At 70.6% G+C, this 219,054-nt stretch carries 216 protein-coding genes, 1 tRNA gene, 4 pseudogenes and 1 riboswitch (2 of these 222 cut by a window edge); of the genes and pseudogenes, 120 read left to right on the top strand and 101 right to left on the bottom strand.

The features are described 5' to 3' along the window. The 7 genes from E5671_RS23045 to E5671_RS23020 form a co-directional block, all read left to right on the top strand. On the top strand, nucleotides 1-164 hold the 3' portion of the coding sequence (locus tag E5671_RS23045; protein ID WP_160505846.1) for a MoaD/ThiS family protein. 91 nt of this gene lie to the left of the window's left edge; the window shows 164 of its 255 coding nt (coding positions 92-255); its start codon lies beyond the left edge, outside the window; it ends in the stop codon at nucleotides 162-164. A gap of 8 nt (nucleotides 165-172) precedes the next feature. Further along, nucleotides 173-1,321 carry a hypothetical protein gene (locus E5671_RS23040; protein WP_202121226.1) on the top strand — a complete coding sequence of 383 codons (1,149 nt, stop codon included), beginning with the start codon at nucleotides 173-175 and terminating at the stop codon, nucleotides 1,319-1,321. 139 nt (nucleotides 1,322-1,460) lie between these two features. Then, nucleotides 1,461-2,213 carry an LmeA family phospholipid-binding protein gene (locus E5671_RS23035; protein WP_160505844.1) on the top strand — a complete coding sequence of 251 codons (753 nt, stop codon included), beginning with the start codon at nucleotides 1,461-1,463 and terminating at the stop codon, nucleotides 2,211-2,213. Nucleotides 2,214-2,438: 225 nt separating this feature from the next. Beyond that, complete coding sequence (locus E5671_RS47810) at nucleotides 2,439-2,519, top strand: putative leader peptide (RefSeq protein WP_351007875.1); 81 nt, start codon at nucleotides 2,439-2,441, stop codon at nucleotides 2,517-2,519. A 154-nt stretch (nucleotides 2,520-2,673) separates the two neighbouring features. Continuing rightward, nucleotides 2,674-3,519 carry a sulfurtransferase gene (locus E5671_RS23030; RefSeq protein ID WP_160505843.1) on the top strand — a complete coding sequence of 282 codons (846 nt, stop codon included), beginning with the start codon at nucleotides 2,674-2,676 and terminating at the stop codon, nucleotides 3,517-3,519. Nucleotides 3,520-3,566: 47 nt separating this feature from the next. Continuing rightward, complete coding sequence (locus E5671_RS23025) at nucleotides 3,567-3,854, top strand: DUF1416 domain-containing protein (protein ID WP_160505842.1); 288 nt, start codon at nucleotides 3,567-3,569, stop codon at nucleotides 3,852-3,854. 91 nt (nucleotides 3,855-3,945) lie between these two features. After that, complete coding sequence (locus tag E5671_RS23020; RefSeq protein ID WP_160505841.1) at nucleotides 3,946-4,209, top strand: DUF3099 domain-containing protein; 264 nt, start codon at nucleotides 3,946-3,948, stop codon at nucleotides 4,207-4,209. Here E5671_RS23020 and E5671_RS23015 read toward each other — a convergent pair. Beyond that, a complete protein-coding gene (locus E5671_RS23015) occupies nucleotides 4,203-4,565 on the bottom strand; it encodes a DsrE family protein (protein WP_160505840.1) in 363 nt (120 codons plus the stop codon). The two genes, E5671_RS23020 and E5671_RS23015, sit on opposite strands and share 7 nt — an antisense overlap. Before the next feature lie 284 nt (nucleotides 4,566-4,849). On the opposite strand from E5671_RS23015, the gene E5671_RS23010 reads away from it, so the two are divergent. Genes E5671_RS23010 through ygfZ form a run of 3 tightly spaced genes read left to right on the top strand, consistent with a single transcriptional unit; the run spans nucleotide 4,850 to nucleotide 6,861 of the window. Continuing rightward, nucleotides 4,850-5,422, top strand: coding sequence for an FABP family protein (locus E5671_RS23010; protein WP_160505839.1), 573 nt, complete (start codon nucleotides 4,850-4,852; stop codon nucleotides 5,420-5,422). A 16-nt stretch (nucleotides 5,423-5,438) separates the two neighbouring features. Next, on the top strand, nucleotides 5,439-5,861 hold the full coding sequence (locus tag E5671_RS23005) for a transcriptional repressor (protein ID WP_160505838.1): 423 nt from the start codon (nucleotides 5,439-5,441) through the stop codon (nucleotides 5,859-5,861). A 34-nt stretch (nucleotides 5,862-5,895) separates the two neighbouring features. After that, entirely contained in the window at nucleotides 5,896-6,861 is a 966-nt protein-coding gene (ygfZ, locus tag E5671_RS23000; RefSeq protein ID WP_160505837.1) for a CAF17-like 4Fe-4S cluster assembly/insertion protein YgfZ, read from the top strand. 66 nt (nucleotides 6,862-6,927) lie between these two features. Here ygfZ and dtd read toward each other — a convergent pair whose 3' ends face one another. Then, nucleotides 6,928-7,365, bottom strand: a complete 438-nt coding sequence (gene dtd, locus E5671_RS22995; RefSeq protein WP_160505836.1) for a D-aminoacyl-tRNA deacylase — start codon at nucleotides 7,363-7,365, stop codon at nucleotides 6,928-6,930. A 178-nt stretch (nucleotides 7,366-7,543) separates the two neighbouring features. Between dtd and E5671_RS22990 the strand changes: the two genes are divergently transcribed. The 3 genes from E5671_RS22990 to E5671_RS22980 all read left to right on the top strand — a co-directional run bounded on the left by E5671_RS22990 (nucleotide 7,544) and on the right by E5671_RS22980 (nucleotide 10,684). Further along, nucleotides 7,544-8,179: an RsiG family protein gene (locus tag E5671_RS22990; RefSeq protein WP_160505835.1), complete on the top strand. Its 636-nt coding sequence runs from the start codon at nucleotides 7,544-7,546 to the stop codon at nucleotides 8,177-8,179. Nucleotides 8,180-8,239: 60 nt separating this feature from the next. After that, complete coding sequence (locus E5671_RS22985; protein WP_160505834.1) at nucleotides 8,240-9,217, top strand: asparaginase; 978 nt, start codon at nucleotides 8,240-8,242, stop codon at nucleotides 9,215-9,217. A 216-nt stretch (nucleotides 9,218-9,433) separates the two neighbouring features. Then, a complete protein-coding gene (locus E5671_RS22980; RefSeq protein ID WP_160505833.1) occupies nucleotides 9,434-10,684 on the top strand; it encodes a GNAT family N-acetyltransferase in 1,251 nt (416 codons plus the stop codon). Nucleotides 10,685-10,760: 76 nt separating this feature from the next. Here E5671_RS22980 and E5671_RS22975 read toward each other — a convergent pair whose 3' ends face one another. Further along, nucleotides 10,761-10,949: a hypothetical protein gene (locus E5671_RS22975; protein ID WP_160505832.1), complete on the bottom strand. Its 189-nt coding sequence runs from the start codon at nucleotides 10,947-10,949 to the stop codon at nucleotides 10,761-10,763. Nucleotides 10,950-11,192: 243 nt separating this feature from the next. On the opposite strand from E5671_RS22975, the gene E5671_RS22970 reads away from it, so the two are divergent. Further along, a complete protein-coding gene (locus E5671_RS22970) occupies nucleotides 11,193-12,068 on the top strand; it encodes a FadR/GntR family transcriptional regulator (protein ID WP_202122191.1) in 876 nt (291 codons plus the stop codon). 29 nt (nucleotides 12,069-12,097) lie between these two features. Here E5671_RS22970 and E5671_RS22965 read toward each other — a convergent pair whose 3' ends face one another. After that, complete coding sequence (locus tag E5671_RS22965; RefSeq protein ID WP_160505830.1) at nucleotides 12,098-12,286, bottom strand: hypothetical protein; 189 nt, start codon at nucleotides 12,284-12,286, stop codon at nucleotides 12,098-12,100. Nucleotides 12,287-12,411: 125 nt separating this feature from the next. Here E5671_RS22965 and E5671_RS22960 point away from each other — a divergent pair, with 125 nt between their 5' ends. From E5671_RS22960 to E5671_RS22940, 4 genes are all read left to right on the top strand, one after another. Continuing rightward, nucleotides 12,412-13,302, top strand: coding sequence for a winged helix-turn-helix domain-containing protein (locus E5671_RS22960; protein ID WP_160510367.1), 891 nt, complete (start codon nucleotides 12,412-12,414; stop codon nucleotides 13,300-13,302). After that, nucleotides 13,251-14,039 (top strand): HAD family hydrolase, encoded by a 789-nt coding sequence (locus E5671_RS22955; RefSeq protein WP_160505829.1) that lies wholly within the window; start codon nucleotides 13,251-13,253, stop codon nucleotides 14,037-14,039. The genes E5671_RS22960 and E5671_RS22955 overlap by 52 nt, the downstream gene beginning before the upstream one ends. Before the next feature lie 201 nt (nucleotides 14,040-14,240). Beyond that, a complete protein-coding gene (locus tag E5671_RS47450) occupies nucleotides 14,241-15,974 on the top strand; it encodes an HAD-IA family hydrolase (protein ID WP_336605820.1) in 1,734 nt (577 codons plus the stop codon). Nucleotides 15,975-16,109: 135 nt separating this feature from the next. After that, nucleotides 16,110-16,895, top strand: a complete 786-nt coding sequence (locus E5671_RS22940; protein ID WP_160505828.1) for a hypothetical protein — start codon at nucleotides 16,110-16,112, stop codon at nucleotides 16,893-16,895. On the opposite strand, the gene E5671_RS22935 is transcribed toward E5671_RS22940, so the two are convergent. Both E5671_RS22935 and E5671_RS22930 read right to left on the bottom strand, forming a co-directional pair. Beyond that, entirely contained in the window at nucleotides 16,876-17,622 is a 747-nt protein-coding gene (locus E5671_RS22935) for an ABC transporter permease (protein WP_202121225.1), read from the bottom strand. The genes E5671_RS22940 and E5671_RS22935 overlap by 20 nt on opposite strands. After that, nucleotides 17,615-18,577, bottom strand: a complete 963-nt coding sequence (locus E5671_RS22930) for an ABC transporter ATP-binding protein (protein ID WP_160505827.1) — start codon at nucleotides 18,575-18,577, stop codon at nucleotides 17,615-17,617. Before E5671_RS22930 ends, E5671_RS22935 begins: the two co-directional genes overlap by 8 nt. A 225-nt stretch (nucleotides 18,578-18,802) precedes the next feature. Here E5671_RS22930 and E5671_RS22925 point away from each other — a divergent pair, with 225 nt between their 5' ends. Beyond that, entirely contained in the window at nucleotides 18,803-19,555 is a 753-nt protein-coding gene (locus tag E5671_RS22925) for a TetR/AcrR family transcriptional regulator (RefSeq protein WP_336605819.1), read from the top strand. Between the two features lie 263 nt (nucleotides 19,556-19,818). Here the strand turns inward: E5671_RS22925 and E5671_RS22920 are convergent, their stop codons facing one another. Further along, on the bottom strand, nucleotides 19,819-20,529 hold the full coding sequence (locus E5671_RS22920) for a TetR/AcrR family transcriptional regulator (RefSeq protein ID WP_160505825.1): 711 nt from the start codon (nucleotides 20,527-20,529) through the stop codon (nucleotides 19,819-19,821). A gap of 67 nt (nucleotides 20,530-20,596) precedes the next feature. Between E5671_RS22920 and E5671_RS22915 the strand changes: the two genes are divergently transcribed. The 3 genes from E5671_RS22915 (at nucleotide 20,597) to E5671_RS22905 (ending at nucleotide 24,016) form a co-directional block, all read left to right on the top strand. After that, entirely contained in the window at nucleotides 20,597-22,681 is a 2,085-nt protein-coding gene (locus tag E5671_RS22915) for a HelD family protein (RefSeq protein ID WP_160505824.1), read from the top strand. 122 nt (nucleotides 22,682-22,803) lie between these two features. Next, a complete protein-coding gene (locus E5671_RS22910; RefSeq protein ID WP_160505823.1) occupies nucleotides 22,804-23,136 on the top strand; it encodes an ArsR/SmtB family transcription factor in 333 nt (110 codons plus the stop codon). Nucleotides 23,137-23,158: 22 nt separating this feature from the next. After that, nucleotides 23,159-24,016 carry an SRPBCC family protein gene (locus E5671_RS22905; RefSeq protein ID WP_160505822.1) on the top strand — a complete coding sequence of 286 codons (858 nt, stop codon included), beginning with the start codon at nucleotides 23,159-23,161 and terminating at the stop codon, nucleotides 24,014-24,016. An 8-nt stretch (nucleotides 24,017-24,024) separates the two neighbouring features. Here E5671_RS22905 and E5671_RS22900 read toward each other — a convergent pair whose 3' ends face one another. Together E5671_RS22900 and E5671_RS22895 are read right to left on the bottom strand one after the other, a co-directional pair. Then, on the bottom strand, nucleotides 24,025-25,500 hold the full coding sequence (locus E5671_RS22900) for a peptidoglycan D,D-transpeptidase FtsI family protein (protein ID WP_160505821.1): 1,476 nt from the start codon (nucleotides 25,498-25,500) through the stop codon (nucleotides 24,025-24,027). Between the two features lie 91 nt (nucleotides 25,501-25,591). Further along, a pseudogene (locus E5671_RS22895) lies at nucleotides 25,592-26,453 on the bottom strand (NAD(P)-dependent oxidoreductase). Between the two features lie 229 nt (nucleotides 26,454-26,682). Between E5671_RS22895 and E5671_RS22890 the strand changes: the two are divergent. Next, nucleotides 26,683-27,660, top strand: coding sequence for a GlxA family transcriptional regulator (locus tag E5671_RS22890; RefSeq protein WP_443032797.1), 978 nt, complete (start codon nucleotides 26,683-26,685; stop codon nucleotides 27,658-27,660). 11 nt (nucleotides 27,661-27,671) lie between these two features. Continuing rightward, nucleotides 27,672-28,133: a pyridoxamine 5'-phosphate oxidase family protein gene (locus E5671_RS22885; protein WP_160505819.1), complete on the top strand. Its 462-nt coding sequence runs from the start codon at nucleotides 27,672-27,674 to the stop codon at nucleotides 28,131-28,133. Between the two features lie 45 nt (nucleotides 28,134-28,178). Here E5671_RS22885 and E5671_RS22880 read toward each other — a convergent pair whose 3' ends face one another. From E5671_RS22880 to E5671_RS22865, 4 genes are all read right to left on the bottom strand, one after another. Continuing rightward, nucleotides 28,179-28,595, bottom strand: a complete 417-nt coding sequence (locus tag E5671_RS22880; protein WP_160505818.1) for a VOC family protein — start codon at nucleotides 28,593-28,595, stop codon at nucleotides 28,179-28,181. Between the two features lie 10 nt (nucleotides 28,596-28,605). Further along, nucleotides 28,606-28,980, bottom strand: coding sequence for a helix-turn-helix transcriptional regulator (locus tag E5671_RS22875; protein WP_160510364.1), 375 nt, complete (start codon nucleotides 28,978-28,980; stop codon nucleotides 28,606-28,608). Between the two features lie 92 nt (nucleotides 28,981-29,072). Further along, nucleotides 29,073-29,603, bottom strand: coding sequence for a hypothetical protein (locus E5671_RS22870; protein WP_237330221.1), 531 nt, complete (start codon nucleotides 29,601-29,603; stop codon nucleotides 29,073-29,075). 217 nt (nucleotides 29,604-29,820) lie between these two features. After that, nucleotides 29,821-30,504 (bottom strand): TetR/AcrR family transcriptional regulator, encoded by a 684-nt coding sequence (locus E5671_RS22865; protein ID WP_160505817.1) that lies wholly within the window; start codon nucleotides 30,502-30,504, stop codon nucleotides 29,821-29,823. 53 nt (nucleotides 30,505-30,557) lie between these two features. Here E5671_RS22865 and E5671_RS22860 point away from each other — a divergent pair, with 53 nt between their 5' ends. From E5671_RS22860 to E5671_RS22845, 4 genes are all read left to right on the top strand, one after another. Next, nucleotides 30,558-31,676 (top strand): FAD-dependent oxidoreductase, encoded by a 1,119-nt coding sequence (locus tag E5671_RS22860; protein ID WP_160505816.1) that lies wholly within the window; start codon nucleotides 30,558-30,560, stop codon nucleotides 31,674-31,676. 99 nt (nucleotides 31,677-31,775) lie between these two features. Then, entirely contained in the window at nucleotides 31,776-32,264 is a 489-nt protein-coding gene (locus E5671_RS22855; protein WP_160505815.1) for a helix-turn-helix domain-containing protein, read from the top strand. Nucleotides 32,265-32,288: 24 nt separating this feature from the next. Next, a complete protein-coding gene (locus tag E5671_RS22850; RefSeq protein ID WP_160505814.1) occupies nucleotides 32,289-32,867 on the top strand; it encodes a hypothetical protein in 579 nt (192 codons plus the stop codon). Nucleotides 32,868-32,992: 125 nt separating this feature from the next. After that, nucleotides 32,993-33,331, top strand: coding sequence for a DUF2516 family protein (locus E5671_RS22845; RefSeq protein ID WP_160505813.1), 339 nt, complete (start codon nucleotides 32,993-32,995; stop codon nucleotides 33,329-33,331). A gap of 83 nt (nucleotides 33,332-33,414) precedes the next feature. On the opposite strand, the gene E5671_RS22840 is transcribed toward E5671_RS22845, so the two are convergent. The 3 genes from E5671_RS22840 to E5671_RS22830 all read right to left on the bottom strand — a co-directional run bounded on the left by E5671_RS22840 (nucleotide 33,415) and on the right by E5671_RS22830 (nucleotide 37,164). Continuing rightward, complete coding sequence (locus E5671_RS22840) at nucleotides 33,415-34,764, bottom strand: PP2C family protein-serine/threonine phosphatase (RefSeq protein ID WP_160505812.1); 1,350 nt, start codon at nucleotides 34,762-34,764, stop codon at nucleotides 33,415-33,417. A gap of 333 nt (nucleotides 34,765-35,097) precedes the next feature. Continuing rightward, complete coding sequence (locus tag E5671_RS22835) at nucleotides 35,098-36,150, bottom strand: NlpC/P60 family protein (protein WP_160505811.1); 1,053 nt, start codon at nucleotides 36,148-36,150, stop codon at nucleotides 35,098-35,100. Between the two features lie 216 nt (nucleotides 36,151-36,366). Continuing rightward, nucleotides 36,367-37,164: a class I SAM-dependent methyltransferase gene (locus tag E5671_RS22830; protein WP_202121223.1), complete on the bottom strand. Its 798-nt coding sequence runs from the start codon at nucleotides 37,162-37,164 to the stop codon at nucleotides 36,367-36,369. 188 nt (nucleotides 37,165-37,352) lie between these two features. On the opposite strand from E5671_RS22830, the gene mshA reads away from it, so the two are divergent. The 3 genes from mshA to E5671_RS22815 all read left to right on the top strand — a co-directional run bounded on the left by mshA (nucleotide 37,353) and on the right by E5671_RS22815 (nucleotide 39,567). Then, complete coding sequence (gene mshA, locus E5671_RS22825) at nucleotides 37,353-38,699, top strand: D-inositol-3-phosphate glycosyltransferase (protein WP_160505810.1); 1,347 nt, start codon at nucleotides 37,353-37,355, stop codon at nucleotides 38,697-38,699. Continuing rightward, nucleotides 38,692-39,189: a YbjN domain-containing protein gene (locus E5671_RS22820; protein WP_160505809.1), complete on the top strand. Its 498-nt coding sequence runs from the start codon at nucleotides 38,692-38,694 to the stop codon at nucleotides 39,187-39,189. The genes mshA and E5671_RS22820 overlap by 8 nt, the downstream gene beginning before the upstream one ends. A 168-nt stretch (nucleotides 39,190-39,357) precedes the next feature. Continuing rightward, nucleotides 39,358-39,567 (top strand): hypothetical protein, encoded by a 210-nt coding sequence (locus E5671_RS22815; RefSeq protein WP_202121222.1) that lies wholly within the window; start codon nucleotides 39,358-39,360, stop codon nucleotides 39,565-39,567. A 111-nt stretch (nucleotides 39,568-39,678) separates the two neighbouring features. Here E5671_RS22815 and E5671_RS22810 read toward each other — a convergent pair whose 3' ends face one another. Next, nucleotides 39,679-40,440 carry a phosphoglyceromutase gene (locus E5671_RS22810; protein ID WP_160505807.1) on the bottom strand — a complete coding sequence of 254 codons (762 nt, stop codon included), beginning with the start codon at nucleotides 40,438-40,440 and terminating at the stop codon, nucleotides 39,679-39,681. 207 nt (nucleotides 40,441-40,647) lie between these two features. Here E5671_RS22810 and E5671_RS22805 point away from each other — a divergent pair, with 207 nt between their 5' ends. After that, nucleotides 40,648-41,949: an MDR family MFS transporter gene (locus E5671_RS22805; RefSeq protein WP_160505806.1), complete on the top strand. Its 1,302-nt coding sequence runs from the start codon at nucleotides 40,648-40,650 to the stop codon at nucleotides 41,947-41,949. Between the two features lie 210 nt (nucleotides 41,950-42,159). Then, nucleotides 42,160-42,318: a hypothetical protein gene (locus E5671_RS45440; RefSeq protein WP_202121221.1), complete on the top strand. Its 159-nt coding sequence runs from the start codon at nucleotides 42,160-42,162 to the stop codon at nucleotides 42,316-42,318. Between the two features lie 71 nt (nucleotides 42,319-42,389). Here E5671_RS45440 and phoU read toward each other — a convergent pair whose 3' ends face one another. Continuing rightward, entirely contained in the window at nucleotides 42,390-43,070 is a 681-nt protein-coding gene (gene phoU / locus E5671_RS22800; protein WP_160510362.1) for a phosphate signaling complex protein PhoU, read from the bottom strand. Nucleotides 43,071-43,353: 283 nt separating this feature from the next. On the opposite strand from phoU, the gene E5671_RS22795 reads away from it, so the two are divergent. Both E5671_RS22795 and E5671_RS22790 read left to right on the top strand, forming a co-directional pair. Beyond that, a complete protein-coding gene (locus E5671_RS22795; protein WP_160505805.1) occupies nucleotides 43,354-44,613 on the top strand; it encodes a sensor histidine kinase in 1,260 nt (419 codons plus the stop codon). Continuing rightward, the gene (locus E5671_RS22790) at nucleotides 44,610-45,290 is read left to right on the top strand and encodes a response regulator transcription factor (RefSeq protein WP_030362171.1); all 681 of its coding nucleotides are present in this window, start codon (nucleotides 44,610-44,612) and stop codon (nucleotides 45,288-45,290) included. Before E5671_RS22795 ends, E5671_RS22790 begins: the two co-directional genes overlap by 4 nt. A 93-nt stretch (nucleotides 45,291-45,383) precedes the next feature. Here E5671_RS22790 and E5671_RS22785 read toward each other — a convergent pair whose 3' ends face one another. Next, nucleotides 45,384-46,109 (bottom strand): DUF461 domain-containing protein, encoded by a 726-nt coding sequence (locus tag E5671_RS22785; protein WP_160505804.1) that lies wholly within the window; start codon nucleotides 46,107-46,109, stop codon nucleotides 45,384-45,386. A gap of 637 nt (nucleotides 46,110-46,746) precedes the next feature. Between E5671_RS22785 and E5671_RS22775 the strand changes: the two genes are divergently transcribed. The 7 genes from E5671_RS22775 (at nucleotide 46,747) to E5671_RS22745 (ending at nucleotide 53,536) form a co-directional block, all read left to right on the top strand. Then, entirely contained in the window at nucleotides 46,747-47,229 is a 483-nt protein-coding gene (locus tag E5671_RS22775) for a CarD family transcriptional regulator (protein ID WP_003953493.1), read from the top strand. A gap of 239 nt (nucleotides 47,230-47,468) precedes the next feature. Next, complete coding sequence (ispD, locus tag E5671_RS22770; RefSeq protein ID WP_160505803.1) at nucleotides 47,469-48,206, top strand: 2-C-methyl-D-erythritol 4-phosphate cytidylyltransferase; 738 nt, start codon at nucleotides 47,469-47,471, stop codon at nucleotides 48,204-48,206. Then, nucleotides 48,196-48,702, top strand: coding sequence for a 2-C-methyl-D-erythritol 2,4-cyclodiphosphate synthase (gene ispF / locus E5671_RS22765; RefSeq protein WP_160505802.1), 507 nt, complete (start codon nucleotides 48,196-48,198; stop codon nucleotides 48,700-48,702). Before ispD ends, ispF begins: the two co-directional genes overlap by 11 nt. A gap of 85 nt (nucleotides 48,703-48,787) precedes the next feature. Next, on the top strand, nucleotides 48,788-49,192 hold the full coding sequence (locus tag E5671_RS22760) for a PPOX class F420-dependent oxidoreductase (protein WP_160505801.1): 405 nt from the start codon (nucleotides 48,788-48,790) through the stop codon (nucleotides 49,190-49,192). 90 nt (nucleotides 49,193-49,282) lie between these two features. Beyond that, the gene (cysS, locus tag E5671_RS22755) at nucleotides 49,283-50,683 is read left to right on the top strand and encodes a cysteine--tRNA ligase (protein ID WP_160505800.1); all 1,401 of its coding nucleotides are present in this window, start codon (nucleotides 49,283-49,285) and stop codon (nucleotides 50,681-50,683) included. A 124-nt stretch (nucleotides 50,684-50,807) separates the two neighbouring features. Then, the gene (gene rlmB / locus E5671_RS22750) at nucleotides 50,808-51,767 is read left to right on the top strand and encodes a 23S rRNA (guanosine(2251)-2'-O)-methyltransferase RlmB (RefSeq protein ID WP_160505799.1); all 960 of its coding nucleotides are present in this window, start codon (nucleotides 50,808-50,810) and stop codon (nucleotides 51,765-51,767) included. A gap of 125 nt (nucleotides 51,768-51,892) precedes the next feature. Beyond that, the gene (locus tag E5671_RS22745; RefSeq protein WP_202121220.1) at nucleotides 51,893-53,536 is read left to right on the top strand and encodes a DoxX family protein; all 1,644 of its coding nucleotides are present in this window, start codon (nucleotides 51,893-51,895) and stop codon (nucleotides 53,534-53,536) included. Between the two features lie 79 nt (nucleotides 53,537-53,615). On the opposite strand, the gene E5671_RS22740 is transcribed toward E5671_RS22745, so the two are convergent. The 3 genes from E5671_RS22740 to E5671_RS22730 form a co-directional block, all read right to left on the bottom strand. Then, nucleotides 53,616-54,338 carry a nucleotidyltransferase family protein gene (locus tag E5671_RS22740; RefSeq protein ID WP_160505798.1) on the bottom strand — a complete coding sequence of 241 codons (723 nt, stop codon included), beginning with the start codon at nucleotides 54,336-54,338 and terminating at the stop codon, nucleotides 53,616-53,618. A gap of 66 nt (nucleotides 54,339-54,404) precedes the next feature. Beyond that, entirely contained in the window at nucleotides 54,405-54,860 is a 456-nt protein-coding gene (locus E5671_RS22735) for a hypothetical protein (protein ID WP_160505797.1), read from the bottom strand. Between the two features lie 213 nt (nucleotides 54,861-55,073). After that, complete coding sequence (locus E5671_RS22730; protein WP_160505796.1) at nucleotides 55,074-56,210, bottom strand: ABC transporter ATP-binding protein; 1,137 nt, start codon at nucleotides 56,208-56,210, stop codon at nucleotides 55,074-55,076. 202 nt (nucleotides 56,211-56,412) lie between these two features. Between E5671_RS22730 and E5671_RS22725 the strand changes: the two genes are divergently transcribed. Next, nucleotides 56,413-56,486 (top strand) — tRNA-Thr (locus E5671_RS22725). Nucleotides 56,487-56,585: 99 nt separating this feature from the next. Here E5671_RS22725 and E5671_RS22720 read toward each other — a convergent pair. After that, nucleotides 56,586-57,614 (bottom strand): aldo/keto reductase, encoded by a 1,029-nt coding sequence (locus tag E5671_RS22720; RefSeq protein WP_160505795.1) that lies wholly within the window; start codon nucleotides 57,612-57,614, stop codon nucleotides 56,586-56,588. 159 nt (nucleotides 57,615-57,773) lie between these two features. On the opposite strand from E5671_RS22720, the gene E5671_RS22715 reads away from it, so the two are divergent. After that, the gene (locus E5671_RS22715; protein WP_160505794.1) at nucleotides 57,774-58,652 is read left to right on the top strand and encodes a helix-turn-helix transcriptional regulator; all 879 of its coding nucleotides are present in this window, start codon (nucleotides 57,774-57,776) and stop codon (nucleotides 58,650-58,652) included. Nucleotides 58,653-58,673: 21 nt separating this feature from the next. Here the strand turns inward: E5671_RS22715 and E5671_RS22710 are convergent, their stop codons facing one another. Next, the gene (locus tag E5671_RS22710) at nucleotides 58,674-60,068 is read right to left on the bottom strand and encodes an NAD(P)/FAD-dependent oxidoreductase (RefSeq protein WP_160505793.1); all 1,395 of its coding nucleotides are present in this window, start codon (nucleotides 60,066-60,068) and stop codon (nucleotides 58,674-58,676) included. Between the two features lie 126 nt (nucleotides 60,069-60,194). Here E5671_RS22710 and E5671_RS22705 point away from each other — a divergent pair, with 126 nt between their 5' ends. The 3 genes from E5671_RS22705 (at nucleotide 60,195) to E5671_RS22695 (ending at nucleotide 62,475) form a co-directional block, all read left to right on the top strand. Further along, nucleotides 60,195-60,944 (top strand): DsbA family protein, encoded by a 750-nt coding sequence (locus E5671_RS22705; RefSeq protein ID WP_160505792.1) that lies wholly within the window; start codon nucleotides 60,195-60,197, stop codon nucleotides 60,942-60,944. A gap of 87 nt (nucleotides 60,945-61,031) precedes the next feature. Beyond that, nucleotides 61,032-61,955, top strand: a complete 924-nt coding sequence (locus E5671_RS22700) for an aminoglycoside phosphotransferase family protein (RefSeq protein ID WP_160505791.1) — start codon at nucleotides 61,032-61,034, stop codon at nucleotides 61,953-61,955. 43 nt (nucleotides 61,956-61,998) lie between these two features. After that, complete coding sequence (locus E5671_RS22695) at nucleotides 61,999-62,475, top strand: GNAT family N-acetyltransferase (RefSeq protein ID WP_160505790.1); 477 nt, start codon at nucleotides 61,999-62,001, stop codon at nucleotides 62,473-62,475. A gap of 35 nt (nucleotides 62,476-62,510) precedes the next feature. Here E5671_RS22695 and E5671_RS22690 read toward each other — a convergent pair whose 3' ends face one another. Both E5671_RS22690 and E5671_RS22685 read right to left on the bottom strand, forming a co-directional pair. Then, nucleotides 62,511-63,533 (bottom strand): zinc-binding dehydrogenase, encoded by a 1,023-nt coding sequence (locus tag E5671_RS22690; RefSeq protein ID WP_160505789.1) that lies wholly within the window; start codon nucleotides 63,531-63,533, stop codon nucleotides 62,511-62,513. Nucleotides 63,534-63,614: 81 nt separating this feature from the next. Further along, nucleotides 63,615-64,769 carry an NAD(P)-binding protein gene (locus tag E5671_RS22685; protein WP_336606062.1) on the bottom strand — a complete coding sequence of 385 codons (1,155 nt, stop codon included), beginning with the start codon at nucleotides 64,767-64,769 and terminating at the stop codon, nucleotides 63,615-63,617. 208 nt (nucleotides 64,770-64,977) lie between these two features. Here E5671_RS22685 and E5671_RS22680 point away from each other — a divergent pair, with 208 nt between their 5' ends. Further along, on the top strand, nucleotides 64,978-65,658 hold the full coding sequence (locus E5671_RS22680) for a pentapeptide repeat-containing protein (protein ID WP_202121219.1): 681 nt from the start codon (nucleotides 64,978-64,980) through the stop codon (nucleotides 65,656-65,658). Between the two features lie 317 nt (nucleotides 65,659-65,975). Here E5671_RS22680 and E5671_RS22675 read toward each other — a convergent pair whose 3' ends face one another. The 3 genes from E5671_RS22675 to E5671_RS22665 are packed head-to-tail and all read right to left on the bottom strand — an operon-like array spanning nucleotide 65,976 to nucleotide 68,339. Beyond that, nucleotides 65,976-66,473 (bottom strand): hypothetical protein, encoded by a 498-nt coding sequence (locus E5671_RS22675; protein ID WP_160510358.1) that lies wholly within the window; start codon nucleotides 66,471-66,473, stop codon nucleotides 65,976-65,978. Between the two features lie 56 nt (nucleotides 66,474-66,529). Next, nucleotides 66,530-67,180, bottom strand: a complete 651-nt coding sequence (locus tag E5671_RS22670) for a response regulator (protein WP_160505787.1) — start codon at nucleotides 67,178-67,180, stop codon at nucleotides 66,530-66,532. 16 nt (nucleotides 67,181-67,196) lie between these two features. Then, nucleotides 67,197-68,339: a sensor histidine kinase gene (locus tag E5671_RS22665; protein ID WP_160510357.1), complete on the bottom strand. Its 1,143-nt coding sequence runs from the start codon at nucleotides 68,337-68,339 to the stop codon at nucleotides 67,197-67,199. Between the two features lie 302 nt (nucleotides 68,340-68,641). Here E5671_RS22665 and E5671_RS22660 point away from each other — a divergent pair, with 302 nt between their 5' ends. From E5671_RS22660 to E5671_RS22650, 3 genes are all read left to right on the top strand, one after another. Next, entirely contained in the window at nucleotides 68,642-69,199 is a 558-nt protein-coding gene (locus E5671_RS22660) for a GlcG/HbpS family heme-binding protein (RefSeq protein ID WP_160505786.1), read from the top strand. 97 nt (nucleotides 69,200-69,296) lie between these two features. Then, nucleotides 69,297-69,902: an ankyrin repeat domain-containing protein gene (locus E5671_RS22655; RefSeq protein WP_160505785.1), complete on the top strand. Its 606-nt coding sequence runs from the start codon at nucleotides 69,297-69,299 to the stop codon at nucleotides 69,900-69,902. Continuing rightward, nucleotides 69,899-71,017, top strand: a complete 1,119-nt coding sequence (locus E5671_RS22650) for a hypothetical protein (RefSeq protein ID WP_160505784.1) — start codon at nucleotides 69,899-69,901, stop codon at nucleotides 71,015-71,017. The genes E5671_RS22655 and E5671_RS22650 overlap by 4 nt, the downstream gene beginning before the upstream one ends. Before the next feature lie 14 nt (nucleotides 71,018-71,031). On the opposite strand, the gene E5671_RS22645 is transcribed toward E5671_RS22650, so the two are convergent. Next, complete coding sequence (locus E5671_RS22645; protein ID WP_160505783.1) at nucleotides 71,032-72,525, bottom strand: FAD/NAD(P)-binding protein; 1,494 nt, start codon at nucleotides 72,523-72,525, stop codon at nucleotides 71,032-71,034. Nucleotides 72,526-72,687: 162 nt separating this feature from the next. Here E5671_RS22645 and E5671_RS22640 point away from each other — a divergent pair, with 162 nt between their 5' ends. Both E5671_RS22640 and E5671_RS22635 read left to right on the top strand, forming a co-directional pair. Beyond that, nucleotides 72,688-73,782: a LuxR C-terminal-related transcriptional regulator gene (locus E5671_RS22640; RefSeq protein WP_160505782.1), complete on the top strand. Its 1,095-nt coding sequence runs from the start codon at nucleotides 72,688-72,690 to the stop codon at nucleotides 73,780-73,782. Between the two features lie 71 nt (nucleotides 73,783-73,853). Beyond that, on the top strand, nucleotides 73,854-75,302 hold the full coding sequence (locus E5671_RS22635; protein WP_160505781.1) for a M1 family metallopeptidase: 1,449 nt from the start codon (nucleotides 73,854-73,856) through the stop codon (nucleotides 75,300-75,302). Between the two features lie 17 nt (nucleotides 75,303-75,319). Here the strand turns inward: E5671_RS22635 and E5671_RS22630 are convergent, their stop codons facing one another. Further along, entirely contained in the window at nucleotides 75,320-75,835 is a 516-nt protein-coding gene (locus tag E5671_RS22630) for a GNAT family N-acetyltransferase (RefSeq protein ID WP_160505780.1), read from the bottom strand. A 266-nt stretch (nucleotides 75,836-76,101) separates the two neighbouring features. On the opposite strand from E5671_RS22630, the gene E5671_RS22625 reads away from it, so the two are divergent. Next, nucleotides 76,102-76,659 carry a hypothetical protein gene (locus E5671_RS22625; RefSeq protein ID WP_160505779.1) on the top strand — a complete coding sequence of 186 codons (558 nt, stop codon included), beginning with the start codon at nucleotides 76,102-76,104 and terminating at the stop codon, nucleotides 76,657-76,659. Nucleotides 76,660-76,726: 67 nt separating this feature from the next. On the opposite strand, the gene E5671_RS22620 is transcribed toward E5671_RS22625, so the two are convergent. The 3 genes from E5671_RS22620 to E5671_RS22610 form a co-directional block, all read right to left on the bottom strand. Beyond that, nucleotides 76,727-77,563 (bottom strand): phosphoenolpyruvate hydrolase family protein, encoded by an 837-nt coding sequence (locus E5671_RS22620; protein WP_202121217.1) that lies wholly within the window; start codon nucleotides 77,561-77,563, stop codon nucleotides 76,727-76,729. Nucleotides 77,564-77,632: 69 nt separating this feature from the next. Next, on the bottom strand, nucleotides 77,633-78,883 hold the full coding sequence (locus E5671_RS22615) for a Tm-1-like ATP-binding domain-containing protein (protein ID WP_160505778.1): 1,251 nt from the start codon (nucleotides 78,881-78,883) through the stop codon (nucleotides 77,633-77,635). 123 nt (nucleotides 78,884-79,006) lie between these two features. Next, complete coding sequence (locus tag E5671_RS22610) at nucleotides 79,007-79,582, bottom strand: TerD family protein (RefSeq protein WP_160505777.1); 576 nt, start codon at nucleotides 79,580-79,582, stop codon at nucleotides 79,007-79,009. Nucleotides 79,583-79,779: 197 nt separating this feature from the next. Here E5671_RS22610 and arfB point away from each other — a divergent pair, with 197 nt between their 5' ends. Beyond that, a complete protein-coding gene (gene arfB, locus E5671_RS22605) occupies nucleotides 79,780-80,217 on the top strand; it encodes an alternative ribosome rescue aminoacyl-tRNA hydrolase ArfB (RefSeq protein WP_160510355.1) in 438 nt (145 codons plus the stop codon). A 105-nt stretch (nucleotides 80,218-80,322) separates the two neighbouring features. On the opposite strand, the gene E5671_RS22600 is transcribed toward arfB, so the two are convergent. Further along, the gene (locus tag E5671_RS22600) at nucleotides 80,323-80,868 is read right to left on the bottom strand and encodes a flavin reductase family protein (protein WP_160510354.1); all 546 of its coding nucleotides are present in this window, start codon (nucleotides 80,866-80,868) and stop codon (nucleotides 80,323-80,325) included. 401 nt (nucleotides 80,869-81,269) lie between these two features. Here E5671_RS22600 and cdgB point away from each other — a divergent pair, with 401 nt between their 5' ends. Then, the gene (cdgB, locus tag E5671_RS22595; protein ID WP_160505776.1) at nucleotides 81,270-82,943 is read left to right on the top strand and encodes a diguanylate cyclase CdgB; all 1,674 of its coding nucleotides are present in this window, start codon (nucleotides 81,270-81,272) and stop codon (nucleotides 82,941-82,943) included. A gap of 75 nt (nucleotides 82,944-83,018) precedes the next feature. Further along, on the top strand, nucleotides 83,019-84,005 hold the full coding sequence (locus E5671_RS22590; protein ID WP_160505775.1) for a carbohydrate-binding protein: 987 nt from the start codon (nucleotides 83,019-83,021) through the stop codon (nucleotides 84,003-84,005). 22 nt (nucleotides 84,006-84,027) lie between these two features. Here the strand turns inward: E5671_RS22590 and E5671_RS22585 are convergent, their stop codons facing one another. The 5 genes from E5671_RS22585 to E5671_RS22565 all read right to left on the bottom strand — a co-directional run bounded on the left by E5671_RS22585 (nucleotide 84,028) and on the right by E5671_RS22565 (nucleotide 89,551). Beyond that, nucleotides 84,028-84,876 (bottom strand): ketose-bisphosphate aldolase, encoded by an 849-nt coding sequence (locus E5671_RS22585; protein WP_160505774.1) that lies wholly within the window; start codon nucleotides 84,874-84,876, stop codon nucleotides 84,028-84,030. Nucleotides 84,877-84,955: 79 nt separating this feature from the next. After that, on the bottom strand, nucleotides 84,956-85,888 hold the full coding sequence (locus E5671_RS22580; protein WP_160505773.1) for a hexose kinase: 933 nt from the start codon (nucleotides 85,886-85,888) through the stop codon (nucleotides 84,956-84,958). A gap of 104 nt (nucleotides 85,889-85,992) precedes the next feature. Continuing rightward, entirely contained in the window at nucleotides 85,993-87,132 is a 1,140-nt protein-coding gene (gene nagA, locus E5671_RS22575; RefSeq protein WP_160505772.1) for an N-acetylglucosamine-6-phosphate deacetylase, read from the bottom strand. Beyond that, nucleotides 87,132-88,109 carry an ROK family protein gene (locus E5671_RS22570; RefSeq protein WP_160505771.1) on the bottom strand — a complete coding sequence of 326 codons (978 nt, stop codon included), beginning with the start codon at nucleotides 88,107-88,109 and terminating at the stop codon, nucleotides 87,132-87,134. The genes nagA and E5671_RS22570 overlap by 1 nt, the downstream gene beginning before the upstream one ends. 548 nt (nucleotides 88,110-88,657) lie before the next feature. Further along, a complete protein-coding gene (locus E5671_RS22565) occupies nucleotides 88,658-89,551 on the bottom strand; it encodes an SIS domain-containing protein (RefSeq protein ID WP_160505770.1) in 894 nt (297 codons plus the stop codon). A 132-nt stretch (nucleotides 89,552-89,683) separates the two neighbouring features. Here E5671_RS22565 and E5671_RS22560 point away from each other — a divergent pair, with 132 nt between their 5' ends. The 3 genes from E5671_RS22560 to otsB are packed head-to-tail and all read left to right on the top strand — an operon-like array spanning nucleotide 89,684 to nucleotide 92,112. Beyond that, complete coding sequence (locus E5671_RS22560) at nucleotides 89,684-90,949, top strand: ABC transporter substrate-binding protein (protein WP_443032796.1); 1,266 nt, start codon at nucleotides 89,684-89,686, stop codon at nucleotides 90,947-90,949. A gap of 10 nt (nucleotides 90,950-90,959) precedes the next feature. Then, entirely contained in the window at nucleotides 90,960-91,235 is a 276-nt protein-coding gene (locus E5671_RS22555; protein ID WP_160505769.1) for a DUF3263 domain-containing protein, read from the top strand. A gap of 16 nt (nucleotides 91,236-91,251) precedes the next feature. Next, complete coding sequence (otsB, locus tag E5671_RS22550; RefSeq protein WP_160505768.1) at nucleotides 91,252-92,112, top strand: trehalose-phosphatase; 861 nt, start codon at nucleotides 91,252-91,254, stop codon at nucleotides 92,110-92,112. Between the two features lie 213 nt (nucleotides 92,113-92,325). On the opposite strand, the gene E5671_RS22545 is transcribed toward otsB, so the two are convergent. From E5671_RS22545 to E5671_RS22535, 3 genes are all read right to left on the bottom strand, one after another. Beyond that, nucleotides 92,326-93,723 (bottom strand): alpha,alpha-trehalose-phosphate synthase (UDP-forming), encoded by a 1,398-nt coding sequence (locus tag E5671_RS22545; protein ID WP_160505767.1) that lies wholly within the window; start codon nucleotides 93,721-93,723, stop codon nucleotides 92,326-92,328. A gap of 133 nt (nucleotides 93,724-93,856) precedes the next feature. Then, nucleotides 93,857-94,045 (bottom strand): hypothetical protein, encoded by a 189-nt coding sequence (locus E5671_RS22540; protein WP_237330220.1) that lies wholly within the window; start codon nucleotides 94,043-94,045, stop codon nucleotides 93,857-93,859. An 89-nt stretch (nucleotides 94,046-94,134) separates the two neighbouring features. Beyond that, the gene (locus E5671_RS22535) at nucleotides 94,135-95,079 is read right to left on the bottom strand and encodes a glucosyl-3-phosphoglycerate synthase (RefSeq protein WP_160505765.1); all 945 of its coding nucleotides are present in this window, start codon (nucleotides 95,077-95,079) and stop codon (nucleotides 94,135-94,137) included. 168 nt (nucleotides 95,080-95,247) lie between these two features. Continuing rightward, nucleotides 95,248-95,382, top strand: a riboswitch (SAM riboswitch). A gap of 17 nt (nucleotides 95,383-95,399) precedes the next feature. Here E5671_RS22535 and thrC point away from each other — a divergent pair. The 4 genes from thrC to groL all read left to right on the top strand — a co-directional run bounded on the left by thrC (nucleotide 95,400) and on the right by groL (nucleotide 99,725). Next, entirely contained in the window at nucleotides 95,400-96,716 is a 1,317-nt protein-coding gene (thrC, locus tag E5671_RS22530) for a threonine synthase (RefSeq protein ID WP_160505764.1), read from the top strand. A 110-nt stretch (nucleotides 96,717-96,826) separates the two neighbouring features. Beyond that, nucleotides 96,827-97,102 carry a MoaD/ThiS family protein gene (locus E5671_RS22525; protein ID WP_160505763.1) on the top strand — a complete coding sequence of 92 codons (276 nt, stop codon included), beginning with the start codon at nucleotides 96,827-96,829 and terminating at the stop codon, nucleotides 97,100-97,102. Between the two features lie 424 nt (nucleotides 97,103-97,526). After that, complete coding sequence (locus E5671_RS22520; protein WP_005315736.1) at nucleotides 97,527-97,730, top strand: cold-shock protein; 204 nt, start codon at nucleotides 97,527-97,529, stop codon at nucleotides 97,728-97,730. Nucleotides 97,731-98,099: 369 nt separating this feature from the next. Continuing rightward, entirely contained in the window at nucleotides 98,100-99,725 is a 1,626-nt protein-coding gene (gene groL, locus E5671_RS22515) for a chaperonin GroEL (protein ID WP_160505762.1), read from the top strand. 90 nt (nucleotides 99,726-99,815) lie between these two features. Here the strand turns inward: groL and E5671_RS47070 are convergent, their stop codons facing one another. Continuing rightward, complete coding sequence (locus tag E5671_RS47070; RefSeq protein ID WP_272902834.1) at nucleotides 99,816-99,938, bottom strand: hypothetical protein; 123 nt, start codon at nucleotides 99,936-99,938, stop codon at nucleotides 99,816-99,818. A gap of 115 nt (nucleotides 99,939-100,053) precedes the next feature. On the opposite strand from E5671_RS47070, the gene E5671_RS22510 reads away from it, so the two are divergent. Beyond that, the gene (locus E5671_RS22510; RefSeq protein WP_160505761.1) at nucleotides 100,054-103,164 is read left to right on the top strand and encodes a hypothetical protein; all 3,111 of its coding nucleotides are present in this window, start codon (nucleotides 100,054-100,056) and stop codon (nucleotides 103,162-103,164) included. A gap of 2 nt (nucleotides 103,165-103,166) precedes the next feature. Here the strand turns inward: E5671_RS22510 and E5671_RS22505 are convergent, their stop codons facing one another. From E5671_RS22505 to E5671_RS22480, 6 genes are all read right to left on the bottom strand, one after another. Beyond that, a complete protein-coding gene (locus E5671_RS22505) occupies nucleotides 103,167-104,420 on the bottom strand; it encodes an esterase/lipase family protein (RefSeq protein ID WP_160505760.1) in 1,254 nt (417 codons plus the stop codon). Nucleotides 104,421-104,733: 313 nt separating this feature from the next. After that, nucleotides 104,734-104,994, bottom strand: coding sequence for a Txe/YoeB family addiction module toxin (locus E5671_RS22500; protein WP_160505759.1), 261 nt, complete (start codon nucleotides 104,992-104,994; stop codon nucleotides 104,734-104,736). After that, complete coding sequence (locus E5671_RS22495; protein WP_160505758.1) at nucleotides 104,991-105,242, bottom strand: type II toxin-antitoxin system Phd/YefM family antitoxin; 252 nt, start codon at nucleotides 105,240-105,242, stop codon at nucleotides 104,991-104,993. Before E5671_RS22495 ends, E5671_RS22500 begins: the two co-directional genes overlap by 4 nt. A gap of 89 nt (nucleotides 105,243-105,331) precedes the next feature. Beyond that, nucleotides 105,332-106,204, bottom strand: coding sequence for a hypothetical protein (locus tag E5671_RS22490; RefSeq protein WP_237330219.1), 873 nt, complete (start codon nucleotides 106,202-106,204; stop codon nucleotides 105,332-105,334). 231 nt (nucleotides 106,205-106,435) lie between these two features. Further along, the gene (locus E5671_RS22485; RefSeq protein WP_160505757.1) at nucleotides 106,436-106,708 is read right to left on the bottom strand and encodes a DUF397 domain-containing protein; all 273 of its coding nucleotides are present in this window, start codon (nucleotides 106,706-106,708) and stop codon (nucleotides 106,436-106,438) included. Then, on the bottom strand, nucleotides 106,689-107,531 hold the full coding sequence (locus E5671_RS22480; protein ID WP_160505756.1) for a helix-turn-helix domain-containing protein: 843 nt from the start codon (nucleotides 107,529-107,531) through the stop codon (nucleotides 106,689-106,691). The genes E5671_RS22485 and E5671_RS22480 overlap by 20 nt, the downstream gene beginning before the upstream one ends. 115 nt (nucleotides 107,532-107,646) lie before the next feature. Between E5671_RS22480 and E5671_RS22475 the strand changes: the two genes are divergently transcribed. The 4 genes from E5671_RS22475 to E5671_RS22460 all read left to right on the top strand — a co-directional run bounded on the left by E5671_RS22475 (nucleotide 107,647) and on the right by E5671_RS22460 (nucleotide 108,816). Next, complete coding sequence (locus E5671_RS22475) at nucleotides 107,647-107,859, top strand: hypothetical protein (protein WP_160505755.1); 213 nt, start codon at nucleotides 107,647-107,649, stop codon at nucleotides 107,857-107,859. Continuing rightward, nucleotides 107,856-108,083: a hypothetical protein gene (locus tag E5671_RS22470; RefSeq protein ID WP_202122786.1), complete on the top strand. Its 228-nt coding sequence runs from the start codon at nucleotides 107,856-107,858 to the stop codon at nucleotides 108,081-108,083. The genes E5671_RS22475 and E5671_RS22470 overlap by 4 nt, the downstream gene beginning before the upstream one ends. 86 nt (nucleotides 108,084-108,169) lie before the next feature. Next, a complete protein-coding gene (locus E5671_RS22465) occupies nucleotides 108,170-108,394 on the top strand; it encodes a type II toxin-antitoxin system VapB family antitoxin (RefSeq protein WP_160505754.1) in 225 nt (74 codons plus the stop codon). Beyond that, nucleotides 108,391-108,816 (top strand): PIN domain-containing protein, encoded by a 426-nt coding sequence (locus E5671_RS22460; RefSeq protein ID WP_160505753.1) that lies wholly within the window; start codon nucleotides 108,391-108,393, stop codon nucleotides 108,814-108,816. Before E5671_RS22465 ends, E5671_RS22460 begins: the two co-directional genes overlap by 4 nt. Nucleotides 108,817-108,844: 28 nt before the next feature. On the opposite strand, the gene E5671_RS22455 is transcribed toward E5671_RS22460, so the two are convergent. Next, nucleotides 108,845-109,606: a polysaccharide deacetylase family protein gene (locus E5671_RS22455; protein WP_160505752.1), complete on the bottom strand. Its 762-nt coding sequence runs from the start codon at nucleotides 109,604-109,606 to the stop codon at nucleotides 108,845-108,847. A 192-nt stretch (nucleotides 109,607-109,798) separates the two neighbouring features. Here E5671_RS22455 and E5671_RS22450 point away from each other — a divergent pair, with 192 nt between their 5' ends. Continuing rightward, complete coding sequence (locus E5671_RS22450) at nucleotides 109,799-110,989, top strand: MFS transporter (protein WP_160505751.1); 1,191 nt, start codon at nucleotides 109,799-109,801, stop codon at nucleotides 110,987-110,989. Nucleotides 110,990-111,000: 11 nt separating this feature from the next. Here the strand turns inward: E5671_RS22450 and E5671_RS22445 are convergent, their stop codons facing one another. The 6 genes and pseudogenes from E5671_RS22445 to E5671_RS22425 all read right to left on the bottom strand — a co-directional run bounded on the left by E5671_RS22445 (nucleotide 111,001) and on the right by E5671_RS22425 (nucleotide 114,464). Next, on the bottom strand, nucleotides 111,001-111,336 hold the full coding sequence (locus tag E5671_RS22445) for a helix-turn-helix domain-containing protein (RefSeq protein ID WP_160505750.1): 336 nt from the start codon (nucleotides 111,334-111,336) through the stop codon (nucleotides 111,001-111,003). Beyond that, nucleotides 111,333-111,857, bottom strand: coding sequence for a type II toxin-antitoxin system RelE/ParE family toxin (locus E5671_RS46365; RefSeq protein WP_237330218.1), 525 nt, complete (start codon nucleotides 111,855-111,857; stop codon nucleotides 111,333-111,335). Before E5671_RS46365 ends, E5671_RS22445 begins: the two co-directional genes overlap by 4 nt. Before the next feature lie 74 nt (nucleotides 111,858-111,931). Further along, nucleotides 111,932-112,201 (bottom strand): annotated as a pseudogene (locus E5671_RS22435) (PTS transporter subunit EIIC); the annotation flags it as partial. A 16-nt stretch (nucleotides 112,202-112,217) separates the two neighbouring features. After that, a pseudogene (locus tag E5671_RS47805) lies at nucleotides 112,218-112,316 on the bottom strand (PTS transporter subunit EIIB); the annotation flags it as partial. A gap of 60 nt (nucleotides 112,317-112,376) precedes the next feature. Beyond that, complete coding sequence (gene murQ, locus E5671_RS22430; RefSeq protein ID WP_160505748.1) at nucleotides 112,377-113,369, bottom strand: N-acetylmuramic acid 6-phosphate etherase; 993 nt, start codon at nucleotides 113,367-113,369, stop codon at nucleotides 112,377-112,379. A 171-nt stretch (nucleotides 113,370-113,540) separates the two neighbouring features. Next, complete coding sequence (locus E5671_RS22425; protein ID WP_160505747.1) at nucleotides 113,541-114,464, bottom strand: SIS domain-containing protein; 924 nt, start codon at nucleotides 114,462-114,464, stop codon at nucleotides 113,541-113,543. Nucleotides 114,465-114,600: 136 nt separating this feature from the next. Here E5671_RS22425 and E5671_RS22420 point away from each other — a divergent pair, with 136 nt between their 5' ends. Together E5671_RS22420 and E5671_RS22415 are read left to right on the top strand one after the other, a co-directional pair. Then, nucleotides 114,601-114,957 carry a hypothetical protein gene (locus E5671_RS22420; protein WP_160505746.1) on the top strand — a complete coding sequence of 119 codons (357 nt, stop codon included), beginning with the start codon at nucleotides 114,601-114,603 and terminating at the stop codon, nucleotides 114,955-114,957. Continuing rightward, complete coding sequence (locus E5671_RS22415) at nucleotides 114,954-115,220, top strand: DUF4031 domain-containing protein (protein ID WP_160505745.1); 267 nt, start codon at nucleotides 114,954-114,956, stop codon at nucleotides 115,218-115,220. Before E5671_RS22420 ends, E5671_RS22415 begins: the two co-directional genes overlap by 4 nt. A gap of 32 nt (nucleotides 115,221-115,252) precedes the next feature. Here E5671_RS22415 and E5671_RS22410 read toward each other — a convergent pair whose 3' ends face one another. The 4 genes from E5671_RS22410 to E5671_RS22395 all read right to left on the bottom strand — a co-directional run bounded on the left by E5671_RS22410 (nucleotide 115,253) and on the right by E5671_RS22395 (nucleotide 118,742). Continuing rightward, nucleotides 115,253-115,555 carry an NIPSNAP family protein gene (locus E5671_RS22410; RefSeq protein ID WP_160505744.1) on the bottom strand — a complete coding sequence of 101 codons (303 nt, stop codon included), beginning with the start codon at nucleotides 115,553-115,555 and terminating at the stop codon, nucleotides 115,253-115,255. A 9-nt stretch (nucleotides 115,556-115,564) separates the two neighbouring features. Then, entirely contained in the window at nucleotides 115,565-116,803 is a 1,239-nt protein-coding gene (locus E5671_RS22405) for a Cmx/CmrA family chloramphenicol efflux MFS transporter (RefSeq protein WP_160510349.1), read from the bottom strand. Between the two features lie 203 nt (nucleotides 116,804-117,006). Next, a complete protein-coding gene (locus E5671_RS22400; protein ID WP_202121215.1) occupies nucleotides 117,007-118,080 on the bottom strand; it encodes a GNAT family N-acetyltransferase in 1,074 nt (357 codons plus the stop codon). Between the two features lie 20 nt (nucleotides 118,081-118,100). After that, nucleotides 118,101-118,742, bottom strand: coding sequence for an HD domain-containing protein (locus E5671_RS22395; protein ID WP_160505743.1), 642 nt, complete (start codon nucleotides 118,740-118,742; stop codon nucleotides 118,101-118,103). Between the two features lie 128 nt (nucleotides 118,743-118,870). Between E5671_RS22395 and E5671_RS22390 the strand changes: the two genes are divergently transcribed. Then, complete coding sequence (locus tag E5671_RS22390) at nucleotides 118,871-120,286, top strand: MFS transporter (RefSeq protein ID WP_160505742.1); 1,416 nt, start codon at nucleotides 118,871-118,873, stop codon at nucleotides 120,284-120,286. Nucleotides 120,287-120,408: 122 nt separating this feature from the next. Beyond that, nucleotides 120,409-121,080, top strand: coding sequence for a maleylpyruvate isomerase family mycothiol-dependent enzyme (locus E5671_RS22385; RefSeq protein ID WP_160505741.1), 672 nt, complete (start codon nucleotides 120,409-120,411; stop codon nucleotides 121,078-121,080). Between the two features lie 466 nt (nucleotides 121,081-121,546). Here E5671_RS22385 and E5671_RS22380 read toward each other — a convergent pair whose 3' ends face one another. Continuing rightward, nucleotides 121,547-122,527, bottom strand: a complete 981-nt coding sequence (locus E5671_RS22380) for a hypothetical protein (RefSeq protein WP_160505740.1) — start codon at nucleotides 122,525-122,527, stop codon at nucleotides 121,547-121,549. A 220-nt stretch (nucleotides 122,528-122,747) separates the two neighbouring features. On the opposite strand from E5671_RS22380, the gene E5671_RS22375 reads away from it, so the two are divergent. The 3 genes from E5671_RS22375 (at nucleotide 122,748) to E5671_RS22365 (ending at nucleotide 126,606) form a co-directional block, all read left to right on the top strand. Next, a complete protein-coding gene (locus E5671_RS22375; protein WP_160505739.1) occupies nucleotides 122,748-125,027 on the top strand; it encodes a heavy metal translocating P-type ATPase in 2,280 nt (759 codons plus the stop codon). A 184-nt stretch (nucleotides 125,028-125,211) separates the two neighbouring features. Next, a complete protein-coding gene (locus E5671_RS22370; protein WP_160505738.1) occupies nucleotides 125,212-125,901 on the top strand; it encodes a copper homeostasis protein CutC in 690 nt (229 codons plus the stop codon). Nucleotides 125,902-126,069: 168 nt separating this feature from the next. Then, nucleotides 126,070-126,606 (top strand): DUF2165 domain-containing protein, encoded by a 537-nt coding sequence (locus tag E5671_RS22365; RefSeq protein ID WP_160510347.1) that lies wholly within the window; start codon nucleotides 126,070-126,072, stop codon nucleotides 126,604-126,606. Here the strand turns inward: E5671_RS22365 and E5671_RS22360 are convergent. Further along, entirely contained in the window at nucleotides 126,603-128,645 is a 2,043-nt protein-coding gene (locus E5671_RS22360; protein ID WP_336605817.1) for a HelD family protein, read from the bottom strand. The genes E5671_RS22365 and E5671_RS22360 overlap by 4 nt on opposite strands. Nucleotides 128,646-128,924: 279 nt before the next feature. Between E5671_RS22360 and E5671_RS22355 the strand changes: the two are divergent. After that, nucleotides 128,925-130,115 (top strand): annotated as a pseudogene (locus tag E5671_RS22355) (glycosyltransferase 87 family protein); the annotation flags it as partial. Here E5671_RS22355 and E5671_RS22350 read toward each other — a convergent pair. Together E5671_RS22350 and E5671_RS22345 are read right to left on the bottom strand one after the other, a co-directional pair. After that, nucleotides 130,021-131,664, bottom strand: coding sequence for a DNA repair helicase XPB (locus E5671_RS22350; protein WP_160505737.1), 1,644 nt, complete (start codon nucleotides 131,662-131,664; stop codon nucleotides 130,021-130,023). The pseudogene E5671_RS22355 and the gene E5671_RS22350 sit on opposite strands and share 95 nt — an antisense overlap. 109 nt (nucleotides 131,665-131,773) lie before the next feature. Beyond that, a complete protein-coding gene (locus tag E5671_RS22345) occupies nucleotides 131,774-134,320 on the bottom strand; it encodes a helicase-associated domain-containing protein (protein WP_160505736.1) in 2,547 nt (848 codons plus the stop codon). 624 nt (nucleotides 134,321-134,944) lie between these two features. On the opposite strand from E5671_RS22345, the gene E5671_RS22340 reads away from it, so the two are divergent. Beyond that, entirely contained in the window at nucleotides 134,945-135,985 is a 1,041-nt protein-coding gene (locus E5671_RS22340; RefSeq protein WP_160505735.1) for a hypothetical protein, read from the top strand. Between the two features lie 37 nt (nucleotides 135,986-136,022). On the opposite strand, the gene E5671_RS22335 is transcribed toward E5671_RS22340, so the two are convergent. Then, nucleotides 136,023-136,778, bottom strand: a complete 756-nt coding sequence (locus E5671_RS22335) for a GbsR/MarR family transcriptional regulator (RefSeq protein WP_160505734.1) — start codon at nucleotides 136,776-136,778, stop codon at nucleotides 136,023-136,025. Between the two features lie 222 nt (nucleotides 136,779-137,000). On the opposite strand from E5671_RS22335, the gene E5671_RS22330 reads away from it, so the two are divergent. Genes E5671_RS22330 through E5671_RS22320 form a run of 3 tightly spaced genes read left to right on the top strand, consistent with a single transcriptional unit; the run spans nucleotide 137,001 to nucleotide 139,470 of the window. Further along, entirely contained in the window at nucleotides 137,001-137,675 is a 675-nt protein-coding gene (locus E5671_RS22330) for a DUF4097 family beta strand repeat-containing protein (RefSeq protein ID WP_160505733.1), read from the top strand. A gap of 47 nt (nucleotides 137,676-137,722) precedes the next feature. Next, a complete protein-coding gene (locus E5671_RS22325) occupies nucleotides 137,723-138,682 on the top strand; it encodes an ATP-binding cassette domain-containing protein (protein ID WP_160505732.1) in 960 nt (319 codons plus the stop codon). Beyond that, entirely contained in the window at nucleotides 138,679-139,470 is a 792-nt protein-coding gene (locus E5671_RS22320) for an ABC transporter permease (RefSeq protein ID WP_160505731.1), read from the top strand. The genes E5671_RS22325 and E5671_RS22320 overlap by 4 nt, the downstream gene beginning before the upstream one ends. Before the next feature lie 86 nt (nucleotides 139,471-139,556). Here E5671_RS22320 and E5671_RS22315 read toward each other — a convergent pair whose 3' ends face one another. From E5671_RS22315 to E5671_RS22300, 4 genes are all read right to left on the bottom strand, one after another. Continuing rightward, nucleotides 139,557-140,564: an ABC transporter substrate-binding protein gene (locus E5671_RS22315; RefSeq protein ID WP_160505730.1), complete on the bottom strand. Its 1,008-nt coding sequence runs from the start codon at nucleotides 140,562-140,564 to the stop codon at nucleotides 139,557-139,559. Then, nucleotides 140,561-141,418 carry an ATP-binding cassette domain-containing protein gene (locus E5671_RS22310; protein WP_160505729.1) on the bottom strand — a complete coding sequence of 286 codons (858 nt, stop codon included), beginning with the start codon at nucleotides 141,416-141,418 and terminating at the stop codon, nucleotides 140,561-140,563. Before E5671_RS22310 ends, E5671_RS22315 begins: the two co-directional genes overlap by 4 nt. After that, complete coding sequence (locus tag E5671_RS22305; protein ID WP_160510345.1) at nucleotides 141,415-142,482, bottom strand: FecCD family ABC transporter permease; 1,068 nt, start codon at nucleotides 142,480-142,482, stop codon at nucleotides 141,415-141,417. Before E5671_RS22305 ends, E5671_RS22310 begins: the two co-directional genes overlap by 4 nt. 68 nt (nucleotides 142,483-142,550) lie before the next feature. Then, nucleotides 142,551-143,549, bottom strand: coding sequence for a FecCD family ABC transporter permease (locus tag E5671_RS22300; RefSeq protein ID WP_160505728.1), 999 nt, complete (start codon nucleotides 143,547-143,549; stop codon nucleotides 142,551-142,553). A 119-nt stretch (nucleotides 143,550-143,668) separates the two neighbouring features. On the opposite strand from E5671_RS22300, the gene E5671_RS22295 reads away from it, so the two are divergent. After that, nucleotides 143,669-144,307, top strand: coding sequence for an HAD family hydrolase (locus E5671_RS22295; protein ID WP_160505727.1), 639 nt, complete (start codon nucleotides 143,669-143,671; stop codon nucleotides 144,305-144,307). On the opposite strand, the gene E5671_RS22290 is transcribed toward E5671_RS22295, so the two are convergent. Beyond that, nucleotides 144,300-144,551, bottom strand: a complete 252-nt coding sequence (locus tag E5671_RS22290; protein ID WP_160505726.1) for a hypothetical protein — start codon at nucleotides 144,549-144,551, stop codon at nucleotides 144,300-144,302. The two genes, E5671_RS22295 and E5671_RS22290, sit on opposite strands and share 8 nt — an antisense overlap. Before the next feature lie 171 nt (nucleotides 144,552-144,722). On the opposite strand from E5671_RS22290, the gene E5671_RS47065 reads away from it, so the two are divergent. Then, nucleotides 144,723-145,106, top strand: a complete 384-nt coding sequence (locus tag E5671_RS47065) for a cold shock domain-containing protein (protein WP_160505725.1) — start codon at nucleotides 144,723-144,725, stop codon at nucleotides 145,104-145,106. A 3-nt stretch (nucleotides 145,107-145,109) separates the two neighbouring features. On the opposite strand, the gene E5671_RS22280 is transcribed toward E5671_RS47065, so the two are convergent. From E5671_RS22280 to E5671_RS22265, 4 genes are all read right to left on the bottom strand, one after another. Then, complete coding sequence (locus E5671_RS22280; RefSeq protein ID WP_160505724.1) at nucleotides 145,110-145,985, bottom strand: 1,4-dihydroxy-6-naphthoate synthase; 876 nt, start codon at nucleotides 145,983-145,985, stop codon at nucleotides 145,110-145,112. After that, on the bottom strand, nucleotides 145,978-146,658 hold the full coding sequence (locus E5671_RS22275; RefSeq protein ID WP_160505723.1) for a futalosine hydrolase: 681 nt from the start codon (nucleotides 146,656-146,658) through the stop codon (nucleotides 145,978-145,980). Before E5671_RS22275 ends, E5671_RS22280 begins: the two co-directional genes overlap by 8 nt. After that, on the bottom strand, nucleotides 146,628-147,137 hold the full coding sequence (locus E5671_RS22270) for a DUF2771 domain-containing protein (protein ID WP_160505722.1): 510 nt from the start codon (nucleotides 147,135-147,137) through the stop codon (nucleotides 146,628-146,630). Before E5671_RS22270 ends, E5671_RS22275 begins: the two co-directional genes overlap by 31 nt. Before the next feature lie 78 nt (nucleotides 147,138-147,215). Further along, on the bottom strand, nucleotides 147,216-148,583 hold the full coding sequence (locus tag E5671_RS22265; RefSeq protein ID WP_336605816.1) for an MFS transporter: 1,368 nt from the start codon (nucleotides 148,581-148,583) through the stop codon (nucleotides 147,216-147,218). A gap of 395 nt (nucleotides 148,584-148,978) precedes the next feature. Here E5671_RS22265 and E5671_RS22260 point away from each other — a divergent pair, with 395 nt between their 5' ends. The 3 genes from E5671_RS22260 (at nucleotide 148,979) to E5671_RS22250 (ending at nucleotide 154,763) form a co-directional block, all read left to right on the top strand. After that, nucleotides 148,979-149,917 carry a DUF3027 domain-containing protein gene (locus tag E5671_RS22260; RefSeq protein ID WP_160505720.1) on the top strand — a complete coding sequence of 313 codons (939 nt, stop codon included), beginning with the start codon at nucleotides 148,979-148,981 and terminating at the stop codon, nucleotides 149,915-149,917. 643 nt (nucleotides 149,918-150,560) lie between these two features. Next, nucleotides 150,561-153,695: a sacsin N-terminal ATP-binding-like domain-containing protein gene (locus E5671_RS22255; protein WP_160505719.1), complete on the top strand. Its 3,135-nt coding sequence runs from the start codon at nucleotides 150,561-150,563 to the stop codon at nucleotides 153,693-153,695. A gap of 234 nt (nucleotides 153,696-153,929) precedes the next feature. Further along, nucleotides 153,930-154,763 carry a calcium-binding protein gene (locus E5671_RS22250; protein ID WP_160505718.1) on the top strand — a complete coding sequence of 278 codons (834 nt, stop codon included), beginning with the start codon at nucleotides 153,930-153,932 and terminating at the stop codon, nucleotides 154,761-154,763. Between the two features lie 3 nt (nucleotides 154,764-154,766). Here the strand turns inward: E5671_RS22250 and E5671_RS22245 are convergent, their stop codons facing one another. Both E5671_RS22245 and E5671_RS22240 read right to left on the bottom strand, forming a co-directional pair. Continuing rightward, nucleotides 154,767-157,169, bottom strand: a complete 2,403-nt coding sequence (locus E5671_RS22245; RefSeq protein ID WP_160505717.1) for an HAD-IC family P-type ATPase — start codon at nucleotides 157,167-157,169, stop codon at nucleotides 154,767-154,769. Between the two features lie 115 nt (nucleotides 157,170-157,284). Then, nucleotides 157,285-157,554: a DUF2530 domain-containing protein gene (locus E5671_RS22240; protein WP_160505716.1), complete on the bottom strand. Its 270-nt coding sequence runs from the start codon at nucleotides 157,552-157,554 to the stop codon at nucleotides 157,285-157,287. A gap of 211 nt (nucleotides 157,555-157,765) precedes the next feature. Between E5671_RS22240 and E5671_RS22235 the strand changes: the two genes are divergently transcribed. Continuing rightward, nucleotides 157,766-159,214: an NCS2 family permease gene (locus E5671_RS22235; RefSeq protein ID WP_160505715.1), complete on the top strand. Its 1,449-nt coding sequence runs from the start codon at nucleotides 157,766-157,768 to the stop codon at nucleotides 159,212-159,214. A gap of 18 nt (nucleotides 159,215-159,232) precedes the next feature. Here the strand turns inward: E5671_RS22235 and E5671_RS22230 are convergent, their stop codons facing one another. Next, nucleotides 159,233-159,415 carry a ribbon-helix-helix protein, CopG family gene (locus E5671_RS22230; protein WP_160505714.1) on the bottom strand — a complete coding sequence of 61 codons (183 nt, stop codon included), beginning with the start codon at nucleotides 159,413-159,415 and terminating at the stop codon, nucleotides 159,233-159,235. Nucleotides 159,416-159,559: 144 nt separating this feature from the next. On the opposite strand from E5671_RS22230, the gene E5671_RS22225 reads away from it, so the two are divergent. Together E5671_RS22225 and E5671_RS22220 are read left to right on the top strand one after the other, a co-directional pair. After that, a complete protein-coding gene (locus E5671_RS22225) occupies nucleotides 159,560-159,997 on the top strand; it encodes a MarR family winged helix-turn-helix transcriptional regulator (RefSeq protein WP_160505713.1) in 438 nt (145 codons plus the stop codon). Nucleotides 159,998-160,197: 200 nt separating this feature from the next. Continuing rightward, nucleotides 160,198-161,463 (top strand): MFS transporter, encoded by a 1,266-nt coding sequence (locus tag E5671_RS22220; protein ID WP_443032795.1) that lies wholly within the window; start codon nucleotides 160,198-160,200, stop codon nucleotides 161,461-161,463. A 16-nt stretch (nucleotides 161,464-161,479) separates the two neighbouring features. Here E5671_RS22220 and E5671_RS22215 read toward each other — a convergent pair whose 3' ends face one another. Beyond that, on the bottom strand, nucleotides 161,480-161,986 hold the full coding sequence (locus E5671_RS22215; protein WP_160505711.1) for a GNAT family N-acetyltransferase: 507 nt from the start codon (nucleotides 161,984-161,986) through the stop codon (nucleotides 161,480-161,482). Nucleotides 161,987-162,206: 220 nt separating this feature from the next. Here E5671_RS22215 and thpR point away from each other — a divergent pair, with 220 nt between their 5' ends. Continuing rightward, the gene (gene thpR / locus E5671_RS22210) at nucleotides 162,207-162,776 is read left to right on the top strand and encodes an RNA 2',3'-cyclic phosphodiesterase (protein WP_160505710.1); all 570 of its coding nucleotides are present in this window, start codon (nucleotides 162,207-162,209) and stop codon (nucleotides 162,774-162,776) included. Between the two features lie 131 nt (nucleotides 162,777-162,907). Here the strand turns inward: thpR and E5671_RS22205 are convergent, their stop codons facing one another. From E5671_RS22205 to E5671_RS22195, 3 genes are all read right to left on the bottom strand, one after another. After that, nucleotides 162,908-163,900: an aldo/keto reductase gene (locus tag E5671_RS22205; protein ID WP_160505709.1), complete on the bottom strand. Its 993-nt coding sequence runs from the start codon at nucleotides 163,898-163,900 to the stop codon at nucleotides 162,908-162,910. A 49-nt stretch (nucleotides 163,901-163,949) separates the two neighbouring features. Beyond that, the gene (locus tag E5671_RS22200; protein ID WP_160505708.1) at nucleotides 163,950-164,537 is read right to left on the bottom strand and encodes a Uma2 family endonuclease; all 588 of its coding nucleotides are present in this window, start codon (nucleotides 164,535-164,537) and stop codon (nucleotides 163,950-163,952) included. A gap of 71 nt (nucleotides 164,538-164,608) precedes the next feature. Next, nucleotides 164,609-165,142, bottom strand: coding sequence for a MarR family winged helix-turn-helix transcriptional regulator (locus E5671_RS22195; protein ID WP_160505707.1), 534 nt, complete (start codon nucleotides 165,140-165,142; stop codon nucleotides 164,609-164,611). Nucleotides 165,143-165,217: 75 nt separating this feature from the next. Between E5671_RS22195 and E5671_RS22190 the strand changes: the two genes are divergently transcribed. Continuing rightward, nucleotides 165,218-165,673, top strand: coding sequence for a carboxymuconolactone decarboxylase family protein (locus tag E5671_RS22190; protein ID WP_202122175.1), 456 nt, complete (start codon nucleotides 165,218-165,220; stop codon nucleotides 165,671-165,673). 6 nt (nucleotides 165,674-165,679) lie between these two features. Here E5671_RS22190 and E5671_RS22185 read toward each other — a convergent pair whose 3' ends face one another. Together E5671_RS22185 and E5671_RS22180 are read right to left on the bottom strand one after the other, a co-directional pair. Then, nucleotides 165,680-167,002, bottom strand: coding sequence for a DUF418 domain-containing protein (locus tag E5671_RS22185; protein WP_160505706.1), 1,323 nt, complete (start codon nucleotides 167,000-167,002; stop codon nucleotides 165,680-165,682). A gap of 85 nt (nucleotides 167,003-167,087) precedes the next feature. Continuing rightward, complete coding sequence (locus E5671_RS22180; protein ID WP_160505705.1) at nucleotides 167,088-167,282, bottom strand: hypothetical protein; 195 nt, start codon at nucleotides 167,280-167,282, stop codon at nucleotides 167,088-167,090. A 76-nt stretch (nucleotides 167,283-167,358) separates the two neighbouring features. Between E5671_RS22180 and E5671_RS22175 the strand changes: the two genes are divergently transcribed. Continuing rightward, nucleotides 167,359-168,144, top strand: a complete 786-nt coding sequence (locus tag E5671_RS22175; RefSeq protein ID WP_160505704.1) for a hypothetical protein — start codon at nucleotides 167,359-167,361, stop codon at nucleotides 168,142-168,144. Here the strand turns inward: E5671_RS22175 and E5671_RS22170 are convergent. After that, nucleotides 168,134-168,859 (bottom strand): SGNH/GDSL hydrolase family protein, encoded by a 726-nt coding sequence (locus tag E5671_RS22170; RefSeq protein WP_160505703.1) that lies wholly within the window; start codon nucleotides 168,857-168,859, stop codon nucleotides 168,134-168,136. The two genes, E5671_RS22175 and E5671_RS22170, sit on opposite strands and share 11 nt — an antisense overlap. A gap of 96 nt (nucleotides 168,860-168,955) precedes the next feature. Here E5671_RS22170 and E5671_RS22165 point away from each other — a divergent pair, with 96 nt between their 5' ends. After that, nucleotides 168,956-169,954, top strand: coding sequence for a WD40 repeat domain-containing protein (locus E5671_RS22165; protein ID WP_160505702.1), 999 nt, complete (start codon nucleotides 168,956-168,958; stop codon nucleotides 169,952-169,954). A 17-nt stretch (nucleotides 169,955-169,971) separates the two neighbouring features. On the opposite strand, the gene E5671_RS22160 is transcribed toward E5671_RS22165, so the two are convergent. Continuing rightward, on the bottom strand, nucleotides 169,972-170,424 hold the full coding sequence (locus E5671_RS22160; RefSeq protein ID WP_160505701.1) for a PPOX class F420-dependent oxidoreductase: 453 nt from the start codon (nucleotides 170,422-170,424) through the stop codon (nucleotides 169,972-169,974). 31 nt (nucleotides 170,425-170,455) lie between these two features. Then, entirely contained in the window at nucleotides 170,456-171,241 is a 786-nt protein-coding gene (locus tag E5671_RS22155; RefSeq protein WP_160505700.1) for a TetR/AcrR family transcriptional regulator, read from the bottom strand. 102 nt (nucleotides 171,242-171,343) lie between these two features. Here E5671_RS22155 and E5671_RS22150 point away from each other — a divergent pair, with 102 nt between their 5' ends. Together E5671_RS22150 and E5671_RS22145 are read left to right on the top strand one after the other, a co-directional pair. After that, nucleotides 171,344-172,393, top strand: coding sequence for an ATP-binding cassette domain-containing protein (locus E5671_RS22150; protein ID WP_160505699.1), 1,050 nt, complete (start codon nucleotides 171,344-171,346; stop codon nucleotides 172,391-172,393). Beyond that, the gene (locus E5671_RS22145; RefSeq protein ID WP_160505698.1) at nucleotides 172,390-173,235 is read left to right on the top strand and encodes an ABC transporter permease; all 846 of its coding nucleotides are present in this window, start codon (nucleotides 172,390-172,392) and stop codon (nucleotides 173,233-173,235) included. The genes E5671_RS22150 and E5671_RS22145 overlap by 4 nt, the downstream gene beginning before the upstream one ends. Before the next feature lie 103 nt (nucleotides 173,236-173,338). On the opposite strand, the gene serC is transcribed toward E5671_RS22145, so the two are convergent. Continuing rightward, entirely contained in the window at nucleotides 173,339-174,457 is a 1,119-nt protein-coding gene (gene serC / locus E5671_RS22140) for a phosphoserine transaminase (protein ID WP_160505697.1), read from the bottom strand. Nucleotides 174,458-174,742: 285 nt separating this feature from the next. Between serC and E5671_RS22135 the strand changes: the two genes are divergently transcribed. From E5671_RS22135 to E5671_RS22090, 10 genes are all read left to right on the top strand, one after another. Further along, the gene (locus E5671_RS22135) at nucleotides 174,743-177,598 is read left to right on the top strand and encodes an FAD-binding and (Fe-S)-binding domain-containing protein (protein ID WP_160505696.1); all 2,856 of its coding nucleotides are present in this window, start codon (nucleotides 174,743-174,745) and stop codon (nucleotides 177,596-177,598) included. Between the two features lie 164 nt (nucleotides 177,599-177,762). Then, complete coding sequence (locus E5671_RS22130) at nucleotides 177,763-178,260, top strand: cupin domain-containing protein (RefSeq protein WP_160505695.1); 498 nt, start codon at nucleotides 177,763-177,765, stop codon at nucleotides 178,258-178,260. Nucleotides 178,261-178,386: 126 nt separating this feature from the next. Then, on the top strand, nucleotides 178,387-179,379 hold the full coding sequence (locus E5671_RS22125; protein ID WP_443032794.1) for an EamA family transporter: 993 nt from the start codon (nucleotides 178,387-178,389) through the stop codon (nucleotides 179,377-179,379). Between the two features lie 76 nt (nucleotides 179,380-179,455). Continuing rightward, complete coding sequence (locus E5671_RS22120) at nucleotides 179,456-180,265, top strand: TIGR03084 family metal-binding protein (protein WP_160505694.1); 810 nt, start codon at nucleotides 179,456-179,458, stop codon at nucleotides 180,263-180,265. Beyond that, complete coding sequence (locus E5671_RS22115; RefSeq protein WP_160505693.1) at nucleotides 180,262-181,986, top strand: acyclic terpene utilization AtuA family protein; 1,725 nt, start codon at nucleotides 180,262-180,264, stop codon at nucleotides 181,984-181,986. The genes E5671_RS22120 and E5671_RS22115 overlap by 4 nt, the downstream gene beginning before the upstream one ends. Then, nucleotides 181,983-183,584 (top strand): carboxyl transferase domain-containing protein, encoded by a 1,602-nt coding sequence (locus tag E5671_RS22110; protein WP_160505692.1) that lies wholly within the window; start codon nucleotides 181,983-181,985, stop codon nucleotides 183,582-183,584. The genes E5671_RS22115 and E5671_RS22110 overlap by 4 nt, the downstream gene beginning before the upstream one ends. A gap of 38 nt (nucleotides 183,585-183,622) precedes the next feature. Continuing rightward, entirely contained in the window at nucleotides 183,623-185,506 is a 1,884-nt protein-coding gene (locus E5671_RS22105) for an acetyl/propionyl/methylcrotonyl-CoA carboxylase subunit alpha (RefSeq protein ID WP_160510342.1), read from the top strand. After that, complete coding sequence (locus tag E5671_RS22100; protein WP_160505691.1) at nucleotides 185,503-186,669, top strand: acyl-CoA dehydrogenase family protein; 1,167 nt, start codon at nucleotides 185,503-185,505, stop codon at nucleotides 186,667-186,669. The genes E5671_RS22105 and E5671_RS22100 overlap by 4 nt, the downstream gene beginning before the upstream one ends. A 38-nt stretch (nucleotides 186,670-186,707) precedes the next feature. Next, the gene (locus E5671_RS22095; RefSeq protein WP_160505690.1) at nucleotides 186,708-187,442 is read left to right on the top strand and encodes an enoyl-CoA hydratase family protein; all 735 of its coding nucleotides are present in this window, start codon (nucleotides 186,708-186,710) and stop codon (nucleotides 187,440-187,442) included. Continuing rightward, complete coding sequence (locus tag E5671_RS22090) at nucleotides 187,430-188,029, top strand: TetR/AcrR family transcriptional regulator (protein ID WP_202121212.1); 600 nt, start codon at nucleotides 187,430-187,432, stop codon at nucleotides 188,027-188,029. The genes E5671_RS22095 and E5671_RS22090 overlap by 13 nt, the downstream gene beginning before the upstream one ends. Before the next feature lie 88 nt (nucleotides 188,030-188,117). Here E5671_RS22090 and E5671_RS22085 read toward each other — a convergent pair whose 3' ends face one another. Next, complete coding sequence (locus tag E5671_RS22085) at nucleotides 188,118-189,218, bottom strand: citrate synthase 2 (protein ID WP_160505689.1); 1,101 nt, start codon at nucleotides 189,216-189,218, stop codon at nucleotides 188,118-188,120. Nucleotides 189,219-189,515: 297 nt separating this feature from the next. On the opposite strand from E5671_RS22085, the gene pdxH reads away from it, so the two are divergent. After that, nucleotides 189,516-190,274 carry a pyridoxamine 5'-phosphate oxidase gene (pdxH, locus tag E5671_RS22080; protein ID WP_160510340.1) on the top strand — a complete coding sequence of 253 codons (759 nt, stop codon included), beginning with the start codon at nucleotides 189,516-189,518 and terminating at the stop codon, nucleotides 190,272-190,274. A 48-nt stretch (nucleotides 190,275-190,322) separates the two neighbouring features. Here pdxH and E5671_RS22075 read toward each other — a convergent pair whose 3' ends face one another. Next, nucleotides 190,323-191,186, bottom strand: coding sequence for an alpha/beta fold hydrolase (locus E5671_RS22075; RefSeq protein ID WP_160505688.1), 864 nt, complete (start codon nucleotides 191,184-191,186; stop codon nucleotides 190,323-190,325). A 583-nt stretch (nucleotides 191,187-191,769) separates the two neighbouring features. Next, nucleotides 191,770-192,462 (bottom strand): metal-dependent transcriptional regulator, encoded by a 693-nt coding sequence (locus E5671_RS22070; protein WP_160505687.1) that lies wholly within the window; start codon nucleotides 192,460-192,462, stop codon nucleotides 191,770-191,772. Nucleotides 192,463-192,713: 251 nt separating this feature from the next. Here E5671_RS22070 and E5671_RS22065 point away from each other — a divergent pair, with 251 nt between their 5' ends. Continuing rightward, nucleotides 192,714-193,478, top strand: coding sequence for an SIS domain-containing protein (locus tag E5671_RS22065; protein WP_160505686.1), 765 nt, complete (start codon nucleotides 192,714-192,716; stop codon nucleotides 193,476-193,478). An 18-nt stretch (nucleotides 193,479-193,496) separates the two neighbouring features. On the opposite strand, the gene E5671_RS22060 is transcribed toward E5671_RS22065, so the two are convergent. Together E5671_RS22060 and E5671_RS22055 are read right to left on the bottom strand one after the other, a co-directional pair. Beyond that, on the bottom strand, nucleotides 193,497-194,690 hold the full coding sequence (locus E5671_RS22060) for a sensor histidine kinase (protein ID WP_160510339.1): 1,194 nt from the start codon (nucleotides 194,688-194,690) through the stop codon (nucleotides 193,497-193,499). Between the two features lie 418 nt (nucleotides 194,691-195,108). Continuing rightward, complete coding sequence (locus tag E5671_RS22055; RefSeq protein ID WP_160505685.1) at nucleotides 195,109-195,777, bottom strand: response regulator transcription factor; 669 nt, start codon at nucleotides 195,775-195,777, stop codon at nucleotides 195,109-195,111. Between the two features lie 132 nt (nucleotides 195,778-195,909). Here E5671_RS22055 and E5671_RS22050 point away from each other — a divergent pair, with 132 nt between their 5' ends. The 4 genes from E5671_RS22050 to E5671_RS22035 are packed head-to-tail and all read left to right on the top strand — an operon-like array spanning nucleotide 195,910 to nucleotide 199,410. Further along, nucleotides 195,910-196,410, top strand: a complete 501-nt coding sequence (locus E5671_RS22050; RefSeq protein WP_160505684.1) for a hypothetical protein — start codon at nucleotides 195,910-195,912, stop codon at nucleotides 196,408-196,410. After that, nucleotides 196,407-197,474, top strand: coding sequence for a peptidoglycan-binding protein (locus E5671_RS22045; protein ID WP_336605814.1), 1,068 nt, complete (start codon nucleotides 196,407-196,409; stop codon nucleotides 197,472-197,474). Before E5671_RS22050 ends, E5671_RS22045 begins: the two co-directional genes overlap by 4 nt. After that, on the top strand, nucleotides 197,471-198,172 hold the full coding sequence (locus tag E5671_RS22040) for an ABC transporter ATP-binding protein (protein ID WP_160505682.1): 702 nt from the start codon (nucleotides 197,471-197,473) through the stop codon (nucleotides 198,170-198,172). The genes E5671_RS22045 and E5671_RS22040 overlap by 4 nt, the downstream gene beginning before the upstream one ends. Next, a complete protein-coding gene (locus tag E5671_RS22035; protein ID WP_160505681.1) occupies nucleotides 198,169-199,410 on the top strand; it encodes an ABC transporter permease in 1,242 nt (413 codons plus the stop codon). The genes E5671_RS22040 and E5671_RS22035 overlap by 4 nt, the downstream gene beginning before the upstream one ends. A 421-nt stretch (nucleotides 199,411-199,831) precedes the next feature. Here E5671_RS22035 and E5671_RS22030 read toward each other — a convergent pair whose 3' ends face one another. Then, the gene (locus tag E5671_RS22030; RefSeq protein ID WP_160505680.1) at nucleotides 199,832-201,205 is read right to left on the bottom strand and encodes a PAS domain-containing protein; all 1,374 of its coding nucleotides are present in this window, start codon (nucleotides 201,203-201,205) and stop codon (nucleotides 199,832-199,834) included. A 609-nt stretch (nucleotides 201,206-201,814) separates the two neighbouring features. Between E5671_RS22030 and iscB the strand changes: the two genes are divergently transcribed. Further along, nucleotides 201,815-203,257, top strand: a complete 1,443-nt coding sequence (gene iscB, locus E5671_RS22025; RefSeq protein WP_272902833.1) for an RNA-guided endonuclease IscB — start codon at nucleotides 201,815-201,817, stop codon at nucleotides 203,255-203,257. A 286-nt stretch (nucleotides 203,258-203,543) separates the two neighbouring features. Here the strand turns inward: iscB and E5671_RS22020 are convergent, their stop codons facing one another. The 3 genes from E5671_RS22020 to E5671_RS22010 all read right to left on the bottom strand — a co-directional run bounded on the left by E5671_RS22020 (nucleotide 203,544) and on the right by E5671_RS22010 (nucleotide 206,672). After that, nucleotides 203,544-205,139 (bottom strand): transporter, encoded by a 1,596-nt coding sequence (locus tag E5671_RS22020; protein WP_160505678.1) that lies wholly within the window; start codon nucleotides 205,137-205,139, stop codon nucleotides 203,544-203,546. Beyond that, nucleotides 205,136-205,918, bottom strand: coding sequence for an ATP-binding cassette domain-containing protein (locus tag E5671_RS22015; RefSeq protein WP_160505677.1), 783 nt, complete (start codon nucleotides 205,916-205,918; stop codon nucleotides 205,136-205,138). The genes E5671_RS22020 and E5671_RS22015 overlap by 4 nt, the downstream gene beginning before the upstream one ends. 106 nt (nucleotides 205,919-206,024) lie before the next feature. Beyond that, nucleotides 206,025-206,672, bottom strand: coding sequence for a bifunctional DNA primase/polymerase (locus tag E5671_RS22010; RefSeq protein WP_160505676.1), 648 nt, complete (start codon nucleotides 206,670-206,672; stop codon nucleotides 206,025-206,027). A gap of 298 nt (nucleotides 206,673-206,970) precedes the next feature. On the opposite strand from E5671_RS22010, the gene E5671_RS22005 reads away from it, so the two are divergent. Both E5671_RS22005 and E5671_RS22000 read left to right on the top strand, forming a co-directional pair. Then, the gene (locus E5671_RS22005) at nucleotides 206,971-208,359 is read left to right on the top strand and encodes a transcriptional regulator (protein WP_160505675.1); all 1,389 of its coding nucleotides are present in this window, start codon (nucleotides 206,971-206,973) and stop codon (nucleotides 208,357-208,359) included. 285 nt (nucleotides 208,360-208,644) lie between these two features. Further along, nucleotides 208,645-210,606: a hypothetical protein gene (locus tag E5671_RS22000; protein WP_160505674.1), complete on the top strand. Its 1,962-nt coding sequence runs from the start codon at nucleotides 208,645-208,647 to the stop codon at nucleotides 210,604-210,606. A 48-nt stretch (nucleotides 210,607-210,654) separates the two neighbouring features. Here the strand turns inward: E5671_RS22000 and E5671_RS21995 are convergent, their stop codons facing one another. Then, a complete protein-coding gene (locus E5671_RS21995) occupies nucleotides 210,655-211,950 on the bottom strand; it encodes an ABC transporter substrate-binding protein (protein ID WP_160510338.1) in 1,296 nt (431 codons plus the stop codon). Nucleotides 211,951-212,067: 117 nt separating this feature from the next. Here E5671_RS21995 and E5671_RS21990 point away from each other — a divergent pair, with 117 nt between their 5' ends. Next, a complete protein-coding gene (locus E5671_RS21990; protein WP_160505673.1) occupies nucleotides 212,068-212,571 on the top strand; it encodes an SCO4402 family protein in 504 nt (167 codons plus the stop codon). Nucleotides 212,572-212,635: 64 nt separating this feature from the next. After that, nucleotides 212,636-213,508, top strand: a complete 873-nt coding sequence (purU, locus tag E5671_RS21985; protein WP_160505672.1) for a formyltetrahydrofolate deformylase — start codon at nucleotides 212,636-212,638, stop codon at nucleotides 213,506-213,508. 20 nt (nucleotides 213,509-213,528) lie between these two features. Here the strand turns inward: purU and E5671_RS21980 are convergent, their stop codons facing one another. Both E5671_RS21980 and E5671_RS21975 read right to left on the bottom strand, forming a co-directional pair. Further along, nucleotides 213,529-214,851 carry a zf-HC2 domain-containing protein gene (locus E5671_RS21980; protein ID WP_160505671.1) on the bottom strand — a complete coding sequence of 441 codons (1,323 nt, stop codon included), beginning with the start codon at nucleotides 214,849-214,851 and terminating at the stop codon, nucleotides 213,529-213,531. Further along, nucleotides 214,848-215,447, bottom strand: coding sequence for a sigma-70 family RNA polymerase sigma factor (locus tag E5671_RS21975; protein ID WP_160505670.1), 600 nt, complete (start codon nucleotides 215,445-215,447; stop codon nucleotides 214,848-214,850). Before E5671_RS21975 ends, E5671_RS21980 begins: the two co-directional genes overlap by 4 nt. 271 nt (nucleotides 215,448-215,718) lie before the next feature. On the opposite strand from E5671_RS21975, the gene E5671_RS21970 reads away from it, so the two are divergent. Continuing rightward, complete coding sequence (locus E5671_RS21970) at nucleotides 215,719-216,093, top strand: anti-sigma factor antagonist (RefSeq protein ID WP_160505669.1); 375 nt, start codon at nucleotides 215,719-215,721, stop codon at nucleotides 216,091-216,093. A 237-nt stretch (nucleotides 216,094-216,330) separates the two neighbouring features. After that, a complete protein-coding gene (locus E5671_RS21965; RefSeq protein WP_160505668.1) occupies nucleotides 216,331-216,843 on the top strand; it encodes an EF-hand domain-containing protein in 513 nt (170 codons plus the stop codon). A gap of 13 nt (nucleotides 216,844-216,856) precedes the next feature. Here E5671_RS21965 and E5671_RS21960 read toward each other — a convergent pair whose 3' ends face one another. Beyond that, complete coding sequence (locus E5671_RS21960; protein ID WP_160505667.1) at nucleotides 216,857-218,464, bottom strand: class I adenylate-forming enzyme family protein; 1,608 nt, start codon at nucleotides 218,462-218,464, stop codon at nucleotides 216,857-216,859. 159 nt (nucleotides 218,465-218,623) lie between these two features. Between E5671_RS21960 and E5671_RS21955 the strand changes: the two genes are divergently transcribed. Further along, a protein-coding gene (locus tag E5671_RS21955) for an acyl-CoA dehydrogenase family protein (protein ID WP_160510337.1) crosses the window boundary here: on the top strand, nucleotides 218,624-219,054 show its beginning. The gene runs 736 nt beyond the window's last position; the window shows 431 of its 1,167 coding nt (coding positions 1-431); it begins with the start codon at nucleotides 218,624-218,626; its stop codon lies off the right edge, out of view.

The following is a 219,054-nucleotide window of genomic DNA, read 5'->3' as shown; positions in this document are numbered from 1 at the left end:
CGTTGGACGCGGCGCGCGAGCGACACCCCGGTGAGCTGGTCCGTGTACTGCGGCGATGCTCGTTCCTCATCGACGGCGACCCCGTGGGTACCCGTGGGCATGAGACGGTACGGCTGGCCGAGGGCGGCACGGTCGAGGTGCTCCCGCCGTTCGCAGGAGGGTGAGCAGCGATATGAGCGATCCGCGATATCAGGGGTACGGGGAGTACGACCCCTACCGGGGGGACTATCCGCCTGCCGAGCCGCAGGCATACCCCTCTGATCAGCAGTACGCCCAGCAGCAGTACCAGTATCCGTCCCCGCAGCAGCCGTACGCCCAGGACGCCTCGTACACCCAGCAGTGGGAAGGGCAGACCTGGGACACGACGATCCAGCCCTCACCTGCGGTGGACGTGACGGAGACGGCTTATCTGCCCCCGCAGAATTACGGGCAGCCGCAGCCGCAGCCGCAGCCGCAGCCGCAGCCTTTGCCCGGTTACGCGGCCGGAACGGCGGACGAGGCGCCCGAAGCGGCTTCATCGGACTCCGCCACCTACGGCCCCGCCACCACCACCGGCAACCCCCGCGTCACCGACGCCCAGCGGGCCCGTGCCGAAGGGCGGTCGCCGGTCATAGAGCCGGGGATCCAGCCCGCCGCGCTGACCGCCGTCCTCGGGCTGCTGCTCGCCGGTACGGCCGCCGTCGGGCAGTACGCACTCCTCGTACCCCTCATCCTGCTCCAGGCCGTCACCGCCGCCGGATGGTTCCGGCTCAACGGGATGTGGCCCGCCAGGCAGGGCATCGCGCTCGCCTTCATGGGCGGTGTCGTCGCCGACATCGCGCTGCTCGCCACCGGCAAGGAGAACGCGCCCGCCGCGATCCTCGGCACCCTGGGCGTGTGGGTCCTGCTCGTGCTCGTCCTCCAGCTGCGCAGCCGGGCCTCCGCCGACGAGCGGATGTCGGGCCTGATGGCGACCGTCGCGTCCGCCGCGCTCGCGATCATCGCGACCGGGCACCTCGCGGCGTCGGACGACGCCGTGACGGTGGGTGGCATCGCCGTCGCGGTCGCCGTGATCGCCCGCGCGCTGCCCCTGCCGACGCCCGCCTCGGTCGTCGTGGCGCTGCTCGCCGCCGCCGGAGCCGGTATCGCCGTCGGCGGTGCGACGGACGTCGGCAGCAAGGGCGCGCTGCTCGGCCTCGGAGCCGGTGTCTGCGCGCTGATCGGCCACCGGGTCGCCAGCTACGACTATCCGTCCCGCTTCGTGCACATGACGGCGGGTGTCGCCCTGCCGCTGGCCGCCGCGGCCCCGGCCGTCTACGTGCTCGGCCGTGCCATCGGCTGACCACGGAATCCGATCGGCACAGGCTGATCGTCACAGCTGATCGACAGGTCCCCGGCCGGGCTCTCCCCGCCGGGGACCTGTCCTTTAGGCTCGCGGCAACGACAGCCAAGCGGGGGAACAAGGTGGGGGAACACCGGACATGAAGCGCTCCGTACGAATACTTCTGATCGTCCTCGTGATCCTGGGGGGTCTCTTCGTGGGCGCCGACCGCCTCGCGGTGGGCTTCGCCGAGGACGAGGCGGCGGAGAAGCTGCGTACCAGCGAGGGGCTCAGCGAGACGCCCGACGTCTCCATCAAGGGCTTTCCCTTCCTGACCCAGGTCGCGGGCGGCACGCTCGACGACGTCGAGATCGGCATCGAGAACTACGACGCGACCTCCGGCTCCGACAAGATCCGCATCGCTGATCTGAACGCCCGGATGCAGGGCGTCGAGTTCTCCGGCGACTACAGCTCCGCCACCGCCGACAAGGCCACGGGCACCGCCCGGATCTCGTACGACGAGCTGCTCAAGGAGGCGCAGGGCGAGCCGCCCGTCGAGCTGCCGCTCGGCGCCACCGGCAAGGTGGTCGGGCTCTCGGACGGCGGCGACGGCAAGATCAAGGTCGAGGTCGAGGTGAGCAAGGGCGGCGCGAAGCTGCCCAAGCCGGTGCACGTGCTGAGCTCGGTCAAGGTCGAGGGCGACACGATCAAGGTGAACGCCGACGAGATCCCGAAGAAGTTCGAGGTCATGGGCGTCTCGATTCCGCTGCCCGAGGGTCTGGTCCGCGATGTGACCGACTTCGAGGAGAAGGTCAGCGGCCTGCCGGGCGGCATCAAGATCGACGAGGTGAAGCCGGCGCGGGACGGCGTGGACATCTCGGTCAAGGGCACGAACGTGAAGCTCGCGGGCTGAGGCCCGGAACGAGCCTGATGGCGGCCGCTCGGAGCCGCCGTTCCGCAGTACGAGACGAAGCCGTCCGCGCGGTGGATGTGGCAGGGGTGAAAACAGTCCCCCGCCCCCGCACGGGCGGCTTCGCCGTTCAACCAATCCCATCCCCATCCCACAATGCGGATGATCGCGTCTCATCATTCGACACCCCGGTGACACGGCCGCCCTTGCGTCCTTACGATCGGACGCATGCAGCGACAGGCGGACCTCACGAAGCGGCGGGCAGTAGACCTGTGCCGCGTCGCCGCCATGCTCTGTCGCACCTTCTGAGCGGGAGCTCCGACTCCCGCGTCCCCCAGGCCCGTTGACACCGTCAGGGCCACCCCGCGCCGCGTACGCCGCGCCACCGCGCGATCACAGCCCGTACCCGGCACCCCTCGCACAGCCCGCAGCCCCGCCGCAACTGCCCCGGAGGAGAAGAAGTATGAGCCGCAGCGACGTCCTGGTAGACGCCGACTGGGTCGAGGCCCACATCGACGACCCGAAGGTCGCCATCGTCGAGGTCGACGAAGACACCTCCGCGTACGACAAGAACCACATCAAGAACGCGATCCGCATCGACTGGACCGACGACCTCCAGGACCCGGTCCGCCGCGACTTCGTCGACCAGGAGGGCTTCGAGAAGCTCCTGTCCGGCAAGGGCATCGCGAACGACACGACCGTCGTCCTGTACGGCGGCAACAACAACTGGTTCGCGTCCTACGCCTTCTGGTACTTCAAGCTCTACGGCCACCAGGACGTGAAGCTCCTCGACGGCGGCCGCAAGAAGTGGGAGCTCGACTCCCGCGACCTGGTCGACGGCTCCGAGGTCCCCAGCCGTCCGGCCACCTCGTACAAGGCCAAGCCGCAGGACACCTCGATCCGCGCCTTCCGCGACGACGTCGTGGCCGCGATCGGCGCGCAGAACCTCGTCGACGTGCGCTCGCCCGACGAGTTCAGCGGCAAGCTGCTCGCCCCCGCGCACCTGCCGCAGGAGCAGTCGCAGCGTCCGGGCCACGTCCCGTCCGCGCGCAACATCCCGTGGTCGAAGAACGCCAACGACGACGGCACGTTCAAGTCGGACGACGAGCTCAAGGCCCTCTACGAGGACGAGCAGGTCGACCTGGCCAAGGACACCATCGCGTACTGCCGCATCGGTGAGCGTTCGGCCCTGACCTGGTTCGTCCTGCACGAGCTGCTCGGCCAGACCAACGTCAAGAACTACGACGGCTCCTGGACCGAGTACGGCTCCCTGGTCGGCGTGCCGATCGAGCTCGGCGCCAACAAGTAATCCCTCCCGAAGCCCGCAGTGACCTGACCAGTTAAGGACGAACGCATATGTGTGGAGCGAAGGCCGGCGGACCCGACGCCTCGACGATCAAGCCCGGCGAGACCACCATCCAGGGCCAGGTGACCCGCGACGGCGAGCCCGTCAGCGGCTACGTACGCCTGCTCGACTCGACCGGCGAGTTCACCGCCGAGGTCCCCACCTCGGCCACCGGCCAGTTCCGCTTCTACGCGGCCGAGGGCACGTGGACGCTGCGCGCCCTGATCCCGGGCGGCACGGCCGACCGCACGGTGGTGGCCCAGACGGGCGGCCTGGCGGAGGTCGCGATCGCGGTGTGACGACAGAGGATCACTGACGGCTGGAGGGCCGCACCCCAGGGGGTTGGACGCCACTGGATCGGGGTGCGGTCCTTCGGCTTACGCTGGATGTATGTATGCGCGAAGGCGGCACGCCTACTTCGCCATGATGGGGATCTGCATCGGTCTCTTCGTCCTGGCATGGGGCGTCGTGCGGCTCTGGTCCATCCCTGTCGCCGTCGGGATGTGCGTCGTGGCGATGGTGATCCCGCCGGTCGCCGCCATGGTCGCCAACCGGCGCGGTCCCGACGACCGCTGGTGGGACGACCCCTCGGGTGACTCGAAGTCCGACGAGTGGTGGGACGAGCTCGACGGCAAGCGGCGGCCCCGTCAGTAGACGAGCGCCTGCGTGCCCTCTGCCATGGCCTCCTGCACGAACACCTGCGCGCCCGCGATCCGCACTCCGTCGATCACGTCCTTCTCGGTGATCTCGCGGCGCGCCGCGCACTGCGTGCAGAGCGTGATCTGTCCCGCGGCCACGATCGAGTCGATCAGGTCGGGGAGCGGTGCCGCGTGTGGCAGCTCGAACTCCGCCGCGCGTCCCGGCAGCGCGAACCACGCCGACTCGCCGGTCAGCCAGAGCGAGACCTCCACTCCGCTGGCCACGGCCACGGCCGCCACCGTGAACGCCTGCGAGCAGCGCTCGGGGGCGTCGGCCCCGGCGGTCACCTTGATCACGAGCTTCTTCGCCATGGCCGCATCGTATGGCCATCCGCGCGGTCACCCGTAAGGCCACCTCGCAGAGAGGGGCGGGTCGCGCACGACTACAGTGGTAGCGGCTCTGATACCTGCCCCCATAGCTCACCCCATAGCTCACCGAGGAGCACCCCGTGCTTGAGGCCTTCTTCTCCGCCCTGCTGGTTCTGGTCTGCATCGGCGTTCTCGCGTTCGCCGGACTGTCCGTGAAGAAGCTGTACCAGGGTCAGCGCTGAGCCCCGTACGCCCCGTACGCCACCTAGAGATCGTCTGAGCTTCCCATGATCGAGATTCCGTCCGACCTGCACCCCGACCTCGTGCCCCTCGTTTGGCTCCTCGGCAACTGGGCCGGCGCGGGCGTCACCGACTTTCCCGGCTCCGAGAAGGCGAATTTCGGCCAGGAAGTGTCCTTCACCCATGACGGGCGGGACTTCATCGAGTACCACTCGCACACGTGGGTGCTCGACGCCGATGGCAACAAGGTCAAGCCGCTGGAGTCCGAGTCGGGCTTCTGGCGCGTCGACAAGGACCGCAAGGTCGAGACCGTGATGGTGCGCGACGACGGCGTCGTCGAGGTCTGGTACGGCGAGCTCGCCGACCAGAAGCCGCAGATCGACCTGGTCACGGACGCGGTCGCCCGCACGGCGGCCTCCGGCCCGTACACCGGCGGCAAGCGTCTCTACGGGTATGTGAAGGGCGACCTCATGTGGGTCGGCGAGAAGCAGACCCCCGAGGTGCCGCTGCGTCCCTACATGTCGGCGCAGCTGAAGAAGGTCGTCACGCCCGAGGACGTCGCCGAGATGGCCCGGGGCCTCGGCGACCTGCCGGACGACGGCATCGCTTTCTTCAAGTAGGCCTACACTCCGAGGTGTGGTGAGCACCGACTGGAAAAGCGACCTGCGGCAGCGCGGATACCGGCTGACGCCGCAGCGCCAGCTTGTCCTCGAAGCCGTCGACACCCTTGAGCACGCGACCCCCGACGACATCCTCTCCGAAGTGCGGAAGACGGCGTCGGGGGTCAATATCTCCACCGTGTACCGGACCCTGGAGCTCCTGGAGGAGCTGGGTCTGGTCAGCCACGCGCACCTGGGGCACGGCGCGCCGACGTACCACCTCGCGGACCGCCACCACCACCTCCACCTGGTGTGCAGGGACTGCACGAACGTCATCGAGGCGGATGTGTCGGTGGCCGCGGAGTTCACCGCGAAACTGCGGGACACCTTCGGTTTCGACACCGACCTGAAGCACTTCGCGATCTTCGGGCGCTGCGAGAACTGCTCCGCCAAGGAATAAGTGCGCGTACCGGCAGGTCGTAGTGTGGGTGAACATGAAGAGCCCCCTCCTGTCCCTGCCCGGCGCCGTCCCCGCCGAGGGCGTGGACGAAGGCGTCGCCGCCCACTACGGCGACCTGTTCCGTGAGCAGCGCGCCCTCGCGGACGGCACCGGTTTCGTCGACCTCTCGCACCGCGGCGTCATCACCGTCTCCGGACCCGACCGGCTGAGCTGGCTGCACCTGCTGCTCACGCAGCACGTGACCGAGCTGCCCGTCGGCCAGGCCACCGAGGCGCTGGTCCTCTCCGCGAACGGCCACATCGAGCACGCCCTCTATCTCGTCGACGACGGCGAGACGGTGTGGGCGCACGTCGAGCCCGGTACGCAGGACGCCCTTGTCGCGTACCTGGAGAGCATGAAGTTCTTCAACCGGGTCGAAGTCGCCGACCGCACGGACGAGTTCGCCGTCGTGTACCTTCCGGCCGGTTCGATCGCCCCGGTCCCGGACGGTGTCGTCGTACGCGAGACTCCGCACGGCCGGGATCTGTTCCTGCCGCGTACGTCCCTTGAGTCGTACGCCGACGAGAACGGCCCCGCGGTCGGCATCCTCGCCTACGAGGCGCTGCGCGTGGAGGCGCACCGGCCGCGGCTCGGCTTCGAGACGGACCACCGCACGATCCCGCACGAGCTGGGCTGGATCGGTACGGCGGTGCATCTGCAGAAGGGCTGCTACCGCGGTCAGGAGACGGTCGCCCGCGTCCAGAACCTGGGCAAGCCGCCGCGCCGCCTGGTCTTCCTGCACCTGGACGGCAGCGAGGTCCACCTGCCGGTGGCCGGCACGGAGCTGCGCCTGGCCTCGGAGGGTGAGGAGGGCCGGAAGGTGGGCTTCATCACGACGGCGGTACGCCACCACGAGCTGGGCCCGATCGCACTGGCCCTGGTGAAGCGGAACGTGCCGCTGGACGCGGCCCTGAGCGCGGGCGGCACGGCGGCGGCCCAGGAGGTAGTGGTCGAGCCGTAGAGCTCCGGGGTAATCGGGTGGGCGGGCGGGTAAGAATCCGCCGCGAAGCGGCGGTTCAGTTCGCGGTCACATCTCGAGCAGCACCGTGAACGGGCCATCGTTCGTCAAGGCCACCCGCATTTGTGCGCCAAAGCGGCCGCAGGCCACCGTCGCGCCCAGCGAACGCAGTTGGGCCACGACCTCGTCGACCAGGGGCTCGGCGACATCGCCGGGAGCGGCGGCGTTCCAGGTGGGCCTGCGGCCCTTCCTCGCGTCGCCGTACAGCGTGAACTGGCTGATGACCAGCAGCGGCGCGTCGATGTCCGAGCAGGACTTCTCGTCGGCCAGCATCCGAACGGACCAGAGTTTGCGGGCCAGTTGGGCCGCTTTCTCCTTGGTGTCCTCGTGGGTCACGCCTACGAGGACGCACAGGCCCTCGCCGTTGATCTCGCCGACCGTCTCGGGACCGTTCTCGCCCTGGACGACGACGCTCGCCCCGTCCACCCTCTGCACCACAGCACGCATATGGCCCATCATGCCTGCTCCGTACGGCCGTGGTGCGCCGCCGTATGCGCCGTCCATGGGGTGCCCTGAACCCCCCATCTGGGGCCGATTGGGGGCACTCGCTCACATAGCGGCCACCGGGGGTGGCACCATGCTCACACGCGGTGTACCGCGCCGGTCGAGGGGACGGTAGAGCCACATGAGCACACCAAGTACGGGTCAGCCGCCCGGATCTGTGTCGCTGAACCGCATGAGCGCTGCGCGACGTACGAACGTGCCGCGTCCGCCCATGCAGCGCACGGGCAGCGCGGTGCTGTCCGAGCAGCCCGAGCACGACCTCCCCGCGCTGCTCCTGCGCGAGCTGCGTGAGCTGCGCAGGGACGCGCAGCAGAACGAGGCGGACCTGAGCTATGTCCGGCGCCTGCTCCAGGGGCGGATCGACATCCTGCGGGCCGAGGTCGCGCGCCGCAGGGACCCGGCGGCGCCGGGACCCGAGGGGCCGAGGTCGGAGGGGCCGCTCGTGGACCGGCTCTCGGAGATCCTCACGGACGGCCCCGCCCGGCACCGGTCGTCGGCCCGGCATGTGACGCTGGGCACGCCGCACAGCGCGGAGTACGGCCTCCTGGCGACGGAGATGCTCGCCGAGGTCGAGCTCTCCGACCTGGACGCCCGCACGGACGACGAGCTGCACACGGCCATGGGACGCCTCGTCCGCTACGAGCAGCAGGTTTCCCGGCGCCGTCAGCAGCTGCAGCGGACGGCGGACGATTGCAGCGCGGAGATCGCCCGCAGGTACCGTGAAGGCGAAGCACAAGTAGACGACCTGCTCGCGTGACCCGGTGATCCCGGCTTCCGCGGGCGGCCGCCACGCCACCCCCGCCCCGGAAGGCCGAAGATGACCTCGACGTCCGCCGAGTCCGTCGCCACCCCTGTCATATCCCCGGTCCTCGCCGAGGTCGTACGTTCCGGCTTCGTCGAGGGCCGTCACAGGGGAAGTCTGGTGCTGCTCGCGGCGGACGGCAGCGTGGAGCTGTCGATGGGGGATGTGACGGCCCCCGTCTTCCCGAGGTCCGCCAACAAGCCGATGCAGGCGGCCGCGGTGCTGCGGGCGGGGCTCGACCTGGCGGGCGAGCGTCTTGCGCTGGCCGCGGCGAGCCACTCCGGGGAGGTGTTCCACCGGGACCTCGTCCAGAAGATGCTGGCGGAGTACGGCCTGACGGCGGCCGACCTGCAGTGCCCGCCCGACCTCCCGCTCGACGCGGTCGAGGCCGAGACGTATTTGGCAGCGGGTGCCGTGCGTGACCGGGTGACGATGAACTGCTCCGGCAAGCACGCGGCGATGCTGGCGGTGTGCGACCTGAACGGCTGGCCCGCGGATTCCTACCTGGACCCGGGCCACCCGCTCCAGCAGCTGATCCTCCAGGTGGTCGAGGAGGCCGCGGGGGAGCGGGTGACCGCCGTCGGCACGGACGGCTGCGGCGCCCCCCTGATGGCGATCTCCCTGACCGGCCTGGCCCGCGCCTTCCGCCACTTCGTCCTCGCCCCCGAGGAGACGGCGGAGCGCCGGGTCGCGGACGCGATGCGGGCCCACCCCGAGTACGTGGCCGGCACGCGCCGCCCCGACACCTGGCTCATGCGGGAGATCCCGGGCGCCCTGTCGAAGATGGGCGCCGAGGCGGTCCAGGCGTTCGCGCTGCCGGACGGCCGCGCGCTCGCCTTCAAGGTGGACGACGGAGGGCTGCGGGCCCTGGGCCCGGTCCTGGCCCGCGCCCTGCGCCTGGCGGGCGTGGAGGAGGACGTACTGGCCCGCGTCGGCCGCGCGCCCCTGCTGGGCGGCGCTGTCGAGGTGGGGGAGATCAGGGCGGCGTTCTAGGACCCCGGGCTGCGTCCCGCTCGGGGCCGGGCTCGTCCTCGACGTTGGCCCACCCCGGTCACACCGGGGCAGTCGGGTGGGTGGGCGGGGAAGATCCGCCGCGAAGCGGCGGGCCAGGCCAGAGGTGGCCCGCAGACGAAGGCGCAGCCACCGGGGGCCACCGGGCCCCAGGTAAAACGGATGCACCCCCGGCCCCAGCGGACCTAGCGTGGGCGTATGAGCGATCTTGACGTCAGGGCCATCACCGAGGACGAACTGCCGGAGTGGATCAGGGCCGTCAACGCCGGGTTCCTGCGGCCGTTGGCGAAGGTCTCCGATGAGGTGGTCGCCCAGCGCAGGGAGAGCTTCGACTTCGGCCGCACCCTGGCCGCCTTCGAGGACGACCGCGCCGTCGCCACCTTCCGGTCGTTCCGGCAGCAGCTCACCGCCGTGGGCGGCGCCGCCGTCCCCGCCGACGCCATCGCGAACGTCACCGTCTCCCCGACGCACCGCCGCCGCGGTCTCCTCAGCCGCATGGTGTCCGCCGACCTCACCGCGGCCAAGGAGCGCGGTGACGTCGTCGCCACGTTGATCGCCGCCGAGTACCCGATCTATGGGCGCTACGGCTTCGGGCCCGCGACCACCAGCGCCGAGTGGACCATCGACGTACCGCGGGCCGGGCTCGATCCCCGCTGGGCGGGCCCGGACGGCGGCGCCCGTATCGACCTCGTGGACGGCGGCGACGTACGCAAGGAGGGCCCGCCCCTGCACGAGCGGCTGCGCGCCGCCCGGCACGGTGTCATCGACCGCGACGAACGCTGGTGGCTGGCGAACACAGGTCAGCTGCAGAGCCCGGAGAACCCGTGGACCGAGCCCTTCCACGCGCTCTACCGCTCCCCGTCGGGCGAGGTGGAGGGCCTGGTCACCTACTCGGTGGAGGACGGCTGGAGCGATGGCAGCCAGCCGCAGAACACGGTGAGCGTGCAGCGGCTGATCGCCACCACACCCGCGGCCGAACGCGCCCTGTGGCACTACGTCTGCTCGATCGACTGGGTCACCGTCGTCAAGTCGGGCAACCGCGCCCCCGACGATCTGCTCCCGCTCTTCCTGCCCGACCCCCGAGCGGCCCGCCTCAGCAGGCAGGCGGACTGGCTCTGGGTGCGGATCCTGGATGTCGTACGGGCCCTGGAAGCACGTACGTACGAGGCGTCGGCGTCCCTCGTCCTGGAGATCGGGGACCGCGCGGGCCTCGCGGGTGGCCGCTACCGCCTTGACGCGTCGCCCGGCGGCGCGGTGTGCGCGCCGACCGCGGATCCGGCCGAACTGTCCCTTGGCGTAGGGGAGTTGGGGACGCTGTGGCTCGGTGACGAGTCCGCGGTGCGGCTTGCGGCGGCGGGACGGGTGACGGAGGAGCGGGTGGGCGCCGCCGCTGTCGCCGACGCCCTGTTCCGTGCGTCCCGGCGCCCGTGGTGCCCGGACATGTTCTGAGCTGTCCTCTTGAGGTGTTGATGGCTGACCGGACTCCCGGCTCCCCTCCGGATGGGAGCCCGGTCAGCCAGCTCTGTCAGCTGCCCGACTGGGCGAGCAGCAGGACGAGGATCGCGGCCCCGACGCCGCTGATCTTGGTGCTCTTGGCCTTGATGCCCACGGTCAGCAGGACGAAGGCGACGATGCCCATCGGTCCGTACTTCCACTGGATGAGCTGCTCGAATCCGATGGCGAGGGCGGCGATGACGATGGCGATGAGCGGCATGACGTTCCCCCTTTCGGGACGGGGCATGCGGACCCCGTCCCATCCGGTCGGCAGCCATCCGATGGCGGACTACTGGCGGCCAACCCCTCGGGGCTCCTGCCAGGTTGCCTAAGTTGGCTACCAACTTCACCTGAGTTATCTCCGCGATGGCTCGATTCATAACCACCTTCCGAGCAACTCCCCAAAGATGGCGCGAAGTTGTACTGTTTGGTTGTGAGCCCGGAACCTGCCCCCGTCAACGGGATGAAGAGGCCGCCAAGGTCGCATCACGATGTGGCCGACGAACTGCGCGACCGGATCAGGTCCGGGACGCTGCGGCCGGGTCAGCGCATGCCGACCCAGGCCGAGCTGGCCGACGAGTTCGGGGTCGAGCGCGGCGCGATACGCGAGGCGCTGCGCACCCTGCAGGGCGAGAAGCTGCTGGCGAACGTGTCCAAGGGGAGCCCGGCCACGGTCGCCATGACCTCGAAGCACGTACTGTCCGGGCCGGGCGGCGTGAAGCCGCAGCCCACCATGGTCGGCCTCGCCCCGCGCATCGCCGCGGCGTTCGAGGCCCCTCATGTGGAGATCGACGCGCTCTGTCTGACCTCCATCTCGCTCACGATGGCGATCGGGGAACCGCTCCGCCAGATCCACGCCGGACAGCGGAAACCGGCCAAGGTCGACGTCCGGGTGCTGCTGCCGAGCCGCAGCATCGATCTCGCCTTTCCGGCGCCGGTGGACAGTGGGGACGACGAGAGCGGCCAGGTGCACAAGCGCTGGCTCGACCAGCGGAACGCGCAGGGGCAGGTGCTCCGCCACAACCTCCTCGCGCTGCGGGCCTCGCACGGCATCGACGTACAGGTCTCGTTCCGCGCGCTGCCGTTCACGCCGCCGGTGAAGCTGTATCTCCTCAACGGCGCCGAGGCGCTCTTCGCGTACTACACGCTGACCAAGCAGAGCGAAGAGATCGACCACGAGTACCTGGAGATGTACGACGCCCAGGGCGCGCAGTCGATGCTCTTCCCCTTCCATCAGGGTGACGGCCTGCGGGACACGACGTTCGTGGAGCAGTCCCATCTGTGGTTCAACGCGCTCTGGGGCACGATCAGTCAGGACTTGGAACTGGCGCGCGGCTAGTGCGCGGCCAGTGCGCGGCCGGCGTTCGGCTATAGCGCGGGCCCGGTCATCATCAGCGCGAGGACGACGGCGCCGATGGAACTGCAGGTGGGGCTCTTCGCCTTGATCCCGACGGTCAGGAGCAGCAGCCCGACGATGCCCATGGGCCCGTACTGCCACTGGACGAACTGCTCGAAGGTGACGGCGAACGCGGCTGCGAGGAGGGCGAGGACGGCCATGATGGTTCCCCCTTCTGCCATCTTGGGTGAGTTGGCAACCAACTTCACTTAAGTTGTCCCCACTTGGCCCCGCAACATAAACAACTTCAAGACAACTGCCCTGAGATGGCGGGGAGTTGTATCGTCTGGTCGTGACCCAGGAGAACGTTGCAGTGAACGGCAGCAGAAAACTCACTCCCCAGGACATCGCAGACACCCTCCGCGACCGCATCCGCTCCGGCGACCTCAAACCGGGCGACCGCCTCCCCACGCAAGCGGTGCTCGCGGAGGAGTTCGGCGTGGAACGGGGCACGGTGCGGCAGGCGCTGAGGACACTGCAGGACGACGGCCTCCTCGCCAACGTGAGCAAGGGAAGCCCGCCACGGATCGCGGCGGAGGCGCCGGGGGCGACGTCGGCGGGCGTGGAGCCGCAGGCGTCGATGGTGGGCCTGGCGCCCCGTCTTGCTGCCGCGTTCTCGGAGCCGCAGGTGCGGATAGATGTGGTGTCGTACACGGCGGAGACGCTGATGATCGCCCTGGGGGAGCCGGTGCGTCTCGTCCACGAAGGCCGTATCCGTCCTGATTCCATCAACGTACGCATCCTGCTGCCCAGCAGCGACATCACGCTCGCCTTCCCCCGGCCGACCGAGGGGCAGGACGACGAGGGCCGCGTGCACCAGCGATGGCTGGCGCAGCGCAACGCTCAGGGGCAGGTCCTGCGCCACAACCTGCGCGCGCTGCGGGTGTCGCACGGCATCGACGTGGACGTGTCGTTCCGCGCGCTGCCGTTCACTCCGCCGGTGAAGCTGTACCTCCTGAACCAGCGGGAGGCGCTCCTCGCCTACTACACGGTCGAGCGGAGCACGCTGGACTTCGGCAGCGCGGAGATGGAGGCGTACGACGTATCCGGGCTGAAGTCGCCCCTGTTCTCCTTCGAGAAGAGCGCGGCCCCCCGGGACGCCGCGTTCGTGGAGGAGTCCCAGAAATGGTTCGACGCGCTCTGGGCAACCATCGCGACGGAGCTGACACTCTCTTAGTGACTCCTGATACGACGCAGGCCGAGTGGATGGCAGAAGAGACCGAGAAGCTGCGGGAACTGATCAAACGCGCCCGCTTCGTACTCTTCGACTTCGACGGCCCCATCTGCCGGCTGTTCGCCGGCCACTCGGCCGAGCGGATCGCGAGTGAGCAGGTCCGCTGGCTGGAGGAGCGGGGGCTGCACGGCCTGCTGACCAAGGAGGAGCGGGCGCAGCCCGACCCCCATGCCGTCCTGCGCGCGGTCGACCGCAGGCGCCGGGGCAGCGATCTGATGACCGAGCTGGAGGAGCGGCTCACCCAGCAGGAGGTCACGGCGGCGGCCTCGGCCTGGCCCACCCAGTACGCGGACCCCCTCATCATGACGTGGCACGCCATGGGCTCTCGTCTGGCCGTCACCACGAACAACTCGCCACTGGCGGTCACCAACTACCTGGAAACCCGCGGCATCGGCCACTGCTTCACCCCACACATCTATGGCCGGACCAAGGACCTGCACCTCCTCAAGCCCGACCCGCACTGCCTGAACCGCGCCCTCAACGCGATGGGTGCGGAACCCTCCGCCGCGCTGATGATCGGCGATGCCCCCACGGACCGCGAAGCGGCCGAGCAGGCCGGAGTGGCCTTCTTGGGCTACGCGCACAACGAGAGGAAGGCGAAGCTTCTGAAGGAGTCGGGGGCGGAGTACGTGGTGCGCTCGCTGGAGCCGTTGCTCAGGGTGCTGCGGGGACAAGCCTGACGCGTCGGGGGCATGGGCGAGGTGCTGTAGGCGATAACCTCTGCGGTCATGTCGTCACCTCTGCCTCGCAGAGCCCATCAGGCACTGGTTCGCCGTCTCGCCGACTCCTATCGGGATCGTCCTGATGGTCGAGTTACGAACGGGCATCACAATGTCAACTACGTCGTCCCGCTCGGCTGGACGCTGGCCCTCCTCCTGTTGATGCCTTTCCGGGCGCAGGTCAAGTGCCGGACACCGCTCGCCGGAGTGGAAGTGGTGCCACGCATCTGGCGCAGCGAGGCGCAGCTCCTTTCGGTGGTGACCCGCTACCTCCGTGAAGTACCGCGGTGTGTGGCGGACTTCGGGGACTGGTCGATGCACGCCTACCGCGCGGGGAAGGCGTTGTCCGAGGTGAATCCCGATGGGCCTGTCGATGACGATCTCATGCGGTCCTTCGCGGAGTTCTTCGCCCGGACGGCAGGCGTCCCGGAGAAGGAGCTGCCGCCACGACCTGAGGGCTGGCCCAAGTCCGGTGAGAGCCAGAGCTTCCTCGACTGGCTCATCGATTTCACCGAGGAGAAGGTGCACCGCCCCAACCGGGGACGTTTTGAGACGCTCTTCGAGGCCGTGGGTATCCGGTCCGACGCCGTGACGAAGTTCAAGAGTGATCCCGATCGCCCTGCTCTCACGTCACGCCCTTTCTGCTTGCTGCACACCGACGTCCACCGGGCCAATGTCGTCATCGACAGAGACGAAGTCATCGTCATCGACTGGGAATTGGCGATATACGGCGATCCTCTCCACGACCTCGCCACCCATCTCGTGCGAATGGGCTACGACAAGGACGAGCAGAAGCGGATGACGAATCTGTGGTCCGAGGCCATGGTGCGCGCGGGCCACGAGGACATGACGGCGGGCCTCGACACCGACCTTGGCATCTATCTGGACTTCGAGTACGCCCAGTCGGTGTTCCCGGACGCCATGAGGGCAGCTCTGGACTTGCCCGCGGATTCGGACGAGAACGACTTCGATGCCGCGGCCCTGAAGGTCTGCAGGGCCTTGCGGCGTGCTGCCGAGCCCTTGAAGCTGGCATCCGTACCGGACGAGCGGCGGGTGGCGCGAGCGCTGCGGGACTGGCATGCCGGACCTCGTCACAGGCTGGAGCACTCGGCAGCGGTAGCCACCGACGCCACCGACGGAAGGGGCACTGTGGAAGACGATCAGGTGCGCGAGCCCATCGGAACCGATGAGTTCACAGAGCTCGCCGACTGGCTCACACGTACGGCCGACCGCTGTGTGCTCTTCGACTTCGACGGCCCCATCTGTCGTCTGTTCCCGCACGGATCCTCGGAGGGTGTCGCCCAGAACCTCAGGGACCTGGTTTCCGAACACGGTTTGGGGGGCCGGCTCACGGAGGAGGTGAGGAAGACCATCGACCCGCACGACGTACTGCGGGCCATGGATCAAGACCCCCTCGGGAAGAGCCTGGTCGCCGCGCTCGAAGCCCTGCTCACGGAAGGTGAGGTGGCGGCGGCGAATACGGCCCTGCCCACCCCTGGGGCAGGCGAGCTCATCCTCGCTCTGAAGGCGAGGGGGTGCCGGATCGCCGTGGTGACGAACAATTCACCGAAGGCCGTCGCCGCCTATCTGGAGAGGGAGAGGCTGCTGGATGCGTTCGGGCCGCACGTCTACGGGCGTACGGACCAGCCCAGCCTTCTGAAACCGGACCCGGACTCGCTGAGCCGAGCCCTGGAGGCCCTGGGTTCCGGGGCAGACGATGCGCTGATGATCGGTGACACGGCGACTGACCTGGAGGCCGCCGAGAAGGCAGGGGTCCGCTTCGTCGGCTACGCACGCGACGAGCGCAAGGCAGTGCCTCTGCGTGCCGCTGGAGCCGAGGTGGTCATCACCACGCTTCAGCCCCTGATCGACCTGGTGGAGACAGGCCCTTCCTGACCGGCCACGAACCGGGCACCATGAGCCCCTGCGGATCAACACCTGGGACACGAGGGGGACTTGGTGGCACGGAGACGTTCTGTTCGTGAGCGCGCCGTGGAAGGGTGGACGCAGTCGGAGAGCATCGTGACAAGGGTGCTGCTCCTGTCCATCTTCGGCCTTGGACTGGTCGCCCAGTTCGTACAGCCGGTCGGTGACGCACTGGAGGGCAAGGCGTATCTCGGTGGTGCTGTTCTGAGCCTGGTGGGCTACGTGTTGTACAGCGAGGTCCAGAGGCTGAACGCCGCGATGCGTCCCGCCGTCAGAGAGACGGTCCTTACGCGTGACCTCCGCCAGCATTTCGACGAAGCACTGCGGCTGCGCGAAGCTCGCGTAGATGCCATCGGATTCACGGGCGAGACCGTGGTCTACCAGATCAGCAGGAGTCTGGAGGACCTCCACGACGGCGCACGGCCGCGTGTGAGGATGCGCATTCTCGTGCCGGACTTCACCAAGCCGATGGAGATACCCGGCATGCTCAACGGCGAGGGGAAGGCGGAGGACGACGAGGGGTTCCGGGCGGAGTTGCTCGCAAAGGTGCGCGAGTACGAACGCAACATGACAGCCCTAGCCAGAAGGCTGGAACTCGACCGCAAAGCGGAACTCGACCCGCAGTTCCGCGTCCTGCACATCTCCCCTTTTCTGAAGTTCTGCCTGATCAATGACGAGCAGCTCTTCGACGGTATCTACGACAAAGTGGAGAAGCGTCCCGCGAACGAGCCGCCGGACCGACAGGTGCTCGATCTCATAGGCTACCACACGTCTTTGACGCGCTGGCACATCGACGCGGGGGCCGCCGCCAGGGAGAAGTGCACACAGCGCAAGGAGCTCTTCGAGACGCTCTGGGGCGTAGCGCGTCCCCTCACGCCGTCCGCCTCCTGAAAAGCGGGCCCGACACTGCCACCGAAGCGGCCAGGATTCCCGCGCACCAGGCCAGGGCTATCCAAGGGGTCGCTCCTACCGGCTGGTTGAGCAGCAGGCCTCGTAGGGATTCGATGACCTGGGTCACCGGTTGGTTGTCGGCGAAGGCCTGGAGCCAGCTGGGCATGGTGGACGTGGGGACGAAGGCGCTGCTCGGGTACGGGAGGAAGCTCACGAAGAACGTGAAGCCGCCCGCCGCTTGGGCGGACTTGGCCAGGAGGCCCGCCGTTGCCGAGAGCCAGGACAGGGCCAGGATGAACGCCAGGAGTACGGCTGCTGCCGCGAGCCAGCCGGGCAGGGTTGCCGTCGGGCGGAAGCCGATCGCGAAGGCCAGGGCCAGGACCAGGGAGGTGGCGAGCAAATTGCGGGCCACCGAGGCGAAGACGTGGCCCGCCAGGATCTGGGCGCCGCCGATGTCCAGGGAACGGAAGCGGTCGATTATGCCGCCCTTCAAGTCCTCCGTCACCGCAATCGCCGTGTTCGACGAGCCGAAGCCGGCGCAGAGGAGGAGGACTCCGGGGACCACGTACGTGACGTACGACCGGGTGTCCGTCTTGATCGCGCCGCCGAAGAAGTAGACGAAGATCAGCAGGAGCATCACCGGGAGCGCCATCGAGGTGATCAGGGCGTCCACGTTGCGGCGGTTGATGCGGATCGCCCGGCCAGTCATGATCAGGGTTTCAGACATGAGTCAGTCCCTTTGGCGGGTGGGCGTTCGACGGGCTCGTGAGGGTCAGGAAGACGTCGTCCAGCGTTGCCGTGTGGAGCTTGAAGGTCGCGAAATCCGTGCGCGTCGGGTCCAGGTCGTCCAGCAGGGCTCGTACTCCTCGTGCTGTGCCGTCCGTCGGGAAGCCGAGCGTCAGGGTTTCGGGGGAGTGGCGCGTGGCCCGATCGGTCAGGCGCAGATACGCCTCCTGGGTGGTGAGCGTCGCGTCCAGACGGTGGCCCGGCAGCAGGGATTTGAGGTCCGCGGGGGAGCCATTCGCTGCGATTTCCCCCTCGTGCAACACCGCTATCCGGTCCGCCAGTTGGTCTGCCTCCTCCAGGTACTGGGTCGTCAGGAAGACCGTCGTGCCCTGTGCCGTGAGGGCGCGTACGACCTCCCACATCTCCTGGCGGCTGCGCGGGTCCAGGCCCGTCGTCGGCTCGTCCAGGAAGATCACCTCGGGGTCGCCCACCAGGCCCGCCGCCAGGTCGACGCGGCGGCGCATGCCTCCCGAGTACGTGCGGACCAGGCGGTCGGCTGCTTCCGTGAGGCCGAAGCGGGTCAGCAGTTCGGCGGCCCGTGTGCGGGCCGCGGGGCGGGAGATGCCCGCGAGCCTCGCCATCATGCGGAGGTTCTCCGCGCCGGTCTGCGTCTCGTCGACCGCCGCGGACTGGCCGGTGAGGCTGATCGACCGGCGGACCTCGCGGCGCCCCGTACGGATGTCGTGGCCCGCTACCCGTGCCGTGCCCGCGTCGGGTGTGGTGAGCGTGGTGAGGATGCGGACGGCTGTCGTCTTTCCGGCGCCGTTCGGGCCGAGGAGGGCGAAGACGGTGCCGGGTGGGACGTGGAGGTCGATGCCGCGGAGTACGGGGACGGCTCGGGCGCCGGAGCCGTAGGTCTTGGTTAGGGCTTTTGCCTCGATGGCCGGGGGTGGCATGGGGTTCTCCCTGATTTGGGGGGGTGTGGTCGGGCCTCGATCTATTGCGTATGGTCTACGCATTACTGAGTAAGGGTTACGCAGAACTACGATGTGCGTCAAGCAGGGCAGCTCAGAAGATGGAGGAGGCGGCGGCGGATCATGGCGGCGGACGGTGTAAGTGCGGGTGCGGGTGCGGGTGCGGGTGCGGGTGCGGGCGAGGAGGGGGCGGGGACGGGGCTGTCCGTGAGCCTCGAAACCGCCTGGGGGTTGCGTGAGCGTCCCTCGAAAGGGCCCAAGCCCGGCCTGAGCCTCGATCGCATCGTCGACGCGGGCATCGCCATCGCGGCCTCGGAGGGGATCGGTGCGGTCACCATGGGGCGGGTCGCCAAGGCGCTCGGCGCCTCACCGATGTCCCTCTACCGGTACGTCTCCGCCAGGGACGAGTTGTACGTCCTCATGCAGGACGCGGCGACCGGCACTCCGCCCGGGATGCCGGCGGAGGTGACGGGGTGGCGGGCGCGCCTGGAGTGGTGGGCGCGGGCCCAGCGCGAGGTCTTCCGGCGCCACCTGTGGCTCGTTCGCATCCCGATCACCGGGCCGCCGGCGACGCCCCACCAGCTGGAGTGGATGGAGCAGGGGCTAGCGGCGCTCGACGACAGCGGGCTGGAGGAGGGCTGGAAGCTGTCCGTGCTGATGCTGGTGGGCGGCTTCGTGCGGAACGAGGTCACGCTCATGGCCGATCTGGACGCGGGCATGAGGGCGGAGGGCCGGGGGCCTGACGAGGCGATGAGGCAGTACGCGCGCAAGGTCGACGCCCTGACGTCGACTGCCCCGGGTCGCTTCCCCTCGCTACGGCGACTGCTCGCGACGGGCGTCCTGGGCGTCGCGGACGCCGAGGATGCCGAGGGCGCCGAGGACGCGGAGTTCGAGTTCGAGTTCGGGCTCGGGCGGGTGCTGGATGGGGTGGCGGTGTTGGTGGGGGAAGCGGGGCGCTGAGTGCGCGCTGCGGGGTGGGTGCGTCTGTGGGTGCGGGGCCGCGCCGGTATGTCCGTCCTCGCTGTCGTCCGGTGGCCGCGAAGCTACTTCGGCTCCGGGGTGCCGCGAACCGTGCTCCGGGCAGACATACCGGCACGTCCCCTCCCGAGCGTCGCCGACTGCGGCTTTTCGCTGGTCGCTGCGGGGCAATCGGGCGGGTGGGTGGGAGAGGCTTGTTCGGCAGGGGGATGCGGGGTGAAACGGGCCGGTGGGTGGAAGAAGGCTCAGGCGGGCTCCGCGTACCGCGACAGGCCTGACCGCAGCTGCCCGAACGCCCCCTCCGCCGCAACCACCGCCTCCGGCCACACCGCTCCCGCCCCCTCCCCCGCGTCCATCCGGCGCCAGTTCTCCAGAGCGAGGATGCGCTGTACGGCGATGATCTGCCCCGCGGCCAGCCGCGCGGTCAGTGCGTCGCCGGCCCGCGGCCCGGCCGCCGCCGCCGTCGCCGCCTCGCGCAACGCCTCGCCCAGCGCCCTCTCCGACCGCTCCTGATACGCGTACAGCCGCGCGACCAGTGACGGCGTCCCGTACAGCAGTCGGTGGAAGGCCAGTACGTGGACGTTGTCGCACAGGCCGGTCACCGGGTCCTGGCGCTCCAGGCCGTCGAGGAAGTGGCGCTGCAGGGCGTCCAGGGGGGAGTGCTTCGCGGGGCGCTCGGCCACCACCCGCGCCGCCTCGTCCACGTGGTCGGCGAACCGGTGGAGTACGAGGTCCTCCTTGGACGGGAAGTACCGGAACAGGGTCGGCTTCGAGATGTCGGCGGCCGCCGCCACCTCCGCTACCGGCACCTTCTCGAAGCCCTTCTCCAGGAAGAGCGCGATCGCCGCGTCGGAGACCGCCTGGTACATCCGCTGCCGCTTGCGCTCGCGCAGGCCGGGGCCGCCGCCCTCGGAATCGGCAGCAGTGGTGGCCGTGCCCGCTTCATCGTCCGTCATGGCGTGAGCCTACCGCATTGATGAGTCACGGTAATAAATTTAACTCGGTTACATTATTCTTGGTCGTATGCCATCGCCTGACACGACTCCACTCGACTCAGCCCTCGCCCAGGAACGCCGCTACCACGACACCTGCCGCACCGCCCTCGACCGCATGGTCGACGGCGCCGAGGTGCAGGTACTCCACGGAGCCGACGTCTCCGCGTCCGGCGCCGACGCCGAAGTCCTCGGCTACCAGTTCCGCAGCCACGCCAAAGCGATGCGCGAACTCCCCGAAGCACCCCTCTTCTTCGGCCGCCTCGACTTCGCCGCCGACGGGCCCGAAGCCGTCGAAGCCGGTGATCACCGCGGGCAGAGTTACTACATCGGCCGCCTCCGCGTCACCGAAGACCCCTCGTCTCCGCCCCTCGTCGTCGACTGGCGCGCCCCCGTCTCCCGCGCCTTCTACCAGGCCGGAGCCCGAGACCCCCAAGGCGTCGCCGTCCGCCGCCGCTTCGGCTGGGCGCCCGGCAGCAAGGGCGACTCCGCCGACCTCACCGGCCTGGAGGACGAGCCCCTGGCCGGCAGCGAACCGGACGCCGCGGTCACCCCACCCGCCCCCAGCAGCCGCATCCTCGCCGGTGAGATCGAGCGTCCCCGCGTCGGCCCGATGCGTGACATCGCCGCCACCATCCAGCCCGAGCAGGACGACCTCGTGCGCGGTGAACTCGCCTCCTCCGTGTGCGTCCAAGGTGCCCCCGGCACCGGCAAGACCGCCGTTGGCCTGCACCGCGCCGCGTACCTCCTCTACACCCACCCCCAGCGCGTGCAGCGCGCCGGGCTCCTCATCCTCGGCCCCAACCGCACCTTCCTCCGCTACATCGCCGAGGTGCTCCCCTCCCTCGGCGAGACCGGCGTGCGCCAGTCCACCGTGGCGGACGAGATCGCCAGGGCCACCGCACCCGTGCGGGCCCAGGACGACGAGGCCGCGGCGAGCGTCAAGCACGACGCCCGGATGGCGGCCGTCCTGCGCCGCGCGCTCTACTCGCGCGTCGCGGCGCCCACCAACTCCATCGCGGTGCCGGACGGTTCGTACACCTGGCGGGTCGCGCTCGACGACCTGGAGCGGATCATCGCGGACGTGCGAGCCGAGGAGCCTCCGTACGCCGTCGGCCGCGAACGCGTGCGCACCCGTGCCGTCCGGCACATCCAGGAGCAGGCCGAGCGCCGCGCGGGCGCCGTGAACAACGCCTGGCTGCAGAAGATCTCCCGCGCCCGCTCCGTCTCGGCCTTCGTCGACGAGGCCTGGCCAAGGGTCAAGCCGGAGGAGGTGCTCGCCGCCCTGCTCGGGGACCCTGAAGCGCTCGCCGCCGCGGCCGACGGCGCCCTCGGCGCCGCCGAGCAGCGGGCGATCCGCTGGAGCAAGCCCCCGCGCTCGTACAAGTCGGCGAAGTGGTCCGCCGCCGATCTCGTGCTGCTTGACGAGATCGGCGGACTGCTCGAACGGCCCGAGGGTTACGGCCACATCGTCGTCGACGAGGCCCAGGACCTCTCCCCGATGGAGGCCCGCGCCATCGCCCGCCGCGCGGACTTCGGCTCGCTCACCGTCCTCGGCGACCTCGCCCAGGGCACCACACCGTGGGCCGCCCGCAGCTGGCCCGAACTCCTCGCCCACCTCGGCAAGCCCGACGCCTCCGTCACCCCTCTGACCATCGGTTTCCGGGTCCCGAAAGCCGTCGTGGGCCTCGCCAACCGCGTACTCGCCTCGCTCGACGTCGACGTACCGCCCGCTCGATCGCTGCGTTCGGACGGTGAGTTGAGGATCCAGGAGGTACGGGACGTGGGTGCCGCCACCGTCGACGCGGTGCGTGCCGCGCTCGCCCGCGAGGGCTCGATCGGCGTCATCGCCGCCGACACCGACACCGCCCGCCTGCGCGCGGCCCTCACCGGGGCCGGGATCGAGAGCGCGGGCCCGGACGACCTGGGCGCGCGCGTGACGGTGCTGCCCGCGTCCGTGGCGAAGGGACTGGAGTACGACCACGTCGTGGCCGTCGAGCCCGCCGCCATCGCGGAGGCGGAACACCGCGGGCCCAGCCGCCTCTACGTGGTCCTGACCAGGGCGGTGTCCCGGCTCGACGTGCTGCACAGCAGGCCGCTCCCGTGGGAGGAGTGAGCGGCCGACGGATACGCGGCCGACGGATGCGCGGCCGACGGATACGCGGCCGACGGATACGCGGCCCACGGATACGCGTGCATGCTGTTGCGGTTATATAGCCGCAGGGTTATGTTCGGGGTATGCCCATACCGTTCGACGTACTCGCCGAGCCGAGCCGCCGGAAGATTCTCGATCTGCTGGTCGAGCGTCCCCACCTGGTCGGTGAGCTCACCGAGCGGCTCGGCCTGAGCCAGCCCGGCACGTCCAAGCATCTGCGGGTCCTGCGCGACGCGGGCCTTGTGCGGGTCCGGCAGGACGCGCAGCGCCGCTGGTACGAGCTGAGGCCCGAGCCCCTCGCCGAACTCGACGCGTGGCTCGCGCACTACCGGCACCTCTGGACGGGCCGGCTCGACGCCCTCGAACGGCACCTCGACGTCATGGACGGCGGTGGGGTGGGTCCTGATGAACCCTGACGAGCATGGACGGTGACTCCTCATGAACCCGCACTCCGACACCCTGAGCCCCGACGAGGAAGGCGGACACAGCGTCCTGCGGATGGAGCGCCGCCTCGCGCACCCGCCCGCCACGGTCTGGGCCGCGATCACCCGGCCCGAGCACCTCGCCCAGTGGTTCCCCTCCGAGGTGACCCTTGAGCTGCGGCCCGGCGGCGCGATGGGCTTCCACTTCCCCGGCGACGAGGGCCCCGGCATGACCGGCGAGGTCACCGACGCGGAAGAGCCACGCCTCTTCGCCTTCAGCTGGGGCGAGGACCACCTGCGCTGGGAGATCACCCCGGACGGTCCCGACGGCCGGGGCTCGCTCCTCACCCTCGTCCACACCTTCGGCGACCGCTTCGGCGCCCCGAGCTTCGCCGCGGGCTGGCAGCTGTGCATCTCGGCGCTCGGCCAGTTCCTGGACGGCGGGCAGGCCGAGGTGAGCGCGGATGCGGGCGAGCTGCACGAGGCGTATCTGGAGCAGTTCGACCTCGGGCACGGGCAGGTCACCGAGGACGGCATCCGTTTCGAGCGTCAGTTGGTGCGGCCCGCCGACGCGGTGTGGGCCGAACTCTGCGCGGGTGAGGTCCCGTTGGTGGGCGACACGGCTCCCGACGGATTCCTGGCGGACGGCGTCTCCGCGGGGCCGGTCACCGCGCTGCGGGCTCCGGTGTCGCTCACGTACGCCGTGCATCCCAAGGGTGAGGTGCGCTGGGAGTTCGGCGAGGGTACGGGGTACGGCACGCGGCTCGTCCTCACGCAGACCGGTCCCTTCGAGGGGGCGGCGGCCACGGACGAGGCGCTCGCCGCATGGCATGCGCGGATCGAGCGGCTGGCGGGGCAGCTCCTGGAGGGCTGACGGGCGGCTCAGTCGGCGAGCACGGCCTCCATCACCGCCTTCGCGATCGGCGCCCCGAGCTTGCCACCGGCGATCTCCGAGCGCGGGATGTCCATGTCCTTCGGGTCGACGAACACCGCGACCGCGACCGGCGACGAGCCGTCGTCGTTCTTGGCGTACGAGACGAACCAGGCGTACGGCCGCTCGTCGTTGACGTCCGAGCCGTGCTGGGCGGTGCCGGTCTTGCCGCCGACCGTGACACCGTCGATCCGCGCCTTGTTCGCCGTGCCCTCCTCGACGGTGTGCTCCATCATCTCCTGCACCTTGCCCGCGGTGTCCTCGGAGACGGCCTGGCTCAGCTCCTCCGGCTTGCCCTTCTCGATCGTCGAGAGGTCGGGGCCGCGCAACTCCTCCACCATGTACGGCTTCATCACCTTGCCGTCGTTGGCGAGGCCGGCCGCGACCATCGCCATCTGCAGCGGCGTACTGGTCAGGCTGCCCTGGCCCATGCCGGTCAGAGCGGTCTGCGGCTTGTCGAGGCCGTCGGGGTAGCTGCTCGCTGACGAGCGCACGGGGATGAACTGCTGCTTGTTGAAGCCGAACTTCTCCGCCGTCTCGCGCATGTCGTCGTCGCCGACCTTGAGCGCGGTGTCCAGGAAGACGTTGTTGCACGACCACTGCATGCCGACCTTCAGCGAGGCCTTGTCGCAGGGGGCGCCCGGCACGTCGTTGCCGATCGTCGTCGAGCTGAGCGGCAGTTTGTAGGGGGCCTTGGCGCCGGTGGACTTGTCGATGTCGTCGACCACGCCGTGCTCAAGGGCGGCCGCCGCGGTGAGGATCTTGAAGGTGGATCCGGGCGGGTAGATCTCGCGGAGCGCACGGTTGGAGAGCGGCTTGTCCTTGTTCTTGCTGAGCCGCGTGAACTCCTTGCCCTCCTTCTGCGAGATCCCGGCGAAGACGGAGGGGTCGTACGAGGGGGTGCTCGCCAGCGCGAGCACCTTCCCGGAGCGCGGGTCGAGCGCGACGACCGCGCCCCGGGCGTTGAGGTCCACAAGGCCTTGGTAGGCGGCCTGTTGGGCCTTGGGGGCGATGGTCGTGATGACGTCGCCGCCCTGGCGCTTCTCGCCGGTCAGCATGTCCAGGGTGCGGCGGATGAAGAGGCGGTCGTCGTCGCCGCTGAGCACGTCGTTCTCGACGCCCTCCAGGAAGGTCGCGCCCTGGGCCTGCGAGAAGTAGCCGGTGACCGGCGCGTACATGGGGCCGTTCTTGAAGACCCGCTGGTACTTGAAGTCGGTGCCGCTGACTTCCTTCGAGCCGGTGATCGGCTTGCCGCCGACAATGATGTCGCCACGGGGGTGGGAGAAGGCCTCGATCTGGACGCGCCGGTTCTTGTCGTGCTTCGCCAGCGACTCGCCCTCGGCGAACTGCACCCAGGTCGCGCGCAGGAGCAGCGCGAGCGTGAGCACCCCGCAGAAGAGGGCGATGTGGCGCAGCGGCTTGTTCATCCGGTCCCCCCAAGACCTGTGACACCAGGACGTGATGAATCTTCATCATGCGCCCGGGTGCACGGTTCTCCGCCCTGTTGTTGCCGAATGGTCACACTCGAGTCGCGTCCCGCCGTTCCCCTCGGACCCCTCGGAGCACCTCGATCACGCTCGCGTAGCTGTCGGAGCCGTGCCCGGCGGCACTCGCCCGCTCCATGGTCGCCTTCAGGAGTTCCGGCAGCGCGTTGTCGACGCCGCGGTCGGCCGCCGCGTGGATGAGGTGTCCGATCGCCGTGATCTGTACGTCGACGGTGGCGTCGTCACCCGGATAGCGCCCGGCGTCCACCTGGGTCGCGTAGGTGTCGAGGAAGCCCGCGACGGCGTGCCGCATCCAGCGGATGGCGACGGGCGTGAAGTCGGTGGCCCTGGTGGCGTCCGCGCCGACCACGGCCGTGCCGTGCAGCCAGCCGGTGAACGTGGACCACATCAGGCCGAGCAGGGCGGCGTCGTAGAGCGAGGCACGGCCCGGTTCCGCGCCCAGGTACAGCGGGTCGCCCAGCGCGGCGAGGGTGGCGCGGTGTGCGTCGAACACCTCCGCCGAGCCGCTGTAGAGGAACATCATCTCCGGGTTGCCGACCCCCGGAGGAGTGGTCATGATCGCCCCGTCGAGATAGCGGAGCCCCAGTGAAGCGGCCCACGCCGCCGCCTTGTCGGACTGCTCCGGGGAGCCCGAGGTGAGGTTCACCCAGGGCCTTGCCCGCGAGGGATCCGGCAGTGGGGTCCATGACGGCGTACAAAGCGTCGTGGTCGAGAACGCAGGCGACGATCAGCTGGCTCGCGGCGACGGCCTCTTCGGGGGTGGCGGCAAGGCTGGCGCCCCGGGCGACGAGGGGTTCGGCCTTGGCGGGGGAGCGGTTCCAGACGGTGGTGGGGTGGCCGTTCTCCAGGAGGGCGGCGGCGAGGGCGGCGCCCATGTTGCCGAGGCCGATGACGGTGACGGGGGGCTTGTTCTCTGCACTGGCGGTCACTGCGGTCACTGCGGTCACTGCGTTCCCTGTGTTCTCTGCGTTCATGTGGACCACGCTCGCAGCGGGCGGCGGCGCCGGACAGTGACAGGGGTGACGGCGGCCACCAAATTCCTGCCACGCGCTGCCATGGCCCGGGGCGGCCTAGTCTCACCGTATGAGCGCTGGTTCCGTGGCCTTGGTCGTGACCGAGGAGATAGCGATCCCGTCGTGGGATCTGTACGAACTGAGCATCCCCTGCACGGTGTTCGGGAAGCCGCAGCCGGATCTGTCGGACCACTGGTACGACTTCCGGCTGTGCAGCGCGTACGAGGGCGAGGGCGGGTCCGGCCCCGGGGTCGGCCTGACGGTGCGTACCCCGCACGGCCTTGACGACATCGTCGGGGCGGACACGGTCATCGTCACGTCCGTGCCGGACGCCTGCGTGGAGGAGGGCCGCCCGCTGCCGGACGGCTTGGCGGGGGCGCTGCGTCGCGCGTACGACGCCGGCGCTCGCATGGTCTCCCTGTGCACCGGCGCCTTCGCGCTCGCCGATGCGGGGCTGCTCGACGGCCGCAGGGCCACCGCGCACTGGATGCACACGGCCCAACTCGCCGCGCGCTACCCGAAGGTGGAGGTCGACGACTCCGTTCTGTACGTGGATGACGGCGACGTCCTGACCAGCGCGGGCGTGAGCGCTGGCCTCGACCTGTGCCTGCATCTGGTCCGCCGCGACCTGGGCGCGCACGTGGCCAACCAGCTGGCCCGCCGCATGGTCGTCCCCGCTCACCGCCCCGGTGGCCAGGCCCAGTTCATCGACCTCTCCGTTCCGCCGACGGACGACGAGGGCCTCGGCCCCGTACTCGACTGGGCGCGCGCCCGCCTCGACCGCCCCCTGACGGTCGACGACCTGGCGCGCCGAGCGGCGATGAGCCCGCGCACCCTCTACCGCCGGCTCCAGGCCGCCACCGGGACGACACCGCTCCAGTGGCTCCTGAACCAGCGCCTGGCCCGAGCCCAGAGCCTCCTCGAATCGACCGCCGCCCCGATCGAGAAGATCGCCGAACTGAGCGGCCTCGGCACGGCGAACAACCTCCGTCACCACTTCCTCAAGCAGGTGGGGGTGTCACCGGGGGACTATCGCAGGGCCTTCGGGGCGGGCGCGGCCACCGGCTAGGGTCTGCGCTCATGCGGAACACGGAGATCGTTCGTCGTGAAGGACCGGAGCGCAGGCGCGAGACGCTGGAACGCCTCGACCGGGAACGGGACATCTGGCTGTCGACGTCCCACCCGGAGCACGGGCCCCACCAAGTGCCCCTGTGGTTCTGGTGGGACGGCAGCGCGCTGTGGATGTGCACCGGCGGGACCTCCGCGACGATCCGAAACGCGCGGCATGAACCCCGGGTGCGCCTCGCCCTGCCGGACACCGCCGATGTGGTGCTCGTACAGGGCGAGGCGGAGTGCTTTCCGGCCTCCGGCGTCCCGCGGGAAGCCGGGGACGGGTTCGCCGCCAAGTTCGGCTGGGACCCGCGCAAGGAGGAGGGCTCCTTCGTGTTTCTGCGCGTGACCCCGCGAACGGTGCGTGCCTGGCACGGCGAGCACGAGCTGAGCGGCAGGGTCCTCATGCGTGACGGGGCGTGGGTGGCGTAACCGGAGTGTGGGTGGCGTAACTGCCGCTCCTTCTCTCCTTCTTGCCTACTTCTCGCGCGGCTGGTTGATCCGCAGCATGTTCCCGGCCGGGTCGCGGAAGGCGCAGTCGCGGACGCCGTACGGCTGGTCCATCGGCTCCTGAAGAACCTCGCCGCCCGCGGAACGGACCCGCTCGAACGTGGCGTCGACGTCGTCGGTGCGGAAGATGACGCCGCGCAGCATGCCCTTGGCCATCAGCTCGGCCACGGCCTGCCGGTCGGCGTCGGTGGCGTTCGGGTCCGCGAGCGGCGGCTCGATGACGATCTCGACGTCCGGCTGCGAGGGCGAGCCGAGCGTCACCCAGCGCATCCCCTCGAAGCCGACGTCATTGCGTACTTCGAGACCGAGCGCGTCGCGGTAGAAGGCGAGCGCCTTGTCGTGGTCGTCGACGGCGATGAAGCACTGCGCAAGTTTGATGTCCATGCGTACGACGCTACGGACCGGCGTCGGGTTTCGCTTCTCCGTTCCTGATCGGACGGGTGCGGATCTTGGTGATGCAGGCAGGGATGTCGGCGCTGTCACCGTGGTCGCGGGCGCGGTACGCGCTCGGGCTCTCGCCGACGAGCTCGGTGAACCGTGAGCTGAAGGAGCCGAGCGACGTACAGCCGACCGCCATGCAGACCTCCGTCACCGACAGGTCCCCGCGCCGCAGCAGCGCCTTGGCCCGCTCGATCCTGCGGGTCATGAGATAGCTGTACGGGGTCTCTCCGTAGGCGGCGCGGAAGCTGCGCGAGAAGTGCCCCGGCGACATGAGGGCGTCCCGGGCCAGCGCCGGGACGTCCAGGGGCTCCGCGTAGTCGCGGTCCATCCGGTCACGGGCCTGGCGCAGGCGGACGAGGTCGGGGAGAGAGACAGGCACACGAGGAACGTTACCGACCGCCGGGAGAAGCGGGGCGGGGGTCAGGCCGCGGGGCAGAGCTCGGCGGGGGCCACGGTCGCTTGCGCGGGGTGCGCGGGGTGCACGGTGTGGGTGGGGTGCAAGGGGCGGACGGTGGCCGTTGCCTGGGAGCGGTTCCGGGCGAAGACGACCAGGCGCAGCACGGCGAACCGCGCGACACCGGCCAGGGCGGAGGCCGACAGATAGACGACCTGTTCGAGCACAGCGCCGGGCGCCGCCACCAGTCCCTGTAGGACCAGCATCGCCAAGCAGGTCACCGCGTACGCGGCCGCCGCGGACCCGGCCGACTGCGCGTGCTGACGCCCGGTCGCGCGCCCGCCCGCGCCGAAGGTGAAGCGGGCGTGCAACTCGGTGGCCAGGAGCGTGGAGACCGCGGTGATCAGGGCGTTGGCCAGGGCCCAGGGGATCCAGGAGGCCAGGGCCGCCACGGCGAAGCTGGAGGCGACTCCGACCCCGCCGCCGCAGAGCACGAAGCGGGCGAAAGCGGTGAAGGCGCCGGGCACCGCCGACCGCGGACTCTGTGCTGTCTCCATGATCCGACCCCTCCCTGGTTGTTCCCTGGCGCCATCGTGGCACACGAATGGTGCCACGTCGAGTCATATGTGGCGTCACGTTTGGCGCAGGAGGTGCCATGGATTGGCGGCGGTACGTAAATGCGCAGGTCGGGGGGGGGTGCCTCGCTCTGGCGCCAAACGACATCAAGTCGTCGCTGGGCGTTGGGCGCTGGGCGCTGGGTGTCGAGCAGGTCGGCTATCGGGTGAGTTTGATGGCCACGGCGTCGAGGACCCAGTCCAGGCCGGTCGCGAAGGACGTCTCGGCGTCCACGTCCGTGCCGTCGTGCACGGCCTTGGCCAGCGCCGGGAAGCAGCCGGTGGCCAGCATCCTCGTCACATGCGGGCCGTGGGTGCGCTGCCAGTCGTGCTTGGACAGGCCCGTGGCGCGCTCGGCCCGCAGGTTCGCGATCTCGCGCCTGATCGCGCCGATGAAGTAGGCGCTGACCGTATCCACGGCGCGCATGACGGTGTCGACATCGGCGATGCCGTCGAAGGCGGCCAGCGTGGCCTCGGTCACGGCGAGGCCGTTCGGACCCAGGCTCGGGCGACCGCCGAGCAGGTCGGCCAGCCATTCGTGGCGGAGGGCGGACTGCCTGGTGAGCTGGGCGAGGACGCGCAAGGCCTCCCGCCAGTCACCGGGCTGCTCCTCGGGGAAGGTCTCGGCCTGGACCTCGTCCACCATGAGGTCGAACAGCTCCTCCTTGGTGGAGATGTATCGGTACAGCCGCATCGGACCGGCGTCCAGGCGGGCCGCGACCTTGCGCACCGAAACCGCCTCAAGGCCGCCCTCGTCGGCCAGCGCGATGGCGGCGGCGACGATCCGTTCCCGGTCGAGCGGCACGGGGCGGTTCGGCGGCTCCGGCCGGTCCCAGACAGTCATGCTCACACCGTACCGTTGCGATACGCCGTATACGACCAATACAGTGTATCGGCATGAGACACCGCATCGCAGTGGTCGGGAGCGGTCCTGCCGGCCTCGCCTTCGCCCGCGTCCTGCACCGCCATGACCACCCCGTCACCGTCCTCGAACGCGATCCCGCCCCCGATGCCCGGCCCCCGGGCGGCACGCTGGACCTGCACGAAGAGCTGGGTCAGCTCGCGCTGGACAAGGCGGGGCTGCTGGCGGAGTTCCAGGCGCTGTCCCGCCCCGAGGGGCAGGCCATGCGCATCCTGGACACGGACGGAACCGTCCTGCGCGACTGGCGACCCCGTCCGGATGACCGGGCCAATCCCGAGATCGACCGCGGGCAACTCCGTGACCTGCTGCTCGGCCCGCTCGGCGTCCAGTGGGGCCGGGGCGTGAAGCGGGCGGTGCCGGGGACCCGGGACGGCGTACTGGTCCATTTCGAGGACGGGCGGCAGGAGGCGTTCGACCTCGTGGTCGGCGCGGACGGCGCCTGGTCCCGGATCCGCCCGGCGGTCTCGTCGGTGACGCCGCACTACACCGGCGTCACCTTGGTCGAGACCTCCCTCGACGACGTCGACACCCGCCACCCCGACCTCGCCCCGTTGATCGGCGACGGTTCCGTAGCCGTGTACGGCGTGAACCGAGCTCTCGTCGCCCAGCGCAGCAGCGGCGGCCACGTCAAGGTGTACGCCCAGTTCCGCGCGCCGCTGGACTGGCACACGGACCTGGACCTGGCCGACGCCGAGGCCGTGCGATCGAGCCTGCTGGCTCTGTTCGACGGCTGGGCCGCTCCCGTCCTCGACCTCCTCCGCCACGGCACCGCGTTCGTCCACCGCCCCCTCTACGTCCTGCCCGTGTCCCACACCTGGACCCACGTCCCCGGGGTGACGCTGCTGGGTGATTCCGCCCACCTGATGCCCCCTTTGGGCGCGGGCGCGAACCTCGCGATGCTGGAAGGCGCCGAACTCGCCGAGTCCATCGCCACCGGCCCTGAAGATCTGGACGAGGCCGTTCGCGCCTTCGAGGAACGGATGTGGGCACGGGCCGGCAGGTGGGCCGAGATCACGACGGCCGGCCTGGAACGCCTCGTGAGCCCGGACCCCGCCGAAGCCCTCGCTCTCTTCGATCAAGTCCAGCCATCCTGACGGGACTTGGTCCGGCCGTGCTTCGCGCGATCAGTGGCGTGGCGCACTTTTGCAAGCGGGCGCTTGCAATAGTTAGCAAGGGGCGTGCACTATCGACGCATGGCATCACTCAACGTCGGCAATCTCGGTGAGTATCTGCGTGAGCAGCGGCGCAACGCGCAGCTCTCGCTCAGGCAGCTCGCCGACGCCGCCGGGGTGTCCAATCCGTATCTGAGCCAGATCGAGCGCGGCCTGCGCAAGCCGAGCGCCGAAGTGCTGCAACAGGTGGCCAAGGCGCTGCGGATCTCCGCCGAGACGCTCTATGTCCGGGCCGGGATCCTCGACGAGAAGGAGCGGGACGAGCTGGAGACGCGCGCCGTCATCCTCGCCGACCCCTCCATCAACGAGCGGCAGAAGCAGGTCCTGTTGCAGATCTATGAGTCGTTCAGAAGAGAGAACGGCTTCGAGGTCTCGGAGTACGCGGACGACGCGTCGTTCGTGGATGAGGCCTCGTACGCAGATGACGTGGACGCCACCGCTGACGGCCCCCGCACGGCCGACGGCAGTGATGCCAGCCCGAAGGACCCCAAGGACCATCCCTCAAGCTGACGCGAATCCGGGAGGACCATCGCCATGGCCATCAAGGACGACCTGCGCAACACCCTCACCGACACCACCCCCGCCTACTTCGTCGTCGGCACCGCCGACCTGGCGTTCCAGCAGGCGAAGAAGGTGCCGGGCGCCATCGAGCAGCTGATCGCCGAGGCGCCGGCCCGTATCGACGCCGTGCGCAACACCGACACCAAGGCCGTCCAGGACAAGGCCGTCGCCCGTGCCAGGGAGGCGCAGGAGACCATCCAGGCCAGGGTCACCGAGCTGTTCGGCACGCTCGACACGGACCTGAAGAAGCTGAGCGAGAGCGCTCAGGGCCTTGCCCTGAGCTCCGTCGGTGTCGCGGCCGAGTACGCCGTGAAGGCGCGCGAGAAGTACGAAGAGGTCGCCGAGCACGGCGAGCAGGCCGTGCGGACCTGGCGCGGCGAGGCCGCCGAGGAGATCACCGAGCTGGCCGTGGCCGTCGAGCCGGACGCCGAGGAGAACTCGGCATCCGCCGAGCCGAAGGCCGCCGCCGCCCCGGCGAAGAAGCCGGCCGCCAAGAAGGCCCCGGCCGCCCGCAAGCCGGTGGCGAAGAAGACCACGCCGCCCGCCAAGTAGGCGCGCGGTACGGCGGTTGTCATGTGGAGGGGCCGGGCACTCTCGAAGTGCCCGGCCCGTTCTCCGGGTAGCGGGTACGGTGTCCGCGTACTCAAGAGCCGAGACTGGTGGTGGACGTTGTGCTGATGCAGGGGTTCGCAAACTTCATGTGGCTGCTGTCGTTGGCGCTGATCGTCTTCAGCGGCTTCGCGCTCGTGGACGCGGCGATCCGTCGTGAGGACGCCTATCGAGCGGCGGACAAGAAGACCAAGCCGTTCTGGCTGATCATCCTCGGGCTCGCCTTCATCGTGAACCTGATCTTCAACATCCTGTCGTTCCTGCCGATCATCGGGCTCATCGCGACCATCGTCTACATGGTCGACGTGCGGCCCGCGCTGCGGCAGATCACCGGCGGCGGTGGCGGCGGCGGACGCCGCGGCTCCAGCAGCGACGGTCCGTACGGTCCGTACAACGGCGGCCGCTAGTCGGGCCCCGTCAGGGGCGCGGGGAACTGCGCGACCAGCCCCCACCGGGCCGCGGACTCAACACCACGGCTCCGGCGGTACGCCTAACGGTCGCGGTCAAGCAGCAGCACGGCAACGTCATCGGTCAGGTCGCCACCGTTCAGTTCACGCACCTCGTTCACCGCGGCCTCAAGGAGCTCGTCGCCCCGCAGGCCCGTGGCGATCTGGCGGCGGAGCATCTCCACCATGCCGTCCTGGCCCAGACGCTGGTTGCCCTCGCCGATCCGGCCCTCGATCAGGCCGTCCGTGTAGAGCATCAGGCTCCACTTGCCGCCGAGTTCCACCTGGCGGCGCGGCCAGCGGGCGTTCGGCAGGAGCCCGAGCGCCGGGCCGTTGTTCTCGTACGGCAGCAGCTCGGCGAGGTGGCCGTCGCGGGCGATCAGCGGTGACGGGTGGCCCGCAAGGCAGAGCCCGGCCCGGCGGCCGTCCGGGGCGATGTCGACCGTGCAGAGCGTCGCGAAGATCTCGTCGTCGGCGCGCTCGTGCTCCAGGACCTTCTGCATCGTGCTGAGCAGCTCGTCGCCGCACAGGCCCGCGAAGGTCAGCGTCCGCCAGGCGATGCGCAGCTCGACACCGAGCGCCGCCTCGTCAGGGCCGTGGCCGCAGACATCGCCGATCATGACGTGCACGGAGCCGTCGGGGGTGCGCACCGTGTCGTAGAAGTCGCCGCCGAGCAGCGCCCGTGAACGCCCCGGGCGGTAGCGCGCGGCGAACCGCAGCGGTGAGCCGTCCAGGAGCGGCGTCGGCAGCAGGCCGCGCTCCAGACGGGCGTTCTCCTGGGCCCGAAGGCGCGACTCCGTCAGCTGGCGCTGGGCGGCGTCCGCGCGCTTGCGCTCCACGGCGTACCGGATGGCGCGGCTCAGGAGCCGTCCGTCCAGCTCGTCACGGAAGAGATAGTCCTGGGCACCGACCCGCACGGCCTCCGCGCCGCCCTCGGTGTCGCCGCTCGCGGTGAGCGCGAGCACGGCGTGCCGGGGCGCGAGGCGCAGGACGTGCTTGAGCGTGGCGAGCTCGTCCTCTTCCTCCTCGGGGGAGGCGGCGGGTCCTGCCAGGGCCAGGTCGAGCAGGATGCAGTGCACGTCGTCGGTGAGCAGCCGCTCGGCCTCGGTGAGGTTGCGGGCGGTGCGGACCCTGATGGGCTTGCCCGCGGAGTCGAGCATCTGGGGGACGCTCAGGGAGCCCACCGGGTCGTCCTCGATCACCAGGAGGCTGAGGCCGGGGCCGCTCGCCTGCTGGTCCGTGTCCCTGGACGTCTGTGCGGGCTCTACGGTCTCTACGGGCGTGCGTACGGGTTCGGGCGCCTGCACGGGCGTCGGCGTCGGCGTCGGCAGAGCGTGAGCCTGACCGCCTTCCGCGGCCGGGATCGCCCTCTGCCGCGGTATGGGTACGGGCATGGCTTCGGTTTCCTTCCCTCCCCCCGAGGGCATGGTGGATCGACGGTCGAACGCTCCACCGACGGGGACCATAGCGTTAGCCGAGGCCCGATTGGAATGGCGCACGGAAAACAGCCACCGTCATATGCCGCATCAACGACCGCAATTGGGCACGACCGGCCCCGACAGGGATGACGAACATCACGCCGGGAGGGTTGAGAGGCGGGCCGAGGGTGCGGTGGGTCACATGACGTACGGCACAAGGCCGGCCGCCGACCCCCGAAACCGCTGCTTCGGGGGCCCGATACCACTGCTTCGGGGGCCTGAAACCGCTGCTTCAGGTGTCGGAAACCCCTACTTGTCGGGCCGCACGACCCCGAGAATCTTCATCGATCCCGCGCCCGCGACGGTGACATCACGCCCCGGCCGCGGCGCGTGCACGATCGCGCCGTCGCCCACGTACATCCCGACGTGGCTGGCGTCCGCGTGGTAAATGATCAGGTCACCCGGGCGCATGTTCTTGATGTCGATGCGCGGCAGCTGCTTCCACTGCTCCTGTGACGTACGCGGAATTCCCTTGCCCGCCGCGGCCCAGGCCTTGGAGGTGAGTCCGGAGCAGTCGTACGAGGACGGGCCCTCCGCGCCCCAGACGTACGGCTTGCCGATCTGCGCGGTGGCGAACTCGATGGCCTTCTGACCCGGCCCGGTCGCCTTGCCCTTGATGTCCTTCAGGACGCCCGAACTCACCCACGCCGACTGCTTCTTGAGCTGGGCCTCCTCCTCGAGCTTCCGGAGCCGCTCGAGCTCCTTCTTCTCGAGCTTCGACTCCATCTCCTCGGCGGCCGCGATCTTCTTCTTGATCTTCTTCTTGGACTCGGCCTTCGCCTTGCGGTTGGCTTCCAGCTTCTTCCACTGGGCGGTGGCGTCCTTGGCGTAGATCCGCAGGTCTTCCTGCGTCCGCTCCATCTCCGTCATCATGCCCTTGGTGGCCTTCTGGCCCTGCCGCATCCGACCGGCGTCGTCCAGGAACTCCTGGGGGTCGTCGCTCAGCATCAACTGGGCCTCGGAGGACACCCCGCCGCTGCGGTACTGGGCGCGGGCGGCGGCGCCCGCGCGGGACTTGAGCTTGTCCAGCTTCCGCTGGCCGTCGGTGATGGACCGGGCGAGCTTCACGATCTGCTTGGACTGCTTCTCGCTCTTCTCCTCCGCCGCGTTGTACGCGTCCGTGGCGACGCCCGCGTCGTGGTAGAGCTTCTCGATCTCCTTGCGCAGGTCCTCAAGGGACTTGGTCTTGCCGGGCGTTGGCTTCGCCGGACTCGCGTAGGCCGCGCCCGGTGCGCTCAGCACCACTGCCGCGCAGATCAGCGCCAGGCCAGCCACAGTCGAACTCCGCTTGCCGGTGGTCACGTCCGCCTCCCCCAAAGCTGATTTACCGTCAGTAACTTACGAGTGCACCGGGGATGGTGCCACGCCGACGCGCAATGCGACAGAGCGCGGCGGCAACTCCGATCCCCACCGCCCCATGTGACGAACGGCACTCGTAGATCGTTCCCTTCGCGGCGCGCCGCACGCGGAGTTCACCCCGCGCCGCCTCGCGAATTCACCCGTAGGCACCCCGCGCGTTCACCCCTGGCGCGGCGCCAACGCTCCCCACGGCACCGTCACTTCGCCCTGCCGCCACCGCGAAGGGCGGTCCGCCACCGGCCAGTCCGCCGCCAGGTCCCGCACGGCCCTGGTCCATCGCTGCCGCGCGCCGTACGAGGCGTAGGGAGCGGCGGCGGCCCAGGCGCGGTCGAAGTCGCGCAGGAACGCGTGCACCGGCTCGCCCGGCACGTTCCGGTGGATCAGCGCCTTGGGCAGGCGCTCGGCGAGGTCCGATGGCCGGTCGAGCGATCCGAGGCGGGTCGCGAAGGTCACCGTGCGCGGACCCTCGGGCCCGAGCGCGACCCAGACGTGCCGCCGCCCGATCTCGTCGCACGTCCCCTCGACGAGCAGCCCGCCCGGCGCGAGCCGCCCGCACAGCCGTTCCCACACGGCGGCGACCTGTTCCTCGTCGTACTGCCGGAGCACGTTCGCGGCCCGGATCAGCGAGGGGCTGCCCGGCAGCGGGATCTCGAAGCCGCCGTGCCGGAAGGAGAGCCCTTCCCTCTCGTACGGCTTCGCGGCCGCGACCCGCGCCGGATCGATCTCGACGCCGACCACGCGCGCGTGCGGGGCCGCGGTTCTGAGCCGCAGGAGCAGCTCGACGGCCGTCCAGGGGGCGGCCCCGTAGCCGAGGTCGACGGCGAAGGGGTCGGCGGAACGTCGCAGCTCGGCGCCGTGCGTGGCAGCGATCCAGCGGTCCATGCGGCGCAGGCGGTTGGGGTTGGTGGTCCCGCGCGTCACCGTTCCCACGGGGCGGGAAGGGGTGCGGGAGGCCATGGGGAGAAGGGTATGCGCCGCGGGGGGCCGGGGTACTCGCCGAGCCCCGCGAGGCCATCGGTTGAGCCTTGGCCGGTAATGATTTGGCAAAGAGGAAATGGAGTTGCGCCTTCCGGTGTTCTCCCTCTGGAGGACCGTGCACGCCCTCCGTTAAGCCATGCCCGCGCGCGCACAAGGAGGACCGCCACGTGAGCCAGTACGTGACCAGGCTCGGCCGTCGCTCGCCGGCAGCGCCAAGCAGGCTCCGGATCCCGGGCACCCACCGGCGCCCCCGCCGCGTGGCCATGCTCAGCGTGCACACGTCCCCGCTGCACCAGCCGGGCACGGGCGACGCGGGCGGCATGAACGTCTACATCGTGGAGCTGGCCAAGCGCCTCGCGGCCATCAACATCGAGGTGGAGATCTTCACGCGCTCGACGACGGGCGCGCTGCCGCCGGCCGTCGAGCTCTCCCCGGGCGTCCTCGTGCGCCATGTGGACGCGGGGCCGTACGAAGGTCTGGCGAAGGAGGAGCTGCCCGCCCAGCTCTGTGCCTTCACGCACGGCGTGATGCAGGCGTGGGCGGGCCACCGCCCCGGCCACTACGACCTGGTCCACTCCCACTACTGGCTCAGCGGCCATGTCGGCTGGCTCGCCGCCGAGCGCTGGGGCGTGCCGCTGGTGCACGCCATGCACACGATGGCCAAGGTCAAGAACGCGGCGCTCGCGGAGGGCGACACCCCGGAGCCCGCGGCGCGCGTGATCGGCGAGACGCAGATCGTGCGGGCGGCCGACCGCCTGATCGCCAACACCTCCGAAGAGGCCGACGAGCTCGTACGGCACTACGAAGCCGAAGCGGGCAAGGTCGCCGTCGTCCACCCCGGCGTGAACCTCGACCGCTTCCGCCCCGCCGACGGCCGCGCGGCGGCCCGCCAACGCCTCGGCCTCCCGCAGGACGCCCTGGTCCCGCTCTTCGCGGGCCGCATCCAGCCCCTGAAGGCGCCGGACGTCCTGCTCCGCGCGGTCGCCGTCCTCCTCGACCAGCGCCCCGAGCTCCGCTCGAACATCGTCGTCCCCGTGGTGGGCGGCCCGAGCGGCAGCGGCCTCGCGAAGCCGGAGGGGCTCCAGAAGCTGGCCGCGAGGCTGGGCATCGCTGACGTGGTCCGCTTCCAGCCGCCGGTGGGCCAGGAGCAGCTCGCGGACTGGTTCAGGGCGGCCTCGGTCCTCGTGATGCCGTCGTACAGCGAGTCGTTCGGCCTGGTGGCCATCGAGGCCCAGGCGGCGGGCACCCCGGTCCTCGCGGCGTCGGTGGGCGGTCTGCCGGTCGCCGTACGCGACGGGGTGACGGGCTTCTTGATGGACGGCCACGAACCGGCCCACTACGCGCGCGTGCTGCGCGATTTCGCCGAGGCCCCGCACCTCGTGGACCGGATGGGCGAGGCGGCCGCCCGGCACGCGGAATCCTTCGGCTGGGACACGGCCGCGTCGGCCACGGCGGACGTGTACACGGCAGCCGTGCACGAGCACCGGCGTCGCGTACGCTCGCATCATGGCTGATGAGGCGGGCGCGGCGGAGATCATCGAGGGGACGCTGACAGAGGCGGACCTGGAGTGGGAGAGCCCGGAGCCGGGCTCGTACGTGGTGAAGCTGCCCGGCACGCGCAAACTCTCGACGACCCTCTCCGTGAAGCTCGGCAAGCACGCGCTGTCGCTGACGGCGTTCGTGATCCGGCACCCCGAGGAGAACCACGAAGCGGTGCACCGCTGGCTCCTGGAGCGGAACCTGCGCCTGTACGGCGTGAGTTACGCGATCGACTCCCTCGGCGACATCTACCTCACCGCCAAGCTCCCGCTCTCGGCGGTCACCCCGGACGAGCTGGACCGCCTCCTCGGCTCGGTCCTGGAGAACGCGGACGGCTCCTTCAACACGCTCCTGGAGCTGGGATTCGCCTCGGCGATCCGCAAGGAGTACGCGTGGCGGGTGTCGCGGGGCGAGTCCACACGCAACCTGGACGCGTTCACTCACCTGACCCAGCCGCGGGGCTGACGCCGCAGAGAGAGCTGTAGCCCTCGACGGTCCTGGCAAGTCCGCCGATTCGGCCCCGGATGGGCGCTTTGCCGCCAACCCCGCCCAACTGAGTGCCCCCATCACGCGGTTCGGGCTACACAGGGGAGCTGGAACGTTCTTGCCTGATGGGGGGACTGGCCAGTGGTGATGACGATCGACCTCGCGGTTCTGCTGGCTGTGGTCATCATCGTGCTGCTGCGCAGACGCGTGGCGCCCAGGACCAAGCTCGACACGGGGATGACCATGGCGGTCGTGCTGGTCTTCGGCGTCCTGATCGCCCCGACCGCCTTCGGCCACTGGATCCTGGACGCCGTGGGCGAGCTCGCCCAGGGGATCTCGGACACGGGCAGCCCGTGACCGAGCACTGTTGGCGGTGGTGAACGTCCAAAAGCTCGCCCCCGCACAGCGAAGAGCCCCCTGCCGACGGGAAAACCCGCAGGCAGGGGGCTCAGCTCAGGAAAATGCGGGCTACTTCTTCTTGCCCTGGTTCTTGACCGCCTCGATGGCCGCCTTCGCCGCGTCCGGGTCGAGGTACGTGCCGCCCGGCTTCACGGGCTTGAACTCGGCGTCCAGTTCGTACGCCAGCGGGATGCCCGTCGGGATGTTCAGGCCCGCGATGTCCTCGTCCGAGATGCCGTCCAGGTGCTTGACCAGGGCGCGCAGCGAGTTGCCGTGGGCCGCGACCAGGACCGTCCTGCCGGTCAGCAGGTCCGGGACGATGCCGTCGAACCAGTACGGGAGCATGCGGACGACGACGTCCTTGAGGCACTCCGTCTGCGGGCGCAGCTCGGGCGGGAGCGTCGCGTAGCGCGGGTCCTCGAACTGGGAGTACTCGGCGTCGCGGTCCAGCGGCGGCGGCGGGGTGTCGTACGAGCGGCGCCAGAGCATGAACTGCTCCTCGCCGAACTCGGCGAGCGTCTGCGCCTTGTCCTTGCCCTGGAGCGCGCCGTAGTGACGCTCGTTCAGGCGCCACGAACGGTGTACGGGGATCCACTGGCGGTCGGCCGCCTCGAGGGACAGCTGCGCGGTGCGGATCGCGCGCTTCTGGAGCGACGTGTGGACCACGTCGGGGAGCAGGCCGGCGTCCTTGAGCAGCTCACCGCCGCGGACCGCCTCCTTCTCGCCCTTCTCGTTGAGATTGACGTCCACCCAGCCGGTGAACAGGTTCTTCGCGTTCCACTCGCTCTCGCCGTGGCGGAGGAGGATCAGCTTGTACGGTGCGTCGGCCATGCCCCTGAGCGTAATCGAACCGCCGGGTGCCCCGCGCGTCCGCCCGGACCCCGGACAGGGCGGCGGCGAGCGGGGCGACAGTTGACGGGTTCTGCTAATCGACTGGCCCTCTGAGCCCCTGAGATCGTAATGTGCGCTGGTCGCTAGCGACGCTTACATGTTGCTAGCGGCACTTACATAGCTGCCTGATCCCGTGGGGGAAAACCGATGCCACTCGCTGCCCTGAGACGCGCCGCCAAGGAGTCCGTCTCCGGTCTTCCCCGCGAGTTCTGGTGGCTGTGGACCAGCACCCTCGTCAACCGCCTCGGCGCCTTCGTCGCCACCTTCATGGCGCTCTACCTGACCCTCGACCGCGGCTACTCCGCCACGTACGCCGGTCTCGTCGCCGCCCTGCACGGACTCGGCGGTGTCGTCTCCTCGCTGGGCGCCGGCGTCATGACCGACCGGCTCGGGCGGCGGCCCACCCTCCTCATCGCCCAGAGCTCCACCGCGCTCTCCGTCGCCCTCCTCGGCTTCATGAAGGACCCCCTGGCCATCGCGGCCGTCGCATTCCTCGTCGGCATGGCGAGCAACGCGTCCCGGCCCGCCGTCCAGGCGATGATGGCCGACATCGTCCGCCCCGAGGACCGCGTGCGGGCCTTCTCGCTCAACTACTGGGCCATCAACCTCGGGTTCGCGATCTCGTCCACAGGCGCGGGCTTCATCGCCGAGTTCAGCTACCTCGCCGGGTTCCTCATCGAAGCCGTGATGACCATGGTCTGCGCCATCGTCGTCTTCGTGAAGCTGCCGGAGTCGCGGCCCGTACGGACCGCTCTGGAGAAGGCATCAGAACCGGACGTCGGCCTCGGGACCGTCCTGCGCGACGGGCGCTTCATGGGCGTCGTGGGCCTCTCCTTCCTCCTCGCGCTGCTCTTCATGCAGGGCTCCGTGGGGCTGCCCGTCGCCATGGGCGAGGCCGGGTTCACGCCCGCCGACTACGGGATGGCCATCGCCGTCAACGGCGTCCTGATCGTCGTACTCCAGATCCCCGTCACCCGGTTCATCGAACACCGCGACCCGCAGCGGCTGTTGGTCGTCTCCGCCCTGCTCGCCGGCTACGGCTTCGGGCTCACCGCCTTCGCCGGGTCCATCGGCGTCTTCGCCCTGACCGTGTGCGTCTGGACCCTCGCCGAGATCGTCAACGCCCCCACCCAGACCGGTCTCGTCGTACGCCTTTCGCCGACCCACGGCAGGGGCCGCTACCAGGGCATGTACACCCTGTCGTGGGCCGTCGCCGCGCTCGTCGCCCCGCTGATGTCCGGCTTCGTCATCGACCGCTTCGGGGCCGAGTGGCTCTGGGGCGCCTGCGCGGTCATCGGCACGGTCGCCGCCGTCGGCTACTGGTCGCTGATGAGGGGGCTCCCCGCCGAGGAGGAGACGGTGGGCGTGGCGCCCACGCCCACCGCTCCCACGCCCACCGCTCCCGCACCCGATGGGGTCGCCGACCGCGTGCCTGGTGTCACCGGGTGAAGTTCAGGTACTTCCAGGCGCACGGCCGACGTGCCGAGTTTCGCGAGTGACTTCCGGGGTGCCGGGCCGTGCCGGGCCGTGCCGCGTCGTGCCGCGCCGTGCCGCGTCCGGCGCGGCGGGGCCTCCGTACGCGCATGTGCGCCGTTGATGCGCCCCTCTCCAGTGGGCATGGAACGGGCATCAGGCAGTACGCCTTCGAGGAGGAGACCCATGGCTGAGTCCCCCATGACCGAACCCGTCCCCGAGCAGTCGGCGAAGACACCTGGCCTGCCCGAGCTCGTGCTCCTCGGCTCCTGCGGCTGCGGCTCGGGCTGCGGCTGCGGTTGCCAGTCGGGTGGCCCGTGCCAGTGCGGCGGCTGCTGCGGCTGAGGCACGCCCCCAGAACACAAGGGTGTGCCCCGCACCACCGGCGCGGGGCACACCCTTGTGTACAAACGGCCTCAGGCGCCTTCCACGGGCGTCCCGGTCTGCTGCATCTCGTCCGCGTGCTCGCCCGTGACCAGGTAGACGACCCTCTTCGCCACCGACACCGCGTGGTCCGCGAAGCGCTCGTAGTAGCGGCCCAGGAGCGTCACGTCCACGGCCGTTTCGATGCCGTGCTTCCAGCGGTCGTCCATCAGGTGCTGGAAGAGCGTGCGGTGCAGCAGGTCCATCTCGTCGTCGTCCTGCTCCAGCTGGAGCGCCAGGTCGACGTCCTTCGTGATGATGACCTCCGCCGCCTTGGCCATCAGACGCTGCGCCAGCTGACCCATCTCCAGGATCGTCGCGTGCAGATCCTGCGGAACGGCCGACGCGGGGAAGCGCAGGCGGGTCAGCTTGCCGACGTGCTGGGCGAGGTCGCCCGAGCGCTCCAGGTCGGCGCTCATCCGAAGCGAGGTCACGACGATGCGCAGATCGGTGGCGACCGGCTGCTGCCGCGCGAGGAGGGCTATCGCGCGCGCCTCCAGCTCGTGCTGCAGATCGTCCACCTTCTGGTCGGCGGCGATCACGCTCTCCGCCATCTTCAGGTCGGCGTCGAGCATGGCCGTCGTGGCGCGCCCGATCGCGGACCCGACAAGGCGGGCCATCTCGACCAGGCCTTCGCCGATCGAGTCAAGTTCCTCGTGGTACGCGTCCCGCATGTGGATGTCCCTCTCTAGTACGTCCCGGGGGGTGACCCCCACGCTCCCACGGTGCGGCCCCGACGCGTCCGTTTCCGGCATCCCGCATGAACCGTCCCTGTCACCCAGGTGAACTGTGGGCGACGGGGAGCGCCCCACCGGGAGCCGCCCCGGCACGGCCCGGAGTAACCCGTTCAGCCGAAGTGAACCAACACCGTCCCCTCGGTGAACTCTGGGCGACGAGTGTTCGAGCGGGCACCCGGATGGCTGGGGCAGGTGCTCGTCCGGCGCATAACCTGGAGGCATGGACGTGAACGCGGCGGTCGCCGCAGCGGCAGCGATCGCCGGGGTGTGCACCGGTGTCATCGCCATGCTGGCGTTCCGCTGGAGCGAGCGCGACCTGAAACGCCCCACCCGGACCTCCCTGCACACCGATCCCGTACTGCCGCCCGGCGTCGACACGGTGCTCTCCGTGCTCCGCTCGTCCGCCGTCGTCCTCGACGAGGCGGACAGCGTCGTCAAGGCCAGCTCGGCCGCGTACGCCCTGGGCCTGGTCCGCGGCGGCAAGCTCGCCGTCGAGCCCATGCTCCAGATGGCGCGCGACACCCGCCGTGACGGTGAGATACGCCAGGTCGAGCTGGACCTGCCACGCCGCGGCACCGGCCGGGGCGAGGCCCTCGCCGTCTCCGCACGCGTGGCCCCCCTCGGCTCCCGCCTGGTCCTGCTCCTCGTGGAGGACCTCACCGAGGCCCGCCGCATCGAAGCCGTACGACGCGACTTCGTCGCGAACGTGAGCCATGAGCTCAAGACCCCGGTAGGCGCGCTCTCCCTGCTCTCCGAGGCCGTCATGGACGCCTCGGACGACCCCGAGGCCGTCGAGCGCTTCGCGGGCCGCATGCAGATCGAGGCGACCCGCCTGACCAGCCTCGTCCAGGAGCTCATCGACCTCTCCCGGGTCCAGAACGACGACCCCCTGGAGGACGCCGAACCCGTCCGTGTCGACGAACTGGTGGCGGAGGCGATCGACCGCAGCCGTCACCAGGCCTCGCACAAGCAGATCACCATGGCCGCGGGCGGCACCGCCGACCTGCAGATATGGGGCAACCGCGGCCAGCTGGCGGCGGCACTCGGCAACCTCGTCGAGAACGCCGTGAACTACTCGCCCGCCCGCACCCGCGTGGGCATCGCGGCCCGCCGGGTCAGCGCGCCGGGGGGAGACCTCATCGAGGTGGCCGTCACCGACCAGGGGATCGGCATCTCCGACAAGGACAAGGAGCGTATCTTCGAGCGCTTCTACCGAGTGGATCCGGCCCGCTCCCGGGCCACCGGCGGCACCGGCCTCGGCCTCGCCATCGTCAAACACGTGGCCGCCTCGCACGGCGGGGAGGTCACCGTGTGGAGCTCCGAGGGACAGGGCTCCACCTTCACCCTGCGGCTGCCCGAAGCAGCCGCGGCCCGCGACCGCGGATCCGGTCACGGCGGAGACGGCAGCGAAGCCGGCACCGCACGGCCCGACGAGACCACTGCGTACGAACCCATTCCTGCCCCGGAGGTCCTTCCGTGACCCGAGTGCTCGTCGTCGAGGACGAGGAATCCTTCAGCGACGCCCTGTCCTACATGCTCCGCAAAGAGGGCTTCGAGGTCGCCATCGCGGCCACCGGCCCGGACGGACTCGACGAGTTCGAGCGCAACGGCGCCGACCTCGTCCTGCTCGACCTGATGCTGCCGGGCCTGCCCGGCACGGAGGTCTGCCGCCAGCTGCGCAGCCGTTCCAACGTCCCGGTGATCATGGTCACCGCCAAGGACAGCGAGATCGACAAGGTGGTCGGCCTCGAAATAGGAGCCGACGACTATGTGACCAAGCCCTTCTCGTCCCGCGAACTCGTGGCCCGCATCCGCGCGGTCCTGCGCCGCCGCGGCGAGCCCGAGGAGGTGGCGCCGCAGGCCCTGGAGGCGGGCCCGGTCCGCATGGACGTGGACCGCCACGTCGTCACCGTCTCCGGCTCCAAGGTCGACCTGCCCCTCAAGGAGTTCGACCTCCTGGAGATGCTCCTGCGCAACGCGGGCCGCGTCCTGACCCGCATGCAGCTCATCGACCGCGTCTGGGGCGCGGACTACGTGGGGGACACCAAGACCCTCGACGTCCACGTCAAGCGCCTGCGCGCCAAGATCGAACCGGACCCGGGCGCTCCGCGCTACCTGGTGACGGTGCGGGGCCTCGGCTACAAGTTCGAGCCGTAGACGGCCCCTCAGTAGAAGTCACGCGAAAGGGGCGGGAACCCGGCACCGGGTTCCCGCCCCTTTCGCGCGTACGCCAATGCGTACGTACGTTGATCAGTGCTCTGCGGCGTCGCCCGCACCGTGCGACTGCGAGCCGCCGCCGGCCGGCGACGAGGCCGCCCCGGACGGCTCGGTGCTCGCGCCACCGGCGGGCGTGCCCGAGGGGTTCGTGGACGGCGAGCCCGACGGGTCGGCCGATGCGCCGCCGGACGGCTTCGCCGACGGCTTGGAGCCCGGAGCCTCGGGAACCTCGGTCGGGCCCCACTTCTTGAAGTAGCTCTCGGCCGGCACGACGAAGGTCTTCATCTTCACGTCGCCCGTCTTGCTGAAGGCGAAGGTGACCGGCTGCGCGTTGCCGTCCTTGACGGCCTCGCGGCTGCTGGACAGGACGGCGGAGGCGTTGTCCTTGCCGCCGATGACGACCGAGCCGCCCGCGGGGATGGTCAGCGGACCGCCACGCTTGGAGGTCTTGTCGTCCTTGGCCGGCGTGATCTTGGCCTTCTTGCCGGTGCCGTTGACCGCGATCTCGTCCAGCGTCTGGTCGGTGCTGCCGTTGTTGAAGATCGTGGCGGCGATCACCGCGGGGCCCGTCGACTTCAGGTCGGGCTGGGTGATCACCATGGCGTTCTGGATCTGGATGTCGCCGACGGAGGTCGCGGCGTTGTCCGGCTTGATCTCGTGCGTCTGGGCGTTGTTACCGGCGCCGCACGCGGCGAGCGACGCGAGCGAGAACGCGATGGCGGTGGCGGCAATGGCGCCACGTCGAAGGCTGCGGCTCACGGCGGCGGCAACTCCTTGAACGAGGGCGATACGGGAGGGCGGGCGGCCGTAAAGCCGCCCTAAGTGTGTGTCAGCGGGCTTAGGTTACCGAGCCGTTCCCGCGCCACCGCACCCGACCCGCCCCTACGGGTGGTGAGCCTCTCTCCCGGGGCTCGTGCCCCGACACTCGCGCCCCAGCCGTCACGTCAGCGACATTGGCTTCTCGTTCACCATTCACTTAAGTGCCGTCAAGAGTCATCGCGGCCCGTCCTGCGGATTTCCGGTAAGGAATGCATGGCGGTCCGGGGAAGTCCGGGAAATTGATCACCGGGGGCACTTGATCAATTCCGGATTCACATCGAACGCGGGCTCGCACGTCTCCCCAGTCGCCGAACGGAGTAGCGGAAGTTCACCGCTTGGAACCTGGCAAACCGGGACGTTCAGCCTCGTGGAGCGCTCTCGGAGGGGGTGTGACGGGCGTGTTTCTGCTTCCCCGGAGAGCCGCTCTCACCTGCGAATACCCCACTCCGGAAGCCCTTCGCAGCACGTTCCTGTTGCTGTTGTCAAGCCCCGAGATATGCCCTGACCTGCGAAAACGCCATTCAGAAGAGGCGGTTCTCGTGTTAGGATGGATAGCCACGGAAGGGGTACCTGTCACATGACGTTCAAGGTTGGCGACACCGTGGTCTATCCCCATCACGGGGCCGCGCTGATCGAGGCCATTGAGACTCGCCAGATCAAAGGCGTGGACAAGACCTACTTGGTGCTGAAGGTCGCCCAGGGCGACCTGACGGTACGTGTGCCTGCGGACAATGCGGAGTTCGTCGGCGTGCGTGATGTGGTCGGTCAGGACGGGCTCGACCGGGTCTTCGAAGTACTGCGCGCGCCGTACGCCGAAGAGCCCACGAACTGGTCCCGTCGCTACAAGGCAAATCTCGAGAAGCTCGCATCGGGCGATGTCATCAAGGTCGCGGAAGTCGTGCGTGACCTGTGGCGTCGTGAGCGTGAGCGCGGACTGTCCGCGGGTGAGAAGCGCATGCTCGCCAAGGCTCGCCAGATCCTGGTGAGCGAGCTCGCCCTCGCGGAGAACACGAACGAGGACAAGGCCGAGGCCCTGCTCGACGAGGTCCTCGCGTCCTGATCGCGTCCTGACATACGCATACGTCTTGGCGCCATGAATGCCGCGGTGCCCGCTGACCCTCAATGGTGTCGCCGGGCGCTGCGGCATGTTCGTACCCAGATGTAATCCCTTAAGCGTGCGTGCCGGGCTCGGGCAGCTGGCTCGACCAGATGTCACGGAAGGGTCCGGTCAAGGGCCCGCGCCCGGCGTCGCTGAGGCCATACCCACCTCGGCCGAGCACACAAACCTGAACGGAAGCGATGTCTGAGGAATCCCGCACCGCGGTCGTGATCCCCGCTGCCGGACGCGGCGTACGGCTCGGCCCGGGCGCCCCCAAGGCGCTCCGCGCGCTGAACGGCACGCCCATGCTCATCCACGCCGTACGGGCCATGGCCGCCTCCCGCGCCGTCTCGCTCGTCGTCGTCGTGGCCCCGCCGGAGGGCGCCGCCGAGGTCAAGTCACTCCTGGCCGACCACTCGCTGCCCGAGCGCACCGACTTCCTCGTGGTCCCTGGTGGCGAAACCCGCCAGGAGTCCGTGAAGCTCGGCCTCGACGCCCTGCCGGACGGCATCGGCGTCGTCCTGGTGCACGACGCGGCCCGCCCGCTCGTGCCCGTCGACACCGTCGACGGCGTCATCGAGGCTGTACGCGACGGCGCCCCCGCCGTCGTCCCCGCGCTGCCCCTGACCGACACCGTCAAGCAGGTCGAGCCCGGGGACCCCAAAGAGCCGGGCGCACCCGAGCCCGTGGTCGCCACGCCCGAGCGGGCCCGCCTGCGCGCCGTGCAGACCCCGCAGGGCTTCGACCGCGACACCCTCGTCCGCGCCCACGCGACGGTCACCGACAACGTCACGGACGACGCCAGCATGGTCGAGCAGCTGGGCCTCCAGGTCGTCGTCGTGCCCGGCCACGAAGAGGCCTTCAAGGTCACGCGGCCCCTCGACCTCGTCCTCGCCGAGGCCGTGCTCGCCCGCAGGAGGGCCAACGATGGCTTCTGAGAACCAGCCGCAGCGGATCAGCCTTCCGCAGGTCGGCATCGGCACCGACGTGCACGCCTTCGAGGAAGGGCGCGAGCTGTGGTGTGCCGGGCTCCTCTGGGAGGGCGAGAGCGCGGGCCTCGCCGGGCACTCGGACGGGGACGTCGCCGCGCACGCCGCCTGCGACGCCCTGTTCTCCGCGGCCGGCATCGGCGACCTCGGCGCGCACTTCGGCACCAGCAGGCCCCAGTGGTCCGGTGCCTCCGGTGTGACGCTGCTCGCGGAGGCGGCCCGGATCGTGCGCGCCGAAGGCTTCGAGATCGGCAACATCGCCGTCCAGGTCATCGGCGTACGCCCCAAGGTCGGCAAGCGGCGTGACGAGGCGCAGAAGACGCTGAGCGCCGCCGCGGGCGCCCCGGTCGCCGTGTCCGGCACGACGACCGACGGGCTCGGCCTCACCGGCCGCGCCGAGGGCCTCGCCGCGATCGCGACGGCACTGGTCGTGCGGACGGACTGACCGGCGTGCCGGTTACGAGTGAAATGCCGTTGCGGCAGGGTGGGTTGGAGCACACCCACTGACGTACGAGAGAGAGGCATCCCACATGGCCGCCGAACTGTCCGACAAGCTCAAGGCCCTTCTCGACACCCCCGTCTTCATCAACGTGGCCACCATCCAGCCCGACGGCAGCCCCCAGGTCTCACCGGTCTGGGTGAAGCGTGACGGCGACGAACTGCTCTTCTCCACCACGATCGGCCGCCGCAAGGAGAAGAACCTGCGCCGCGACCCGCGCGTGACGGTTCTCCTCCAGCCCTTCGACGCGCCGTACACGTACGCCGAGATCCGCGGCGAGGTGACGATGACCACCGAGGGCGGGCAGGAGCTCATCGACGAGCTGGCGCTGAAGTACACCGGCCTCAAGTACGCCGAGTTCAACAAGTCCTCCGTCAACGACGAGCCCCGCGTCGTCGTCCGCGTCACTCCGCGCAAGGTCGTCGGCCGCCTCTGAGGCCTTCTCGCGCCCGCGCATGTCACAGTTCCGTGCCCTGTTGCCCCCGGAGGTCGCAGGGCACTGTCCTGCGCCCACTACCCTGGAGTGGTGACGATTCGCCTGTACGACACCAGCGCCCGGCAGATCCGAGACTTCAGCCCGCTCAACGACGGTTGTGTCTCGATCTACCTGTGTGGCGCGACGGTGCAGGCGGCCCCGCACATCGGGCACATCCGGTCGGGTCTGAACTTCGACATCATGCGCCGCTGGTTCGAGCACCGCGGCTACGACGTCACCTTCATCCGAAACGTCACGGACATCGACGACAAGATCATCCGGAAGTCGGCCGAGCAGGGCCGCCCGTGGTGGTCGATCGGGTACGAGAACGAGCGGGCCTTCAACGACGGCTACGACGTCCTCGGCTGCCTGCCGCCCACCTACGAGCCGCGCGCCACCGGCCACATCACCGAGATGGTCGAGATGATGCGCGGCCTCATCGAGCGCGGCCACGCCTACGAGTCGGACGGCAACGTCTATTTCGACGTGAAGTCCTTCCCGGGCTATCTGGAGCTGTCCAACCAGGATCTTGACAACCTGCTCCAGCCCTCGGGCGAGGGCGAGACCGGCAAGCGCGACCCGCGTGACTTCGCCATGTGGAAGAGGGCCAAGGAGGGGGAGCCCAGCTGGGAGACCCCGTGGGGCCGCGGCCGCCCTGGCTGGCACCTGGAGTGCTCGGCCATGGCCCACAAGTACCTCGGCCGTGAGTTCGACATCCACGGCGGCGGCATCGACCTGATCTTCCCGCACCACGAGAACGAGATCGCGCAGGCCAAGGCCTTCGGCGACGCGTTCGCGCGGTACTGGGTGCACAACGGCTGGGTCACCATGAGCGGCGAGAAGATGTCCAAGTCGCTCGGCAACTCCGTCCTCGTGTCCGAGATGGTCAAGAAGTGGCGCCCCATCGTCCTGCGCTACTACCTGGGCACCCCGCACTACCGCTCGATGATCGAGTACAGCGAGGAGGCCCTGCGCGAGGCCGAGTCCGCGTTCGCGCGGATCGAGGGCTTCGTGCAGCGCGTGGTGGAGAAGGCCGGGGGCGTCGTGGAGCCCGCCGCCGACGTGCCGCCCGCCTTCGCCGACGCGATGGACGACGACCTGGGCGTCCCGCAGGCGCTCGCCATCGTGCACACGACGGTCCGGCAGGGAAACTCCGCCCTGGCCGCCGACGACAAGGAAGCCGCGGTGGAGCGCCTCGCCGAGGTGCGGGCCATGCTCGGCGTGCTCGGCCTCGACCCGCTCGACCCGCACTGGGCCGGCGACGGCGACCGCGGCGAGGACCTGCACGGGGTCGTCGACACGCTCGTCCGTCTCGTCCTCCAGCAGCGGGAGGCGGCGCGTGGCCGCAAGGACTGGGCCACCGCCGACGCCATCCGCGACCAGCTCAACCAGTCCGGTCTCGTCATCGAGGACGGCCCGACAGGACCGCGGTGGACTCTCGGCCCGCGCTGAGCGTCTGACCTCGCGATGTGCCGCCCGGCGACCCGGGCGGCACACTTCATATACGTACGCAGTCACGCAGTGGGCAGCCATGCAGCACGCAGGCAGCCGCACGCAACACAGAGACAGGTAGGTCATGGCCGCTAACAACCGCCGCATGTCCGGCAAGAAGGGCGCGCAGGTCGGCAGCGGCGGAAATCGACGCCGCGGCCTTGAGGGCAAGGGCCCGACGCCGCCCGCCGAGGCGCGCAAGGGACACAAGAAGAACCGCATCGCCAACGCCGTGGCCAAGAAGACCGCCGGTGGCCCCGGTGGCGGCCGCCGTCCCAGTTCCGTGAAGGGCCGCGGCAAGTCCACCTCCGAGATGGTCGTCGGGCGCAACTCCGTCGTCGAGGCGCTGCGCGAGGGCGTGCCGGCGTCGATGCTCTACGTCCAGCAGTTCATCGACAACGACGAGCGCGTCCGCGAGGCGCTGCAGATCGCCGGTGAGCGCGGCGGCATCCACCTGATGGAGGCCCCGCGCCCCGAGCTCGACCGCATGACCAACGGGCTCAACCACCAGGGGCTCGTGCTCCAGGTCCCGCCCTACGAGTACGCGCACCCCGATGAGCTCGCGGCCGCCGCCTACGACCTGGGCCAGGACCCGCTGATCGTCGCGCTCGACGGCGTGACGGACCCGCGGAACCTGGGCGCCGTGGTCCGTTCGGCCTCCGCCTTCGGCGGGCACGGCGTCGTCGTCCCCGAGCGCCGGGCAGCGGGCATGACCGCGGGCGCCTGGAAGACGGCCGCCGGTGCCGCCGCTCGTACGCCCGTGGCGCGGGCCACGAACCTGACCCGCGTCCTTGAGTCGTACAAGAAGGCCGGGCTCGCGATCGTCGGGCTCGCGGCGGACGGCGAGCACGAGGTCGGCGACCTCGAGGCGCTCTCCGGTCCCGTCGTCATCGTCATCGGCAGCGAGGGCAAGGGCCTCTCGCGTCTGGTCGGCGAGACCTGCGACTACCGCGTGCGGATCCCCATGCCGGGCGGCACGGAGTCCCTGAACGCCGGTGTCGCGGCAGGCGTCGTGCTCTACGAGGCGTCCCGGCGCCGGAGTTAACCGTCACCCCAGACGTCGGCGGGCCCGGATTCCGCGGGCCGGCCGACGTCCGGTGTAGATCTTGACGCGGTCCGGACATTTCCGCACGGTCAAGGCAGTGTCCTAAACACACATCACTCGGTTAGATGAGTGTGGACACCAGAACGCCCCGCAATCCCACGGGGGGAAGCTCGTCAGGGTTCGACGAAGCTCCCGCGCTGAGCATGGTGAAGGTGCCGAGCGACCCGGCGCAGGTCATCGTGAACCACGCGAGCTTCCGCGTGCAGCTCCCCACCGCGCAGCGGACCCAATCCCCGCGTATCGCACGGCACTTGAGCAATGCCGATGACACCGTGCGTATCCCCGCAGTCGGCTCCGCCACACGGCGCCGCTCGCCCGTCGTCTGGAGCGGGAAGTCCGAGCCCGGCGACCCCGGAGCCACCGGACTGCTGCAGGCGGTGCGCGGAACCGGCGTGCGCCATTCGGCCGAAGTCGGGGGTGCCGGGAGCGCCTCCTACGACGACGGAGGTGCCACGCAGGTCATCCCCCGCATCGACGTCGACGACGATCTCGAGAGCACACAGGCCACGCCTGCCGTCATCGGTCCTCGTCACCCCGACCCCGACACCCGGCTCATTCCGCGCATGCCGATGCCGGAGAGCGACCTCGACGAACAACTCCCCTATGAGGACGACGAGTTCGACGACGACTACGACGACACGGGCGACCGTCAGGTCGTGAGGCGGCACGGGGCCGACCCCGTGCGGCACGCCTACTACCCCGGCCGCCGCATGAACCTCGGCGTCGTGCTGCTTCCGCTGCGCGTCTTCCTCGGGTTCATCTCCATCTACGCGGGCATGGGCAAGCTCTGCGACCCCGTGTACTTCGACGGCGGCGACCGCGGCTCCATGGTCAAGTGGCTCAACTCGCTGCACCCCTGGGCGCTCGCCGAGCCGCTGCGGGACTTCGCCCTCCAGCACCCGGTGGGCGCCGGGCTCTGCATCGCCTTCCTGCAGATCATCGTCGGCGTGCTCACGGTGCTCGGGCTCTGGCAGCGGGTCGCGGCCAGTGTCGGCGTGCTCCTGTCCGCCGCGCTCATCGTCACCGTCAGCTGGAAGACCGTCCCCGCCTACGACGCGCCGGACATCATCTATCTGGCCGCATGGTCGCCGCTGATCATCGCCGGCGCGCCCGTCTACTCCGTCGACGGACGCCTCGCGGGCGAGGCCTGGCGGACGCTCGGGCCGCGTGTGGACATCTGGGAGCTGCGGCGCCGTGTGCTGCGGCGCGGCGCGCTCATCGGCGCCCTCGTCGTCGGGCTCACGCTGCTCATCGGTTCGATGCTCGGCGGTGCCGTGCGGGACGCCGACCGCGTGACCGTGCCGGGACCCGGCGAGGCCCCGCGCAACGAACTGCCGGGCTCACCGCTTCCGGAGGAGCCCGGGAAGCAGCGCCAGCGCCAGGGCCAGTCGCAGAGCCCCACGGCCTCCTCCGGGGCGCCGACGCAGGGGAGTTCCGCCAGCCCCACACAGGGCGCCACGGCGACCACTCCGGGGGCGGCGCCCGAGTCCGCCACCGCGGGCACCGGCCAGGGGCAGCCGAGCCAGACACAGGGCACCACCGGTCAGGCACCGCCCCAGGAGGCGCCGCAACAGCAGCCTCCGTCGTCGGCCACCGCGGGACCCACGTCCAGCGGCGGCAGCGGCGGCGCGGCGCCCGAGAGCGGCGCGAGCGGCGGCAGCACGGGCGGCGGCAACGACCGGCTCGTGGGCGGGCTGCTGGGCGGCTGACCTTCCCTTCGGATACGGCGACGGGGCCCCGCACAGTCACTGTGCGGGGCCCCGTCGACGTACGTACGCGGAAAGACTCTCAACCGCTCTGTGCCGCGAGCTCCTTGGCCGCTTCCGTCAGGTCCTTCGCGGTGTCGATCGCCCGCCAGTACGCGCCCTGCGGCAGCGGGAAGCCCGCCAGGCTCTTCTCGCGGGCCAGGCGCGGGAACGTGGTGCGCTCGTGGTCGCCGCGGTCGGGCAGGAGCGCGGTGAAGGAGGCGGAGAAGACGTACACGCCCGCGTTGATCAGGTACGGGGACGGCGGGGACTCGATGAAGTCCGTGATGTGGCCGAACGCGTCCGTCTCGACGGCGCCCCACGGGATGCGGGGGCGGGCCAGGGCGAGGGTCGCGGTGGCGTCGCGCTCGGCGTGGAAGGCCGCCATGTCGCGCAGCGAGAAGCGGGTCCAGATGTCGCCGTTCGTCGCGTACCAGGGGCGGTCCGCGTGCGGGAGGTGACGGGCGGCGTACTTCAGGCCGCCGCCGCGGCCCAGGGGTTCGCTCTCGACCACCGTGGTGACGTTCAGCGGGAGGTCGGCCGACTCCAGCCACTCCTGGAGCACTTCGGCGAGATGGCCGCAGGAGACGACGGCGTCCGTCACGCCCTCGGCCGCCAGCCAGGAAAGCTGATGGCCGATGATCGGGGTCCCCGTGCCGGGGATCTCGACCATCGGCTTGGGCCGGTCGTCGGTGTACGGACGGAGGCGTGAGCCTTGGCCTCCGGCCAGGACGACGGCTTGGACGGGGTGCGGGTCAGAGGTCATGTACCGCACGATATGCGGACGGCGCTGGGCTCTGTCCCGGACCCCGGTCCTCGAACGCCGGTCGGCTCAAGACGACTGTGCCGCGACGCCCGACGCGAAGGACGTGTCGCAGACCGGGCGGGCGTACGACTGGGCGCGTGTCGGGCCGTACGCCCGGACGGCCGCGCGGCCGAGGGCACGGGCGATGGAGACACAGTGCTTGGCGAGCGACGGGTGGCGGTTCACCTCCTGCTGGAGGTGGGTGAGCGCGACGCCGGGGTTCCTCTCCTGGAGCTCCAGGAGCAGCCGGTCGCGCAGGATGTCCTGCGGTGCGCGGGACTTGGCCGGTACGGAAAGATCGTCGGCGGATGCGGTGAGCATCGAATCCGAGGAGTTCCCGGACCAGTTGACGCTGGTGACCGCGAGGGTCCCGGAGAGCACCAGCATCACGGGCAGGACGAGGGCGAGCGTGCGGCCGATGCGTCGGGCGGGGCCTCGGTGGGCTCGGCGCGGCTTCTGGGTGTAGTTGGCGGAGTGCGTCACGCGAGTGAGCGTAGCGGTCGGTGATGATTTGGCGACATTACGTCACTCGGTCGAGCGACGGAGAATGAGGTTTCTCTGGAGCGGTGTTGACGAGCTCCAGGAGAAATGACCGGTCTGCCGGGGTATTTGTCGACAACGTGGACGAACGCGCAGGGCCCCGCACCGGAGTGCGGGGCCCTGCGTACATCGATGCCGTGAGGTCAGTCGGTGAGGTCAGTCGGTGAGACGCTCGCCCGTCGACGTCGAGAACACGTGGATCTCGCCCGGACGGGGCACGACGTGCAGCTGCGTGCCCTTCTCCGGGACCCGGCGGCCGTTCACGCGGACCACGAGGTCCTTGTGCTCGCCGCCGACCTCCGCGGAGCCGTAGACGTAGCCGTCGGCGCCGAGCTCCTCGACGACGTTCACGGAGACGGCGAGGCCCGCCGGGGCGTCCTCGGTCTCCTTCGAGAGGGACTTCGCCGTGGAGCCGTCCTGCTCGACGATGTCGAAGTGCTCCGGGCGGACGCCGACCGTGACCGTGCGGTCGCCCTTGTCGGCCGCGGCGGACAGTGCCTCGCGGTTGACCGGCACGACGGAGTTGCCGAACTTCACGCCGCCGTCGGTGATCGGGACCTCGACGAGGTTCATGGCGGGGGAGCCGATGAAGCCCGCGACGAAGAGGTTGGCCGGGCGGTCGTACATGCTGCGCGGCGAGTCGACCTGCTGGAGCAGGCCGTCCTTCAGTACGGCCACGCGGTCGCCCATGGTCATGGCCTCGACCTGGTCGTGGGTGACGTACACGGTGGTGATGCCGAGGCGCCGCTGGAGGCTGGCGATCTGCGTACGGGTGCTCACGCGGAGCTTGGCGTCGAGGTTCGACAGCGGCTCGTCCATGAGGAAGACCTGGGGCTCACGCACGATGGCGCGGCCCATCGCCACACGCTGGCGCTGACCGCCGGAGAGGGCCTTCGGCTTGCGGGCCAGGTAGTCCGTGAGGTCGAGGATCTTCGCGGCGTCCTCGACCTTCTGGCGGATCTCGGCCTTGTTGACGCCCGCGATCTTCAGGGCGAAGCCCATGTTGTCGGCGACCGTCATGTGCGGGTAGAGCGCGTAGTTCTGGAACACCATGGCGATGTCCCGGTCCTTGGGCGGCAGGTGCGTGACGTCGCGCTCGCCGATGCGGATGGCGCCGGCGTTCACGTCCTCCAGGCCCGCGAGCATGCGCAGGGAGGTGGACTTTCCGCAGCCGGAGGGACCGACGAGGACGAGGAACTCGCCGTCCGCGACGTCGAGCTCGAGCTCATCGACGGCGGGCTTGTCGCCACCCGGATAGATGCGGGTCGCCTTGTCGAACGAAACAGTGGCCATGGTGAGGGCCCCCTTCACCGGCAGGAACGTGCCGGACGATCCGTTGTAAAGAGAGGAGTGGTGTAGTCCACCTGAGCGAACTGCTCGTGACCGTACCCCGGGGGTCATCGGTCTGTCAGTAGTCCTGCGCCTGCGACGTTCGAGGAATTTTCGACGGGGGCATGTGCGGCGTTGGTTACACTGCTCGGGCACGACGCTGCATGCCTCCTTAGCTCAGATGGCCAGAGCAACGCACTTGTAATGCGTAGGTCGTCGGTTCGAATCCGACAGGGGGCTCGGAAAGCCCAGGTCAGATCGGTCTGACCTGGGCTTCTTTGCGTCCTGAAGTACCTCTCGTGCAGTACCTCTCGTGCCCGGCGTCGAGCTCCTGCCCTGTCAGCGGCGGCGCAGTGTCTTGTCCGTGAGTGCGGGCGGGTCGTAGTGGGTGACGTCGCGGTTGAGGTCGGTGCCGGGAGGCACGATCTCGTCGATGCGGTCGAGGATGTCGCCGCTCAGGACCGTTCCCGCGGCGCCGAGCAGCGAGGTGAGCTGGTCGTGGGTGCGGGGGCCGATGATCACGGAAGTGATGGCGGGGTGCGACAGGACGAACCCGGTGGCCAGAGCGGGCAGCGTCAGGCCGGCGTCGGCGGCCACCTTTCGCAGCTCGGTGACCGCGGTGAGCTTGGCGGCGTTGCCGGGCAGGCTGGTGTCGAGGAGCTGCGGCAGGAAATTCGAGCGGGTGGCTTCGCCGGGGGTCGCGCCGTCCGGTCCGCCGTACTTGCCGGACAGCCAGCCGCCCGCGAGGGGGCTCCAGGTGAGGACGCCCATGCCGTACTTCTGCGCGGTGGGAAGCACGTCCCGCTCGATGGCGCGGGCCAGGATCGAGTACGGCGGTTGCTCGCTGCGGAAGCGGACGTGGCCGCGCTTCTCGGCGACCCACTGGGCCTCGACGATCTCACCGGCGGGAAATGTGGACGAGCCGATCGCCCGGACCTTGCCGGAGCGCACCAGGTCCGACAGCGCCGACAGGGTCTCGTCGATGTCGGTGTCCGGATCGGGGCGGTGCACTTGGTAGACGTCGATCCAGTCGGTGTCCAGGCGGCGCAGGCTGTCCTCGACGGCGCGGATGATGTAACGGCGGGAAGCGCCCCGTTGGTTGGCGTCGGTGCCCATCGGGTTGCTGAACTTGCTCGCGAGGACGACGTCGTCCCGGCGGCCCTTGAGGGCCTTCCCGACGATCACTTCGGACTCGCCGTCGGAGTACATGTCGGCGGTGTCGAGGGTGTTGATGCCCGCGTCGAGAGCGGTGTGCACGATGCGGACTGCCTCGTCGTGGTCCTTGGTGCCCCACGCGCCGAGCATCATCGTGCCGAGGGTGTACTCGCTGACGGAAATGCCGGTGCCGCCGAGAATCCTGCGGTTCATGAATGCTCCCCTGTCCTTCTGTCCTGCGTGCAGCTGGTGTCGTGAGCGATCACCTGGTCTCGTGGTCGACCTTGCCCGCCGGTCCCGGTGCCCGCCAGGCCCGGCGGGGCCTGGTACCCGCAGGGCCTGGTTGGGCCGGGCATGCCGGAGAATGGCCGGATGCATGCCGAGCCGGAGATCAACGCGTTCTTGAAGGCCCGCAGGGCAGCCCTGGACCCGGCCGAGTTCGGCCTGCCGTCCGGCGGGACGCGGCGAAGGGTGCGCGGGCTGCGCCGTGAGGAGGCCGCCCGCCTCACGGGGATCAGCGTGGAGTACTACACGCGCATCGAGCAGGGCCGTGGCGGAAACGTCTCGCCGGAGGTCCTTGACGGCCTCGCCCGTGGGCTGCGGCTGACCGCTGCCGAGCACGAGTACCTGCGGAACGTGGCGTACCGGGCGGCGCACAGCGGGGTCGCGCGGCGGCAGGTGCGGGAAGAGCCGCAGGTCGTACGGCCCGGTCTGCGGGTCGTGCTCGACTCGATGGAGGGTGTCGCGGCCCTGGTCTACGGCCGGGCCATGGACGTTCTGGCGTGGAACGGTCCCGGCGGGAAGCTGGGGTGCGACTTTGCGCAACTGCCCCCGGAGGAGCGCAACATCGCCAAGCAGATGTTCCTGCACCCGGACGCGGAGGCCGCGCACCCGGAGGCGGCGCAGATCCGCCGCGAGATCGTCGCCGTGCTGCGTGCCGAGGCCGGCCGCACTCCGGATGGCGAGCGGCTGTGCGTGGTGATCGGTGAACTCCGCGAGCGCAGCCCGGAGTTCGCACGGCTGTGGGAGTCGCAGGAGGTCGAGGAGAAGGGGCACGGTATCAAGCGCGTCCGGCATCCGGAGCACGGGCTGATGGAACTGCACTTCCAGGCGCTGCGACTGCCGCCGCCCGACGAGGAGCTGACGCTGCTGCTGTACGCGGCCGAGCTGGGCTCGTCGTCCCATGCGGCTCTGCTGGCGCTGTCGGGCGGGGCCCGGCCCCTTGCGGATGCCGGTGGGCCGGGTCGCTGAAGACGTACCTGCGTAGGTGAGTCAGTGGCGCCCCGACAGGCGGTCCGCGATGCGGGCCAGGCGGGGGGCCGTGGCGGTCGGGGTGGTCAGTTCGTGGCGGTCCGCGCTGCGGTACGTCGCGTACATGCCCTGGACGCCGATCCAGCGGAACGGCTCCGGCTCCCACTTGCGGACTTTGTGGTTGACCCAGGGGAGCGTCGTGAGGTCCGTGGCGCCTGCCTGGCCCGAGTCCTGCTGGACCAGGTCGCGCAGGGTGCGGGCCGCGAGGTTGGCGGTGGCGACGCCCGAGCCGACGTAGCCGCCCGCCCAGCCGAGGCCCGTCGCGCGGTCCAGGGTGACTGTGGCGCACCAGTCGCGGGGGACGCCGAGCACGCCGGACCAGGCGTGGGCCACCTTCACTCCGGCCAGTTGCGGGAAGAAGCGGGTGAGGATCTCGTGCAGGGCCTCGATCGTGGCCGGCTGGGTGCGGCCGTCGTTGTCCGTTTTTGAGCCGTAGCGGTACGGGACGCCTCTGCCGCCGAGTGCGATGCGGCCGTCGGCGGTGCGTTGGGCGTACATGTACGCGTGTGCCATGTCGCCGAGCGTTTCGCGGCCTTCCCAGCCGATCGACTCCCATTGGGCGTCGGTGAGGGGGGCCGTGGCGATCATCGAGGAGTTCATGGGGAGCCACGTGCGGCGTTGGCCCTTGAGGGACGCCGTGAAGCCCTCCGTGCAGCGCAGGATGTATGGGGCGCGGACCGTGCCGTACGGGGTGATGGCGTGCTTGGGCTTGATCTCCGTGACCGGCGTCGACTCGTGGATCGTGACGCCGAGTGCTTCGACGGCCGCCGCGAGGCCCTTCACCAGCTTCACCGGGTGCAGGCGCGCGCCGTGCGGGGTCCAGGTGGAGCCGACGGCGCCGGCGACGCGGATGCGGTCCGCTGTCTCGCGTGCGCCGTGCAGGGCGCGTTCTTTCTCGCCGTACGCGAGTTCCGTGGCGTGGAATTCCTTCAGGCGTGCCAACTGGGCCGGGGTGTAGGCCACTTCGAGTACGCCGCCGTGGTGGATGTCCGCGTCGATCTGTTCTTCGGTGGCGGCGCGGATTACTTCGCCGACCGTTTCGTTCATTGCTTCCTGGAGGCGTACTGCCGCCTCCCTGCCGTGCAGGCGGGCGTAGCGGTCGCGGCCCGCGACGCCGTTGTAGAGCCAGCCGCCGTTGCGGCCGGAGGCTCCGTAGCCGCAGAACTTCTGCTCCAGGACGGTGATGCGGAGGAAGGGGGCGGCCTTCTTCAGGTAGTACGCGGTCCACAGGCCCGTGTAGCCGCCGCCGACAATGCAGACGTCGGCACTCTCGTCGCCCGGCAGGGGTTCACGGGGAGCCGGGGTGCCGTTGTCCGCGTACCAGAACGAGATGCCGCCGTTGATCGTGCTGCTCATGTGCCGGACGTTACTGCGCTGGTGGGGGCTTTGGGGAGGGGTGCGGGGGCGGGCGTTCCGATACGTTGATCCGGCACGGGCCGATGTCGAAGCGGCACGTGCCGAGATCCTGGAGGACTGTTTCAGATGGCCGTACGCAAGGCCGGGCGCATCGTCGCCGCGGTGGCCGCCACCGCATTCGTCGCCGGGGGCGCTGCCGCCTGCGGCCCCGAGGACCTCACGGGCCGGGGTGACGACAAGGGGTCGGCTTCGGAGTCCGCGTCCCCCGGTGGCCCCGAGGCGAAGCAGCCGCCGGCCGGTACCGACGCGCTCGCGAAGACGCCCGCCACCGTGAAGGGCGGGGTGATCACGGTCGGCGACCCGAAGGCCGCGCACACGGTCAAGCTGTACGAGGACGCGCGCTGCCCGATCTGCAAGAAGTTCGAGGAGACGGGCGCGCAGGCGCTGGTGAAGCCGGTGGCCGACGGCAAGGTGAAGGTCGAGTACACGATCGCCTCGTTCCTCGACAAGAACCTCGGCGGCAGCGGCTCGGTGAACGCGGCGAACGCGCTGCGGGCCTCGGTGGAGGCGGGCAAGTTCCCGCAGTTCCACGCCGCGGTCTTCGCCAACCAGCCCGAGAGCGAGACCGAGGACGCCTACACGCCCGCCTTCCTGCTGAAGATCGCCGACCAGGTGGACGGGCTGCGGGGCGCCGAGTTCGACAAGGCCGTGAAGAAGGGGACGTACAAGAAGTGGGTCGGTGAGGCCATGCAGTCCTTCACCGACGACGGCATGCAGGGCACGCCGACCGTCGTCATCGACGGCAAGAAGGCGGACAGCAACTCCCTGTTCGACCAGGACACGTTCGCCAAGGAGCTGAAGGCCTCCGGGATTTAAGGCCCTCGGGCGTACGGCACTCCGGGCAGCGGGTCGGAGTGCCGTACATGGCGGTGGTCGTACACGGCGGTGGCCCGAAAAATCCCCATGCGGCGAATCACCCACGCGGGTAGCGTCGCGGACGTGATCGACATTCGCATTCCGGACGAGCTGATCGAGTCGCAGTACGAGTACGCGGGGGAGCCAGGGCGTGCCTTCATCGCGGCGCTGCCCGCGCGCGTGGCGGAGTTCGTCGAGCGGTGGGACCTGAGGGTCGACGGGCCATCGATGCACGGCATGGCCGCGCTCGTGCTGCCCGTGGTGCGGCGGGACGGCACCCCTGCCGCGGTCAAGTTCCAGCTCCTCGACGAGGAGACCGAGGGAGAGCCGGTCGGGCTCCGGGTGTGGGACGGCGACGGGGCGGTGCGGCTGCTCGACCACGACGACCGCACGGGCACGATGCTGCTCGAACGCCTCGACTCCGGGCGGATGTTGTCGACGATGGAGGACACACACAAGGCGGTGATCGTCATCGCCGAGCTGCTCGCCCGGCTCACCTCGGTGCCCGCGCCCGAGGGGATGCGGCGGCTCGCGGACATCGCGGGGGAGATGCTCGATGACCTGCCCGAGGCCCTGAAGGAGATCCCCGACCCCGTCCAGCGTTCGATCGTGGAGCGGTGCGGGGGCGCGCTGCGCGAGGTCGTGGGGGAGCCCGGTGACCGGCTGCTGCACTGGGACCTGCACTTCGAGAACGTCCTTGCGGCCGAGCGCGAGCCGTGGCTCGCCATCGACCCGAAGCCGCTGGCCGGGGACCCCGGGTTCGACCTCTGGCCCGCGCTCAACAACCGCTTCGACCCGGACGACGTGCTGTGGCGGTTCGACGCGATGAGCGAGGTGCTGGGGTTGGACAGGGAGCGGGCGCGCGCCTGGACGTTGGCCCGGGTGCTGCAGAACGCGCTGTGGGAGATCGAGGACGAGCGGGAGCCTGACGGGGAGGACCTGGAGGTCGCGCGGCGGCTGCTCGGGTGGTGAGACGCAGGTTGGTCCCGGTGGGCGGTCTGGTTAGCCTGCGGCCATGATTCGTCACGCCACGCCTGCCGACGTCCCCGTCATCCACGCCATGGTCCGCGACCTCGCCGAGTACGAGAAGGCTCTCGACGAGGCCAGGGCCACCGAGGAGCAGCTGCGCGAAGCGCTCTTCGGCGAGCGGCCCGCCGCGTTCGCGCACATCGCCGAGGACGACGCGACGGGGGAGACCGTCGGGTTCTCCCTGTGGTTCCTGAACTTCTCCACGTGGCGCGGTGTGCACGGGATCTACCTGGAGGACCTGTACGTACGGCCCGAGGCGCGCGGCGGCGGGCACGGCAAGGCACTGCTGACCGAGCTCGCGCGGATCTGTGTGGAGCGGGGTTACGAGCGCCTTGAGTGGTCCGTGCTCGACTGGAACGAGCCGTCGATCAACTTCTACAAGTCGCTCGGCGCGCTGCCGCAGGACGAGTGGACCGTGTATCGGCTGACGGATGGGGCGTTGGCCGGGCTGGGGGGTGCCTGAGAATCAGCTGGTCGGGGCCTGAGTATCCCTGAGCATCAGGGGATCAGTACCACCTTGCCCGTGGTGCGGCGGTTCTCCAGGTCCGCGTGGGCCGCTGCCGCCTCCGCCAGAGGGTAGCGCTGGACCGCCGGGGTGAAGTGGCCCTTCTCCGCTTCGGCGAGCGCCGCGAGCTCCAGGGTGCGGATCGGGTTGTCGCTGCTCGCCCTGCGCATCATCTCCGGGCCCAGGACGTTGAGTTGGGTGATGCCGCGGGCCGCGAGCTGCTCGTCGGTGAAGGTGAGGGGCGCGCCGTCGCGCAGGCCCTCGCCCGACCAGCCGAAGACGACGTGCGCGCCGCCGGGGGCGAGGAGGTCCACGGCGGCCAGGCCCGCCTCGCCGCCCACTCCGTCGAAGACCACGGTGGCGCCCGGCACGCCGCTGCCGCCGAGCTTCGCCAGGTACGCGCGGACCTCGTCCGGCCATTCCGGGTTCTTGTAGTCGACGGCGAGGTCCGCGCCGTTCGCCGCGACCCGGGCCGTCTTCTCCGGGCCGCCGGCCAGGCCGATCACCGTGGCGCCCGCGTGCTTGGCGTACTGGACCAGGAGCGTGCCGATGCCGCCGGCCGCCGCGGGGACGACGGCCACGGAGTCGGGGGTCAGCTCGGTGAACTGCAGGATTCCCATCGTCGTACGGCCCGTGCCGATCAGGGCCACGGCCTCCGCGTCGTCCAGGCTTCCGGGAATCTCGTGCAGACGGGAGGCCTCCGTGACGACGAGCTCGGCGTAGCCTCCGGGGGCGAAGCCGATGTGGGCGACCACGCGCTTGCCGAGCCAGCTTCCGTCGACTCCTTCGCCGAGGGCGTCGACCGTGCCGGCCACCTCGCGGCCCGGGATCGTGGGCAGCTCGGGGAGTTCGGGGAGCGGGCCCTTGACTCCCGCGCGGATCGCGGTGTCCAGGAGATGCACGCCCGCCGCGGTCACCGCGATGCGGACCTGGCCGGGGGCCGGTGCGGGGTCCGGGGTCTCCTCGTACGTGAGGTGCTCGGCCGGGCCGAAGGTGTGCAGGCGGATGGCGTGCATGGCTGGTTGTCTCCTTGGGCTTCGGGTTTGGGATATGGGCTTTGGGATTTGGGCTTCGTGCGTTGACGCCACCCTCGTACCTCAAGCTGACTTGAGGTCAAGCCTTGTGTGGGTCAGGGCGAGCGTCACCGCTTCGAGGGCGCTGTTGAAGGACACCTCGGAGAGCAGACCGGGGGCCGCGACCTGGTCGCCGGCCAGGTAGACGCCGTTGCCGCGGTCGATCGCCGGGCGGTCGCGCCAGGTGGTGCCCGGCAGGTCCACCGCGCCGGTGCGGCCGTTGGACACGGCGTCGCGGCGCCAGACCAGGCGGTCGCGCCAGCCGGGGAAGCCGAGGTCGAGCAGGTGGTCGGCGCGGGCCACGCCGTCCGCCTTGGACTCCTCGGGGGAGAGCGGGATCTGACCCTGGATGAGCTCCTGCCCCGCGGGGGCGAGGCTGCGGTCCTGGGTGGTGAACCGCTCGATCCAGCCGGTCCTGTCCAGGTCGGAGATCGCGAAGGGGTCGCCCTTGCGGGAGCTCAGGGCCACGTCGACGAGGGTGGTGCGGCCGCTGTCCCAACGGAGGCTGTCGTCCTGGAGGAGTGCGCGGGCCGCGGGGAGGGAGGTGGCGACGACGACCGGGCCTGCGGCGGGGAGCGAGGCGAGGGAGTCGACGCGGGACAGCGTCTCCACGCGTACGCCGAGGTTCCAGGCGAGGGTCGCCATGCGGTCGATGACCGAGCCCCAGCCGCCGCACGGGTAGTGCGCCTCCGGGGGCAGCTTCGTGGCGCGGCGCAGGCGCTCCTGGACGAACCTGGCGGAGAGGGAGCCGGGGTCGTGGTGGAACGTCGCCACGGCGATGTAGTGCGCGGCGGCGCGTGCGCCTTCCTCGCCGACCTCGCCGGTGGCCCAGGTCATGAAGTCCGTGTCCACGGGCGCCTGTTCGGGCTTGCGGCGCAGGAGCCTCAGCATCGCGAGGGGTGGGGTGCGGCGGAGCCTGCCCTGGTGGTGGAGGCGGAGCCGGGTGCCTTCGAGGGGCGGGATGGGGGCGAGGGGGCCGATGAGGTCGCGCTGCTTGAGCCAGGTCCAGTGGGGGCCGCCGTTGTAGAGGGCGTGCGGGCCTTCGTTCGTGCGGTACGCGCCTTCGGCGGTGCGGGCTCGGCCGCCGAGGGTGTGGTGGGCCTCGTGGACGGTCACCCGGGCGCCGGCTTCCGCGGCGCTGATGGCAGCGGTCAGGCCGGCGAAGCCGCCGCCGATGATGGTGAGGGGGTTGGGGTTGGGGTTGGGGTTGGGGTTGGGGTTGGGGTTCTTGCGGGGGGTGGTGGTCACGGGGTGGGCTCCTGTCGTGGTCGGTGCGTCTGCTCGGTGCGTCTGCTTGGTGCGTCTACTCGGTACGACGGATGGGGGTGCCCGGGATGTGACATCGGGGTGCGGCGGCGTTGTCAGTGGGTGGGTGCACGATGGGCGTATGGGACAGAGGGATCGGCAGAGGGATGCGGCAGGGGTGAAGAAGGCTCGGCGGCCGGAGGTGCGGCTGCCTGGGCTGCGGGCGTTCGGCGAGGGCGAGTTGGAGCCCGACGGGGACTATGACGGGGTGGAGTTCAGGGGCCTCGACCTCGCGGGGCAGGACGGCGGGGGAGCGCTGTTCCTGGACTGTGCGGTGACGGGCTGCGGGGTGACGGAGACACGGCTGAGCAGGGCGCGCTTCGTGGACTCCGTGCTGACGGAGCTGCGGGGCGTCGGCACCGAGCTGGCGGAGGCTTCGCTGCGGGACGTGGAGGTGGTGGACGCGCGGCTCGGGGGTGTTCAGCTGCATGGGAGTGTGCTGGAGCGGGTGGTCGTGCGGGGCGGGAAGATCGACTATCTGAACCTGCGGAAGGCGCGGTTGAAGGACGTCGTCTTCGAGGGCTGCGTGCTGGTGGAGCCGGACTTCGGGCAGGCGGCGCTGGAGCGGGTGGAGTTCGTGGGCTGCGTGCTGAAGGGGGCGGATTTCAGCGGGGCCCGATTGAAGGACGTCGACCTGCGGTCGGCTGCCGAGGTGGACATTCTGCGGGGTCTTGACTGCTTGGCGGGGGCGGTGATCAGTACGGCACAGCTGATGGACTTGGCACCGGCGTTCGCTGCGCAGGCGGGGGTACGGGTGGACTAGCGTCCGGCTTGGGCGGGGGCTCGGGGCCGCCTCGTCTGTGGGTGCGGGGCCGCGCCGGTATGTCCGTCCTCGCTATCGTCCGGTGGCCGCTGGGTTGCTTCGGCTCCGGAGACTTCGGGAGCCGTGCTCCGGGCAGACATACCGGCACGTCCCCTCCCGTGCGCTCCCGACTGCGGCTTTTCGCTGGTCGCTGCGGGGCAATCGGGCGGGTGGGCGGGAAAGGTTTGTTCGTGCAGAGGGGGATGCGGGGTGATCGGGCGGGTGGGTGGGTGAGGCCCGTTCGGCGCGAGGAGGCCGCGGGGGGTTCCGTTGGGCGCCTACGCCCGGGGAAAGCGGGACTGGAGCGACCAGATCGTCGGGTTGTCCCCCAGGGACTCATGGAGGTCGATCAGGTCCGCCAAGAGGTCCTGGAGAAAGTCCCGCGCCTCGCGTCGCAGCTCGGAGTGGGAGAACGTGAGAGGAGGGTCCTCCGCCCGCATCCAGTCCGCCTCGATATCCACCCAGCCGAAGCGCCGCGTGAACAGCATGCGGTCCGTCGATTCCGTGAAGTCGAGCTCCGCGTGCTGAGGGCGGGAGGCCCGGCTGCCTCGCGGATCCTGGTCCACCTGCTCGACGATGTCGCACAGCGCCCACGCGAAGTCCAGGACGGGAACCCATCCCCAGGCTGTGGACAGCTCCCGGTCCGCCTTCGTGTCCGCGAGATACACGTCCCCGCAGAACAGGTCGTGCCGCAGCGCGTGAACGTCCGCGTTGCGGTAGTCGAACTGAGGAGGGTCGGGAAAGCGGTGGGAGAGGGCGTAGCCGATGTCGAGCACGTGGTCGATGGTGTCATGGCCCCGGGCATGGCCCCGGCGGGGCAGGACGGCGCCGCTCACGGCAGCAGCCGCTGCTCCTTCGCCACCGCCACCGCGCCCGCCCTCGTATCCACCCCGAGCTTGTCGTAGATCCGGCCCAGATGCGTTTTCACCGTGGCCTCGCTGATGAACAGCGCGCGGGCGATATCGCGGTTGCCGAGGCCCTGGGAGAGCTGCGCGAGGATGTCGAGCTCGCGGTCGGTGAGGGTGGGCAGCGGCTTGCGCATGCGGGCCATCACGCGGGACGCGACCGGCGGGGAGAGCGTGGTGCGGCCCTGCGCGGCGGCGTGGATCGCGGCGAAGAGCTCCTCGGGGCGTTCGGCCTTCAGGAGGTAGCCCGTGGCCCCCGCCTCGATGGCGCGGGTGATGTCCGCGTCCGTGTCGTACGTCGTCAGGACCAGGACATGGGGCGGCGCGGGACTGCCGGACGACGTGATGCGGCGCGTTGCTTCTACGCCGTCCATCCCCTCGCCCAGCTGCAGGTCCATCAGGACCACGTCCGGCGTCAGCTTCGCGGCGAGCGCGATCGCCTCCTCGCCCGTGCCCGCCTCGCCGACCACCTCGATGTCCGGCGCGCTGCCCAGCAGGGCGAGCAGTCCGGCCCGTACGACGATGTGGTCGTCGCAGACCAGGAGGCGGACCGGGGGCGTAGGCGCAGGGGTCGTCATGAGGTCTCCTCCGGCGTCATCGGGTCTCCTCCGGCGTCAAGGGGATCGCCACCGAGAGCACCGTGCCCTCGCCCGGTGCCGACTCGATCGTCAGTGTGCCGCCGAGCTGCCGTGCGCGGGCACGGATCGCGGGCAGCCCGTGGCCCCGCCGGTCGGGGGCGGGCGGCTGCTCGGTGGGCGTGAAGCCGCGGCCGTCGTCCGCGATGTCGAGTACCACCTGGTCGTCCAGGTGTGTGAGGGTCAGCGCCGCCGTCGTCGCGGCGGCGTGCTCCGTCACGTTGGCCAGGGCGCCCTGGGCGATGCGCAGGAGCGCGGACTGCGTCCGGTCGGGGAGCGGGGCGGGCGTGCCCTCGGCGTGGAAGCGGACCGTGAGGCCCGCGTCCTGCGCGGTGCGCGCGGCCAGCGTCCGCAGCGCCTCGTCGAGGCCGCCGCCGTCGGCGAGGTCGGCGGGCGCGAGGTCGTGCACGAAGCGGCGGGCCTCGGCCAGGCCGCGTTCGGTGATCGACTCGGCGGTACGGACATGGGTGCGGGCCTTGGCCGGGTCCGTGTCCCAGACGCGGTCGGCGGCCTGGAGCAGCATCTGCTGGCTGGACAGGCCCTGGGCGAGGGTGTCGTGGATCTCCATGGAGATGCGCTGGCGCTCGGCGAGTGTGCCCTCGCGCCGCTCGGTGGCGGCCAGTTCGCGGCGGGTGCGGATGAGGTCGTCGATGAGTGTGCGCTGGCGGGCCGCCTGGCGCTGCATGTAGAGGAAGACGGCGGTCGCGACCGCCGCCCAGGCGGGCGGCGCGAGCAGCAGGTTCGGGTCGAAGCTGCCCGCGAGCTGCAACTGCGCGACGACCACGAAGGCCGTCAGGACGGCCACCAGGAACAGGGCGGCGCGCGGCGGCAGCGTACGCAGGCCGGTGTAGAAGAGCGGCACCGCGCACCACGCGAAGCTCGGCGCGAGTATGACGAGCACGACCCAGACGGCCACGACGAGGATCAGCCAGGTGAGGCGGCGCGGCGCGGTGGGGCGGGCGCCGATGGCGGGGCCGAGCACGTAGAGGAGCGCGAGGGAGACCGAGAGCGCGATGATCCACGGTGTGCGCGGTTCGCCGGGGTGCCGCATCAGGAAGCGGGTCAGCGACGAGCTGAGGAGAAGGAAGAACGCCGTGTGCATGACGGCCGCGAGCCAGCGCGAGTCGGGGTCTTGAGTGGCGCCTTGGGCCTGCTCCACGGCTTCGCTCCTTCCGACTCGCTGCTGAACTGCGCAAACAACCTCATTGTGGCCCGTCGGGATCACCAGGGGGTCAACCGATCGGCTGACCCTCGTGTCGGCCGAGCCGCGGGCAGGTAGCAGCCGGTACGTCGAGGGGTCGGCCCCGGATGCGGCCGGAGGATTGATCGCAGAGGAAACAACCTCTCACCGGATCTCTGCCTTCACCTTCACCTTCACCTCCGCCTTCACCTGAGGAGCACCCCATGCAGAAGCTCTCCCGCCGCACCCGTGTCCTGACCATCGCCGCCACCGCCGCCGTCCTCGGCGCCGGAACCTTCGGTGCCGTCTCCGCGAGCGCCGAGTCCCCGGCCGCCGCTCCCAAGGCCGCCGTCGCCGCCGACGCGGGCAGCAAGAACCTCACGCAGTCGACGCACCTGAACATCGACGCCGCGACCAAGGCCGCCCAGGCCACCCTCGACGCCGCCGAGAAGGAGAACCAGCGCGTCTCCGTCGCCGTCGTCGACCGCAACGGCAACACCATCGTCGAGCTGCGCGGTGACGGCGCGGGACCGCAGTCCCCCGAGTCCGCCGTGAAGAAGGCGTACACCGCCGTCTCCTGGAACGCGCCCACCTCCGAGCTGACCAAGCGCCTGGAGCAGGCCCCGAACCTGAAGGACATCCCCGGCACCCTGTTCCTCGCGGGCGGCGCGCCGGTGACCGCCAAGGGCGCGCCCATCGCGGGCATCGGTGTCGCGGGCGCCCCGAGCGGCGACCTGGACGAGAAGTTCGCGAAGGCGGGCGTCGCGGCGCTCGGCCGCTGAAGCGCGCCGAAGCCGCGCTGAAGCCGCGATGCTGAGGCTGTTTCCGGTCCGTACGACGGCCCGTACGACGGTCCGTACGACGACGAGGAGGACGACCATGGCGAGGACCGCAGAGGACCAGCGGCTGCTCGACGCCGCACGGGCCGGGAACGCCGACGAAGTGAGAGCCGCCCTCGACGCGGGAGCCCGCGTCGAGGCCCGCGACACCGAGCTGCGCACACCGCTGCTGCTCGCCGTCACCGGCGACCACGTCGAGGCCGCACGGGTCCTGGTGGCCGCGGGCGCCGACGTCGACGCCCAGGACCACCGCGCCGACAGCCCCTGGCTGGCAACCGGCGTGACCGGCAGCGTCGCCATGCTGCACGTCCTGCTTCCCGCGGGGCCCGACCTGAAGCTCCGCAACCGCTTCGGCGGGATCTCCGTGATCCCCGCGTCGGAGCGGGGCCACGTCGCGTACGTACGGGAAGTCCTGCGCGTCACCGACACCGACGTCGACCACGTCAACGACCTCGGCTGGACAGCCCTGCTGGAGGCCGTGATCCTCGGTGACGGCGGTCGCGCGCACCAGGAGATCGTGGAGCTGCTGCTCGCGGCGGGCGCGACGCCCGGTCTCGCCGACCGGGACGGCGTCACGCCCCTCGCGCACGCGGAGCGCCACGGTTTCGCCGAGATCGCCGCACTGTTGAGGAGGGCTGCCTCGTGAAGGCCCCCCGGGCGGTGGCCATCGCTCTCCTGGGCACCGCCCTCCTCGCGGGCTGCGGCACCGCCGGAGACAGCCAGGCGCCCCCGGGCGCCGAGCCCACCCGCGCGACCGTCACGGCCACCCTGCCCGCGGAACAGCGCACCCCCGACGGCACCCTCCTGGTGGCCGACTTCGGCTCGGACACCGTCACGTTCGTCGACCCCGAGCGCGGCCCCATCGAATCCGTGAAGGTCGGCACGGCCCCCTACGGTCTGACCGTGGGCGACGACGGCCGCGCCTGGGTCGCCACCGCGGACGCAGTGGCCGTCGTCGACACTCACACCCGCGAACGCGTCGACCGCATCCCGTACGAGACCGACAGCGGCCCCGCGACGACCGGCGAGTACCGCGGCGGCGGCATGGGCATCGCACTCTCCCCGGACGGCGAGCACGCCTACGTGGGCGTCAATGTGCCGGACGGCAAGGGGGCGTTGGAGGTCATCGACACCGCGAAGCGCGAGGTCACGGACACCGTGCCGGTGGGCCGGCGCCCCTTCGACGTGGACGTGTCGAAGGACGGCCGCGAGGTCTACGCGACCAACCACGACTCCTTCGACGTGACGGTCGTACGCGCCGACTCCCTGAAGCCCCGCCGCGTCGAAGTCGCCCCGTACGGCACGGAAGGCGGTCTCGGCTCCTGGCTGAAGCCGCACTACGCCGCCGTACGCCCCTCGGACGGCAAGCTCCTGCTGCCCTTCGAGGGCGAGAAGCTCGTCGTGCTCGACCCGCGCACCGGCGAGTCCGACATCGAGAAGATGACGGCCAACACGCATCAGCACGGCGCGCGGATCACGGACGACGGCACGCTGTTCGCGGTCGGCACGGGACCCATCGACCCCTCGGCGGACGAGGGGCCCTCGCTGACCATGCGTACGAAGGACGGCGAGGAGAGGGTCTTCCCGCTGGACGGCCCGCACGAGGACGTCGCCGTCTCCAAGGACGGCGGCACCGCCTACGTCACCGGCGGCTTCACCCGCGACGGATTCTGGAACGGGATCACCGTCATCGACCTGAAGAGCGGCGACGCCCGCCGACTCCCGGCAGGGGAACGCCCGTTGGGCATCGCCGTCCTGTAGCGCCCGCGCTGCCGTCAGGCCGCCCGAAGGGCTTGGGCGGTGCGGGACGCCTGGGCGGTGACACCGGGGATGCTCGACGTGATGAACGAGCCGCCGCCGGTCAGGTCTCCGACCACATGCACGCGCGGGTCGGCGGGGATCAGCCCGCCGACCGGGTGGAGCGTGGCCAGGCCGCCGTCCGCCAGGGAGCGGACCAACTGCTCGGCGGCGGCCGGGACCGCTTGCGGCGGCGGGTTCACGGCGTTGACGACGATGTCCACGGTGCGTCGGCCGCCGTCGTGGACACGGAACCGGCCGTTCACCGGCTCGATCCCCCGTAGCCCGCGCGCGACGGTCAGTTGCCCCGAATCCAGAAGCCGCGCCAGGACCGCCGCGTTCCCCGGAATCATGGGCGAGGCCACGCCGGTGGCCGTGCGGAGATGACGCCGCAGCCGGGCCCGGTCGGCTTCGGGCAGCAGCCGCCACGCGTACGGGCCGACGGTGTGCGCCGTCTGCTGAAGCACCCGGCGGCCCGTCCGGGGGTCGTCGATGGCGGCGAGCTGCCGCCGGAGACGCAGGGCCGGATCCTCGGCTCCGGCGCCGCCGAGATCGGCCATGAGCTCTTCGAAGTCCTCACCTGTGTCCACGAGTTCCGCGCGAAGCAGCCCGATGAGGTCGTCGAGCCTGACGTTCCCCTGCGCCTTGTGCAGCTCCGCCACGCGCTCGGTCGTCACGTGCCGCGGGCGCCGGTCGTCCGGGCGCTGCCAGACGTGCGGCAGCACTCCGCCGCGTGAGAGCAGCGTGATCCGCCCCGCGTGCCCGCGCGCGGCGAGCGACACGACGACGTCCACGGCGGTCAGGCCGCTGCCGATGACCGCCACGTCGCTCCAGGCCGGGACCTGTTCGAGCGTGGCGGCCAGTGGATAGGGGTCGGCTGTGAAGCCCGGGTTGCCGGCGAGGCCGTACAGGTCAGGGGGTGTTCCTCCGCCCACGCACAGCGCCACGTGGGTGGCCTCGTGCTCGTGCGTGTGGTGTGTATGCGGGTGGTGTGTACGGATGGCGAGACGTGTCCCCGAGTGGGCCACCCCGGTCACGCGGGCAGCCACGACGCGTACGAGCCAACCGTGCTCGCTCAGGGCCGCCATGGCCTTCTCCGCGGTGTGCTCCAGATACTCGCCGTAGAGCGCACGCGGGACCAGCGGCTGGCCCAGCAGCTCGTCCAGGTGGTCGGCGCCCCGTTCCCCGAGCCAGGCCGCATAGTGGCCGAAGTCGCCGTTCCGGATCGACATGATGGCGGGCGGCGCGTTCACCAGCACCGAATCCAGGTCCGGTCCGTACGGGCGCCCGCGCCACAGCCGCGGCGAAGGCTCGAAGACCGTGATGGTGCCGGTCCCGCCCTCCATTGGGGGCCCGCCCTCCGTTGCGGTCCCGCCCTCCGTCGTGGCCCCGCCCTCCGTTGCGGTCAGCGTGGCCAGTGCGTCAAGGAGGCCGACTGCTGCCGCGCCCCCTCCGACGATCGCGATGTTCATCGTGTCCCTCTCCCGTGGTGGACGTGTGCGATCGACCTTCGCCAACGCCGCCCGGGAGCCCCATCCCACGCGTGCGGGTGATCGGCCAGGAACAGCCCCCCTCAAATGAGGGGTTGGTGTCGTGTGGTGGACAGGGCAGGCTGATCAGCGGAGGGGATGCGCATGACCGATCAACGCCGGGCGGTGCTGTCGGCTGCCGAACAGGCCCTGAACGCAGGCGACTTGTTCAGCCGGGTCTCGGCCGGGCTGCGGCGGCTCGTGCCGTTCCACTCCGCCGTGTGGACGGCCGCCGACCCGGAGACAGGCCTGATCACGGCGCCGATGCTGGTGGAGAACGTCGGCTCGGGCGAGGGCTGTTACGCCTACTGGGAGAGCGAGCTCCTGGAGGAGAACATCGTGCCGTTCCGCGAGCTGGCCCGCGCGACCGTACCGGCGGCCGGGCTGCGCGCCGCCACCGGCGGCCTGCCCGCCCGCAGCGCCCGCTTCCGGCGCCTCCTGCTCGGTCAGGGCGTGCACGACGAGCTGCGTGCCGTACTGCGGATCGGCGGCAGGCCATGGGGCCTGGTGAGCCTGTTCCGCACCACCGACGCGTTCCGCCCGGACGAGATCGCGCTGATGGCCGGCCTGTCACGCCCGCTCGCCGCATGCTTGCGCGGGTTCGCCCGGCCGCCCGAGTCCGCGTCCCGCACGGATGCGCCCGCGCCGGGCCTGATCCTCTTCGACGCGTCCGGCGAGGCCATGTCCGCCAACGACGAGGCACGGCAGCACATCGCCCTGCTGCCGAAGGGCCCTTCGTTCCCCACGGCGCTGGGGCTGAAGCTGCCCATCTGGGTGGTCGGCACGGCCTTCCAGGCGCGGGCCGTCGGCGAAGGACGCGCCCACCACGGCAACGCCCGCGTGCGCATCCGGACCACCGAAGGCCGCTGGCTGGCCTGCCACGCCTCCTGCCTCACGGGACCCGGCGGCAGCCCGGGCCCCGTGGCCCTCGTCATCGAGCCCGCGGCACCCGCCGACCTGGCGGTCCTGGTCGCGGAGGCGTACGGCCTGACCTCACGGGAGCTCCAGATCACGCAGCTCATCGCGCGCGGGATGAACACCTCGGAGATCGCCGCGGCGTTGTTCATCTCCCCGCACACGGTCCGCGACCACCTCAAGGCCGTCTTCGCCAAGGCTCGCGTCTCCAGCCGCGGCGAGCTGGTCGGCAGGCTGTTCGCCGAGCATTACTGGCCTGCCCTGCCGGGCCGCGTCCCCCGGTGAAGCCCCGGTGAAGCCCCGTTGAAGCCCCGGTGCAGCCCGCGAGGGCTGCACCGGACAGCTCCACCGAACATATGCCGCATAAGATCGCATCCGTGCACCCACGATCCACGGCGCTCCGCGGCGCGTCGGCCGTCGCCATCGCCGCCCTCGTCCTCACCGCCTGCAGCGGCTCCCGTGTGCATGGCACGCCCGGAGCCGACGGTGTGCGTGACCCGTACTTTCCCCAGCTGGGCAACGGCGGTTACGACGTCGCTCACTACGACCTGGCCATCGGGTACGACCCCGACGCGCGTCACCTCACCGGCACGGCCGAGGTCACGGCGCGCGCGACCCAGGACCTCAGCGCCTTCAACCTCGACCTCAAGGGCCTGGAGGTGAAGGGCGTGAGCGTCGAGGGGAAGGACGCCTCCTTCCACCGTGACGGGCAGGAGCTGACGATCCGGCCCGCGGAAGACCTCGACAAAGGCGAGACGTTCCGCACCATCGTCCGCTACTCCGGCAGCCCGGAGACCGTCACCGACCCGGACGACTCCAAGGAGGGCTGGCTGCGGACGGAGGAGGGCGCCATCGCGCTGGGCGAGCCGTCCGGCTCCATGGCGTGGTTCCCCGGCAACAACCATCCGTCGGACAAGGCCTCGTACGACATACGCGTCACCGTCCCCCAGGGCCTGAAGGCCATCTCCAACGGTGAGTTGACCCGCGAGTCGACCAAGAACGGCCGCACGACCTTCGCCTGGCACAGCACGGAGCCGATGGCGAGCTATCTCGCGACGGTGGCGATCGGGCCGTACGAGGTGAAGAAGTCCACGACGAAGTCCGGCATCCCGGTGCTCACGGCGGTGGAACCCTCCGAGGCCAAGGCCGGCGCGAAGGCGCTCGCCCGCATCCCCGAGATCCTGGAGTGGCAGGAGCTGAACTTCGGCCCCTACCCCTTCTCGTCGACCGGCGCGATCGTCACTCGCGAGGGGGACGCGGGGTACGCCCTGGAGACCCAGACCCGCCCCACCTACCCCGGCGCCCCCGACCCCCAGCTCATCGTCCACGAGCTGGCCCACCAGTGGTTCGGGAACTCCGTGACGCCCAAGTCCTGGCGGGACATGTGGCTGAACGAAGGCTTCGCGACGTACGCCGAGTGGCTCTGGCAGGAGGACAACGGCGGCGACAGCGCGCAGGAGATCTTCGATCAGATCTACGCGGGCGACTACTACGAGGCCAAGGAGGACAACGACGCCATCTGGGCCTTCCCGCCCGCCAAGCCGCCGTCCGCCGCGAACATCTCGGACAGCCCGGTGTACGAGCGGGGCGGCATGGTCATCCACAAGATCCGCCAGGCGGTGGGCGACGACACCTTCTACGACATCGTGCAGGGCTGGACGAAGGCCCACCGCCACGGCAACGCGGACACCGAGGACTTCACGCGGTACGTGGAGAAGCACGCGGGCGGCGAGGCGGCGCGGGCCAAGGTGCGCGCGATCTGGGGCCCCTGGCTGTACGGGGACGGGAAGCCGCAACGCCCGTAAGGCCTCACGGACGTGGCTCAGGCAAGCGGCTTGCGGAGTACGGCGCAGGGGCGGTCCGCGTCGAGATCGCGCCGGTGGTCGATGACCTCGTACCCGAGCGAGCCCCAGAAGGCGAGCCCGGTGTCGTTCCCCTCCAGGACGGCGAGCCGCACCCCGTCGCGTCCCTCCCCGCGGAACCGCTCCTCGATCTTGCCCACGAACTCCCGTCCGTACCCCTTTCGTTGCTGCCGGGCGTCCACCATGAGCAGGCCGATCCACGGATCGGGGTCGGCGGGGTCGGGGTGCCGGTTCAGTGTGATGCCGATCCCTACGACCCGCCCCTCGGACCGCGCGACGAGCACCTGGGACTCCGGTACGGCCAGTTCGTCCGCGAGCGCGGCGGCGACCTGTTCCGGCCGGATGTCGTCGGAGTCGGGGAAGTCCCCGGAGAGTGCGTGGAAGACGCGGTTCGACGCGTACAGGGCGGTGAGTTCGGTGAGCAGCTCGCCGGGGAGCGCGCCGTCCTCCGCGGGATCGAGCGGTTCGAGGATCATGCGGCGCAGGTTAGTGGACCGGGCCGGTTCCGGGCCCCCCTTTTCGCTTCCTTTCCCTCGCGTACCAGGAAGTGAATTCAGTACCGCCAGTCCGGACAAAATCAGGACAGCTGTCGATTTGGCCGGAAGGATCGCTGCCGGGGGTCGCGTGAATTCTTCAATCTGTATGGGCGTTGCACCGCACCGAATCACCGTGAGGCGGAAAGGAATTCACGTCTCAACCACTTTGTGCGGTGCTCAACCAATTCCCCGGAAGGGAGAATTACGTGGCAAGCAGCAGGGCACGTATCCGCGTCGAGCTGGTCAAGGTCCACTGTTACGACACCGAGGACAACCTCGGCGGTGACGAGTTCTACGTCGTGGGCGCCGCCGCATGTGGTGAGATCCGCAATGTGGTCCTCACCAAGCCGCTCGACATCAACGACCAGCAGACGAAGATGTTCAACCCGACCGAGTCCGTGATCTTCGAGGGTGAGGTCGACCTGGCCGAGACCCTGACCATCGGGATCGCCGGCTACGACGAGGACTTCAGCTCGGACTGGGGCAAGTACGGCCAGGCCCTCAAGGAGATGCTGGACTCCGTCAACAAGATCAGCCCCATTCCGGGCCAGTTCGGCCAGCAGCTCATCGACGTCTCGTACACGGCGATGAGCGACGTCCTCAAGAAGATCGACCCGGACGACGAACTCGGCCAGCTCACCGTCTCGCGCCCCATTTCGGAAATCCACGCGGGCGACAAGCCCTGGCCGTTCGAGGGCGGCAGTTGGATGGGCAAGTGGAAGTACGAAGTGACGTACCGGATCACGAAGATTCCTGTGGAGTGACCTCGGAATTTCCCTCTGCGTGGGGCGGCTTTCCGTATGGCGTGTGCCATACGGAAAGCCGCCCCGTTCAGCCGTTTGCCTTCAGGGCCTTGAAGGCCCGCGTCTGGTCCACGATCGCCCGCTCCGTGGGGAGGCGTTCGATCGAGGACGCGCCGAAGAAGCCGACGATTCCCGTGGTGCGGGACAGGACGTGCGCCGCGTCCTCCGGTTCCGCGATGGGGCCCCCGTGGCACAGCACCAGGATGCCGGGGTTCACGCGCTTGGCCGCGTCGTGCATCTCCTGGACCGCCGTCGCCGCCTGGTCGAGGGTCATGGCCGTGCCCGCCCCGATCGCGCCCTTCGTCGTCAGGCCGACGTGCGGGACAAGGACGTCCGCTCCGGCCCGTGCCATGTCCGCCGCCTGGTCGGGGTCGAAGACGTAGGGGGTCGTCAGGAGGTCGCGGGCGTGGGCCTCGCGGACCATGTCGACCTCCAGGCCGTAACCCATGCCGGTCTCTTCGAGGTTGGTGCGGAACGTGCCGTCGTACAGGCCGACCGTCGGGAAGTTCTGCACGCCGGTGAAGCCCATCCGCTTCAGCTCGTCCAGGAAGCGGCCCATGTCCCGGAACGGGTCCGTGCCGCACACCCCGGCGAGGACCGGGGTGTCCTTCACCACCGGAAGAACCTCCCTGGCCATGTCCACCACGATCGCGTTCGCGTCGCCGTAGGGGAGCAGGCCCGCCAGGGAGCCGCGGCCCGCCATTCGGTAGCGGCCCGAGTTGTAGATGATCAGGAGGTCCACGCCGCCCTCCTCCGCGCACTTGGCGGAGAGGCCCGTGCCCGCTCCCGCCCCGATCACCGGATTGCCCTTCGCCACCTGGGAGTTGAGGCGCGCCAGGGCTTCCTTGCGGGTGATCTGCGTCATCAGTTTCTCCTCAGGTGAAGTCGTGCTTCATGCGTCGTGCGTGATGCGTGATGCGTGATGCGTGATGGGTCATGGCGTCTGCTTCAGCGCGCGTGCGCTGATCAGCTCGTCCAGGCGGTCGGCCATCGCCTCCGCGAACGACGCGTCGTTGATGTGCGCGTCCAGCTCATGCAGTCGTACGCCACTGCCCCGCACCGTCATCCGCAGCGCGTCGAGCCCGGCCGCGTCCGCCGCCCTGTCCTCGAACGGGCCGCCCTCGACGTCCACCGCCGAGACCCCGCGCAGCGGCCAGAAGAACTCGACGGGGCCGCGGGCGGCGGCGAGCCGGTGGCCGAGGGTGGCGCCGAGCGCGGCCATCTCCTCGGGTGTCGTGCGCATCAGGGTGACCGTGGGGTTGTGGACGAGGAGGGTGCGGTCCGCGAAGCGGGGCGGGACCGTCGGCTCCGGGCCGAAGTTGACCATGTCGAGGGCGCCGGGGGCGACCACCTGCGGGATGCCCGCGCGGCCCGCCGCGGTGAGGCGCTCGGGGCCCGCGGAGAGGACGCCGCCGACCAGCTCGTCGGCGAGTTCGGTGGTCGTCAGGTCGAGTACTCCGTCCAGGAGGCCGTCGGACGCCAGCTTCTCCACCGCACGGCCGCCCGCGCCCGTGGCGTGGAAGACCAGGACCTCGTAGCCGAGCGCGTCGAGGCGGGCGCGGGCCGCGTCGATCGCGGGCGTCGTCACGCCGAACATGGTCGCGGCGACCACCTTGCGGCCGCGGCCCGCCAGTTCGTCGTGGTCGCGCTCGAAGCGGCGTGCCATGCCCGCGGCCGCCGCAGCCGCATTCCCGAGAACCTGCCGGGAGACGGCGTTCATGCCGGAGATGTCCACGACGCTGTGCATCAGGGTGAGGTCGCTGCTGCCCACGTACGGCGCCACATCGCCGCCCGCCATCGTGCTGACCAGGACCTTCGGCACCCCGACCGGCAGTGCGCGCATCGCCTGCGCGGCGATCGACGAGCCGCCGCTGCCCCCGGCGGCGAGCACCGCGTGCAGTTTTCCCCGCCGGTGCAGGTCGAGCACCACCTCGGTCACGCCGTCCGCCATCGCCGCCACGGCCGCGCCCCGCTCGCCCGCACTGCGCAGCTTCGCCAGGTCGTGCCCTGCCGCGCGGGCCACGGTGTCGGCCGGCACGTCGGGGGCGGGGGTCCGCGCGGGCGCGGGCAGTATGCCGGCGTCGATCAGCATGGTGTCGCTGCCGTACTCCACGAGCCGTTCGCGCAGCCAGGCGTACTCCGCGCCTTTGGTGTCGAGCGTCCCGATCAGCACCACGGTCGCCATGGCTCACACTCCCTCAAGTGGTGGGTGGTGCTGCCGATGCTCCGGCCCCGGAGCCGTCGCGGCAACCACGAGGGCCCCCGGCGGAGACTCCGCCGGGGGCCCTCGTGAACTGGCCTATGAACCTCAGACGTTGACGCCGAAGTCCTGCGCGATGCCGACGAGGCCGGACGCGTAGCCCTGGCCGACCGCGCGGAACTTCCACTCCGCGCCGCTGCGGTACAGCTCACCGAAGACCATGGCGGTCTCGGTGGCGGCGTCCTCGCTCAGGTCATAGCGGGCGATCTCCGTGCCGCCGGCCTGGTTGAGGATGCGGATGAAGGCGTTCCGCACCTGGCCGAAGTTCTGCGAGCGGTTCTCCGCGTCGTAGATCGAGACCGGGAAGACGATCTTGTCGACGTCGGCCGGGAGGCCGGCCAGGTTGACGTTGATCTGCTCGTCGTCGCCCTCGCCCTCACCCGTGACGTTGTCACCGGTGTGCACGATGGTCTGGTCCGGCGTCGCCTTGTTGTTGAAGAAGACGAAGTGGCCGTCCGAGTAGACCTTGCCCTGCGGGTTCACCGCGATGGCCGAGGCGTCCAGGTCGAAGTCGGTGCCAGTGGTGGTGCGGACGTCCCAGCCGAGGCCCACGGTGACGGCGGTCAGGCCCGGAGCCTCCTTGGTGAGCGAGACGTTGCCACCCTTGGACAGGCTTACTGCCATTGTTGGGAGTCCCTTCCCTCGTTGCGTACGAACGGGCTTCGTACTGGGGACGAAGCTACCGTCACCCCTATGAACGTCGACCGGGGTCCCAGAGGTTCCAGTTCCTTTTACTTTCTTTACTCGTCTCTCGCGTCACTCCCGACGCAAGCGTGGCACGCCGTAAATACGGGTGACGTGGACCGGACAGACACGGGACCATAGGACCCATGTCCGGTCCCTATGTCATCCGCGGCTCCGTCTCCCTGCCCGAGGCCGAGCTCATGTGGCGCTTCTCGAGGTCGTCCGGGCCGGGCGGTCAGCACGTCAACACCAGCGATTCGCAGGTGGAGCTGAGATTCGACCTGGCCAACACCCAGGCGCTGCCCCCGGTGTGGAAGGAGCGCGCCCTGGAGCGGCTCGCGGGCCGGCTCGTCGGCGGTGTCGTCAGCGTGCGGGCATCCGAGCACCGTTCCCAGTGGCGCAACCGCGAGATGGCGGCCACCCGCCTCGCCTCGCTGCTCGCGGAGGCCACCGCTCCGCCGCCCAGGCCCCGCCGCGCGACGAAGATCCCCCGGGGGATCAACGAACGGCGGCTCCGCGAGAAGAAGCAGCGCAGCCAGACCAAGCGCGGCCGCTCGGGGGAGGGCTGGGGCTGAGCCCCGGCGCCCGGCCCCCGGCACCCGGTCCCCCCGGCGGCTGAGCAAACAGTGGCGGCAGCAAAGACCGTTCAACCCAAAACCATCAGCTCGACCCCGAAACCGTCAGCCCAGCTGTCGGTACTTCCCCTTGAAATACGTCAGCGGGCCCCCGTCGGCGCTCGGCAGGGCAGCCGAAAGTACTCGCCCGATGACGAGGGTGTGGTCACCCGCTGTCACCGTCTGTTCGGTCCGGCACTCCAGCGTCGCGAGCGCGCCGCCGATCAACGGTGCCCCGGACGTCTCCCCCCGGGCGTACGGAATGTCCTCGAAGAGCAGCCGGTCGCTGATCCTGCCCTTCATCGCGAACCGGCCCGCGATGTGGCGCTGGCTCTCGGAGAGCACCGAGACGCCCCACAGCGGCTGCTCGGCGAGCAGGTCGTCCATCCGGGAGCCCTCACGCAGGCTGACCAGCACGAGAGGCGGGTCGAGGGACACGGAGAGGAAGGCCGTCGCGGTCATGCCGACGTCCTCGCCGACCGGTGCCTGAGGGTCGTCCGCGTCGAGGGACGGCTCGCGGGCGGTCACCAGGACCACCCCCGCGGCGAGCCGGGACATGGCGGCGCGGAACTCTTCGTTGCTCACCCCCACAGGATGCCCGTCGGGGGACATGGCGCGGGGGGAGGGCGGGGCAGGGGGAGTCGCGGAAGCGCTCTCCGGAGATGTCTTCAGTACGGGAACCACGGGAGTGACGCTAGCCCGGCCGCCCCTGTCGCCACATCGGGCCGACGGCCGAGACCGGGCCTAGGACCGAAGGCCGATGCTCCGCGGCACCCTCAGGAGCGGCACCCTCAAAAGGTGTGCGACGGCCAAGTGGACTGGACCAACGAAGGCTTCCCATCTGTGACTTGAGTCACAGGACCCATATTTTGTTGACCCTGTGTACCGAGTGAGCTGCTCGCTGTGATTCAGTGACGGTGGCAATCAGACACTGAGAGAACTCAGGTACTGAGAGAACAGTAAGGGCGCTGCGAATCCTGGAGTTGCTGTCGAGGTCTCGGGGAGAGCGAGCAATGGAGACCGAGTCGGAGCCGTACGTCCGTCTTGCGACCCTGCGGCAGCTGCATCAGGTGGTGGCGGATCTCAACACGGCCCGGAGCCTGGCGGACACGCTGCAGACCGTCGCCGACGGCGTGGTCAACGGCCTTGGCTATGAGCTGGCGTGCGTCAATCTCGTGCGCCCTGACGGCGACCTCGTGGTCGCCGCCTTCGCGGGCAACACCGCCGCCGAGGCCCTCATCACCGGCCGGGTCGGCTCCCGCGAGGCCTGGGAGAAGCGGCTCTCCATGGGCGAGCCCTGGGGCGCCCTGAGGTTCATCTCGTACACCGAGGGCTGGGTCCTCGACGAGGACGACGTCCCGCAGTGGTACACCGACGGCCCCGAGCCCCGCTTCGAGGACGAGTGGCACCCCGCGGACCGCCTCTTCGCCCCGATGTACGCGACGGGCGCCGCCGGCGGCGAACTGCTCGGCGTGATCTCCGTGGACCGCCCCCGCAACGGCCGCAGGCCCGGCGCCTGGGGCCGCGAGGCCCTGCAGATGTACGCCTTCCAGGCCGCCATCGCGATCAGCAACGCCCGCCTTCGCGCCAACATGCAGCGCGCCCTGGTCCGCCTGGAGCGCGAGCAGCAGGCGCTGCGGGCCAGCGAGGAGTCCTTCCGCCAGGCCTTCGAGTACGCGCCGTCCGGCATGGCCATCGCCGAGATGGGCGGCGACCAGCACGGCCGCATCCTGCGCACGAACGACGCCCTGTGCCGCCTGCTCGGCCGCCCCGCGTCCGCGATGCGCCGCTATTCGTTCTCCGACCTGGTCCACCCCGAGGACATCGGCACGCTCCTGCGGACCTCCGCCGAGGGCGGCCGCGCCGAGCTGCGCCTCGCGCGCCGCGACGGGACGTACGTCTGGGTCTCCCTGCGCAACTCCGTCGTCGCGGACGCCGCCGACGGGCCGCGCTTCCTCCTCACCCACGTCGAGGACATAGAGGAGCGCAAGCGCCGCGAGCTCCAGCTCGCCCACCGCGCCTCGCACGACTCCCTCACCGGCCTGCCGAACTCCGCCGAGCTGCGCTCCCGCCTCAGCGCCCGCCTCTGCCGCCGGCCGCACGCGGGCCAGCCGAGCGCGGTGGACTCGCTCGACGCGGCGTACGACGGCGTGTACGACGCGGACGGGCAGCACAGCTTCGACTACGGCTCGAACAACGCGCACGCCCTTCAGCAGAGCGGCGAGGGCTTCGACCACCACGTGCACACCGTCGCGCCCCCCGAAGGGCACGGGGACACGGACGACGGCACCAAGGGCCTGGCCGTGCTCTTCTGCGACCTCGACGGCTTCAAGTCGATCAACGACCGCTTCGGGCACCACACCGGCGACGCCGTGCTCATCGAGGTGGCCAGGCGGCTGACCAGCGGCGTTCGCGACGGGGACACGGTCGCCAGGCTCGGCGGTGACGAATTCGTCGTCCTCGCCGACGGGCTCGGCCGCGCCGACGCGCAGGACCTCGCCGTCCGGCTGCGCAACGCGATCATCCCGCCGATCCGGGTGGACGGCCGTGCGGTCCGGGTCGGTGCCAGTTTCGGCATCGGCTGGGCGCACTGCGGGATGTCGGCAGACGAGGTGTTGCACTCCGCTGACCAGCGGATGTACGTGGAGAAACGGTCACGTGCCAAGCAGCACAGGCGGGCCGGATGAGGTCTACGCCACCCCTTGGGCCCACCGGGAGCGGGTAGGCTCCCCCGGTCAGCGACATGAGGGAGTGACCTGGGAATGACGCCCGGCAATAACGGCGAACACACGCCGAACGCGCCAGAGGGCGACGAGGATGTGTTCGGCTATCTGTACGAAGACGGACAGGCAGCCGGCGCCACCCCGCCCAGCGGCGGGGGCGGTTACGGATACCCGGGTACCCGCTCCTCGTACAACCAGGTGCGCGCGGTCGGCGACCGCCGCCCGAACACCTACGGCACGCAGGCCGCGCCCACGTACGGCCAGCAGGTGCCGCCGCCGCAGCAGGCCTACGGCCAGCCGAACGCGCACTACGCCGCTCCGGAGACGCAGCCCGGCGGGGCCCCCGCGACGCCGCAGTACACCCCGGCGTCCCGAGGCTCCGGCGGTCGCGGCGGCGGCCCCAACACGAAGGGCCTCCTGATCGCCGCGATCGCGGTCGTCGCGGTCGTCGCCATCGGGATCACCGCAGCGATGCTGTCGGGCGGCGGCGACGACGAGGGCGGCGGCAAGGAAGCGGGCGGCGGCTCGACGCAGGCCGAGACGGTCAAGCCCAGCGAGAAGCCGACGAAGAAGCCCGAGGACCCGGTCGAACTCCCGAAGACGGACGCGAAGGCCCTCAAGCTGGAGGGCGGCACGACCACGGCTTCGGACATAGAGGGCGCCGAGTCCGACGGCGGTGTCTACGTCTCCGGGTTCGACAAGGTCGGCGCCCAGGTGACGTGGACCGTCAACGGCATCCCCAAGTCCGGCTCGTACAGCCTCCACGTGAACTACGGCGTCCCCGGCAAGGACTCGAACGCCACCATCCTGGTCAACGGCAAGAAGCAGACCCGTCCCCTGAACATGAAGAACTTCGCCCACGCGGAGGAAGGGGACTGGGAGAAGGGCTGGACCAACACCTGGGCGGTGGTCCAGCTCACCAAGGGCACCAACTCGGTCACGCTCAACTGCGCCCAGAGCGACCTGTGCGGGACGACCGGGGCGAACATCGACAAGATGTGGCTCGTGGAGGGCGACAAGGGCTAGCCGCCGCTCCTTGCTCCTGGGGCTACTTCAGCAGCCCCAGGAACCCCGCCACCGTCCCGGCCATCGCCTCGCGAGCCGGGGCGAGGTATTTCCGGGGGTCTACGCCTGTCTCGTGGGCGGCGAGGTACGCGCGCACCTCGCCCGTGAACGCCGTGTTCAGGGCCGTGCCGACGTTGATCTTCACCATGCCGGACGCGACGGCCTGCCGGATCTCCGTGTCCGGTACGCCACTTGAGCCGTGCAGCACCAGCGGTACGGGGACTGCCGTGGCGAGCGCGGCTATCAACTCGTGGTCCAGCGTCGCCGTGCGGGACGTCATCGCGTGGGAGGAGCCGACCGCCACCGCGAGGGCGTCGACGCCGGTGTCCGCCACGTACGCCGCCGCCTCCGCGGGGTCCGTCCGTACGCCCGGCGCGTGCGCGTCCAGCGGGGCCTCGCCCTCCTTGCCGCCCACCTTTCCCAGCTCCGCCTCGATCCAGATGCCCCGCTCGTGGCCCCAACGCACCGCGTCCGCCGTCGCCTTGACGTTCTCGTCGTACGGCAGCTTCGACGCGTCGAACATCACCGAGCTGAAGCCCTCGGGGTGCGCGGCCCGTAGGAGGTCCGGGTCCATGACGTGGTCCAGGTGCAGGGAGAGCGGGGCCGATGACGCCTTCGCCACCGCCGCCGCTGCCGCGGCGATCGCGGACAGGTTGCCGCCGTGGAACTTCACGGCGTTCTCGGAGATCTGGAGGATCGCGGGGGTGCCCGCCCGCTCGGCGCCCGCGGCGATCGCCTCCGCGTGCTCCAGCGTGATCACGTTGAACGCGGCGACCCCGCGCCCCGCCGCGCGAGCGTCGGAGACCAGGTCCCCGGTGGATACGAGTGGCACGATGAATGTCCCCAATTCCTGGGCCGGCACGGCCCGTTGTGCGTCGCATTGTGCGTCGCCCACGCGGTGACGCGTGTTCTCACGCCGCGGTGGCCTCCCCGGTCACCGCGACCCGCGCGAGCAGGTCTTCGTACGTCGAGGGCACGAACTCGCCCGCCACGGGGGACTCGACCGTCGCCGCGGACAGCGCCACGGCACGCGCGAGGCGATCCGGCCACGGGAGTTCCTCCACCAGGGCGGAGAGCAGACCCGCCACCGCCGAGTCACCGGCGCCTGTCGGGTTGCCGCGCACACGGGTGGGCGGGGCCGCCTGCCAGGTGCCCTCCGGCGTGACGGCGCGCAGGCCCTCGGCACCCAGGGAAGCCACCACGGCGTGCGCGCCCCTGCGGCGGGCGTCACGGGTCGCCTGGGCGGGCTCGTGGGAGCCGGTCAGCTCGGCCAGTTCGTCGGCGTTCGGCTTGACGATGTCGGGGCGTGCGGCGACGCCACGGCGCAGCGCCTCACCGCTGGTGTCCAGGAGCACGGGGACCTTGGCCGCGCGTGCGGCGCGTACGAGCGTCGCGTACGCGCCGACCGGGACCCCCGGCGGCAGGCTTCCGCAGAGCGCCACCGCCGCGGCACCCCGGCGCAGCAGGTCCTCGTACGACTCCTGGAACGCGGCCCATTCGGCGGGTGAGACCGGCGCTCCCGGCTCGTTCAGCTGCGTCGTGTCGCCGGTCTTCGCGTCGACGATGGCGAGCGTGCGGCGGGTGGCGCCCTCGACGGGCACGAGCGCGTCCGTGACGCGGGGCTCGCGCGAGAGGTGCTCGTGCAGGACGCGGCCCGTGTCGCCGCCCGCGAAGCCGGTCACCGTCACGTCGTGGCCGAGGGCCGCGAGGACGCGGGCGACGTTCAGGCCCTTGCCGCCGGGCCGTTCGATGACCGCGGTGACGCGGTGCGAGGCGTGCGGGGTGAGGGCGGGGACCCGGTAGGTGATGTCCAGGGCGGCGTTCAGCGTGACTGTGAGGATCACTCGTCACTCACCTCTCCCCGATAGCCACGAGATGACTGCTTTCGGGGCTGATCATGTCAAAGACAAGGCGGTTGGCCCAGAGGTCCGGGCCAACCGAGTTGGGCCTAACCGGGCTTGACCACCCACTCGCCCTTGCGCATGACGCCCACCAGGTCGAACTCCGCGTCCAGGACCACCAGATCGGCGTCCTTGCCGGGCTCCAGCGAGCCGACCTCGTCGTACATCCCGAGGAGCTTGGCGGGGTTGGCGGAGATGGCCCGCACGACGTCGTCGACCCGCAGCCCGTCGACGGTCACCGAGCGCTTGAAGGCACGGTCCAGGGTGAGGGTCGAGCCCGCGATCGAGCCGCCATCGACGAGGCGCGCGACGCTGTCCTTCACCTCGACCTCCAGCGGGCCGAGCATGTACCGGCCGTCGCCGAAGCCCGCCGCGTCCATCGCGTCCGTGATGAGCGCGGTGCGGGCGGCGCCCGCGTGGTGGAAGGCAAGCTCGAACGCGGCGGGGTGCAGATGCGTGCCGTCGTTGATCAGCTCGACTGTGATCCGCTCGTCCTCCAGAAGCGCGGCGATCGGGCCCGGCTCGCGGTGCCCGAGACCCGGCATCGCGTTGTAGAGGTGCGTCGCGACGGTGGCGCCCGCGTCGATGGCCTGCACGGTCTGCTCGTACGTCGCGTCCGTGTGCCCGATGGCCGCGATTACGCCGTGCTCGGCGAGGAGCCGTACGGAGTCGATGCCGCCCGGCAGCTCGGTGGCGAGCGTGAGCATCTTCGCCCGGCCGCGCGCCGCGTCGATCAGTTTGCGGACCTCGGCGGGGTCCGGGTCGCGCAGCAGGCCCTCGCTGTGCGCGCCCTTGCGGCACGGCGAGATGAACGGCCCCTCGAAGTGGATGCCCGCGATGTCGCCCTGCTCGGCAAGCTCGCTGAGCATGCCCGCCCGCTGGGCGAGGAAGTCCATCTCGCCGGTGACGGTGGAGGCGACGACCGTGGTCGTGCCGTGCAGGCGGTGCGTGTGGACACCCTTGAGTACGTCCTCGACGGTGCCGGAGGTGAAGGAGGCACCGCCGCCGCCGTGGTTGTGGATGTCGACGAAGCCGGGGACCACCCAGTGGCCGCTGAGGTCGATGGTCTCGGCGTCCGCGGGAGCGCTCCCGACGATGCGCGTGCCGTCGACGATCACACGGCCGTTGGGAATGGTCCCGGTGGGCAGGACCACCTGAGCACCGGCGAGAACTTTGCTAGCGGCCATCAGGCGGTTACCTCCGTGGAGTCGGGGTCGGTGGTGTCGGGGCCGGTCGGCTCGGGTTCGCCGAGGAGATCCCAGGCGAGCAGGCCCGCGCCCAGGCACCCGGCGGTGTCCCCCAGGGCGGCGGGGACGACGAGGGGCTGGGTCTGGAACTGGACGATCCGCTCCGTCATGGCCGCCCGCAGGGGTGTGAACAAGGTTTCCCCCGCCTCGGCCAGACCGCCACCGATGATCAGCGTGTGCGGGTCCAGCAGAGTGAGGGCGGTGATGAGGCCGTCGGCGAGCGCGTCGACGGCGTTCTGCCAGACCTCAAGGGCCCGCGGGTCGCCCGACTCCACGGCCTTCGCACAGTCCGCGGCGTCCGCCTTCGGGTCGCCGCTGGCCGCAGCCCAGGCCTCGCTGACGGCGGACGCGGAGGCGAGCCGCTCCAGACAGCCGCGCTGGCCGCAGCCGCAGGGCGGTCCTCCGGGGCGCACGATGATGTGCCCGATCTCGCCCGCGGAGCCGTGGGCGCCGGGTTCGATGCCGCCGCCGATCCCGATGGCTCCGGCGATCCCCGTGCCCAGCGGCACGAACAGGAACCGGTCGGCGCCCTTGCCCGCGCCGATCCGGCCCTCCGCGAGGCCGCCCGTGCGGACGTCGTGGCCGAGGGCCACGGGCACGCCTTCCAGCCTGCGGCTGAGCAGCTCCCGCATGGGGACGTCGCGCCAGCCGAGGTTCGAGGCGTAGACGGCGATGCCGCGCTCGGTGTCGACGATCCCGGGGACCGCGACACCGGCCGCGGCGGCGGGCTCCCCGAACTCCTTGATCCCGTGGGCGCGGAGGTCGGCGGCGAAGTCGAGGATGGACTCGACCACGGCGTCGGGCCCGCGCTCCCGGCCGGTGGCCCGCCGCGCCTCGTACAGGAGCGCGCCGTCCGCCCCGACCAGGGCGGCCTTCATTCCGGTGCCGCCCACATCGAGGGCGATGACATGTCTCACGGGGGACAGTGTCGCGCCTACGCCGCGAGAGGTCTAGTCCACTTCGGGGGATTGACCCCGGGTAAAGGCCCCCTTTCGGGGTGGGGTGTCCCTTTGTGTCGCGCCGGGGGCGGGGCGCGACTTTGGGTTCGGCCGCGCTCCGCACCGGGGGCGGCCTTGTTCCTGGCGGCGTTTCCCACCGGGTACGGCCTCACAAGGCCGCCGCTTCGCGGCGGATCTTCCCCACCCGCCCACCCGTGACCCCGCGGGCAATCGGGTGGGTGGGGACGCCTGTTCGGGCGGGGGACGCTGCGGGGCAATCGGGTGGGTGGGGACGCCTGTTCGGGCGGGGGACGCTGCGGGGCAATCGGGTGGGTGGGCGGGAGACATCCGCCGCGAAGCGGCGGTTCAGGGCGGGCCCCCACCGGCGGCAGCGGCCGAGGCAGGGCCAGCCCCCACCGGCAGCGGCGGTTCAGGGCCAGCCCCCACCGGCAGCGGTGGCCGGCTCAGGGGCCAGCCCCCACCGGCAGCGGCGGTTCAGGGCCAGCCCCCACCGGCAGCGGTGAAACTCAGCCCAGGATGACGCTCCGCGTCAAGTTCCGGGGCCGGTCGGGGTCGAAGCCCCGGGCCTCAGCCAGTGCAACGGCCAGCCGCTGGGCCCGGATCAGGTCCGCCAGGGGGTCAGCCTCCTCCCGGGCGACCAGTTCTCCGCCCACCCGCGCGACGTCACCCGCAAGACCCTCCGGAAGCACGCCGAACATCCACGCCACCCGGCCAGGGCCCGTGATGGAGATCGGCCCGTGGCGGTACTCCATCGCCGGGTACGACTCCGTCCACGCACCTGCCGCCTCCCGCATCTTCAGCGCCGCCTCCAGAGCGAGCCCGTACGTCCAGCCACGCCCCAGGAACGTCCACTGCTCAGCGGCCAGAACCGCCGGAGGCAACGGCTCCGACACCGCGAGCTCCGCGTCCACCGCCGCGTCGGCCACCGACTTCACGCCGGGGATCTCACCGAGCCCCGCCCGCAGGAAGGCCAGGGCCGTCGTCGCGAAGCGGGTCTGGACGACCGACTCCTCGTCCGCCCAGTCCAGAACCGCCACCGAGTCGGCCGCGTCCATGATCGGAGTCTTCGGGTCGGCCGTCAGAGCCGTGGTCGGGACCACGCCCTTCAGCTCGCCCAGGAGTTCGAGGACCTCCGTCGTCGTGCCCGACCGGGTGATGGCCACCACCCGGTCGTACTTCCGCCCCGCGGGGAACTCCGACGACGCGAACGCGTCCGTCTCGCCCTGCCCGGCAGCCTCGCGCAGCGCCGCGTACGCGATGGCCATGAACCACGACGTGCCGCACCCGGTGACGGCAACCCGCTCGCCCGGCCGCGGCAGTCCGTCGAAGGTGAGAGCGGCCTCGGCCGCCCGGTGCCAGCAGGCGGGCTGAGTTGCTATCTCTGCTGCGGTACGCGACATGCGTCAAGGCTCCTTGCCGGTGGGACGTCATTGGTACGCCGTTGCACAAGCGATACTGGGGTGGTGTAGACCTCGTGTCCATACGCGAGGGAAAATCGCAGTTCACGTAGATCATCGAGGGTGGGAACAGCTGTGCAGCGGCGCGCGACAGGACTGACCGCGGCGATAGCCGCACTGGGCATGGCGGCGGTACTCGCCGGCTGCGGCGGTCCGGGCGACTCCGGCGACGTCACCCTCAAGCTGGTGGCCGCCGACTACGGCGACTCCAAGGACAACAGCTCCCAGAAGTACTGGGACAAGCTCGCCAAGAAGTTCGAGGCCGAGAACCCCGGCATCAAGGTCGACGTCGACGTCTACTCCTGGACCGACGTGGACCGCAAGGTCAAGGAAATGGTCAAGGCGGGCGACGCCCCCGACATGGCCCAGATCGGCGCGTACGCCGACTACGCCGCAGCGGACAAGCTGTACCGCACCGAAGACCTGGTCTCCATCTCCACCCAGGCCGACTTCATGGCCCCCCTCTCCGAGGCGGGCGAGGTCAAGCGCGTCCAGTACGGCATGCCCTTCGCCTCCTCCACGCGCCTGCTCTTCTACAACGAGAAGATCTTCAAGGACGCCGGTCTCACCCCGCCGCAGAGCTGGAGCGAGCTCGCTGCCGCCGCCAAGACGCTCAAGGCGCGCGGCGTGAAGATCCCCTACGCCCTGCCGCTCGGCAAGGAAGAGGCGCAGGCCGAGACGATGCAGTGGCTGCTCAGCGGTGGCGGCGGCTACACCGACAACGTCGGCACGTACGACATCGACTCCACGCAGAACGTGAAGACCTTCAACTGGCTGAAGGACGAGCTCGTCGGCAAGGGCCTGACGGGCGCCACGCCCCCCGCCAAGCTCGACCGCGCCGAGGCCTTCGCCGCCTTCACGCGCGGCGACGTGGGCATGCTCAACGGCCACCCCACGCTGATGCAGATGGCCGCGAAGAAGGGCGTGAAGTACGGCATGGTGCCGATGCCCGGCGTGAACGGCCACACGCAGGCCACCATGGGTGTCGCCGACTGGATGATGGCCTTCAAGCAGAAGGGCCACCGCGAGGAGATCGGCAAGTTCCTCGACTTCGCCTACAGCACGAAGAACGTCCTGGACTTCTCGCGCGAGTACGACCTGCTGCCCGTCACGAACTCCGCCGCCGAGGAGATGACGGGCAACAAGAACGACAAGGCGCTCGCCGAGTTCCTCGACGAACTGCCCACCTCGCAGCTGTACCCCGTGGGCAAGACGTCCTGGGCGCAGGTCTCCGTCGAGGTCAAGAAGTACATCGGCAAGGCCGTCGACGAGAACGGCAATCCGGCGTCGATCCTCAGCCAGATCCAGACCAAGGCGGCGACCGAGGAGAACTCGGAATAGCGTGACGGGCATGACGGACGCCACGGACGACGCGAGGGACGGCGACGCCTTCCCCGACACCGGCCTCTCCGAGCGCGACCGCGCGATCCTCGCCCTGGAGCGGCGCGACTGGGCGACAGGGCCCGGCGCCAAGGAGCGGGCCGTGCGCGAGCAGCTCGGCCTGGTGCCGGTCCGCTACTACCAGCTCCTGAACGCCCTGCTCGACGATCCCCGCGCCCTCTCGCACGATCCGGTCACCGTCAACCGGCTTCGGCGCGTCAGGGAGTCCCGGCGCGGGGAGCGTTGAGCGTAGGGTCGGGCCCATGGGTGACCCTGTGTACTCGCCGTACTCTCCCGAGCTGCCCGAGCCCGTGACTCCGGCCGGGCGCGAAGGCCTCGCCGCGCTCCTCGCCCGGCCCGGGAAAGCCGTGATCGCGCTCGACTTCGACGGCACGCTCGCCTCGATCGTGCCCGACCCCGAGCAGGCCCGCGCCCACCCAGGCGCCGTCCCCGCCCTCGCCGCGCTCGCGCCGAAGGTGCTTTCCGTCGCCGTCGTCACCGGGCGCCCCGCGGGCGTGGCGGTGCGCTACGGCGGCCTCGCGGGCGTCCCGGGCCTCGAACACCTCGTCGTGCTCGGGCACTACGGCGCCGAGCGCTGGGACGCCGTCTCCTCCGCCGTGCACGCGGCCGAGCCGCACCCCGGCGTGGCGGCCGTGCGCGCCGAACTGCCCGGCTTCCTGGACACGATCGGCGCCTGGCGCGGCACGTGGATAGAGGAGAAAGGCCGCGCGGTCGCGGTCCACACCCGCCGCGCGCAAGACCCGCAGGCCGCCTTCGAAGCCCTGCGCGAGCCCCTCGCCGAGCTGGCGTCCCGCCACGGCCTGATCGTCGAACCGGGCCGTATGGTCCTGGAGCTGCGGCCTCCGGGCATGGACAAGGGCGTGGCCCTCGCCGAGTACGTACGCGAAGTGGGCGCCGAGACCGTCCTGTACGCGGGTGACGACCTGGGCGACCTGCCCGCCTACGCGGCCGTGGAGAAGCTCCGCTCGGACCAGGTGCGGGGCCTGCTCGTGTGCAGCGGCAGCGCGGAGGTGGCGGAGCTTGCCGAGCGGGCGGACTTGGTGGTGGACGGCCCGGGGGGCGTGGTGGAGCTGCTCGGAAGCATTGCCGCACAGCTGGACTGACCGGAACGATTTGTCCCCAACCCCACCCCTTCCCGAAAACCCGCTCTGGCGCGGGGGCCTTGGTGGCCGTCATCACCGGCTTCGCCGAGTTCGTCCTCAAACGCCGGACGGGCTGAGTGGTTTCAGCCCCTCCGGCGTTTGAGGAGCGGGGTCTGGGGCGGAGCCCCAGTTTCGGGAAGGGGCGGGATTGGGGAAAGCCCCGCAGGGACCGCCCTACCCCAGCGCCCGCAGCTGGTCCAGGAACCACTGGGCCGGGGGTAGCGCCGTGGCCGCCGCAGCGAGCCGTTTCGTGCGTTCGGCGCGCTCGCCGACCGGCATCGTCAAAGCCGCGTGCAGCGCGGCGGAAGTGCCCGTCACGTCATACGGGTTGACGACGAGAGCCTCCTCGCCCAGCTCCTCGTACGCCCCCGCCTCTCGCGAGAGAACCAGCGCGCACCCGTCATCGGAAACGACCGGGACCTCCTTGGCCACCAGGTTCATCCCGTCCCGGATGGGGTTCACCAGCGCCACGTCCGCCAGGCGGTACGCGGCCAGCGACCGGGCGAAGTCGTCCTTCACGTGGAGGACGACCGGGGTCCAACCCTCCACCCCGTACTCGGAGTTGATCTCGTCGGCCAGCGCCTGCACGGACGCCGTGTAGTCGCGGTACACCGCGAGGTCCTGCCTCGACGGGTAGGCGAAGGCCACGTGCACGACCCGCTCCCGCCACTCGGGCCGCGAGGCCAGCAGCTCCCGGTACGCCAGCAGCCCCCGCACGATGTTCTTCGACAGCTCCGTCCGGTCGACACGGACGATCACCTTCCGGCCGACACCCACCTGCTCCCGCAGCGCGACAAGCCGCTCCTCCACATCCGCCCGCCGCGACCGCTCCCGCAGGAAGTCCCCGTCAGCCCCGAGCCCGTGCACCCCGATCCGCGTACCGGTCGTACCGCCGAGGACGGCGACGCAGCACTCCGTGAACGCGTCCGCCCACCGGCCCGTCAGGAACGCCGCCCGGTCGGCCCCCAGGATGCCGCGCAGCAACTGCTCCGCGACGTCGTCCGGCAGCATCCGGAAGTAGTCCACCGGCGCCCACGGCGTGTGCGAGAAGTGGCCGATGCGCAGGTCGGGGCGCAGCTCACGCAGCATTCCCGGCACCAGGGCCAGGTGGTAGTCCTGGACGATGACCGCCGCGCCCGCCGCGGCGTTCTCGGCGAGTGCCTGGGCGAAGGCCCGGTTGTATGTCTCGTACGACGCCCACTGCGCCCGGAACTCCGGGCCGAAGGCCGGTTCGAGCGGGGTCTGGTAGAGCATGTGGTGGACGAACCACAGCACCGAGTTCGCGATCCCGTTGTACGCGTCGGCGTGCACCCCCTCGTGCGAGCCCGCGTCGATGTCGAGCATCCGTACGCCGGGCTCGCCGACCCCGCGCCGCACGGCCTCCCGGTCGCCGTCGCCAAGGGCCGCGCAGACCCACAGGGCGTCCGCCTCGTCGCCGATCGCGCTCAGGCCCGAGACGAGTCCGCCTCCGCCCCGCTTGGCCGTCAGTTCCCCGTTCTCCTCCAGGGTGTACGTGACGGGGCCGCGGTTGGACGCGACGAGGACCTGGGCGGCGGCGTGCTCGGAGACCATGTGCCGAACCTAGCCCTTCCGGGAAGGCCTCAAACGTGGGGGCGGGACCCGCAAGGGCCCGGCCGTATACGTTCGGGAACGACGCCTTCAGAGAACTACGCCTTCAGGGAGCGGCTCCTTCAGGGAGCGATGCCTAGTCGCGCCTGTAGCCGCTTCTGCTCCTCGCCGCCGCGACCGCCAGTGCGCCCAGTGCGCACAGCGCGATCGCGAGACCCGCGTACAGCATCGTGTCCGATTCGCCGCCCCTGCCCTTGTCGGCCGCCGCCGCCGCGGGCGCGGCCGGAGCGAAGAGTGCTCCTGCCACGAGGACGGCCGTGGCCATGGCCACGGCACCGACGCGTCGTACTTTTCCCATCACCTGTCTGAGCCACATAAGTGGGGAATGTAGACAAAATGCCCGGCTTGTGGCGGTTACGCCACGCGGCGTGCCGTGTACTCCGCGATGCCGCACATCGGCGGGCGCTCCTCCGTGTCCACCAAATGGGTCCGCGGCTCGAACCCGTGCTCGCCCCGTTCGAACTGAGTGAGCTCGGGCCGTACGAGATGGCCGCGCGCGAGCCGCAGCTGAGCCGTCCGGTAGATCGCCGCGGCCATCCGGCCGAGCGCCTGCCCGTCCTGGTGCCGGTGCTTGCGCACGCCGACGTCGACCTGCGCGAGCGCGTCAAGGCCCACGGTGTGCAGCGCGTCGACGAGCAGGCCCAGCTCCACTCCGTAACCGACGGGGAACGGCAGCCGCTCCAGGAGGGACCTGCGCGCCGCGTACTCGCCGCCCAACGGCTGGACGAATCCCGCCAGTTGGGGCCAGTGCATGTTCAGCAGCGGGCGCGCCATCAGCTCGGTGACTCGGCCACCCTGACCTGCGGTAGCGGCCAAGGGGCGGTCGTACATCGCCTTCACGAAGTCCACGTCGGGCTCGGTCAGGAGCGGGCCCACGATCCCGGTGACGAAGTCCGCCGAGAACTCCTTCAGGTCCGCGTCGACGAACGCGACGATGTCACCGCCGGTCACCAGGAGCGAGCGCCACAGGACCTCGCCCTTGCCGGGTACGGCCGGAACGCGCGGCAGGATCTCGTCCCGGTGCACGACCCGTGCGCCCGCCTCCCGCGCGACCTCGGCCGTACGGTCCTTCGAGCCGGAGTCGATCACCACGAGCTCGTCGACGAGCGAGACCTTCTCGACCAGCTCACGGCGGATCTCGGCGACGATCTCGCCGACCGTCCCCTCCTCGTCGAGCGCGGGCAGGACGACACTCACCGAGGCCCCCGACGCCCGCTTGGCGGCGACGAGTGCGCTGAGCGGACGGTCGGCAACGGACCAGGAACGCCTGGTCAGCCAGCGCTCGGCCTCTTCCAGCACGGGTGGCTCCTCCTGTGTGTGGCCTACATGTGATCCATCTCGCGGTTCGGACGACTATCTCAAGGGTCCAGGCCGTCGGTTACAGTCTTGAACAACGCGGATGACCATCGCATGTCGGGGGTCATCGCGTAACAAATGCCCCGGGCCCATGAAGCCCCGGCGCCATACCGCTCATCCAGAGGGGCAGAGGGATACGGCCCGTTGAAGCCCCGGCAACCATCCCGCCGACCGCGCTCGCGAGGTCTCGGTGGGGAAGGTGCCAATTCCGTCTCGCGGCGAGATGCGCCGCGAGGAAGATGAGGAGAAAGGGCCTCGCCTCCATGGCTGCGCAGACCGTCGCAACGAACGACACCACCACCCCCTCCACCACCACCACGGGTTCCGTGGACCTCGGCCCCGCGTCCGGCCTTTCCTGCCGCGAGTGCGGCGAGCTCTACGCGCTGGGCCCGATCTTCGCCTGCCAGGCCTGTTTCGGCCCGCTCGAAGTCGCGTACGACCTGCCGACCGGTGACCCCGAGGCGCTCCGGAAGCAGATCGAGTCCGGCCCCGACAACATCTGGCGCTACGCCCCCCTGCTGCCCGTCCCGGCGGATGTGGCCGAGAAGCCGAACATCAACCCCGGCTGGACCAAGCTCGTCAAGGCCGACAACCTCGCCCGTGAACTCGGCGTCGAGCAGGGCAAGTTGTTCGTCAAGGACGACTCCGGCAACCCCACGCACTCCTTCAAGGACCGCGTCGTCGCGCAGGCCATCGAGGCGGCGCGCGCCTTCGGCTTCACCACCCTGTCCTGCTCCTCCACCGGCAACCTCGCCGGAGCCGTCGGCGCCGCCGCGGCCCGCGCCGGCTTCCGCTCCTGCGTGTTCATCCCGCACGACCTGGAGCAGGGCAAGGTCGTCATGGCCGCGGTCTACGGCGGCGAGCTCGTCGGCATCGAGGGCAACTACGACGACGTGAACCGCTTCTGCTCCGAGCTCATCGGCGACCCGCTGGGCGAGGGCTGGGGCTTTGTGAACGTGAACCTGCGGCCGTACTACGGCGAGGGCTCCAAGACGCTCGCGTACGAGATCTGCGAGCAGCTGGGGTGGGTCCTTCCCGACCAGCTGGTCATCCCGATCGCGTCGGGCTCGCAGCTCACGAAGATCGACAAGGGCCTGAAGGAGCTCATCAAGCTGGGTCTCGTCGAGGACAAGCCCTACAAGATCTTCGGCGCCCAGGCCGAGGGCTGCTCGCCGGTGTCCACCGCCTTCAAGGCCGGGCACGACGTCGTACGCCCGCAGAAGCCGGACACCATCGCCAAGTCGCTCGCCATCGGCAACCCCGCCGACGGGCCGTACGTCCTGGACATCGCGCGTCGCACGGGCGGTGCGGTGGAGGACGTGAACGACGAGCAGGTCGTCGAGGCGATCAAGCTTCTGGCGCGGACCGAGGGCATCTTCGCGGAGACCGCGGGGGGCGTGACGGTCGGCGTCACCAAGAAGCTGATCGAGGCGGGCCTCATCGACCCCACCTTGACCACGGTGGTGCTCAACACCGGCGACGGCCTCAAGACCCTCGACGCTGTTGCCGAGACCTCTCAGGCGACAGCCACGATCCGTCCCAGCCTTGACGCGTTCCGCGCCGCGGGTCTCGCCGGTTAGCCGCCGCAGGGCCTGATCGCCGTCGCCGACGGGCGGTCGTGGTCCGTCCTCGCGCAGTTCCCCGCGCCCCTTGCAGGGGCGCTTCCTCCCCGCATCAAGAGGTGAACCCCATGAGCGTCAACGTCCGCATCCCCACCATCCTTCGCACCTACACCGGCGGTAAGGCCGAGGTCGCCGCCGAGGGGGCGACCCTCTCCGAGGTCATCGCCGACCTCGAGGCCAAGCACGCCGGCATCGCGGCCCGTGTCCTGGACGACCAGGGCAAGCTGCGGCGCTTCGTGAACGTGTACGTGAACGACGACGACGTCCGCTTCGAGCAGGGTCTTGAGACCGCGACGCCGGACGGCGCCGGCGTCTCGATCATTCCTGCCGTCGCCGGCGGCTGATCCTTTTCACAAACACCCTGCGTAATTCTGATTGCCCCCTCCGCGAGAGAAACGGAGGGGGCAATTCCATGTGGTTGAGCGCGGTACAGTTGGGAAGCGAGCTTCCCCGTTTGTGCCGAGCGCATATACGAAGTCGCCCCGAGGGCGACAAGAAGTAGCCAAAGTGCACTGCCCATTTGCCCCTCCCGTGGCATTTGTCTGGCCCGACTTGCCCTGAACTCCGGCGAATTCTCCGCATATAACCGATCAGGCGTGCCCAGAATTCTCGTCCGATTGACCTGTTGCAGAGGGCAGTTGGACAGATACATTCAGCCGCGGTCGACGCGTTCCGGCGCACGCCTCCACAACCCATTGGGGGGGTGAGGTCTGACCCGGGTCCGCGAAGTGCGGGCCCGTGCAAGGGCCAGTAATAGGGGAGTTAGGCATGGCTCAGGGCACCGTCAAGTGGTTCAACGCGGAGAAGGGGTACGGCTTCATCGCGGTCGACGGTGGTGCGGATGTTTTCGTCCACTACAGCGCGATTCAGATGGACGGCTACCGCACCCTTGAAGAAGGTCAGCGAGTGGAGTTCGAGATCTCGCAGGGCCAGAAGGGTCCGCAGGCGGACATGGTCAAGCTCGCCGTCTGATCTCGGCGCGATCGGCCAGCGACTTAGCGAGTGACGAGGGGCCCGTATCCCGACAGGGGTACGGGCCCCTCGTACGTCCTCGGCTCCGGCCCGCCGTGCACCTCCTGGACGCGCGCCCCCTCGTACGCCGGAGATCCGCGAGAGGCGCTTGCACTCGCAGGGGTCGAGTGCTAATCATTGGGCTTAGCACTCTCCGAGTGAGAGTGACAGAACTTGGATCGGGTCGGTGAGGCCCGCAGGCCGGGTGGGGCAAGGAACCACAAGGTTTGCAGGCCGTCCGTCGCGGGCGCTGGCGCGATCCGGAGCAAGCCTCCCCCAAGCTCTTGATGAGCAGGGGGGACCCCCTTCTGTCCGGGAGGACCACTTCACATGGCCAAGATCATCGCGTTCGACGAGGAGGCACGGCGCGGCCTCGAGCGCGGCATGAACCAGCTCGCCGACGCCGTCAAGGTGACCCTGGGCCCCAAGGGTCGCAACGTCGTCCTCGAGAAGAAGTGGGGCGCCCCCACGATCACCAACGATGGTGTTTCCATCGCCAAGGAGATCGAGCTCGAGGACCCGTACGAGAAGATCGGCGCCGAGCTGGTCAAGGAGGTCGCGAAGAAGACGGACGACGTCGCCGGTGACGGCACGACGACCGCGACCGTCCTGGCGCAGGCGCTGGTCCGCGAGGGCCTTCGCAACGTAGCCGCCGGTGCCAACCCGATGGCCCTCAAGCGTGGCATCGAGAAGGCCGTCGAGGCCGTCTCGGGCGCCCTGCTCGAGCAGGCCAAGGACGTGGAGACCAAGGAGCAGATCGCTTCGACGGCCTCCATCTCCGCCGCCGACACCCAGATCGGCGAGCTCATCGCCGAGGCGATGGACAAGGTCGGCAAGGAAGGCGTCATCACCGTCGAGGAGTCGCAGACCTTCGGTCTCGAGCTTGAGCTCACCGAGGGCATGCGCTTCGACAAGGGCTACATCTCGGCGTACTTCGCCACCGACATGGAGCGTATGGAGGCGTCGCTCGACGACCCGTACATCCTGATCGTCAACTCGAAGATCTCGAACGTGAAGGACCTCCTTCCGCTCCTCGAGAAGGTCATGCAGTCCGGCAAGCCGCTGCTGATCATCGCCGAGGACGTCGAGGGCGAGGCCCTGTCGACCCTGGTCGTCAACAAGATCCGTGGCACCTTCAAGTCCGTCGCCGTCAAGGCCCCGGGCTTCGGTGACCGCCGCAAGGCCATGCTCGGCGACATCGCCATCCTCACCGGTGGCACCGTCATCTCCGAGGAGGTCGGCCTCAAGCTGGAGAACGCCGGTCTCGACCTGCTCGGCCGTGCCCGCAAGGTCGTCATCACCAAGGACGAGACGACCATCGTCGACGGCTCCGGTGAGAGCGACCAGGTCCAGGGTCGCGTCAACCAGATCCGCGCCGAGATCGAGAACTCGGACAGCGACTACGACCGCGAGAAGCTGCAGGAGCGCCTGGCGAAGCTCGCCGGCGGTGTTGCGGTCATCAAGGCCGGTGCCGCGACCGAGGTCGAGCTCAAGGAGCGCAAGCACCGCATCGAGGACGCCGTTCGCAACGCGAAGGCCGCCGTCGAGGAGGGCATCGTCGCCGGTGGTGGCGTGGCCCTCATCCAGGCCGCCGCTGTCTTCGAGAAGCTTGAGCTCGAGGGCGACGAGGCCACCGGTGCCGCCGCTGTGAAGCTGGCCCTCGAGGCCCCGCTGAAGCAGATCGCGGTCAACGCCGGCCTTGAGGGCGGCGTCATCGTCGAGAAGGTGCGCAACCTTCCCATCGGCCACGGCCTGAACGCCGCGACCGGTGAGTACGTCGACATGATCGCCGAGGGCATCCTCGACCCGGCGAAGGTCACGCGCTCTGCCCTGCAGAACGCCGCGTCCATCGCCGCGCTGTTCCTCACCACCGAGGCCGTCATCGCCGACAAGCCGGAGAAGGCGGGCGCTGCCCCGGCCGGCGGCGGCATGCCGGGCGGTGACATGGACTTCTGATCGACCTCTGGTTGATCGACGTCCCGTACGTACCGAGGGCGGCACTCCTTCTCACGAAGGGGTGCCGCCCTCGGCGTTTTCCCGCGTGACCTATGCCAGCAGGGTCCTGACCGCGACGGCGAGCAGCGCCAGATCCAGGACGATCGCCACGATCAGCGAGAGCGCGGTGAGAACGGCGGTACGGGACGCAGAGGACTGGGAGGACGGGGACACGAAAGCTCCTCGGTGAGTGTGCCCGGCAGGGACGAGAGGACTGTCCCGAACTCCGTGTTCACCGGGGTGCGCCTGGACGAAAATGAACGGCAGCGAACGGAGACAGGGGGCGCGGGTGGCGGACGGTGCGGGCGGCGGAGCCGCCGAGAGCGCGCTGGCCCGGTTACGCAAAGAGCTGCGGCACCGGCGCGACTGCGCGGGGCGGACCGTGGACCAGCTCATCGCGCGCGCGGCGGCGAACGGCGTCCGCCTGGGCCGCACCACGGTCAGCCAGGCCTTCAACGACGGCCACCAGGCGCCCACGTGGCGAACCGTCCACGCCCTGGCCCGCGCCATGGGAGCCGAGAGCGCCGGTCTCGCCCGCCTGAGGGAGCTGTGGGAGCAGGCCTCGCCCCGAGAACGAGAAGGCGCCTCGCTCCCGCAGCCGAGGGCCGACGTCTCCCCGGCGCCGCCGCGGGAACCGGCCACCGCCGACGTCGACCCGGCCCTCCTGGAGGTGCACGAAGCCGTCCTGCCCGGCCCGGCCCCCGGCGGACTGCCGTTCCTGACCCCGTACCTGAGCCGCCGCCACGACGACGAGCTGCGCCGGTGCCTGGAGCCCGCGTTCGCCGGGGAGCGCTCCGTCCTGGCCCTCGCGACCGGCGGGTCCTCCACCGGGAAGACCAGATCCCTGTACGAGGCGCTGCGCACCCTCGCGCCCGGCCGGCCCCTGCTGCGCCCCCGGAACCACGTCGGCCTCCTGGAGCTGCTGCGCGCACGGGAGTTGGGCCCGGGCCCGGTCCTCTGGCTCGACGAGGCGCAGCGCTTCTTCCACGGCGGACCCGGCGCCGAGGAGGCTGCGGACCTGCTGCGGCTGCTGCTGCTCGCACGGCCGGGCGTCGTGGCCGTCGGGACCATGTGGACCGAGCCCTACCAGGAGCTCCTGGCCAGGCCCGGCACGGTGGCCGACCCGCACAGCCGCGTGCGGGCGCTGCTCGAATCGCCCGCCACACGCAGAGTGGCGGTGCCCGACCGGCTTTCGGGCCCGGACCGCGTGCGCTGGCGGGAGCTCGCCGACTCCAGCGGGGACCAGCGGATGGCCGACTCGCTGAACGCGGGCGCGCGCGACGGCCTGGTCGTGCAGCACCTCAGCGGCGGTCCCGAGCTGCGGGAGGCCTACCGCGCGGGGCCCGGCGCCCACTTCAGCCACGTGGAACACGCGCTCATCAGCACGGCCCTCGCGGCACGCGGCCTGCGCCACTACGCCCCGGTGCCCGGCGCGCTCCTCGCCCAGGCCGCCGACGCCGCGCTCGACGCCCGGCACCGGCCCGCCGACCCCCACTGGGCGGACGTCGCGCTGCGCTCCCTCACCTCCGGAGCGCGTCCGGACGGCCGCCGTACGGACATCCGCTCCACGCTGACCGCGCTGGTCGCCGTGCGGGCGACCGCGGGCGGCGAGGCGGCGTACGAACCGGCCGACTACCTGGAGCAGGCGCTGCGGGCCGAGGGGGCGCTCCCGGAGCCGACTCCCGCGCTGTGGCGGGCACTTGAGGAGCACACGACGGACGCGCACCTGCTGTTCGCGGCGGCGCACGAGGCCCACTGGCGCAACTTCAGGAAGCAGGAGGTGCGGCTGCTGCGCAGGGCGATCGCCGCGGGCCACCCGCACGTGCTGCAGAGCCTGATGTTCGCGCTGCCCCGGGAGACCTGGCGGGGCGAGGACGTGATGGGCTGGATCGCCGACCACGCGGGGCTCGTGAGCCGTGACAGCACCCGCCTCTTCCTGTGGAGCCTGCACGGCTCATGGCCGGAGGCCGAGGCCCGCATCGTGCGGAGGGCCGTGGAGCGCGTGGACATCACCGACCCGCGGGACGTCACCGCCCTCCTGTCCGATCTGGAGCAGATCGGGCACGAGGGGGTGCTCCTCGCCCGTGACCCGGTGGCGCGCATGCGGCTGCCCGAACCGCCCCTTGCCGCACGGCTGTTGTACCGCCTGCGGTTCCGGGGGCACACGGACGCGGCCGTCCGCCTCGCCGACCGGCTCCTTCCCGGCGCCGACCTCACGTGCGCGGGGCTCGCCGCCGAACTCCTCGGGGCGCTGCGCGCCGCCGGGGACCGGGGCGCCGACCTCGCCGCCGTGGCGCACGAGGCGGCTCGGCGCGTCGACGTGAGCGACCAGGACAGCGCCCTGGTCGTGCTGGAACGGCTGGACGAGGCGGGCGAGCCCGCAGCGGCGCGTCTCCTCGCCGGACGCATCGTCGCCGCCGCCGATGTGAGCGACGCGGAGTCCGTCGGGTGCGTCCTTGAGGAGCTGCGCGCGTACGAAGGGATGACGGAGCCCGCACGCCATCTGGCCGAACGGGCCGTGGGGAACGTGGACTTGAGTGTCCTGGAGGACGTCGCGTTCATGCTGGACGGGCTGCGTGCCACCGGCGCGGCGGGCGCCCTGGCGGAGCCCTTCGTCGCTGAGGCGGTGCGGGACGGAGAGGCCGGACAACTGCCCGGCGTGGTCCTCCTCCTGTGGTCGCTGAAGGAGCTGGGCGAGACGGAGGCCGCCGCGCGCCTCGCCGACCGGGCCCTGGAAGAGGGCACCGAGCTCACCGATCCCGAGCACGCCGTGTACTTCCTCGGCGAGCTGGCCGCGCTCGGCAGGGGCGGGGCGGTCCCGGAGATCGCCGAGCGGGCCGTTGCGGAGGTCGACGCCGGCGACACGGGCGTGGGCTTCCTGCTGCGCGAGCTGCGGGACATGGGGCGGCACGACCTTGTGGAGCGCCTCGCCCGTCGCTGTGTCGAGCGGGGCGGCGATCTGAGGCTGGTGCGGCGGCTGCGGGAGGTCGGTCAGGACGCGTGGGCCGAGCGCGTCATCGACGGCCTCATCGCGCGCGACAGCTCCCGGGGCCCGTACGAACTGGCCCTGTTGCTCGGCGATTTGGTCAAGGCGGAGGAGCGTACCGCCGCGGCGCGTCTGGCCCGCGACACCGTCCCCGAGGTCGCGGTCAGCAGCGCCGAGGGCACGAACGCCCTGCTCCAGGCGTTGCGCGCGGCGGGCCTGCCGGAGGCGGCCACGCTTCTGGAGGCGCGCGCGGCACGGCACCCCGCCGCCCCCGCCTGGTCGCCCAGGCTGCCGTACGGCCTGGAGACCGACGGCAGCCCCGCCGAACCGTGGGCGTGGGGCGAGCTGCCCGAGATCGACGAGGCGTGGTGCCGCAGGGCGCGGGCCGTGTCACGGCGGACCCGCTGGCTGTAGGGCTACGGCAGCCGCTCCAGGAGCCAGGTGCAGAGTTCTTCCGTGATCAGGGTGTGGCCCTCGTTGTGGGTGGCGCAGAGGTAATCGTCCAGTTCGCTGTCCTCGGACTGCTCCGGGAACGGCTCGTACAGCTTCTCGTGGGTGTCGATGTCGCGCAGGGCCACCGCGCTGACGGAGGGGACGAAGCAGTGCTCGCGGATCTCGGCCTCCGAGCCGAGGCCGATGATCGCGGGGATCTTGTTCAGCTCGTCGGCGAGGATGCCGAAGCCCTCCAGGGTGCCGCCGGGCGCGCCGTCGATCTCGGGCATGCCCGAGGTGTGGATCTGCGGCTTGCGCAGGGTCACGACCCGCAGCTGCGCGACGAGCTTCTCCTCGCCCGCGGGCTGCGTGTAGAGGTGGGTGCCCGTGATGGCCAGGCCCTTGCCGCGGAACGCCCGCTCGCCCGGGTCGATGCCGTTGGCCACGCCCGTGCGCACGCCGTTCGCCACGCCGATCTTCCGCGGGCGCCTCGGCCAGCCGCCGACCCGCTCCAGCTCGGCGATGAACTCGATGCGCTCCTTGTCGGTCTCGGGGGTGTCGTCCCACTCGGAGATGTGCTGCCACAGGAGCTGGCGCGCGGCCGGGCTGTTCATCTGGTTCGAGAAGGCCGCGTTGAGCCGCCGGATGTAGTGCGCGAACGACTGCAGCGCGATCGGGATCCAGGCGCCGCGGTGCGGGCTGTCGTAGGAGAGGTACAGGGCGGTCTCGTGGTCGATGCTCTCGCTCTCCATCTTGGCGAGCGCGTACCGTGTGACCAGTCCGCCCATGCTGAACCCGCCGACGGTCAGCGGATGTGCGCCGGCGCGCCGCGCGATCGCCTCCAGGATCGCCGAGCGTGCGGTCACGGCGTTGTCCAGGATCGAGGCGCTGCGCTCGTCGAAGCCGAGGATGACGACGTCCCTGCCGCGCGTCCGCAGCTCGCTGATGAGCGCGTACTCGCCCCGCTCCAGGCCCTCGTAGAGGAAGTCCAGGTCGCTCGGTCCCGTACTGAAGCCGTCGGCGAGGATCACCGGCTTGGTGAGCCCCTGCCCGGGGTCGGCGAGGTACACCCAGGCCCTGCCGCCCGGCAGCGTCCACTCCTGGTCCGGCTCGGGGGCGGTGTCGGAGACCTCCGTCGGGCCCGGCGCGAGGGTGATGTGGGCGGCGGACCGCCAGGCCTCGATGATTTGCTCTTCGTTGGGCGCGTTGGGGTCGGTGGGCTCGTTGGGCTCGGTCATGAAGGGTCCCCTCCGGTTGTGCGGCTTCGATGACGTACGTGTGCCGATGACGTTCGGTGTCATCTTCGATACGTCACGTAGGCGCCGGAAGGTGCTCTCGGGTTTCCACGCGGGGAGCGGGGCCCTTTCGGACAAAGGGGGAATGGCCGCATTTGCACTGCGCGGGCCGGAACGGATTCAGGATCCCGTGGTCGCCGGTCGGGCGTCGGCCGTGTCAGCGGCACAACTCGGTCAGCGGGGCCTGTCGGAGCCGGGGAAGTATGTCGCGAAGGCGACCGGGGAGGGGGGCCGGTTCAGTCTCCGCGCGGTGGGGTCAGCGTTCGTAGTGGTACCGGCAGGAGGCGATACGGATCTCGTCCTCGACGATCTTGTAGATGAGGCGGTGCTCATCGGTGATGCGGCGGGACCAGTATCCCTGGAAGCCGTGCTTCAGAGGCTCGGGTTTGCCGATGCCCTCGTTGCCGTTGCGTGCGATGTCCTGGAGGAGTGTATTGATCCGCTTGAGGACCCTGCGGTCCTGCGTCTGCCACCAGACGTAGTCCTGCCAGGGGGACTCGTCCCAGACGAACTTCATTCGGCGAGCTCCCTGACTGTGCCGCCACCGCTCTCCAGGCGGTCGATGGAGGCCAGCAGGCGACGGGCATTCTCGGGGTTCCGCAGCAGGTAAGCCGTCTCCTTCAGGGACTCGTACTCCTCAAGCGCCACGATGACGACCGGCTCCCGGCCTGCGCGGGTCACTATGACTTCCTCGCGGTCGTCCGTGACGGCGTTGAGCGTCTCGGCGTACTTCGCTCGCGACTCTGTGTAGGTCATGGTGCGCATCGTGGTCCTCCTCGGGCATGTACGACTTCCTGTACGTACAGGAAACTGTACGGGCTGGGTCTCGGACGGGCAAACGGCGACGGAAGCGGTCATGCCTGGCGGCCCGCCTGTAGACCGGTGGCTGCGGCGCGGGCTGCCGCCGCGTGGGTGCGGACCGCTGCGGGCGGCAGGGGTGCCGCCGCGCGAGGTGGCCCGGGTTCGCCCCGGCAGGGGCCGCAGACGCCGCCTGGCAGGGCTTCGGGTCGGCCGGGCGATCCGCATCTCCCGCACTCAAGGACGCGGAGTACGGGGCGGAGGGCTGGTTCTGGGGGGAGCTTCGTCGTGAGGCGGCTGCGGACGAGGGCCACTGGGCTGTGGACGGGGCTCGGCAGCCCGGCGGTCAGGGCGCGGAGTACGTCCGGCTCCGTGGCGCCGCGCGTGAACCACTCGGTGAGCTGGGGCTCCAGGGCGACGCAGTCCGCGTACGAGAGGGAGAGGGCGGGGGCCGTGCGGCCGAGGGCCGCGAGGAGGATGAACGCGCGGCTGCGGGTGGGGCGTTGGGGCCGTCTGTCCGGCTCTGGCTCCGGCACGTCGCCGCGCGTGAAGGCCGCCCACCAGGTGTTGTCCCGCGCGGTGCGGGAGAACCACGTTCGAGTGATCCAGCGGGCGCTGCCGCTTCCGAGCACGTGTTCTCTGCCGCGCCTCAAGTGCCCTGCTGCCTGAAGCCTGTTGAGGGCGGTCCGGAGGGCGCACTGCCCGTACGGGAGGTGCTTGGCCAGGGTCTTTACGGAGATGTCCGCGCCGTCCGGGAGCCGGTCGAGGCAGGCTGCGATGGCTGCCTCGCGGGGCGGGAGGTGGGTGAAGTCGTTGTTCGTGCGGGGCCGTTGTTCGGGCGCCGAACGTTTCCCGTAGCCGGGATTGGCCATCGGGTGCGGGGTCGCGTGCGCGGGGCGGAAGGCGGCACTAAGCTTGGCGTCAGCCATGGATCGAACTCGACTTTCGATCGTGATGGTTAAACCCCCGCAGGTGTTGTCGCACCGGGCGGGGGTTGTTTTTGTTCGTTAATCGGGCACGCTAGAGCGTTGTCACGCTGCGTGGCAAGTCGAAGCCAGAAAGTGATCGGCTGTGCCAACTCCTAGGGAGGGAGGGCGGGTTGAGACCCGCCTCCCGTTCCTTGAAAAGAGGGCTCGGGGCTGGTGGCTTGAGCCTCGGGGTTAGTTGTCCTTGAGGTCCGCGACGAACGCGGACCAGCTGGCGGCCCGGAACACGAGCTTCGGGCCGGTGGGGTTCTTGGAGTCGCGGACGGGGACGAGGTTCGGGTGCCCGTCGGCTACTTCGAGGCAGTCGCCGCCTTGGCCGCCGCTGTACGTGGACTTGCGCCAGGTGGCGACCTCCACGCAGTCGCTGCCGCTTCCTCCGCTGTAACTGGACTTGTGCCAGGTGGCCGCGCTCAGGTCGTACTCGTACTCACGGGTGCTGTTCTCCATGCTCGTAATCCTGCGCCACTGACTCCAGCAGAGCCAGGGACTTCTTAGGAGAGAGTGCTGTGGCCTGGAGGAGGTTGAGCATCAGAGTGTGACGGGCGACGGTGACTGGGTCGTCGAGCAGTCGCCCCATGTCCGGCCCTTCGACGAAGCAGAGCGGAGGTGCGTCGGCGAACTCCATGAGCTTCAGCGTTCCGGCCATGGACGCGTGTGCCCCGGCGCCAAACGGCAGCACCTGAACAATGACCCGGTGCTGACGCGCGAGGCCCCCTACGTGGCGCAGGGCTTCTGCCATCACCGTGCCGCTGCCGACCACTCGCCTGAGGGCTGCCTCGTCAACAATCGTCCACAACAAGGGCGTTGTTGGGTTGTCCAGGAGGTGGGCGCGTTCGAGTCGCACCTCCACCTGCGTGCTGATCGTGTCGTCCGTAGCCGTCGGGTGGTAGGCGCGGAAGATCTCTGTCGCGTACGCCCTCGTCTGGAGCAGTCCCGGGATCAGCAAGGCCGCGTACTGCTTGATGGCTGTAGCGGCGGCCTCCGCTTCCGCCGCCTCAGCAAAGTGATCCGGATACTTCGACTTGGCCACAGCCCTGCAATTGCGGGCGAAGAAGCCCCCCGTATCCAGAACCTCGTCGAAGTGCTGCGCGTACTCCAAGTGCATCCGCCGCGTACCGGCCTCCAGCTGGCCGATGAACGAGCCGCTCACGAACAACGGCGCCCCCAGCGCCTCCTGGCTGATCCCCTTCCGCTCCCGTGCGTGACGGAGTTCGCAGCCGAGGAGGGCACGGGGGTTCGACGACGGGTCGAGGTCCTTGCGGCGGGTCATGTGCAACTCCTCATCCAACAAGCCGGTTTGTTGGGACGCCGTTGCTTCTCAGGCTACGCAGCACCGGACACGCTTAGTGAGGAAACAGCAACACCCAGTGTGAGAGGCAGAGACCATGGCGCTGACGGCGGAGGAACGGGTGCGGGCGGTGGAGGAGGCCGTGCGGCAGTTGAGAGCGGGGCTCGAAGGGGCCGGGGTCACGCTGCCGTCCCTGCGGATGGATCCGCTGACGGCGGCGGCCGAAGGGGCGCTCCCCCTCGTGGAGTTGGGGCGCTGCAACCTCGACACCGCGCTGCGGCTCGCCGCCGTACTGGAGGGCGCGCGGTGAACGACGACGATCCGGGCGTGCCGGAGGCAGGGACGTACGCCGTCGACTTCAGGGACGGCAGCGTCGGGCAGGTCATGGGGTGCGAGGGCGGTCTCGTACAGCTCAGGCCGCTCGGCGGAGGCCGGGAGTGGGACTGTCCGCCGGAGAAGGTCGGGCAGGCGCTGCCGGGCGAGGTGCTGCGGGAGCGAGTGCGGCTGGTCAATCGGGAAGGGCGGTTGCCTTGAGCGGATCGCGAAGGCAGGCGGCAGCCGTTCTTTGTACACTCGGAAGGGCAGATGCGGGCCCTCCATGTACAGAATGGGAGATCGGGATGTCGCTGACACACATCGAGATCGACGACGAGGCAGTGGAGACGGCCAAGCGTCTTGGCGGCCACAAGACGAAGACCGCTGCGGTGGCGCACGCGCTGGAGGAGTACAACAAGCGGTTGGAGCGGGCGGCAGCCCTGGACAAGTACTTCGAGCTCGCCCAGGACTGGGACCTTGAGGCTGCTGAGGCGGCGCATCGCGCTGAGAAGGAGGCATTCCGTAGGTGAACGGCTACCTGCTGGACTCTTCGGCACTGTGGCGATTGCTGCGCGACAAGAACCTGTACGCGGCGTGGCACCCGGCGCTCATGGATGGCCTGGTGCGTTCCTGCTATCCGCAACGTACGGAATTCAGGTGCTCGGCGCGGAACCTCAGGGAGTACGAGGAGTACAACTCGATGTTCACGGACATCTACGAGGACGTGTCCGTGCCCAAGGGAGCAGCCCGATGGGTGGAAGGAGTGCAGCTGCGCGCCGCTGAGAACGGTGCGCACCACGCCCTTTCCGCCATCGACCTGCAGATCTGCGCGACCGCGGCCCACCACGGCCTCATCGTCCTGCACGACGACAACGACTTCGTGACGGCCGAGAGGTTCGCCGTCGAGATGCGCCAGCGCAATGTACGGGAGGGGCCGCTGGGGGGCCGGTAGCGGCGGCTGCCGTGAAAGTCAGCGAAAGTCAGCGGACCGGGAAGCCGAAGGTGTAGCCCTGCTGCTTGAGTTGGGGGATGAGCGTGCGCAGGGCTTCGACGGTCTGGGTGCGGTCGCCGCCCGCGTCGTGGAAGAGGAGCGTCGGGCCGCCTGGCAGCTCCCGCTGGACCGTGGCGACGATCGCGTCCGTACCCGGACGCTCGAAGTCCTTGGTGTCCACGTTCCAGCCCAGGGGGCGCATGCCCCGGTCGGCGGCGAGCTTGCGGCTGTACGGGGTGAACGCCCCGCCGGGGGCCCGGTAGTACATGGGGCGTACGCCTCCGGACGCCTTGGTGATCATGCGCTCGGCGTCGAGGATCTGCTGGGACTGGTAGGCCTTGGAGTCCTTGTCCATGCCGGTGTTGTGCGACACCGAGTGGTCGCACAGGCGGTGCCCGGCCGCGACCACCTTCTTCACCATGTCCGGGTGCGCCTCGGCCTGCGTCCCCACCATGCAGAAGGTGGCCTTCACGTCGTACTGCCGCAGGACGGCGAGGACTTCGGGCGTCCACTTGGGGTCGGGGCCGTCGTCGATGGTGAGGTTGATGCCGCGCTTCCCGGCCTCCGAGGAGTGAGCGATGGTCGCCGAGACCGGCTTGACGGCGCTGGGCTTCTTGGCCGCCGGCGGGGAGCTCTCCGAAGTACCGGCCTGTGCGCTCCATACCCCCGCACCGGTGGCGAGCATCGTCACCCCGAGCGCAGCCCCGATGATCTTGCTGTACCAGCCCCGCCCACCGCTGTGCCGCGCCATTGCCCGCCCCTTTGCCGTCCCGTCCCGCGCCGCGCCCCGGTCCCGCGCGGCCACCTGGCAGGACGAGGAACGGGGGTCAGGGGATGCACCGGGGGCCAGTCCGTTACCGATCAAGGACAATTCCGGGGGAGCCCGCGGACATCCCTGCGCGGATGGCGGGTGGCGGGCGGTGTGCGGGTTAGCGTCGGCGGCATGGACGTTGATCAACGACGTTGGCGCCAGTGTCTCCTCAGCGGGGCTGTGTTCGCCGTGTGCATGGCCGGCACCACGCTGCCGACTCCCCTCTACAGCCTGTACCAGGACAAGTTCGGGTTCTCCGAGCTGACGGTCACCGTCGTGTACGCGGTGTACGCCTTCGCGGTGATCGGCGTGCTGCTTCTCGCGGGCAACGCCTCGGACGTCGTGGGCAGGCGTCCGGTACTGCTGTGGGGCCTCGGATGCGCGGCGGCGAGCGCCGTCTGCTTCCTCTTCGCCGTCGGGATGGGCTGGCTGTATGCGGGGCGGCTGCTCTCGGGACTGTCCGCCGGACTGTTCACCGGGGCCGCCACGGCGTACGTGATGGACACGGCACCGCACGTCGGCGCCTCACGGGCCACGTTCGTGGCGACGGCCGCCAACATGGGCGGCCTCGGCTGCGGTCCGCTGCTCGCCGGGGTGCTCGCGCAGTACGCGGCCTGGCCGCTGTACCTGCCGTTCGCCGTGCACCTCGCGCTGGTCGCCGTCTCGGCCGTCGTCCTGCTGCGGCTTCCGGAGACCGTGCGGGAGCCGCGGCCGCTGAGCACGGTACGGCCGCAGCGGCCCGGAGTGCCCCCGCAGGTGCGGGCGGTGTTCGTGCCCGCGGGGATCGCTTCGTTCGTGGGGTTCGCGCTGTTCGGGGTGTTCACCTCGGTCAGCCCGGCGTTCCTCGCGGAGTCCCTGAACGTGGAGAACCACGCGGTCAGCGGTCTCGTCGTCGCGCTGGCCTTCTTCGCCTCGACCGCCGGACAGTTGGCGATCGGCCGGGTCGGGGTGGGGCGATCACTGCCACTGGGGTGCGCCGTGCTCCTCGCCGGCCTCGCGCTGCTCGCGGGTGCGCTGCACTGGGATCTGCTGGCGTTGGTGGTGCTCAGCGCCGTTGTCGGCGGGTGCGGGCAGGGCCTCGCGTTCCGCGGGGCGCTGTCGGCGGTGGCCGAGGCGTCTCCCTCGGACCGGCGCGCGGCGGTGATCTCGACGCTGTTCGTGGTCGCGTACGCGGGCATCTCGCTGCCGGTCATCGGGGTGGGCGTACTGACGGGTCCGATGGGTCTGGAGGGCGCGGGCCTGGTGTTCATCGCGGTCATGGCGGTGCTGGTCTCGACCGCGGGGGTCTATCTGCTGCGGCGGCCGGTGGGGGCGCGGGCCTAGGCGCGTATCCCTCAGGCCGCCGAGTGGGCGATGAACGTGACTTCCTCGTGGTCGGCGTCCAGGGCGATGTTCAAGGAGGCGTTCATCGCGGTGGCCACGCGGCGGAGAAGGGGCAGGGTGGGTACCGCGTCCGCGCCTTCGATGCGGGAGATCTTGGCCTGGGTGAGTCCGGCCCGCTCGGCGAGCTGAGTCTGCGAAAGCCCCAGCTCCTTGCGGCGGTCGTACACAGCCTTGGCGAAGGCCATGGCGAGGCGAATCTCGGCGCGGTCGGCCTCGGCCTCCGGTGACTCGGCGTATCCCTCGCTGAGCTTCCTCTCGCGGGCCAGCCTCCAGCGGGTGTGGCTCATTTCGCGTCTCCGTCCTTGGCTCGGTCATAGCGGCGGTCCGGCGCGAACCAGTAGGTGATGCGCGTGTCTTGGCCGTCCAGGGTCGGGCGGAGCTCGTACACCCCGTCGCGCAGCGGGCGCGCGAACGGCATGGGTGTGGATGCGCCCAGGCCGGCGAGCAGCTCCGCGTACTCCTCGACTTTGCGATGATGCCGATCCGTGAGGAGTTCGAGCCAGGCGCGGACGTCCGGCTCCATCTCGATCGTGTACAAGGCTTCCATGCGGGAACCGTAATATGTCGTTGGCGACATAATAGCCGTTGTGGCGCGGCTTCGCCGGATCGAGTGATGCGGGGCGATGTCGAAGAGTCCGCCGAGAAGTTCGGCTGTGCCGACGGTGGGGTCATGCCGGTGGAGCTCGGCCTCGAGCCCGGCGAGTTCGTCGGCCGCCTCGTCGAAGGCGTCCAGGGCCTCGATGGGTACCAGCGCGGCCACGCGCTTCCCGCTGCGGGTGGCTTCGCGGAGGGTCACGGTCTCGCTCATGCCGTAAAGGTACGCAGTGCTGTGCATGCGTGAGGGCGGCATCCGATACGGATGCCGCCCTCACGCGTACGGCGTCAGACCGCCGCGGGTGACTTGGCCGGGTCGGCCGGGCCCGCGGTCGTGGCGGGGGAACCCGCGACGACCTGCTCGTGGGCGGTCGTGTCGACGTTCAGTTCGGTCAGCATCTGCTTGCTGAAGCCGAAGAAGTACGTCGCGAAGAAGCCCACCGCGTAGCCCACCAGGAGGCCGCCGCCGTAGATCGCGATCGTCAGGCCCAGGCCCTTGTTGCCGTCCAGGAGGGGGAACAGGGCCCAGCCCGACGGGCCGATAGCCGTGGAGCCGACCTTCGAGGCCCAGGCGCAGGCGCGTCATGCAGTGGGCGATGGAGGTGACGTTCTGGGCACCGCCGACGAGAGGGAGGATCGCGGCGGCTGTGGCGCGGTTCTTGTCAGTTGCCATGTGCGGGGTGCCTTGCTGTGTGCAGGGTGGCGCTGTTCTTCAGCGGCTGGGGGAGGTGAGTCAGGTGGTGCGGGGCGTCGTGCGCGCGTTGTCGAGCGCTGCCCTGAGGTGGCCGTCCGATGACGAGAGGAGGTCGGCGGCCGTGGGGCCGTCCACTTCGCCGAGGATGGTGAGGATGGCGTTCTTCACCTCCCCGTCGGTCGCGGCGAGGGCCGTCTCGATCTCCTCGTCCGACGCGCCTGTGGCCAGCGAGACGATCCGGCGCGAGCGGGCGCGCAGCTTCTCGTTCGACGCGCGTACGTCCACCATCAGGTTTCCGTAGGTCTTGCCGAGGCGGATCATCGTGATCGTCGACAGCATGTTGAGGACGAGCTTCTGGGCCGTGCCCGCCTTCAGGCGGGTGGAGCCGGTGAGGAGTTCGGGGCCCACTACGACCTCGATGCCGTGGTCGGCGGCTGCCGCGAGAGCACTGTCCGCGTTGCAGGAGAGGCCGATGGTGAGGGCGCCGTAGTGGGCGCGCGCGTGCTCCACCGCCCCGATCGCGTACGGGGTGCGGCCGGAGGCGGAGATCCCCACGACCACGTCGGCCGCGGTGAGGCCGAGGCCGTCCAGGTCCTCGGCGGCGAGCTCCTTGCTGTCCTCCGCGCCCTCGACCGCCGTGACCATGGCGCTCGGGCCGCCCGCGATGAGGCCGACGACCTCTGCCGGGTCGGTGTTGAAGGTGGGCGGGCACTCGGAGGCGTCGAGCACCCCGAGGCGCCCGGCCGTTCCCGCGCCCGCGTAGATGAGCCGGCCGCCGCGGGCCATGCGCTCGGCGGTGCCGTCGATGGCGGCGGCGATCGCCGGGAGCTGCTCGGCGACGGCCGCGGACACGGTGGCGTCCTCGCCGTTCATGATCTTCGCGATCTCCAGCGTGGGCTGCCGGTCGATCTCGGAGAGCTCGGGCCGGAACGCCTCCGTGGTGAGCGTGTCCAGCTGGGCGCGGAGTTCGCCGTACCTGTCCCCGTCGCCGGAGGAGGGGGAGGGGGTGGCGTCGGCCGTGGAGGAGGTCATGGGGTGCGGCTCTTTCGTGTGCGGCGGGGGGGCGGGTGGTCGCCGGGCGCCCTCGGGAGGCGGGACGGTCTCGGCGGGCGGACGGAGGGTCGGCGGGTGGGTGCTTCGTTCGTGCGGGGGTGGCCGGTGCGGGGCCGGGGGCCCGTACGTTCGTGCGGGCTGCCGGTGAGGTCAGCGGTTGCCGCCGCGCGGGCTGTGCCGGTGCGCGAGCGCTTCGTAGGAGGCTGCCAGTGCGGGGGCTGCCGTCTCGTACGTCCGCTGGGCTACGCCTACGAACAGGCAGTCCACGACCAGGAGTTGGCTCGTGCGCGACGACATCGCGGCGGGCCTCAGCTCGCTCTCGCGCGCGGTGGAGGTGGTGAGGATGTGGTCCGCGTACTGCGATACGGGGCTGCCGGGGCGCCCGGTGATCGCGATGGTCGTCGCCCCGCGCTCGAAGGCGACCCGCAGCGGCTCGATGACGTCACCGGTCGACCCGGAGTGCGTGATCGCGATCGCCACGTCCTTGGAGCGCAGGGTGACGGCGTTCGTGACGGCGAGGTGCGGGTCGGAGTGCGCATGGGCGATGTGGCCGATGCGCAGCAGCTTCTGCGCGAGGTCCTGGGCCACGAGCCCGGACGCGGCGACGCCGTAGATCTCGGCGCGGGGCGCGGCGGCGAGCGCGGCGACGGCGGCGCCGAGCTGGACGGTGTCGAGTCCGGCCGCGGTGTCGGCGAGGGTCTGCTGCTCGTCGTACGCCAGCTTCGCCACGACGTCCGCGATCGGGTCGTCGACGGCGATGTCGGCGGTGACGGCGGGCGCGCGGCCCGACTGCTGCTGGGCGGCGAGTCCGGCGAGGGCGAGCCGCAGGTCGCGGTAGCCGGGGTAGCCGAGGAGGCGGGCGGTGCGGACCACCGTGGCCTCGCTGGTGCCGGTGAGCTCGGCGAGGCCGGTGACCGTGAGGGCCGCGCATCCCGCGGGGTCGCGGGCAACGGCTTCGGCGACCAGCTGCATGGAGCGGGTCATGGACGGCGCGAGGGTCCGCACCTTGGCCGCGAGGGCGGCCGGGGCGGGGGGCGCCGCACCCGCGAAAATTTCCTTCACGTCATTGGTCACGCTTGAAAGATATTTTCGGACCCCGGATGGGTCAAGACCCCTTTGGTCCCGATCTCGGTCCCGATCTCGGTCCCGATCTCGGTTCCTTTCCCGGACGGATCTTCGGCGAGTTGCGCGTGGGGTGGACAATGGCTGCATGGACGCGATCGACCCCCTGGAGCAGGCGCTGCACGCCGCTCGTGCACTTGTCCTCGCCGACCTCGTGGCGCGCGAGGTCGCCCAGGCCGAGGTCGTCTCGCTGGTCGAGGAGTCGGTGGCGCACCGCCGCTGGTGGGTCGAACAGTGGCCCGAGGGCGTCGAGTACGTCGCGGGTCTGGTCGCCCAGGACGTCCAGGACGCGCTCCTGGAGCGCTACGGCCGCTGGCCGCTCTGCCCGGTCTGCGGCTCGGGCGACCCGCACGCCCTGGACGTGGAACCGGAGTTGGGCCCCGACCCGCACTGGGTGTGCGGCAAGGCGGGCGTCGTCGTGGCCCCGGTGGGCGGCCTTTCGTGACGGTCTACATCGACCCGCCGACCTGGCCGGGCCACGGCCGCATGTGGTCCCACCTGGTCAGCGACGTCTCGTACGAGGAACTGCACGCGTTCGCGGCGGGCATCGGCGCCCCCGCCCGCGCCTTCGAGCGCGACCACTACGACCTGCCCTCGGAGCGTTACGGGGACGCTGTGCGGGCCGGGGCCGTCGAGATCGGCTCGAAGGAGCTGGTGCGCAGGCTCACGGAGGCGGGGCTGCGGAGGCCCAAGGGGCGGCCCGCGTAATGCGGGTGACGGCCCGCGTAACGCGGGTCGGCTCACTCCAGGGGGCGCAGGAACCGCCGCTCGTAGCGCCGGATGCACCGCGTCCGGCGCGCGAGCTCGAGGGCTTCCTGGCACTCGGGGTCGGTCGCGCTGTCGGTGCGGTAGCGCTCGTACGCGGCGAGGCTCGGGAAGGAGAAGAGGGCGTACGCGATGTCACTGTCGCCCTCGCTGGGCAGGAAGTAGCCGTGGTGGGTGCCGCCGAAGCGGTTGACCAGGACGATCCAGCGGCGGCCGTACTCCTCGAAGTCGTCGATGCGGTCGGGATCGATCTCGTACTTCAGATGAACCGTGATCATGCGGTCACCCTAGGCGGGGCCCCGCGTGCCCTGGCGGGCGGCTTCGACAGTGGCCTCAGCCTGCGCGCTGTCACCCGCCGAAGCCGTGACCACGCGGCTCGGCGTCCTGCGGTGCAGCCGCAGTGACGCCGTGACCGCGACGATCGCCACGGCCGTCATTCCCGCGCCCGCCCACGCCGTCGAGGCGTAGCCCAGGTCGAGGTCGATCACCGTGCCGCCGAGCCAGGGGCCGCCCGTGTTGCCCAGGTTGAACGCGGCCGTCGTGGTCGCGCCCGCGAGGGTGGGGGCGGCGCCCGCGACGTTGAACATGCGGGCGTTGAGGGCCGGGGCGGTGTAGAAGGCGGAGACGCCGAGGAGGAACGAGAGGGCGATCGCCACGGCAGCCGTGCCGGAGAAGAGCGCGAGGGCGACGAGGAAGACCGTCGATGCCGCGATGCCGCTGAGCAGGACGCCGAAGAGGTGCGCGTCCGCGACGCGGCCGCCGATCGCGGTGCCGATGAGCGCGCCGAGACCGAAGAGGCCGAGGATGGTCGGCACCCACCCCTTGTCGAGACCGGCGACGTCCGTCAGGAGCGGGGAGAGGTACGAGAACGCGCAGAAGACGCCGCCCGCCGCGAGTGCGGTGATCGCGATGGAGAGCCAGACCTGCCGGTCGCGGTAGATGGCCAACTCCCGCTTCAGGCGCGGCTTCTCGGCCGGGAGCGGGATGCGCGGGATGAGCGTCAGTACGCCGACGAGAGCGATGGCGGAGGCGGCGCCGACCGCCCAGAAGGCGGACCGCCACCCGAAATTGTCGCCGAGGAACGCACCAGCGGGCACGCCAAGCACGTTCGCGATGGAGAGGCCGCCGATCATCACGGCCATGGCGCGGGCGCGCTGGTTGACGGGCACCATCGCGATGGCGACGGCCGCGCCGACCGCCCAGAACCCCGCGCAGGCGAAGGCGCTGACGACGCGGGACGCGAAGAGGATCTCGTAGGTCGGTGCGAGGGCGCCGGCGACCTGGCCGAGGCCGAAGACCGTGATGAGGGTGATGAGGGTGGTGCGGCGGGGGAGCCGCAGGGTCGCCACTGCCAGGAGGGGGGCGCCGATGACCATGCCGATGGCGAAGGCGGAGATGAGGAGGCCCGCGCGGGGGATGGAGACGTCCATGTCGTCCGCGATGGGGGGCAGGAGCCCCGAGAGCATGAACTCGCTTGTGCCGAGGGCGAAGACGGCGAGGCCGAGGATGTAGACGGCTACGGGCATTCGTTTCCGGCCGGCGCCTGGCTCGGCGGGCTTCGGGTCAGAGGTCGGCATAACAGTAGGGAACGCTGGGGTGGGCGGTGACATTCCCTCGCCGCGGGGTAATCGGGTGGGTGGGCGGGAAACATCGCCGCGAAGCGGCGGCTGTTCAGGGCTCCCGCGCCGCGGGGTAACCCGCTACCCGCAACCGCGCCGCAGGGCAGACCTCAGGCGCGGCGCAAGTAGGCCTGGTTCCCCTCGCGGTCCGAGATCCGGGTGTAGCCCGCCCTTGTCACCACCGCCTGGGAAGGGGTGTTCTCGGGTTCGATCACGGCCAGCAGCGCCGTGACGCCGGGGCGGGTCAGGGCCACGGTGGAGAGAGCGGCCAGCGCCTCCGAGGCGTAACCCCGGCCCCGCGCGCCGACCGCCAGGTCGTAGCCGACCTCCGCCACGCCCTCCTCGTCCGGCGGCCCGTGGAAGCCCATCCCGCCGATCGCCACCTCGTCCTCCACCCGCACCAGGGCGAACATGCCCCACTCGGGCCGGTGCACCCCGGACGCGTACGCCTTCGTCACCATCTCCGCGGCCCTCCGCGTCCCGTCGAAGGGCCCGCCCTCGATCCACGTCAGGCCCCCCGTGCCGCCCGCCGCGAGATCCGCCGCCGACGCGGGGGACACCTCCCGCAGGACGACCCGGCCGGCCGGGATCGAGAGGGCGTTGTGCCAGCGCCACTTGTCGAGGCGTGGCCGCCCCGCCAGGGAGCCGCGCCCCGTGGCCCAGAGCAGCGTCGCCCACTGCTCAGCAGGCGTACGTGCGGGCGGGACCTGCGGGAAGAGCCAGGCAAGGACCGCCTCGCACAGCGCGGCCGGCGGCTCCGCGTCCACGCCGAGTGCCTGCGCGATGTCGTACGTGTGGAGCAGCACCTCCGCGACGCCCATCGCCGCGAAGCCCACCGCGTCCGCGCTGCCGGAGGGGTACGGGTGGTACGCCCGGACCCCCGGCGGCGTCGTCCGCACCACCGCCGAGAGCAGGCCGCCGGTCGACTCGATGACACGGATCGCGTCCTCGGGGCCCGAACCCTCGTCGAAGGCGATCTCGAAGGGGACGTACGAATCCTTCGCGCGGCCCGTCAACTGGCCCGCGTACGCGACGAGATCGCCCGCGATGTGCTCGGCCGTCTTCAGGCAGGACCAGTCGAGGCCGCCCGCTTTGACGCTCCAGTCGAGCTCCACCCCCGCACGCAGCACCTTCGCCGCGTGCGCCACGGCTTCCTCGACCTGATCCCCACCCATGGAAAGCATGCGCGCAGCGTACGGGAGCCTCAGGCGCTGAGCAGCTCCATTTCCGTCGCCAGGTTCGCCCGCGCCGGGCCCTCCCATTCGGCCGCACCGTACGGCGTGCGGAACAGCCGTGGCAGCGCGAGGAGCTGGCGGAGTACCGCGGCCCGGCCCGCGCGGAAGTCCTCGTCCGGCACGAAGGCGTACTCCTCGCGGACGGCGGCGGCGTACGCGGCGTAGGCGTCCGGGGCGGCGGCCAGGATCGCCAGATCGGCGTCGCACAGCGCCTCGCCGTTATGGTCGCCGTCGGCGGGGTCGTGGGTGACGGTGAGGCGGACCAGACGGGCCACCTCAGCCGTGGCCTTGGGCGTCAACCCGCTTTCCTGGAGGGCGCGTTCGGCGAGACGGGCGCTGCGCTCCTCGTTCTCGGAGCGGTCCGGCGCGTACACCGCGTCGTGGAACCACGCCGCGAGCCGCACGAGATTGGGGTCGTCGGCGTGCTCTTCCAGTACGTCGATGTGGTCGAGGACCGCCGCGAGGTGGGCGGTGGTGTGGTACCGCCGCTGCGGCTCGGCCCAGCGTGCGAGCAGGTTGTCCGCGTAGGGCGCGGGGTCGGGGGTTCCTTCGCTCGCGCGGAGCAGGGTCGCGTGCCAGCGGGCGCGGAGTTCCTTGTGGTCGTGGGGCATGGGGTGACTGTAACGCTTGAGTACCCCCAGGGGGTATGTTAACGTCCGATCGCTACATACCCCGAGGGGGTATGTAGCGATCGGAAGTCAGAAGTCAGAAGTCGGAAGTCAGTGGGAGGGGAACTGTCATGTCAACCGCCAACCCCAAGCGCTGGTGGGCGCTCTTCGTGCTCGCCACCGCCCAGTTCATGGTCATCATGGACACCTCGATCATCGGGGTCGCACTCCCCGAGATGCAGAAGGACCTCGGCTTCTCGCAGGGCGAGTTGCAGTGGGTCTTCAACGCGTACGTCATCACCTTCGGCGGCCTGCTGCTGCTCGGCGGGCGCCTCTCCGACCTGCTCGGGGCGCGCAAGGTCTTCGTGTCAGGCTGGGCCGTCCTCATCGGCGGCTCCGTGCTCGCCGCCGCCGCGCAGTCCGCGACCGTCGAGGTCGTCGGCCGCGCCGTGCAGGGCGTCGGCGGCGCGCTGATCGCGCCCGCGGCCATGACCCTCCTGATGATGCTCTTCGGCCACGACCCGAAGGAGCTCGGCAAGGCGATGGCCCTCTACGGAGCCGCGGCCCCCGCGGGCGGCACGGCCGGAGTCTTCCTCGGCGGTGTCTTCACGGAGTGGCTGAGCTGGCCCTGGGTGTTCATCATCTACATCCCGATCGGCATCGCGACCCTCGCGGCGACACGGCTGCTCCCCGCGGTCGAGGGCAAGCGCGGCTCGGTCGACGTCCTCGGCGCGGTCTTCGTGACCGCTGGTCTCGCGCTGGCCGTCTTCGCGGTGGTGCGGGCGCCGGAAGCAGGCTGGGGGTCGGCCTCCACGGTCCTCCAACTGGGCGGTGCTGTCGCCCTCTTGGCGCTCTTCCTCCTCGTACAGAAGTCGGTGCGTGAGCCGCTGATGCCGCTCAAGGTGTGGCGCGTGCCGCGGCTCGGCTCCGCCAACCTGGCGATGGCGCTGCTCGGGGCCGCCTGGATCCCGATGTGGTACTTCCTCAACCTCTATCTCCAGCAGGTGATGGGGTACGGGGCGTTCGCGTCCGGCGCGGCGCTGTTGCCGATGACGGGGCTGCTCATGCTCTTCATGACGGCGGTCACCGCGCGGCTGCTCGGCCGCTTCGGCGCCAGGCCGCTGATCGGCGGTGGGCTGCTCGTGCTCGCGCTCGGCCTGGTGTGGCTGTCGCAGGTGGGTCCGACCGGTTCCTTCGTGGTGGACGTGCTGCCCGCCTCGCTGGTCGCCGCGCTCGGGATGTCCCTCGCGTACATCCCGGCGATGATGGCCGCGATGTCCGGTGCCCCGCAGGAGCAGGCGGGTCTGGCCTCGGGCATCGTCAACACCACTTACCAGGTGGGTTCGGCGCTGGGCCTGGCGGCGTTGACCGCGCTCGCGACGTCGCGGGGAGCCGGGGAGCTGGGCGATCTCCCCGCACTGACGGACGGCTTCAGCGCGGCGTTCACTGGCGCGGGGGCCTTGGCCGCGGTGGGAGGTGTGGTCACGCTGCTTGTGATGCGGAGGGAGCGGGACTCTGCTGCCGCGGAGGAGAAGGTGAACGCCTAGCGGGGTGGCCGCCGGTCGTCGGCTCCGCCGTACTCGTCCTCAAACGCCGGACGGGCTGGATCTTTCCGGCCCGTCCGTTGCCGTGCGTTGCCATGTGCGGCCGCGGACGGTTGGCTTGCACCATGACTACGACCACGCATGACGAGGCGTACGACCCCGAGCGCCCCGGACGGCTGCTCCGCACCGAACGCGACCTACTGATCCCGCTGTTGAGGGACGCCGACGACTCCGCGTATGCGATCAGGACCTGTTGTCCCGGGTGGACGGTGCGGCACGTCCTCGCACACTGCGGTGCCGCGCTGACGCGCGTCGTCGAGCGCCGTTTCGAGGAGGGCGTCTACAGCGCGGAGAGCAACGACCGCGACATCGCCGAGCGCGCCGACTGGCCCAACTCCCGCATCGTGGACGAGCTGGAGCACGGGATGACGGAGGCGGGCGCGGTCATGGTCGCGTTCAAGGGGCGGCTCGACGGCGTGGCGCTGGGGGAGTGGGTGCACGCGGGGGATGTGCGGGAGGCGTGGGGGCTGCCCGGGGCGTATGGGGGCGCGGGGCTGCCTGATGCGCTGGCCCTGCTCGGGGAGTACAGCAGGACGACGTCTGCGTTGCCGCTGCACGCGGATGTGGACGGCGTGGACGAGCCGCTTGCCCTGGGCGTGGCCGACGGCAAGCGGCCGCCGGCCCGCTACATCGGGGACGCGCCGACTCTGATCCGCCTTTACACGGGCCGCCCTCTTGCTGGGACGCGGTATGAGCTGGCGGGCGCGAAGGAATCGGAGCTGCCGATCTTCGACTGAGCCTCAGCCGCCACCGCCTCCGGGAAACGCGAAAAACCCCGCGTTGCGGGGTGGGGGGCGGGGCCGAGAGTGTGTGTCTGCGGGTGGGCGGTGGCTGGTCGCGCAGTTCCCCGCGCCCCTAGGGGTGGAGCTCACCGTGTTCGTCCGTCGGTGTGTCGTGGCTTGGCGCGCAGTTCCTCGCGCCCCTTCGGGGCGCCCCGAAGGGGCGCGAGGAACTGCGCGAGCAACCACAGCCCACCCGCGGGCGTGTGCGGCGGGGGTGCCCCGTCAGGGGCGCGGGGAACTGCGCGAGCAACCACCGCGTACCCGCAGGTGTGTACGGCGGGGGTGCCCCGTCAGGGGCGCGGGGAACTGCGCGAGCAACCACCGCGTACCCGCAGGTGTGTGCGGCGGGAGTCGTTTTGGGGGCGCGGGGAACTGCGCGAGCGGGCACGACGCGCCCGCAGTCGGCAAGGCCCCGTACCCCTCAGTGCGCGTGACCCGGGTCCGCCACCCCACCGGCGGAGCCGGCCCGCACCGTGAACGCCGCCGTCCGCACCTCCCCCTCGTGCTTGAAGTCGAGGAACAGCCGGTACGACCCCACGCTCGGCGCCGTCGCCGAGAAGGAGACGCCGGGCCCCGGCCGGGTCCTGCCGTCGCCGGGTTCGCCGGTGGGGTGCACATGGAGGTACGCGAGGTCGCCGGAGCGCAGGGCGACCAGGTGGCCGTACGAGCCGAGGTAGGGCTGGAGGTCCGTCACCGGCCTGCCGTTCTTCTCCACGTTCAGGGTCACGTCCGCCGCCTTCCCGGGCTTCAACTTCCCCTTGAGGGTGACCTCGTACCCGTCGACCGACGCCCGCGTGCCCGTCTCGGGCAGCGCCTTCGGGGCGTACTTCCCCGCCACCGCGAGGTCCGCCCCCAGCGTCAGCCCCTCCTTCGCGCCCGCGGGCTTGAAGTCGGCGAAGACGCGGTAGCCGCCCGCCTCAGGGAGCTCGACCGGCGTCGACCAGGTGCCGTCCGCCGCGCGGGTCGGGTGCAGGTGGCGGTAGGTCGTCAGGTCACGTGACGCGACGATGAGGTGCAGCTCCTTGCCGTGCTCCGTCTCGTACGCCGTGACGTTCTTGCCCCGGCCGTCCTTGCCCGCGTGGCCCGCGTCGCCCGCGCCGTCCTTGACCACCGCGAACCGCAGTTCCTCGCGCTTCCCGGCGTCGATGCGCGACGTCGCCAGATCGAGCGTGTAGCCGCGCTCGGAGATCTGCAGGCCGCCGGGCACGGTCTCCGCGTGACCCGCGCCGGCGTCCTTGCCCCCTGGCTTCTCCTTCTCGCCGCCGTCCGCGTGCCCGCCGTGCTCGCTCGCGGGCTTCTTCTCCGAGGTCACGGGGTCGACGCCCTGGCCCACTCCGTACGCGGTGCCGAAGGTCGCGGCGACGGCCGCGGCGAAGGCGGTGATCTTCAGTCCGGTGTTCATGACGGCTCCCAAGGCTCCCAAAGGACGGGTGGATGGAGGGGATCTCGGATCTCCACCTCTCCATGCCTCCGAAGATACCCCCTAGGGGTATGAAGTCAAGCCCTGGATCCGCCTCGGGTTCCTCTTGCATCCGATACCCCCTAGGGGTATAAATGGATCCCGTCGGAGGTACCCGCCCCGGGTACCCAGGATCTGCCCCCGTCGCAAGGAGTCCGCAGCCATGTCCACCACACCCGGCACCACCGAGGTGGCAGAAGTAGAACTCGCCATCGGTGGCATGACCTGCGCCTCGTGCGCCGCCCGGATCGAGAAGAAGCTCAACCGCATGGACGGCGTCGAGGCGACCGTCAACTACGCCACCGAGAAGGCCAAGGTCAGCTACCGCGGCCAGGACATCGCCGTACAGGACCTGATCGCCACCGTCGAAGCCACCGGCTACACCGCGCAGGAGCCCGCCCCGGCCCGCACGGAGGACCCGGGCGCGGACGCGGACGCGGACGAGCGGCAGGCCGACGATGAACTGCGGCCCCTTCGCGAGCGGTTGATCACCGCCGTCCTGCTCTCCCTGCCCGTCGTCGCGATGGCGATGATCCCGGCCCTGCAGTTCGAGTACTGGCAGTGGCTGTCCCTGACCCTGGCGGCGCCGGTCGTGACGTACGCGGCCTGGCCCTTCCACAAGGCCGCGTACACGAACGCGCGGCACGGCGCGGCGACGATGGACACGCTCATCTCGGTCGGCACGTCGGCCGCGTTCATCTGGTCCCTGTGGGCGCTGTTCTTCGGGACGGCCGGTACGCCCGGCATGACGCACCCCTTCGAGCTGACCATCTCCCGCACGGACGGCGCGGGGAACATCTACCTGGAGGCCGCGGCGGGCGTCACCGCCTTCATCCTGGCGGGGCGCTATTTCGAGGCCCGCTCCAAGCGCAAGGCGGGTGCCGCCCTCAAGGCGCTGCTCCAGCTGGGCGCCAAGGACGTCACCGTCATCCGTGACGGCGGACGGGAAGAGACCATCCCGGTAGGGGAGTTGAAGGTCGGCGACCGCTTCCTCGTCCGGCCCGGCGAGAAGATCGCCACCGACGGCAAGGTCGTCGAGGGCGCCTCTGCCGTCGACGCCTCCATGCTCACCGGCGAGTCCGTGCCGGTCGAGGTCGCCAAGGGCGACGCGGTCACCGGAGCCACGCTGAACGTGGGCGGACGCCTGGTCGTCGAGGCCACCCGCGTCGGCGCCGACACCCAACTCGCCCGCATGGCCAAGCTCGTCGAGGACGCGCAGAACGGCAAGGCGGCGGCCCAGCGCCTCGCCGACAAGATCTCGGCGGTCTTCGTGCCGATCGTCATCGCCCTGGCCGTCGCCACCCTCGGATTCTGGCTCGGCAACGGCTCCGGGCTCACGGCCGCCTTCACCGCCGCGGTCGCCGTACTGATCATCGCCTGCCCCTGCGCCCTGGGGCTCGCGACGCCGACCGCCCTCATGGTCGGCACCGGACGCGGCGCCCAGCTCGGCATCCTGATCAAGGGCCCGGAGGTCCTGGAGACGACCCGCAAGGTCGACACGATCGTCCTGGACAAGACCGGCACCGTCACCACCGGCAAGATGACCCTGCTCGCCACGCATGTCGCATCCAGTACGACCGAGGCCGAAGTCCTGCGCCTGGCCGGGGCGTTGGAGCACTCCTCGGAGCACCCCATCGCCCAGGCGGTGGCCATCGGCGCCGCCGAGCAGGTCGGCACGCTGCCCACCCCCGAGGACTTCGCGAACGTCGCGGGTCTCGGCGTCCAGGGCATCGTCGAGGGCCACGCGGTCCTCGTCGGCCGCGAGGCGCTGCTCGGGGAGTGGGCGATCCGGCTGCCCGTGGAGCTGGAGCGCGCGAAGGCTGAGGCCGAGGCGGCCGGACGTACGGCGATCGCGGTGGCCTGGGACGGCGAGGCGCGGGCGGTCCTTGAGGTGGCCGACGCGGTGAAGGAGACGAGCCCGGAGGCGATCAGCCGACTCCGTGACCTGGGCCTCACGCCCATCCTCCTGACCGGCGACAACAAGGCGGTCGCGGCATCGGTGGCCGCCGAGGTGGGCATCGCCCCCGAGGACGTGATCGCCGAGGTCATGCCGCAGGACAAGGTCGACGTGGTCAAGCGCCTCCAGGCGGAGGGCCGGAGCGTGGCGATGGTCGGCGACGGCGTGAACGACGCGGCCGCGCTCGCCCAGGCCGACCTGGGCCTGGCGATGGGCACGGGCACGGACGCCGCGATAGAGGCGGGCGACCTCACGCTCGTACGAGGAGACCTGCGCGCGGCGGCGGACGCCATCCGCCTCTCGCGCCGCACGCTCGGCACGATCAAGTCGAACCTGTTCTGGGCCTTCGCCTACAACGTGGGCGCGCTGCCGCTGGCCGCGGCAGGACTCCTGAACCCGATGATCGCGGGCGCCGCGATGGCGTTCTCCTCGGTCTTCGTGGTCGGCAACAGCCTGCGCCTGAGGGGCTTCAAGCCGCTGAGTTGAACGGCCGGTGGCCGCCGGCCCCAACCCTCGGCAAGATCGACGTGTACATGACTTTACGATCACCCCGGTGCGCTTGGGTCGCGCCGGGGTGATCTGCGCGTAGGCTGGGTAATTGGACTAGACCTGTGCGGGACGGCTTTGACGCCGCCCGCACCCGCGGCCCCGGACCCGAAGGAAGACATCCATGAGCAAGCGTGCAGTCCTGGAGGTGATCGCCCTCGACGCCGAGGACGCCGTCGCCGCCCAGGCCGGAGGCGCGGACCGCCTCGAGCTGGTCACCGACATGGCCGCGGACGGCCTGACCCCGTCCCGCGAGACCTTTGCCGAGATCCGCGCCGCCGTGGACATCTCCCTGCGCGTGATGCTGCGCCTTGCGGACGGCTTTGCCGCGGGCGACGTCGACGCCCTCGTACGCCGCGCGCGCGAGCTCAGGAGCGCGGGCGCCGACGAGTTCGTACTGGGCTTCCTCGACGAGACGGGCGGCCCCGACCTGGCCGCGGTGGAGGCCGTGGTGGGCGCGCTCGACGGCTGCCGCTGGACGTTCCACCGGGCCGTCGACCGGACCTCCGACCGCGACGCCCTGCGCAAGCAGCTCGCGGACCTGCCCGGCCTCGACACCTACCTCACCGCGGGCGCGGCGAGCGGCGTGGACGACGGCCTGCCCACGCTGCTCGCCGAGGCGGCGCGCTCCGGCGAGCAGGGTTACGAGCAGCAGATCCTGGTCGGCGGCGGCCTCCGCCTCGACCATCTGCCGCGGCTCAAGGCCGCGGGCGTGGACGCGTTCCACATCGGCGGAGCCTCGCGCCCCGACGGCTGGTCGGCGCCGGTGTCCGCCGAGGCCGTCGCCCGGTGGCGGGCAGCGGTGGACGCCTGATCGTCCCCCGGGCGGGACGCCTGATCGTTCTTCGTGCGGGACGCGATACAACTGGACGAAAAAGGAGGGGACTTCATGCCGACACCAGCAGATCAGACACGTCCCGCAGATCAGACACGTCCCGCAGACCAGAAGCTTTCCGCAGACCAGAAGCGTCCCGCGGACCGGATGCTCGCGGCAGGGGCGCTGCCCGTCGCCGCGACACTGCTCACCGGGACGGTGGCGCTCTACATCACACTCGTCGCGTTCGGGAACATCACCGACTTCGACACCAACCAGCAGTTCGTACGCCATGTCCTGGCGATGGACACCACCTTCAAGGACGACGACCTGATGTGGCGCGCGGTGGGTTCGACCGCGCTGCAGGACACCGCGTACGTCGGGATCATCGTCTGGGAGAGCCTGGCCGCGCTGATCCTCCTCGCGGCGACGGTCCTGTGGGCCGGGGCCCTGCGCCGCCCCCAGGGGCTGCGCAGAGCCCGACGGGCGGGCACGATCGGCCTGTTGATGATCCTCGTCCTGTTCGGGGCGGGCTTCATCGGGATCGGCGGCGAATGGTTCGCCATGTGGCAGTCGGAGGACTGGAACGGCCTGGACGCGGCCACGCGCGTCGTGACGCTCGCGGGCATAGTGCTCGTGGTCACGCACCTGCCGTCCGGCTCCAAGGAGCTCGACCAGGCGGCGAGCTCCAAGGGGCGCGCCTAGGCGGCGAGCTGCTCCGGCAGCTCGGCGGCATGCACGACGGTGAGCCCCGAGACGGCACGGGTCAGGGCGACGTAGAGCCGCCGCAGGCCGGTCCGCTCGTCGGGCTCGCCGTCGACGACGGCGGCGGGCTCGTCGAGGACCACGTAGTCGTACTCGAGTCCCTTGGCGAGGGAGGCGGGCACGAGCGTGAGCCGGGTGCCGGGGGTGGTCTCCTCGCCGGGCGAGAGGTACGTCATCCCGGCGGCGTCGAGTGCTTCGGCGAGCGCGGGGATGCGTGCGTCGGCGGCGATGAGCCCGATGGAACCTTCCTGCCGCAGTGACTCGGCGCAGGCTTCGAGGGAAGCGGCGTCGAGATCCGCCGTGCGCCGCACCACGAGCGAACCCGCCGACTCACGAACGGACTTCACCTCGGCGAGGCCCGGCGCGATGGAGGGAAGCAGCCGGGAGGCGAACGCGATGACCTCCCGAGGCACACGGAACCCCGCGGTGAGCTCCTCCACCACGGCCTCGCCCTTCCCCAGGTGCCCCAGGGCCTGTTCCCAACTCCGGGTGGCCCAGGGGGTGGTGCCCTGGGCGAGGTCGCCGAGGACGGTGGCGGACCCGGTGGTGCAGCGCCGCCCGACGGCGCGGTACTGCATGGGGGAGAGGTCCTGCGCCTCATCGAGGACGACATGCCCGAGCGAGTGGGTCCGAGCGACAAGATCGCGCGCCTCATCGATCAGCACGGCATCGGCGGCGGACCACTTGGCGGCCTTGAGACTCCGCGCGGGCTTGGCCCAGAGGATGAGCTTCTGCTCGTCCTGATCGAGAATCCCCTCGGCATGCAGGGCAAGGAAATCGGCATCGGAGAGCAGCCGCAGCACGAGCTTGGCGGGATCGACGGGCGGCCACATGGCCTTGACGGCCGCCTTCACCGCGGAGTTGCGGGCGACGGCGTCCTGCACGCGGTCGTCGGGGGCCTCGCCGGCCTGCTCCATCCGGACGAGCACAGCGTGCGCGATGCGCTGAGGCAGGGCGTCGCGGGCAGCCCCGTACCGGATGTCGCGTGCGAGCAACTCCCCGACGATCTCCTCCAGTTCGTACGCGGGAACGCGCCAGCGGCGGGACCCGCGCACCACGACGACAGGCTCATCGGGCATGCTCACGTGCGACCGCAGGGCTTTCCTCAGCACCTCGGCCATGCGTGCGTCGCCCTTGATGACGGCAGCGGCGGCGTCGTCCGTGCCCCGCACCTCCACATGGGCGACGAGGTCGTCGACGGTGGCCTGCTTGACCTCCAACTCGCCCAGGGCAGGCAGGACTTGCTCGATGTAGTGCAGGAAGGACCTGTTGGGCCCGATGACCAGGGTCCCGGTCCGGGCGAGGCGCTCGCGGTGGGCGTAGAGCAGATAGGCGACGCGGTGCAGGCCGACGGCGGTCTTCCCGGTGCCCGGACCGCCCTGGACGCACACGGATCCGCCGAGACCGCTGCGCACGATCTCGTCCTGCTCGGGCTGGATCGTGGCGACGATGTCGCGCATGGGGCCGACGCGGGGCCGCTCGATCTCCTGCTGGAGCAGTTTGCTGGTCCGCTCGACCTCGTCGGCGTCACTGAGGTGCTCGTCCTCGTACGCGGTGAGGTCGCCGCCCGTGTATCCGAACCGCCGCCGCAGGGCGATGTCCATCGGCGCCTTCTTGGAGGCGCGGTAGAAGGGCTGCGAGACCGGGGCTCGCCAGTCGATGACCATGGGGTCGCCGTCGGCGTCGTGGACGTGCCGCCGCCCGATGTAGAACTGCTCGCCATCGGCGCCTTCCGCCTGGTCGGCGCCGGGGGCGTGGAGGTAGTCGAGCCGCCCGAAGAAGAGCGGGGTGTGGGAGAGATCGGCGAGGGACTTGATCCGCTCGTCGATCTGGCTCTGCAGGACGGCGGCGTTGACCCAGTTCGCGGTGACGTCGCGGATGTCGAGCGCTTCGGCGTCCTCGCGCATGGCTCGGAGGGCCGAGCGGGAGGCGGCCAGGTGGTTCCGCTCTCGGGAGAGGGGGTCGGGGGTGGCTTGCACGGTTGCCTCCGGCGGGGGTGCTGGGTCTGGGCCCGGCCGGGCATCTTATGCCCCGCTACATGGCGGGGCCACCGGTTTTCCTCGCGGTGCCTGTGGCTCCGCGGTGTGTCCTTGCCGAACGGGCCTCTCCCACCCACCCGCCCGTTACCCCGCATCCGGCCCTGAACGAACAGGCTTTCCCGCCCACCCGCCCGTTTACCCCGTAGCGCCCCCTGAACGAACAAGCCTCTCCCGCCCACCCGTCCGTTTGCCCCGCAGCGATCCACTAAGGTCGCCGCCGTGAAGGAACCGTCTGTCAGTGGCGCGTCACGTTGCGTCAAAGCCTTGGCTTTTCTCGTCGTTTCCCTTGCCGTCCTCGCCGTCCTCTGCGTCGCCCAACGCATCCCCATGGCCGACGCCCTCGTCTACCGAGCCGAAGGCGCCGCCGTCGTGGACGGGAGCGATCTCTACGGGTTCACCGTCACCGAGTGGGAGCTGCCGGCCACGTACCCGCCCTTCGCCGCCATCCTCTTCGTACCCACCACCTGGCTCCCCCTCCCCGCCCTCAAGCTCGCCTTCGTCGTCGGCAACGTCTGCCTCCTCGCCCTTCTCATTCATCTCTCCTGCCGGCTCACCCAGCTCCCCACCCGCATCGCCCCCCTCCTCGCCTGCACCGCCCTCGCCCTCTGGCTTGAGCCCGTCTTTCAGACGATCCTCTTCGGGCAGATCAACCTCGCCCTCGCCTGCCTCATCCTCTGGGACCTCACCCGGCCCCCCGGCTCCCTCGGCAAGGGCTTCGCCATCGGTATCGCCGCCGGGCTCAAGCTCACCCCGGCCGTCTTCATCGCGTACCTCTTCCTCCGCGGGCGCGTGCGTGAAGGGTTCACCGCTGTCACCGCCCTCGTCGGCACCGTCGCCCTCGGCGCGCTGACTCTCCCCGCCGCCAGCGTCGACTTCTGGACCCACCGCGTCTTCGAGACGGGCCGCGTCGGCAAAGCGTGGATCGTCGACAATCAGTCGCTTCAGGGGCTTGTGGCCAGAGCCGCACACGATCCGCACCCCGGCCTCCTGTGGGCCGTCCCCGCCGTTCTCGTCGCCGCCGTCGGGCTGTGGCTGGCCGCCCGTACCCCCAGCGAACCCCGCGGAGTGCTCCTCACCGCCGCCACCGCGCTCCTGGTCTCGCCCATCAGCTGGTCCCACCACTGGATCTGGTGCGTACCGCTCCTGACCCTGCTCGTGGCGGAGGGCCGCCCCCGCCTGACCGCGGCGGTGGCGACCCTCTTCACGGTCCGCACCCTGTGGCTGGTCCCCCACCAGGGCGACCTGGACCTGCAACTCCCTCACTGGCAACAGCCGTTGGCCTCGCCCTACCCCCTGTTGGCCGCGGCCCTGGTCCTCAGTTGTCGGCCAGCAGCTCGTCCGCGTCCACGATCCGGTACGCGTACCCCTGCTCCGCGAGGAACCGCTGCCGGTGCGCCGCGAAGTCCTGGTCGATGGTGTCCCGGGCCACCACGGAGTAGAAGCGGGCCTCATGACCGTCAGCCTTCGGACGCAGCACGCGACCGAGCCGCTGTGCCTCCTCCTGCCGGGAGCCGAACGTCCCCGACACCTGGATCGCGACCGTAGCCTCGGGCAGGTCGATCGAGAAGTTCGCGACCTTCGAGACGACGAGGACGGAGATCTCGCCCTCCCGGAACGCGCCGAACAGCTTCTCGCGCTGCGCGTTCGTCGTCTCGCCCTTGATGACCGGCGCGTCCAAGTGCTCGCCCAGCTCGTCCAGCTGGTCGATGTACTGGCCGATGACGAGGGTCTGCTCACCGGCGTGCTTGCGCACCAGCGCTTCCGTCACCTTCCGCTTCGTGACGGTGGTGGCACAGAAGCGGTACTTCTCCTCGGCCTCGGCCGTCGCGTACGCGAGCCGCTCCGCGTCCGTCAGATTGACCCGCACCTCGACACAGTCCGCGGGCGCGATGTACCCCTGCGCCTCGATCTCCTTCCACGGAGCGTCGAACCGCTTGGGGCCGATCAACGAAAAGACGTCCGACTCGCGGCCGTCCTCCCTCACCAGCGTGGCCGTCAGACCGAGCCGCCGCCGGGCTTGGAGGTCGGCGGTGAACTTGAAGACGGGGGCGGGCAGCAGGTGCACCTCGTCGTAGACGATGAGCCCCCAGTCACGGGAGTCGAAGAGCTCCAGGTGCGGATAGACGCCCTTCCGCTTCGTCGTCAGGACCTGGTACGTGGCGATGGTGACGGGCCGGATCTCCTTCCGGGTGCCGCTGTACTCGCCGATCTCCTCCTCGGTCAGCGAGGTCCGCTTGATCAGCTCGCTCTTCCACTGCCGCGCGGAGACCGTGTTGGTCACCAGGATCAGCGTCGTCGCCTTGGCCTCGGCCATGGCACCGGCCCCGACCAGCGTCTTTCCCGCACCACACGGCAGCACGACCACACCGCTGCCGCCGTGCCAGAACCCCTCGACCGCCTGCTTCTGATATGGCCGCAGCGCCCAGCCGTCCTCCGCGAGCTCGATCCGGTGCGCCTCGCCGTCGACGTACCCGGCGAGGTCCTCGGCGGGCCAGCCCAGCTTCAGGAGGGTCTGCTTGATCTGCCCGCGCTCGGAGGGGTGCACGACGACGGTGTCCGCGTCGACCCTGTCCCCGACGAGCGGCTGCACCTTCTTGGACCGCAGGATCTCTTCCAGGACCGGCCGGTCGGTGGTGGTCAGGACCAGGCCGTGCGTGGGGTGCTTCGAGAGGGTGAGCCTGCCGTAGCGCGCCATCGTCTCGGCGATGTCCACGAGCAGCGCGTGCGGCACGGGATAGCGGGAGAACTCCACAAGGGCGTCCACGACCTGCTCGGCGTCGTGCCCCGCGGCACGGGCGTTCCACAGCCCGAGCGGCGTCACGCGGTAGGTGTGGATGTGCTCGGGAGCACGCTCCAGCTCCGCGAAGGGCGCGATGACACGGCGGCAGGCCTCGGCCTGCTCGTGGTCGACCTCGAGCAGGAGAGTCTTGTCCGACTGGACGATGAGGGGACCATTCACGCGCGCACCCTTTCGGTAAGCCAAACGTCCAGTGTGCCGCATGGCGCGCGCATACGGTCCGGCCCACGGGCCCGTCTGCGTCACAGCCCGGGGGCCGCGGGGGCCGCCCTCAGTCGTCCGCCAGCTCCGCGACGCCCGTGACCCGGTGCAGGGGGTACGTCCTGACTTCGTCCGCCGTGTGGTCGTACGCCGTGACGAAGCCGCCCTCCACCCGGATCGGGGCGATCACGCGCTGGCTGGCCGAGCCCTCCGCGTTGACGTAGCCGATCCACAGCGCCTCGCCGGTCAGGACCGCGGTCTGCATGGTGGCGAGGGTCTCCGCCGCCGTGGTGCGGGGCAGCGCTTCGCCCTTCTCCGGGGTCGCCTTGCGGGGCGTCGTCGATGCCAGGTCGCCGGCGCGGATGGCGCGTACGGCAGTGCCGATCAGGGTGGTGTCGGGCAGCGGGGGCCCGTCGTGGACCGGCTCCGGTTTGGTGCGGGGCGGCGAGCGGTGGGCGTGCGCCCGCGTGATCAGTACGTCGCCCTCGGCGCTCTCCGCGGCGGGCGCGAAGCCCATCCCCCGCAGGCCTTCGAGGAGCGCCCCGGGGTCGGCCTGCGCGGCGAGCACGGTGGGCGCGAGGCGGCGCAGGCGCAGGCCCTGGGAGCGCTTGTCGGCGAGGATCTCGTTCAGCAGGGCCTCGTCGTCGCAGCGTACGTACGCGGACGCGGCGCCGATCCGCAGGTGGCCGTGTTTACGGGCCACGTCGTCGATGAGGTACGCGAGCGGCTGCGGCACCGGCGTACGGGAGTGCGCGGCGAGGAAGGCGTGCAGGTCGGACGCCGACTTCCCCGCGTCGAGCGCCCGTCGCACGGAGCCGGGCGTGAACCGGTACACCGTCGCGCCGCCCTTCGACTCCACGTCGGCGAGCACGGAGAGGGTCTCGGCCAGCGGCCGATCCAGCGGGCCGGGGGCCACGGCCGTGAGGTCGGCCTGCAGCAGGACGTGATCGAGCGGTTCGGGGAGCAGCGGGGCGAGGAGCCTGGCGGCTCGTGCCCCGCAGGCGGCGAGTTCGGCGGGGGAGGGGTGGGCGCCTGCCCTTGCCGGGGTCTCCTCGCTCTCGGAGCCGAGCAGTGCCCGTCCGTGCGCGGACAGTGCCCCGCGCCCCGTGACACCCAGCAACTCCGCTTCGTTCAGCGTCCATTGGGCGATGCGGGCCCGCAGCTCCAGGGGTGCGTTGCCGACCGGAGCGTGGGTGGACACGCCGCCCGTGGATGCGCCGCCCCCGGAGGAGCCGCGCGGCGGGCGCTCCCACCGCAGGCGCGCGAGGATCGACTCGGGGGTGGGGCTCGCGCCGTCCGGCAGGGTGGTGAGGAGCGTGAGCACCCGGCGGCGGATCTCCGGCGCCGACGAGCGGTCCAGGTGCGGGCCGAGCGCCGACAGTGTGCGGTCCTTGCCGTCACGGCCGCCGATCAGGCCCGCCGTGCGGGTCGCCGTCAGCCAGGCCGTGGCGATGACCGACCAGCGCTCGGCGGCGGGCAGCTCCTGCCAGTCGTCGTACGCGGGCGTCGCCGCGTACCGCTCGTCCGCGTCGCCGTCCGACGCCACCAGGCCCGCCGCGTAGGCAAGTTCGACCCAGAACGCCGCCACCGGTTCAGGTACGTCGAGGGCGACCGCCGTCCGCTTCAGGTCGCGCACGCTGAGGCCGCCCGCGCGCAGCACGGTGGGGCCGCCCTCGTCCCAGTCCTTCAGGAGCTCCTCGACCGTGTCGAGCGCCATGTACGCCTGGCTCGCCGCCGCCGCGTCCACAGCCTGTGGACGGTGTTCGCGCAGCGGCTCGACGGCGGGCGGCGCCGGTTCGAGCACCCGGTGGGCGCGGCCAGCGCGCAGGTGCAGGGCCGCCTCGCGGGGGAGTACGACGGTGCCGGGCGAGGTGGGAAGCAGGAGCCCCCGGTCCAGGAGCCAGCGCAGGTGGCGGGCCGGATCGGCGGTGACCTGGCCGTACGGCGGGCCCCAGACGAGCCGCGAGAGCACTTCGACGGACTCGGCGGGGGCTTCGTCGAGGAGCGCGGACATCCGCGTGCGGTCCGTGAAGAGCTCGGTGAGCGACTTGACCGCGGAGACCGCGTCGTGGGTGGAGGGGAGCCCGGCCGCCGCCACGATGTCCTGCATACGGTTCGGCGACATGCCCGCGGTGGCTTCGGCGACGGTCGGGCCGAGGCCGGTGGGGGAGGGGTACTGCGGGGCGGGGGCGAGGAGTTCGCGTGCGGTGCGGACCAGGCGGAGGCGGTCGTCGGCACCCCAGATGAGGGCCTGCTCGCGGAGGGTGGCGAGGGCGGTGGTGAGGGCAGCGCCGACGGAGGCGTCGCCTCCCCCGCCCTCGCCCTCGTCTCCCGCGACGAGGGCGTGCAGCTCGTCGTACGTCGCCGGTTCCGGAGCCACGGCGAGTGCCTCGGCGACCTGCTGGGCGAACCGGTCGAGCCGCTCCAGGGCGCGGACCACCGAGGCGCGGGTGGCTGCGCGGGTGGCGAGCTGGGTGAGGTCGTTCGGGACGGGCGTGAGCAGATCGGGGCGGGCGTGGAGCAGCGCGCCGAGGGACGCGTCGTCACGGGAGCGGAGTGCCTCGGCGAGGGACCGGGGGCTGTCCGCTGGGCGCTGGGGCTGCTCGTCGGTGCTCATCAGGGTCACGGTAGCGGGTCGGGGCACGGGGCCGGGCGTTCCTGGTGTCTGTGGGTGTGGGCGGGGGTGTGGGCGGGGGTGTGGGCGGGGCGCGGTTCCCTGGCCGGGTGCGGGTGCGGGTGCGGGTGCGGGTGCGGGTGCGGTGCGTGTGTGGGTGCGGTGCTGTCTGCGGGTCATCGTGCGTTGCTGCGGCGTCACTCCGCCTTGGGTGCGGGGCCGCGCCGGTATGTCCGTCCTCGCTATCGTCCGGTGGCCGTGGGGTTGCTTCGGCGCCGGAGTGCCGCGAACCGTGCTCCGGGCAGACATACCGGCACGTCCCCTCGCGTCTCACTGCCGCCTGCGGGTGCGTGGGGGTCGGGTTTCCCCACCCACCCGTCACCCCCCCCACCCGCCCCCGCCCGGAATGCAGCCCCCCTGGCACCGCGGGGTAATCGGGTGGGCGGGCGGGAAAGCTTGTTCGTTCAGGGGAAGCTGCGGGGTGATCGGGCGGGTGGGTGGGAAAGCCTGTTCGGGCAGGGGAGGCTGCGGGTCCCTCGGGCCTGCCGGAGCCCGGAGGACGCGATACCGTCGACCCACCGGGTACAACGGGCGGGTCGCCAACGCGGCCGCCCCGGAGGGGACTTCGTGGGGATCGAGAGCGATCAGCTCGTCTACGACTATCTGAGCCGCGTCGGCGACCTGGCCCAGCAACGCCAGCTGCCGTCAGGCACCCGCATGCGCCTGGTCTCCGACCTGCGGAACCAGATCGACCGCAGCCGGGCGAAGACCACGGCCGAAAGCCCGGCCGCGATACGCCGCATCCTCGACCGCCTCGGCACCCCCGAAGAACTCGTCGAAGCCGCGGGCTCCGGTGACGTACAGGAGACGGCCGAGCCCCGCCCCGCCGTCCCCACCCAGCGCACAGCGGAGCCGAAGGAACGCCCCAAGCGCCCGCGCAGCGTGATCCCCCGCCCCCGGCCCCGCCCCGCGGCGGCGGAGGAACCGGACCCGCCCCAGGAGGACGTGCCGTCCCCGCCGCACCTCGCCGGCACGGACGAGCTCGGTGAGAGCGGTTCCGAGCCCGACTGGTGGCGAGTGGACAGCAGCCCCTTCGGCCTCGCCGACACCGTGCCGGGCTTCACCGGCGGCGTAGAAATCCCGGAAATCCTCAAGCCCCCGCCGAAGAAGCGCCTCGAAAAGGAAGAGCAAGAGAACGAGGAAGAGGACTTCGACGACGACGAGGACGTCGACGAAGAAGACGTCGATGACGGCCACCCCGCCCCGCGGCGCCGCCTCCGCCTCCGCCGCCCCGCCACCGCCTCCGTCGCCCCAACCCCCACAGCCCCCCGCTTCACCAACCCCCTCCTCCTGCTCGCCGCGGCCCTCCTCACCGTCGGCGCCATCCTCGGCAACTGGCTTGCCCTGGGCGGCGGCTGGCTCCTCGCCTACGCCTCGCGCAGGCTCAGCCGCGCCGAGGCGAAGTGGGCCGTACTCGGTCTGCCGGGGCTTTCCGTGGCCGCCGGGATCACCTGGCTGTGGGGCAGGAACGAAGGCCGCTGGGGCGACGACATCCCCGACGGCCACATGAGCGACGCGATGGCCGAGACCTGGCCGTGGGTGGTACGCGGCGCGGCCGTCGCCTCCGCGCTCTACCTGTTGTGGAGATCGCAGCGGCAACGGCCGTGAGTCACGAGCGAGTCATGAGCCGCGAGCCGCGCGCTGCCTAGGCGCGGTCTGAATCCGGCTGCGCGGTGTCGCCCGCAGCCGCCTCGGGTTTCGTATGGAGGATCTCGCGGGCCTGGTCCGCGGCGCGGGCGAGGCTCTCGCTGACGAAGTCGAGGAAGCGGGCGATGTTCTCCAGGCGGGTGGCGGCCGGGGTGCCGGGCCCGAGGATGCCGACGCCCTGCCGTGCGGTCTCCACGACCTGGGCGGTGGAGCGGGCGCTGGCGATCATCGACTGGTACCAGATGTCGTCGTCGACGACGTAGCGCTCGCGGCGGCGTTCGTCGCGTTCCCGGCGGATGAGGCCCTGCCCGTCGAGGAACGTGATCGCCTTGGAGATGGACGCCGGGCTGACCTGGAGGCGCTGGACGAGTTCGGACGCGGTGAGGCTGCCCGTGTCGGTGGTGCAGAGGCAGGCATGCACCCGGGCCATCATCTTGGGCATCCCCGACTGCATGAAGACGGTGGTGAGCGTCTCCTCGAACTCGCGCACGGCTTCGGCGTCGCGCCCGTGAGCCTGCGGGGCCGCGTCCGGCTCCCGGGGCGCGGTCTGCCTGCGGCGGTGGGTGCGGCGTTCGGTGGCGCGGTGGGCGAGGTCGGCGCGGTAGGCGGTGGGGCCGCCGTTCCGCATCACCTCACGCGTGATCGTCGAGGTCGGACGGTCGAGACGTCTGGCGATCTCCGCGTAGGCAAGGCCTTCGGCCAGCCCCAGCGCGATCTGCTGACGTTCCTGCTGAGTGAGTCTGCCGCCCGGCATCGCGATCTCCTTCGTACTCCTCGGATGCCCTCACCATAGCGTTCACGCTCAATCTATTGCAACGGACGTATGGCAGTCGTTGCATTACTTTCAGGAGCGTTGCAACGATTAGCAGCCATTGACCTGCGGTTACTTACATCCATGGCAACGAGTGTGTTGCCGAGGTAGTGAACGCAACGTAGCTTTTCCCATGTCAGAAACAACGACCTGAAGGAGAGCACGATGCAGAACTTCGACACCCCCACCCCGGTCTCCGCCGTCCTCGACATCCCCGCGGGACACATCCGGTTCATCGCCGCCGACCGGGCCGACACCGCGGTCGAGGTCCGGCCCGCGAACGCATCGAAGGGCCGCGACGTGACGGCGGCGGAGGAGACCACGGTCGAGTACGCCGACGGTGTCCTGCGCATCGAGGCCGCTCCGGCGAAGAACCGGATCCTCGGCAGCGGCTCCGGAGCCGTGGAGGTGACCGTCCAGCTGCCCGCCGGCTCCCGCGTCGAGGCGAAGGCCGCAAGCGCCGACTTCCGGGGGGTCGGACGGCTCGGCGACGTCGTCTTCGAGGGCGCGCAGGGCACGGTCAAGCTCGACGAGACCGCGAGCGCCCGCCTCTCCCTCCAGGCCGGTGACGTCTCGGTCGGCCGACTGGGCGGCCCCGCGGAGATCAGTACGCAGAAGGGCGACCTCCGCATCGCCGAGGCCGTGCACGGCCAGGTCACCCTGCGGACCGAGTCCGGCGAGATCTCGGTCGGCGCCGCCCGGGGAGTCTCCGCCTCCCTGGACGCGGGCACCTCGTACGGCCGGATCCGCAACACGCTCCAGAACGCCGACGGCGCCGCCGCCGGCCTGAACATCCACGCGACCACCGCCTACGGCGACATCACGGCCCGCAGCATCTGACCCCCGCAGCAGCTGACCCCCGGCAGACCCTGAGGAGCACACCCACCATGAAGAATCCCGCCATCGCGGCGAACGGGCTGCGCAAGTCCTACGGCGAGAAGACCGTGCTCGACGGCATCGACCTGGCGGTTCCGGCCGGCACCGTCTTCTCCCTGCTCGGGCCGAACGGCGCAGGCAAGACCACCGCCGTGAAGATCCTCTCCACCCTCGTCACCGCCGACGGCGGGGACCTGCACGTCGGCGGCCACGACCTGGCCGCCGACCCGCAGGCCGTGCGTGCCGCGATCGGTGTCACCGGCCAGTTCTCCGCCGTCGACGGCCTGATCACCGGTGAGGAGAACATGCTCCTCATGGCCGACCTGCACCACCTGCCCAAGCAGGAAGGCCGACGGGTCGCCGCCGAACTCCTTGAACGCTTCGACCTCACCGAGGCCGCGAAGAAGCCCGCCTCCACCTACTCCGGCGGCATGAAGCGCCGCCTGGACATCGCCATGACCCTGGTCGGCAACCCGCGGATCATCTTCCTCGACGAACCCACCACCGGCCTCGACCCCCGCAGCCGCCACAACATGTGGGGCATCATCCGCGAGCTCGTCTCCGACGGCGTCACCGCCTTCCTCACCACCCAGTACCTGGAAGAAGCCGACGAACTCGCCGACCGCATCGCGGTGTTGAACAACGGCAAGATCGCCGCCGAAGGCACAGCCGAAGAACTCAAGCGGCTCATCCCCGGAGGCCACGTACGCCTCCGCTTCACCGACCCGACCGCCTACCAGCACGCATCCAGCACCCTCACCGAAGCGACCCGCGACGACGAGGCACTCTCCCTGCAGATCCCCAGCGACGGCACCCAGCGCGAGCTCCGCTCCATCCTCGACTGGCTCGACTCCGCCGACATCGAGGCCGACGAACTGACCGTGCACACCCCCGACCTCGACGACGTCTTCTTCGCCCTGACCGGCAGCGACACCCACGTCCCCAACAAGACCAAGGAGAACGTCCGATGAGCTCCCTCTCCCTCGCCGTCCGCGACTCGTCCACGATGCTGCGACGCAACCTCCTGCACGCCCGCCGCTACCCGTCGATGACCCTCAACCTGCTGCTCACCCCGGTCATGCTGTTGCTGCTCTTCGTCTACCTCTTCGGCGACGTGATGAGCGCCGGGATCGGCGGCGGCGGAGCGGACCGCTCCGACTACATCGCCTACATCGTCCCGGGCATCCTGCTGATGACCATCGGCGGCACCGTCGTCGGCACCGCCGTCTCGGTCTCCACCGACATGAGCGAAGGCATCATCGCCCGCTTCCGCACCATGGCCATCCATCGCAGTTCCGTACTTGTCGGACACGTCATCAGCAGCGTCCTGCAGTCGGTTGCCAGCGTGGTCCTCGTCGGCGGCATCGGCGTCGCCATCGGCTTCCGCTCCACCGACGCCACCGTCCTGGAATGGCTGGCCGCCTTCGGAGTGCTCGTCCTCTTCGCCATGGCACTCACCTGGGTCGCCGTCGGCATGGGCCTGGTCAGCCCGAACGCCGAAGCCGCGGGCAACAACGCCATGCCGATGATCCTGCTGCCCCTCTTCTCCAGCGCCTTCGTCCCCGTCGGGTCCATGCCGGGCTGGTTCCAGCCGATCGCCGAGTACCAGCCCTTCACCCCCGCCATCGAGACCCTGCGCGGCCTGCTCCTCGGCAGCGAGATCGGCAGCAACGGATGGCTCACCATCGCCTGGTGCCTGGGACTGACCGTGCTCGGCTACTTCTGGTCGACCTCGAAGTTCAACGACGACCCCAAGTAGACGACCCGAAGTAGACGACCCGAAGTAGACGACCCCAAGTAGCCGTCACGACTCCGGGGGCCCGGCGGCCCCCGGAGTCCTGGCGGCTACTTCTTCGTCAGGGACTTCTGCATCTCGTCCAGGATCTTGTTCGCCGCCGTGTAGCCGATGCCCTGGATCCACAGCTCGTCGTCGACGGTGTGGACGTTGCCCTTCTTCACCGCGCCCATGTTCTTCCACAGGCTGCTGCCGACGGTCTGCGTCTGCTTGGACTTCTTCGGATCGCCGTACGTGGAACGGAAGATGACATCCGCGTCCGCGAGGTCGATCTTCTCGGGCGACACGTCGTACGAGAAGCCGTCCTTGGCCTTGGCCGCGATGGCCGGGCGGCCCAGACCGACGTCCTTGAGGAGCGTGGCGATGTATGTCTGCTCGCCGTAGATGCGGATGTCCGCGCCCTCCACGAAGCGCACGATGTTGACCTCCGTCGCCTTGGCCTTCGCAGGGCCGCCGACCGCGGTGGTGACCTTCTCGGCGTGCGCGTCGTACGCGGAGACGACCTTCTTCGCCTCGGCCTTCTTGCCCAGCGCGTCGGCGTGGACCTGGAAGTTCTCCTTCCAGGGGTGGCCGGTGTTCTCCGTCATCACGGTCGGCGCGATCTGCTTGAGCTGCTCGTACTTCGCGGCGTGCCGGATCTTGCTGGTGAGGATGACGTCCGGATTGAGGGCCGCGATGGCCTCCATGTTCGGATTCAGCATCTCGCCGACGTCCTTGATGCCGCTGACCTTGTCCTTGGGCAGGTAGCTCGGGAAGCCCGACGACGCCTCGACGTGCGTGGAGCCCACCGGCTTCACGCCCAGCGTGATCGCGGAGTCCAGTTCGGCCGTGTCGAGGACGACGACACGCTTCGGGGCGACCGGCACCTTCACGTCGCCCATCGCGGTCTTGACGACGTGCGTCTTGCCGGAACCCGAACCTGAACCCGAGCCGGAGTCGTCGGAGGAGTCCGACGAGCCGCAGGCGGAGAGCGCGAGCGCCCCGCTGAGGGCGAGCGCCCCGGCGGCGAGGGAGCGGCGGCGGCTCGCGGAGCCGCTCTGGAGGTTGACGGAGGTCATGGCTTCTGGGCCACCTTTCGATCGGACGAGGACTTCGAGTTCGATTCGGCGGCCCACGGAGCCCCGGGAACGACCAGGGGCGACCCGGTCACCGGATCCGGCACCACCACACACTCCAGACCGAACACCTCGCGTACGAGATCCTCGGTGACGACGTCGGCGGGCGCGCCCTCGGCGACGATCCGGCCCGTCTTCATGGCGACGAGGTGATCGGCGTACCGGGCGGCCTGGTTGAGGTCGTGCAGCACGACGACCACGGTCCTGCCGCGCTCACCGTCCGGCCCGTCGGCGGCCAACTGGCGCACCAGATCCAGCACTTCCACCTGGTGCGAGATGTCGAGATACGTCGTCGGCTCGTCCAGGAGCAGGATGTCCGTCTCCTGAGCGATGGCCATCGCGATCCACACCCGCTGGCGCTGACCGCCCGAAAGCTCGTCCACGGACCGCTCGGCGAGCGCGGCGACGTCAGTACGCTCCATCGCCTGCGTCACGGCCCGCTCGTCCTCGTCGGACCACTGCTGCCACCAGTGCTGATGCGGCTGGCGCCCACGCGCGACGAGGTCGGCGACGGTGATCGCCTCCGGGGCGACGGGCGTCTGCGGGAGCAGCCCGATCTGCTGGGCGATCTTCTTGGTCGGCAGCTTGGCGAGCGCGTCGCCGTCGAGCAGGACCGCGCCGCTCCTGGGCTTGAGGAGGCGGCCGAGTGCGCGCAGGGTGGTCGACTTTCCGCACGCGTTGGGGCCGACGATGACGGTGACCTTGCCGTCGGGGACCGCGAGTTCGAGCTCGTGCACGACTTCGCGGTCCTCGTAGGCGAGGGTCAGCTCGCGGGCGCTGAGGCGGGCGGCGGTCACGAGGTGCCTCCATTGCGGACGGAACGGCTGCGGACGCTGTGGCTTCGCACGATCAGCCAGATCAGGTACGGGGCTCCGACGGCCGCCGTGAGGACGCCGACCGGCAGCTCGGTGGGCGAGAAAAGACGCCGGGCAAGGAGATCGGCGAGGACGAGGATCAGCGCGCCGATCAGCGCCGAGCAGAGCAGCGGGATCTGCGCGGTGCGGGTGAGGCGGCGGGCGATCTGCGGGGCGAGCAGCGCCACGAAGTCGACGGGCCCGGCGGCGCCGGTCGCCACGGAGGCGAGGACGACGCCGAGCAGCACGAGACCGAGGCGTACGTGACCGAGGCGCGCCCCGAGCGCGGTCGCCGTGTCGTCGTCCATGGTCACCGAGCGCTGGGCGCGGGCGGCCCAGAACACGAACGGGAGCAGGACGAGCAGGGTCAGGGCGAGAGGTGCCGCCTCCGTCCAGCCGCGCCCGTTGAGGGAGCCCGTCATCCAGATCTGCGCCTGCTGGGCGACGAGATAGTCGCCCTTGGTCATGAAGAGCGTGGTGATGGAGCGCAGGGCGATCGCGAAGCCGATGCCGATGAGCACGAAGCGGGTCGCGTGCAGGCCGCCGCGCCAGGCGAAGACGTACACGAGGGCGGCCGCGACGACGCCACCGAGCACCGAGAGATACGGCAGGACGGTGGCGGAGGTGACCCCGAGGGTCATCGCCCCCACCGTCAGGGCGCTCGCGCCCTGGCTGATGCCGATGATGTCGGGGCTGGCCAGGGGGTTGCGGGCGACGGTCTGGATGAGGCCGCCCGCGATACCGAAGGCGGCGCCGACGAGGAGTCCGACGACCATGCGGGGTTCGCGCAGCGTTCCCACGACCAGCTCGTCCGGCGACGGCTGCCCGAAGACGACCTTCAGGGCTTCGGCGGGCTGTACGAAGGACTCGCCTATGCAGAGGTACGCGAGGCAGCTCGCCGCCAGGAGCAGGGCGAGGCCGACCGCGGCTGCCGCCGACCGGCGGTGCAGGAGGAACGCGGCTTTCCGGAGCCGCAGTACGGAATACCCTGCTGGACGCAGCTTCATCGGCCGGCCCGCAGCGGTGGTTGTGCCCACCCGTTCCGCCGTGCGGAACGCCTGCCCACAACGGCTACTCACGCTGCCACCGCCTTCCGGCGCACCAGCGTCACAAGGAACGGCACCCCGATGAGCGCGGTCATCACCCCGGCAGGCACCTCACTGGGCGGGAAGACCACTCGCCCCACGGTGTCGGAGACGAGAAGCATGACGGGTCCGAGGACGGCGGCCATGGGCAGCACCCAGCGATGCCCGCTCCCCACGATCGCGCGAGCGATGTGCGGGACAGCGAGGCCGATGAAGGCGATGGGCCCGGCAGCCGCCACGCCCGCCCCCGTGAGCACGGTCGCCCCGAGCCCCCCGACGATCCGCACCGTCGCGACCTTCTGCCCGAGCCCCTTGGCCACGTCCTCGCCGAGGGCGAGTGCGTCGAGCCCGCGCGCCACTGACAGCACGAGCACGAGCCCCACCAGGAGGAACGGCCAGATCTGCCCGGCGATCTCCGCGTCGCGCCCGGAGAGCGAACCCACCTGCCAGAAGCGGAACTCGTCCAGGGCGGAGGCCTTGGTGGTGAGGATCCCGGTGGTCACGGACACCAGCAAGGCATTGATGGCGGCGCCGCCGAGGGCGAGTTTCACCGGGGTCGCCCCGCCCCGTCCGCTCGCGGCGATCGCGTACACCGCTACGGACGCGATGCCCGCGCCGACGAAGGCGTACCAGACGTATCCGGTCAGCGTGTGGACGCCCGCGAACGCGATCGCCATGACCACACCCACCGAGGCGCCCTGGCTGACGCCGAGGATGCCGGGGTCGGCGATGGGGTTGCGGGTGATGCCCTGGAGGACCGTGCCGGCGAGCGCGAGCGCGGCGCCGACCATCAGGCCGATGAGCGTGCGAGGCACCCGCATCTCGCGGATGACCTCGGCGGCGTCGCTGTGCCCGCCGTGCAGCAGGGCGTCGATGACGGCGGACGGCGCGATCGCGCGGGCGCCGACGGAGAGGCTGAGCAGGACCGCGAGCAGCAGGGCCACGACGGCCGCCGTCATCGCGACAGCGCGTCTGACTGGCACACGCATCGGCTGAGCTCGTTTCGGATCGGTAGGGGCTGAACGGCGAAGCTTGGTAAGGCTTGGCTAAGAGTAAGGGCGACCTCAGCGCCGGTCACCCGCCGGTCGGGCCTCTGCACAATGGCCTCATGACCTCACGCGCCCTGACGGTCGGCTTCGACCTCGACATGACCCTGATCGACTCCCGCCCCGGCATCAAGGAGGCCTATCTGGCCCTCTCCGCCGAGACCGGAACGTACATAGACGCCGACCTCGCCATCACCCGGCTCGGCCCGCCCCTGGAGGAGGAGCTGCGCAACTGGTTCCCAGCGGAGCAGATCCAGGAGATGGCCGACCGCTACCGTGAGATCTATCCCACATACGCCATCACGCCCACCCTCGCCATGACCGGCGCCCGTGAGGCGGTCGCGGCGGTCCGCTCCCACGGCGGCCGGGCGATCGTGGTCACCGCCAAGCACGAGCCGAACGCGAAGCTCCACCTGGCGCACCTCGGCATCGAGGCGGACGCGGTGATCGGCTGGCTGTGGGCCGAGGCCAAGGCGGAGGCGCTGCGCGAGCACGACGCGGCTGTGTACGTCGGTGACCACACCGGTGATGTACGCGGCGCGCGTACGGCGGGCGCGCTGTCCGTCGCGGTGGCGACCGGGCCGTGCGACGCAGCGGAACTGCGCGCGGCGGGCGCGGATGTCGTGCTCGGTGACCTGACGGAGTTCCCCGCCTGGCTCGACGGGTACGTCGCCGGCGCCGCGGGCGTCGCCGTCAGGTAGCCGCGGACTTGGCCTGGCGGCGCTGCACGGCGATACCGCGCAGCACTCCCGCCACGGCGATGAGGAATCCGACGCCCATCAGCATGCACACCGCGTACGCGATGGACGGGAAGGGGTCGGTGCCGAGGAACAGCGGGGCCACCGTGACCAGAGTGGCCACGGCTCCGACGAAGAAAACGATCGCTCCGGTACGGACGAGGCCATCGCCCGGTCCGGCGGAATTCGTTTGGGTTTTGTCACGCACCCCACCAGGGTAGTTCCCAGCGCGAAGGAAGAATCCGGGGACGTCTTGTCACCGGCCCCCGGACCAATAGTCTTGGTGCTGGCGGGTCGGGCGACCCGCTGTAGTGCTATCCAGAGCCGTTTTCCGCGGCATAGACGCGTACGACGACAAGTACGAGGACGAGGACTTCAGGTGCCTACCGGCAAGGTCAAGTGGTTCAACAGCGAGAAGGGCTTCGGCTTTCTCTCCCGCGATGACGGCGGCGACGTCTTCGTGCACTCCTCCGTACTGCCCTCAGGTGTCGACACACTCAAGCCCGGCCAGCGCGTCGAGTTCGGCGTCGTCGCCGGCCAGCGCGGTGACCAGGCCCTTTCGGTGACGATCCTCGACCCGACACCGTCCGTCGCGGCCGCGCAGCGGCGCAAGCCGGACGAACTGGCGTCCATCGTCCAGGACTTGACGACCCTCCTGGAGAACATCACGCCGATGCTGGAGAAGGGCCGCTACCCCGACAAGGCGTCGGGCGCCAAGATCGCGGGCCTGCTGCGGGCGGTCGCGGACCAGCTGGACGTGTAGTTCTCAGGCGTAGGTGAGCGCCGTGGGCGCGAGGGGCGGAACGAGCCCCTCCGCCGCGGCGCGCGTCAGGAGTCCGCGGATCGCCGCGTAGCCGTTCTCGCCGAGATCGGCCGTGAACTCGTTCACGTACAGGCCGATGTGCTGGTCGGCGACGGCCGGATCCATCTCCTGCGCGTGCTCCTGGACGTAGGGGCGCGAGGCCTCCGGGTCGTCCCAGGCCATCCGCACCGAGGTACGGACCGCGTCCGCGAGCTGCAGCAGGCGCTCTTCCCCCAGTGACCGCTTGGCGATGATCGCGCCCAGCGGGATGGGCAGACCGGTCGTCCGCTCCCAGTGCTCGCCCATGTCGGCGAGGCAGTTGAGCCCGTAGTTCTGGTACGTGAAGCGTGCCTCGTGGATGACGAGCCCCGCGTCGACCTTGCCGTCCCGCACCGCGGGCATGATCTGGTCGAAGGGCAGCACCACGATCTCGCCCACGCCGTCGGCAAGGGTGTCGGCCGCCCAGAGCCGGAACAGCAGGTACGCCGTCGACTTCTCGCTCGGTACGGCCACCGTCTTCCCGGTGAGGTCGACCCCGGCCTCCCGGGTCAGCACCAGCGGCCCGCAGCCACGCCCGAGCGCACCGCCGCACGGCAGCAGCGCATACTCGTCGAGGACGTAGGGCAGCACGGCGTACGACACCTTCAGTACGTCGAACTCACCGCGCTCGGCCATGCCGTTGGTGATGTCGATGTCGGCGAAGGTCACATCGAGCGTGGGCGCGCCGGGAACGCGGCCGTGGGCCCAGGCGTCGAAGACGAACGTGTCGTTGGGGCAGGGGGAGTAAGCGATCTGCAGGGGGTTCGCAGAGGCCGCGTCCTGCGTGGGCGATTCAGTCATGCCGTTTCCAACTCTCCAGTACGGGCGCGAATTTCCCGAACGCGCCACCCAGCGCGCCAAGCGCCTCGCCGATCCGCCAGGCACCGCGGTCCCGCGGCCCGACGGCGTTGGAGACCGCGCGTATCTCCAGGACGGGAAGTGTGTACGCGGCGGCAGCCTCGGCGACCCCGAATCCCTCCATCGCCTCCGCGAGGGCCCGCGGGTGGCTCCGCCGCAGCTCGGCGGCGCGCTCGGCGGAGCCGGTCACGGTGGAGACGGTCAGGACGGTGCCGGTGAGAGCGCCACAGGCGGCGGCAAGGTCCCGTACGAGGGAAAACGGCGGCCTGTGGGTGACGGCGCCGAACCCGAGTTCGGTGACGGGCAGGAAGCCGTCGGGCGTCTCGGCACCCAGATCGGCCACGGTGATCTCGTCGGCGAGCACGACGGAGCCGAGGGGCGCGTCGGGCTGGAAGCCGCCACCGATCCCGGCGGAGACCACCAGGTCGTACGGGGCGCGCGCGAGGGCGGCCGCCGTGTGCGCCGCGGCGGCCGCGGGGCCGACACCGACGGCGATGGCGTCGGCGTACGGAGGCAGCCGGTCAGCCACCGCGTCCCGTTCGGCGGGGACCGCGGTGGCTACCAGAACACGAAGGGGAGACGTGGTCAGGCGTCCTTCTTGAGCTTGAACGACCACAGGCCGGTCGCCTTGGCCGACGAGCCCTTGCCGCCTTCGAGCAGGCTGACGGTGGTGGAGTTGGCGCCGCCGCCGTACTGCTGGTTGAAGAAGACGCTGCCGGGGATGACGACGTACGTCTTCTTGCTGGCCTCGGTGAGCGGCTGACCATTCATCAGGAGCGTCCAGCCCTTCTCGGCGACCTCGGGGTCGACGCCGAAGCGGACCTTCTCGTCGGGGTCGACCTTGATGGACTTGACGTCCGTGTCCTTGAGGCAGCCCTGCAGCTGGGACTGCTTGAGCTCCTCGCCGTCGTTGTAGCAGGAGGCCTCGGAGTTCACCGAGTTGCTGCCGACCGTGATGGTGGCGAGCGGCGTCGGCTTGTCGCAGGCCGACAGGACGAGGAGTCCGGCGGAGACAGCGCCAAGGGCGGCCACGGAACGGCGACGGCGTGCCGAGCTGTGAACGTGTGCGGCTCCGCCGCGGAGCAGGGAGGTCATGGGCGAAGGCTATCGGGCACCCCGTGCCGTCCCGCCACGTGGGGGTCGCGGCGTGCCGCACCCATTGTTCTGCCGGGCTCACGCCACCCGCGAGCGGCGCTTCCCGCCGTGCCGGGCCGCCGAGAGCAGGCCCCGCGCGGTCGACAGCCAGCCGACGGCGACGATCCCCGCAGCCACCGCGAGCCCCAGTGACCCGATCAGCGGCAGGGCCATGCCGATGCCGCCGCCCACCACCCACGCCATCTGAAGGATGGTCTCCGAGCGGGCGAAGGCGGAGGTCCGCACTTCTTCCGGTACGTCCCGCTGGATCAGGGCGTCCAGGGAGAGCTTCGACATGGCCTGCGCGAAGCCCGCCACGGCACCGAGGCAGGCGACGCCGATCGCCCCGAAGAACACCGCCGCGGTGATCGCCACGCCGAGGACGACGGCGACGACGGTCACGATGATGACTTCGGGCGCCCGCGATTTGAGCCCGGCACCGACGGCGGTGCCGAGCGCGTTCCCCACGCCCGCCGCGACACCCACTATCCCCAGGGACACCGCGGCGCTCTGGCCGCCGAGCGGTTCCTCGCGCAGCAGGAAGGCGAGGAAGAAGATGAGGAAGCCGGAGAGACAGCGCAGCGAGGCGTTGACGGTGAGGGCGTGCGTGACGGCGGGTCCGACCGTACGCAGTCCAAGGCGCCGCTTCTTGGAGGTGTCCGCCGCAGCCTCGGCGCGCGCGTGCAGATGCAGATGCTCCTCGTCGGCCGCGAGCAGCGCCTTGTGCTCGCCCTTCGCCGAGTCGACCTTGGGCGGCAGTGAGAGGGACAGGAACATCCCGACGATGAACAGCACGAAGGCGCCGTACAGCGGCCAGCGCGGTCCGAGCGCCTGGAGCCCCGCGCCGATGGGAGCGGCGATACCGGTCGCGAGCAGCCCACCGAGCGTGACTCTGGAATTGGCCTTGACCAGGGAGAAGCCCTTGGGCAGCAGCCGGGGCACCACGGCGCTCCGTACGACTCCGTACGCCTTGGACGCGACCAGGACGCCGAGCGCGGCCGGATAGAGCTCCAGGCTCCCGGTGATCACCGCTTCGGACAGCAGCAGGGCCAGGAGGGCGCGGGCCAGCATCGCGGCGGCCATGGCGTAGCGGCGGCCGTGCGGGAGGCGGTCCAGGAGGGGGCCGATGACGGGGGCGAGGAGGGTGAAGGGCGCCATGGTGATGGCGAGATAGAGGGCGACACGGCCGCGCGCCTCGTCCGTCGGGACGGAGAAGAAGACGGTCGAGGCGAGCGCGATGGTGATCATGACGTCGCCCGCGCCGTTCACGGCGTGCAGTTCGATGAGCTTGCCGAGCCCCGACTCGCCCGCGCCGTGCGCATGCGTGGCCTTGCGGATGCCGCGGGCCGTGCCGGTGAAGGGCAGGTGCAGGGCGCGGCCGACCCAGCGGGCGGTCCGGTTCAGCACCGGACCCCGTCCGCTGACTCGTTGGGACGACGACCTTGCGGCAGCCACCCCGTCATAGTGCCCTCTATTGGGCCGGGCTAGTGCGCATCGACAGCGGGGTAATCGGGTGGGTGGACGGGAAAAATCCGCCGCGGAGCGGCAGCGGGGCCGGGCCCGGCCGCGGGGGGCGGGCACGCCGGTGTAGGCCCAGAGGCCAGGAGAAGGTAGCGTGCGTAGCGCGCCTGCGGCGGTTGTTCTTGGCCGCGCGCCTCTCGGTCATCCCGCAGAATGGATGACGTAGGTGCGCCCGAGGACGTTAGGGCGCGGACGTCGACGCGGCCCTCCGGTCCGCTCCGTCCGCACTCCCGCGTATGGGTGGCGCACTCGTGAGACGGCGTAATGGAGAAGCGATACCTGTGAGCGCAGCGACAACGCGAAGCCGTACCCCGCGTACCCCGCGTACTCCCGACCGCCTGTGCGCCGAGGCGGTGGGACTCGCCCGGGACGCGGCCGAGGAGACCGCCGCGCCCGGTGTGGTCGGTGAGCATGTCGAGGTCGTGGTCGAGGGCGACCGCGTCGTCACGCACCTGTTCGAGTGCAAGGAGTTCGGCTACCGGGGCTGGCGCTGGGCCGTGACGGTGGCCCGTGCCTCGCGCGCCAAGGTCGTCACGCTCGACGAGACGGTGCTGTTGCCGGGGCCCGACGCGCTCCTCGCCCCCGAGTGGGTGCCCTGGAGCGAGCGGCTCCGCCCCGGTGACATGGGCCCGGGGGACCTGCTCCCCACGGACGCGGAGGACCTGCGCCTGGAGCCCGGTTACTCGGGCGAGGAGGAGCCGCCGCCGAACTCCGTCTTCTCGGAGGAGATGGCGGAGCTGGTCGACGCGGAGGACGCGGAAGTGACGGCGGGGCCGCCCGCCGAGCTGCCGGCGGCGCCGGCGCGTGGCTCCATCGCGGCGCTCGCGGACGAGCTGGGCATGCGCAGGGCGCGGGTCCTCTCCCGGTACGGCCTGCATGCCGCGGCCGACCGCTGGGAGGAGTCGCACGGCGCGAAGACGGCGATGGCGCAGGCGGCGCCCGCGTCCTGCGTCAGCTGTGGCTTCCTTGCCCCGATCGGCGGATCGCTCGGGCAGGCATTCGGTGTGTGCGCGAACGAGTTCGGTCCTGCGGACGGGCATGTGGTGTCCCTCGCGTACGGCTGCGGGGGGCACTCGGAGGCGGCCGTGATGCCGAAGCCGCCGCGGCCTGCCGCGCCCGTCCTGGACGAGACCCGGGTGGACGTCCTCCCGCTGCGGCCCGCGCCTGACTCGGGGTCGGTGCCGTTGGAGGCGGCGGCGGAAGAACTCGGCCACTCCTGAGCTCCCGCTGGGGGTGGCGGACTGGGGGTTGCCCCGTGGCCGGGGCGGCCCCTGCGGGTGGGGCTGGCTGCGGACGGTCTTTCCCGCGCTGCGCGCGGATGTCTCCCACCCACCCGCCCGATTGCCCTGTGGCGTAGGGGTTGTCGTGGGTGGGGCGGGGTCTGCTCTTGCCGTGCGGGCCGGTGGTCGCTCTTCCCGCGCTGCGCGCGGATTGCCCCCACCCACCCGCCCGATTGCCCGCGCGGTGCGGGGCGTGGGTCGGGCGGTGCTTGTTCCTGGTGTGCGGCTCGGTGGGCCTTCTTCCCGCGTCCACCGGCCCGTTTGCCCGGCATGGGTGAACTGCGGGGTAATCGGGTGGGCGGGTGGGAGATGCCCGCGCGGAGCGCGGGTAAGACGACCACCGGGCTGCAGGTGATGCGCCCCCCCTCCGAAACGCGGGGTAATCGGGTGGGTGGGCGGGCAAGATCCCGCGCGGAGCGCGGGGAAGGTCGCCGTCCGGCTGCCGGTGGCGTACCTGCCGCGCCCCCGCAAGGCGACCCGCAAGGGGAGGTGACACCCGGCCAGGTGGTGGCCCACCGGGCGTTGGGGGAAAGCCGGGACGCGATACCGTTCGCCCCGCGAACCAAGCGAGGGAGACGACACCGTGAGCAAGACCGTGCGGCCGGCGGCCGAGGGTACTGACCCGTTCGGCACGGCACGGCTCCGACGGGGAGTCCTCGACGCCTGGGCGGCGAGCCCGGCCCGGTTCAGGGAGGACGCCAACGCCGAGGAGGACCTCGCCCTCGGCGGCTACCGGGACCGCCTGATCGTCGAGCTCGCCCAGAATGCCGCTGATGCCGCGGCCAGGGCCGGGACCCCGGGACGCCTCGCCCTCACCCTCCGGGACGGAGTACTCGCCGCCGCCAACAACGGCGCCCCCCTCGACGCCACCGGAGTCGAATCGCTTTCCACCCTCCGCGCCTCCGCCAAGCGCGAGGAACAGAGCAACGGCGCCGTCGGCCGCTTCGGCGTCGGCTTCGCCGCCGTACTCGCCGTCTCCGACGAGCCCGCCCTCGTGGGGCGTACCGGCGGCGTCCGCTGGTCCCTGAGCGAGGCGCGTGAACTCGCCGCCGACACCGCCCGCTTCAGCCCCGGCCTCGGAGATGAAATCCGCAGGCGCGACGGGCACGTGCCCCTGCTGCGGCTGCCCTTCGCCGCCGAAGGGACTGCCCCGGAGGGGTACGACACCGTCGTCATCCTGCCCCTGCGCGACGCCGCCGCCGAGGATCTCGTCGTACGGCTCCTCGACGGCATTGATGATGCTCTTCTCCTCGCCCTGCCCGGCCTTGAGGAAGTGACGGTCCAGGTCGGCGACCAAGCCACCCGCACCCTCCACCGCACCGCCGAACCCGGCTACGTGGACGTATCCGACACCCGCGACGGCGCCACCCGCTGGCGCACCGTCAGCCACCAGGGACCCCTGGAACAGGGCCTCCTCGCCGACCGGCCCGTCGAGGAGCGGCTGCGGCCCCACTGGTCCGTCACCTGGGCCGTCCCCACCGACCGCGAAGGCGCCCCGCAAGCACCCCGTAGCGCCCCCGTCCTGCACGCGCCCACCCCGAGCGACGAGCCGCTCGGGGTACCTGCGCTGCTCATCGCCTCGTTCCCTCTCGATACCACCCGGCGGCACGCCGCGCCCGGCCCCCTCACGGACTTCCTCGTGGAGCGCGCGGCCGACGCGTACGCCGAACTCCTCGCCGACTGGCGCCCCGTCGGCGAAGGCATCATCAGCCTCGTCCCCGGCCCGCTCGGCAAGAGCGAGCTCGACGGCGCGCTGCGCCAGGCCATCCTCGACCGGCTGCCCCGTACGGCTTTCCTGCCCCCCGCGGTGGAGGCCGTTCCCCAAGAGGACCCCGACGTACCCGAGTGGACGGTCCCCGTCGCGCTGCGACCGCGTGACGCGGAGGTCGTGGAGGGGGCGGGCGCCGACACCGTACGCGTGCTCGCCGATGTGCTGCCCAGCCTGCTGCCCGCGGGACTTGAGCGGCGTGCCGAACTCCGCACCCTCGGCGTCGCCCGCGTTCCGCTGACCGAGGCCATCGACCGCCTCGCGGGTCTTGAGCGGGAGCCGGGCTGGTGGCACAGGCTGTACGACACCCTTGCCGGTGTCGATCCTGACCGCCTCACCGGGCTGCCCGTACCCCTCGCCGACGGGCGCACCACCATCGGGCCCCGGCAGGTTCTGCTGCCCGTCATCGGGGACGACAGCGATCCCGCCGCCCTCGTCCGCCTCGGCCTGAAGGTCGCGCACCCCGACGCCGTGCATCCCCTCCTGGAGAAGCTCGGCGCCCTGCCCGCCACGCCCCGCGCCGTCCTGACGACCCCGCAGGTCCGCGCCGCCGTCGCCGCGTCCCTCGACGACGACACGTGGGACGAGGACGCCCTGGACGCCGACGAGCTGGCGGAGATCGTGCTCTCGCTCGTGCGTGACGCGAACCTCGCGCCCGGCGACGAGCCCTGGCTCGGCGCGCTCGCACTCCCCGATGAGGAGGGCGAGCTCGCTCCCGCCGGGGAACTCGTCCTTCCCGGCAGTCCCTTCGCCCAGGTCATGCGCGAGGACGAGCTCGCCACGGTGGACGCCGAGCTCGCCGAGCGCTGGGGCGAGCAGCCCCTCGCCGCATGCGGTGTGCTCGCCACCTTCGCGCTCGTCCGCGCCACCGACGTCGTACTCGACCCCGATGAACTGGAGCCGCGCGAGGGCGACTTCGCCGAGCCCGACGACGCGGGGCTGCTCGACGCGGTCGACGTGTGGTGCGAGGACACCCTCGACCGGCTGCCGGAGACTCCCGTCCCGCCGGTCGCCACCGAGATCATCGCCGTACGGGATCTGGACCTGGTCGACGAGGACTGCTGGCCGCAGGCCCTGGCGATGCTCTCGCGCCCGCCGCTGCGGGACGCGCTGACGCAGCCGCTGCGGATCCTGCTCCCGGACGGCACGACGGAGAGCGTCCGGTCGTACACGGCTTGGTGGTTGCGCGGGAATCCCGTCCTCGGCGGCCGGCGCCCCGCCGGCCTGCGGGCCTCGGGCGGCGATCCGCTGCTCGAAGGGCTCTACGACGCCGCCGACGCCGCCGGGTTCGACGACGAGCAGGTGCTTCGCGCGCTCGGCGTCCGCACGTCGGTCACCGCACTCCTGGAGGAGCCCGGCGGCGCGGCCGAACTGCTCGACCGGCTCGCGGACCCGGAGAGGACCGTTTCGGCGCCCCAACTGCACGCGCTGTACGGCGCCCTGGCCGACCTGGACCCGGAACAGGTGACGCTGCCGGACGAGGTGCGGGCCGTCGTGGACGGTGAGGTCGTGGTCGTCGACGTGGCGGACGCGGTCGTCGCCGACGCCCCCGACCTGCTGCCGCTGACCGGGGGCGTGGCGCTGCTGCCGGTGGAGCCCCGCAAGGCCCGCGACCTGGCCGAGCTGTTCCAGGTGCGCAGGCTGAGTGAGACGGCTGCCGTGGAGCCCGCGGGGGAGGGCGAGGAGCATCCGGTGCCGGAGTCGGTCCGTACGCTGCTCGGTCCGGCCGTCCCGGAGACGTACATCGAGCACGAGGAACTGATCGGCGGGGGCGTCGAGCTCGACTGGCGCCGGATGCCGGACGGCACCGTCCACGCCGCCACCCTGGAGGGCGTCGCCGCCGGTCTCGCCTGGTCGGCGGGCCAGTGGCCGCGGCGCTTCGAGGTCGCGGCGCTGCTCGAAGATCCCTCCCGCACGGAGGAGCTGGAGCGGGACCGCTGGTTCGACTGACTCGTCCGCCGGTTCGCGGGGGCTGGTCGCGCAGTTCCCCGCGCCCCCTTCGGGGTCCGGCCCGCTGCGGTGGAATTCCGGCCTCCAGAACCCGGTCACATAATCTTCATTTCCCGTACAACCAGAAGCCCCCATCGCAGGTCTGATCTTCCGAGTCAACAGACTCCTAGATCACTGGGCTCCGCGTGACAACCCCCATACACCGCGGAGCCCCCTTCCCAACTGGGGAAACACATGCGCATCCGTGCCACCGTGGCCGCACTGACCGGCACCCTGGCTCTGTCCGCTCTCGTCGTACCGGCCGCTCAGGCGGCCGATGAGCCGAGCGTCCCGAAGTTCGCGCCCTTCGCCGCCAACGCGCCGGCCGACGAGGTCGTCGGCGACACGAAGATCACGAAGGTCACCGTCAACGGTGGCAAGAACATCGTGGTCGGCACCACCGAGAAGAAGAAGTTCACCGTCGCCATCACGGCGACCGACCCCGAGGGCATCTACGACGCCGATGCCTCGCTGTGGCACGGCTCGGACATCGAGAGCGACATCGACGGCCTGCTCTTCTCCGATGAGGACGGGTCCACGTGCAAGGTCGTCGACGCGACCACCTCCACCTGCACGGTCAACGTCACGGTCGACCCGACGCTCGACCTCTACAGCAACATCCTGGCCGGCAAGTGGAAGGTGTCGGCGAACGCGATCGGCAACGACGGCGACTACGTCATCAAGGACACGTTCGGCTACGCCAGCATCCAGCGCAACGCCCGCCTCACCACCAACGCCTCCCCGGAGCCCATCAAGAAGGGCAAGACCCTCACGGTCACCGGCGCCCTGACCCGCGCCAACTGGGAGACCTCCAAGTACGCGGGCTACACCCAGCAGTCCGTGAAGCTCCAGTACAAGAAGAAGGGCGCGACCTCCTACACCACCCTCAAGACGATCACGTCCGGCTCCAGCGGCGCGCTGAAGACGACCGTGACCGCCTCCGCCGACGGCTACTACCGCTACGTCTTCGCCGGTACGTCCACGACCCCGGCCGTGACGTCGACCAGCGACTTCGTCGACGTCCAGTAGAAGCTACGCCGGAAAGCGGCGGCCCACCCAGCGGAAGATGACCTCGATGACCAGTGAGGCCGCCGCCGCGATCGCGACCGCCGCCCACGGCATCGTCGTGCCGACCAGCTTCAGCTGGAAGAAGTCCTGAAGCCACGGCACGGTGAGCACCAGCAGGAAGCCGAGACCCATCGCGCCGATCAGGCCGAGCCGCCACCACGTGTAGGGGCGGGCGATGATCGCGAGGACCCACATGGCGATCAGGAACAGCGCCAGCGTGGCCGCGCTGGTCTCGGCTTCCCGCGCGCCCGCGCCCGAGTAGTGGCTGCGCGCCAGGAGGTACGTACAGAAGGTGGCGACGCCCGCGACGACCCCGCCCGGGATCGCGTACCGCATGACCCTTCGTACGAAGTGGGGCTTGGCCCGCTCCTTGTTGGGCGCGAGGGCGAGGAAGAACGCCGGGACGCCGATCGTCAGGGTCGACAGCAGCGTCAAGTGGCGAGGCAGGAACAAGTACTCCACCTGCGAGCAGACCACGAGCAGCGCGATGACGACCGAGTAGACCGTCTTCACCAGGAACAGCGTCGCCACCCGCGTGATGTTGCCGATGACCCGGCGGCCCTCCGCGACCACCGAGGGCAGCGTCGCGAAGCTGTTGTTCAGGAGCACGATCTGGGCCACCGCCCGCGTCGCCTCCGAGCCCGAGCCCATGGAGACGCCGATGTCGGCGTCCTTCAGGGCGAGGACGTCGTTCACGCCGTCGCCCGTCATGGCGACCGTGTGCCCGCGTGACTGGAGGGCGCCCACCATGTCGCGCTTCTGCTGCGGGGTGACACGGCCGAAGACGGAGTTGGCGTCCAGCTCCTGCGCCATCTCGCCCTGTTCCGTGGGCAGTCGGCGGGCGTCCACGGTGTTCTCCGCGCCCGGCAGGCCCAGCTTCCCGGCCACCGCGCTCACCGAGACCGCGTTGTCGCCGGAGATGACCTTGGCGCTGACGTCCTGCTCCTCGAAGTACCGCAGGGTGTCGGCGGCGTCCGGGCGCAGCCGCTGCTCCAGGACGACCAGGGCGGTGGCGCGGGCCCCGGCGGCCACGTCCGGGTCGTCCAGTTCACCGGCGGCGCGGGCGAGGAGCAGCACGCGCAGGCCCTGTTGGTTGAGGTCCTCGATCTCGGCGAGGGAGGGGTCGCCGTCGGGCAGCAGTACGTCGGGGGCGCCGAGCAGCCACGTCGAGTTGTTGCCGTCGCCCTCGCTGAAGGAGGCGCCGCTGTACTTGCGGGCCGAGGAGAAGGGCAGCGACTCGGTGCAGCGCCACTCCTCGCTGTCGGGGTAGGCCTCGATGATCGCCTGGAGCGACGCGTTCGGCCGCGGGTCGGACTCGCCCAGGGCGCCGAGGACCTTGCGTACGTACGTCTCGTCCGTGCCGTTCAGCGGGCGCAGCTCGGTGACGTCCATGCCGCCCTCGGTGAGGGTGCCGGTCTTGTCGAGGCAGACCGTGTCGACGCGGGCGAGGCCCTCGATGGCGGGGAGTTCCTGGACGAGGCACTGCTGGCGGCCGAGGCGGATCACGCCGATCGCGAAGGCGACCGACGTGAGGAGCACGAGCCCCTCCGGGATCATGGGGACGATCCCGCCCACGGTGTAGGCGATGGACTCCTTGAAGTTGTCGTCCTTGACGACGAGCTGGCTGATGATCAGGCCGATCGAGGTCGGCACCATCAGCCACGTCACGTACTTGAGGATCGTCGAGATGCCGGTGCGCAGCTCGGAGTGGACGAGCGTGAAGCGGCTCGCCTCCTCGGCGAGCTGCGCCGCGTACGCCTCGCGGCCGACCTTCGTCGCGGTGAACGCGCCGCCGCCCGCGACCACGAAGGAGCCCGACATCATCTTGTCGCCGGGCTTCTTGATGACCGGATCGGCCTCACCGGTCAGGAGCGACTCGTCGACCTCCAGGCTGTCGGTCTCGACCGCCTCGCCGTCCACGACGATCTTGTCGCCCGGTCCCAGCTCCACCAGGTCGCCGAGGACGATCTCGGAGGTGGAGAGCTCGGCCGCCATGCCGTCGCGCCGCACGGTCGGTTTGGCCTCGCCGATGACCGCGAGTCCGTCCAGGGTCTTCTTGGCGCGCAGCTCCTGGATGATGCCGATGCCGGTGTTGGCGACGATCACGAAGCCGAAGAGGGAGTCCTGGATCGGCGCGACGAAGAGCATGATCACCCAGAGCACGCCGATGATCGCGTTGAAGCGGGTGAAGACGTTCGCCCGGACGATCTCGGTGGCGGACCGGGAACTGCGGATGGGTACGTCGTTGACCTCGCCGCGTGCGACCCGCTCTGCGACCTCGGCGGCGGTCAGACCCGTCGCGCGTCCGGTGGGCGGTGCCGCCGGGTGGACCGGGTCGAGTTCGGCGCCCGCGTCGATATGCGTCATGGCATCGACGGTACGGGCGGGGCGGGGGCTTCACCCCTTGAGTGGCCCAAAGATCCGACCACGGTAGGACACGGACACTCCCGTGGTTGTACGTACGGATCCGCCAGGGGGCGCGTCACTCCGAGGCGGCCGCCGCCTTGCGCTCCGCGTCCCGCTTCAGCGCCGCGTCGCGGCCCCGCACGTACCAGATGCCGATCAGGCCGAGGCCCGCGCCGGCCAGGCAGGTCCACACCCACCAGGTGGCGTCGCGGTCGTCGAACCAGCCGTAGAACGGCAGCTGCACCAGGAAGAGGACGAACCAGAGGATCGTGCCGCCCGTGATGGTGGCGACGACGGGGCCCTCCAGGGGCTCCGGCGCGTCGTGCTTTGGGGTCCACTTCTCCATGTCCATAGCTTACGAGCCGCCGGGGCGGAGGCAGGAAGGGGCCGGTGCACCCAGGTACGGCACGGGTCTACGCGCGGAGATAGCGATTTCCCCCTCATGTATTCATACTGAAACGGTTCGTTAATGGCTGGTTGTTTTCGTAAGAAAAAACAAATCGATCAACGGCCGCCGCTTAACGATCTCCCCCTTCTCTGAGTCCACGAGGTCCCCCATGCCTTCCTCGGCCACCGCCCCGGTCGACGCCAGCAACGAGCCGCCGAAGCCCCCGCAGGGTGGCATCGACGGCTTCTTCAAGATCAGCGAACGGGGCTCGACCCTGGCCAGGGAAGTCCGCGGCGGCTTCGCCACCTTCTTCGCGATGGCCTACATCATCGTGCTCAACCCGATCATCCTGGGCAGCGCGAAGGACATGTACGGGCACCAGCTCGACAACAAGCAGCTGGTCACCGCGACCGTGCTGACCGCCGCCTTCACCACGCTCCTGATGGGCGTCATCGGCAACGTCCCGATCGCGCTCGCCGCGGGCCTGGGCGTGAACACCGTGGTCGCCCTCCAGCTCGCGCCCCGCATGTCGTGGCCCGACGCGATGGGCATGGTCGTCCTCGCGGGCTTCGTCGTGATGCTGCTCGTGGCGACCGGCCTGCGGGAACGCGTGATGAACGCCGTGCCGCTCGGCCTGCGCAAGGGCATCGCGATCGGTATCGGCCTCTTCATCATGCTGATCGGCCTCGTCGACTCCGGCTTCGTCTCGCGCATGCCGGACGCCGCGCACACCACGGTCCCGCTGCAGCTGGGCGCCGACGGACACCTCAACGGCTGGCCCGTCCTGATCTTCGCCCTCGGCGCGCTGCTCACGCTCTGCCTGCTCGTCCGCAAGGTGCCCGGCGCGATCCTCATCAGCATCGTCGTCATGACGCTCGTGGCGATGATCATCAACTCGGTCGCGACGATCCCCTCCTGGGGCCTGACGACGCCCGAGTGGCCGGGCAACCCGGTCGCCACACCGGACTTCGGGCTGGTCGGTCAGATCAGCCTGTTCGGCGGCTTCGAGAAGGTCGGCCTGCTCACCGGAGTCCTGTTCACCTTCACCGTCCTCCTCTCGTGCTTCTTCGACGCCATGGGCACGATCATGGGCATCAGCGACGAGGCCAAGCTGACCGACGCCGACGGCAACATGCCGGGCATGAACAAGGTCCTGTTCGTCGACGGCATCGCGGTCGCCGCAGGCGGCGCCTCGTCCTCGTCGGCCACCACCTGCTTCGTGGAGTCCACAGCGGGCGTCGGCGAAGGCGCGCGTACGGGCTTCGCCAACATCGTCACCGGCGGCCTCTTCGCGGTGGCGCTGTTCCTCACGCCCATCGCGACGATGGTCCCGTCCCAGGCGGCCACGCCCGCGCTGCTCGCGGTCGGCTTCCTGATCCTGTCCGGCTCGATCGGCCAGATCGACTGGAGCGACTTCACCATCGCGATCCCGGCGTTCCTGACGATGCTGATGATGCCGTTCACGTACTCGATCACGAACGGCATCGGCATCGGCTTCATCAGCTTCACCGCGCTGAGGCTGGCCGCGGGCCGCGGCCGTGAGGTGCCGGTCGCGATGTACGCCGTCTCGGCCGTCTTCGCCTTCTACTACCTGATGCCGGCGCTGGGTCTCACGTAGGCCTCGGTGGGGCGGCCGTCAGGCCGCCCCGTAGAACTTTTCCGTCTCCTCGACGGCGCTCTGGAAGCGTTCGTCGAAGTCAATGCGTGTGAGCGTCCCGGCGACATAGTCCTGGACGCTCATTCCCCTTTTGGCGGCGTGCTGCTTGAGCCGGTCGAGCAGCTCACCGTCTATCCGCAGGCTGAGCACTGTCGATCCCATGCGTGACAGGGTCCCTGGCGTCCCGCGGCCCGTGTCTCGCTTTCCGAAGTCACCTCACTCATATGGGTGACGAAAGGGTTCTGTGACCCCTGGCACGGGAATTCAGGTGGTCTTTAGTTAGAGTAATGAGTTACTCTAACGAACATGCCGGACCTCTCCCATGGTGACGACGCCGCCGCCGTGAACTCCCTGCGCTCCGCCGTGATGCGCCTGTCCCGTCGACTCAAGCACCAGAGGGTCGACGAGTCGCTGAGCCCGACCGAGATGTCGGTGCTCGGCACCCTCGCCCGCTGCGGCCACGCCACCCCCGGTGAGCTGGCCCGCAAGGAACACGTGCAGCCGCCGTCGATGACCCGCATCGTCGCCCTGCTCGAAGCCAAGGGTCTCGTCCGGCTCCAGCCGCATCCCGAGGACCGCCGCCAGAAGGTGGTGACCCAGACGGAGACGGCCGAGGCCATGCTCGAGGAGAGCCGCCGCAAGCGGAACGCCTGGCTGGCCACTCTGGCCGAGCACCTCGACGAGGACGAGTGGGAGCGACTGCGCGCCGCGGCGCCCGTCCTGGAGAAGCTCGCGCATTTGTAAGCAGTAAGCAGCAAGCAGTACTCACGCCGGGCCACCCGCCGTGAGCCGTACGACGCCAAGGAGGCGAACGCACTTTGAGTACGGGATCCGGAGCAGACTCCGCCCCCGCACCAACCACCCTCGACAAGGCCCACCCGTCTCCCGACCACCGCCCCTGGTGGAGCCGGCTTCGCCGGCGCAGGAATCCCGCCAAGTCGTCGATGTTCAGCTCGCTGAAGATCCGCAACTACCGGCTCTTCGCCTCCGGCGCCGTTGTCTCCAACACCGGCACGTGGATGGCCCGCATCACCCAGGACTGGCTGGTCCTGAGCCTCACGGGCTCCTCGGCCGCGGTCGGTATCACCACCGCGATGCAGTTCCTGCCGATGCTCCTGTTCGGCCTCTACGGCGGTGTCATCGCCGACCGCTTCGCCAAGCGGAAGCTGCTCTTCTGCACCCAGGGCGCGATGAGCATCAGCGGCCTGTTCCTGGCCGCGCTCACCCTGAGCGGCAACGTCCAGGTCTGGCACGTCTACCTCGCGGCCTTCTTCACGGGCCTCGTCACCGTCGTCGACAACCCGACCCGGCAGTCCTTCGTGTCCGAGATGGTCGGCCCCGACCAGGTCCGCAACGCCGTCTCGCTGAACTCGGCGAACTTCCAGTCCGCCCGCCTCATCGGCCCCGCGGTGGCCAGTGGTCTCACCGCCGCCGTCGGCCCCGGCTGGGCGTTCCTCGCCAACGGCCTGTCCTTCCTCGCGCCGCTCACCGGCCTGATGCTGATGCGCACCCGCGAGCTGCACCCCACCCCGCGCAAGCCGCGCGGCAAGGGACAGCTGAGGGAAGGCCTGAACTACGTCTCCAAGCACCCCGAGCTGATCTGGCCGATCGTCCTCGTCGGCTTCGTCGGCACCTTCGGGTTCAACTTCCCGATCTGGCTGAGCGCCTTCGCGGACGACATCTTCCACGGCGGCGTGGGGATGTACGGCCTTTTCAACACGCTGATGGCGATCGGCTCACTGGCCGGCGCGCTGCTCGCGGCACGGCGAGGGACTTCACGCCTCCGGCTGCTCGCCGGGGCGGCGATCGCCTTCGGAGTGCTGCAGATGGCGGCGGCCTTCGCGCCTGACCTCTGGATGTTCGTCGCGCTGATCGTCCCGATCGGCATCCTCGGCCTGACGGTGAACGTCACCGCCAACTCCTCGGTCCAGATGGCCACGGACCCGGAGATGCGGGGCCGGGTCATGTCCCTCTTCATGATGGTCTTCACCGGCGGCACGCCCCTGGGCGGCCCGCTCTTCGGCTGGCTCGCCGACGCGTACGGGGTGCGCGTCAGCATGGCCGCCGGTGGCCTCATATGCGCCGTGGCCGCGGTGGGCGTCGGCCTGATGCTGGCCCGCGCCGCGAACCTGCGGCTCAAGGTGGATCTGCGGCGCGGGCAGCAGCACGTGCAGTTCGTGCCGCGGGAGCAGCTGGCGACAGCGGCGTGAGCCGTTCCCTGTCCGGCTACACCCGCCGGGCCAGGATCTGGCCCGGCCAGGTGCCGTCCTGCTCGACGAAGGCCTCGGTCCGCGTGAAGCCGTTGCGCTCGTAGAACGCGACGAGCTTGCCGTCACCGCCGGCGTAACAGTCGACCCGGAGCAGGGAGATCCCCTCCCTCCGGGTTTCTTCCGCCGCGTGCGCGAGGAGGGCGGCGCCCGCGCCCGTGCCGTGCCGGGAGGCCAGGAGATGGATGTACCGCTCCGGTTCGTCCACGGGCGCGATGTACGCCCCCGGCCCTTCGGTCAGGGTGAGCGTGCCGACCGGCTGCCCGCCGATCTCCGCGATCCAGGCGGAGCCGGTGGTGAGGTACTTCTCGACGAGGGCGATGGTCTTCGGGGTGGTCGACCAGGGCTTGTCGCCCCACTGCCCGGTACGGCCTTGCGAGACGAGCCAGGCGACGGCTTCGTCGAAGAGGGCGAGGACGGTGGCGGTGTCGTCGATGCTGGCTGGTCGGATGGCTATGCGGTTCATGCGTTTTGATCTCCCCCACCCCGCCCCTTCCCGAAACTGGGGCTCCGCCCCAGACCCCGGTCCTCAATCGCCGGACGGGCTGAATTTATTCAGCCCGTCCGGCGATTGAGGACGAACTCGGCGGAGCCGGTGATGACGGCCACCAAGGCCCCCGCGCCGAGCGGGTTTTCGGGAAGGGGTGGGGTTGGGGAAAAGAACCGCCGGAGGCGAGACTCCCCTCATGAGACTCTTCGCGGCGGTGCTGCCGCCCCCCGCGGCAGCGGACGAACTGGCCCAGGCGGCGGACAAGTTGAAGACCCTGCCAGGCGCCGAAGCCCTCCGCTGGACGCGCCGCGAGAGCTGGCACTTCACGCTGGCCTTCATGTCCGAGGTAGAGGACGCCACCGTCACGCAACTCTCCACCCGCCTGGAGCGCGCCGCCCACCGCACAGCCCCCTTCCCCCTCGCCCTCCACGGCGGAGGCCACTTCGGCGCCCGAGCCCTGTGGGCCGGGGCCCAGGGCGACGTGGACACCCTCCGCCTCCTCGCCCAGCGGGCGGACGCCGCCGCCCGCAAATCCGGCATCACCATGGAGGAGCACCGCCACTACCGCCCGCACCTGACGCTGGCCCGCGGCCACGGGGAGCCGTCCCTGCGCGCGTACGCCGACGCCCTCGCGGACTTCGCGGGCACGGAGTGGACCGTGGCCGAGCTGACCCTCGTACGGAGCAATCTGCCCGTGAGCGGGGTGCCGGGGGAGCGGCCCCGCTATGAGGTGGTCGGTCGATGGCCGCTGGGCGGAGCCGGTTAACCTCGACTACGTGGACCCGAAAACCAGGAACCGGATCATGGCCGGTGTGCTCGTAGTGATGTTCGTCGTGGTGGCCGTGGCGGCCGCGGTCGGCCAGTGAGGTGATGACCGCGGCCACGTAGGCCTGCTGATCACCAGGCGAAGGACTCCGGCGAAGGCCCCGGCCCCGGGAAGATCTCGTCCAGGGCGTCGAGCAGCTCACCCGAGAGTTCGAGCTCGACGGCGCGCAGCGCGCTGGTGAGCTGCTCAGGCGTACGCGGCCCGACGATCGGCCCGGTCACCCCGGGCCGCGTGAGCAGCCAGGCCAGCGCCACCTCGCCCGGCGCGAGGCCGTGCTTGTCGAGCAGGTCCTCGTACGCCTGGACCTGCGCGCGCACCTCGGGCTTCGCGAGCTCCTGGGCGGCACGTCCACTGGCGCGCCGCTCGCCCTCGCCCTCCTTCTTCAGCACGCCGCCGAGCAGTCCGCTGTGCAGCGGCGACCACGGGATGACTCCCAGGCCGTAGTCCTGGGCGGCCGGGATCACCTCCATCTCGGCGCTGCGCTCGGCGAGGTTGTAGAGGCACTGCTCGCTGACGAGGCCGTAGCTGCCGCGCCGCGCGGCGATCTCGTTGGCCTGGGCGATCTTGTACCCGGGGAAGTTCGATGAACCCGCGTAGAGGATTTTGCCCTGGGTGATGAGGGTGTCGATGGCCTGCCAGATCTCCTCGAAGGGAGTGCGGCGGTCGATGTGGTGGAACTGGTAGATGTCGATGTAGTCGGTCTGCAGCCGCTTGAGCGACGCTTCCACGGACCGGCGGATGTTGACCGCCGAGAGCAGGTCGTGGTTGGGCCACGCGGGCTTTCCGTCGAGGGCCATGTTCCCGTACATCTTGGTGGCGAGGACCGTCTTGTCGCGCCGGTCGCCGCCCTGCGTGAACCACGTGCCGAGGATCTCCTCGGTGCGGCCCTTGTTCTCGTCCCACCCGTAGACATTGGCGGTGTCGAAGTAGTTGATGCCCGCGTCGAGCGCGGCGTCCATGATCGTGTGGCTGTCGGGCTCGTTCGTCAGCGGCCCGAAGTTCATGGTCCCGAGCGCGAGTCGACTGACCTTGAGTCCTGTGCGTCCCAGCTGCGTGTACTTCATGGGTACCTAGCCAACGACTTGGAGTGGGCTCTAGGCAAGGGGAGTCGGGTCAGTCGCGGGGGAACTCGGCGGTCTTGAGGGTGAGGTCGATGATGGTGCCGGTCAGGTCGACGTCGTCGCCGAAGTCGGACCTCGCCTCAGTGAGGTACTCGCCGTCCTTGGGGTTGGTGTAGACGTGGCACCGGCCCTGGTAGGGATCGGCGATGAGGTAGACGGGGACACCGGCTTCAGCGTAGGTGGCCTTCTTCGGGCCGTAGTCGTTCATTCTGGTGCCTCGGGAAATGACCTCGGCGATGAACTCCACGTCCTCGTGGCGCCAGCGCCCTTCTTCGTCTACTCCCGCTCCGTCGCGGAACTTCGCCATGTCTGGGCAGAAGCCGTTCTGGTAGCCGGGGAAGTCGATGCGTACGTCCGTCATCGCCAGCACATCCCGGCTGAACCTGTCGTCCAGCGCGTAGAGGATTCTCCGGATGATCTGCCAGTGCACATTCCGCTGCGGCACCATCGAGACAGCCCCCTCGACAACTTCTGCCTTGATTCCCTCGGGGACCATCCGCTCGATCAACTCGAACCATGCGTCCAAGCTCTTGGCGTTGTCGTCGGCCATGGCGATCCTGTCGGTCTCTACGACGGTCATCGTGGCGCTCCTCCCCGGCCGCCCCCGGTCGAGTGCAGCCGCGCAGTACAACGATACGCACGGAGACAAGGTCACGAGCCGCCCAGCCAGCCCGCCGCGTCGAGGCGGAACGCGTCCGGCGGTACGACCGTGCGCAGGTCTGACTCCAGGGCTCGGAGGCGGCGGGTGCCCAGGGCGGAGGCCCACTCCGCCCGCAGCTCGTCGAAGATCGCCGCCGAGCGCCGCAGCGCGTCGATGCCGTGCGGGGTGAGGCGGACCAGCTTGCGGCGGGCGTCGGAGGGGTCATCGGAGCGTTCCGCGTAGCCGAGGGTGATGAGGCGGTCGATGGTCTTGCCCGCGGCCTGCTTGGAGACGCCGAGTCGCCGCCCCGCCTCGCTGGCGCTCGCGCCCCGCACGCCGATCGCCTGCATCGCGAAGCCGTGGGCCGGGCGTAGGTCCGGGTGGCCCTGGCGGGCCAGCTCGGCGTGGAGCCGGTCGATCAGGGTGCGGAACCCGGCGAAGAGGAGCAGCGGCAGCTCGAAGCCGGGCCCGTCGCTCTCCGGCGGCTCACCCTTGCTTTGTTCGACAACCTGGTTTACTTTCTTATCGTCAACCACGTTGTCCATCGTAGGGGGTACCTCTTGTCCGCCTTGTTCACCGAGCACACCGTGGAGAGCGCACCCGCAGAGTCCCGCGCCGCGATGGAGCGCACGGCCGCCGCCTTCGGGAAGACGCCGAGCGCGGTGGCGCTGCTCGCCGAGTCACCCGAACTGCTCAACGGCTTCCTGGAGTTGAGCGCTTCCTTCGAGCAGTCGACGCTGGAGCCCGTGGCACGGGAAACCGTCATCATGACCGTCGCCGTACGCAACGACTGCCACATCTGCGTGAGCATGCACACCGCCAAGCTGCGCAAGCTGGGTGCGGGCACGGAGCTGATCGCCGCCCTGCGGCAGGGGGAGGCGCTGAGTGACGAACGGCTGGAGGCCATCAGGCAGTTCACGCTGGAGGTGCTCGCCACCGCGGGCGGCGTGGGGGACGACGACCTGAAGGCGTTCCTCGCGCACGGCTACACGGAGCGGAACGCCCTCGAAGTCGTCCTCGGTATCGGTACGTACACGATGTCGACCCTGGCGAACCGGCTGACGCGGGCTACGTGACGCGGGCTACGTGACGGGACCGCCGGTGGCACGGCGGGAAGAGCGCGGCCGGTACATGACCCGCCGCAGCGCCACCTCCACCGGCCCTCGCAGGCCCGCCCGTTCCATCGCGTACGCCCCCGCGACCGTCACCAGCCACACCCCCACCGCGAACAGCGCCATGGTCGCGCTCGTCAGGTGCTCGCCGAGCCCGAGCCCCCAGGCGGCGAGGACCGGGGCGAAGATCAGGGAGTGGGCGAGGTAGCAGGAGAGGGAGCGCTTGCCGACGGCCGAGACGGCGGTGGCGGCCATACCTGCCTTGGTCCCCGCGCTGCGGGGCCCGCGCCTCGTCCACCACTCCACGAACAGCGCCACGGCCGCCACATAGCCGAGACCGGCCGCGTTCCCCGTGGCGTCCCGCAGCAGGGTCAGCGCCCCGCCCTCGCTCTGCGCGTCGTCCGGCACGGTGATCGCCCCGACGTGGGCAAGGGCCGCGGGCAGCGCGCCGAGCCACCCCACCGCGATGCCGATCACCGCGGTCCACCGCAGGAGGGGCAGATGGCGCCCCGGCTCTTCGAGCACACCCCTGCGCGCGGCCCAGAAGCCGAGCAGGAAGATGACGTACGCGCCGCCCACCAGCGACAGCGGCGCCGCGGCGAACGTGACGAACAGGCCGGTCGTGAGACGGGTGCCCGCAGCGGTGAGCCAGTTCCCCTCGGCCGCCGCGTACGCGTCCGCCCCGGGGTCCGCGCCCGCGTCGCCTAGCGTGCCCAACTCGCCCGCCAGCGCCGCCGAAACGACGGGCTCGGCGGCAAGCAGCACGAACTGCGCGGTGGCGATCCAGATCCACCACTTCAGCGCGCGGTCACCGCGGCGCAGGAAGAGCCAGCCCAGGGCGAGGCTGAGGAGTCCGTAGAAGCCGACGATGTCCCCGGCCATCAGCAGGGTGGCGTGCAGCAGCCCGATGACGATCAGGCAGAGACTGCGCCGGCGCAGCAGCCGCACGGCTTCGCGCTCCGAGGTCCCCGCGGCCGTCTGCCGCAGGAAGAGCTGCATCATCCCGTACCCGAAGAGGAACGCGAAGAGCGGATAGACACGCAGGTCAAGGGTGGTGATCATGGTGAACTGCACTGCGTGATCGGCCCATCCGCCGTCCACCGGCTGCCATCCGGAAGGCCCGTGCCGGGCCGCCGTCAGGTGGAACGCGGTGTTGGACAGCACGATGAACAGCAGCATGAGCCCGCGGGCGAGGTCGGGCGCGAGGGCCCGTTCGCCGGGGAGTACGCCCGCGCGGCGGGGCGCGGTTCGTGCGGACCGGGGCGGCGCTTCGTCAGTGCTCTCGACCGTCATGCCTGAACGCTAGGAACGCGGTCGCGGGGCGGACATCCGTCTTCCGTCTTGGCGCGGCAGCCGAAGGGATACGGTCCGAGCCCCGTCAGTCCGCCGATCGGAGCAGATACGCCACCGCGGCGCCGACGCCGAGGACGGCGCACACGCCCACGGAGGCGGACCGGGCGGTGTCCCCGAAGCCGAGCAGGACGGCGAAGCCGAAGCCGACGGCGATGCCGATGATGGTGAAGCCCGTGTAGGTCCAGACGACTCGCTGGAGCCTGCGCTCCTGGTAGTTCATGGGGCGATCATGCCGTACCGCTGGGCGGTGCACCCCCGTTGGGGAGATGTTGGCGCCTTCCGCGATCATGCCGTTCATGACCATGAAAAAGATAGCCCGTTCCTTCGGTGTGCTCGCCGCCGCCGCGGGTCTCGTGGCGCTGAGCAATCCGGCCTATGCCGCGGGGGACGTCTACAAGGGCACCGGGTGGCGGATTCTGTCCGGCCGCGGGATCCAGTCCCTCAGCCCCGAGCCGTACGTGATCAAGATCGTCAAGCCCAACGCGGCCGCCACCAAGCTCACCGCCGCGCAGACGAAGAAGGCCGAGGCCAAGCTGCGGGCGCAGTTGAAGGACACCGCCGCGCAGCTGACCTCGATCACCGGAACCAAGTTCACGGTGGCCGGCGGCTATCACCCCGAGCAGAAGGCCTGTACCACCACCCCGCGTCACACCATCACGGTGGGGCTGAAGTACCGGCCCTTCAAGCCGGGCAACAAGCCGGGCTTCTCCCAGGCCTTCCCCTGCACGGCGAACAGCAACAAGAGCGCGTGGGGCGGGTGGGTATGGGTCGACAGCGAGTACTGGAAGCCGGGCGACTGGTCGCTCCATCCCACGCTCATCTCGAACCTGGTGAGCCATGAGGTCGGGCACTCGATAGGACTCGACCATCCGAACGTGGACGGCTCGGACGCCAACAACACCGCCGATCCCTACGAATGCGTCACCAACCGCTACAAGGACACCCCGGTCATGTGCTCACCCAACGGGGGCCACGCGCGGGGCAGGGGCGGCACCGACGCCCGCGCCGACAAGTACGCCGGGCAGTACACGAAGTGGGACATCGCCGGGCTCAAGGCCCTGAAGGCCAACTTCAGCCGGTAGCCGACAGCTCGTTCAGAGCCAGGGGCGGGGGCGCTGTCTCGTACGGCGCCCCAAGACCCCACGCCTGGTGCATCGCGTCGGCGAACGCCGCCGCCAGCTTGTGCTCGCCGCTCGCGTTGGGGTGCGTCCCGTCGTACGTATCGCCGTCGGTGTCGTACGACGGCGGCGCCGAGGCCAGGAGCAGCGGCGACGCACCCGTGTCGAGGTCCGCCACCGCTTTGGCGAGGAGCACGTTGAAGCGCGCCACCTCCGCGGCGAACGGGGCGTCCGTGCGGGCCCGGATGTTCGGGATCACGGGGAGCAGGACGAGGCGGACGCGCGGGTTCACCGAGCGGGCCTCCGCGATGCAACGGCGTACGTTCTCCGCCGTCTGCTCCGCGTTCGTGTAGAAGCCCAGGTCGATCAGGCCGAGGGAGACGAGGAGGATGTCGGGGCGGTCCTGCCGCACCGCGTCCGCCATCTGCGGCGCCATGTGCAGCCAGCCCTCGCCCCAGCCGGCGAAGTGGTGGCGCGGGAAGTCCGGGTCCATACCGGCGTAGGCGTACGAGACCGGTTCGCCGGAGGCCTTGTCGTGCAGCGCGCGGCGCGGGCCCACCACGGCGAAATCCCGCTCGCCGAGCGAGGCCCGCAAGTGCTGCCACATCCGGTAGCGCCAGGTGTGTTCCCCCGCGCTGCCGATCGTCATCGAGTCGCCGACGAACATGAACCTGAGCATCCGCTCATCATCGCGGATCAACGCCCCGGCCTGCGATGTGAGGCTCAACACCTGGGATACGTCCGCCCTCCGGCGCGGGGGTGGCAGGCTTGGCCCATGCGTTCACTGCGTTCTTCGATGGGTGCCGTCGCCGCCGGGTGCCTGGTCCTGCTGAGTGTCTCCGGCCCCGCCGCCGCCGACGACAGCCACGACGGGTTCACCATCAAGGACCCCCGCATCATCGAGTCCAGCGGCCTCGCCGCATCCCGCGCCCACCCGGGCGTCTACTGGACGCACAACGACCAGGACAAGAACGGCGCCCTGCTCTACGCGGTGGACGGCAGGACGGGGAAGACCGTCGCCACGGTCACCATGACCGGCGTCGGCACGCCCCGCGACGTGGAGGCCGTCTCCGTCGGCAGCGACGGCAACATCTACGTCGGCGACATCGGCGACAACCTCGGCGGCACCTGGTCCCACGTGTGGATCTACAAGCTGCCCGAGCCGAAGAAGCTCGGCGACCAGACCGTCCGCGCCACCCAGTACACGGTGAAGTACGAGGACGGGGCGCGCGACGCGGAGGCGCTGATGGTGCATCCCAAGACCGGCCGGATCTACATCGCCGACAAGAAGGAGGAGGGCGGCGCGCTGTACGAAGGGCCCGAGCAGATGTCCTCGTCCGGGGTCAACGTCTTCAAGCGCCTCGGCACCACCGGGCTCTGGACCACGGACGGTGCCTTCTCGCCCGACGGGAAGCAGCTCGCCCTGCGCGGGTACCTCGGCGGCGTCTCGTACGCATGGAAGGGCGAGGGGCAAAAGCCCGAGCGCGAGGGGCGGCTGAGCGTCCCGTTGCAGCGGCAGGGCGAGTCCGCGACGTACACCCTGGACGGGACGACCCTCATGTACGGCACCGAGGGCGCGCAGGGCGACGTCGAGCCCGTCGAGGTCGAAGGAGCGGGCGGCGGCCACAACTCGCCCTCTGGCGGCGGGAGTTCTGCCGACGGGGCGGACGGCGAAGGCGCCGGTCTCGACGGTGACCTCAAGACGGGCGCACTGGTGCTCGCCGTCGTGCTCGCCGCCTTCTTCGGCCTGAAGCGGGTGTTCCGCCGGAAGTAGCGGGACCGGTGCGGGGGTTACTCGGGCTGCTCGGGCTGCTCGGGCTGCTCGCCCCGCACCCGCACCTCGTAATGCAGCGTCTTGTCCCGCTTCACCTTGTGCGTGAGCGGGACGAACACCCCATGCAGCACCGGGTGCTTGCGCCGCATCAGCTTCGCCGCGTGTTTGTTCTCCTCGCCGCCCTGGTCGAGGAGCCGCACCCGCGCCTTGACCGCGGGTCCGGTCGGTACGCCGCGCAGCGTCGACGGGGCGATCTCGATCTCGGGGTAGCGGCGCATGCGCTTGGCCTTCCAGGCCGTTGCGTAGGTGCGGACGTACGCGTGGTCGCCCTCGACGGCGATGTTGACGGGCGTGCCCACGCTCGTGCCGTCCTTCTTCTGGCTCGTGAGCAGGACGGTGTACTGCTTGACGAAGGGGGCGAGCGCGGCGCTCGCTCCGGGGTTCGCAGGGCTCGCGGGTGTCTGCGTCATCCCTCCATCAAGACACTGATCGCCCGCTTTGTCATGCCTTCCGGCCGGAGGGGTTCTCCGCCTCGCGCCGGGCCACCAGGACGTCCAGGCCGTCGAGCAGGCGTTGCAGGCCGAACTCGAAGTGGTCGAACTGCGAGCCGAACGCGTCGTCGGAGAGCGCGGCGAGGTGGGGGTAGCGGCCGCTGCTCATGATCCGGCCGAGGGTCGGGGTCTGCGCCTCCCAGAACGCCTGGTCCGTCAGGCCGCTCTTCTTCACCGCCTCGACCTCGTGCACCTGCGTGCGGGCGACCCCGGTGACGTACCCCTCGATCATGACGATCACGCCGATCAGTTCGGGGTCGGTCAGGCCCATCGACTTGATGCCGGCCAGAGTCAGCTCAAGGCCGCCGACCGAGCCGGGGCCGAGCACCGGGCGGGCCTGGTTCACCTGGAGCAGCCAGGGGTGCGCGCGGTAGAGGACGAGGGTCTCGCGGGCGTACGTCTCCACGGCCTCGCGCCAGTTGCCGCTCGGGGGCTCGGCGTCGGCGGCCGGCATGTACACCCGGTCCAGCATCAGGTCGAGCAGCTCGCCCTTGCCCGGGACGTAGCGGTACAGGGACATCGTGCCGGTGCCGAGCTCCGTGGACAGGCGGCGCATCGAGACCGCCGTGAGCCCCTCGGCGTCCGCGAGGCGCACCGCCTCGGTGACGATCCGGTCCAGGGTGAGTCCGGGCTTGGGGCCCCGCGTGGGGCGTTCGCCCTCGCCCCAGAGCAACTCCAGGCTGCGGGCGATGTCGCTGCCGGTGCGCTGGGTCTCGCTGCCGTTCGTGCTCGTCATGACGCTCAGCCTAATCGCCGGATCTCTAATTGGGTACGGTGTACCCGAAAAATTGAGTACGGTGTACTCTCTATTGAGTACGGCGTACCCAGAGGGGTTCGGATGACTGGGACCGGAAGGGCTGGAGGGGCAGCGGTGAGCGAGACGAACGAATACGCGGTGCGGGCCGAGGGGCTCGACAAGCGCTACGGCGACAAGAAGGCCCTGGACGCCTTCGATCTGCACGTGGAGCGCGGCACGGTGCACGGACTGCTCGGCCCGAACGGCGCGGGCAAGACCACAGCCGTGCGCATCCTCTCGACGCTGGTGAGGCTCGACGGCGGCCGCGCCGAGGTCGCCGGCGCCGACGTCGTGCGCCAGTCGGATGTCGTGCGCAGCCGCATCGGCCTGACCGGCCAGTACGCGGCGGTCGACGAGATCCTCACAGGACGGCAGAACCTGGAGATGTTCGGCCGCCTCTTCCACCTCGGCGGGAAGCGGGCCGCGCGGCGCGCCCAGGAACTCCTGGAGCAGTTCGACCTGGTGGACGCGGCAGGCAAGGGCGCGGGCCAGTACAGCGGCGGCATGCGGCGCAGGCTCGACCTCGCCGCATCGATGATCCTCTCGCCCGCCGTCCTCTTCCTGGACGAGCCGACCACAGGACTCGACCCGCGCAGCCGCCTCGAAGTCTGGGACACCGTAAGGAAGTTGGTCGCGGACGGCACCACCGTCCTGCTCACCACCCAGTATCTGGAGGAGGCCGACAAGCTGGCCTCCCGGATCACCGTCATCGACCAGGGCCGCGCCATCGCCGACGACACCCCGGACGGCCTGAAGAACACGGTGGGCGGCAGCTATCTGGAGGTCGTGGTGCGCGAGGCCGCCGATCTGCCCGCGGCCCTGCGGGCCGTCGCCCGGGTCGCCGAGGGCGTGCCCGAGGCCATCGACCTGGAGCGGCGCGTCCAGGCGGCCGTGACCGACCGGGTCGGCGCCCTGACGGACGTGGCACGGACCTTGCAGGACCAGGGCGTCGCCGTGGAGGACATCGGACTGCGCAGGCCGAGCCTCGACGACGTGTTCCTGCGCCTGACGGGACACCGGACGGAGTGCGAGACGGACGCGGCCGGGCAAGCGGCCGCCGACATCGACGAGAAGACGGGAGCCGCGGCATGAGCGCCGTACTGACTTCGGACCCCCTGACCGCCGACGCCCCGCGCGGACGCCTCTACTGGGCGCTCGCCGACACCTGGAACGTCACCCGCCGCTACCTCACCCACTTCCAGCGCCAGCCCGCCACCATCGCCTGGCAGCTGGGCTTCCCGATCATCTCCGTGCTCCTGTACGGATTCGTCTTCGGCGAGGCGATGAAGGTGCCCGGCGGGGGCAAGGACGGCGACTACAAGCAGTTCCTGATGCCCGGCATGTTCGTGATGACCATGGCCTTCGGCTTCATGAACACCGCGATGGCGGTCGTCACGGACTCCACCAAGGGCGTCATCGACCGCTTCCGCTCGATGCCGATGGCGCCATCTGCGGTGGCCGCCGGGCGCGGACTCGCCGACCTCATCGTGGCCTGCGCCGAGCTGACGATCCTCGCGCTCACCGCGCTCGCCATCGGCTGGCGTTCCAGCGCGGGACTGCCCGAGACCCTGGCCGCCTTCGCCCTGCTGCTGTTCCTGCGGTTCAGCCTGATCTGGGTGGGTGTCTTCCTGGGCCTCGTGGTGCCGACACCGGAGGCGGCCGGCGGGCTCTACGCGGTCGCCTTCCCGCTCACCATGATCTCCAGCGTCTTCGTCGCGCCGTCCCTGATGCCGGACTGGCTCGCACCGATCGCCGCCTGGAACCCGGTCTCCTCCACGGGCACGGCGGCACGCGAACTGTTCGGCAACCCCGGGGCGGGCGGGGCGAGTTGGGTCGAGCAGAACGCGGTGCTCATGGCCGTGGTCTGGCCGGTGGCGATCTCACTCCTGTTCCTGCCGCTGGCGGTGCGGAAGTTCAAGCAGTTGAGCAGGTGAAAGCAGAGTTCCCCGCGCCCAAAGGGGCGCGGGGCTGTGACACTTGCGGCTCCGCCGCGTGGGCGCGGCCAGCCACAAGGCACCCGCAGGTGACAGTGAAACCTCAGAGCTTCTCGATGACGTAGTCAATGCACTTGGTGAGCGCCTCGACGTCCGCCGGGTCGATCGCCGGGAACATCGCCACGCGCAGCTGATTGCGGCCGAGCTTGCGGTACGGCTCGGTGTCGACGATCCCGTTGGCACGCAGCGCCTTCGCCACAGCGGCAGCGTCAATCTCGTCCGCGAAGTCGATCGTGCCGATGACCTGCGAGCGCTTGGCCGGGTCCGTGACGAACGGCGTCGCGTACTTGGACTCCTCGGCCCACCCGTACAGCGTGCGCGAGGAGGCGGCCGTGCGGCCGGTGGTGAACTCCAGGCCGCCCTGGCTGTTCATCCACTCAAGCTGCTCGGCGAGCAGGAAGAGCGTGGCCAGCGCCGGGGTGTTGTACGTCTGGTTCTTGCGGGAGTTGTCGATCGCCGTGGGAAGGCTGAAGAACTCCGGGACGTGACGGCCGGACGCGTGGATCCGCTCGGCGCGCTCGATGGCGGCGGGAGAGAAGACGCCGATCCACAGGCCGCCGTCCGACGCGAAGGACTTCTGCGGGGCGAAGTAGTAGACGTCCGTCTCGGCGATGTCGACCGGCAGGCCGCCCGCTCCGGACGTGGCGTCGACGAGGACGAGGGCGTTGTCGTCCGCGCCGGCCACCCGCTTGATCGGGGCCGCGACGCCGGTCGAGGTCTCGTTGTGCGTGAACGCGTACACGTCCACGCCCGCCTCGGCCCGCGGCTCCGGGTGCGTGCCCGGGTCGGACGAGATCACGGTGGGCTCGGCAAGCCATGGGGCGAGCTTCGAGGCCTTGGCGAACTTGGAGGAGAACTCGCCGAAGGCGAGGTGCTGCGACTTGTTCTCGATGAGGCCGTGCGTCGCGACGTCCCAGAAGGCGGTGGAGCCGCCGTTGCCCAGGATCACCTCGTAACCCTCGGGGAGGGAGAAGAGGTCGCGCACACCCTCGCGCACCTTGCCGACCAGGTTCTTGACCGGGGCCTGGCGGTGGGAGGTGCCGAGCAGAGAGGTACCGGTGGCGGCGAGCGCGTCCAGCGCTTCCGTGCGCACCTTGGAGGGGCCCGCGCCGAAACGTCCGTCGGCGGGCTTGATGTCAGCGGGAATCTGGATCTCAGCCACGGGAGGAGCCTAGCGGCTTCCGTCGCCGTGGCCTCCGGGTGTCCGTCGGGTGAGACCGCCGGACGGGCCCAAGATCACCGGCAGCTCGTACAGGTCGTTCTGCGTCGCCATCATCAAATCGCGGCAATGGGTAGGTGCGCTTTCGAACGTTCGGCTGCGGCCAGAGAGAGCGGAGCCCACTGACAACGCAGAGACTCCGCCGCGTCGCGGCTCCGCACGCAGGATGCGTTTCCCTCCCCGGCTGAAGCCGGGGATACCCACGCGAGAACGGGGATGGATATGGGCATGAGTGATCTCGGAGGCAGCGACGCCGAAGGCGTGGAAAAGGAACTGCGGGCGGCCGTGCGCGGGGAGGTGGACTTCTCCGTCACCGCGCGGGCCCTGAACACCATGGACGCGTCCAACTACCGTCGCGTGCCGCTGGGCGTCCACGCCCCGCGCGACGCGGACGACGTGGCGGCGGCCCTCGCCGTGTGCCGGGAGCGCGGGGTGCCGGTCGTGGCCCGCGGCGCCGGTACGTCCATCGCCGGGCAGGCGACCGGCACGGGGCTCGTCCTCGACTTCACACGGCACATGAACCGGATCGTGTCCGTGGACGCGGAGTCGCGGACCGCGGTCGTCCAGCCGGGGGTGATCTGCGACGAGCTGCGTGGCGCGGCGGGGGCGTACGGCCTGACCTTCGGCCCGGATCCGTCCACGCACAACCGCTGCACGCTCGGCGGCATGATCGGCAACAACTCCTGCGGATCGCACTCGGTCGCCTGGGGCACGACCGCCGACAACGTCGCCTCGCTCTCGGTCGTGAGCGGGGCGGGCGCGCGGCTCGCACTGGGGCAGGGGTGGGATGGTGCGCCGGAGGGCCTGCGAGCGCTGGTGGGCGGCGAGTTGGAGCTCCTGCGCACCGGATTTCCGGAGCTCCCGCGCCGTATCTCCGGCTATGCGCTCGACGCCATGCTCCCCGAGCGGGGCGTCGATCTGGCCCGCGCCTTCTGCGGATCGGAGGGCACGCTGGGCGTCGTGACGGAGGCGGTCGTACGCCTCGTCGAGTCGCCACGCGCGCGTGCGCTCGCGGTTCTCGGGTACGCCGACGAGAGCGCCGCGGCGGAGGCCGCGGCCGGACTGCTGCCCCACGGGCCCCTGACGGTGGAGGGGATGGCCGCCGACCTCGTACGGGGATCGGAAGGGCTGCCCAAGGGCGGAGCCTGGCTGTTCGTGGAGACGGGCGGCGCGAGCGGGAGTGAGGCACGCGCGCGTGCGGAGGCGATCGCGCGGGCGGCTGCGGGTGACGGCGCCGTGGACTCGGTGGTGGTGACCGACCCGGCCGGGCAGCGCGCGCTGTGGCGGGTCCGCGAGGACGCCAGCGGGACGGCGACGCGGATGCCGGACGGCAGCGAGGCGTGGCCGGGGTGGGAGGACTGCGCGGTGCCGCCCGCCCGCCTCGGGGCGTACCTGCGGGACTTCAGGGGGTTGCTCGCCGAGCACGGCCTGCGCGGGACTCCGTACGGACACTTCGGGGACGGCTGCATCCACGTACGCATCGACTTCGACCTGATGAGCGAGACGGGCGTGCGGCGCTTCCGTCGCTTCTCGGAGGACCTGGCGGAGGTCGTGGTCGCGCACGGGGGTTCGCTGTCGGGCGAGCACGGCGACGGGCAGGCGCGGGCCGAGCTCCTTCCGAAGATGTACGGGGCTGACCTCGTCCGGCTGTTCGAGCGGGTGAAGGGGGTGTGGGACCCGGCGGACCTGCTGAACCCGGGGATGCTGGTGCGGCCCGCGCCGCTGGACACGAACCTGCGGTTCGACCCACTGCCGCGGAAGCCGGTGGACGTGGCCTTCGGGTACCCGCATGACGGTGGGGACTTCTCGGCGGCGGTCAGGCGGTGCGTGGGCGTCGCGAAGTGCCGCACCACTTCGGCTGGTTCGGGGGGTTCGGGGGACGGAGTGATGTGCCCGTCGTTCCGGGCCACGGGTGAGGAGGAGCACTCCACGCGGGGGCGGGCGCGGATGTTGCACGAGATGCTCGCGGGGGAGGTGGTGACGGACGGCTGGCGCTCGGAGGAAGTGCGGGACGCGCTCGACCTGTGCCTCTCCTGCAAGGGCTGCCGGTCGGACTGTCCGGTGGGCGTGGACATGGCCACGTACAAGGCGGAGTTCCTGCACCACCACTACGAGGGCCGCAGGCGCCCCGCCGCGCACTACGCGATGGGCTGGCTGCCGCTGTGGCTGCGGCTCGCGAACCGGACGCGGATGGTGGGGGTGGCGAATGCGCTGGCGAGGGTGGGGGTGTTGGCGTCGCTGGCGAAGCGGTTGGGCGGGATCGCTCCGGAGAGGGAGATTCCGCAGCTGGCGGGGGAGACGTTTCGGGGGTGGTTCCGGGGGCGGGGGGACACCAAGGCCTCAGGTCCGGCGGTCGTGCTGTGGCCGGACACGTTCACGGATCACCTGTCGCCGGGGGTAGGCCGGGCGGCGGTGCGTGTCCTTGAGGACGCCGGGCTACGGGTCGTCGTGCCGCCGGGGGATGTGTGCTGCGGTCTTACGTACGTGTCCACGGGCCAGTTGGACCGTGCGCGGGCGGTGATGCTGAGGACTCTGGAGCGGATGGCGCCGCTGCTGGACTCGGGGGCGCCGCTCGTGGTCCTCGAACCGAGCTGCGCGGCGGCGCTGAAGACGGATCTGGTGGAGCTGCTGGGAGGGGAGGACGAGCGGGCGACGGAACTCGCGGGCCGCGTACGGACGTTCGCGCAGGCCCTTGAGGAACTGGCCCCGGAGTGGTCGCCGCCCCGGATCGGGCGCCCGGTGGTCGGCCAGACGCACTGCCATCAGCACGCGGTGCTGGGGGACGGCGCCGAGCGCCGCCTGCGGGAGAAGGCGGGCCTGGAGGGGGAGTTGAGCGGGGGCTGCTGCGGGCTCGCGGGGAACTTCGGCTTCGAGGCCGGGCATTACGAGGTGTCGGTGGCTTGTGCGGAGGAGCAGTTGCTTCCCTCGGTCAGGGCGGCCGGTGGGGCGGTGGTCCTTGCGGACGGGTTCTCGTGCCGGACGCAGTTGGAGCAGCTGGGTGCGTTGGGGGAGTTGGGGCACGGGGTGCGTGGGCGGCACTTGGCGGAGGTTTTGGCTGAGGGGTTGGGGGCGGGAGAGGTGTGAGTGGGGTGGGCCGTGGCTTCGGTGCGCTTGCAATCGGGCCCGCGTGGGTGGGAATTGACCTCGGATTCTGGTGGATGATTGCACTCTGATGGGGGGCTTTTCGCTTCGTAGGGTGGTGGTCACAGCACGGCGCGATCGCGCCGCTGGATCGAAGGGTTACCGCCATGAGCAGCACGAACGCCGACTTCGCCGCCCTCCTCACCCGTGCCTCGGAGGCCGAGACCAGTGCCGACCCGAGCAGCGTGATGACGCTGCTGGCCGACGCGGACGGGGCGGGGGGTGGGTTCACCGCTTATCGGTCCACGTTTGCTGAGGGGGCCGCCGGGGCTCCCGCGCACTTTCACACCAAGGCCACTGAGCTCTTTTTTGTGATCAGTGGCTCGTTGCGGGTTCTGGTGGGTGATGACCTCACCGTCCTGAACGCCGGTGACTTCCTCGCCGTGCCCCCGCACACCCCTCACGCCTTCGCCGCGGCCCCGGGCCGCACGGCGGACGTCCTGTTCATCTTCACTCCTGGCATGGCCCGCTTCGACTACCTGCGTCTCCTCGGCAGCGTGATGCGCGGTGAGACCGATCCGGAGGCCATCGCGGAGTCCTCCGAGCGTTTCGACAACCACTACGTCGACAGTCCTGTGTGGCGGGAGGCTCTCGCCGCGTCGTGAGCGCCCCTTCCGCCTCGGCATGTGGACGCCGTTTGCGTACAGCAGTAAAAGCGCTCCACAATCCTGACGTGGTCTACTACCTTGGACGAGGCAGTTCAGGTGAGTGGACTGGTCGAGGCTGGAGCAGTGGAAGGGTTGGTTGTGGACGCGTCGAGGAGTGGTGAGGCGGCACCCGGCGGGCGATGGGGTGCCGTCGGTCTCGTGCTCGCGGGCGGTGTCTCCGTCCAGTTCGGCGGGGCCATCGCCGTGAGCGTGATGCCCAAGGCCGGAGCCCTCGGCATCGTGACCCTGCGGCTCGCCTTTGCCGCTCTGGTGTTGATGATCGTCTGCCGGCCCAAGGTGCGGGGGTACTCACGGGCCGACTGGGGGACCGTGGTCGCCTTTGGGGTGGCCATGGCCGGGATGAATGGGCTCTTTTATCAGTCCGTCGCCCGGATTCCCATGGGGCCCGCTGTGACGCTTGAAGTGCTCGGGCCGCTCGCTCTTTCTGTTTTCGCTTCGCGGCGTGCCGTGAATCTCGTCTGGGCCGGGCTCGCCCTGTGTGGCGTCTTTCTGCTGGGGGGCGGGGGCGGCTTCAGCGGGCTCGATCCGGTTGGTGTCGCGTACGCCCTTGGCGCCGGTGCCATGTGGGCCACGTACATCATGTTCAGCGCCCGTACGGGGCGTCGCTTCCCGCAGGCCGACGGGCTGGCCCTCGCGATGGTCGTCGCGGCTGTTCTGTTTTTGCCGCTCGGTCTCATCGAGTCCGGGGAGAAGCTTGTGCGGCCCGAGGTGCTCGCCCTTGGCGCGGCCGTCGCCGTGATGTCCTCCGTGCTGCCCTACACGCTTGAGTTGCTCGCCCTGCGCAGGCTTCCCGCCTCCACCTTCGCGATCATGATGAGTCTGGAACCGGCCATCGCGGCCGTCGCCGGGTTCCTCGTGCTGAACCAGGCGCTCTCCGTGAATGAGGCTCTGGCCATCTCGCTGGTCATCGCCGCCAGCATGGGTGCCGTTCGGACTCAGGTCGGGCGTGGGAAGCCTCGTGGTTCCGGGGAGGTCGTTTCGGGGAGCGCGCCGGAAACTGTGGTGGCCGCAGCCGAGGAAGCCGAGGACGTCGTTTCGGAGACGGCCGGAAAGTAATGCAAGCACGCTTGCTTGTTTCTCCGGGCGCTGCCATGCTCCGGGGCACACCGCCGTGCCCCGAGGGGAGCGCTCCGTGTCCGAAGCTGTGCCCGTGCTCGACGATCTGCGCCGTGAGAGCGATGAACTCGACCAGCTGGTAGGAGGGTTGAGCGGCGAGTGGGCCCTTCCTACTCCCGCCGTCGGCTGGACCGTCGCCCATCAGATCGCCCATCTCGCCTGGACCGACCGGGCCGCCTTGACTGCTGTCACCGATGGTGATGCCTTCGGTCGGCTCGTCGAGGAGGCCCTTGCCGCTCCTGATTCGTTCGTCGATGACGGGGCCGAGGAGGGGGCCGCGCTGCCGCCCGGCGAGTTGCTCGCCCAGTGGCGCGCCGGGCGTGAGGCCCTGCTGAAAGCCCTGACGGCTGCCCCGCGCGGCACTCGGTTTCCCTGGTACGGGCCGCCCATGTCGGCCACCTCCATGGCCACCGCCCGGCTGATGGAGACCTGGGCCCACGGTCAGGACGTCGCGGACGCGCTGGGAGTGGAGCGGGTACCGACGGACCGGTTGCGGCACGTGGCTCACATCGGGGTCCGGGCCCGGGACTTCTCTTTCGGTGTACGGGGGTTGAGTGCGCCCGAGGGGCCTTTTCGGGTTGAGCTTCGGCTGCCCTCGGGGGAGTTGTGGGTCAGTGGGCCCGAGGACGCAGAACAGCGTGTGACCGGGGCCGCGTTGGATTTCTGCCTTCTCGTCACGCAGCGTGCGCACCGGGACGATCTCGCCGTGCGTGCGGAAGGTGTCGATGCCGAGCGGTGGCTGGGCATCGCGCAGGCCTTCGCGGGGCCGCCGGGGGCGGGGAGGCCTGCCAAGGAGGGGCGGCGTGCCGAGGAGGGTGGGCGGTGAAGGGGCCTTTGCGGGTCGGTAATGCCTCCGGGTTCTACGGCGATCGCTTCGACGCCATGCGGGAGATGCTCACCGGTGGGCCGCTAGATGTCCTCACCGGGGATTACCTCGCCGAACTGACCATGCTGATCCTCGGGCGCGACCGGCTCAAGGACCCCGCGCGCGGCTATGCGAAGACCTTTCTGCGGCAGTTGGAGGAGTGCCTGGGGCTTGCCAAGGAGCGGGGGGTCAAGATCGTTGCCAATGCCGGGGGGCTCAATCCCGGTGGACTTGCCGATGGTGTGCGGGAGTTGGCCGACCGGCTCGGGGTTGCCGTGCGTGTTGCGCATGTGGAGGGTGATGATCTGGGGTCCCGCTTTCCGGATGCCCTGACCGCCAATGCCTACCTCGGCGGCGCCGGAATCGCCGGCTGTCTGCATGCCGGGGCCGATGTCGTCGTCACCGGGCGGGTGACCGATGCCGCTCTTGTCAGCGGGCCCGCCGCCGCTCACTTCGGGTGGGGGGAGGGGGATCGCGACCAGCTTGCGGGCGCGGTTGTCGCTGGGCACATATTGGAGTGCGGGACGCAGGCCACCGGGGGTAACTACGCCTTCTTTGCCGGGCGTTCGGCGCGGGAGCTGCTTCGGCCCGGCTTTCCTGTCGCCGAGATTCATGCGGACGGGTCGAGCGTCATCACCAAGCATGACGGCACCGGTGGGTTCGTCGACGTCGGCACGGTCACCGCGCAGTTGTTGTACGAGACCTCCGGTGCTCGGTACGCGGGGCCCGACGTCACCGCCCGGCTCGACACGGTCGCCCTCACGCAGGAAGGGCCCGACCGGGTGCGCGTCGCGGGCGTGCGGGGAGAAGCCCCGCCGCCGACGCTGAAGGTGGGGCTCAATCGGCTCGGCGGCTTCCGTAACGAAGTCGTCTTCGTCCTCACCGGCCTCGATGTGGAGGCGAAAGCCCGTCTCGTCCGTGCTCAGGTCGAGGATGCCATGGGGCGTGCCAAGTCCCGGCCGCAGGAGGTGCGTTGGGAGCTCGTTCGTGCTGACCGGCCGGACGCTCCGAGTGAAGAGGGCGCCTCCGCTCTGCTGCGGCTCGTCGTGCGCGATCCGCAGCCGGACCCCGTCGGCCGCGCCCTGAGCGGGGCCGCGATCGAGCTGGCCCTCGGCAGCTACCCCGGATTCCATGTGACGGCGCCCCCGGGCAAGGGCGCGCCCTACGGAGTCTTCGAAGCCGCGTACGTCGAGCGCGGCACCGTCGACCACGTGGCCGTCCTGCCCGGCGGCGAGCGGCAGCCTGTGGAGGGCGTCGGCGGCACCCTCGTACTCGAAGAACCGGACGAGCCGCCCCTGCCCCCGCCCCTGCCGGACGGCCCCACCCGCCGCGCTCCCCTCGGCCTTGTCGCCGGGGCCCGCAGCGGTGACAAGGGCGGGGACGCGAATGTCGGGGTGTGGGTGCGCACGGATGACGCGTGGCGGTGGCTCGCCCATGAGCTGACCGTCGAGCGGTTCCGTGAACTTCTGCCGGAGGCCGGTGAGTTGGTCGTCGTACGGCACCTCTTGCCGAATCTGCGTGCTCTGAACTTCGTCGTCGTGGGGATCCTCGGCGCCGGTGTCGCGTCCCAGGCCCGCTTCGATCCGCAGGCCAAGGGCCTCGGCGAGTGGCTGCGCGCCCGCCATCTCGACATACCCGCCGCGCTCCTTGAAGCGAACGAATCGACGGAGGTACTTCCGTGACCGTCCTCCCGTCCGCGCTTGACCCCGCGAGCGCCGAGTACGCCGAGCACCGCGAGACCATGCTGGCCAAGCTCGCCGAACTCGACGCCGAGCAGGCCAAGGCCCTTGAGGGCGGCGGCGAGAAGTATGTGGCCCGGCATCGCAAGCGCGGCAAGCTGCTTGCCCGGGAGCGGATCGAGCTGCTCCTCGACCCCGATACGCCGTTCCTGGAACTGTCGCCGCTCGCCGCCTGGGGGAGCGACTACCCCGTCGGCGCCTCGATGGTGACCGGCATCGGGGTCGTCGAGGGCGTGGAGTGTCTGATCACCGCCAACGACCCGACCGTGCGGGGTGGAGCCAGCAACCCGTGGACCCTGAAGAAGGCCTTCCGCGCGCATGAGATCGGGCACGCGAACCGCCTGCCGTCCATCCATCTCGTGGAGTCCGGGGGCGCCGATCTGCCGTCCCAGAAGGAGATCTTCATCCCGGGCGGTGCGCTCTTCAAGCACCTCACCCAGTCGTCGGCCGCCGGGGTCCCGACGGTCGCCGTCGTCTTCGGCAACTCCACGGCGGGCGGGGCGTACGTCCCCGGCATGAGCGACCACGTGATCATGGTCAAGGAGCGCGCCAAGGTCTTTCTGGGCGGTCCGCCGCTGGTGAAGATGGCCACCGGCGAGGAGAGCGACGACGAGTCGCTCGGCGGCGCCGAGATGCACGCCCGTACGTCGGGTCTCGCGGACTATCTCGCCGAGGACGAGCGCGACGCGCTGCGGCAGGCGCGGCGGGTCGTGAAGCGGCTCAACTGGCGCAAGGCCTACGCCGATCCGGCCGTGGCCGCCGAGCCGCCCAAGTACGCCGAGGAGGAGCTGCTCGGCATCGTGCCGGGGGACCTCAAGGTGCCCTTCGATCCGCGCGAGGTCATTGCTCGAATTGTCGACGGCTCCGACTTCGACGAGTTCAAGCCGCTCTACGGGGCGAGTCTCACGACGGGGTGGGCCGCGCTGCACGGCTATCCCATCGGGATCCTGGCCAACGCGCAGGGTGTCCTCTTCAGCGAGGAGTCCCAAAAGGCCGCGCAGTTCATCCAGTTGGCCAACCAGAGGGACATTCCGCTGCTCTTCCTGCACAACACCACCGGCTACATGGTCGGCAAGGAGTACGAGCAGGGCGGCATCATCAAGCACGGCGCGATGATGATCAACGCCGTGTCGAATTCGCGTGTCCCGCATCTGAGCGTGCTGATGGGCGCTTCGTACGGAGCGGGTCACTACGGCATGTGCGGGCGCGCCTACGACCCGCGTTTCCTCTTCGCCTGGCCCAGCTCCAAGTCGGCCGTGATGGGGCCGCAGCAGCTGGCAGGGGTCCTGTCGATCGTGGCCCGTGCCTCCGCCGCCGCGAAGGGGCAGCCCTACGACGACGACGCGGACGCGGGTCTGCGCGCCATGGTGGAGCAGCAGATCGAGTCGGAGTCGCTGCCGATGTTCCTTTCCGGGCGTCTCTACGACGACGGCGTCATCGACCCCCGCGACACCCGCACGGTCCTCGGCCTGTGCCTGTCCGCGATCCACACCGCCCCCTACGAGGGCGCGCGCGGTGGCTTCGGCGTCTTTCGGATGTGAGGACTCCCATGACGAACCCCACCATGACGAACCCCACCATGATCAGCACCATCCTCGTCGCCAACCGTGGCGAGATCGCCTGCCGCGTCTTCCGCACCTGCCGCGAGCTCGGTATCGCCACCGTGGCCGTGTACTCCGACGCGGACGCGGACGCCCTGCACGTCCGCGAGGCCGACTCCGCCGTGCGGCTGCCCGGCGCGACGCCCGCCGACACGTATCTGCGCGGCGAACTCATCGTGAAGGCCGCACAGGCGGCCGGTGCGGACGCCGTCCATCCCGGCTACGGCTTCCTCTCCGAGAACGCGGACTTCGCGCGGGCCGTCCTGGACGCCGGGCTCGTGTGGATCGGCCCCTCACCCGAGGCGATCGAATCCATGGCCTCCAAGACGCGCGCCAAGGAACTCATGGGTATCGCGCCCCTCGGGAAGGTCACCGAAGCCGATCTGCCCGTCCTGGTGAAGGCGGCGGCCGGTGGTGGCGGGCGCGGTATGCGCGTCGTACGGGAACTGGGTGCGCTGGAGGACGAGTTGGCTGCCGCCGGTGCGGAGGCCGCGAGTGCCTTCGGGGACGGCGAAGTCTTCGTCGAGCCCTATCTGGAGGGCGGCCGGCATGTCGAGGTGCAGATCATGGTCGACGCGTACGGCACGGTCTGGGCGCTCGGCACACGGGACTGCACGCTCCAGCGCAGGCACCAGAAGGTCATCGAGGAGTCCCCGGCGCCGGGCCTGACCGCCGGGCTCGTCGATGAGCTGCACGCGCAGGCCGTGCGTGCGGCGCGCGTGACCGGGTATCGCGGGGCGGGCACGGTGGAGTTCCTGGTCGCGGGTGACCGGGCGCACTTCCTGGAGATGAACACCCGGCTCCAGGTCGAACACCCGGTGACCGAGGCCGTGTTCGGCGTCGACCTCGTGGCGCTGCAGATCCAGGTCGCGGAGGGCGCACGGCTCGCGGAAGAGCCGCCGCCCGCACGCGGTCACGCCGTGGAGGCCCGCCTCTACGCCGAGGACCCGGCCGCCGAGTGGGCCCCGCAGACCGGCACCCTGCATCGGCTCTCCGTGCCGGGCGTGCGGCTCGACACCGGGTACGTGGACGGCGACACGATCGGCGTGCACTACGACCCGATGCTGGCCAAGGCCATCGCGTACGCCCCCACGCGTGCGGAGGCCCTGCGCGGCCTCGCGGGCGCGCTGGAGCGCGCGGTCGTCCACGGGCCCGTCACCAACAGGGAGTTGCTCGTACGGTCCTTGCGGCACCCGGAGTTCGTCGAGGCCCGCATGGACACGGGCTTCTACGACCGGCACCTCGCCGAGCTCGCGGCTCCCGCGCCGGACCCGCACGCCCCGCTGGCCGCCGCGCTCGCCGACGCGCACGGACGCTCGCGGTTCGGCGGCTGGCGCAACCTCGCCTCGCAGCCGCAGGTCAAGCTCTTCCGGAGCGAGCCGGACGGCGCCGAGCACGAGGTCCGCTACCGGCACACGCGGGAAGGGCTGAGCGCGGAGGGGGTGCGGGTGCTCTCCGTGTCGCGCGAGCTGGTCGTGCTCGAAGCCGGCGGCGTACGACGGCAGTTCGGCGTCAGCCGGTACGGCGACGGCCGTGTGTACGTCGGCAACACCGCCCTCACCGCGCTCCCGCTGCTCCCCGAGCCGACCACCAGGCAGTCCCCCGGCTCCCTGCTCGCCCCGATGCCGGGCACCGTCGTGCGCCTGGCCGACGGGCTCGCGGAGGGGGCGCGGGTCACGGCCGGGCAGCCTCTCATCTGGCTGGAGGCCATGAAGATGGAGCACCGCATCTCCGCTCCCGCCTCCGGCACGCTCACAGCCCTGCACGCCGCGCCCGGCCGCCAGGTCGAGGTCGGGGCGCTGCTCGCAGTCGTGGACGTCGAAGACGTCACAGGCGTCGTACAGGAGGAGCAATCCGTATGAGCACCGTCCTCGAAACCGAAGAGCACCAGGCCCTGCGCGCGGCCGTCGCCGCCCTGGGCAAGCGTTACGGCCGCGAGTACATGACCAGGGTCGTGAAGGGCGAAGGCCACCCCGACGAACTGTGGTCCGACGCCGCCAAGCTCGGCTACCTGGGCGTGAACCTGCCCGAGGAGTACGGCGGCGGAGGCGGCGGTATAGCCGAACTGTCCATAGTCCTTGAGGAGTTGGGGGCGGCGGGCTGCCCCCTCCTGATGATGGTCGTCTCGCCCGCGATCTGCGGCACCGTCATCGCACGCTTCGGCACCGAGGAGCAGAAGCGGGCCTGGCTGCCCGGTCTCGCCGACGGCAGCCGCACCATGGCGTTCGGTATCACCGAGCCCGACGCGGGCTCCAACTCCCACCGGATCACCACGACCGCGCGCAAGGACGAGGCGAGCGGCGACTGGCTCCTGACCGGCCGCAAGGTGTTCATCTCGGGCGTCGACATCGCCGACGCGACGCTGATCGTCGGCCGTACGGAAGATGCCCGCACCGGCAACCTCAAGCCCTGCCTCTTCATCGTCCCGCGCGAGACGGAGGGCTTCCAGCGGCGGCAGATCGAGATGGAACTCCAGGCTCCCGAGAAGCAGTTCGAGCTGACCCTGGACGACGTACGGCTGCCCGCCGACGCCCTGGTGGGCGATGAGGACGCCGGTCTTCTCCAGCTCTTCGCCGGCCTCAACCCCGAGCGGATCATGACGGCGGCGTTCTCGATCGGCATGGCGCGTTACGCCCTCTCCCGGGCCGTCGGATACGCCAAGGAACGCAGCGTCTGGAAGAGCCCGATCGGCGCCCACCAGGCGATCGCGCACCCCCTCGCGCAGTCCCACATCGACATCGAACTGGCCCGCCTGATGATGCAGAAGGCCGCCCGGCTCTACGACCAGGGCGACGACATGGGCGCGGGCGAGGCCGCCAACATGGCCAAGCTCGCGGCTGCCGACGCGTGCGTGAAGACCGTCGACCAGGCGGTGCACACGCTCGGCGGCAACGGCCTGACGAAGGAGTTCGGCCTCGCCTCGCTGATCGTGGCGTCGCGGGTGGCGCGGATCGCCCCGGTGAGCCGGGAGATGATCCTCAACTACGTGTCGCACCAGACGCTCGGCCTGCCCAAGTCGTACTGAGCCACCGGTCTCGTAGGTCTCGATCAGAGGGAGTTCCCATGGGACTTGTCCGCTCATCCCCGCAGCGCGGCATCGTCACGCTCACCCTGGACAACCCCGCCAACCGCAACGCGCTCTCGGCGGGTCTTGTGCGGGAACTGGCGGATGCGCTCGACGACTGCGGCAAGGACCCCGACGTACGAGCGGTCGTCCTCACGCACACCGGCTCGACGTTCTGCTCGGGCGCCGATCTGCGGGAGCCGCCGGACCCGGCCGTCTTCGTGGGACTGCTCCGGCAGATCGTGGAGCTGCCGAAGCCGGTGGTGGCACGCGTGGACGGGCATGTGCGGGCGGGCGGGCTCGGTCTTCTCGGGGTGTGCGACATGGCCGGCGCGGGGCCGGAAGCGTCGTTCGCGCTGACGGAGGTACGGATCGGGGTGGCGCCCGCGGTGATCTCCATACCGCTGCTCGCCCGCCTCGACCCGGGCGCGGCGTCGCGCTACTTCCTCACCGGGGAGCGTTTCGGTGGGGCGGAGGCGGCGCGGATCGGTCTTGTGACGGTGGCGGGCGATGACGTGGACGCGGAGCTCAAGCCCCTCGTCGAGGGCCTGCGGAAAGCGGCGCCGCAGGCCCTGGCCGAGACGAAGAAGCTGCTCACGGCTAGGGTGCTCGACGCATTCGACCACCACACGGACTCCCTCGTCGCCCTGTCCGCGCGGCTCTTCGCATCGGCGGAGGCGCGGGAGGGGATGGGGGCGTTCCTCGAACGACGGGAGTGCCCATGGGTGCTGTGACCGCGGCTGACCGTGCCGATCGCTCGCCCAAGCAGGACCGCAGCCGCGCGACGCGGCAGCGGCTCCTCGAGGCCGCGGTGGCGTGCCTCGCCGAGAGCGGCTGGGCGGGGTCCACCGTCTCCGTGGTCGCCGAGCGGGCCGGGGTCTCGCGGGGCGCGGCCCAGCATCACTTCCCGACGCGGGAGGACCTGTTCACGGCGGCGGTGGAGTACGTGGCCGAGCAGCGGTCCACCGCGCTGCGGGCGCTTCCGGCGCAGGACCGGGCGTCGGTGGTGGCCGCCCTGGTCGATCTCTACACGGGCCCGCTGTTCCGGGCGGCGCTGCATCTGTGGGTGGCGGCGTCGAACGAGCCTCAACTCGGCTCCCGGGTGACGGAGTTGGAGGCACGGGTGGGCCGCGAGACGCACCGGATAGCGGTGCAGCTGCTGGGGGCGGATGAGTCGCGGCCGGGAGTGCGGGAGACGGTCCAGGGGCTCCTGGACATGGCTCGGGGCCTCGGCCTCGCGAACCTGCTGACGGATGACGGGGCGCGGCGGGATCGGGTGGTGGGGGAGTGGGCGAGGCTGGTGGAGGGGGCGCTGCGCTGAGCCGACCGCCGGACGGGCTGAGAATCAGCCCGTCCGGCGTTTGAGGACGAACTCGGCGGAGCCGGTGATGACGGCAGCCAAGGCTTCCCTAGCGCGCGATGTCCCCGTACCCCACGACCTCGCGCGGGTCCCGCGACCCGGGGCCGATGTATCGCGCCGAGGGCCGGACAAGGCGCCCCGTCCGCTTCTGCTCAAGGATGTGCGCCGACCACCCCGCGGTCCTCGCGCAGGTGAACATCGACGTGAACATGTGCGCCGGCACCTCGGCGAAGTCCAGGACGATCGCCGCCCAGAACTCGACGTTCGTCGCGAGGACGCGGTCGGGACGGCGAGCATGCAGCTCGTCAAGCGCGGCCTTCTCCAGCGCCTCCGCCACCTCGAAGCGAGGAGCGCCCAGCTCGCGTGCCGTACGGCGCAGGACCCGCGCGCGGGGGTCCTCGGCCCGGTACACGCGGTGGCCGAAGCCCATCAGCCGCTCACCCTTGTCAAGCGCCTGCTTCACGTACGCGACCGCGTCCCCCGTCCGCTCGATCTCCTCGATCATGCCGAGGACACGAGAGGGCGCGCCCCCGTGCAGGGGGCCGGACATGGCGCCCACGGCCCCGCTCAGCGCCGCCGCCACGTCCGCGCCCGTCGACGCGATGACGCGGGCCGTGAACGTGGAGGCGTTCATGCCGTGCTCGGCGGCCGACGTCCAGTACGCGTCGACGGCCTGGACGTGTTTGGGGTCGGGCTCGCCGCGCCAGCGCTTCATGAAGCGCTCGACGACCGTGTCGGCCTTGTCGATCTCGCGCTGCGGCACCATCGGCAGGCCCTGCCCGCGGGCGGACTGGGCGACGTAGGAGAGGGCCATGACGGCGGCGCGCGCCAGGTCGTCGCGGGCTTCCTGCTCGCTGATGTCCAGGAGCGGCTTCAGGCCCCACACGGGGGCGAGCATCGCGAGCGCTGACTGGACGTCGACGCGGATGTCGCCGGAGTGCACCGGGATCGGGAACGGCTCGGCGGGCGGCAGGCCGGGGTTGAAGGCGCCGTCGACGAGCAGGCCCCAGACGTTGCCGAAGGAGACGTGGCCGACCAGATCCTCGATGTCGACGCCGCGATAGCGAAGCGCGCCGCCTTCCTTATCCGGTTCGGCGATCTCCGTCTCGAACGCGATGACTCCCTCAAGTCCGGGTACGAAGTCGGACATCAGGCGGCTCCTCGTGATGTGTACGACAGATGGTGGTGACAGACAGCTCGTGACCATGTGTCAGAAGTGGGCATTTTCGGTCTGGTTCCGCGGTCTGCCGGTGCGTTGACGGCTGCCGGCTTTCGACTCGCGGTCCGGATCGGTCATCCCGGTGATGCCCCGTGCGGCTGGTGGTCACCCAACCGATACGGCAGCGGAACGATATCCCTTGGTGCCACCCTTGGCGATGGTACGCGGCACTCAGTGCCACACGTCACCTCCCCGTGGTGCACGACACCCCGTCGGACTTCCCTTCGTATACGGCAAGATGACCGCGTGACCGATCGAGCCGCCGCTTCCGCATCAGCCTCCTCATCAGCCGCTCCCGTCCCGCCCGTGTCCGATCCCGCAGCCATACGTGCCCACTACGGCTTCGACGGACTCGTCGAGGCGGATGCGCCCGCCACGCCCGTCGAGCTGTTCGCGCTCTGGTTCACGCAGGCGCTCGCCGCGGCCGGCGAGGGCAAGCTGTACGAGCCGAACGCCATGGTCGTCTCGACGGTGGACGCCGCGGGCCGTCCCAGCTCACGCACGGTCCTGCTGAAGGGATACGACGAGCGCGGCTTCGTCTTCTTCACCAACTACGAGTCCCGCAAGGCCCGCGAACTCGCCGCGAACCCGAACATCGCGCTGCTCTTCCCCTGGCACCCGATGACCCGCCAGGTCATCGTCACGGGCACGGCGGAGCGCGTCGCCCGCGAGGAGACGGTGGCGTACTTCCGCACCCGCCCGCACGGCTCCCAGCTGGGCGCCTGGGCCAGCGCCCAGTCCTCGGTCATCGCCACGCGCGACGAACTGGACAGCGCGTACGCCGATCTGGAGGCGCGTTACCCGGAGGGCGAGCAGGTGCCCGCGCCTCCGCACTGGGGCGGCTTCCGTGTCGTGCCGGAGACCGTGGAGTTCTGGCAGGGCAGGGCGAACCGCCTGCACGACCGCCTGCGCTACGTACGGACGGAGCAGGACGCCGGCGGCGGCGTGGCCGCTGCGGGCTGGACGGTCGAGCGCCTCAGCCCGTAGTCGCCTCGGCCCGTAGTCTCCTCGGCCCGTGAGGGTCCGTCGCGCTGACTAGCCCGTCAGGACCCCGTCCAGGAACGGCTGGATCGCCTCGCGCCAGGACTCCGGCTGGTCGTAGTGCACGAGGTGCCCGGCGTCGGCCACCTCCGCGTACGCCCCGCGGGGGAGCACGCGGACCATTTCCTGGGACTCGGCACGGCCCAGCTCGCCGTCCAGGCCGCGGACGACCAGGGCGGGGCACTGGACCTGGGCCAGGTCCTCCCAGTGGGCGTCGTACACCCAGGTCTCGCGGGACTTCAGCATCTGGTCGCGGTCGAAGACGGGGCGCCAGCCGTCCGGGCCCTCGGTCATCACTTCGGCGAAGAACTCGCCGCGCGATGGATTGGGCCGCTCGACCCAGGGATCGTCCTCGCCGAACCACTTCCGTACGTCGGCGAGCGTGGCGAAGGGCACGGGCCAGGCCTTGAACCAGTCCTCCCACTCGCGCTGCGACGCGGCGCCGAGCGCGGAGGCCCGCATGTCGCAGATGATCAGGGCGCGGACGAGATCGGGGCGCTTCGCGGCGAGCTGCCAGGCGGTGAGCGCGCCCATGGAGTGGCCGATGAGGACGGCGGGGGCGAGGCCGAGCTGGACGAGCGCGGCCTCGGCGTCGTCCACGTAGGCCTCGCGGGTGAAGGGGCCCTCGGGGGGCTTCTCGCTCTGCCCGTGCGCGCGCTGGTCGAGTGCGACAGCGCGATGTCGCTCGGCGAGCCAGCGGGCGGTGCCCGCCCAGTGCGATGCGCGGCCCATCAGACCGTGCAGTAACAGCACGCCGCCGGGCGGACCGTCGGTCTCCCTGGACTTGGGAGGATCGGCGAACTCCCAGGCCGCGAGGCGTACGCCGCCCGCGCCCGTCACGTCAATGCGCCGCACCATGGTTCCTGGCACCCCCCTTGAATCATCTCGGGCTGAACGCCTGGTTCTGTCACGCACCCCCGCACGCTATCGAACTCTTTTTCGAAAGCGGCCAGATCGCCGGCAACACCCCTCGTTCGAGTGACCACGCTCAAGGATTGGTCGCCGCCGCCGAGGGGAGATCTTCATCGGGAGGCGGGCCGCTCGGGGAAATCGGTCCGAGGGGGATGACCCTGGGAGCTCGGGGCTCCGGGTCAGAACAGGGGAGGACAGGCCCCGGCGCTCAAGGGCGCCGGGGCCCTCGCTCCGAACAGGAACGCGCTCCCGCTCACCAGACGGGCACATTCTCCTGCCCCCTCCCACGGCCGTGGCGGCCAGACACCGGCGCCGACCCGGTCAAGAGCCCTCAGGTCATATGCCTCTCGCGACAGCCTTGCACGCAAAACGTCCGGGCGCTGCGATTCCGCACACTGAATCTTGGACCCCATTCGGTCCCGGAGTCTTCACAACTGCCCAGCCGTTACCGCTAGTTGACACGAACTCGCGGTAACAGGCCCCGGAGCTCGCTGAACCCCGGTCCGCCGAACCGCGGTCCGGCGGGGCCTCAGCGCTTGGCGACGAAGACGTGCGAAGCGACCTCCGCGTCCAGCTCGGCGGCCTCACCGCTGCTGCCCACGAGCACCCCGCCCGCGGACTCCGTCACGCTCACCACGGAGCCGGGCTGCACACCCGCGCGCCGCAGCGTGTACATCAGCTGCGCGTCCGTCTGGATCGGTTCGCCGATGCGGCGCACCACGACGGTCTTGCCCTCCGTGCCGGGGTCGAGGTCGACCAGGGAGACCATGCCCTCGTCCAGGAACGGGTCGGCCCCGTCCTTCTCGCCCAGCTCCTCCAGACCCGGGATCGGGTTGCCGTACGGAGACTCGGTGGGGTGGCGCAGGAGCTCCAGGACGCGGCGCTCCACCGCCTCGCTCATCACGTGCTCCCAGCGACACGCCTCCGCGTGGACCTGCTCCCACTCCAGGCCGATCACGTCGACGAGGAGGCACTCCGCCAGGCGGTGCTTGCGCATCACGCGCGTCGCGAGCCTGCGGCCCTCCTCGGTCAGCTCCAGATGGCGGTCGCTCGCGACGGCCACCAGGCCGTCGCGCTCCATGCGCGCGACCGTCTGGCTCACCGTCGGCCCGCTCTGGTCGAGACGCTCGGCGATCCGGGCGCGCATGGGGACCACACCTTCCTCCTCCAGCTCGAGGATGGTGCGCAAATACATCTCAGTGGTGTCAATAAGCCCCGACATGGGTGCCCCTCAGATTTCGCTCGTGCGGCCGGCCCTGCCCTCAAGTCTGACGCATACCGCTGACAACCGGGTCGCGCCAGGGGAAAACCCGGTCCAGGCGGTCTTGACGGGGTGCTCAGGCCGTATTGACAGGGCACTGGTCCAGACCGCAACGTGATCCGCGGCACACGGGAAACACGTGCAGGACATTGCAGCAAATACGTACAGGACATACGTACAGGACATACGTACCCGGAAAGGTTCCTCGGCGCATGGGCTCGAAGAGCGAGAGCAAGCTGGCCGGTCAGTACATCGACGCCGCGATCGGGCTGCTCGGGCGGGTGCGCGACGAGGAGGGCGGGAACATCGACGCGGCGGGCACGCTGCTCGCCGACGCGGTCGAGGCCGGCGGCAGGCTCTTCGCCTTCGGCGCCGGACACTCCTCGCTGGCCGCCCAGGACGTCGTCTACCGCGCGGGCGGCCTCGCCCTGATGAACCTCCTGGCCGTCCCCGGGGTCGTCGGCATCGACGTCATGCCCGCCACCCTCGGCTCGGCCCTGGAGCGGGTCGACGGGCTCGCGGGCGCCGTCCTCGACTCGTCGCCGGCCCGCCCCGGCGACGTACTCGTGATCATCTCGCTCTCCGGGCGCAACTCTCTTCCCGTGGAGATGGCGATGAACGCCCGCGCGCTCGGCCTGAAGGTCATCGGGGTGACTTCGGTGGCGTACGCGACGGAGACGAAGTCGCGGCACGTCTCCGGGTCCTTCCTGAAGGACCACTGCGATGTCGTGATCGACTCCAAGATCGCCCTCGGCGACGCGGAGCTCAGCCTCGACACGGTCGACGCGCCTTTCGGCCCCGCCTCCAGCGTGGTCACCAACGCGATCATGCAGGCCATGATGGCGACGGCCGTCGAGGCTCTGGCGGGGCGGGGAATTCAGCCACCGCTGCTTCGGTCAGGGAACGTGGACGGGGGCCATGACTGGAACGGCAGGGTGTTCCAGGAGTACGGAGACCGGATCTTCTACCGGCGCTGAGCGCCGCTGAAGGGGCGCTCAGCGGTCCGGTGGGAAACACACTCGGACAGTGAGCCCCCCGCCCTCCCCGTTCGCCTCCGCGGTCGCCTCCGCGCCGTGCGCGCGGGCGATCGCGGCGACGATGGACAGGCCGAGCCCCGCCCCCTCCCCGCGCGCGTGCGTACGTTCCCGAAGGCGCCGGAAGGGCTCGAAGAGGTGCGGGACGGTCTCCGGCGGGACGACGGGGCCGGTGTTGGTGACCTCGACACCGTCGGGTCCGGTGCGCACCTCGACCCGGCCGCCCTTGACGTTGTAGTCCACGGCGTTCGCCACCAGGTTGTGCACGAGGCGGTCGAGCAGCACCCCGTCGCCGAGCACCGTCAGCGGCCCGGCGTCCACGGACACGGTCACGTCCCGCTCGGCCGCCCTGCCCGCGAGCCCTTCCGTCACCGCGTCGGCGATGACGTCGAGCGCGATGGGCTCGCGCCGTTCAAGACCCCGCTCCGAGGTGGCCAGGAGCAGCAGCCCTTCGATCAGATGCTCGCTGTCGTCGGCGACGGAGATGAGTTTCGTACGGATCCGCGCCACCTGCCGCGCGTCGGGCTCACCCGCGAGACCGATCTCGGCGGCGGCCCGCTGCACGGCGAGCGGGGTGCGCAGTTCGTGTGCGGCATTGGCGGCGAACCGCTGCTGCGCGCTGACCAGTTGCTCTATCCGCCCGAGCATCTCGTCGAAGGTGTCGGCCAGCTGCTTCAGCTCGCCGGGCGGGGCGTCGAGCGCGATCCGCTCGTGCAGATTCTCGCCGGACAGGCGCCGCGCGGTGCCGGTGATCACGGCCACCGGGTGCAGGACGCGGCCCGCCATCCACCAGGCGAGCAGGATGGAGAGCGCCGCGTACACGAACAGCACGATGACCGAGACGGTGAGCAGCCTGCTCAGGGCGGCCTGTTCGGCGACATCGCTGATCTTCGTGACGGCGAGGCCCTGCGTGATGTCGTTGGCCGACACGCCGTCGGGGATCACCCGCCTGGCGGGCGACGCGGACGGGTCAGGGCTCGGCATCCGCCAGGGCGGGCTCAGCCTGCGGGCGGGGACGGCGGTGGTGACGGCGGTACTGATCGAGGAGTAGAGCCCCTGCCGCACCAGGAAGTAGACGAGCCCCGTGAGCAGCGCTCCCGCCAGGAGGAGCATGCCGCCGTAGAGGGCGGTGAGGCGTGCGCGTTCGCTGCGCATGGCTGGACGGCGCATCATCCGGACGCGGGGCAGGGTGAGGCGGCCGGCACGGGACCTGCTCATGACTGCCTGCCGGTGGGAGACGCGGCTGCGCGGAGCCGAGCCGTGTCGCGGGCGTGGTGCGTGTCGGTCCCGCGGTGCGTGTCGCCCCCGTCGTGCGTGTCGGGTCTGTGTGTGGGGGGCTTGCGTGGGGTGGTGCGGTTCGGTGTGGTCCTGGCGGCGCTGGCCCTGTGTGCGCGGCTCTTGCCTGCGCTGATCCCGTCTGTGCCGGTCCCGCGGGGCGCGTTGCAGTCGTGGTGCGTGTCGCGGCCGTGGTGCGTGTCGGTTCCGTGTGTGGGGAGCTTGCGCGGGGTGGTGCGGCTCGGCGAGGTCCGGGCGCCGCCGGTCCCGCGGTGCGTGTCGGTCCCGCCCAAGCGCCTCACGCCGACCAGCCCGTGATCCGGTAGCCCGCGCCCGGCACCGTCTCCACCACTGGGGGATCGCCCAGCTTGGTGCGGAGTTTGGAGAGGGTGACGCGGACCGCGTTCGTGCGGTAGCTGGTGTCCTCCTCCCAGACCTGTTCGATCAGGTCGTCGCCGCTGACCACCGCGCCCTCCGCCCGTAGCAGCGCCTCAAGGACCGCGAACTCCTTGCGGGAGAGCGCCAGATGACGGCCGTCGCGGCTGGCCTGGCGGCGGGCCGTGTCCAGGACCAGGCCCGCGCGTTCGATGACCGGCGGGAGTGCGGGGCGCGTGCGGCGGCCAAGCGCCAGGACGCGGGCGAGGAGCTCGTCGTACGCGAAGGGCTTCGTCAGGTAGTCGTCGGCGCCCAGGCCGAGGCCCGCGACCCGGTCCCGGACGGTGGCCGACGCCGTCAGCATCAGGACGCGGGTGAGCAGCCGCTGGCTCACCACCCTGCGGCACACCTCGTCGCCGTGCAGGCCCGGCAGGTCCCGGTCCAGGATGACGACGTCGTACTCGCCGAGCTGGAGCTTGCGCAGCGCCGTCAGGCCGTCGGCCGCGACGTCGACCGCGAGCGCGTCGCGGCGCAGCCCGTCGGCGATCATCTCGGCCAGGAATTCCTCGTCCTCCACCAGCAGTACGCGCATGCGGCCCTGTGTACCTGAAGTGCACCTTTCGTCGGTGTAAGCGTCTCCGTTGAGAGAAACGAAACCTCCCCTCCCGCCAGCCTGAGCGCGTCGGTGCGCTGCCGCGCCGACGCGACCAGTGAAGGGGAAGCCATGAGGACCGCCATGAGGACTCGTACGCGCTCGACTGCCATCGCATCGGGGTTCGCCGCACTCGCCCTGTTCGCCGGAGCCTGCTCATCCGGCGGCGGCGAAAGCAGCCAGGACAAGGCCGACGGCGGCAAGGGCAAGCAGGCCGACGCCGCCTTCAAGGAGCGCGAGTGCCTGCGCAAGCACGGCCTCAAGGTGTCCGAGCCCAAGTCCGGCGAGGACACCCGCGGCATCACCATCGGCGGCGACATGAGCAAGGAAAAGATGGAAGCCGCCATGAAGGCCTGTAACACCGGCAAGGGCGGCAGCGCGGGCGGCGGCAAGGTCACGCAGGCCGACAAGGACAAGATGCTCAAGTACGCCCGGTGCATGCGCAAGAACGGCTTCAACATGCCCGACCCGAAGTTCGACGGCGGCGCCATGGAAGCCCAGAAGATGCCCGAGGGCGCCGAGGCCAAGAAGATGGAGAAGGCCGCCAAGGCGTGCAAGGACATCGTCGCGTGAGGCGCCGCACCGCCGTCGTCGCCACCGTCGTGGCCCTGCTCGCCATCACCGGCGGCGGCGTCGCCGTCACCGCCCTCGCCGACAACGGCAAGGACAGGTCCGTGCGCCAGGACGCCGGACTCCCGCCCGCCACCGCCCCCGTCGAACGCGGCGACCTCAGCAGCGGCACCCAGACCGACGGCACCCTCGGCTACGCCAAGGAGAGCAAGGTCAACGCGGGCACCACCGGCACGCTCACCTGGTCCGCGGGCAGCGGCTCGACGATCAAGCGTGACGGGCGCCTGTACGAGGTCAACGGCGTGCCGGTGCGCCTCATGTACGGCACCGAGCCCATGTACCGCACGCTGAAGACCGGCGACGAGGGCAACGACGTACGGCAGCTGGAGGAGAACCTCCTGGCCCTCGGGTACGGGGTCGGGCTCGCCGTCGACGACGAGTACACGGCGGGGACGGCAGCCGCCGTCAAGCAGTGGCAGAAGGCGCACGACCGCAAGCAGACCGGGCGGGTCGGCCCCGACCAGATCGCCTTCTCGCCGGGCGGCGTCCGCGTGAAGTCCACCGAGTCGGCCGTCGGCGACCAGGTCGCGCCGGGCAAGCCGGTGCTCAGCACGACCGGTTCGGAGCGGGTCGTACGTTTCCAGCTCGACGTCGCCGAGGGAAAGCTCGCCAAGGTGGGCACCAAGGTCACCGTGGACCTGCCGGACGGCTCGACCGTCAAGGGCAAGGTCGCGTCCGTCGGCAAGACCGCCAAGCCGGGCGACGACCCGGCCGACAAGACCCCCAAGATCCCGGTGACGATCTCCTTCGACGACCCCGGCAAGGTCGACGGCTTCGACCAGTCCCCGGTCACGGTGAACCTCACAGGAGAGACCCGCGAGGACGTCCTCTCCGTCCCCGTCAACGCCCTCCTCGCGCTGCCCGGCGGCGGCTACGGCGTCCAGGTCGTCGAGCACGGCCGCGCCCGCCAGGCGAAGGTGGAGCTCGGCATGTTCGGCCAGGGACGGGTCGAGGTGACCGGCGGCGGTCTGAAGGACGGCATGAAGGTCGGGGTGCCCAAGATATGAGCGCCGTCGTGGAGTTGGGCGGAGTCACCAAGGAGTACCCCGGCGGAGTCGCCGCCCTGCGCGGGGTGGACCTCAGGGTCGAGGAGGGCGAACTCCTCGCCATCGTCGGCCCCTCCGGGTCCGGCAAGTCGACGCTGCTGCACATCATCGGCACCCTCGACCGCCCCTCGGAGGGCTCGGTGGCGATCGCGGGACACGACGTCGCGACGCTCGCCGACCGCAGCCTGTCCGCGCTGCGCGCACGGCACATAGGCTTCGTGTTCCAGGCGTTCCACCTCGTACCGGGGATCAGCGCGCGCGACAACGTGGCGGAGGGGCTCCTGTACTCGGGCCTCTCGCGCGGGGAACGCCGCGCGCGAGCCGCCGACGCCCTCGACCGGGTCGGCCTCGCGGACCGCATGAAGCACCGCCCGCACGAACTCTCCGGCGGCCAGAAGCAGCGCGTCGCCATCGCGCGCGCGGTGGTCGGAGCGCCGGACCTGCTCCTGGCCGACGAACCGACCGGGGCGTTGGACTCGGCATCCGGCGAGGCGGTGATGGAGCTGCTGCACGATCTCAACGCGGAGGGCGCGACCATCGCCGTGATCACGCACGACACGGAGATCGCGGAGCGGCTGCCGCGGCAGGTGCGGATCCGGGACGGGCGGGTGGTGGCGGATGTGCGTGCGGCTACCGGTGAGGGGGTGCTCGCGGGATGATCCGTACGAAGCGAGTCACGAGGCGAGTCACGAAGCGAGTCAAGAATGTCCGGCTGAAGGCGGCGCGGCTCGGGCCGAGGGACGTCCTGCACGTCGGCTCGGCGGGACTTCGGAGCCGTCCGGTGCGGGTCGTGCTGTCGGCGCTGGGTATCGCCATCGGGATCGCGACAATGATCGCGGTGGTAGGCATCTCCTCCTCCAGCAAGGCGCAACTCATGCGTGAGTTGGGCGAGTTGGGTACGAACATGCTGGTGGCCGCCCCTGGGGAGCCTCTGTTCTCCGGTGAGAAGGTGGTGCTCCCGCGTGACGCGGCGGGCCGGGTCTCGCGCGTGAAGGGCGTGGAGGACGTCGGCGCGACCGGCGACCTCGAACGCACGGTGCGGCGCAGCGAGAAGATCCCCGAGGACGAGACCGGCGGCATCTCCGTCAAGGCGGCGACCGAGGGCCTCCTGAAGGTCCTGCGCGGCGAGATGGGGAGCGGTACGTGGTTCAACGCGGCGAACAGCCGCTACCCGTCGATCGTCCTCGGCCACGTCGCGGCGGAACGCCTCGGAATCACTCAACCCGGCCAGCAAGTATGGCTGGACGACCGCTACTTCACGGTCGTAGGCATCCTCGACCCGCTGCCCCTGTCCCCCGACGTGGAGCGCTCGGCCCTCGTGGGCTGGGACGCGGCGAAGAGCGAGCTCGGCTTCGACGGCCGTCCGACGTCGGTGTACGAGCGGTCGGCCGACGCCTCGGTGCGCGAGGTCCGGAGCCTGCTCGCCGCGTCGATCGACCCGGAGAACCCGCGCAACGTCCAGGTCACCGACCCGTCATCGGCCTTGCAGGCGAAGGCGGCGACGGAGGGTGCGTTCTCGACGCTGCTCCTTGGCCTGGGCGGGATCGCCTTGCTGGTGGGAGGAGTGGGGGTGGCCAACACCATGATCATCTCGGTCCTGGAGAGACGGTACGAGATTGGCCTGCGGCGCTCGATGGGTGCGACGAAGGGGCAGATCCGGATCCAGTTCGTGACGGAGTCCCTGATGCTGTCCGGCCTCGGCGGCCTTGCGGGGATCGCCCTCGGCGCGGCGGCGACGGGCGCGTACGCGGTGTCGGGCGGGCTCCCTTGGGTGGTGCCCCTGTGGGCGGTGAGCGGCGGCTTCGGAGCGACGCTGGTCATCGGAACGGTGGCGGGCTTGTACCCCGCGGTACGCGCGGCGCGCCTCTCCCCAACACTGGCGCTGCACGCGGCTTAGCCGGGGGGGCGAGCGGATTCCGGCCCCGGGGTCCAGCCCGCTGGGCGGGTGGATTTCAGGCGCCTGGGGTCTGGCTGGCTGGGCGTGTGTTCTTCAGGCCCTGGGGCCTAGCCGGCCGGCTAGGCGGGTGCGCTGGACTGCTGGGGCTTGGCTGGCTGGTGGTCGGGACCTAGCCCGCCGCTTCGCGGCGGATTTTCCCCCCGCCCACCCGTTTGCCCGGCAGCTGGCGATCACCCACTCGATGCACCGCCGGGTGATCGGGTGGGTGGGCGGGAAAGATCCGCCGCGCAGCGGCGGCCCTGAACACCCGCCCACCGTCGGGAAGGCGACGGCCTTGAACACCCGCCCCCCCCCGCAGGGAAGCAGCGGCCCTGAACACCCGCCCCCCGGCAGGGAAGCCCCCCGGCCGGGAGCCCTGCCGTCAGCGGCGCAGTGCGTGGGCCAGGTCAAGCGAAGCCGCAACCCTCGCCGAGACGCTCTCCGCGTACGTAGCGTCCGCCCGCTCGAACTGCGTGCGACTCGCCCCCCGGAGAAACGTCACCACCCCCAACGTCCGCCCCCGACTACGCAGCACCGTGCACAGGGCGTGGACGGAGTCCTCCGGCCACTGCCTGGCCGCCGCCCACTCCCGGGCACGCTCGGGCGGCGCGGTGCCGGCACTGGCCCGTACGGAACCCACCCGGTCCACGCACTGCGGGGCCGGATGCCCCTCCAGATAGCGGACGGGCAGGCCCGCCTTGGCCACCGGCAGGCAAGGGCCAGGAGCGCCCGCGGGCGTGGCCGCGGCACGCACGAGCCGCACCGGAGGATCCCCCTCACCCGCCACCAGATCGATCAACGCGTGGTCGGCGAAACCGGCAAGCGCGAAGTCCAGCTGAACCGTCGCCGCCTCCATCGGGTCCTCGCACTCGCCCGCGGCCCGCGCGGCCCGGTGCAACTGCTGTGAGCGGAAGCGCAGTTGCGCCGCGTCCTGCTCGGTCTGCTTGGCCTCCGTCACGTCCAGGAAGAGCCACGCGACCCCCAGCGGCACCGGCTCCTCCGCCAGCGGCGACGCGAGCCGAAGGAAGCCGCTGCGCCAGCAGCGCCGCTCCGGCTCACCGCTCTCCGTGGCCCGCACGGACACCCACATCTCCGCCGGCGCCGGCGGAGCCCCCTCGGCGAGCACATGGCTCAGCGCGCTCTCCAGCTCCTCCACGCCCTGCCCGAGCAACTCCCCGAGGGGCCGCCCCAGCAAGGCCGTACGGCCCATCCCCAGCGACCGCGCCGCATGTTCGTTCGCCACAGCAGGACGCAGGTCCGCGTCGACGAGCACCACACCCCACGACGCGCTATCGAACAGCGCCTCGCTCAACGCGATGGAACGCTCCAGGTCGATCTGCGCATGGACCTCGCTGAACGCGCAGTACACCCCGGAAGGCTTCCCGTCCCCGCCCCGCACCGCGGCGGACTGGGTCCGCACGAGCACCCGCCCGCCGTCCTTCGTCAGGAGCGCGAACTCGTGCACCTGCCGCCCAGGCCCCTCCATCGAGGACATCAGCCGCGCCTCGACCTCCTCGGCATCGGCAGTCCGCACCGCCCACCCCGCGAACCCCTGCCGCCCGACGGCCTCCGCCGCCGACCACCCGAGGATCCGCTCGGCCTCACGGTTCCAGTGCGTCACCACCCCGTCGGCGTCGAACGCGCACAAGGCGGCGTCCATCCCGTCCAGCAATGCCGCGAGCAATTCGGCCCCACCGGGCTCGGGCTCTTCAGGCCCCAGCTCGTCGGTGGTTCCGCTACGCCGGGAAGCACTCACCTGGCACCCCCTGCAGGCCGTGTCCTCATGAGCTGCATGTTCTGCGAGTTCCGCGTATACCGCACGTCAGATCATTGAACTCGAACGTGACGCAGCCCACAGGTACTTCCCAGAAGTTGGACGAAATCGTTGCCCGCGAAATGTGGGGGGCGGGCGCGGTGCCCAGAATCAGACGCACGTCCAAAGATTCGCACAAATGGCTGACCTCAAGTGATCCAGCTCCCCCGGACCCGCGTGATCGCTAGCGTCGGCAACGGACACACGAAGGGAGATCACTCGCTCTTCGCCTCGAAGTCGGAGCTTGCCCCCTCGTAGGGGTAGGCCGAGTGATCAGCCCTAGTCATCAAGGCCATCAGGTCACATCAAGACCACCAGGCCAAAGGAAGGCGCTCTTCGATGACTACGTTTCCCGCAGGCGAGCAGACCCGCCGGGCTGTGCTTCCTCAGCAGCCCGCACTGGAATCCGTGAGAGCAGACACCCTCAGGAGCAAGGACGAAACGGCTCACGGACTCCCCGCCACCGCGCGGGGCACCGGCGGGGAACATGGGCGAGGGGAGACCGACGGGCATCGCGTCAGACCCCGTCGGCGTCACGCCGAATCGGCCGCTATGGCGGCGGAGGAGGCAGAGAACGGGAGCGGTGACGCTTCCACACCTCCCGGGTACACCGGGGGCGTCGGTGCGAGCAGAGTGTTCGTACTGGCCAAGGACCGGCGTCCGTTGATGCCGTGCCACCCTGCCCGTGCCCGCGAGCTGCTCAACTCCGGGCGTGCAGTGGTTCATCGGCACGCCCCCTTCACCATCCGGCTCAAGGACCGCACGCGCGCCGAATCGGAGATCGACGGCGTACGGCTACGCATCGACCCCGGATCCCAAGGGACCGGCTTCGCCCTCACGGACGAGAAGACAGAGACCGGAAAGCGCGGGGACGCGGTCCTCGTGCGCCGGGGATTGATGGCGGCCGAGCTCCGGCACCGCGGTGAGCAGATCCGGCACTGCATGGGACAACGCGCCGGGTACCGGCGAAGACGACGATCTGCGAACCTCCGTCACCGAGCGCCGAGAAGCGACAACCGCACCCGCCCGGAGGGATGGCTCGCCCCGTCGCTGCGCCACCGGGTCGATACAACGATCTCCCTTGCTCACCGCTTCTGTCGCTACGCGCCGGTAACGGAGATCCACGTGGAGAGCGTCGCGTTCGACACCCACTCCATGAGTGCGGGGAAGCAACTCAAGTGGGCCGAGTACCGGAACGGCACCCTCGCCGGAACCGACGCTCGTGCCTTCCTGCTCGCGATCCGGGGCAGAGTCTGCGCCTATTGCGGAGTCACGGGTGTCCCTCTCAACATCGACCACATCCATCCCAGCAGCCGCGGCGGCTCCAGCAAGATCTCCAACCTCGTGCTTGCGTGTGTCCCCTGCAACCAGGCCAAGGGCAGCAAACCCATCGACGTATTTCTCGCCGATCGGCCGGAACGGCTCGCGGAGATTCGTGCGCAGAACCGTCCACCCCTGCGTGACGCGGCAGTCATGAACTCGACGCGCCGTCAGCTCATCGAAGGGCTGGGTGCTCTAGGCCCACCCGTGCACGCCTGGCAGGGCCTCCGCACACAACGGAACCGCACCGCGATGGGACTCGACAAGACCCACACCACTGATGCCCTCGCCGTCGGCGAGCTGGATCGCGAGAACGGGGGACAGATCGTCCGAGTGCCCGCACGCGTTCTGGTCGTCAAAGCAACCGGACGCGGCTCCTACGCCCGCACCACCCCCGACCGCTTCGGCTTTCCCCGGCTTCAACGAGCCCGGACCAAAGAGCATTTCGGGTACGTCACCGGGGATCTCGTACGTGCCACGCTGCCCACCGGCAAGTGGGCGGGCACCTGGAACGGACGCATCTCTGTACGAGCCAGGGGACAGCACAGCCTGGCCACGCCGACGGGGCGGATCAACGTCTCGTACAGGAATCTGCGGCTGCTCCAACGCGGCGACGGATACGCCTACGGCACCCGGCAGGAGCCCGTCTCGTCACCTTCTCGAAAAACCGGTTGAGCCGAGCCGACCCGGTTCCTATGGTGTGAGTCATCACGGAGAGGAGGTGGTTCGGCAGATGTATGGAAACCGGACGCGTGAGGTGACTGCGGGCTAGTGGCCCGTCGTCGCAACTCGATTTCGGCGCCGGACCAGCACGTGTGATGTGCGTGCAGCCGGCCCAATCCCAAGCAGTCACCCGACCCGCGAGCCGCCGGTGAGTCCGGCCGGCCTCCCGCCGTTCCGTACGGCGGGGACCACGGCTCGCGGGTCGTCTGCGTTCCAGAGCTCCGTGGCCCGGGGCCCCTCAGCCCCTGCTGACCGCCGTCAGGATCTCAGGCAGCCGCCGCGCCACCCTCGGCGCCGCGAGCCGCAGGCCCACGTACGTGATCAACGCTCCGTACGCCCCGCCCAGTGGCAGCAGCACCCACGACCAGGAGCTCTCTCCCGAGACGTGCAGCCAGATGGTGAAGGCGAGCACCGGGGCGCAGAGCAGTGCCGCCGCGACCATCCCGCCGAAGATCGAGATCCAGGCCAGGCCCGCCTGCCCGGGGGCCACGTTCTTGTAGCCCTCCTGTGGGATGGAGTAAGGGAAGCGCGCCGATGACCAGGCGCCCGTCGCCAGCATCGCGCCGAGCAGCGCGAAGGAGAGGCCCAGCGCCTCCGCGAGGCCGGTCCAGTCGCCGAGCACGGCCGCCGTGATGACCGTCACCAGCGTCGCGTACGGGAGGGTGATCACGAGGAGGGCCAGGGCGCGGGCGCGGAGTTCCGCGTACGCGTCGTACGTCGACGAGATCGTCATCGCGACCATCCAGAATGCCGACGTGTCCTGGCCGAACTGGTTGTACATGAGGACGCCGAGCATCCCGGCCGCGAAGCACGCGAAGTAGATCGAGCCGGTCCCCTGGAGTGCGTTGAAGAGCGGCACGATGAGCCCGATGGCCAGGGACGTCACCCAGGCCGCCTTCGTCTTCGGGTCGCGCCACACGTAGCGCAGGCTGCGTTCCATGACCGTGCCGGTGCGTCCGCCGGGGAGCAGACGCCCCAGGCCGTGCGTCGCGCGCGCCTTGGTGGGTTCCGCCGCCGCGAGCGTCGAGCCGTCCGGGGTCGTCATCAGGCGGGTCAGGCTGCGCTGCCAGAGGGCGAGGAGGGCGGCGAGAGCCGCGGCGCTCAGTACGAGTTGGGTGATTCCCGTCGCGTACGAGCCCCCGCTCACCGAGCCGACCGCGCCGATCGCCGACGCGGGCGGGATCCAGCGCACGACGTCCGCCGCCGGGTCGAGCTGCGAGAGCCCCGACGAACCGAGCCGCTGCGCCCCGAAGTTGACGACCTGCGCGCCGACCGCGATGACCAGGCCGCTCAGGACCGCGAGGTCGCGTCCTTTGCGGCTGGTCAGGAGGCGGATGTTGGCGGCTGCGACGGTGCGCGCCAGGGCCACGCAGATGAGCAGGGTGAGGGCGATGGCGAGGACGCCGGTGACGGCCGCCGCCGCGCCGTGCGCGAGCGCGATGACCGAGCCGAGCGCGAGGCAGAGGGTGAAGAGCGGGCCGATGCCGACCAGGGAGGCGACGAGGAGCGCGCGCACCAGCGGCCGGGGACGCAGCGGCAGCATCACCAGGCGGGTGGGGTCGAGGGTCTCGTCGCCGCTGGGGAAGAACAGCGGCATCACCGCCCAGCCGAGCGCGAGTACGGCGGTGAGCAGGACGGAGACGGTGGCGGCGTGTTCGTTGCCGCGCAGGGCGATCAGGCCCAGGAGCTGGAGGGCGGCGACGAGGAGTGCAGCGACGACCGACGCGATGTAGGCGGCGCGGCGTCCTGTCGACTGGTGCAGGCCGTTGCGCAGGAGGGAGAGCTTCAGCCGTACGAAGACGGGGGTGACCGAGGGGGAGGTCGCCGTGCTCATCGGGCGCCGCCGCCCAGCCAGTCGAGGTGCGAGCCGGTGTCGCGGCCGTTCGCGCCGACCAGTTCCAGGAACGCCTGCTGGAGCGAGGGGGCGGCGCCGCGCACCTCGGCGAGGGTGCCCTGGGCGCGGATGCGGCCCGCCGCCATCACGGCGACCCAGTCGCAGAGCGATTCGACGAGTTCCATGACGTGCGACGAGAAGACGACCGTCGCCCCGGATGCGGTGTAGCGCTCCAGGACGCCGCGGATGGTCTGCGCGGAGACCGGGTCGACGCCCTCGAAGGGCTCATCGAGGAAGAGGACTTCGGGGTTGTGGAGCAGGGCGGCGGCGAGACCGATCTTCTTCCGCATGCCCGTCGAGTAGTCGACGACCAGTTTGTGCTGGGCGCCCGCGAGGTCCAGTACGTCCAGGAGCTGGGTGGCTCGCTTGTCGACCTCGTCGCCGGGGAGCCCGCGCAGCCGGCCGGTGTACGCGAGGAGTTCGCGTCCCGAGAGGCGCTCGAAGAGGCGCAGCCCTTCGGGGAGGACGCCGATGCGGGCCTTGACCTGGACGGGGTCGGTCCATACGTCGTGGCCGACGACTTCGACCGTGCCCCGGTCGGGGCGCAGCAGTCCGGTCACCATGGACAGGGTCGTGGTCTTTCCGGCGCCGTTCGGGCCCACGAGGCCGATGAACTTGCCCGCGGGCAGGGTGAGGTCGATCCCGGCGACGGCGATCTGCTGGCCGAAGGCCTTCCACAGCCCCTGCACCCTTACCGCTGCCGGTACTTCTCCGCTCACCGTGTCCGCCCTTCGTCGCCGTTTCCGCACGATACGTCGGTCGGAAGCCAAAACGCCGGACGGGCTGGAAATCCAGCCCGTCCGGCGTCTGCGCCCCCTGTGCCCGCTACCGCCGCGCCTCGCGCCCGCACGCGTACGCCAGCGGCGAGATGATCTCCTCCGCGTCGGGGAGCCAACGGTTCGCCGCCGTGGGGCGGCACGCCCACTGCACGGCGCCGGAAGCTCCGAACCGCGTGGGCGGCGCCGCGACGTACGAGCCCTCGCCCAGTGCCTGGAGGTCGATCGCGGCCGGCGGCCACCCCAACTTGCGTACCAGGTCAGGCACCTTGGCCGTGGCTCCGGGGAGGACGAAGAACTGCATCCTGCGGTCGGGTGTGCACGTCACGGGGCCGAGCGTCAGTTCCATCCGCTCCATGCGGGCGAGCGCGAGGAAACCGGCTGTCTCCGGCACGTCGATCGCGTCGAACGTACGGCCCGTCGGCAGCAGGATCGACGACTTCGGCTGCTTGGACCAGAGCCGCCTTGCGACGGTCGCGCTGCCCGTCGCCTGCGTGGCCCAGTCCTCGCGCGCCGGGTGCGAACCGGGTGTCGTGCACGCCGTGTCACCGCACGAGCAGATTTCGGCCCCCTCGACGGACTCGAGCCACGTCCCGGGGAACACGTCCCAGTGGCGCTCTTCCGCGTATCGCACGGCCGTGTCCAGCAAGGATTCTCCGCGCTGCTTCGGAATGTGCGCGGCTGACGTGACTCCCATGGTCTCTTCCACGGACTTCTCAACTCCGCCCGACACCTACGGTTACGGCTGTCGCGTGCGCGGGGGCGGAGCATCGATCCTGCATGTGGGGCGCATGGGTGCACGGGCGGGGGCGCGCATGGGGAATGGGTTCCATGTGCGGGTAGCCAAGGCTGTGGCACTCCGAAGATGCCCAGTTGCTGACTTATCGTCCGTTTGTGGTGCATCTTCCGTTTGTCCCAAGGGCATTGATCATCTGGGGTGGCTGATTCCGGCCCCCTCGTCCAGATGAACCACGGTGCACATCAGGGGGTACGCCATGGCCGCAAGGCCGCTCGTCGCGCGGCAGCCCAACGAAAGGCTGCAGGCACTCATTCAGGAAGCGGGTTGCTCGAACGCGGGCCTGGCCCGCCGGGTCAACATGTGCGGCGCGGAGCACGGTCTCGATCTGCGCTACGACAAGACGTCGGTCGCCCGGTGGCTGCGCGGTCAGCAGCCGCGCGGCAGGGCGCCCGGCATCATCGCGGAGGCCCTTGGCCGCAAGCTGGGCCGGACGGTCACGATCGACGAGATCGGCATGGCGAACGGCAAGAACCTCGCCTCCGGCGTCGGACTGCAGTTCTCGCCCACCGTGCTCGGCGCCATCGAGCAGGTCTGCGAGCTGTGGCGCAGCGACGTGGGACGGCGGGACTTCCTGTCCGGCTCTTCCGTCGCCGCGTCCGCGCTCGTCGAGCCGAGCCGCGACTGGCTGATCTCGTCCCCGGACGCACAGGTCGGCCGGATGGCCGGGCCGCGGGTCGGGCTCTGTGACGTGGCGGCGGTGCGGGCCATGACGGAGGCGCTGACGCAGCTGGACCACCAGTACGGCAGCGGGCATGTGCGGCCGGTCGTCGTGCACTACCTGAACAGTGTGGTGTCGGGGCTGCTCGCCGGTTCGTACCGCGAGGCGGTGGGGCGCGAACTGTTCGCGGCCGTCGCGCGGTTGACGGAGCTCGCCGGGTACATGGCGGTGGACACGGGCCAGCCGGGCCTGGCCCAGCGCTACTACATCCAGGCGCTGCGGCTCGCGCAGGCGGCGGGCGACCGGGGATACGGCGGTTACGTACTCGCCGCGTCCATGAGCCATCTCGCGGCCCAGCTCGGCAACCCGCGGGAGATCGCGCAGTTGGCGCGGGCGGCCCAGGAGGGGACGCGCGGGCGGGTCACCCCGCGCGCGGAAGCCATGTTCTACGCCGCGGAGGCGAGGGGGCACGCGCTGCTCGGGGACGGGCGCTCCACGCAGGTCGTCGCGGGCCGTGCGGTCGAGGCGATGGACCGGGCGTCAGGGGAAGCGGACTCGGGCGACGACCCGGTGTGGATCAAGCACTTCGACCACGCATATCTGGCCGATGAACTGGCTCATTGTCACCGTGACTTGGGGCAGGCGGACGCGGCGGCGCGCAGTGCCGAGGAGTCCCTCGCGGGGCATCCGGAGACACGGGCGCGGCGGCGGGCGATCGGTCTGGTCCTGCTCGCCACGGCGCAGGTGCAGCGCCGGGAGGTCGAGCAGGCGTGCCACACGGGCCTGAAGGCGGTCGAACTGCTCGGCACGCTGCGGTCGAACCGCGGCGCCGAGTACCTGGAGGACTTCCAGCAGCGGCTCGACCCGTACCGGGAGGAGCCGGTGGTAAGGGAGTTCGGGGCACGGATGGACATCCAGGCGGCGTGAAGGAGCGCGGGATCGGGCGGGTGAGGGGTTCGTGGTGCGTGAAGAGTTTGTGAGGTGTGTCGCGCACCCGTGAACGTGGCCCGTCCCCGCCCTTTCCGCACCGTGAACGGCAAACTCCCGTACGCGACCGATCCTTCCTGGTGACGTAATCAGCGTTTCGCGGAGAGCTTTTGTTACTTCAGCGATTGATGCGGTGCTGGAGGTTTGAGCTGCGTGGCAGACGGCTGTGGCGACCCGGTAGCGTGAGCCGACGGTTCCGTAGGTCCCCCATTCGTAGGAGTCCCGGTGACGCAGCAGAGCGGGCAGGGCGCCGCTTCCTCCGATCCGCATCCCGCGGACCGGCACGCGCACGAAGGCATCGTGCTGCCTGCCGACGGAAGCGAGCCCTTGATGCCCGGCACCACCGGCGACCACGTGGCCCCCGCGGGCGGCAGCCCCTGGGGCCAGCCGTGGGGCCCGGCCCCCGCGGACCCGCCGCCCGGCTCGGGCCAGGCGTGGGACCCCGCGCCCGGCCAGCAGCACCAGCAGCAGTCGTACGGCGCGGGCACCCCGATGCCCGCCGAGGGCGCGCAGCAGGCACAGCAGCAGCACGCACAGCAGCAGGACTACACGCAGGGCGCTTCTTACGGTGGCCCGCATGCCGACGCTTCGTACGGAGGCCAGCCCTACGGCGCTCAGGGTCCTGCCGGCGCGTACGGGGATCAGGCGCAGGGTGCCTCCTACGGGGCGCCGCAGCGCACGGGCGCGCCGTACGGCGTGCAGCCCCAGGGCGGCCAGTACGCGGGTCAGCCGCAGGGCGGCCAGCCCCAGGGCGGTCAGCACGCAAGCCACGCTCCCGGCGGCCAGCACGCGGGTCAGCCCGCCACCGATGTGCCGTACGCGGGGCAGGGCTCGGGCGGGGCCCACGCGGGGCAGCCCGCGAGTGGCGCCCACGCGAGACAGGCGCCGGGCGGGGCCCACGCCGGGCAGCCCGCCGATGCCTCGTACCCCGGCCGGCCCGGCCAGTCGCTTCCCCAGGCGGGACAGCCGCTTCCGCCCGCCGCCCAGGCCGGGCAGCTTCCCGCCGGTGGCTCCGGTGCGGGCGCGCCCCTGCCGCCTGTCGCGGGAGGCCTCGCACCGCTGCCGCCCGCCGCCGCGGGTGACGCGGATGCCACGCAGTACATACCCGCGACTCCCGGCGCCGGCGCCGGAGCCGGGGCCGGACCCGGCGTCGACGAAGGCGCCACGCAGTACATACCCCCCGTAGCCCCCGGCGCCCTGCCGCCCGAGGCGCCCGCGGGGGAGGCCACGCAGTTCCTGGGGCGCGCGCCCATGCCGGGTGCGCCCATGCCCCCGGCGGCCGGTTCGGACAACGAGCCCACGCAGTTCATCGCCCCCGTGCCCGCGGAGCCCGGCAAGGCACCCTTCGGGATACGGCCCGGCGCCCCGGGCGACCGGCAGCCGCCCGCCGAGTTCGACAGTCTCTTCCGTACCGAGCAGGCGGAGCCCGAAGGCCCCGCGTCGACGCAGCAGATGCCCCGCTTCGAGCCGCCGCAGCCCGCCGCGCACGGCCACGGCGACGGCGGGGGCCGGGCATCGCGCCGAGCCGCAGCCGCCGCCGCTCCCGCGCCGCACGGTGGCGGCCGAACCGGGTCGAAGGTGCCGATCTTCGTGGCCGCCGGTGTCGTCATAGCGCTGATCGGCGTCGGAGCGGGCGCCCTCCTCAGCGGCGGCGGTGACGAGGAGAAGGACACTCCCCAGACCGTCTCCGAGTCCGCGCCCGCCGACGAGAAACCCTCGCCGTCCGTCGACCCCGCCAAGGAGCAGGCCGTCGCCCTGGACAAGCTCCTCGCCGACAGCAACAACAGCCGTGACTCGGTGATCGCCGCCGTACGCAACGTAGGAAAGTGCACCGACCTCGCCCAGTCGGCCACCGATCTGCGCAACGCGGCCAAGCAGCGCAACGGCCTGGTCACGCGCCTCTCGGGGCTCTCCGTGGACAAGCTCCCGGCCAACGCCCAGCTGACGGCCTCTCTCACCAAGGCCTGGAAGGCGTCGGCAGCGGCCGACAACCACTACGCCGCGTGGGCGGGTCAGGTCGCGGGCAAGAAGGGCTGCAAGAAGGGGCACGCCCGCACGACGCCGCAGGCGGTCGCAGGGAACAAGTCGAGCGGCGAGGCGACCACGGCCAAGCAGGAAGCGGCCGGGCTGTGGAACGCCATCGCCAAGCAGTACGGGCTCACGACGCGCGACAAGTCGCAGCTCTAGGACTGGCGGGGGGCTTCAGGAGGACTGGCGGGGGCCCTGGAGCCGGGGTCACCTCACCTGCTCCAGGGTCTTCGAGACGTTCACGAACCCCTTGCGGGCCGGCACCAGGCGCCCGTCGCGCACCATCTGGAACGTGACGTCGGCGTTGACCAGGCGCGGGAAGTCGCTCGCCGCGAGCATGTCCTTGAAGCGCCAGCTCAGGGTGGGCGTCAGCCCGCCGGTCTCCACCTTGAGCCCGTCGTCCAGTGCCCGCCGCAGCGTCCGCGACGAGACCTCGCCGCCGTCGAGCGACTCGACGGTCTGCTTCAGGACGGTGTAGGCGATCCACGTCGTCTGCACGCCCGCGTCCGTCGGGTCGACCCGGTTGTCGCCGAAGGCCTGCTGGCGGATGACCTCGCGCATGTCGTCCCAGCGGGGATCGCTGGCCGCCGGATACCAGCCGGTGAGGTAGGCGCCTTCGTACGGTCCGTTGCCGCCGCCCGTGCGGTCGACGAGGGACTGGTCGACGCTGCCGAGCACGGAGGAGATCTTCGCGGTGGGGTACGCGTCCTCGGTGCGCCGGTAGGAGTCGTAGAACGTGTCCGTGCGCTCGCCGAGCGCCGCCGTCACGCAGCCGCCCGTTCCCGCGCGCTCCAGGGCCTGCTCGGCCTGAGCCGTGAAGTCGGTGCCGTCCTCGGGGGCCCGTATGTCGGCGGAGGACCTGGCGTGGCCCTCGGCGAGCCCCGCGTCCAGGAGCTTGGGAAGGTCGTCGCCGGCGATCGTGTCGGGGCGTACGAGGGAGACGCGCTCGCAGCGGGCGGCGAGCTGACGTCCGTTGCCCGCCATGAGCGCCGGTTCGCCGCCGTTGACGGGGTACGACAGGGGGCTGCTGAACTCCTCGTCGGTGACGCCGTATCCGCCGATGTAGGGGATGCCGGCGACTTCGAGGGGGGAGAGGAAGGACCGGCCGTGCTGGCTGTAGGAGCCGACGACGGCCGCGACCTCCATGTCGACCGCCTTGCGGGCGCAGTCGGCGGCGCCCACCGGGTCGTTGTGGTCGTTGCAGGTGATGACCTTGAGCTTGCGGCCGTCGAGGCCGCCGTTCGCGTTGACCCAGCGCGCGTAGGCCTGCGCCATCGCGGGGATGCCGGGCTTGTTCGTCGCCTTGGTCTTCTCGGGGGCCCAGGTCATGACGGTCACGGGGTCTTCCCTGGATCCCCCCGAGGAGCCAGGGACGACCCCGCACGCGGTGGTCAGGGACGCACACGCCACGACCAGGGCGGCCGCGGTGAGCGCTGCGGGTTTCGAGGGGCGGGGGCGGCGGTGGGGGAGGCGGGGGAGCACGGTGCGTCGCGAGACGGGCATGGTCATGCACGATTCCGCCACAGCGCCAACCATGGAGTGACGTGCTCTCAACGCATGGTGACAAGAAGGTGAATGGCAGGGGCCGGTTCGGCTGCGCGAAGGGGGAACGTACGATCGATGACCGTGCAAGGTTCGGAGAACTCTTCCCGTCGTGGCCGTCGCTCAAGCACCATGGGCGGCATGCCAACGAACGACATGCCGTGGTGGCGCTGGCGCAGCAACGTGCGCTCGGCGCTGCACATGCTCTCCGACCCGGGGTTCCAGCGTGAGTGCTGGCTCGCCGGGCGCGAGGAGTACGGGGACGTGACCGACGCCGTGTACCGGCTCGTCGAGGACACGTGGCTCGACAACTGGTCCGCCGAGAAGTACGTCGGGACGATCTTCCGTGACGCGGAGGAGGCGGCCCTGGTCGACGCGGCGGTGCTGCGGGTGCTGCGGATCATGCACGAGGTCGGGCCCGACGCGTTGGTCTCCGCCTATCTGGACCACCCGGGGTGGCCGGAGGCGGTCCGTGCGGCGCGGGAGGCACATGTGCGGCTCTCCGTCAGTGACGGGGAGGAACCGGACGTACCGCCGCGGACGCTTGACGTGCTGCGGATCATGACCCGGTCGGCGGGCTAGTCGCAGGACCGGGGGGAACAGCCGTGGTCCCCTGGGGTGCCCCGGTTGTGGGAACCTTGGGCGCATGAACGAGAAGGTCCCCGCCCCCGCTGAGCAGTACGTCCTCACCCTCTCCTGCCCGGACAAGCAGGGCATCGTGCACGCCGTGTCGAGTTATCTCTTCATGACCGGCTGCAACATCGAGGACAGCCAGCAGTTCGGCGACCACGACACCGGTCTCTTCTTCATGCGCGTCCACTTCTCCGCGGAGCCGCCGGTGACGGTGGAGAAGCTGCGGGCGAGCTTCGCGGCGATCGGTGACTCCTTCCACATGGACTGGCAGCTGCACCGCGCCGACGACAAGATGCGCGTCGTCCTTCTCGTGTCGAAGTTCGGGCACTGCCTGAACGACCTGCTGTTCCGCTCGCGGATCGGCGCGCTGCCGGTCGAGATCGCGGCGGTCGTCTCCAACCACACGGACTTCGCCGAGCTGGTCGCCTCGTACGACATCCCCTTCCACCACATCCCGGTGACGAAGGACAACAAGGCGCAGGCCGAGGCGCAGTTCCTGGAGCTGGTGCGCGCGGAGAACGTGGAGCTCGTCGTCCTCGCCCGCTATATGCAGGTGCTGTCGGACGATCTCTGCAAGCAGCTCAGCGGCCGCATCATCAACATCCACCACTCCTTCCTGCCGAGCTTCAAGGGCGCGAAGCCGTACCACCAGGCGCACGCGCGCGGTGTGAAGCTGATCGGTGCCACCGCGCACTATGTGACGGCGGACCTCGACGAGGGGCCGATCATCGAGCAGGAGGTCGAGCGGGTCGGCCACGACGTCACGCCGAACCAGCTGGTCGCGATCGGCCGGGACGTCGAATGCCAGGCGCTGGCCCGTGCCGTGAAGTGGCATGCCGAGCGCAGGATCCTGCTGAACGGGCGCCGGACGGTCGTCTTCGCCTGAGGCGGGCCCGGGGCGTCAGCTCACATCCGGCTCAGTGACGCCGCCGCGAACAGCACGTCCCTGATCGCCTCGCGGTCGCCGACCTGCCCCGCTGCCGCCTCCTCCGGAGACACGTGGCCCGCGGCCAGGCGGCAGAACTCGACGCCGTCGAGTGCGACATGCGCCACCTCACGGTCCGCCGACGCGCTGGCGCCGGGGGAGTCGAGCGGGATGAACCACTCGCCGCCGCCCATGCCCTCGACCTCCAGGCGCAGGCTCCGGCCCGGGGCGCCCGCGGCCACCAGGCCGTGCGCCGGGGCGGCGAGCCCCGCGCGGCGGCGGTCGGCGAGCGTGCCCGGGAGCAGCCGGGCCGCGAGGTCGATCATGCGGTGCAGATGGCGCGGGGACGGCGGTTCGTAGGGATAGTCCACCGCGTCCGCGATGTCGCCCGCGTGGATCCAGCACTCGAAGGCGCGGTCGAGCATCGAGTCCCGCAGCGGCAGCTCGACGCGGCGGCCCGTCTCGTCCGGGGCGCTGTAGGGAACGGTGAGGCCGCCGGAGCCCGAGCCGGAGCCGTGCGTGCCGCCCGCCGTGAAGGACACCGTGCGGATCAGCTCGTGGGTCTGCTCGCGCCAGGGGCCGCGCACCGCGCGCGTGGGTGGGAAGTACGAAGCGCGCCAGTACGCCTCGGTGCGGTGGCTCGGGTCGGACTGCGGCTGCGCCTCCCTGCCGAGCGGGTCGTCGAGGCCGAGGGCGAGCGCGACCAGGCCGTCGACGGCGAGGAGGTGCGCGATGACCCCGGCCACCGTCGTCTTGCGGCTGACCGGATTGTCCTCCTCGAACCATCGGAGACGCACCGGAGCGTGCCACTCCGAGTCGCCGATGTCCCGCAGGAGCGCGTCGAGCCGCGCGGTCTCGGCGTCGTACGGAACGGCCCACTCGGGCACCGGGATACGGGGCGGGCGCCGCCCGAGGCAGCTCTCGATGACGCGGTTGCGCAGGCCCGGGTCGAGGTCCAGGCTCTCCTCCTGATGCAGCAGGCCCACCGCGTCGCGCAGCCGCAGCGCCTCTTCCGCGCAGGGGCCGCAGTGGCCCAGGTGCTCCTCGACGGCCATGGCTTCCTCGACCGAGCAGGCGGCGAGCGCCCACGCCCCGAGCAGGGACTTCAGGACGCGGTGGTCGAGGGCGAGCGGAGGGTCGGGCAAGGGGTTTCCGGTGTCCTCTATGGAGCTGCGGGGCAGCGGTATGCGAGGCGGCCGACGGGCGGCCCCGTCTCCCTGCCCGTCCCGGTCTCCCGCGCCGTCGCCGTTCTCGGGACGGTCCGGTTCTTTCTCGAACGGTTCCTGCCGGCCGGGCCCGTTCACAGCGCTCTCCCGTAACCGGGACGTGCGTCCGGGGAAGGGTGCGGCTCCGCCGGTCCCGCCGCGTCGTTCGCGGTGGAGAGCAGCTGCAGGCCGAGGCGGAGACGGCGCCGCGCCTCGTCCTCCGTCACGCCGAGGTCGGCCGCCGTCTGGCGGTAGTCGCGCCGCTGGAAGTACGCGAGCTCCAGGGCGGCGCGCAGCGGGGCGGGCATGGCCGTGACGATGTAGTCCGCGCGGGCGGCGGCCGACGCACGGCGGACCTTGCGCTCCAGGTCCTCCGTGGTGCCCTCGCCGCCGCGGGCCAGGGCGGCGGACTCGGTCTGGCGAAGGCGCCGGACGGCCCGCTGGTGGGTGAGCGTGGCGACCCAGGAGCGCAGGGGGCCCTGCTTGGGGTCGTACGCGTCGGGGTTCTCCCAGACGTGGGCGAAGACCTCGCGGGTGATCCGGTCGGCGGCTTCCTCGTCGCCGAGCACCCGGTGGGCGAGGCCGTGCACGAGCGAGGCGAAGCGGTCGTACAGCTCGCCGAGCGCGGCCGCCTCCCCGTGCGCCAGTCGCTGCTGCATGCGGCGGTCCCAGCGGCGCGGCGCGTCCTTCGCCATGCGGCCCCCTCTGCGCGTGCCGTTCCTTGCGTGCCGTTCCCTGCTCGTCCCGAAGCTCGTCCCGAAACCCTCCATCGAATGTAGTCGCCACCGCCGACAACGCACTCCCTTTAAGGCAAAGTGCGCTTGCGCCCGGCCTCGGATGATAGGGAGCGGCCTCACTGGTGTTTCATGGAGAACAGCCGGGGCAGCCGCGACGTAGGAAGCGTAGGGAAGGCTTCCGCATCGGCGAGCTACGAGCGAGCGGTATCAGCGAGCGAGAGGCGTGCGAGTGACGCTGCAGGTGGCCGTGGACGAGCAGGACGGCTGGGCCGTGCTGCGGGTGTCCGGCGAGATGGACCTGGTGACCTCGCCTGTCGTGCGCCAGCGCGTGCACGACGCCGTGGCCGACGGCCGGCGCAGCCTTGTCCTCGACCTCTCCGACGTGCTGTTCTGCGATTCCAGCGGCGTCGGCGTACTGATCGCCACGCGCCGCCTCTTCCGCTCCTGCCAGGGCCGCCTGCGCCTGATACTGCCCGCGCAGGGCGCCGAGGACGGCTCCCACGTGAACCGCGTCCTCGCGGCCCTCGGCGTACGCCGGCTCTTCGAGGTCTTCCCGGACGTGACGGCGGCGGTGGACGACGAGGCGGTGCCGCTCTCCGCGTGACGCGTGACACCGGAGACCGGGAGATCACGCACCGGAGACCCGGAAGATCACGCACCGGAGACCCGGAAGATCACCAAGGGCGGACTCCTGGTACAACCTCTCTTGTCCCGGTCTTGGCACAAGCGTCGGCTTCCCGCCTCCGGGCGGTCGCCGAAGACGTACGCTCGCTGCCACAGACACCCAGGGAACCCCCTGTGCACACGCACCCAACCGCAGAAGTGAGGCGGCCCGAACACCATGGACAGTGCCGAGTACGAGCGTAAGATCGCGGCCCGTTTCGCCACCTTCGACCAGGATGGCAACGGCTACATCTCCCGTGAGGACTTCAGCACGGCGACCGTCGCCCTGCTCAGCGAGTTCGGTGCCACGGCACGCTCCGAGAAGGGGCAGGCGCTCTACATCGGCGCCGAGGCCTTCTGGCAGGGCATGGCCGGGATCGCCGACCGTGACGGCGACCAGCGGATCACCAAGCCGGAGTTCGTGGGCGGCGCGGTCAAGCGCCTGCGGGACAACCCGGCCCGGTTCGCCGAGATCGCACGGCCGTTCCTGGACGCCGTGATCGCCGTCGCGGACGGTGACGCGGACGGTTCGGTCACCCCTCAGGAGGTCGAGCGCGTGCTGAAGGCGCTCGGTGTCCCGCAGGACATCGCGAGCGCCGCGGGCGGCTCGCTCGACACCGACGGGGACGGGCGTGTGACGGAGGAGGAGATCGTCGCGGCGTTCGCGGCGTACTTCACCGTTCCCGAGTGAGCACGCACGTGAGCTAGCCCTGTGCGAACCGCTCCCGCAGCTTGTACTTGAGCACTTTGCGCAGCGTCTCGTTGCGGGGGAGGGCCTCCACCAGTTCCAGTTGCTCCGGCAGCTTGTACGTGGAGAGTCCTTCCCCGCGCAGATACGCGGTCAGGGAGGGGAGCGTCAGCGCGACCTGGCCTCCCGGCCGCTGCTCGATCACCGCGCAGACCCGCTCGCCCCGTTCGGGGTCCGGGAGGCCGATGACCGCCGCGTCCCCGACCGCCGGATGCCGGTGGAGCAGGTCCTCGATCTCCTTCGCGGAGATGTTCTCGCCCTTGCGGATGATGATGTCCTTGGCCCGCCCGGTCAGGACCAGATGCCCTGTCGGCCGTACGTGCCCCAGGTCACCCGTGATCAGGAAGCCGTCCGCGTCGAAGGCCCCCGCACTCTGCTCGTGGGGGTCTGGGGGTGTACCCCCAGCAGAACGAGTCAAGTAGCCCTGGCAGACCGCCTCCCCGCGCAGCCGCACCTCGCCGTCGACCCCGGCGGGCACCTCCTTGCCCTCGGCGTCCGTGACCCGGATCTCCATCCCCTCCGGGGGCATTCCTTCCGTGGTCGCCAGGTTCTCGGCGGTGTCGTCCGGCGCGCCCATGGTGATCATCGGCACCTCGGTCATGCCGTAGCCGTGGGTGAGTTGGCAGCCCATCTCCCGTACGACCGCGTGATAGATCTCCGGCGGCTTCGGCGCCCCGCCGCCCGCGAGGAGGCGCAGGGAGGGGATGAGCTTCTCGCCCGGCGCGAGCCCCCGCTGCTCGGCGAGGAACATCGAGTAGAACGCGGTCGAACCGCCCGCCACCGTCACGCCGTGCCGCCGGTAGCCGTCGAGTGCGTCCGGCAGCGCGAAGGTCTCGAACATCACCGCGGGGAAGCCGTACAGGAGCAGCATCACCGTGTAGTCGGGGCCCGCGATGTGCGCGAACGGGAACGCCATCGAGCCGACGTCGTCCGCCGAGAGGTGCAGCGCGTGCGCGAGGCACGAGCCGCCCGCGATCAGCGAACGGTCCGTGTGCAGCACGCCCTTGGGGTCGGACGTCGTGCCCGAAGTCCAGTAGATCCAGCGCACCGATGTGCCCTCGGAGGGCGGAGGGGGCAGGACGGACGGATCGGCGTCGGGCAGGTCGTCGTACGCGTACGCCTCGAAGACGCCCCGTGCGCCGAGCCGCCCTGCCATCTCCGTGTGGTCGAAGCCGCGCCACACTCCCGGTACGGCGAAGAACTCGGCCTTCGACTCCCGTAGCGCGAAGCCGACTTCGCGGTCGCGGTAGAAGGGGATGACCGGCGACTGGACCGCGCCGACGCGGGCGAGCGCGAAGGAGAGCAGGGCGGTCTCGATGCGGGTGGGCAGCTGCCAGGCCACGACGGTGCCGGGGCGCACCCCCATCTCGTAGAGCCCCGCGGCCACGCGCTCGCAGCGGTCGCGCAGTTCGCCGAAGGTCAGCGTCCGGTCGTCGGCCGCGTCGGACGCGGCCTGGATGAGGACGGGGGCTTCGGGGGTGAGTGCTGCGCGGCGTTCGATGAGCTCCCAGAGGGTGCGGGACGCTCCCAGTTCGTACGCGGTCTCGTTCTCCGAGGTCCTCATGCGATCCCCTCATGGACGGCCCTGAACTGACGGAGAGTCAGATCGTGCCGAGAGCGTAAGCCGCACCGCCTTGTCGGTCCAGAGGTGCGGGGCTAGCCTGCGTTCTGACGGGTCATCAGATATGCCGGAGGGGCCGGAGCGATGACCGGAGGAGACCACGTGGACCTCACCTACACGCAGGAGGAGGAATCCTTCCGGGCGGGCCTGCGCGAGTGGCTGTCCCGGACGCTCCCCCAACTGCCGCCGCGCCCCGACCCGTTGGACTGGCCGGGGCGCAGGGCGTACGACATGGGGTGGCAGCGCAGGCTGTACGACGCCGGGTACGCGGGCCTGCACTGGCCCGTCGACGCGGGCGGCCGCGGGGCGACCCCCACCCAGCACCTCATCTTCCTTGAGGAGACCGAGAAGGCGGGCGCGCCCTACGTAGGGGCGAACTTCGTGGGCCTGCTGCACGCGGGCCCCACCATCGCCTCTGAAGGGACGCCGGAACAGCGCGCCCGGTGGCTGCCGCCCGTGCTGCGCGGCGACGAGGTGTGGTGCCAGGGGTTCAGCGAGCCGGACGCGGGCTCCGACCTCGCGTCACTGCGCAC

The sequence above is a fragment of the Streptomyces sp. BA2 genome (assembly GCF_009769735.1).
Lineage (GTDB): Bacteria > Actinomycetota > Actinomycetes > Streptomycetales > Streptomycetaceae > Streptomyces.
Note: the sequence above shows the minus strand (reverse complement) of the source record. Positions and strands in the feature narration are given on the sequence as shown.

What these genes read in the sequence shown, in the direction of transcription:
- E5671_RS23040 (WP_202121226.1), top strand. Translation starts at nt 173, where the DNA reads ATGAGCGATCCGCGATATCAGGGGTACGGGGAGTACGACCCCTACCGG.
- E5671_RS23035 (WP_160505844.1), top strand. Translation starts at nt 1,461, where the DNA reads ATGAAGCGCTCCGTACGAATACTTCTGATCGTCCTCGTGATCCTGGGG.
- E5671_RS47810 (WP_351007875.1), top strand. Translation starts at nt 2,439, where the DNA reads ATGCAGCGACAGGCGGACCTCACGAAGCGGCGGGCAGTAGACCTGTGC.
- E5671_RS23030 (WP_160505843.1), top strand. Translation starts at nt 2,674, where the DNA reads ATGAGCCGCAGCGACGTCCTGGTAGACGCCGACTGGGTCGAGGCCCAC.
- E5671_RS23025 (WP_160505842.1), top strand. Translation starts at nt 3,567, where the DNA reads ATGTGTGGAGCGAAGGCCGGCGGACCCGACGCCTCGACGATCAAGCCC.
- E5671_RS23020 (WP_160505841.1), top strand. Translation starts at nt 3,946, where the DNA reads ATGTATGCGCGAAGGCGGCACGCCTACTTCGCCATGATGGGGATCTGC.
- E5671_RS23015 (WP_160505840.1), bottom strand. Translation starts at nt 4,565, where the DNA reads ATGGCGAAGAAGCTCGTGATCAAGGTGACCGCCGGGGCCGACGCCCCC.
- E5671_RS23010 (WP_160505839.1), top strand. Translation starts at nt 4,850, where the DNA reads ATGATCGAGATTCCGTCCGACCTGCACCCCGACCTCGTGCCCCTCGTT.
- ygfZ (WP_160505837.1), top strand. Translation starts at nt 5,896, where the DNA reads ATGAAGAGCCCCCTCCTGTCCCTGCCCGGCGCCGTCCCCGCCGAGGGC.
- dtd (WP_160505836.1), bottom strand. Translation starts at nt 7,365, where the DNA reads ATGCGTGCTGTGGTGCAGAGGGTGGACGGGGCGAGCGTCGTCGTCCAG.
- E5671_RS22990 (WP_160505835.1), top strand. Translation starts at nt 7,544, where the DNA reads ATGAGCACACCAAGTACGGGTCAGCCGCCCGGATCTGTGTCGCTGAAC.
- E5671_RS22985 (WP_160505834.1), top strand. Translation starts at nt 8,240, where the DNA reads ATGACCTCGACGTCCGCCGAGTCCGTCGCCACCCCTGTCATATCCCCG.
- E5671_RS22980 (WP_160505833.1), top strand. Translation starts at nt 9,434, where the DNA reads ATGAGCGATCTTGACGTCAGGGCCATCACCGAGGACGAACTGCCGGAG.
- E5671_RS22975 (WP_160505832.1), bottom strand. Translation starts at nt 10,949, where the DNA reads ATGCCGCTCATCGCCATCGTCATCGCCGCCCTCGCCATCGGATTCGAG.
- E5671_RS22970 (WP_202122191.1), top strand. Translation starts at nt 11,193, where the DNA reads ATGAAGAGGCCGCCAAGGTCGCATCACGATGTGGCCGACGAACTGCGC.
- E5671_RS22965 (WP_160505830.1), bottom strand. Translation starts at nt 12,286, where the DNA reads ATGGCCGTCCTCGCCCTCCTCGCAGCCGCGTTCGCCGTCACCTTCGAG.
- E5671_RS22955 (WP_160505829.1), top strand. Translation starts at nt 13,251, where the DNA reads ATGGTTCGACGCGCTCTGGGCAACCATCGCGACGGAGCTGACACTCTC.
- E5671_RS47450 (WP_336605820.1), top strand. Translation starts at nt 14,241, where the DNA reads ATGCCTTTCCGGGCGCAGGTCAAGTGCCGGACACCGCTCGCCGGAGTG.
- E5671_RS22935 (WP_202121225.1), bottom strand. Translation starts at nt 17,622, where the DNA reads ATGTCTGAAACCCTGATCATGACTGGCCGGGCGATCCGCATCAACCGC.
- E5671_RS22930 (WP_160505827.1), bottom strand. Translation starts at nt 18,577, where the DNA reads ATGCCACCCCCGGCCATCGAGGCAAAAGCCCTAACCAAGACCTACGGC.
- E5671_RS22920 (WP_160505825.1), bottom strand. Translation starts at nt 20,529, where the DNA reads ATGACGGACGATGAAGCGGGCACGGCCACCACTGCTGCCGATTCCGAG.
- E5671_RS22915 (WP_160505824.1), top strand. Translation starts at nt 20,597, where the DNA reads ATGCCATCGCCTGACACGACTCCACTCGACTCAGCCCTCGCCCAGGAA.
- E5671_RS22910 (WP_160505823.1), top strand. Translation starts at nt 22,804, where the DNA reads ATGCCCATACCGTTCGACGTACTCGCCGAGCCGAGCCGCCGGAAGATT.
- E5671_RS22905 (WP_160505822.1), top strand. Translation starts at nt 23,159, where the DNA reads ATGAACCCGCACTCCGACACCCTGAGCCCCGACGAGGAAGGCGGACAC.
- E5671_RS22900 (WP_160505821.1), bottom strand. Translation starts at nt 25,500, where the DNA reads ATGAACAAGCCGCTGCGCCACATCGCCCTCTTCTGCGGGGTGCTCACG.
- E5671_RS22885 (WP_160505819.1), top strand. Translation starts at nt 27,672, where the DNA reads ATGCGGAACACGGAGATCGTTCGTCGTGAAGGACCGGAGCGCAGGCGC.
- E5671_RS22880 (WP_160505818.1), bottom strand. Translation starts at nt 28,595, where the DNA reads ATGGACATCAAACTTGCGCAGTGCTTCATCGCCGTCGACGACCACGAC.
- E5671_RS22875 (WP_160510364.1), bottom strand. Translation starts at nt 28,980, where the DNA reads ATGGACCGCGACTACGCGGAGCCCCTGGACGTCCCGGCGCTGGCCCGG.
- E5671_RS22870 (WP_237330221.1), bottom strand. Translation starts at nt 29,603, where the DNA reads ATGGAGACAGCACAGAGTCCGCGGTCGGCGGTGCCCGGCGCCTTCACC.
- E5671_RS22865 (WP_160505817.1), bottom strand. Translation starts at nt 30,504, where the DNA reads ATGACTGTCTGGGACCGGCCGGAGCCGCCGAACCGCCCCGTGCCGCTC.
- E5671_RS22860 (WP_160505816.1), top strand. Translation starts at nt 30,558, where the DNA reads ATGAGACACCGCATCGCAGTGGTCGGGAGCGGTCCTGCCGGCCTCGCC.
- E5671_RS22855 (WP_160505815.1), top strand. Translation starts at nt 31,776, where the DNA reads ATGGCATCACTCAACGTCGGCAATCTCGGTGAGTATCTGCGTGAGCAG.
- E5671_RS22850 (WP_160505814.1), top strand. Translation starts at nt 32,289, where the DNA reads ATGGCCATCAAGGACGACCTGCGCAACACCCTCACCGACACCACCCCC.
- E5671_RS22845 (WP_160505813.1), top strand. Translation starts at nt 32,993, where the DNA reads ATGCAGGGGTTCGCAAACTTCATGTGGCTGCTGTCGTTGGCGCTGATC.
- E5671_RS22840 (WP_160505812.1), bottom strand. Translation starts at nt 34,764, where the DNA reads ATGCCCGTACCCATACCGCGGCAGAGGGCGATCCCGGCCGCGGAAGGC.
- E5671_RS22830 (WP_202121223.1), bottom strand. Translation starts at nt 37,164, where the DNA reads ATGGCCTCCCGCACCCCTTCCCGCCCCGTGGGAACGGTGACGCGCGGG.
- E5671_RS22820 (WP_160505809.1), top strand. Translation starts at nt 38,692, where the DNA reads ATGGCTGATGAGGCGGGCGCGGCGGAGATCATCGAGGGGACGCTGACA.
- E5671_RS22815 (WP_202121222.1), top strand. Translation starts at nt 39,358, where the DNA reads ATGACGATCGACCTCGCGGTTCTGCTGGCTGTGGTCATCATCGTGCTG.
- E5671_RS22810 (WP_160505807.1), bottom strand. Translation starts at nt 40,440, where the DNA reads ATGGCCGACGCACCGTACAAGCTGATCCTCCTCCGCCACGGCGAGAGC.
- E5671_RS22805 (WP_160505806.1), top strand. Translation starts at nt 40,648, where the DNA reads ATGCCACTCGCTGCCCTGAGACGCGCCGCCAAGGAGTCCGTCTCCGGT.
- E5671_RS45440 (WP_202121221.1), top strand. Translation starts at nt 42,160, where the DNA reads ATGGCTGAGTCCCCCATGACCGAACCCGTCCCCGAGCAGTCGGCGAAG.
- phoU (WP_160510362.1), bottom strand. Translation starts at nt 43,070, where the DNA reads ATGCGGGACGCGTACCACGAGGAACTTGACTCGATCGGCGAAGGCCTG.
- E5671_RS22795 (WP_160505805.1), top strand. Translation starts at nt 43,354, where the DNA reads ATGGACGTGAACGCGGCGGTCGCCGCAGCGGCAGCGATCGCCGGGGTG.
- E5671_RS22775 (WP_003953493.1), top strand. Translation starts at nt 46,747, where the DNA reads ATGACGTTCAAGGTTGGCGACACCGTGGTCTATCCCCATCACGGGGCC.
- ispD (WP_160505803.1), top strand. Translation starts at nt 47,469, where the DNA reads ATGTCTGAGGAATCCCGCACCGCGGTCGTGATCCCCGCTGCCGGACGC.
- ispF (WP_160505802.1), top strand. Translation starts at nt 48,196, where the DNA reads ATGGCTTCTGAGAACCAGCCGCAGCGGATCAGCCTTCCGCAGGTCGGC.
- E5671_RS22760 (WP_160505801.1), top strand. Translation starts at nt 48,788, where the DNA reads ATGGCCGCCGAACTGTCCGACAAGCTCAAGGCCCTTCTCGACACCCCC.
- rlmB (WP_160505799.1), top strand. Translation starts at nt 50,808, where the DNA reads ATGGCCGCTAACAACCGCCGCATGTCCGGCAAGAAGGGCGCGCAGGTC.
- E5671_RS22745 (WP_202121220.1), top strand. Translation starts at nt 51,893, where the DNA reads ATGAGTGTGGACACCAGAACGCCCCGCAATCCCACGGGGGGAAGCTCG.
- E5671_RS22740 (WP_160505798.1), bottom strand. Translation starts at nt 54,338, where the DNA reads ATGACCTCTGACCCGCACCCCGTCCAAGCCGTCGTCCTGGCCGGAGGC.
- E5671_RS22730 (WP_160505796.1), bottom strand. Translation starts at nt 56,210, where the DNA reads ATGGCCACTGTTTCGTTCGACAAGGCGACCCGCATCTATCCGGGTGGC.
- E5671_RS22720 (WP_160505795.1), bottom strand. Translation starts at nt 57,614, where the DNA reads ATGAACCGCAGGATTCTCGGCGGCACCGGCATTTCCGTCAGCGAGTAC.
- E5671_RS22715 (WP_160505794.1), top strand. Translation starts at nt 57,774, where the DNA reads ATGCATGCCGAGCCGGAGATCAACGCGTTCTTGAAGGCCCGCAGGGCA.
- E5671_RS22710 (WP_160505793.1), bottom strand. Translation starts at nt 60,068, where the DNA reads ATGAGCAGCACGATCAACGGCGGCATCTCGTTCTGGTACGCGGACAAC.
- E5671_RS22705 (WP_160505792.1), top strand. Translation starts at nt 60,195, where the DNA reads ATGGCCGTACGCAAGGCCGGGCGCATCGTCGCCGCGGTGGCCGCCACC.
- E5671_RS22700 (WP_160505791.1), top strand. Translation starts at nt 61,032, where the DNA reads ATGCGGCGAATCACCCACGCGGGTAGCGTCGCGGACGTGATCGACATT.
- E5671_RS22695 (WP_160505790.1), top strand. Translation starts at nt 61,999, where the DNA reads ATGATTCGTCACGCCACGCCTGCCGACGTCCCCGTCATCCACGCCATG.
- E5671_RS22690 (WP_160505789.1), bottom strand. Translation starts at nt 63,533, where the DNA reads ATGCACGCCATCCGCCTGCACACCTTCGGCCCGGCCGAGCACCTCACG.
- E5671_RS22680 (WP_202121219.1), top strand. Translation starts at nt 64,978, where the DNA reads ATGGGACAGAGGGATCGGCAGAGGGATGCGGCAGGGGTGAAGAAGGCT.
- E5671_RS22670 (WP_160505787.1), bottom strand. Translation starts at nt 67,180, where the DNA reads ATGACGACCCCTGCGCCTACGCCCCCGGTCCGCCTCCTGGTCTGCGAC.
- E5671_RS22665 (WP_160510357.1), bottom strand. Translation starts at nt 68,339, where the DNA reads ATGCACACGGCGTTCTTCCTTCTCCTCAGCTCGTCGCTGACCCGCTTC.
- E5671_RS22660 (WP_160505786.1), top strand. Translation starts at nt 68,642, where the DNA reads ATGCAGAAGCTCTCCCGCCGCACCCGTGTCCTGACCATCGCCGCCACC.
- E5671_RS22655 (WP_160505785.1), top strand. Translation starts at nt 69,297, where the DNA reads ATGGCGAGGACCGCAGAGGACCAGCGGCTGCTCGACGCCGCACGGGCC.
- E5671_RS22645 (WP_160505783.1), bottom strand. Translation starts at nt 72,525, where the DNA reads ATGAACATCGCGATCGTCGGAGGGGGCGCGGCAGCAGTCGGCCTCCTT.
- E5671_RS22640 (WP_160505782.1), top strand. Translation starts at nt 72,688, where the DNA reads ATGACCGATCAACGCCGGGCGGTGCTGTCGGCTGCCGAACAGGCCCTG.
- E5671_RS22635 (WP_160505781.1), top strand. Translation starts at nt 73,854, where the DNA reads ATGCCGCATAAGATCGCATCCGTGCACCCACGATCCACGGCGCTCCGC.
- E5671_RS22630 (WP_160505780.1), bottom strand. Translation starts at nt 75,835, where the DNA reads ATGATCCTCGAACCGCTCGATCCCGCGGAGGACGGCGCGCTCCCCGGC.
- E5671_RS22620 (WP_202121217.1), bottom strand. Translation starts at nt 77,563, where the DNA reads ATGACGCAGATCACCCGCAAGGAAGCCCTGGCGCGCCTCAACTCCCAG.
- E5671_RS22615 (WP_160505778.1), bottom strand. Translation starts at nt 78,883, where the DNA reads ATGGCGACCGTGGTGCTGATCGGGACGCTCGACACCAAAGGCGCGGAG.
- E5671_RS22610 (WP_160505777.1), bottom strand. Translation starts at nt 79,582, where the DNA reads ATGGCAGTAAGCCTGTCCAAGGGTGGCAACGTCTCGCTCACCAAGGAG.
- E5671_RS22600 (WP_160510354.1), bottom strand. Translation starts at nt 80,868, where the DNA reads ATGTCCCCCGACGGGCATCCTGTGGGGGTGAGCAACGAAGAGTTCCGC.
- cdgB (WP_160505776.1), top strand. Translation starts at nt 81,270, where the DNA reads ATGGAGACCGAGTCGGAGCCGTACGTCCGTCTTGCGACCCTGCGGCAG.
- E5671_RS22590 (WP_160505775.1), top strand. Translation starts at nt 83,019, where the DNA reads ATGACGCCCGGCAATAACGGCGAACACACGCCGAACGCGCCAGAGGGC.
- nagA (WP_160505772.1), bottom strand. Translation starts at nt 87,132, where the DNA reads ATGGCCGCTAGCAAAGTTCTCGCCGGTGCTCAGGTGGTCCTGCCCACC.
- E5671_RS22565 (WP_160505770.1), bottom strand. Translation starts at nt 89,551, where the DNA reads ATGTCGCGTACCGCAGCAGAGATAGCAACTCAGCCCGCCTGCTGGCAC.
- E5671_RS22555 (WP_160505769.1), top strand. Translation starts at nt 90,960, where the DNA reads ATGACGGACGCCACGGACGACGCGAGGGACGGCGACGCCTTCCCCGAC.
- otsB (WP_160505768.1), top strand. Translation starts at nt 91,252, where the DNA reads ATGGGTGACCCTGTGTACTCGCCGTACTCTCCCGAGCTGCCCGAGCCC.
- E5671_RS22545 (WP_160505767.1), bottom strand. Translation starts at nt 93,723, where the DNA reads ATGGTCTCCGAGCACGCCGCCGCCCAGGTCCTCGTCGCGTCCAACCGC.
- E5671_RS22540 (WP_237330220.1), bottom strand. Translation starts at nt 94,045, where the DNA reads ATGGCCACGGCCGTCCTCGTGGCAGGAGCACTCTTCGCTCCGGCCGCG.
- thrC (WP_160505764.1), top strand. Translation starts at nt 95,400, where the DNA reads ATGGCTGCGCAGACCGTCGCAACGAACGACACCACCACCCCCTCCACC.
- E5671_RS22525 (WP_160505763.1), top strand. Translation starts at nt 96,827, where the DNA reads ATGAGCGTCAACGTCCGCATCCCCACCATCCTTCGCACCTACACCGGC.
- E5671_RS22520 (WP_005315736.1), top strand. Translation starts at nt 97,527, where the DNA reads ATGGCTCAGGGCACCGTCAAGTGGTTCAACGCGGAGAAGGGGTACGGC.
- groL (WP_160505762.1), top strand. Translation starts at nt 98,100, where the DNA reads ATGGCCAAGATCATCGCGTTCGACGAGGAGGCACGGCGCGGCCTCGAG.
- E5671_RS22505 (WP_160505760.1), bottom strand. Translation starts at nt 104,420, where the DNA reads ATGACCGAGCCCAACGAGCCCACCGACCCCAACGCGCCCAACGAAGAG.
- E5671_RS22500 (WP_160505759.1), bottom strand. Translation starts at nt 104,994, where the DNA reads ATGAAGTTCGTCTGGGACGAGTCCCCCTGGCAGGACTACGTCTGGTGG.
- E5671_RS22495 (WP_160505758.1), bottom strand. Translation starts at nt 105,242, where the DNA reads ATGCGCACCATGACCTACACAGAGTCGCGAGCGAAGTACGCCGAGACG.
- E5671_RS22490 (WP_237330219.1), bottom strand. Translation starts at nt 106,204, where the DNA reads ATGGCTGACGCCAAGCTTAGTGCCGCCTTCCGCCCCGCGCACGCGACC.
- E5671_RS22485 (WP_160505757.1), bottom strand. Translation starts at nt 106,708, where the DNA reads ATGGAGAACAGCACCCGTGAGTACGAGTACGACCTGAGCGCGGCCACC.
- E5671_RS22480 (WP_160505756.1), bottom strand. Translation starts at nt 107,531, where the DNA reads ATGACCCGCCGCAAGGACCTCGACCCGTCGTCGAACCCCCGTGCCCTC.
- E5671_RS22475 (WP_160505755.1), top strand. Translation starts at nt 107,647, where the DNA reads ATGGCGCTGACGGCGGAGGAACGGGTGCGGGCGGTGGAGGAGGCCGTG.
- E5671_RS22465 (WP_160505754.1), top strand. Translation starts at nt 108,170, where the DNA reads ATGTCGCTGACACACATCGAGATCGACGACGAGGCAGTGGAGACGGCC.
- E5671_RS22455 (WP_160505752.1), bottom strand. Translation starts at nt 109,606, where the DNA reads ATGGCGCGGCACAGCGGTGGGCGGGGCTGGTACAGCAAGATCATCGGG.
- E5671_RS22450 (WP_160505751.1), top strand. Translation starts at nt 109,799, where the DNA reads ATGGACGTTGATCAACGACGTTGGCGCCAGTGTCTCCTCAGCGGGGCT.
- E5671_RS22445 (WP_160505750.1), bottom strand. Translation starts at nt 111,336, where the DNA reads ATGAGCCACACCCGCTGGAGGCTGGCCCGCGAGAGGAAGCTCAGCGAG.
- E5671_RS46365 (WP_237330218.1), bottom strand. Translation starts at nt 111,857, where the DNA reads ATGAGCGAGACCGTGACCCTCCGCGAAGCCACCCGCAGCGGGAAGCGC.
- murQ (WP_160505748.1), bottom strand. Translation starts at nt 113,369, where the DNA reads ATGACCTCCTCCACGGCCGACGCCACCCCCTCCCCCTCCTCCGGCGAC.
- E5671_RS22420 (WP_160505746.1), top strand. Translation starts at nt 114,601, where the DNA reads ATGGACGCGATCGACCCCCTGGAGCAGGCGCTGCACGCCGCTCGTGCA.
- E5671_RS22410 (WP_160505744.1), bottom strand. Translation starts at nt 115,555, where the DNA reads ATGATCACGGTTCATCTGAAGTACGAGATCGATCCCGACCGCATCGAC.
- E5671_RS22405 (WP_160510349.1), bottom strand. Translation starts at nt 116,803, where the DNA reads ATGCCCGTAGCCGTCTACATCCTCGGCCTCGCCGTCTTCGCCCTCGGC.
- E5671_RS22400 (WP_202121215.1), bottom strand. Translation starts at nt 118,080, where the DNA reads ATGCTTTCCATGGGTGGGGATCAGGTCGAGGAAGCCGTGGCGCACGCG.
- E5671_RS22395 (WP_160505743.1), bottom strand. Translation starts at nt 118,742, where the DNA reads ATGCCCCACGACCACAAGGAACTCCGCGCCCGCTGGCACGCGACCCTG.
- E5671_RS22390 (WP_160505742.1), top strand. Translation starts at nt 118,871, where the DNA reads ATGTCAACCGCCAACCCCAAGCGCTGGTGGGCGCTCTTCGTGCTCGCC.
- E5671_RS22385 (WP_160505741.1), top strand. Translation starts at nt 120,409, where the DNA reads ATGACTACGACCACGCATGACGAGGCGTACGACCCCGAGCGCCCCGGA.
- E5671_RS22380 (WP_160505740.1), bottom strand. Translation starts at nt 122,527, where the DNA reads ATGAACACCGGACTGAAGATCACCGCCTTCGCCGCGGCCGTCGCCGCG.
- E5671_RS22375 (WP_160505739.1), top strand. Translation starts at nt 122,748, where the DNA reads ATGTCCACCACACCCGGCACCACCGAGGTGGCAGAAGTAGAACTCGCC.
- E5671_RS22370 (WP_160505738.1), top strand. Translation starts at nt 125,212, where the DNA reads ATGAGCAAGCGTGCAGTCCTGGAGGTGATCGCCCTCGACGCCGAGGAC.
- E5671_RS22365 (WP_160510347.1), top strand. Translation starts at nt 126,070, where the DNA reads ATGCTCGCGGCAGGGGCGCTGCCCGTCGCCGCGACACTGCTCACCGGG.
- E5671_RS22345 (WP_160505736.1), bottom strand. Translation starts at nt 134,320, where the DNA reads ATGAGCACCGACGAGCAGCCCCAGCGCCCAGCGGACAGCCCCCGGTCC.
- E5671_RS22335 (WP_160505734.1), bottom strand. Translation starts at nt 136,778, where the DNA reads ATGCCGGGCGGCAGACTCACTCAGCAGGAACGTCAGCAGATCGCGCTG.
- E5671_RS22330 (WP_160505733.1), top strand. Translation starts at nt 137,001, where the DNA reads ATGCAGAACTTCGACACCCCCACCCCGGTCTCCGCCGTCCTCGACATC.
- E5671_RS22325 (WP_160505732.1), top strand. Translation starts at nt 137,723, where the DNA reads ATGAAGAATCCCGCCATCGCGGCGAACGGGCTGCGCAAGTCCTACGGC.
- E5671_RS22320 (WP_160505731.1), top strand. Translation starts at nt 138,679, where the DNA reads ATGAGCTCCCTCTCCCTCGCCGTCCGCGACTCGTCCACGATGCTGCGA.
- E5671_RS22315 (WP_160505730.1), bottom strand. Translation starts at nt 140,564, where the DNA reads ATGACCTCCGTCAACCTCCAGAGCGGCTCCGCGAGCCGCCGCCGCTCC.
- E5671_RS22305 (WP_160510345.1), bottom strand. Translation starts at nt 142,482, where the DNA reads ATGAAGCTGCGTCCAGCAGGGTATTCCGTACTGCGGCTCCGGAAAGCC.
- E5671_RS22300 (WP_160505728.1), bottom strand. Translation starts at nt 143,549, where the DNA reads ATGCGTGTGCCAGTCAGACGCGCTGTCGCGATGACGGCGGCCGTCGTG.
- E5671_RS22295 (WP_160505727.1), top strand. Translation starts at nt 143,669, where the DNA reads ATGACCTCACGCGCCCTGACGGTCGGCTTCGACCTCGACATGACCCTG.
- E5671_RS22280 (WP_160505724.1), bottom strand. Translation starts at nt 145,985, where the DNA reads ATGACTGAATCGCCCACGCAGGACGCGGCCTCTGCGAACCCCCTGCAG.
- E5671_RS22270 (WP_160505722.1), bottom strand. Translation starts at nt 147,137, where the DNA reads ATGACCTCCCTGCTCCGCGGCGGAGCCGCACACGTTCACAGCTCGGCA.
- E5671_RS22250 (WP_160505718.1), top strand. Translation starts at nt 153,930, where the DNA reads ATGCGCATCCGTGCCACCGTGGCCGCACTGACCGGCACCCTGGCTCTG.
- E5671_RS22245 (WP_160505717.1), bottom strand. Translation starts at nt 157,169, where the DNA reads ATGACGCATATCGACGCGGGCGCCGAACTCGACCCGGTCCACCCGGCG.
- E5671_RS22240 (WP_160505716.1), bottom strand. Translation starts at nt 157,554, where the DNA reads ATGGAGAAGTGGACCCCAAAGCACGACGCGCCGGAGCCCCTGGAGGGC.
- E5671_RS22235 (WP_160505715.1), top strand. Translation starts at nt 157,766, where the DNA reads ATGCCTTCCTCGGCCACCGCCCCGGTCGACGCCAGCAACGAGCCGCCG.
- E5671_RS22230 (WP_160505714.1), bottom strand. Translation starts at nt 159,415, where the DNA reads ATGGGATCGACAGTGCTCAGCCTGCGGATAGACGGTGAGCTGCTCGAC.
- E5671_RS22225 (WP_160505713.1), top strand. Translation starts at nt 159,560, where the DNA reads ATGCCGGACCTCTCCCATGGTGACGACGCCGCCGCCGTGAACTCCCTG.
- E5671_RS22220 (WP_443032795.1), top strand. Translation starts at nt 160,198, where the DNA reads ATGTTCAGCTCGCTGAAGATCCGCAACTACCGGCTCTTCGCCTCCGGC.
- E5671_RS22215 (WP_160505711.1), bottom strand. Translation starts at nt 161,986, where the DNA reads ATGAACCGCATAGCCATCCGACCAGCCAGCATCGACGACACCGCCACC.
- thpR (WP_160505710.1), top strand. Translation starts at nt 162,207, where the DNA reads ATGAGACTCTTCGCGGCGGTGCTGCCGCCCCCCGCGGCAGCGGACGAA.
- E5671_RS22205 (WP_160505709.1), bottom strand. Translation starts at nt 163,900, where the DNA reads ATGAAGTACACGCAGCTGGGACGCACAGGACTCAAGGTCAGTCGACTC.
- E5671_RS22200 (WP_160505708.1), bottom strand. Translation starts at nt 164,537, where the DNA reads ATGACCGTCGTAGAGACCGACAGGATCGCCATGGCCGACGACAACGCC.
- E5671_RS22195 (WP_160505707.1), bottom strand. Translation starts at nt 165,142, where the DNA reads ATGGACAACGTGGTTGACGATAAGAAAGTAAACCAGGTTGTCGAACAA.
- E5671_RS22190 (WP_202122175.1), top strand. Translation starts at nt 165,218, where the DNA reads ATGGAGCGCACGGCCGCCGCCTTCGGGAAGACGCCGAGCGCGGTGGCG.
- E5671_RS22185 (WP_160505706.1), bottom strand. Translation starts at nt 167,002, where the DNA reads ATGACGGTCGAGAGCACTGACGAAGCGCCGCCCCGGTCCGCACGAACC.
- E5671_RS22180 (WP_160505705.1), bottom strand. Translation starts at nt 167,282, where the DNA reads ATGAACTACCAGGAGCGCAGGCTCCAGCGAGTCGTCTGGACCTACACG.
- E5671_RS22175 (WP_160505704.1), top strand. Translation starts at nt 167,359, where the DNA reads ATGACCATGAAAAAGATAGCCCGTTCCTTCGGTGTGCTCGCCGCCGCC.
- E5671_RS22170 (WP_160505703.1), bottom strand. Translation starts at nt 168,859, where the DNA reads ATGCTCAGGTTCATGTTCGTCGGCGACTCGATGACGATCGGCAGCGCG.
- E5671_RS22165 (WP_160505702.1), top strand. Translation starts at nt 168,956, where the DNA reads ATGCGTTCACTGCGTTCTTCGATGGGTGCCGTCGCCGCCGGGTGCCTG.
- E5671_RS22160 (WP_160505701.1), bottom strand. Translation starts at nt 170,424, where the DNA reads ATGACGCAGACACCCGCGAGCCCTGCGAACCCCGGAGCGAGCGCCGCG.
- E5671_RS22155 (WP_160505700.1), bottom strand. Translation starts at nt 171,241, where the DNA reads ATGACGAGCACGAACGGCAGCGAGACCCAGCGCACCGGCAGCGACATC.
- E5671_RS22150 (WP_160505699.1), top strand. Translation starts at nt 171,344, where the DNA reads ATGACTGGGACCGGAAGGGCTGGAGGGGCAGCGGTGAGCGAGACGAAC.
- E5671_RS22145 (WP_160505698.1), top strand. Translation starts at nt 172,390, where the DNA reads ATGAGCGCCGTACTGACTTCGGACCCCCTGACCGCCGACGCCCCGCGC.
- E5671_RS22135 (WP_160505696.1), top strand. Translation starts at nt 174,743, where the DNA reads ATGAGTGATCTCGGAGGCAGCGACGCCGAAGGCGTGGAAAAGGAACTG.
- E5671_RS22130 (WP_160505695.1), top strand. Translation starts at nt 177,763, where the DNA reads ATGAGCAGCACGAACGCCGACTTCGCCGCCCTCCTCACCCGTGCCTCG.
- E5671_RS22105 (WP_160510342.1), top strand. Translation starts at nt 183,623, where the DNA reads ATGATCAGCACCATCCTCGTCGCCAACCGTGGCGAGATCGCCTGCCGC.
- E5671_RS22100 (WP_160505691.1), top strand. Translation starts at nt 185,503, where the DNA reads ATGAGCACCGTCCTCGAAACCGAAGAGCACCAGGCCCTGCGCGCGGCC.
- E5671_RS22095 (WP_160505690.1), top strand. Translation starts at nt 186,708, where the DNA reads ATGGGACTTGTCCGCTCATCCCCGCAGCGCGGCATCGTCACGCTCACC.
- E5671_RS22090 (WP_202121212.1), top strand. Translation starts at nt 187,430, where the DNA reads ATGGGTGCTGTGACCGCGGCTGACCGTGCCGATCGCTCGCCCAAGCAG.
- E5671_RS22085 (WP_160505689.1), bottom strand. Translation starts at nt 189,218, where the DNA reads ATGTCCGACTTCGTACCCGGACTTGAGGGAGTCATCGCGTTCGAGACG.
- E5671_RS22075 (WP_160505688.1), bottom strand. Translation starts at nt 191,186, where the DNA reads ATGGTGCGGCGCATTGACGTGACGGGCGCGGGCGGCGTACGCCTCGCG.
- E5671_RS22070 (WP_160505687.1), bottom strand. Translation starts at nt 192,462, where the DNA reads ATGTCGGGGCTTATTGACACCACTGAGATGTATTTGCGCACCATCCTC.
- E5671_RS22065 (WP_160505686.1), top strand. Translation starts at nt 192,714, where the DNA reads ATGGGCTCGAAGAGCGAGAGCAAGCTGGCCGGTCAGTACATCGACGCC.
- E5671_RS22060 (WP_160510339.1), bottom strand. Translation starts at nt 194,690, where the DNA reads ATGCGCAGCGAACGCGCACGCCTCACCGCCCTCTACGGCGGCATGCTC.
- E5671_RS22055 (WP_160505685.1), bottom strand. Translation starts at nt 195,777, where the DNA reads ATGCGCGTACTGCTGGTGGAGGACGAGGAATTCCTGGCCGAGATGATC.
- E5671_RS22050 (WP_160505684.1), top strand. Translation starts at nt 195,910, where the DNA reads ATGAGGACCGCCATGAGGACTCGTACGCGCTCGACTGCCATCGCATCG.
- E5671_RS22040 (WP_160505682.1), top strand. Translation starts at nt 197,471, where the DNA reads ATGAGCGCCGTCGTGGAGTTGGGCGGAGTCACCAAGGAGTACCCCGGC.
- E5671_RS22035 (WP_160505681.1), top strand. Translation starts at nt 198,169, where the DNA reads ATGATCCGTACGAAGCGAGTCACGAGGCGAGTCACGAAGCGAGTCAAG.
- iscB (WP_272902833.1), top strand. Translation starts at nt 201,815, where the DNA reads ATGGCGGCGGAGGAGGCAGAGAACGGGAGCGGTGACGCTTCCACACCT.
- E5671_RS22020 (WP_160505678.1), bottom strand. Translation starts at nt 205,139, where the DNA reads ATGAGCACGGCGACCTCCCCCTCGGTCACCCCCGTCTTCGTACGGCTG.
- E5671_RS22010 (WP_160505676.1), bottom strand. Translation starts at nt 206,672, where the DNA reads ATGGGAGTCACGTCAGCCGCGCACATTCCGAAGCAGCGCGGAGAATCC.
- E5671_RS22005 (WP_160505675.1), top strand. Translation starts at nt 206,971, where the DNA reads ATGGCCGCAAGGCCGCTCGTCGCGCGGCAGCCCAACGAAAGGCTGCAG.
- E5671_RS21995 (WP_160510338.1), bottom strand. Translation starts at nt 211,950, where the DNA reads ATGCCCGTCTCGCGACGCACCGTGCTCCCCCGCCTCCCCCACCGCCGC.
- E5671_RS21990 (WP_160505673.1), top strand. Translation starts at nt 212,068, where the DNA reads ATGACCGTGCAAGGTTCGGAGAACTCTTCCCGTCGTGGCCGTCGCTCA.
- purU (WP_160505672.1), top strand. Translation starts at nt 212,636, where the DNA reads ATGAACGAGAAGGTCCCCGCCCCCGCTGAGCAGTACGTCCTCACCCTC.
- E5671_RS21975 (WP_160505670.1), bottom strand. Translation starts at nt 215,447, where the DNA reads ATGGCGAAGGACGCGCCGCGCCGCTGGGACCGCCGCATGCAGCAGCGA.
- E5671_RS21965 (WP_160505668.1), top strand. Translation starts at nt 216,331, where the DNA reads ATGGACAGTGCCGAGTACGAGCGTAAGATCGCGGCCCGTTTCGCCACC.
- E5671_RS21960 (WP_160505667.1), bottom strand. Translation starts at nt 218,464, where the DNA reads ATGAGGACCTCGGAGAACGAGACCGCGTACGAACTGGGAGCGTCCCGC.